Here is a 206865-nt window from a genome sequence, read left to right as displayed (position 1 = left end):
GTACGGCGCGTGCTCACCACGCGCCGTACCCCGCCCTCCGTCGTGTGCCGGGCCCTCAGAAGAGCTGTTCGATCAGGCCGCTGTCGACGTCGTAGAGAAACCCGCCGACCTTGATCGTGTCGGGGATGAGTGGGTGGCTGCGCACGGCGGCCACGTCGGCGGCGAGGGCGGTCCGCTGGTCGGTGACGACGTGGAAGCCCTGCCACGAGGCGTCCTGCCCGGCGGACGCCCCGACGCGCTCGCGCAGCTCCTGCTCGGAGCTGCTGGCCATGGCGCATCGGGTGTGGGGGACGATGAGCACGCGCTCGACGCCGAGCAGGTGCACGCCGAGGACCAGCGCCTCGAGGGCGTTGAGCGTCACGCGGCCACCGGGGTTGCGGAAGATCTTGGCGTCACCGGGCTTGAGGCCGACGAGTCGCAACGGGTCGATGCGCGAGTCCATGCAGGTGACGATGGCGACGCCCGCATGGGCGATGCCGTCGAACCCGCCGGTGGTGAACTCGGTCTCGGCGTACCGCTGGTTGGCGGCGATCAGGTCGTCGAAACCCGTTGCCTTGGTGGATGTCTCGTTCACAGCAGGCCCGCTCTCTTCGGGATGGACATGGCCATCGGCTTGGTGGTGGACGCGAAGAAGTCGTTCCCCTTGTCGTCGACGACGATGAAGGCGGGGAAGTCCTCGACCTCGATCTTCCAGACGGCTTCCATGCCGAGCTCGGGGTACTCGAGGACCTCGACGGAGCGGATGCAGTCCTGGGCGAGGCGCGCCGCAGGACCGCCGATCGACCCGAGGTAGAAGCCGCCGTGCCTGGCGCAGGCGTCGGTGACCTGCCTGGAGCGGTTTCCCTTGGCCAGCATGACCATCGAGCCGCCGGCAGCCTGGAACTGGTCGACGTAGGAGTCCATCCGGCCGGCCGTCGTCGGGCCGAACGAGCCGCTGGCGTAACCCTCGGGCGTCTTGGCCGGGCCGGCGTAGTAGACGGCGTGGTCCTTGAGGTACTGCGGCATCCCGTCGCCGGCGTCGAGGCGCTCCTTGATCTTGGCGTGCGCGATGTCGCGGGCGACGACGAGGGGTCCACTGAGCGAGAGCCGTGTCTTCACAGGGTATTTCGCGAGCTCGGCACGGATGTCGTCCATCGGCCGGTTGAGGTCGATCCGGACGACGTCGTCCTCGCCCTCGAGGTGCTCCTCGGTCGTCTCGGGCAGGAAGCGGGCCGGGTCCTTCTCGAGGACCTCGATGAAGACACCCTCCGGCGTGATCTTGCCGAGGGCCTGCCGGTCGGCGGAGCAGGAGACTGCGATGGCCACGGGGAGCGACGCGCCGTGGCGGGGGAGCCGGACCACGCGGACGTCGTGGCAGAAGTACTTGCCGCCGAACTGCGCGCCGATGCCGAAGTTGCGCGTCAGCTCGAGCACCTGCTCCTCGAGCTCGGTGTCCCGGAAGCCGTGGGCGCTCATCGAGCCCTCGCGAGGAAGCTCGTCGAGGTACTTCGCGCTCGCGTACTTGGCTGTCTTCAGGGCGAACTCGGCACTCGTGCCGCCGATGACGATGGCCAGGTGGTAGGGCGGGCACGCCGCCGTGCCGAGCGAGCGCAGCTTCTCGTCGAGGAACGCGAGCATGCGCTCGGGGTTCAGGATCGCCTTGGTCTCCTGGTAGAGGAAGGACTTGTTGGCGCTACCGCCGCCCTTGGCCATGAAGAGGAACTTGTAGGCGTTCTCGTGGCCCTCGGCGGTGTCGGCGTAGAGCTCGATCTGCGCGGGGAGGTTGGAGCCGGTGTTCTTCTCCTCCCACGTGGTGAGGGGCGCCATCTGGGAGTAGCGCAGGTTGAGGCGGGTGTAGGCGTCGCTGACGCCACGCGCGATGGCCCGCTCGTCGGTGCCGGCGGTGAGGACGTGCTGGCCGCGCTTGCCCATGACGATCGCGGTGCCGGTGTCCTGGCACATCGGCAGGACGCCACCGGCGGCGATGTTGGCGTTCTTGAGCAGGTCGAGCGCGACGAACTTGTCGTTGTTGCTCGCCTCCGGGTCGTCGATGATCCGGCGCAGCTGGGCGAGGTGCGCGGGTCGGAGGTAGTGCGCGATGTCGTGCATGGCCGTGTCGGTCAGCAGCCGCAGCGCCTCCGGCTCCACCTGCAGGAAGGTGCGGCCGCCCGGGCCCTCGACCGTGCTCACGCCCTCGGTCGTGAGCAGGCGGTACTCGGTCTGGTCGGGCCCGATGGGCAGCAGGTCCTCGTAGGGGACCTCGGGCTCCGGGTCGAACTCCGGCATGGTGCTCCTGTTCCTCGGGTCGCCGCGGCGGGCGACTACAGCTCGTCGAGGCTGGGGGCGTAGGCCCCGGCCCTGGCGACGGTGACTCCACTCGTGGCGAGGCCGCGCTCGATGGCGGGCCCCACGTCCTCCAGTGTCGCGTCGTGCAGCCGCTGCCGTGCACCCGGGTCGCCCAGGAGGCCTGCGGCCACGAGGCCGGACACCAGTCCGGCCATGAACGAGTCGCCGGCGCCGACGGTGTCGACGACGCCCTTCACCCGCGCGCGCTCTCGGCCGGTGCGCTCCTCGGAGGCGACGCGGAAGGCGACGCCGTCGGCACCCAGGGTGACGACCGCCAGGCCGGCTCCGAGCCCCACCCACCGGGCCATGACCTGCTCCGGCGACTCGGCGGGGTACAGCAGCGCGAGGTCGTCCTCGCTGGCCTTGACCACGTCCGAGAGGGCGACCAGCTCCTCCACGCGCAGCCGTACGGCGCCGAGGTCGCCCATGATGCTCGGGCGGATGTTGGGGTCGTAGGAGACGGTGCCCTGCTCACGGACCGCGCGCAACACTGACGTGACGCTGTCGGCGCCCGGCTGCAGCACCGTCGCGATCGATCCGGTGTGCACGTGCCCGGTGCCCTGCGGGAGCGCCACCTCGGGCAGCTCCCAGTGCAGGTCGAAGTCGTAGGTCGCCGCGCCGGACTGGTCGAGCCTGGCTGCCGCCACCGACGTGGGCGAGGAGCCGAAGCTGTCGGCCAGCACGGTGACGCCATGGCGGCGCAGGTGGGCGGCGATGCGCTCGCCGCGCTCGTCGTGGCCGAGCCAGGTGGCGAAGTCGACCGGGTGGTCGAGCCGGGCGAGGCCGACCGCGACGTTGGCAGGGCTGCCGCCGACGTGCTCGGCGGACTCGCCGCTGGCGTCGGTGACGATGTCGACCAGGGCCTCGCCGACCACCAGCAGCCGGGGGTGCATCAGGCGTCCTGGGCCGAGGGGATGGCGTGGTCGAAGTCGATCGAGCTGTAGGCCCGCAGCTTGGCCAGCTGGTGGTGGCTCTCGATGAGGCGGATGGTCCCCGACTTGGAGCGCATGACCAGCGAGTGGGTCGTCACCCCGCCGGCGCGGTAGCGGACGCCCCGCAGCAGCTCGCCGTCGGTGATGCCGGTGGCGACGAAGAAGCAGTTCTCGCCCCGGACGAGGTCGTCGGTGGACAGCACGCGGTCGAGGTCGTGCCCGGCGTCGACGGCCTTCTGGCGCTCCTCGTCGTCGCGCGGCGCGAGCCGGCCCTGGATGACGCCGCCGAGGCACTTGATCGCGCAGGCGGTGATGATGCCCTCCGGGGTGCCGCCGACCCCGAGGAGCAGGTCGATGCCGGTGTCGTCACGGGCCGCCATGATGGCGCCGGCCACGTCACCGTCGGAGATGAAACGCAGCCGGGCGCCCGCGCTGCGCACCTCGGCCGCCAGCTTCTCGTGGCGCGGACGGTCGAGCATGACCACCGTGACGTCCTCGACGGTCTGGCGCTTGGCCTTGGCGACGCGGCGGATGTTCTCGGCCACGGGGAGCCGGATGTCGACCGAGTCGGCGGCCTCGGGCCCGGTGACGAGCTTGTCCATGTAGAACACGGCGGACGGGTCGTACATGCTGCCGCGGTCGGCGACGGCGAGGACGGCGACCGCGTTGGACTGGCCCTTGGCCGTGAGGGTCGTCCCGTCGATCGGGTCGACCGCGACGTCGCACTCGGGGCCGTTGCCGTCGCCTACCTCCTCGCCGTTGTAGAGCATCGGGGCGTCGTCCTTCTCGCCCTCGCCGATGACGACGACGCCCTTCATGGAGACCGTGGAGATGAGGGTGCGCATCGCCTCGACGGCGGCGCCGTCGGCGCCGTTCTTGTCGCCCCGGCCCACCCAGCGGCCACCGGCCATGGCGGCGGCCTCGGTGACGCGGACGAGCTCGAGGGCGAGGTTGCGGTCAGGCGCCTCGACGCCGACCCGCAGGGCGGAGGGAAGGTGCTGCTCGGACACTGGTTCTGATCCTTCACGCGGCGGCGGGTGAGTGCCCGCAGACTACCGGGGGCGGGGGCAGTTGGCGCCGACCGGTCTGCGTCAGGGACGATGGGCACGTGAGCACCCCGGCCCCCCGCAGTTCGTACGCCAACGGCTCCGTGGCCAACATGGTCCGTTCGCTGCTGGTGATCGGTGCGCTGGTCGCCGTCCTCGTGGCGGTCGTGCCGCGCGTCAACAACGTCAGCCAGCCGCCGGTGGACGTGACCGGGGCGTCCGTGGAGGTCGCCCGCGACAGCGGCTGGGCCATCGAGCGCCCGGAGGGCCTGCCGGACGGGTGGAAGGCCACCAGCGTCCGCTACGTCCGCTCCACCGACGGCCTCATGACCTGGCACGCCGGCTACCAGTCACCGACCGGCAACTACGTCGCGATCGAGCAGACCAAGGACGCCACCTCCGGGTGGGTGGAGGCGCAGACCAACCGGGCGGCCAGGACGGGCACGACGCAGGCCGGTGGCCGGACGTGGGACACCTACGTGCGCAACGGCAAGGTGCAGAACAGCCTGGTCAACAAGGGCGCCACGGGGCAGCTCACCACGATCGTCACCGGCACGGGCACGTTCCCCGAGCTCACGGCCTTCGCCGACAGCCTTCGCCCCGTCCCCAAGAGCTGACCGACCGGTGCGGGCTGGTTCCGCGACCGTGGCGCGCCCCTACTTCGGGTCGTCCTCGGTGAGCGCGGCCTCGGCGCCGTCCAGCCAGGTGCTGCAGTGGGCGGCCAGGGCCTCGCCCCGCTTCCACAGCCGCATGCTCTCCTCGAGGCCGACCTGGCCGCCCTCGAGCTGGGCCACGATGTCGATGAGCTCGTCGCGGGCCTGCTCGTAGGACAGCCCGGCGACGTCCGCGAAGTCGTCGGCGCCCCCGGACGCGGCGGCGGACGGCTTCTGCTCTTCCTTGGCCATGGGGAAGGAGCCTAACCGGCGTCGGCGGCCAGCCCCACGACCCGGGTCGCGAAGTCGCCGCGGGCCACGCGGACGCGCAACAGCTCGTCGGGCACGACCTCGTCCTGGTCCATGACCACGCGGCCGTCGCGGTGCTGCACCACGGCATACCCACGCTCGAGGGTGGACAGCGGGGAGAGCGTGCGCACCTGCGCCCGGAGGTGGCCGACCTGGTCGGCCGCCCGGTGCACCGACCCGAGCACCCGGCGGGTGGCGCGGTCGGTCAGGGCGTCGAGCTCGGCCCGCCGGGCGTCGATCATGGCGGCGGGGTTGGCCACCACGGGGCGCGAGCGCAGCGCGACGAGGTGGCGGCGCTCGCTGGACACGTGGGCGGCGAGGGCTCGCCGGGCGCGGGCCCGGGCCTGGCGTATGCCGTCGCGCTCGGCCTGCGCGTCCGGCACCACGCGCTTGCCGGCGTCGGTCGGGGTGGAGGCGCGCCAGTCGGCGACGTGGTCGAGCAGCGGGGTGTCGACGTCGTGGCCGATGGCCGACACCACGGGGGTCCGCGCCGCCGAGACGGCCCGCAGGAGGGCCTCGTTGCTGAAGGGGAGCAGGTCCTCGACCGACCCGCCGCCGCGGGCGATCACGATGACGTCGACCCCGTCGAGGCCGTCGAGCTCCTTCAGGGCGCCCATGACCTCCTGCACCGCCGCGGGACCTTGCACAGCGACCTCGCGGATCTCGAAACGCACCGTCGGCCAGCGGCGACGGGCGTTCTCGACGACGTCCTTCTCCGCCGCACTGGCGCGGCCGCAGACGAGCCCGACGGTGCGCGGCAGGAACGGCAGGGGGCGCTTGCGCCGGGGGTCGAACAGCCCCTCGGAGGCCAGCGTGCGCTTGAGGTGCTCCACCCGGGCGAGCAGCTCGCCGACGCCGACGGGACGGATCTGGCGGGCGTCGAGCATGAGCGAGCCGCGCTGGGTCCAGAACACCGGCTTGGCCTGCAGGACGACGCGCGCGCCCTGCGCGACCGGCACGGGCATCGCGTCGAGGGCGTTGGTCGAGATCGCCACCGACAGCGACATGTCGACGTCGGGGTCGCGCAGCGTGAGGTAGGCGGTGCGCGAACCGGGGCGGCGGGTCAGCTGCACGACCTGGCCCTCGACCCACAGCACCGACATCTTCTCGACGTACTCGGCGATCTTCATGCTGAGCAGCCGGACCGGCCAGGGCGACTCGGCAGTGGTGTCGCCGGCTCGCTCCGGGAGGTCGGGGCGCTGGTCGGGGCCGGTCACGGGCCCACTCTAGGAGGTGGAGCGTGGCCCTCCGCCGCACGACGCGGATTGGGGTGGCAGAGAGGCGCCACCTACCATGGAGGCATGACTGAGACCACCGAACGACCCACCAAGCGCGTGCTGCTGGCCGCGCCCCGCGGGTACTGCGCGGGCGTCGACCGCGCCGTGGTCACGGTCGAGAAGGCCCTCGAGCTCTACGGTGCCCCGGTCTACGTCCGCAAGGAGATCGTGCACAACAAGCACGTCGTGACCACGCTGGAGAAGCGCGGCGCGATCTTCGTCGAGGAGACCGACGACGTGCCCGAGGGCGCCACCGTCATCTTCAGTGCCCACGGGGTCGCCCCGGTGGTGCACGAGGAGGCGAAGGCGCTGAGCCTGAAGACGATCGACGCCACCTGCCCACTGGTCACCAAGGTGCACCGCGAGGCCGTCCGCTTCGCCGGCGACGACTTCGACATCCTCCTCATCGGCCACGAGGGCCACGAGGAGGTCGTCGGCACCGCAGGTGAGGCACCCGACCACATCACGCTGGTCGACGGACCGGACGACGTCCCCAACATCACCGTCCGCGACCCCGAGAAGGTCGTCTGGCTCTCGCAGACCACGCTCTCGGTCGACGAGACCATGGAGACCGTGCGGCGCCTGCGCGAGCGGTTCCCCGCGCTGCAGGACCCGCCCAGCGACGACATCTGCTACGCCACCCAGAACCGCCAGCTCGCGGTCAAGCAGATGGCTCCCGAGTGCGACCTCATGGTCGTCGTCGGCTCGCGCAACTCCTCCAACTCCGTGCGCCTCGTCGAGGTCGCCCTCGAGCACGGCTCCCGGGCAGGGCACCTCGTGGACTACGCCGACGAGATCGACGACTCGTGGCTCGACGGCGTCACCACCGTCGGTGTCACCTCCGGCGCCTCCGTGCCCGAGGTGCTCGTGCGTGACGTGCTCACCTACCTGGCCGAGCGCGGGTACGGCGAGGTCAGCCCTGTGGTGGCGGCCGAGGAGAGCCTGCTGTTCTCCCTGCCCAACGAGATCCGCCGCGACCTCAAGGCGCGTGGGCTGGGCGACAAGATGCGCCACGACGCGAGCTTCGAGGAAGCCGGCTCCCTGCACTGACCCGCTCCGCCGGGTACGGCGTGCGGCCGGTACGGCGCGGGTCCTGTCGATCCGGGGGCACCGCCGGTAGCGTCGGGACCGTGATCGACCTGGCGACGACGCGGCGGCGCGTGCTGCAGCGCCTCGTGGCCCGCAGCCCCGGCGTGGTCGACCTGTCGACGCTCGACTCGGTGCCGCGCCGGCTGCTGCGCCCCCTGCGTCGCGACGGGCTCGACCCGGTGGCGCGGCTGGGGACGACCGTGCCCGATCCGGTGCACCGCCTCGCGCACATGTTCGGGATGAACATCTGGCTGGTCTCCGGTCAGGAGGAGGGACGAGCGGTCCTCGCCGAACAGTCCCGCTTCAGCAACGACCTGCGCCCGTACGTCGGCAGCAGCAGCTCCAACGTCGGCGGCCTGGGCTTCACCGACCCCCCGGAGCACACCCGGCTGCGCTCGCTGCTCACGCCGGAGTTCACCATGCGCCGGATCAACCGGTTGGCCCCCCGCATCGAGCAGATCGTGGACGCCCAGCTCGACGAGCTGGCGGCCGCCGGCCCCGAGGCGGACCTCGTCGGCGGATTCGCCTTCCCGATCCCGTTCCTCGTGATCTGCGAGCTGCTCGGCCTGCCTCCTGAGGACCGCGAGCGGTTCCGGGCGCTCAGCCACGCCCGTTTCGACGTCTCGGCGGGGGGCGCGGGCGCCTTCGGGGCGATCTCGTCCTCGCGGAGCTTCCTGCTCGAGGCAACCCGCCGCCAGCGCGAGAGCCCGGGCGACGGCCTGCTCGGCCGGATCATCGCGGCGGTGGGCGACGAGGTCGGCGACGAGGAGATCGCCGGCCTGGCCGATGGCGTCTTCACCGGTGGCTACGAGACGACCGCGAGCATGCTGGCGCTGGGGTCGCTCGTGCTCCTGCGCGACCGGCAGCACTTCGACCTCATCCGTGACGACGACGCCTCGGTGGACCCCGTGGTCGAGGAGATGCTGCGCTACCTGTCAGTGGTGCAGATCGCGTTCCCCCGGTTCGCGCTGGAGGACCTCGACCTGTTCGGCCGCCGCATCCGCAAGGGCGACGTGGTTGTGGTCGCCCTGAGCCGCGCGGACCGCGACGGGCGCATCGGCCCCGACCTCGACCGCTTCGACCCGACCCGTCCGCCGTCGCCGCACCTGGCCTTCGGGTACGGGTTCCACCGCTGTGTGGGCGCCGAGCTGGCGCGGCTCGAGCTGCGGACAGCGTTCCCGCGACTGGTCCGCCGCTTCCCCGAGATGCGCCTGACGGTCGACCCGTCGTCACTGCACTTCCGTGACCAGTCGATCGTCTACGCGGTGGACTCCCTGCCCGTCCACCTCGGCGCCGACTCCGCCTCCAGGTCGAGCTGAGGCCTGGCGTCCTGCGCGGTGGCCGCGTCGAGGAGCTCGACGGCGGTGAGCACCCGTGGGCCCGTCTCAACAGGTCGGGGTGTGGCCAGGGTGTCCTCGACGATGTCGAGCTCGTGCATCTTGCGGGCGGTGACCAGGACCCGTGACTCCAGCGCCCCGACCAGCTGGTTGTAGGTCTCGACCGAGCGCTGCAGGGCGGTCCCCATCCGCGCGGCGTGACCCCCCAGGGTGCCGAGGCGGTCGTAGAGCTCGCGGCCGACCGTCATGAGCTCGCGCGCCCCGGCGGTGAGCGCGTCCTGCTGCCAGGTGAAGGCCACCGTGCGCAGCAGGGCCATCAGCGCACCGGGGCCGACGAGCACCACCCGACGGGCCATGGCGTCCTCGTGCAGGCTCGGGTCGGCGGCCAGGGCGGCGGAGAGCATCGCCTCGCTGGGCACGAAGCACACCACCATCTCCGGGCTGCTCTCGAACGCCGACCAGTAGTCCTTGGCCGCCAGGGCCCGCGCGTGTCCCTGCAGGGTCGTGGCGTGCTCGCGCAGCAACCGGGTGCGGTCCTCCGCGGACAGGTCGTCGGCCTGGGCCCGCAGGAACGCGACCATGGGTGCCTTGGAGTCGACCACGAGGTACTTGTCGCCGGGCAGCCGGACGACGACGTCCGGGCGCACCTGGCGGTCGTGACGGCTGACCCGGTGCACCTGCTCGTCGAAGTCGCACCGGGCGAGCAGGCCCGCGTGCTCGAGGACGCGGCGCAGCTGGACCTCCCCCCAGGCGCCCCGCACGGTCGAGGCGTTGAGGGAGCCCGCCAGGCTCTGGGTCTGGCGCCCGAGCGCCGTGGTGGACGCGTGCACCTGGGCGATGGTCTGCTCCAGTGCCGCGAACTGGTGGGTGCGGTCGCGCTCCAACGTGCCCACCTGTTGCTCGACCCGACCGAGCGCGTCGCGCAGGGGCGCCAGGGCGGCGGCGGTCTGGGCGTCGTCGGACAGGGCAGCCTCGAGGTCGACGACCCGCTCGCGCAGCAGGTCCCGCTCTGCGGCCACGCCGGCGGCACGCGCCATACCGAGCTGGTGCACGACGAACGCTGCTGCGGCGGCGCCGAGGGCGAGTCCGGCGAGGAGGGCGAGGGCGAGTTCCATGGCGAGGACCATGCCACCCCCCACCGACAGGATGGCGCAGGCGCCGCGGAGGTAGCGTGCCGGACATGCCCGACCACCTCCCCGCGCCGGAGCCCCTGCTCGTCGACGACGACCTCGTCCTGCACGGGCTCGACGACGAGACCGTGGGTGACGGCGTCGTCGCCTTCGAGGCCATCTGGCAGCACGAGCGGGTCGGTCGCGTCGAGCTGCTGCACGGCGATGCCGGCGACGCCGAGCTGATCTGGCTGTTCGTACCCGAGTACCGCGCCGTCGGCGTCGTCGAGCGGGCCCTGCGGCTCGTGCTGCGCTGGGGGTTCGACGAGCTCGGCCTGCGCCGGGTCGAGACCCGCGTCGAGGACGAGGACCGCGACGCGGTGCGCTCCGCCATGCGCGCCGGGCTGCGCAAGGAGGGTGTCAGCCGGGCCGTCACCGTCCCCGGCGGTCGCGGCGACGTCATGGTGCTCAGCGCCCTGGACGACGACGCCCCGCCGCACACGCGCGAGGGCTTCATCGCCCAGCTCAACGCCGCGCTGCCCACCAAGCGGGCCATCGCCCAGGGCGTGGTGCGGGACGCCGCTGGACGGGTGCTCCTGTGCGAGCTGGTCTACAAGAACGAGTGGGACCTTCCCGGCGGGGTGGTCGACCCCTACGAGTCGCCGGCGCAGTGCGTGGTCCGCGAGGTCCGTGAGGAGCTCGGCGTCGAGGTCGAGGTGCGCTCGCTGCTCGCCGTCAACTGGCTGCCCCCGTGGCGCGGGTGGTCCGACGCCACGGCCTTCATCTTCGACCTGGGCGTCGCGGGCGAGGAGCTCGTCACGCGGGCCACGTTGCAGCCCAGGGAGATCCGCGCGCTGCACTGGGTCGGCGAGGAGGAGCTGGAGAGCCGTGTGGCGCCGTACAACCAGCGGCTGCTTGCCTTCCTGCTCGGGCACCGGGGCCCCACGGCCTACCTCGAGGACGGCTTGCCGGCCCTGTGAGGTGAGCCCGCGCCCGGCGGCCAACCGTGCGCCGCGTGGGAACGCCCGGTAACGCATTCCTGCAGGTCAGCCGCTCGTTCGACGTGCGCGGCTCGCCACACCCCGCTACTGTCGCGACGTCATCTTGCCGGGGGAATTCGTTCGAAACACGGAGTGCACCATGACTGACTCGACCATGCCGCCGCTGTCCGCGGAGGAGCTGGCTGCCGAAGGCACCACCGCCCTCCCTGACAAGGAGGTCATCAGCCTGCTCGACCTCAATGCCGACCTCGACATCGGTCTGGACGCGGCAGCGCCCATCGACCTCGCAGTCGCGGCCAACGCCAACGTCGCGGCGCCGATCGACGCCGCGGTCGGGGCCAACGTGCTCTCGGTGGGCTCCGAGGCCCAGGCGCTCTCAGACCAGGGCGTCCTCATCGACCAGGGCATCACGGGCGAGGCGGTCGCCGAGGGCGGCCAGGACTCCACCATCGACCAGGCAGACGCAGCCCCGGCTCCGGCCGACACGGCGGCCCAGGCGCCTGCCGCGGACTCGACGGTCCCGGTCGACGGCGCCTCGTCGACCGACGCGGTGGATGCGGGCGGTTCCCTCGACGGCCCCCTGCTCAACGTCGACGTCGACCTCGCCGCGGACCTCGACCTCGCGGCTCCGATCGCCGGCGCCGTCGCAGCGAACGCGAACGTCGCGGCGCCGATCGACGCATCGGTCGCTGGAAACGTCGGCTCGATCGACTCCGACGCCGTGGCCATCTCGCAGCAGGACGCCATCATCACGCAGGACATCGACGCCGACGCCAGTGCGTCGACGGACCAGACCTCGGACATCTCCCAGTAGTCGGCGCGAGGACGCACTGACGTGACTCCCTTCGAGGGGCCTGGGGCCCCAGCCGGGCGCGAGCCTGCCCCCGAGCCAGCCGGCTCCGGGGCGGGCCTCGCACCGGGGGCCGATGACCGGACCGACGACCGGACCGCCGACCGGACCGCCGAGCCGGTCCCCGTGCGGGCCGACGGTGTCCAGCTGCTCGGTGAGGTGCCGGGGTCCGGCTACCGCGTGGCGCCGGCCCTCGTGCGCCGCGGCGACGGGCAGACGATCCAGCTGACACCCCTCCTGTACGCCGTCCTGGAACAGGTGGACGGCCGGCGCACGACGGCCCAGATCGCCGAGGCGGTCGGGGCCGCGATCGGCCGCCAGGTGCGCGCCGAGGACGTCGAGTCGCTGTGTGACTCCAAGCTCCGCACCATCGGGGTGCTCAAGAGGGTCGACGGCTCGGACCCCGAGCTGAAGCGCTCAAACCCCTTGCTGGCACTGCGGTTCCGCTACGTGGTGACGGATCCGAAGCTCACGCGGAGCATCACGGCGCCATTCGCGCTGTTGTTCGCCCCCGTGGTCGTGGCCCTGCTGGTCGTCGCGTTCCTCGCGGTGTGCGGGTGGGTCATGATGCACAAGGGTCTGGGGTCGGCGACGCACCAGGCCTTCGACCAGCCTGCGCTGCTGCTCGCCGTCTTCGCGCTGACCGTGGTGTCTGCGGGGTTCCACGAGTTCGGCCACGCTGCCGCCGCGAGGTATGGCGGCGCCACCCCAGGGGCGATGGGTACCGGGTGGTACCTGGTGTGGCCGGCCTTCTACACCGACGTCACCGACAGCTACCGTCTCGGCCGCGCCGGCCGAGTACGCACCGACCTCGGCGGTCTCTACTTCAACGCCATCGTCGCCGTCCTGATGTTCGGCGTGTGGTGGGCGACCGGGTGGGACGCCATCCTGCTCATCATCGCCACCCAGGTGCTCCAGATGGTGCGCCAGCTCGCTCCTCTGGTCCGGTTCGACGGCTACCACGTGCTCGCGGACGTCACCGGCGTCCCCGACCTCTACCACCGGATCAAGCCGACGCTGGTCTCCCTGCTGCCGAGGCACTGGAACGATCCCGAGGCCAAGGTGCTCAAGCCGTGGGCCCGCGCAGTCGTCACCACCTGGGTCCTGGTCGTCGTGCCGGTGCTGGCCTTCTCGATGGTGATGATGGTGCTCAGCTTCCCACGGGTCGCCGGCACGGCCTGGGCCTCGGTGGCACGGCAGTGGGCCCGGCTGGAGACGCAGGCCGCCGACGGGGACGTGCTCGCCGTGGTCGTCCGCGTGCTCTCGATCGTGGCCATCGCGCTGCCGGTGTTCGGGGTGGCGTTCATCGTGTCGCGCCTGGTCCGCCAGGTGGTGCTCGGCACGTGGCGCAGGACGAGTGGACACCCCGTACGGCGCACTGCCGCGGGGATCGTGGCAGCCGCTGTCGTCGCGGGCCTGGCCTGGGCCTGGTGGCCGCAACCGGGCACCTACCGGCCCGTGCAGGCGTACGAGCGGGGGACGCTGGCCGACGCGGTCCACACGACCTTCACGCGCACCGGGCTCGTGTCACCGGCCCAGCAGCGGCTGCAGGAGGGTCGGCAGGCCACCGGTCGCACGATCTGGCGCAGGGGAGCGGCACTTCCCACCGCCGATGCGCCAGTGCTCGCGGTGGTCATGGCGCCGCGGCCCGGCCAGACCGCGCCGGACGGGTCGGCACTGCCCACCTGGGTGTTCCCGTTCGACCGCCCGCTCCCTCCCGGCGAGGGTGACAACCAGGCCTTGGCCGTCAACACGACCAACGGGTCCTCCGAGTACGACGTCGCCTTCGCGCTCGTGTGGGCTGACGGCAACAGCGTCGCGAACACCAACGAGGCCTACGCCCTGGCGTCCTGCACCGACTGCCAGACGGTGGCGGTCGCCTTCCAGGTCGTCGTCATCATCGGTGACGCACACGTCGTCGTCCCCGAGAACATCGCCGCTGCCGTCAACTACAACTGCGTGCAGTGCGTGACGCAGGCCCTGGCGACCCAGCTGGTCGTCACTCTCTCCGGCCCCTTGGACGCCCGCAGCACGGCGGAGCTCAACGCGCTGTGGGCCGAGATCTCTGCCTTCGGGAACCACGTCCAGGACGTCCCGCTGAGCGAGCTCCAGGGACGGCTGGCCGACTACGAGCGCCAGATCCTCGCCATCCTGCGCAAGGACCCGGCGTGGGTCGAGCCGCGCGGCGGCGACTCGTCCACTGCGACGTCGACCACCCCCACGACCAGCTCCACGACCAGCTCCACGACCAGCTCCACGACCAACCCCACGACAGGGCCCACCACGACCGGCCAGGCCCCCTCCGGCTCGACCAGCTCCGGGGCGCAGCCTTCGCCGACCTCGGGTGGTGCCGCGTCCACCGGGACGACCCCGTCGTCGGTCTCCGGCTCAGCGAGCTCGACCGCCCCGAGCGCGTCCAGCACCTCGGGAAGCCCCACGACCTCGACGGCCGGCGCGAGCTCCTCGTCGGCGCCGGTCCCTGGCGAGGAGGTGGCGTCGACCACCTCTGCGCCGTGACTCGCCCCGTCGCGGCATACGCTCTCGTCCCGAGAGTCGGTGCGGTGCAGTGAGGACGTGAGGACGAGCGATGGACGCGCAGCTCAGCGAGTTCGACGAGGGTTCGGCGGTTTCGGCGCGTGCTAGTGAGTCGGGGGTCTATGACGCCGCCCTCGGCGAGGGGTGGCGCATCGGGGGAGGCGTCAACGGGGGCCTGCTGCTCTCGGTCGTCGGCCGTGCCCTCTCGCAGGAGCTCGGCAAGGCGGAGGGCGACCGACCGGCGCACCCGCACCCGCTGGCCATCAGCGCCTACTACCTGACGCCCGGCGTGCCCGGCCCTGCGACGGTGCGGACGTCGGTCCTGCGCCGCGGCCGGGCGGTCTCCAACGGGCAGGCCTCGCTCGTGCAGCCCGACGAGGCGGGCGGCGAGGTCGAGCGCCTCCGGGTGCTCGCGACGTACGGCGACCTCGCCACGATGGACGCGGACGCGAGCACCACCGCGGTGCCACCGGAGCTGCCGCCCGTGGACCGCTGCGTCTCGGCCGCGCAGGCGCCGCCGCAGTTCCTCAAGCACGCCTCTCTCCTCGAGCGCCTGGACCTGCGCCTCGACCCGGCCACGACCGGCTGGGCCATGGGCAAGCCGTCGGGCAACGGCGTGATCCGCGGGTGGCTGCGCATGGCCGACGACCGCGAGCCGGACCCGCTGCTGCTCCTGCTCGCCGTCGACGCCCTGCCGCCGGTAGCCTTCGAGCTCGGGCTGCCCGGCTGGGCGCCAACGCTCGAGCTGACGGCCCACGTGCGGGCCCGTCCGGCGCCCGGCTGGCTGCGCGTCGTCCTCACCAGCCGCACCATGTCGGGCGGTTACCTCGAGGAGGACGCCGAGGTCTGGGACAGCGAGGGCAGGCTGGTCGCGCTCTCCCGTCAGCTGGCGAGGGCCGCGACACCGCGACGGTAGACTCTCGGCCTTGTGGCTCTCACTATCGGAATCGTCGGCCTGCCCAACGTGGGCAAGTCCACGATGTTCAACGCCCTGACCAAGAACAACGTGCTCGCGGCGAACTACCCGTTCGCCACCATCGAGCCCAACGTCGGGGTCGTCCCCCTGCCGGATGCCCGCCTCGGCAAGCTCGCGGAGATCTTCTCGTCGGAGAAGATCCTGCCCGCCACGGTGTCGTTCGTGGACATCGCGGGCATCGTCCGCGGCGCCTCCGAGGGGGAGGGGCTGGGCAACAAGTTCCTCGCCAACATCCGTGAGGCGGACGCGATCTGCCAGGTCGTCCGCGCCTTCGAGGACGGCGACGTCGTCCACGTCGACGGCAAGGTCTCACCCGCGTCCGACATCGAGACCATCCACACCGAGCTCATCCTCGCCGACCTGCAGACCCTCGAGAAGGCCGTGCCGCGCCTCGAGAAGGAGTCGCGGATCAAGAAGGAGAGCAAGCCGCTGCTCGACAACGCGGTCGCCGCCCAGAAGGTGCTCGAGGAGGGCAAGACCCTGTATGCCGCGGGCGCGGCCGCCGGTGTCGACCTCGCCGAGGCGAAGCAGCTGGGCCTGCTGACCACCAAGCCGTTCATCTACGTGTTCAACCTCGACGAGGACCAGCTCGGCGACGCCGAGCTCCACGCCTCGCTGCGCGCCCTGGTGGAGCCCGCCGACGCGGTGTTCCTCAACGCCAAGCTCGAGATGGACCTCATGGACATGGAGGCCGACGAGGCGATGGAGCTGCTCGAGTCGTTCGGGGCCACCGAGTCCGGTCTCGACCAGCTCGCCCGCACCGGGTTCCACACCCTCGGCCTGCAGACCTACCTCACCGCAGGTCCCAAGGAGTCCCGCGCGTGGACCATCGGCCGCGGCTGGACCGCGCCGCAGGCCGCCGGCGTCATCCACACCGACTTCCAGCGCGGGTTCATCAAGGCCGAGATCGTCTCCTTCGACGACCTCGTCGAGGCCGGCTCGATGGTTGCCGCGAAGGCCGCCGGCAAGGTCCGCATCGAGGGCAAGGACTACGTCATGGCCGACGGCGACGTGGTGGAGTTCCGCTTCAACGTGTAAACCCGCTGGTTACACGCTCAACCACCCCCTCTTGCCCGCAGGTTGCCCGCAGTGGAGCCGAGGACTTCCCCGGCGAGGGTTGCGGCTGCCGCCCGTGTCTTGTCCTCAGCGGAGGGCCACAGGTGCGAGTACGTGTTAAGGGTTGTCGTGGCCTTGGAGTGACCAAGTGCCCGCTGAACCGTGACAACGTCACACCCGGCCGCGATGAGCCCCGAAGCGTAGAAGTGCCGCAAGTCGTGCAGGCGAACCCCGAAGAGGCCGGCATCCGCGAGCGTCTTGCGCCACCAGTACCCCACCGTGTTCTGGTGTGGGGGAGTGTCGCCTGAGCCCTGGAACAACCATTCGCCGCGGTGCCCTAACTCGACGTGCGCGGCCAGCATGCTCACCAACACATCAGGGATCGGCACGGCACGCTCTGACCCGTACTTCGGTGGGCGAATGTCGACCTCGCCTCCGGCCTTGCGCTGGACCTGCCGAGACACCTTGATCTGACGCCGCAGGAAGTCGACGTCCCCGACCTGTAGCGCCGCAGCCTCCCCGAGTCGCAACCCTGCGAACGCGCACACTGCCACGAATGCCCGGAAACGCTCGTCTGCGGCCTCGAGGAGCGCGGACACGTCCACAGGTGTCGGGATGCTCATTGCGGCCTCTGCGCGCCGCTGGCGAGGCAGCCTGACGCCTTCGGTGGGATCGGAGGCAATGACCTTGTCGCGCATCGCTGCCCGGAACACTGACCGCGCGTTGACGAACCGCGTCTTGATGGTCCCGGCGGCGAGTTGCTTACCCGTCATCGTCTTGACCCAGGTCTCGACATGGGTGGGGCGAATCTTGCCAAGCTCCATGTCGGTGAAGGTGGCCGAACGGACAGCGAGGCTCATTGCCTTGTGGGTGCCATCGGTCCAGACCTGACGGGCCGCGTAGTCGGTGAAGTAGGCGGAGAACGTGATTCGGCCGGCGCGGGGGTCGACCCACCTACCGCCGTCAATCGCGCCGAGCTGGTCGCGGAGCCACCGCTGCGCCTCCGCCTGCCTCTTGAATGTCGACTGGACTTCCTTGCCAGTCTCGGGGTGCCGGTAGCGGGCGCGCCAAGACTCGCCGCGGCGCGTCACCCCGCTACCCACGCGACTGCCTTTCTCGTCGCTCGAGCAGGGCAGCCTTAGCCACCTCCGGGTCCTCAGCAATCAGAACCTCACGGAGTTCCTCCACCTCGGCCTCCGCCTCTCGATAGGCCAGCGCCATCAAATCCGCTCGCTGCTGCGCCTCCAACTGCTGTTGTTGGAAGCTGTCCTGGCGTGCCCGGAGCTCGCGTATGCGAGCCGGGATGTCATCCAGGTCATCGTTAGACAGCATGCGCACGAGGGGGACCTCCAGGGCCACCGCGATGAACAGCGCCTCGTTCAGGCGCAAGTTCCGTCTGTCATCTTCACGCTCGAGCTTCGTGAAGACAGTCGGATGCAGAACCAGCCTCCCTCCCGTGACCTCCTCCACGGCCGCAGAGAGCCTCTGTTGAGTCCACTGTCGGCGTTGGCGCTCGCGCTTCATACGCACGATGAATTGATCTTCTGGCCACGTCCACGGGTCGTCGTCCTTCACGATCCTCCTCCTGCGATTGTGGCAGCGACGGTACTGCTCATCCGGTTGCACAGTCAAGACTGAATGCGTATAGTTGACGATATCGCAGCGAAGAGACTGCGAGAAGCGCAGGTCAACCGGCGGAACCATGAGAGCCGGAAGGGGGAGAGGTGCGCCCAGAGTCGCTCGATCAGGCAATACGGGATGCAACGCAGATTCTCAGCCAGTGCGGGACCCAGCTCTCGCGATCAAAGGTGTCGAGAATCTCGAGGTCGTACATCGACGCTCAACCCCCATGTGATTTCGCCACCTACATCCTTCGAAATGCCGCCCCCGGAATCCGCTCTGCCCCCGCAGCCCGCGGGCGTCAAGCAACACAGTGGCTCGACCCCACTGCGGACGAAGCGATCAGCAACATCACATCCCACCCGAAGAAGAGATAGGAGGCCCGTAATGGACCTGTTGACCACCGAGGAAGCCGCTCTTTACCTGCACGTTCCTCTGGCCACGTTGCGCCACTGGATGCAGACCGGCCAGGCCCCGCACAGCGCGAAGCTTGGACGCCGCCGGATGTTCAGGCGAGGCGATCTAGAGAAGTTCGTCGATGAGAAGTTCGCAGCCGCTGCCTGACTGTGCAGGCTGGAAGCGACGTCCCCCTTCCCGATCAAGCAAGGGCCGGACCCCGTCAGGGGTCCGGCCCTTTTTCGTCCCTGGAGGAACGCATGCCTGACAACACCAATCCCACGAATCACCGGGGCGTGACCGCAGGTCACAAGCTGCGACGCCGTGCGCCACAGCGTCTGGACCGCGGAGGTTGGAAGGTGCCGTCCAATGGCGGTGAGGCGCCCCACCCCACCTACGTGGAGGCGGAGCGCCACCGGGTCATCTGCCGCGAGTGCCCATGGTTCGCAGTTCACCTCGGCGCCACGCCCCGCCAACTGCTCGCCTTGGGGCAATGGCATCGGCGAGCCATGAACGGAGACGCGGCATGACGTTCATAAGGCTCGACTCAAGCCACACCGGGGACGAGCGGTGGGTCGGCGCGGGTGGCGACGCTTTTGCCGTTCACGTCGCGGCCCTCGTCTATTCAGACCAGCAGCTCCAGGACGGGCGGATCTCAAGCGCCATGGCCAAGCGCGTGAGCCTCGCAGTGGAGCCTGCACGGGCGGCGAAGGCTATAGCGCGACTGGTCGAGTTGGGCTTCTGGTCGGTTCACCCAGAAGGGGGCTACCAGATTGAAGGCTACGACGAGCATGCCTTCCCGGCTGACCAGATCAAGCGCACGCGCGCCCGCTGGGCTGCGGACAAGAACCGTCGCCGACAGCATGACCATGGCGACCACTCCCTGTGCAAGGACGCCAAGTTCTGCCCAGCCATTCGCCAAGGTTCCACGGTGGAGTCCGCCGTGGACTCCGCTTCGGACGCTCACGCCTATACCAAACCGAACTCAACTGCTACTCAACCCAACTCGACCGTAGGGAGAGAGTTGGGGAATGGGGAGGGGCACGAGCGCCCCGCTGACGCGGCGCTCGACCCCGATGAGCGTCCGGTGCCAATGCCACCGGAGATCAAGGACTTCATCGCCACGAAGGCGGCAGAGCGTGAGGCGAAGCGCGCTCGCAGGCTCAGTCCGGTACGCGAGGTGTCGCAATGAGTCTCTGTATTTGTGGCGAGCACACCGAGGATCGACCCGCTCTCTGCCCCGCCTGCTCATTGGAGCGACGCCGCCACCTTGTCGATAAGGGGAAGCGCCGGCATGCGCAGAACCGCCGAAGGCTGGGGGATGTCGCATGAGCCACCGGTACAGCATCGATGGTGAGCGCATTGATGAGGAGCCAGCCGACACCTGGGACCCATTCAACGCAACACCTGGGGACGCGCTGCCCCATGCCTACAGGCACTTCCTCGAGCCGCGTACTGAGGAAGGCACGCGGGCTGGTATCGCCGAATGTCGGGCCGCCCTTGCTGCAGCGCGACGGTTGCGCCGCGTAGACCACGCGCCCAACGAAACCCAGTTGCAGGAGTTGCACGGGTTGCAGTTGTCAGAGGGAGCGGCGTGAATCCGCGAGGGGACCTTCAGGCTGCCCTTGACCGCCTTGACGCGGCAGGTACGCGAACACCGTGCCAGGACCGGCAGAACGCCGATCGGTGGACCAGCGACGACTACGCCGATCTCGACTGGGCCGCACTCCAGTGCGTCTCGGCCCGATGCCCCGTCCTTCAGGTGTGCACCGCAGCAGCCGACGCTCGCAAGGAAAAGCACTTCACCTGGGGCGGCACCGTCCGCTCCCCTAAGCCAAAGCGAAAGGTCGCATGACCCTCTCAACCTTTGACCCCAACCACTTCTTCAACCACAGGGCTAGCTGCAACAGCAGCGAACTCGGAACCGAATTGATCCTCAACCGCATGCGCGAACAGTGCATCAAGATCACCTGCCCCGAAGGTTGCGGCTACCGCATCGTCAACGTGGCGAGGCACGTACTCAACCGGCCCCACGCCGGCAGCCCATACAGGTGCCGCGCCCACCACGGAATCGCCGTCGACGCCAAGGGCCGCGGCTGTAGCGAATGCGCCCGCGAGCTCAGACAGGCCAAGCCGAAACCCACCGATGAACGGATCTTCGCATGACCGAATGCACCTGCCCCCGCGACGTCGCACTCGCCTTCAAGTCACACCTCGAAGGCCACGCGATCGAACCCTGCGAGCAGCACCGACCCGCCCACCTTCAACCCGGCGCACCCGACCTGATGCCCCCGCCGGCCCTCAACTCCGACGCCCTCACCACCTCACTCATGACCGCCCTCGGCGCCACCAACTCAGGAGCAGAACTGTGAACTACACCCGACTTATCACCGACCTCAAGCGCTTCGGCGTCAAGACCGACGAGACCGTCACCGAGGCGCTGGCCGTCATCCACGCCGCCCGGGACACCCGCAACGCCCAGCCGATCGAGGACCTGCGCGCCGCCTACTCCAACGGCGACATCACCAGCGCCAACGCCGCTGACCGCATTATCAGCGCCGCCACCCTCGCGGCAGGGTCGGAGCGCGTCCACCTCGCCGCCGCGGCCGTAGAGGATGGAGCCAACACCACCCTGCGTCGATGGCTCGGGGCACGCGAGGAGCAGATCGTCAAAGCCCTGCGCCCGGCCTTTGACGCCGCCGCCGCTGGCGTCCAGCTCGCCGGCCGTCACTTCGCACCGGACGTGACTGCCACCCAGCTCATCGCCGCAGGATCCGCCGCAGTCGCCGCCAACGAAGGACTCGAGGCGGCCCTGTCCACCCTCGCCCGCATCCGTTCCTGCCGCGTCCAGGTCGCCGACTGCGCGGGCCACCCCGAGCAGGACGTGACCTGGTACATCGAAGGCGCCCACGACCTCGAGCACCTCGACGTCGCACGCCGTGCCTACACCGGCGCAGGGGACGCGTTCCACGCCCTCGCGCACGCCGGCTTCACCCTGCGGCTCAACACCGTCCAGGAGGCCGTCAAGGTGTCCCACGGTGCACGCGGCGTCAGCGACGCCCGCGAGGCGCAGGAACGGCAGACCCGGATCGCCGAAGCCCGAGAGCGCAACGCCTTCTGGCTGAACCCGACCAGCGCCTGACAACACCCGCCAAGCCGGAGGCGGGCACGCAGCCCCGTGCCCGCCTCCCCCCAAACAGCAGAGGAACTCATGACGACCTACACCCTGAGCGCCGGCCAGACCGGCGTGCAGCAGAACGCCTTCGGTGCCGGAGACCGGCACCCTGACCGGCCCTTCGACACCACCGACACCATCACCTTCCCCACCGACGTGCACGCCATCCGGGTCCGCAACGACTCCGGCAAGGGCTACCTGTTCGTCACCGTCAACGGCAACACACCACAACCCGACGAAGCCGACCAGCCCGCCACCCTCGAGACCTACACCGTGGGCGCAGAGCAGTTCGCCGACCTCGTCCTCTACCCCAAGCCCACGGGCAACGGCACCACAGTGAAGGTGCGCCGCTGCCAACCCCGCTTCACCCGAGGCGACTCACCGCCCGTCACGGGAACCCAGTACGGCAACGTCCGACTCCCCGACGCCAACCTCCGATACGGGCTACCCACCAACTACAGCGTCGAAGCCGAGCTCAGCGAAGGCGACCAGTGGCCCGCGCCACCCGTGCCGCTCAGTGCCCGCTAAGCGGCACGACATCAGATACCACGCACCGCTGGGAGCCTCAATCGATACAACCGCGATGCGCCGCTATCGAAGCGAACACACCGTGGTGGTCTTCGGACTAACGATGTACGTGCCGATGCCATTGTCGAGGACGCTCACGTCGGTCAGCACCTTCACCGACTGGCCCAAACTGCTGCACGGAAAGTTCAGGTCGTACGCCGGTTGGGCGTCTCGACCGTCCTTGCCGTTCGTCCCGTCAACGCCTGCAGGCCCCCTGGCCCCCGCCGCTCCTGGCGGGCCTGCTGGTCCCCGTGCCCCCATTGGCCCAGTTGGGCCAGCGGGGCCTTGGACCGGCTGGTCATTCACCACAGACTTCGCCACGACGAAGCCGCCTGCCGCGCCCCCCACTAGCCCTGACACCGCGCAAGCGGCGGCTATCAGCAGGCCCGATCTAGTTAACCCCATACCGAAAATGATGACGCAAACCAAATGAGCCCCGATGCGTTTTGACGATTCCGAATTAGCGAGCGCCGGTCGGCTCGAGAGGACGGAACTCTCGTCGTTCATGTGTGGAGGAACGCGAAGGCGCACCCGGGGGGTGTCCCGCGGCCGACCTACCGCCCGAACCGCTGGAGAGAGCGCTCGCTGGTTTGCGTACCAATCAACCTCAACGCTGAGCACGAAAGGGTCTGACGATGGCAGCACCTAAGAACGCCTCTAAGCCACACTCCAGGGCGCACCGCCGCCCGGTGTCCTCCGGCCCACGGTCGGCGCTGATCGAGCTTCCAGCGGCAGGGTGCACCCTGCCCGTGCCCGACCCGCCCAAGGGGAGGAAGTGGACGGCAGCCGAGGTCGAGCGGTGGCGCGAGCTGTGGGAGTCACCCCAGGCGACACAGTGGGACGACACCGCCCGCGGGACCGTCGCAGTGTTGGTCACTTACGAGCAGGCCGTGTTCTCTGACCGGGCCTCGGCTTGGCAGGCGCAGGAGGCCAGATATGCCGCCGAGGCGCTGGGCCTCACTCCGCGAGCCCTTGCCGCGCTGGGCTGGAGGATCGTCGATGAGTGACCGACGCAAAGCCAGAGGTGCCACCCCTGTCCGCGCAGGTTCCGGCGTGCCGTCCGAGCTCATGGACGTCTCCCATCCCGTCTGGCACGACGAGGCCGCGCTGGCAGAGCGGTTCCCCGACCTCGTGGACGGCCAGATCATCAGCCGCCTGCGGATGGGCGGCCGCGTGTACCAACAGGTGGTGAGCAGGTGGTGCCTCGCCAACGGCTACGAGTCACAGACCTACGCAGGCAGACCGGACTGGCGAAGGTTCCGGGCCGCATGTGCCGGCCAGGACGCCCACACTTAGCGGGCTGGCGAAAAGGACTGGGCTCTTGCCATGAGGCGACCGCGGGTGGACCCTGAGGACGGGTGGGAGAGCGGTGCTCGCGTCGAGGGGGACGTGAGCATTTCTCTGTGCGCCGTCACGACAGGCGCCGGGCGGGCGGCCGGGCGAGGGGAACACGGCGGCTACACATCCACGACGCCTGTCGCAAGCTATCCCGAAGGACTCGCACGGCCGAGCCTAGGGGCATCCCGCGCGCCTAGCGCGGGACCATCGTCCCCACCATGGCACCCCGCCTAGCCTCCCCCGCTACCCGTGCCCCAGAGGTTCCCACCGACGTTGGGTGGCTTGCCGTCCCCATGTTTGTGGTCGTCGTACCAGGTGTCGCGGTCCTCGTCTCTGACTAGCACGCGCAGCCGCCGTAGCTTGAGTCGCGTCCACCGAAGGGCTTGCTTCACGTTCCGCACGAGCCTCATCTCCTAAGCAGAGTGTCCGGCCCCGGACTACCGACGCACAAGGACAAAGATCGCTATCCCCGGCGTGACTTGCGGGGGGCGTCCTGACGTCGAGAGCCTGCGGACGCGTGGTGCGTTCGATACGGTCGCCACCGTGTCAGACAGGCAGGTTGAACGCTGGGAGCAGCGCAGCAGCGGACCGCTCCTCCTGGCCGCTGTGCTCTTCCTGGCGGCCTATGCGTGGCCAATCCTCCAGCCCGACCTCTCACCTACAGCCGCGCGCACTTGCACCGCTGCCTCGTGGGTCGTGTGGGGCATCTTCGGCATTGACCTCCTGGCCCGGCTGAGCCTTGCCGAGCGACGCTGGCACTTCCTGCGCCGCAATTGGCTCGACGTGTTGACGCTCGCCGTGCCCATGCTCCGGCCCCTTCGCGCGCTGCGTGCCGTCGTGGCACTGAACATCCTTAGTCGTCGAGGGCAAGCCTTCGTGCGCGGAAAGGTGGTCGCATACGTGGCCGCAGCTGTGGCGGTGGTGGGCTTCGTGGCGGCGCTTGCTGTCCTCGATGCCGAGCGAGCCAACCCCGATCACAACATCGAGTCATTCGGCGACGCGTTGTGGTGGGCGGCCACCACCATCACCACCGTGGGCTATGGCGACCAGTTCCCCACCACTACGCAAGGCAGGTTGGTCGGCGTCGGTCTCATGCTCACCGGGATCGCCTTGCTCGGCGTCATCACCGCCGCGCTGGCGTCATGGTTCGTGGAGAAGGTCGCAGAGGTGCAAGCCGCTGAGGCACGTACCGAGGTCGAAGTGTTGGACCTGAGTGTGGAGGTGCGAGCCCTGCGGCAGGAAATTTCGGCTCTACGCGGTGACACGGAGAATCAACGGGGGTCGCTCGCTCCGGGTGCTGGGCTCGAGCGGGGCTCCGTGGATCGACTCGCGGAGGGTCAATCATCGGAGGACTAGGTGCGGCGTCCTGCCCAGCTGTACATAGTTCCGGAGTAGATCCGGCGGTTCGCCAGTGGACCCGACTTGGCGAAGCATGTGACGGCGGCCTCGAGACGTGCTGCAAGCGCCTAGGGACGAATGGGCGGTCTTGTCAGTCAGCCCTAGTACTCACTGCCGGCGACTGCTGCCAGGGGGTCAAGTCCGGCACCGATGTGCCTCACGAGTGCCATAGCCACCACCGACCCCATCAGCGCCTGCAAGGCCTCTGGCGGCCAGCGGCTGATGTCCTAGCAACTTTGGTGGACGTGGCGACGGGGGTTCGGTCGTAGCGTCAGCCTGGCGCCCTTGGCTCTAGTAACGGCTGCGAGCGCAGGGGCAGCAGACTGCCCCGCCGTTTGGGCGACGCCGACTTTGCACGTTGAGGTCAACGAGGTCGGCTTGAGATCTGGTGGCGTTGCTAACCCTCGTTTCACGTGCTTCACCTATCTTCAGGAGTTCAGTCATGGCCTACGACGTTCCTTCGGGTTACCACCAGCAGGCGGACGCAGACCGCATCAAGGAGGCACAGGAATTCCAGAAGCAGCAAACGGAAATGGCTAAGCAGGCCAAGGAGGCGGCTGAAATCGCCACGAGGCAGGAGAATGCTCGGCGCGACCAGGCAGCGGCCCAGGCGGCACGTGATGCGGGTACTAGCCAGCGCCGATAGCCCTCAAGCCACAGGAACAGCCTCGGTGTCAGCGCCGGGGCTGTTCTCGATCTGTCTTACTTGCGCCAATTGGACGTGGCAGCGGCACACGGGCCATGAGTTTCCTGGGCGAGCATCGACAGGATCTAGCCCAAGCCAACCACCTAAGTGGGGAGAACCAAGATGGCAGTTTGGAATGAAGTCCGCGGTGCGGTGGAACAGACGTGGGGTGGAGAGCGGCTCAATGACTCGATCACACGCTTCGAGGTCGGGCTAAGCAACGGCGAATCATGTTCCATGATCCTGAGAAAGGAAATCATTCCACCCGATCTAGAGTTTATTCTCATCGAGGCGCCGATCGGATACGTCGGTCGCGTCGACTTAGGGGAGGCATTGAGGGCTGCTGGCCAGCTGACGGTGGGGGGGCTCGGTTACATGCCTGCCTATGACGGGGAGCTCTTGACATTGGGTCTCCGGTCACCACTTCGGGTCATTGATATGGTGGAGGTAAAGACCCTTCTACTGCACGCAAACCTGCTCGGGATGGCCGCGGCAACCCTGCAACGACAGTTGGGGGGCGGTCATCCCGATTGATCCAGCAGGCACTCCAGCTGACGGCACTTAGTCCCTTACATCCAACCTGGCGGTTAAGTTCGGGTGCGGGTTGTCACTAGCCACGTCGGTTTGTCGGCCCTCGGCCATATTGTCAGTGGCATGTGGCAGTACCTCCTGCACGATTGGGACCCAGACAGCGGTGTCTCCATGCAGGCGTGGGCTCAAGACCTCGCGGACAAGGGCTGGGTCGCGTGGGCCGGTCCTGGGTGCTGGACCACCCATGAGGGCCGCAGCCTCTGGCGCGTGTCTCTGCGCCGGGAGCCGGAACTCCTCAGGGCCGAACTGCGCGCCAAGGGTATGGCCCGCGAAGGCTGGTAGCAGAGTGCGGCATTGTCCCGAGTTGCCATACCCCGGAGCAGTGTCGCGAGGCGATCTAGGGTTACTGAGCAGTCCTCAAGGTGTGGGCGTGCTCTGTTCTCTGCCCGCAGTTTGCCCGCAGTAGGGCAGACAGGGACCGTTAGCTACCGTCACCCCGAATAAGCATTTCCGCAGGTCAACGGGTTCTACCGTTACTGCTAGTCAATGTCCGGTCGTGCGTGACAGGTTCCGCTTCAACGTCTGACCGTGGTCACCGCTCGGGCGGGCACCCGGACAGCCGGGCCCGGTGCGCGAGTTCTCACCGCCGGGGCGCCCGCGGCAGGCCTGAGAGCACGATCGCCCGCGCCCGCTCGATACCCGCCGCACGCGCGTCCGTGGCGCGAGCAGCAGCTGAGCCGGCGTCCTCGAACGGCACGTCGTCGAACGAGCAGCGCGTCCCCTGGACCGGCAGCACCCGGCTCACGAGGTACCGACCGACCACTGTCGTGGCACACGTGCTGTAGCCGAGCGAGGTGTGGCCCCAGCCCGCGACCGTGAGCAGGCGCGAACCGGCAAGGAGCCTCGTCACCGTCTGGGCCCCGGCGTACGGGGTGGCAGGGTCGTAGGTGTTGCCGACCACGAGCACCGGAGCCGACGTCTTCGCCGTCCACGGGCCGGTGTAGCGGTCGTCGGCCCGGCCGGGCCAGGTGGCGCACCCTGCCGACGCCCAGGTCCAGGCCCTGCCGAAGTACGGGGCAAGCGCGTCGCGTGCGATGCCTGCGTCCCACCAGGCCTCGCGAGAGGTGGGGTTCACGGAGTCCGAACAGGCCACCCCCTCGAAACCCTCGAAGGTCTGCGGCATCGGCTCCCGCTTGGCGAACGCGGAGGCCGCCGCGGCAGCTGGCGACGACGGCGAGGTCGCGGCGACCGGCGCCACGCCGACGGCCGCGGCCACCAGGCTCACGCCCGAGGCGAGGTCGCCCCATCCGTACGGTGAGTAGAAGGTTCCGAGGCTGGCTCCCACCACGTCCTGGTAGGAGACCGGCTCCGGGCCGTCGCCGAAGTCGACCTCGACCGGGCCCTTCCGCCGCAGCGCTGCAAGCGTGGCGTCGTACACCGTGCGCGGGTCTCCCTGGGCGGCGAGGGCACAGACGTCGGGGCCGGCCCGTCCGCACAGGGAGAAGAACTGGCCCAGGGACGCGCTCGCACCGAGGTCGCTGCCGAGTCGCGACGAGAACGGGAGTCGACGGTCGGCTGCGCTGCGACCGGTCGTCCAGGCGACGGGGTCGAGCACGCCGTCGACGACCAGGGCCCGTACGTTGCCGGGGAACAGGTTCGCGTAGACGCTGCCCAGCTGTGTCCCGTAGGAGTAGCCGGCGTAGGTCAGGCCACGGTCGCCGACGGCACGGCGCAGGAGGTCGAGGTCACGGGCGACGTCGGCGGTCGACATGTGGTCCAGGACCGGGCCGCCGTTGCGCTCGCAGAGCGAGGTGTAGGTCGTGTAGGCGGCATCGACGGTGCGGTACTCGGACCGGGTGAGGGGGAAGGCCGGGACACCACCGAAGACGTTGTCGAGCTGTTGGAAGGAACGGAAGCAGACCAGCGGGTTGCTGCGGGCGACGCCACGGGGGTCGAAGCCCACGACGTCGAACCGGTCCAGCACGTCCTGGGGGAAGAGGGCCCACGCGAAGGAGGCGAAGTCCACGCCCGAGCCGCCCGGGCCGCCGGGGTTGATGAACAGGGTCCCGATCCGCCGCGTCGGCTGACTGGCCTCGAGCCTCTTGAGCGCGATCCGCAGCGTCTGGCCCTGCGTCCGGTCGTAGTCGAGCGGGACCGTGGCCCACGCACAGGAGAACGTCGCTCCGGGTGGCCCCTCCGAACCCCCGAAGTCGTCACCGCACGGGCCCCAGTCGAGCACCGGGACGGCGGCGTTGCCCGTACCCCCGCGGTCAGATGGGAAGGCGGCAGGGGCAGCAGAGCCGCTGGTGGCCGACATCCCGAGTGAGACGGCTCCGGCCAGGACGATGGCAACGATGCGTGAGCGTCTGGACATGACGTCCTCTTCCACCCCGGTGCCGCTCGCCCCCGACGACGGACGGCGTCTGTCCACGGTAGGGGCCCTGCGGCGCCTCGCACAAGGTCCCGATACACCGTTGGCGTCCCGGTGCCTGCCAACGGGCCGGCCCGTGGTCAGTGGGAGACGACCCACCTGCCCGACATTGGGTCCATACGGGCCAATCCGAGTTCCGCGAACCCGTCGAGCCATCCCTGCATGGGGAACCATCCCCAGATGTCGCGGAACACGTTGGCGTTGTTGATGATCGAGTGCAGGTGCTGCGTCGGCGGCGAGCTCGTGCGGTGGTGCTGGTGGTATGCCGCTGCGCCCCCTGTCCACACGAGGCTCCCGCCCGCGGCGGCGAGCCGCTGACCGAAGTCGGTGTCCTCGGCGCCATACCCCGTGTAGTCCTCGCTGAACCCGCCGAGACGCCGCCAGTGGTCCGCGGTCACGCCGAAGGAGAGCGACCAGAACAGCCGGACGTCGCCGTCCTCGGCCACCTCCCGGGGGGCCAGCCGGGGACGGGCCGGGTGGGGGTCGGCGAGGTCGCAGAGCCCCGGACGCCGGTAGTCGGCAGGATGGTCAGCCGGTGGCAGGTAGGCCACCTCGCCGCACACCACCACCGGGAACGGGCGTGCGGACACGCCCTGCAGGACCTCGTCGTAGCGGGCGACGGTCCCCTCGGCTGGGATGCAGTCGACGTCGAGGAAGACCAGGTGGTCGGCTCCCGCCTCGAGCGCGACGGCCGCCCCGACGTTGCGCGCGGAGGCGAGCGGCAGGTCGGCCCCCATGGCGTCCATGAAGGACGTGTGCACCCCGGGCAGGACCTCCCGGGCCACGGTGACCACCTCGGGGTCGCCCATCGACACGACGACGTGCAGGTCCGCGGGGCGGGACTGCCTGCGCAGGCCCCACGCCTGCCCGCGCAGGTGCTCGTGGCGACCCCGGGCGATGGTGACGACGGCTGTCCGGTGGGTGCTCACGACCCTGCGCCCGGGACGAGGTCGCCGGCCAGCCGGTCCAGGTGGGCCGCCGCCCGGGCGGCGCCGTCGCCCGTCGACCAGCGGGACCACCGCTGCCCGCCGCGTGCCAGGGCGCGGTCGAGCAGCTCGGGCCACTCGCGGGGAGACGGCCACGACGCGCACCCCACGGCGATGCGCCAGTCGTCCACCCTGCGTGCCGTCGCCACCTGCTCGTCGTGGGGCCGGGGCTGGGCGACGACGACCGCGGGCCGGCGGGCCGCGGCGACCTCGGCCACGGCGTTCTGGCCGCCGTGGGTGACGACGACGTCCGCGGCCTGCAGGTCGGCCCACAGGTCCCCGGACGCGCCCCGGCCGGGCGACCGCTCCACCCACGTCCAGTCCGGGGTGGCCGCTCGGGCCTGCTCCACCTGGGCGGCCGTCGTGGAGTGGCCACCGGCACCCCAGAGGACCAGGACCGTGCGACCCGGGCGGGCTGCGGGGACCGGGTCCGGGAGGCTTCGGTGGTCGAACCGCGAGATGGCGCCGACGAACCACGCCTTGGCGAACCAGCGGTCCGGCCAGTGCAGGTCGTGCGCACCCCGCGGCCACGGCGCCAGGAGGGCGTCGGCCGTGTCGTAGGCCAGGCGGTGGGGGTGGTCGTCGCGCCGACCGGGCATCGCCACGACGACGGTGGGCACCCCGCAGAGCCGGGCGAGGAGCGTCACCTCGACGGAGACGTCCACGACCAGGGCGCTGGGGCGCTCCTCGGCCGCCCACCGGGCGATCTGGGCCGACCGGCGGGCCAGCCCCTCGTGGTGCGTCGGGGCCCAGTGCAGCACCCCGTGGGCGGTCGGGTCGCGGTCCGCCAGGGCGCCGGGGTGCGGGTCGTCGTCGCGCGCCAGGGTCGTCCAGCCGCCCTCCCACCCAGGCGGTGGCGCGGCGGAGCTCAGGCCCCAGACAGGTTGATCGAGGGCGGCCGCGATGCTGCGCATCCGTGTGAGGTGACCCGCCCCCTGGTGGTGGGCGTAGTACCCGATCACGCGGCCACCTCGGGAGCCAGGAGCAGGTCGCCGTAGGCCGCGACGTAGGCGTCGACCATGGCGTCGAGCGAGCAGTGGGCCACCGCGTGGGCGCGGGCCCGCGCACGGTCCATGGCACAGACCTCGTCCACCGCCGCCGCGGCCGCCGCCACGTCGCCGGGCTCGACGAGCGTGCCGCAGTCGGCAGGGACGAACTCGGGGAGGCCCCCACGCCGGTACCCCACGACCGGTGTCCCGCAGGCCATCGACTCGGCGGCGACGAGGCCGTAGGGCTCGTCCCAGTCGGGGGTGACGACCAGGGCGGCGCTGCGCCCCACGAGGTCACGCAGAGCCGCGACCTCGAGGTGGCCGACGTACTGCGCGTGGTCGCCGAGGAGCGGCTCGAGCCGGTCGCGGAAGTAGGCGACGTCGCCGACCGGGCCGGCCAGGCGGATGCGCCGTCCGCTGGCGGCGGCGATGCGCACGGCCTCGTGAGGGGCCTTCTCGGGGACCACCCGCCCCATCCACACGAGCTCCTCGCCGCCGGGGCCCGGGGTCCACCTGGCGGTGTCGACCCCGTTGTGCACGACGGCGGCTCGGGTCACGTGGCCCCACTGGCGGGCGGTGTGCTCGCTCACGGCCACGAAGCGGCTGCGGCTCTGGTCCATGAGCGCGATCGCGGGCTCCAGCCACGGGGTCGGTGGCGTGTGCAGCGTCGTCAACATCGGGGCCGGGCAGGACTGGGCGAGGGCCACGGGCAGGTAGTGGAGGCTGTTGTTGTGGATCACGTCCACGTCGCCCCGTCGCTGCAGCTCGAGCATCACCTGCAGGTAGGCGTGGTGCTCAGCCAGCCACGTCTCCGGCGGCATGGTGACGTCACCGCGCGCGTCCTCGCTGAGCACCAGGGGGTCGACCGTGATCTCCCGGGCGTCGAGCGCCGGGTCGCTGCCGGCTCCGGCGAACAGGGTCACCTCGATGCCTCGAGCGCGCAGGCCGCGCACGAGGGCCCAGGTCAGGGACTCGAGTCCGCCGGCGAAGGGCTGGCGCAACGGGTGCTTGGCGGCCCCGAGGATCACGACGTGCACGCGAGCCTCCGCTCGAGCGCCGTGGCGTAGACGTGCTCGTGCGCCGCGGCCAGCTCGTGGCGCTCGGCGGCTCGCGCCGGCCAGGTGGCCCTGGGCGCCGTCAGGCCTGCCTGGTGGCGACGGTGCGCCACCCGGACGGCCGCGGTGAGGGTCGCCGCGCGCTCGGCACCGTCTGCCGAGTAGGACAGGACGGGTCGCTGCTCGGCGTAGAACCCGCAGTCGGGGGCGACCACCCACGTCCCGAGGTCGTGACAGGCCTCGAGCCAGCCGGAGTGGGTGCCGAAGCGGTAGGGGAGCACGGACACGTCGAGTCCCTGGAGGTAGGCCCAGAGCTCGTCGTCGGTGAAGTAGTCGTGGACGTGCAGGTCGACCTGCCCGCGGCGAGCCAGGTCGTGGACGTGCGCGGCGAAGCCGGGGTCGTGGTGGCGCATCCCGGGTGTCATGACGTCGGTGTGCACGTCGACGCGCAGGACGGCGTCCGGCACACCGGTCAGGGCAGTGACCACGGCGTCGAGGTCCGCGACGGGGTCCATGTTGGCGCGCAGGCTCTTGGCGTGCAGGCCCACCACGAACGCCGATCCCGTGGGTCGCGGGCGCTCGACCCAGGCCTGTGGCACCACGTGGGGGTGGGGCAGGACGGTGGCTGTGCGACCCCAGCGCGCGGCGATCGTGTCGGCCGCGCCTCGGGTGAGCGTGATGAGGTGGTCGGCTGCGTCGACGAGCACCGCGAGCTGGGCGTCGTGGGCGTCGGCCGTGGTGTGGTGCGGGTTGCGCAGGTCGTGGACAGTCAGCACCAGCGGCTTGTCGTGCTCGCGCAGGGCCGTGACGACGTCGCGCAGGTCCTGCGGGGAGAGCGCGTCGAAGCCGAAGTGCACATGCATGACGTCGAACTCGGCGGCGTGGGCACGAACCCACTCGGCGGTGAGCATGCGCGGGGGCCACCACGGAGAGTCGGGGGAGTCACCCGCCGGCGGGTCGGCGAGCCGGCTGACCGCAGCGGGGCCAGGGCCGGCCCCGGGGACGGGGGACAGGTGCCGGACGTAGACGTGACCGGACGGGATGGAAGCCACAACGATGCTCAAGACATCCTCCAGGGGAAGGCGTCGAGCGTGCGCCAGCACAGCCCGACAGGGCAGCTGGCGCATGTTTTGACCGGCTCGTGGTTACTGACCTCAACGTAACCCGGACCACCGAAGACGGCGACCCCCGCGACGGCGACCCTCGCGACGGCGACCCTCGCGACGGCGACCCTCGCGACGGGGCCCTGACGACGAGGTCGCGACGACAGGCCCCGGCGCCAGGTCCTCGCGGTGACCCGATTCCGGTGGTCGAGCCGCGGGGGCCGTGAGAGGGTCGCCGGATGCTCACCGACGTCTGGCCCCTCTTCGGACTCACGATCCGCACCCCTCGGCTCGAGCTGCGGCTCCCGCGCGAGGAGGAGCTCGTCGAGCTGGCGCAGCTCGCCGGGACGGGGGTGCACGAGCCCGGTGAGCGCCCGTTCCTCACCCCGTGGACCGAGGGCAGCGCCGAGGAACGATCGCGATCGGTGCTCCAAGGGCACTGGGACCGGCTCGGTGCGTGGGAGGTGGACGACTGGCGCCTGGGCCTGGGCGTCTTCGAGGGGGACCGACCCGTGGGCGTGGTCACGGTGCGCGCCACGGACTTCCCGGTCGTGCGAGAGGTGGCCACGACCTCGTGGCTGGGCCTGGCGCACCACCGACGAGGACTGGGTACGCAGGCCCGTGAGGCCGCGCTCAGCCTCGCCTTCGACCACCTCGGCGCCGAGGCCGCGCTCACCGAGGTCTTCCAGGACAACGCCGCGTCCCAGGGGGTGTCCCGCAAGCTGGGCTACGAGCACGACGGGATCTCGCGTGACGCCCGCGGAGACGAGGTCCTGGTGTCCGACCGGCTGCGGCTGACCCGCAGCGGGTGGCAGTCGCGGCCCCGGCCCGAGGTCACGGTCGACGGCCTCGCGCAGTGCCGGTCGTTCTTCGGCGGCTGACCCCATCCGGTGCCTTCACCGACGAATGGCCGGGCAGGGCCCTCAGGCGGTGAGGAGTGCGGACAGGGCGGCGAGCGCCTCGGGTCGGACCCAGTAGTAGACGAAGGTGCCGCGGCGCTCGCAGTCGACGAGACCGGCCTGGCGCAAGGTCTTGAGGTGGTGGGAGATCGTGCCCGAGGAGAGGTCGAAGGCGGGCGTGATCTCGCAGACGCACAGCTCCGGCTGCGCGGCGATCATCGAGGCCATCTGCAGCCGGACCGGGTCGCCCAGCGCCTTGAACATCGGCGCCAGCCGCTCCGCGTCCTCGGCGGTGACGGGTGAGGTCGCGAGGCCGCAGCAGCTGGCCTGGCGGACCTTCGGCTCTGACTCGAGGACGGGCATGCGGCTATCTTGACAGATGTCAAACCAGCGCACCATGCTGGACGTGCTGATTCGACAGTTCTCAAATCAAGGAGTGGCCATGGCCGGCGTGCAGATGAGTGACGAACAGGTCCGTGAGGCGGTGCGCGAGCGGTATGCCGCCGCGGCCACGAGCCTGCTGAACGAACCGACCGGCGACACGTCGGCCCCGGAGAGCTCGGCACAGGAGGCGCAGAACGGGTGCTGCGGCGGTGGCGGCTGCTGCGGAGGCACCAGCGCCCTGGCGGTCGACCCGATCAGCAGTGGCCTGTACGACGCGGACTCCGTGCCGTCGGGCACGGCCCTCGCTGCGTCCCTGGGCTGCGGCAACCCGACCGCGCTGGCAGAGCTCCGTCCCGGCCAGGACGTCCTCGACCTCGGGTCGGGTGGCGGCCTGGACGTGCTGCTCTCGGCGCGACGGGTCGCCCCGGGCGGCACCGCGTACGGCCTGGACATGACCGACGAGATGCTGGAGCTGGCCAGGCGCAACCAGGCCGAGGCGGGGATCGACAACGCCACGTTCCTGCAGGGGGCCATCGAGGACGTGCCGCTCCCGGACGCCTCCGTCGACGTGGTCATCTCCAACTGCGTCATCAACCTCTCCACCGACAAGGACGCCGTCCTGCGCGAGGCGTTCCGGGTGCTCCGGCCGGGTGGGCGCTTCGCCGTCTCCGACATCGTGCTGCTGCGCCCGATCGCGGCCGAGCTGCAGGGCGTCGTCCGGCTCTGGACGGGCTGCATCTCCGGGGCCCTGCGCAGCGAGGAGTTCGTCGACAAGCTCACGGCAGCCGGGTTCGAGGACGCCGAGGTCGAGGTGACGCGCGGCTACACGCGCGACGACCTGACAGGCATGGCGGAGGTCACCGACGCAATCGAGCTGCCCGAGGGCATGGGTCGTTCAGAGCTCGTCGACGCGCTGGACGGCGCCTTCGCGAGCGCGTTCGTCCGGGCGCGCAAGCCGTGACGTCGCCCACCACCGGGGTGCGGTCGCCCGCGGTAGCCGCCCGGCTCTCGACGCTAGACCGCTTCCTGCCGGTCTGGATCCTGGCGGCCATGGCGCTCGGGCTCCTCCTGGGGCGGCTCGTCCCCGGCCTGTCCGACGTGCTGTCCGCGGTGCAGGTCGACGGGGTCTCGCTGCCGATTGCCGTCGGCCTGCTCGTGATGATGTACCCCGTGCTGGCCAAGGTGCGCTACGACCGGCTCGACACGGTGACGGGGGACCACCGCCTGCTCGTCTCGAGCGTCGTGCTCAACTGGCTGGTCGGGCCGGCGCTGATGTTCGCCCTGGCGTGGCTGTTGCTCCCCGACCTCCCGGAGTACCGCACGGGGCTCATCATCGTCGGGCTGGCGCGGTGCATCGCCATGGTCGTCATCTGGAACGACCTGGCCTGCGGCGACCGCGAGGCGGCGGCCGTCCTCGTCGCGCTCAACTCCCTGTTCCAGGTCGTGGCGTTCGCGGTCCTCGGGTGGTTCTACCTGTCGGTGCTGCCCGGGTGGCTCGGCCTCGACCGGTCGAGCCTCGACGTCTCGGCGTGGAAGATCGCCGGCAGCGTCCTCGTCTTCCTCGGTCTCCCGCTGCTCGCCGGCTACCTCAGCCGGCGCCTCGGCGAGCGCAGCGTCGGCCGCGACCGCTACGAGCGTTCCTTCCTGCCCAGGATCGGTCCGTGGGCGTTGTACGGGCTGCTGTTCACGATCGTGGTCCTGTTCGCCCTCCAGGGCGAGCAGGTCACCAGCCACCCTCTGGACGTCGCGCGGATCGCGCTGCCCCTGCTGGCGTACTTCGCCCTGATGTGGGGCGGCGGCTACCTGCTGGGCCGGGCCCTGGGGCTGGGCTACGAGCGGACCACGACCCTGGCCTTCACCGCCGCCGGCAACAACTTCGAGCTGGCCATCGCCGTTGCCATCGCCACCTTCGGGGTCGCCTCCGGCCAGGCCCTGGCGGGCGTGGTCGGCCCCCTGATCGAGGTGCCCGTCCTCGTGGCCCTCGTCTACGTCAGCCTCGCCCTGAGGAACCGGTTCCCGCACCCCACGCCCGAGGAGGCCCCCCGTGCCTGACCCCCGCCCTTCCGTGCTCTACGTGTGCGTCCACAACGCCGGGCGCTCCCAGATGGCTGCGGCCTACACGACCCACCTCTCCGCAGGACGGGTGGAGGTGCGGTCCGCGGGCTCGGCGCCGGCGGACAGCGTCAACCCCGCGGTCCGGGACGCCATGCTCGAGGAGGGCATCGACCTCAGCGCGGAGACGCCCAAGCTGCTGACCCCCGAAGCGGTGCAGGCGTCCGACGTCGTCATCACCATGGGGTGCGGCGACGCGTGCCCGTTCTACCCGGGGAAGCGCTACCTCGACTGGCAGCTCGACGACCCGGCCGGGCAGGGCGTCGACGCGGTGCGCCCGATCCGCGACGAGATCAAGCGCCGGGTCAGCGCGCTGCTCGAGGATCTGGGCATCCCCGTCACCGGCGTGTGAGGTTCCGGGTGGAGGAACCCTGCTTGCCGACCGCTGACGCGCACGCCAAGGTGTGTGCGTGACCTCCGACGTCGAGACCAGCCCCCACAGCACGCCGGTCTTCTTCGTCGCGGGCGGCACCGGCATCTCGGCCGAGACGCTGGGCAACCTCATGCTCCAGCAGTTCCCCTCGGTGACGTTCCAGCGGCGCAAGTTCCCGTTCGTCACGACCATCGAGCGGGCCCGCGAGGTGCGGGGGATCTTCGACGAGGCCTGCACGGGCTCGGTGACACCTCTGGTCTTCTCGTCGGTCTCCGACGACGAGGTCCGCAAGGAGCTGCAGGAGACGCGGTGCGCGTTCATCGACCTCTTCGGCACCCACCTCGACACCATCGAGCGGGTGCTGCGCGTCAACGCCACCCACGGCGGCGCCCCGCTCCACGGCCTGGGGGACACCCGCCGCTACGACGCGCGGATGAAGGCGATCGAGTACGCGATGGAGCACGACGACGGCGCCAGCCTCCGGCACCTCGAGTCCGCCGACCTCATCCTCGTGGCGCCGTCGCGGTGCGGGAAGACCCCGACCTCCATGTACCTCGCGCTGCAGCACGGCCTCAAGGTCGCCAACTACCCGCTGGTCGAGGAGGACTTCGACGTCGGCGGCCTGCCCCGGCCGATCCGGGGCCTGGTCGACCGGTGCTTCGGCCTGCTGTCGACGCCTGCACGCCTCAGCCAGGTCCGCGGCGAGCGCCGCCCGGGCTCGGTGTACGCCAGCATGGGTCAGTGCAGCTACGAGCTGCGCCGGGCCGAGGCGCTCTACCGGGCACACCGCATACCCTCCATCAACTCGGCCTCCATGTCGGTGGAGGAGATGGCGGCCGTCATCATGCAGAGCACCAACCTCAACGGGCTCCTCTGACGGGGTCCCCGGGAACCTGCTCTAACCTCTGACGCACCGCGGCAACGGCGCCGCACGTCGAAAGGAACGCCCGTGACCGGCAGCACCCCCAACGTCGCCTGGTTCGCCGACCTCGGTCTCACCGACGTCGACGCGGTCGGAGGCAAGAACGCGTCGCTCGGCGAGATGGTCCAACACCTCTCGGCCGCCGGCGTCCGGGTGCCCGACGGGTTCGCGACCACGGCCGACGCCTACCGGCGCTTCCTCGAGCACGAGGGCCTGGCCGACCGCATCAACGGGATGCTGTCCTCCCTCGACGTCGAGGACACCCGCGCCCTCGCGGACGTCGGCGGGCAGCTGCGTGAGGCGGTGGAGCGCCAGCCCTTCCCCCCGGACCTCGAGGCGGACATCCGTACCGCGTACGAGCGGCTCGTGGGGGAGCACGGCGACGAGGTGAGCTTCGCGGTCCGCTCGAGCGCGACGGCGGAGGACCTGCCCGACGCCTCGTTCGCGGGACAGCAGGAGACCTTCCTCAACGTCCGCGGCATCGACAGCGTGCTGCTCGCGATCAAGCGGGTCTTCGCCTCGCTCTACAACGACCGCGCCATCGCCTACCGCGTGCACAGCGACTTCGACCACTCGGTGGTCGCGCTCTCGGCCGGCGTGCAGCGGATGGTGCGTTCGGACATCGGTGCCTCGGGCGTCATGTTCACCATCGACACCGAGTCCGGGTTCCCCGACGCGGTGTTCATCACCAGCAGCTACGGCCTGGGCGAGGCAGTGGTCCAGGGCGCGGTCAACCCGGACGAGTTCTACGTCTACAAGCCCGCCCTGCGCGCCGGCCGCCCGGCCGTCCTCAAGCGCGGCGTCGGCGACAAGGCCACCAAGATGGTCTACACCGACGACGCCGAGGTGGGACGCACCACCGAGTTCGTCGACGTCGACCCGGCCGAACGGGTGCGGCTCAGCCTCACCGACAACGAGGTCACCGAGCTGGCACGGCACGCGCTGGCCATCGAGGAGCACTACGGCCGCCCGATGGACATCGAGTGGGGACGCGACGGCCTCGACGGCGAGCTCTACATCCTCCAGGCGCGCCCCGAGACGGTGAAGTCCCGCCAGGGGAGCACCAGCCAGCAGCGCTTCACCCTCGACGAGCGCGGACCGGTGCTCGTCGAGGGCCGGGCGATCGGCCAGAAGATCGGCGCGGGTCCGGTGCGGATCCTCGCCTCCGCCGAGCAGATGCACGACTTCGAGCCCGGCAACGTGCTGGTCGCCGACATGACCGACCCCGACTGGGAGCCGATCATGAAGCGGGCCAGCGCGATCGTGACCAACCGTGGTGGCCGCACCTGCCACGCCGCGATCATCGCCCGCGAGCTCGGCATCCCCGCCGTGGTCGGCACCGGCTCGGCGACGACCGCGCTCGCCGACGGGCAGGAGGTCACCGTCTCGGCGGCCGAGGGCGACACCGGCCGGGTCTACGAGGGGCTGCGCAGGTTCACGGTCTCGGAGACCGCGCTGGGCGACATGCCAGAGCTGCCGGTCAAGATCATGATGAACGTCGGCACCCCGGACCAGGCGTTCGAGTTCTCCCGCCTGCCGCACCGCGGTGTCGGGCTCGCCCGCCTCGAGTTCATCATCAACCGCCAGATCGGCATCCACCCCCGCGCCCTGCTGGAGCTCGAGGACCAGGAGCCCGGGATCCGCGCGGAGGTCGAGGCCCTCATCGCCGCGTACGACAGCCCGCGCGACTTCTTCGTCAAGCGCGTCGCCGAGGGCGTGTCCATGCTCGCGGCCGCCTTCGCGCCCGAGCCGGTGATCGTGCGCATGTCCGACTTCAAGTCCAACGAGTACGCGGGGTTGCTGGGCGGGCAGCGCTACGAGCCCCACGAGGAGAACCCGATGATCGGGTACCGCGGCGCCGCGAGGTACCTGTCCGAGGACTTCGCCGAGTGCTTCGCGATGGAGGCGGAGGCGCTGCGCCACGTGCGCGACGAGATGGGGCTCACCAATGTCAAGGTGATGATCCCGTTCGTGCGGACCGTGACCGAGGCGAAGGGCGTCATCGACCTGCTCGCCGAGCACGGCCTGCGCCGCGGCGAGAACGACCTCCAGGTCGTGATGATGTGCGAGATCCCGTCCAACGCAGTGCTCGCCGACGCCTTCCTCGACCACTTCGACGGGTTCTCCATCGGGTCCAACGACCTGACCCAGCTGACCCTCGGCATCGACCGCGACTCGAGCCTGGTCGCCGAGGGCTTCGACGAGCGGGACCCGGCGGTCAAGCGGATGCTGTCGATGGCCATCGAGGCGTGCCGGGCCCGGGGCAAGTACGTCGGCATCTGCGGGCAGGGTCCCTCGGACCACCCCGACCTCGCCGAGTGGCTGCTCGACCAGGGCATCGAGTCGATGTCCCTCAACCCCGACACCGTCGTCGACACCTGGCTGCGCCTGGCGAAGCGGGGAAGCGGCAATGGCGAGTGACCTCGAGGCGCTGGTCGTCGCCGCGGCCGACCCGGCCGGGCTGGCGTCGTTCTGGTCCGGGGTCCTGCGACGCCCGCTCGGTGTCGGCACGGCGGTCCTGCCCGTCACCGAGACCGAGTTCCCGATCCGGTTCGTGCCGACGACGGCGCCGAAGGACGTCCCCAACCAGATGCACTTCGACCTGACCAGCTCCTCCCTCGAGGACCAGCAGGAGACGGTGGACCGAGCCCTCGAGCTGGGCGGCAGCCACCTCGACATCGGCCAGGGCCCGGACGCCGAGCACGTGGTGATGGCCGACCCGGAGGGCAACGAGCTCTGCGTGATCCCGCCGGGCAACAGCTTCCTCGCCGGTACGGGGACGATCGGCGCCCTGTCGAGCGACGGCTCGCAGGCGGTGGGCTACTTCTGGAGCCAGGCCCTGGGCTGGCCGCTGGTCTGGGACCAGGACGAGGAGACGGCCATCCAGTCGCCGCGTGGCGGGTCGAAGATCTCCTGGGGCGGTCCTCCGGTGCGGCAGAAGACGGCCCGCAACCGCCTCCACCTGCACCTGTCGCCGGTGGGGGACGACGGCGTGACGGCGGAGGTGCAGCGCCTCGTCGCGCTCGGCGCGAGCCGCGTCGACCCCGCCCTGGCTGACCCGGCGTGCCTGGCGGAGGAGTGGCTGCCGCTCCTGGACCCCGACGGCAACGAGCTCTGCGTGCGCGCCTGAACCCGGCGTCGGCCGTTCGGCCAGGGTTCGTGCGCCGTGCGTCTGAACGAGGGCTGATCGCACCCCGCCGGACCCACGGCGGCATACGGTGGGCGCACCCGACACCGAAAGCGCCTGTCCTGACTCATGATCCTCCGCCCTGACTTCTCCTGGCCGACTGTCCTCGGACCGCTCGTCATCACCCTGGCCGTCTCCGGATGTGTTCCGGCCAGCGCCGACCCGGGGTCCGACTCAGGGTCCGCGTCCGGGCGCTCGACGACCTCGAGCCCGGCGGCCACCCGGGCGTTGCCTGCCTCGGACCCGTCGACGACGGAGCCGGTGGCCGAGCCCGCGGCGTCGAGCGAACCGGCCGGGACCGCGACCTCCACCACCTCGACCACTGCCCCCTCGCCGAGCCCGACCTCGGTGCGGCCGGGCACCGCGGTGACCACCCTGGCCGCCATCCCGGTCAAGGGTCGCGCGCCCCGCACGGGGTACGACCGCGCCGAGTTCGGCCAGGCCTGGGCCGACGTCGACCGCAACGGCTGCGACACCCGCAACGACATCCTGCGCCGCGACCTGCGCCAGCTCGTCCTCAAGGCCGGGACGCGCGGCTGCCTCGTCCTGCGCGGCACCCTGCACGACCCGTACACCGGCACCACCATCCGCTTCGTCCGCGGGCAGAGCACCTCCACCGCCGTCCAGATCGACCACGTCGTGGCCCTGTCCGACGCGTGGCAGAAGGGCGCCCAGAAGTGGACGTCCCAGCAGCGCACCGCCTTCGCCAACGACCCCCTCAACCTCCTCGCCGTGGACGGTCCCAGCAACCAGCGCAAGAGCGACGGTGACGCCGCCACGTGGCTCCCGCCCCGCAAGGCCACCCGGTGCAGCTACGTGGCCCGACAGGTCGCGGTGAAGCGCCGCTACGGGCTGTGGGTCACCAGCGCCGAGCGCGCGGCGATCCTGCGCGTGCTGGACTCCTGCCCCACGCAGGGCCTCCCCAGCGGCGGCGTGGTCCGGCTCGGCGGGGGAACCGGGGAGGCGGTCGCGCCGGCTCCCACCCGGTCGACGGCGCCGAAGCCCAGCGTGGCGCCGCCCGCAGCCTCCGCCACCGACCCGCGGTTCGGCACCTGCAGGGAGGCCAACGCCGCGGGCTACGGCCCGTACCGGCGCGGCGTGGACCCCGAGTACGACTGGTACCAGGACCGCGACCACGACGGGCTCGTCTGCGAGCGCTGAGCCCGCCCCACCAGCCGTCTGATCGCCGTGGCCGGTCGGCGCGACACGGCCCTTCGTCCCTAGTGGGCGCGCCTCCTCTCTGGTGCAGTGGTCTGACCGCGAGGGATCGAGGAGACGCATGAGGCAGCGCAAGTGGTCCGAGCTGAGCACGACCCAGCGGGTCGCTGTCGTCGTCGGTGGCAGCCTGCAGCTCGCGCTGCAGGCGTATGTCGCGCGAGACCTGCGGCGCCGCAGTCGTGAGGAGGTGCGGGGACCCCGGTGGGCCTGGGCCCTGGCCGACCTCGTGAACCCCGTCGGGCCGCTGGCCTACCTGGCCGTCGGTCGCCGCAACGCCCCTCGTCCACCGTTGGAGTAGTGCCGTGTCGAGCGCACCCGTCGAGCGCGACGACGCCATCCTCGCCGAGGCGGTCATCGAGACCCATGGCCTGAGCAAGAGCTTCGGCCCCGCGGTCGCCCTGCGCGACCTCGACCTGACCCTGGCCCGGGGTGAGGTCTTCGGCTACCTCGGCCCCAACGGCGCCGGCAAGACGACGACGCTGCGCCTGCTCATGGGGCTGCTGCGCCCGACGCGCGGCAGCGCCCGGGTCTGCGGGTACGACGTGTGGCACGAGTCCACGTCGGTGCGCCGCCACGTGGGGTTCCTGCCGGGGGAGCCGGCGCTCTACCCGACCCTCACCGGCCTTCAGCACGTCGACTACCTCAGCCACCTGCGCGGCGCAGACCCGTACCCCCGGGCGCTGGTCCTCGCCGAGCGCCTCGACCTCGACCTCGACACCCCCTCGCGCGACCTCTCCAAGGGCAACCGGCAGAAGCTCGCCGTCGTCCTGGCCCTGATGCCCCAGACCCGCGTGCTGGTCCTCGACGAGCCGACCAGTGGCCTGGACCCCCTGGCGCAGCAGGAGCTGCACGCCCTGATGCGCGAGCACGTCGACGGCGGTGGCACGGTCCTGCTCAGCTCGCACGTCCTCGGGGAGGTGCAGCGAGTGGCCGACCGCGTCGGCCTGCTGCGCAAGGGTCGGCTCGTCGCGGTCGACCGGCTCGACGCCCTGCGCGCGCGCTCGCTGCACCACGTGCACGCCACGTTCGACGCCCCGGTGCCGGCCGCGGCCTTCGCCGGCATCGACGGGGTCCGCGAGCTGTCCGTGGTCGACCACACGCTGACCTGTGCCGCCCCGGAGGCATCCCTCGACCACATCGTCAAGGCGCTGGGGCAGTTCCCGCTGCGCGACCTCACGTGCACCGAGGCCGAGCTCGAGGAGACCTTCCTCGCCTACTACGGCCGGGGTGAGGACGATGCTGCATAGCGTCGCCCTCAAGACCCTCCACGACCAGCGCCGCAGCCTCGTCGGCTGGGTCGTCGGGGTCGTCCTGCTCGTGCTCATGTATGCCGCGATCTGGCCGAGCATCCGCGACCAGCCGTCGATGAGCGACTTCCTCGACCAGATGCCCGAGGCGTTCCGGTCCCTGTTCGCCACTGCAGGGGCCGACATGTCGACGCCCGTGGGCTACATCCAGATCGAGCTCATGAGCTTCATGGGCCCGACGCTGCTCATCCTGTACGCCGTGGGGCAGGGGAGCTCCGCAGTCGCCGGCGAGGAGGACCGCCACACCCTCGACCTGCTGCTGGGCTCGCCCGTCAGCCGCACCCGGGTCGTCCTGGAGAAGGCCGGGGCCATGGTGCTCGGGACGCTCGGGCTGGCTGTGGCCACCGGCGCCGCCCTGGTGCTCGTGGGCCGGCTGTTCGACCTGAGCCTGCCGGCCGGGCGCACCGCGGCGGCGATGCTGCACCTGGCCCTGCTGGGGCTGGTGTTCGGCGCCCTCGCCCTGGCGGTGGGGGCCGCCACCGGCAGCCCGGGCCGCAGCAGGGGAGTGGCAGCCGCGGTCGCGGTCCTGGCCTACCTCGTCAACGGCCTGGGCGGCCTCGTGGACTGGCTGCGCCCGTTCCAGCGGCTCTCGCCGTTCTACCAGTACGCCGCCCACGACCCGCTGCGGGCGGGGGTCTCCTGGCCCGCCGTGGTCGTGGCGGTCCTGACCGTCGCCGTCCTGGTCGCGGCCGCGGTGTGGGGCTTCGGCCGGCGGGATGTCCGCGGCTGAGCGACGGCCACCAGAGGACGAGGGGCTGGGGCGCGTGCAGGCGGCCGGCGCCGGGCACTCACCTGGCGACTAGAGCTGGGTGCCCACCAGGGCGCCGATGCCGTAGGTCACGGCCATCGCGAGCACGCCACCGGCGACGTTGCGCAGCACCGCCCGCTGCCTCGGGGCACCGCCGAGCTGGGCGCTGACCCAGCCGGTCGCAGCCAGCGCCACGACGACCGCCCCGGCGGTGATGGCGACCCGACCTCCGGGCGGGGGCAGCAGGATCGCGATGAGCGGCAGCAGCGCGCCGACCGTGAACGCCGACATCGACGCCCAGGCCGCGTGCCAGGGGTTCGTCAGGTCGTTGGGGTCGATCCCGAGCTCGGCCTCCGCGTGCGCGCCGAGGGCGTCGTGCTCGGTGAGCTGGACGGCCACCTCGCGGGCGAGCTCCGGGGTCAGGCCCTTGCCGGCGTAGATCTCGGTGAGCTCGTCGAGCTCCTGCTCGGGCATCTCCCGCAGCTCGCGCCGCTCCTTGGCCAGCAGGGCCTTCTCGGTGTCGCGCTGGGTGCTCACCGACACGTACTCGCCGGCCGCCATGCTCATGGCCCCCGCTGCGAGACCCGCGACCCCGGCGGTGACGATGGCGCTGCGCTCGCTGGTGGCGGCGGCGACGCCGATGACGATGCCGGCGGTGGAGACGATGCCGTCGTTGGCTCCGAGGACTGCCGCGCGCAGCCAGTTCAGGCGCGAGCCGATGGCGGCGTCGTGGGCCTCACCCTCGTGCGGGACGACCTCGGAGCTCTCGAGCTCAGCCACGGGCCCGCGCCCCGAACCGGCCTGCGGCCTGGGAGATGCGGTGGGCCAGCTCCACGTCGAGCTGGGTGAGGCCGCCCTTGTCGTGCGTCGAGAGCGCGAAGTGCACCGTGCGCCAGCGGATGTCGATGTCCGGGTGGTGGTTCATGTCCTCGGCCTCGGTGGCCACCTCGTCGACGAGGCGGATGGCGGTGGGGAAGTCGGGAGCCTCGAACCCGGCCAGGATCTGCGTGCCGTCGACCGCCCACCCGGGCAGGTCCTGCAGCTGGCGGTCGAGCTCCTCGTCGGTGAGCAGTCGGGACATGTGCACACTCTCGCAAGGAACCGGGTGCGCTGTCACCGAAGGCCAACCTCACCTCGCAGCCACCCGGCCCAGGACGTGGTGTGCCGCGTGCGCTGGGCGCGCACGCGGCATACCGGAGAGGGGGCCTGACGGGCCCGGGTCAGCTCGTCAGAGGGCTTCCTGGACCGAGGCGGGTCCGAGGAAGTCGTCGCCACCCTGGGCCGTGTCGGACTGGGAGGTGATCTGGGCGGTGACCGTGTGCATCTGCAGCTCGCCGGACTCGATCTGCTCGGCCCAGTGGCAGGCGACGCGGTGCGAGGACGGCACCCCGGCGATGTCGAGCGTGCGCAGCTGCGGGCGCTCGGTGTCGCACTTGGTCTCCTGCCGCCACGGGCACCGCGTGTGGAAGCGGCAGCCCTTCGGCGGGTTGGCAGGGGAGGGCAGGTCGCCCTGGAGCAGGATGCGCTCGCGACGGTCCTCGATCACCGGGTCCGGCACCGGCACCGCGGACATCAGCGCCCGCGTGTAGGGGTGCAGCGGCTTGGTGTAGAGGTCGTCGGCGGCAGCCTCCTCGACGAGCGCCCCGAGGTACATGACCCCGATGCGGTCGCTGATGTGGCGCACCACGGCCAGGTCGTGCGCGACCACCAGGTAGGTGAGGTCGAACTCGTCCTGCAGCTGCTCGAGGAGGTTGATGACCTGGGCCTGCACCGACACGTCGAGGGCGGAGACCGGCTCGTCGGCGACGATGAGCTTGGGGTCGACCGACAGCGCCCGGGCGATGCCGATGCGCTGGCGCTGGCCGCCGGAGAACTCGTGCGGGTACTTCTTCAGCGCGGCGGCGGGCAGGCCGACGGCCTTGAGCAGCTCGCGCAGCCGGGCGGACGCCTGCTTCTCGTCCTTGGCGAGCCCGTGGGCCTTCATGCCCTCCAGGAGGAGCGACTCGACCGACTGGCGCGGGTCGAGGCTGCCCATCGGGTCCTGGAAGACCATCTGGATGTCCTTGCGCTTGCGGCGCAGCTCCTCGCCCTTGAGCGAGGCGATGTCGACCCCGTCGAACTCGACGCTGCCCTCGGTGGGCGGCTCGAGGTTGAGGATCGCCCGGCCCAGGGTGGACTTGCCGCAGCCGGACTCGCCGACCAGGCCGTAGGTCTCGCCCTGGCGGATCTGCAGGTCGACCCCGTCCACGGCGTAGACGTGGCCGACCGTCCTGTCGAAGATGACGCCCTTCTTGATGGGGAAGTGCACCTTGACGCCCTTGACGTCAACGAGCACCGGGCGGTCGCCGGCGGTGGTGGCCGGCGTGGTCTCGGCAGTCGCCGTCATCGGGACACCTCCGGGGAGTGGGTGACGGGGTTGAAGCAGCGCAGGGCCCGCGGGCCCTCCTCCACCAGCTGGGGCATGTGCTGGACGCACTCGTCGACGGCGTTGGGGCACCGCGGGGCGAAGGCGCACGCGCTGGCCCACGGGAGGTTGTCAGCCACCGAGCCCGGGATGGGGTTGAGGCGCTCGCCGCGCGACCCGTCGAGGCGGGGGATGGAGCCCAGCAGCCCCACGGTGTACGGGTGCCTCGGCTCGGCGAACAGCGGGTGGCGGTCGCCGCGCTCGACGATCTTGCCGCCGTAGAGCACGTTGACCCGGTCCACCATGCCCGCCACCACACCGAGGTCGTGGGTGATCATGATGAGCGCCGTCCCGGTGTCCTCGACGAGGTCCTTGAGCAGCGCCAGGATCTGCGCCTGGATGGTGACGTCGAGCGCCGTGGTGGGCTCGTCGGCGATGAGCAGGCGGGGTTCGCACGCGAGGGCCATGGCGATGAGCGCGCGCTGGCGCATGCCGCCGGACAGCTGGTGCGGGTAGTCCTTGAGCCGCCGTTCCGGGTCGGGGATGCCGACCTTGTCGAGCATCTCGCGGGCGATGGGTGTGGCCGCCTTGCGGGACAGGCCGCGGTGCCGCTCGAGCACCTCGGTGACCTGCAGGCCGATCGGGACGACCGGGTTCAGCGACGACAGCGGGTCCTGGAAGATCATGCCCAGGTCGCGGCCGCGCCGGTCGCGCATCTGGTCGCGCGACTCCTTGAGCAGGTCGGCGCCGTTGAAGAGCACCTCACCCTCGACGCGCACGCCGCGGGTGGGCAGCAGGCCCATGATCGCCAGCGACGTCACGGACTTGCCGCAGCCGGACTCGCCGACGAGGCCGACGGTCTGGCCGGGGCGGACGTCGAAGCTGACCCCGTCGACGGCCACGAACGGCTCGTCGCCGGAGCGGTGGAAGGTGACGGTCAGGTCGCGGACCGACAGCAGCGGCTCGCTGCCGTCGCCGCGAGAGGTTCGGGTGTTCTCGATGAGCTCAGTCATGAGTCGGGTTACCTCCGGCTCTTGGGGTCGAGGGCCTCGCGCAGGGACTCACCCATGAGGGTGAAGCCCAGGGCCACGATGATGATGCACAGGGCGGGCCAGACGGCGAGGGCCGGGTGGTCGTAGATGTACTCCTGGGCGGCGCCGAGCATCTGGCCCCACTCCGGCTGGCGGTCGTCGGGGTTGCCGACGCCGAGGAAGGACAGCGCGGCGGCGTCGATGATGGCGCCGGCGAGCACGAGGGTCGCCTGCACGATGACCGGGCCGAGGGCGTTGGGGAGCATGTGCCGGAACACGATGGCCGACCGCTTGACACCCAGGGCCCGCGCTGCGAGCACGTGGTCGCTGGAGCGCTGGGCCAGCAGCGACCCGCGCAAAAGCCGGGCGAAGATCGGCACCTGGACGACCGCGATGGCGATGATGACCGTCCACTGGCTCGGCTTCGAGGCCAGCGCCGCGATGGACACCGCCAGCAGCAGCGACGGGATCGACAGCATCACGTCGACCAGGCGCATGACGAGCGAGTCCACCCAGCCGCCGAAAGCACCGGAGAGGGTGCCGAGCGTCAGTCCGCCCGCGAACCCGAACAGCGTCGCCAGCACGCCGACGATGAGGGTCTGCCGGCTGCCGACGATGAGCCGGGAGAGGATGTCGCGCCCCACCGAGTCGGCTCCCAGGGGGTATCCGGGCTGGGAGCCCGGGATGGGGTTGCTCTGCGGTCGCACCTGGTCGATGAGCAGGCGGGCTGTGGGGTCGTGCGGCGCCAGCAGCGGGGAGAAGATCGCGAGCAGGACGAACAGCGCGCTGATCGTGGCCCCGAGCAGGAAGACCGGGTTGCCACGCAGCCGGCGCCAGGCGCTGGCGATGAGCGAGACGCCGGCGGACTCCTCCACGTGCCCGGCGTCGGCGACCGAGCGCTCGGCCACGGCCACGCCGCCACCTGCCGGTCCCTTGCCGGCCGTGGAGGCGGCGAGGTCGTCGATCCGCTGCTTGCGGGTCTTGGGGTTGAGGGGGTTGGGCACCTCAGGTCACCTCGTCCGGATTCGGGGGTCGATCACGGCGTACGCGATGTCGACCAGCAGGTTGATGACGACGAAGGTGATGGCGAACATCAGCAGCAGCACCTGGAGCACGGCGTAGTCCCGCCGCTCGAACGACAGGGCCGTCGCCTCGCCGAGGCCGCCCCAGCTGAACACGCGCTCGGTGAGCACCGCGCCCACGAGCAGGCCGCCGGTCTGCAGGCCGATGGTCGTCACGACGGGCAGCAGCGCGTTGCGCAGGACGTGGCGACCGCGGATGACCCGCCGGGTCAGGCCCTTGGACTCCGCCGTGCGGACGTAGTCCTCGTCCATGACGTCGAGGACGGCGGCACGCGTGATGCGGAAGATCACCGCGAAGGGGATGGTGGCCAGCGCGAGCCCGGGGAGGATCAGGTGCTTGATGGCGTCCCACGCGGAGTCCCACTCGCGGGTGAGCACCCCGTCGAGCACGAAGAACCCGGTCACGCGGGTGGCGTCGATGCCTGAGTCCTGGCGCCCGGAGACGGGCAGCCAGTGCAGCTGGATGGCGAAGAAGTACTTGAGCAGGAAGGCCAGGAAGAACACCGGCACGGCCACGCCGATCAGCGACCCGACGACCGAGAGGTTGTCGAACCATGACGCACGGCGGCGGGCGGCCAGGTAGCCGAGGGGGATGCCGACGATGATCGCCAGCACGATCGAGAAGAGCGCGAGCTCGATCGTGGCGGGGAACCGCTGCATGAAGATGTCGAACGCGTCGGTGCCGGCCTGCACCCCCGTGCTGGCTCCGAACTTGCCCTGCAGGGCCCGCTTCACGAACTCCCAGTACTGCACGTAGATCGGCTGGTCGAGGCCCAGGGCCTTCTCCAGCGCGGCCCGCCGGGCGGGGGTGGCCCGCTCGCCGAGCATGGCGGACACGGTGCCGCCGGGAAGGGACCGCAGCCAGAGGAAGACGAGCATCGAGAGCACGATGACCACCCCCACCATCTGGAGCAGTCGTCTGAGGATGAATCTGAGCACGGGGGGTCGATCTCCTTCAGTCGCGACTGTGGCCGTCCCAGCGATTCTGCTGGGACGGCCACAGTCTTAGGAAGAGCTGTCCGAGGTCAGTCCTCGGCTCACTTGCTGACGGTCACCGTCGAGAAGGTCTCCGCGGTGAGCGGGCTCGGGACGAGACCCTTCACCTTGTCGCTCACGACGAGGGCCGGCGGGGAGTGGCTGATCGCCAGGCCCGGCAGGTAGTCCTCCTGGATCTGCTGGTTGATCTTCTCGTAGGCGGCGGACCGCTGCCCCTCGTCGACGATCGAGTCGGCGGCTTCGAGGTCCTTCGTCAGCTGTGCGCCGTAGGACGTCGCGCTGGTGTGGAAGTCGTTCGCCTTGAGGTTGGAGAAGAACGTGCCGATGAAGTTGTCGGCCGAGTTGTAGTCACCGGTCCAGCCGAGCAGCCACGCGTCGTAGCCGCCGTTGTCGACGGTGTCGAGGTAACCACCGTTCCACGGCTTGGTGCTGACGTTGACCTTGATGCCGACCTTCTCGAGGTCACCGCGCAGGGCCTCGTAGATCTTCTGCGGGTTCGGCATGTAGGGCCGCGACACGTCGGAGGGGTAGGCGAAGTTGAGGGTCATGCCCTCGGCGCCGGCCTCCTTGAGGAGGCTCTTGGCCTTCTCCGGGTCGTACGGGTAGGCCTGCAGGCTCTTGTTGTAGCCCGCGACGGTCTCCGGCATGAACTGCGTCGCGACCATGGCGCCCTCGGGCAGCTGGGTCTTGACGAGCTGGTCGCGGTTCATGGCGTAGTAGAGCGCCTGACGGACCTTGAGGTCCTTGAGCTTGGGGTTCTTCGCCGGGTTCAGGCCGACGTAGAGGATGTTGAACGCCGGGCGGATCAGCAGCTGGTTGCCCGAGTCCTTCAGGCCCTTCCAGTCGGCCGGGTTCGGCAGGTCGTAGCCGTCGATGCTGCCGGCCTCGAGCTCCTGGCGACGGGTCGACTCGTCGGGGATGATCTTGAAGACGATCTTCTTGGTCTTCGGCTTCTCGCCCCAGTAGGAGTCGTTGGCGACGAGCGTGACCGTCTTGTTGGCCTCGTCGAACTTCTCGAGCTTGTAGGGGCCGGTGCCGACCGGGTTCTTGGAGTACGCCGGGTAGCCGAAGCCCTCACCCTGCTTGGTGACGTTGTTGGCGTCGCCCGCCTTGAGCGCCTTGGGCGACTGCATGGAGAACGAGTCCAGCGACAGGGCGGTGGGGAACTTCGAGGTGGGGCGGCTGATCTTGATGACGGCCGTCATGTCGTCCTTGGCCGTGCAGCCCTGGTAGAGGGCGTTCTTGGCGTCGGACTTGAACGAGCCCATCACGTCGGCCCAGTAGCCGGCAGGGCCACCCGCGGCGACCTCGTTCTGGTCGAACATGCGCTCGAAGTTGTAGCAGACGGCCGCGGCGTTGAACGGCTCGCCGTCCCAGAACTTGACGCCCTCGCGCAGCGTGAACGTCCACTCCTTGCCGTCCGAGGAGGCCTCCCACTTGGTGGCCAGCTCCGGCTCGATGTCGGCGGTCCCGGGCTTGATGCCGACCAGGCCCTCCATCATCTGCCGGGTGACCCGGAAGGTCTCGCCGTCGGTGGCGTAGAAGGGGTCGAAGAGCTCCGGGGCTCCGGCCGCGCCGAAGGTGATGGTGTCCTTGTTGTTGCTGCCGCTGCCCGACGAGCCGCTGCCGCTGTCCCGGTTGGACTGCGCGCAAGCAGCAAGGGTGAGGGCCAGCGTCGTCGCCAAGACGACCGGGGTCGCCTTCCGCGTGAGCTTCATGAATACCTCGCTTGGTGTGCGAACGTTGGTCGACCCGGTCGGGCGCCAAAGGTGGTGCTGGTGAAGCCGCCCGCAGGGGCGCGCCGAGGCGCAAACCTTCTACGGTTGGTCGCAGACCCTAGCGAGAAGTGCGGTGGGTGAACCCCCACGCCGCGGAAATTAACAAAAGTGAGACCCATGTCCGGAAGAGCCCAGCTGCCCCCCGTACGGGCCGTCGTCGGTGCCGCCCTGGTCGACGACCTGGAGGCGCCCACGAGGCTTCTCGGTGCGCGCCGTACGGAGCCCTCGGCCCTGGCGGGCGGCTGGGAGTTCCCGGGCGGGAAGGTCGACCCGGGCGAGTCTCCGCAGGAGGCGCTGCACCGCGAGCTCGGCGAGGAGCTCGGCGTGTCGGTGGTGCTCGGGGAGCAGCTGCCGGGCCCGCTGGAGGACGGCCGCTGGCCGTTGGGGGACGCCTACGCCATGACGGTCTGGTGGGCCGTCGTGGTGGACGGCGAGCCGGCGCCGCTGGAGGAGCACGACGAGGTGCGGTGGCTGACCGCGCAGGACCTGTACGGCGTGCCCTGGCTGGCCGCGGACCTCCCCATCGTGGACGCGGTCGCCGCCCGCCTGCGCTGAGCCTCGAACGAGCCCCCACCCCGGGTGGTCGGGAGCACGGCCAATTCCTGAGACAATGGTGCTCATGCCCATGAAGACCCGCGGTGACATCCGCAATGTCGCCATCGTTGCCCACGTCGACCACGGAAAGACCACGCTGGTCGACAAGATGCTCTGGGAGGCCGGCGCCTTCGGCGAGCACCAGCACGTCGACGAGCGCGCGATGGACTCCGGTGACCTCGAGCGGGAGAAGGGCATCACCATCCTCGCGAAGAACACCGCGATCCACTACGCCGGCAAGGCGGCCGCCGACGCGGGCCTGTCCGACGGCGCCACCATCAACATCATCGACACCCCCGGCCACGCCGACTTCGGTGGCGAGGTCGAGCGCGGCCTGTCGATGGTCGACGGTGTCGTGCTCCTCGTCGACGCGTCCGAGGGCCCGCTGCCGCAGACCCGCTTCGTGCTGCGCAAGGCGCTCGCGGCCAAGATGCCCGTCGTCCTGTGCATCAACAAGGTCGACCGCCCCGACTCGCGCATCGCCGAGGTCGTCGACGAGGTCTACGAGCTGTTCATGGACCTCGACGCCGACGAGCACCAGATCGAGTTCCCCATCGTCTACGCCTCCGCCAAGAACGGTCGCGCCTCGATGACCCGCCCGGACAACGGTGGCCTCCCGGACGCCGACAACCTCGAGGCCCTGTTCGCGACGATCCTGTCGACGATCCCTGCCCCGACGTACGACGACGAGGCGCCGCTGCAGGCCCACGTCACCAACCTCGACGCCTCCAACTTCCTCGGCCGCCTCGCGCTGCTGCGCGTGCACAACGGCACGATCAAGAAGGGCCAGCACGTCGCGTGGTGCAAGGTCGACGGCACGGTCGAGCGCGTCAAGATCACCGAGCTGCTCATGACCGAGGCGCTCGAGCGCAAGCCCGCCGAGTCGGCCGGCCCCGGCGACATCATCGCCATCGCCGGCATCCCCGAGATCATGATCGGCGAGACCCTGGCCGACGCGGAGAACCCCATCCCGCTGCCCGTCATCACCGTCGACGAGCCCGCCATCTCCATGACCATCGGCACCAACACCAGCCCCATGGTGGGCCGTGTGCGTGGGTCGAAGGTCACCGCGCGCATGGTCAAGGACCGCCTCGACAAGGAGCTCATCGGCAACGTGTCGCTGCGCGTCCTCAACACCGAGCGCCCCGATGCCTGGGAGGTCCAGGGCCGTGGCGAGCTCGCGCTGGCCATCCTCGTCGAGCAGATGCGCCGCGAGGGCTACGAGCTGACGGTCGGCAAGCCGCAGGTGGTCACCCGCGAGGTCGACGGCAAGACGCACGAGCCGGTCGAGCGCCTCACGATCGACACCCCCGAGGAGTTCCTCGGGCCGATCACGCAGATCATGGCCGCCCGCAAGGGCCGCATGGAGCAGATGACCAACCACGGCACCGGCTGGATCCGCATGGAGTTCCTCGTGCCGTCGCGCGGGCTCATCGGCTTCCGCACCGAGTTCCTCACCGAGACCCGCGGCACCGGCATCGCCCACCACGTCTTCGAGGACTACGAACCGTGGTTCGGCCCGATCGTGACCCGCACCAGCGGCTCGCTCGTCTCGGACCGCACCGGCGTCGTCACGGCCTACGCCATGGTCAACCTGCAGGAGCGCGGGACGCTCTTCGTCGACCCGACCACCGAGGTCTACGAGGGCATGATCATCGGCGAGAACTCCCGCGCCGACGACATGGACGTCAACATCACCAAGGAGAAGAAGCTCACCAACGTGCGCGCCTCCTCCTCCGACAACTTCGAGAAGATCGTGCCCCCGCGCAAGCTCAGCCTCGAGCAGTCGCTGGAGTTCTGCCGCGAGGACGAGTGCGTCGAGGTGACCCCGGAGGCCGTCCGCATCCGCAAGGTCGAGCTCGACCAGACCCTGCGCGCCCGCGCCGCTGCCCGGGCGCGCAACGCCTGACCTCGGACGGGTGCCGGTGCAGACCGACCACCGTCACAGGCCACCAGCGCGGCTGACCGCCGCGCTGGTGGTCCTCGTCGTCGCGGTGCTGGCGGCCGCCGGCTGCAGCCGGGGCTCGAAGGAGAAGGACGCCGGCGGCGTACCCGGCCGGCTGTCCGTGCTCTCCCTGGGGCCGGTCGCCACGTGGGACCCCCAGCGGCTCGCCACACCCCAGGACATCGCGTTCGCGGGGCGCACGTTCATCCGCACCCTGACCGCCCACCCGGCCGGGCCCGACGCCGCAGCCCGGCGCGAGGTGGTCGGTGACCTCGCCACCGACGCCGGCACCCACGACAAGACCCTCAAGGTCTGGTCCTTCACCCTGCGCAACGGGGTGACCTGGCAGGACGGGACGCCGGTCACGTGTGCCGACGTCAGCTACGGCGTCTCACGGTCCTTCGGCAAGCCGTTCGCCACCGAGGGCCTCAACTACCCCCTGGCCTACCTCGACATCCCGCGCAAGGCCGACGGGACCTCGACCTACACCGGTCCGTGGCAGGGTGCCGGCCAGGCGTCGTACGACAAGGCCGTGAGCTGCAAGGGCTCGACGGTGACCTTCCGGCTCAGCACGCCGATGGTGGACTTCAACCAGGTGGTGGCGCTGCCGGTCTTCGCACCGGTCAAGAAGGCCAACGACCGCGGGTCCAAGGACCCGTACGCGGTGTTCTCCAGCGGGCCCTACCAGCTCAAGGGCGGCTGGGACCCGAGCGCCGGCGGCACCTTCGTGCGCAACCCCCACTGGCAGCGGGCCTCGGACCCCATCCGCAAGGCGGGCCCCGACTCGGTGGAGTACGTCGAGGGCACGGAGTCGCAGACGGCCGTGCAGCAGGTCATCAACGACGAGGGCGACCGCAAGCAGGCCGTCACCCTCGACTCGGCCCCGCCGGCGATGCAGCAGCACGTGCTGTCCGACGACGGCCTGCGCCGCCGGGCCATCAACCCCACCGCGCAGTTCCTCGACTACCTCGCGCCGTCGACCGGGTCCGGGGTCATGCGCAGCCCCGAGGTGCGCAAGGCGCTCGCCCTGGCCACCAACCGGGAGGGCTACATCACCGCCCTCGGTGGCCCGAGCGCGGCCGAGCCCGCCTACAGCCTCATCGGTCCCGCCCTGCCGGGCCACAGCGACGCCGACGTCATCGGCGGCGGCCCCACGGGCGACACTGCCAGGGCCCGCACCGAGCTGGCGGCCTCCGGGCTGACGCTGCCGGTGAGGATCCGGGTGGCCTACCGCTCGACCCCGACCGCCGACAAGGCGATGGCCGCCCTGAGCAACGGGTGGGAGGACGCCGGCTTCTCCGTGCAGCTGCAGCCGGTCGAGAAGGACTACTTCGAGACCATGTCCCGCCCGGGGCAGGCCAAGCGCACCGACGTGTTCTGGGCCAACTGGGCGCCGGCGTGGCCCTCGGCCTCCACGGTCATCCCGCCCCTGTTCGACAGCCGGCTCAACCTCACCCCCAGCGGCACCGGCCGCGACCTCGGGGGCTTCGCCGACGCGGCCGTCGACCGGGAGATCAGCCGGATCTCCACCGTGGCCGACCCGGCGGCACAGGCCGCGGCGTGGGCCGAGCTGGACGCGCGCCTGGCGTCGCAGGGGGCCTTCGTGGCCCTCGCGCAACGGCGCTCGATGTTCGTCGCGGGCACGTCCGTGACCGGGCTGTCCGCCAACGAGGCGCTGGGCGGCTTCGTCGACCTCGCGACCGTGGGTGTGGGATAGGCAGGTGACCACCCCCGCCACCGAGGCCCGGCCGGCCCTGCTGCTCGTCCACGCCCACCCCGACGACGAGACCCTGACGACGGGCATCACCATGGCCCGCCACGTCCGCGACGGGCACCGGGTCCACGTGCTGACCTGCACCCTCGGGGAGGAGGGGGAGGTCATCCCGGCCGAGCTGCACCACCTCGACGCCCAGCACTCCGACGCGCTGGGTGCGCACCGGCGTGAGGAGCTGCGGGCCGCCATGGCCGCGCTCGGCGTGACCCACGAGGTGCTGGGGGAGGACCCCGCTGCCGGCCGGCTCTCGGTCTTCCGCGACTCCGGCATGGCGGGGGTCGACCTACCGCCCCGGCCCGACACGTTCGTCGGCGCCGACCTCGGTGCCGCTGCCGCCATGGTCGCCGACGTCCTACGCCGCGTGCGCCCCGCCGCCGTCGTCACCTACGACGAGCACGGAGGCTACCTCCACCCCGACCACGTGCAGACCCACCGGGTCACCTGCGCGGCCGTCGCCTCGCTGCCTGCCGACGAGCGTCCCCTGCTCTACGCGGTCCTCACGCCGGCCTCGTGGGCGAGGGAGGACCGCGAGTGGCTGCGGGCGCACCCTCCGGCCGAGCCGTGGAGCCTGCCCGACCCCGATGGCGACTACCCGCCGTCGGTGGTCGACGACGCCGTGGTCACCCACGAGGTCGTGGAGCCCGGGCTCGTGGAGGCGCAGGCCGGGGCGCTGCGCCACCACGTCACCCAGGTGACCGTGGGCGCCGACGGACACACCTTCGCCCTGTCCAACGACATCGCGGCGCGGTTGTCCGGCCGCGAGGGCTTCGCCCTGCTCGACCCGGAGACGGGGCGCCCCGTTCCCGGAGTCGGCGGCGCTGGCGGCGACCCCGCCCCGGCCCGACGCACCCACCTGCTGGAGGAGTCCCTGTGAGCGACGCGGTCGACCGTGACCAGTTCCGCCTGGCCATGGGACGGTTCGCCACGGGCGTCACCGTCCTGACGACGCTGGCCGGCGGTCACGACCACGCCATGACCGCCAACGCCATCACCTCGGTGTCGATGGACCCGCTGCTCGTGCTCGTCTGCGTGGAGGTCGACGCCAGGTTCCACGACGCCGTGACGGAGGCAGGGGTCTGGGGCGTCAGCATCCTCGGCGCCGAGCAGCGCGCCGTCGCCCAGTGGCTCTCGACCCAGGGCCGGCCGCTTCACGGCCAGCTCGACCGGGTCGCGCACCACCGTGGAGGAGCGACGGGTGTCGCGCTCCTCGACGGTGCCCTCGCCACGATCGAGTGCCGGACGACGGACGTCCACCCCGCAGGTGACCACAGCATCGTGGTCGGCGAAGTAGTGTCCCTGACGAGCAACGAGCACCCGACGGCCGCGCTGGTCTACTACCGCAGCCGCTACGAGGTCCTGAGGTGATGGGAGTGGGCGTGAAGGAAGGCGGCTCCGCCGGGCTGAGGCTCGGTGTCGCGGTGGCGGTCCTGCTCGCGGGGTACCTCGGGCTGGCGTGGTTCCTCGGGCGGCACGTGCCTGCCAACACCTCCGTGGCGGGCGTGCCCATCGGCGGTATGGCGCCGGCCTCCGCCGAGAGGACGCTGCAGCGCGCGCTCGCGCCCAAGGAGAAGGCCAAGCTCACGCTGAGCGCCGGGGACAAGTCCGTGCAGCTCGACCCTGCCGCCGCCGGGCTCCGGTTCGACCTCGCCGGCACGGTCGACGGCCTGAGCGGGTTCAGCCTCAAGCCGGCCGACCTGTGGGACCGCCTCACCGGCGGCCAGGAGGAGCAGCTGAAGACCTCCGTCGACCGGCAGCAGCTCGAGAACGCCGTCAAGGGCGTCCAGCCCCGGCTCGAGACGCAGGCGGTGCAGGGCGGCATCACGTTCCCCTCGGGCAGGGTCTCGGTCGTGCGTCCCGTCGTGGGCCAGAAGCTCTCCGTGCCGGGCACCGCCGACGAGGTCGCCGCGCGCTGGCCCGCCAAGGGCGCCGTGGCCGCCAAGCTCGACACCCTGGCGCCGTCCGTGTCCGCCGACGAGGTCGTCCGGGCGGTGAAGGAGTTCGCGACGCCTGCAATGTCGGGACCGGTCACCATCGCCGTGGGGTCCAAGCGGTTCGCGCTCAAGCCCGCGCAGTACGCGCCGGCGATCGCCATGAAGCCGGGCGAGGACGGCCGCCTCGCGCCCGACGTCGACACCACCAAGCTGCTCGCCTCGGTCCACGCGGCGGCGGCCACCGCGGGCGTGGAGACCAGGGCACGGGACGCGAAGATCCTGTTCCGCGGCACGAAGCCCACCGTGGCGCCGGCCGTCACGGGGGTGGGCCTCGACGACAGGTCCGTCGTCGCCGCGTTCGTGCCCGCCCTGACCTCGGCCACGCGCACCGCCACGGTGAAGAGCACCGTGGTCCAGCCGAAGCTGACGACCGCGCAGGCGGTCAAGATCATGCCCAAGGAGGTCATCTCGACCTTCACGACCAACCTGCCGTACAACCCGCCGCGCACGGAGAACATCCAGATCGCCGCGCGGACGCTCAACGGCACCTACGTCGGCCCCGGCGAGCAGTTCAGCCTCAACAAGGTGCTGGGCCAGCGCACCGCCGCGAAGGGCTACAACGAGGCTCCGGTCATCGTCAACGGACGCCTGACGAAGGACTACGGCGGCGGCATCTCCCAGCTGTCCACCACGACCTTCAACGCCGCGTTCTTCTCCGGTGTGCGCATCGAACAGTACCTGCCGCACAGCTTCTACATCTCCCGCTACCCCGAGGGCCGCGAGGCGACCATCTCCTGGCCCGACGTCGACCAGAAGTGGACCAACGACACCGGCTACGGGATCCTCATCCAGGCCGTCGCCACGGACAAGACCGTCACGGTGACGTTCCACGGCACCAAGGTCTGGGACGTCGAGGCCGTGAAGGGCCCGCGCCGCAACGTGATCCAGCCCAAGCGCATCGTCGACGACAAGAAGGGCTGCGTCCCGCAGACGCCGACCCCCGGGTTCGACGTGACGGTCTCCAGGATCTTCAAGAAGGCGGGGAAGGTGGTCAAGACGTCGCAGTTCTCGACGCACTACATCCCCGAGGACGACGTCGTCTGCACCAACCCGTAAGGGTCAGCTGACGAGGTGGGCGTACGGGTCGGGGCGCTCGGACTCGCTGCGCAGCACGCAGAACTCGTTGCCCTCGGGGTCGAGCATGGTGACCCACCCGCCGCCGCCCTCGACCCGCAGGTCGGCGAACACCCGCGCGCCGAGGCCCAGCAGGCGCTCGACCTCCTCCTCCCGGGTCGCGTCGGTGGGGGAGAGGTCGAAGTGCAGCCGGTTCTTGACGACCTTGCCCTCGGGCACCTCGATGAACAGCACGCGCTGGCGCCCGTCACTCGAGAAGATCATGCACTCCTCGTGCCCCGGCAGGTTGGGGTCGCGCGGGTCCTCGCCGAACCCGAGCACCTGCCCCCACCAGACGGACTGGGCGTAGGCGTTGCTGGAGTCGACGGTGGTGTGGGAGATGCGTGACGTCATGGCTCCCACTGTCGTGGGCCGCCGCGGTCCGGCGCCAGCCCTTTACGACGATGCGTCCGGGGGGGTGGCGGGGCCCGGCTCCTGCGGCGAGGTCAGGTAGGCGTAGGAGGAGTGGTGGGCGAAGCCGAGCCGCTCGTAGAGGCGGATCGCCGTGGCGTTGTCGTGCTCCACCTGCAGGTGCAGGAGGCTGACCCCCTCGCGCAGGGCCGCGTCCGCCAGCCGCGCGGTCAGGTGCGCCGCGAGCCCGCGCCCGCGGTAGGCCGGGTCGGTCCAGACCGCGCCCAGCCCGGCCCAGCCGGCACCGAACCCCAGCCGCGCCAACGCGATCGGGGTCGTCCCCGCGGCGTCACGCGCCCGCAGCCCGAGCTGCTGCGACAGCCCGCCGCCGGGCAGCACCGAGCCGAACAGCTGTCGGGGGCTGCCGGTGAGGACGCCCCGGGCCGTCTCCGGGTCGCTCCTGCGGGTGCCCTGGTAGGCCCGCAGCCACGCGTCGCCGGGCGTCGGCTCGATGGAGACGGACGGGCCGCCGGGGTCGGCAGCGGCGACCGTCGCCGCCGAGGCGGTCAGCACGAGGGTGAGGCTGCCGACGGTGTAGCCCCGGGCGAGCAACAGCGCACCGAGGGGGTCGTCGCCCACGTCGAAGCCCTCGGGCCCGGCGAGGGCGAGCTTCGCCGGGAGCTGCCGCGCGGCGTACCACTGCTCCACCCGCGCGACCGCTGCCTCGAGGGGCATGCCGGGGCTGCCCACGGGCACGGTGGAGTTGCCGCGCTGGGTGAACCCGCGCGACGCCCGCAGCGCCCAGTCGCCGAGCTGTTCGCGCTCGAGGGCGCCCCACGAGGGCACCACGGCGCCGTGGAGGTCCTCGATCGACGTGGCCAGGTGGGCAGCGCCCCGGCGAGAGGGCTTCGGCGGCACCTCCTTGGCAGCCACGACGCGGGCCCGCTCGATGCGCACCGGGCCCCTCGCCGTGAGCACCTCGAGGTGGGTGGCGTCGGTGCCGGTCAGGGTGCCGACGCTGTCCGTCAGGGTCGCGCCCGAGGCCGGGTCCGGCTGTGCCAACCGCCACCTGACCACGACACGTGACCCCGGGGGGAGGTTGCTGACGTCGGCCGACATGAGCCGCATAGTATGTGCGCCATGACGTACGTGATCGCCCAGCCTTGCGTTGACCTCAAGGACAAGGCCTGCATCGAAGAGTGCCCGGTCGACTGCATCTACGAAGGTGAGCGGTCGCTCTACATCCACCCCGACGAGTGCGTCGACTGCGGTGCGTGCGAGCCGGTCTGCCCCGTCGAGGCGATCTACTACGAGGACGACGTCCCCGAGCAGTGGGCCGACTACTACAAGGCCAACGTCGAGTTCTTCGACGACCTCGGCAGCCCCGGCGGCGCCGCCAAGCTCGGCCTCATCCCCAAGGACCACCCGATCATCGCGGACCTCCCCCCGCAGGAGCACGACGAGTGACGGTCCGCTCGCTTCCTGACTTTCCCTGGGACTCGCTCGCTCCGTACAAGGAGCGGGCGACTTCTGTCTCCGGCGGGATCGTCGACCTGTCGGTCGGCACCCCGGTCGACCCGACCCCGGCGGTGGTGCAGGAGGCGCTGCGGTCGGCCGCGGACGCCCCCGGCTACCCGCTGACGTATGGCACCGCGCCGCTGCGGGAGGCCGTGGCGGCGTGGTTCGCCCGCCGGCGTGGGGTGCCGGACCTCGACCCGGACGGCGCCATGCCGACCATCGGGTCCAAGGAGCTCGTCGCCTGGCTGCCGACGCTGCTCGGCCTCGGGCAGGGGGACGTCGTCGGCTTCCCGGGCGTCGCCTACCCGACCTACGACGTCGGCGCCCGGCTCGCCGGCGCGACCCCGAAGGTCGTGGACGGCCTCGCCGCGCTGGGTCCGCTGACGCCCTCCACGACGCCAAAGCTGTTGTGGCTCAACAGTCCCAGCAACCCGACCGGTCGCGTTCTCGGCGTCGAGCACCTGGCGAAGGTCGTCGCCTGGGCGCGCCAGCACGGCGTCGTGGTCGCCTCCGACGAGTGCTACGCCGAGCTCGACTGGCGCGAGGACTCGACCGAGCCGACGACCCCCAGCATCCTCGACCCCCGCGTGACCGGTGGGTCGCACCAGGGGCTGCTCGCCGTCTACTCGCTGAGCAAGCAGTCCAACCTCGCCGGCTACCGGGCGGCCTTCGTGGCCGGTGACGTCGCCCTGGTCCGGCAGCTGCTCGAGGTCCGCAAGCACGCAGGGATGATCGTGCCCTGGCCGGTGCAGCAGGCCCTCACCGCGGCGCTCGGTGACGACGCCCACGTGGCGGAGCAGAAGGCGCGGTACGCGGCGCGCCGCACCCGGCTGCGTACGGCCGTCGAGTCTTTCGGCCTGCGCGTCGACCACTCCGACGCGGGCCTCTACCTCTGGGCGACCCGGGGCGAGGACGCCTGGGCGACCATCGACGCCCTGTCCCGGCGCGGGATCCTGGCCGCCCCCGGGACCTTCTACGGACAGGCCGGCCGGGAGCACGTGCGGATCGCCCTCACCGCCACCGACGAGCGCATCGCGACCGCGGTGGAGCGCCTCCGCTCCTGACCGGCCCGTTTTCAGGCCCTGCGGGGTTCTGGGGTAGCGTCGAGCGTGCGCGAGGCACGCCGTGTGAAGGTGCCCGCCCAGGACACTGGAGGATGGTTACACATGAGCAAAGACGGATCCACTGGCGCCACGCTGAAGGCGGGCGACAAGGAGATCGCCCTTCCACTGGTGAAGGCAGCAGAGGGCAACAACGGCTACGACATCAGCAAGCTGATGAAGGCGACCGGCAACACCACCCTCGACATCGGTTTCGTCAACACGGCCTCGTGCAACAGCGCCGTCACCTACATCGACGGTGACCAGGGCATCCTGCGCTACCGCGGCTACCCGATCGAGCAGCTGGCCGAGAAGTCGAGCTTCCTCGAGGTGTCCTACCTCCTCATCTACGGCGAGCTGCCGACGCAGGCCGAGCTCGACGACTTCGACCAGAAGATCCGTCGCCACACCCTGCTGCACGAGGACCTCAAGGCGTTCTTCAGCGGCTTCCCGCGCGACGCCCACCCGATGCCGGTGCTGTCGTCCGCGGTCTCCGCGCTCGGCACCTTCTACCAGGACAGCCTCGACCCGTTCGACAAGGAGCAGGTCGAGATCTCGACCGTGCGCCTGCTGGCCAAGCTGCCGACCATCGCGGCCTACGCCTACAAGAAGTCGGTCGGCCAGCCGTTCCTCTACCCCGACAACTCCCTGTCGGTCACCGAGAACTTCCTGCGCATGACGTTCGGCTTCCCGGCCGAGCCCTACGACCTCGACCCCGACATGGTCAAGGCGCTCGACCTCCTGCTGATCCTGCACGCCGACCACGAGCAGAACTGCTCCACCTCGACGGTGCGCCTCGTCGGCTCGGCCCAAGCCAACCTGTTCAACTCCGTCTCCGCCGGCATCCACGCGCTCTCGGGCCCGCTGCACGGCGGCGCCAACTCGGCGGTGCTGGAGATGCTCGACGGCATCGCCAAGAACGGCGGCGACGTCGACACCTTCGTCAAGAAGGTCAAGAACAAGGAGGACGGGGTCAAGCTGATGGGCTTCGGCCACCGGGTCTACAAGAACTACGACCCGCGCGCCGCGATCATCAAGAAGACCGCCGACACCATCATCAACAAGGACGGCGTCAAGGACCCGCTGCTCGACATCGCGCTCCAGCTCGAGCAGCGCGCGCTCGAGGACGACTACTTCGTGGAGCGCAAGCTCTACCCCAACGTCGACTTCTACACCGGCCTGATCTACAAGGCCATGGGCTTCCCGACGAAGATGTTCACCGTCCTGTTCGCCCTCGGCCGCCTCCCCGGCTGGATCGCCCAGTGGCGCGAGATGATCGAGGACCCGGAAACCAAGATCGGCCGCCCGCGCCAGATCTACACCGGCGCCACCGAGCGCGACTACGTGGACTTCAGCGCCCGCTGATCCCACGAGCACCCAGTACGCCGCGAGGCCCGGTTCCCCACGGAACCGGGCCTCGCGCCATACCCGCCCTGCCTCCGATAGTGGCAGGCCGGCTCGCGCTCCCCGCCGCCTTGCGCTCAGTGAGCGCAAGGTGTCGGAATCCGTGAAGGTCGGCGACACTTCGCGCTCACTGAGCGCACGTCAGGTGAGCAGGCCCCCCAGCACGGCCAGCAGCTCTCGACGCGAGCGGGGGTCGTGCAGATCCGCAGCGGTGATGCGGATGACCTTCCAGCCCAGCGCCTCGAGCAGCCGGGTGCGGGCGATGTCGTGCTGCCACTGGCGTCGGTCGGTGCGGTGGTGGTCGCCCTCGTACTCCACCACCACCTTTGCGCTGCGCCACACGAAGTCTCCACGCGCGACGAACTGGCCGCCTTCGTCGCTGATGACGCCGTTGAGCTCGGGCTCCGGCAGGGACGCATCGGCGAAGACCAGCCTGGCCCGGGACTCCATCGGCGAGCCAGAGCCGACGCGCAACAGCGCGGCTGCCTGGCGCAGCGCTCGCACCCCACGGCGGACCTCCGTGCCCGCGGCGAGTGCGCGCAGGTCCGGCAGCAACGCGGGAACCCGCGCGACGAATGCGTCACCGGCGATCACGAGGTCGGTGCGCGAGATGCCGGGGAGCGACGCAAGGTCCGCCCAGGTCCATGCCTCTGACGTGACCCGGTGCCCACGCAGCTCGACCAGCTCACGGTGCTCCAGGCCGCGGTGTCCCAACACGCCTGGCCGTCTCACCTGGGTCGCGGAGGTGGGTCGGCTCACGTGGAGCGGTTCGTCCAGGAACTCGCGCTTCGGCAGGGGCAGCCGGTAGAGCCGGGCAGCGGTCAGGTGGGACCAGGCCCACGGGTCTGGAAGGGTCAACGCCACCTGTCGGGCGCGCTGCTCGAGGTCGGTGGCAGCCACGAGGCTCCGCACGCCGCGGGTCGGGCGGTGGAGGTCTGTCCGCCGCAGCCTGCTGGCGGGCACGTCCAGGTCCCGCGCGTCCGCGACGCGGAAGGCTGCGTCGCGCAGGGAGGGCGGGAGCGGGGACAAGGCACGAGCCACACGGTCCAGCCTGACCGAGAGCCCAGCCCAAGGACCCGGGTTGTCCACACCCCCCGCTGAGTGAGCGCCAAGTGCCTGAATCGGGCCGTCGTGGAGACACTTCGCGCTCACTGAACGCAGCTGGGCGGGGGGAGCAGCACGGGTCAGCGTCGCGCGTCAGCGACGCGGGTCAGCGGGCGGCGGGGGTGGTGGCGAAGGTGACGGTCACGGTCGTGGCCGAGCCGCCCTTGGCCCTGGTCCAGGTCCAGCCCTCGGGGTCGCGCGTGCGGGTCCACTGCCTGGCCCCGACCCGCACCTTCGTGGCGCCGTACTGCGACGCCTTGGCGACGGCGAACGAGCCTGCGCTCCAGGCGCCGCGCTCGCTGCCGGCGCGCACGGTGAGCGTTCGCCCGCTGACGGTGGCCTTCGTGCCGAGCTCCTTGGAGAGGGCGTCGCGCAGGGCGCTCGGGGTGCCCTGGCCGGCCTGGTCGAGCCGGCACCCGAGGCCACCGGGGGAGTGGCCGCTGAGTGCCGAGGCCATGATGCGGCCCTCCTGCTCGTGGTCGGCGTAGGCCTCGGGGTAGGCCGAGCGCTGCACCTTCTGCGCGATCTCGGTGATGCGCATCTGCTCGTAGCCGTCGATCTTCACCAGCGCGTCGTAGAACTTGTTCGTGGCGTAGACCGGGTCGAGGATCTGCTTCTCGGTGCCCCAGCCCTGGCTCGGCCGCTGCTGGAACAGCCCGACGGAGTCGCGGTCGCCGTAGGTGAGGTTGCGGAGCTTGGACTCCTGGAGCGCCGTGGCGATCGCGATGGTGCCCGCCCGCGCGGGCAGGCCGCGTTTCTCCGCGATGGCCACCATCGTGGCCGCGTACGCGGTCTGGCTGGGGTCGAAGTCCACGCTCGTACCCAGCGCGGTGGCCTGGCAGCGGGGGCCGCCGAGGTTGTGCACCACGCCGCGTACGCCGACCCAGCCGGCGAACACGAGCCCTGCCGCGAAGAGCAGCAGGACGAGCCGGGTGACCAGGCGCCGGGTCCTCGACGGGGTCGACTGCTCGGCGAGGACCACCCCCCGCCTGGTGCGTGCCACGGCTAGTCGTTCGCGTGGAGTGCCGAGTTGAGGACGATGCCGTGCCCGTCGCGGGCCTTGGCCTCGACGGTGCCGCTCACCGAGTTGCGGATGAACAGCAGGTTGTCCTGGCCGGAGAGCTCGCGGGCCTTGACGACCCGGCCGTCGGCCAGGGTCACCTTGGTGCCGGCGGTGAGGTAGAGCCCGGCCTCGACGACGCAGTCGTCCCCGAGCGCGATGCCCAGGCCCGACTCCGCGCCGAGCAGGCAGCGCTCTCCGACGCGGACGCGCTCGGTGCCACCGCCGGAGAGGGTGCCCATGGTGGACGCGCCGCCACCGACGTCGGACCCGTCGCCGACGACGACGCCCTGGGAGATGCGGCCCTCGACCATGGAGCTGCCCAGGGTGCCGGCGTTGTAGTTGACGAAACCCTCGTGCATCACGGTGGTGCCGGGGGCGAGGTGGGCGCCGAGCCGCACGCGGTCGGCGTCGGCGATGCGGACTCCTGCGGGCACGACGTAGTCGACCATGCGCGGGAACTTGTCGATCCCGAGCACGTTGACCGGCCCGCGGGCACGCAGGCGGGCGCGGGTCAGCTCGAAGCCGTCGACCGCGCAGGGGCCCTGGGTGGTCCAGACGACGTTGGCGAGGGCGCCGAAGATGCCGTCGAGGTTGATGCTGTTGGGCTCGACGAGGCAGTGCGAGAGCAGGTGCAGGCGCAGGTAGGCGTCGCTGGCGCCGGCCGGTGCGGCATCGAGGTCGACCTCGACGTCGACGACCTCACGCCGGACGCGGCGCACCTCGTCCTCGCCCGCCAGGGCCTCGAGCTCGGCCGGGGCAGCCGCGCCATCCGGTCGCGCGCCCAGCGTCGGCTGCGGGAACCACGTGTCGAGGACGGTCCCGTCGTCGGTCGTCGTCGCCAGTCCGAAACCCCACGCGCTGCGCCCACTGCTCATGGCGACCAGCCTAGGGGAGCAGAGGAGCCGATCCTGACGCTGGATAGGCTCACGGCATGGCGAACGACCTGGACGACAACCGCACGCACGAGCCCGCTCCGGGCGACCCCGCCCCCCTCGACCTGACCGCCGACGTCGTCAGCCTCACCGCTGCCCTGTGCGACATCGAGTCGGTCAGCCGGGACGAGCAGCGGGTCTGCGACGCCATCGAGTCAGCGCTCGAGCCGCTCGAGCACCTCACCGTCACCCGCATCGGCAACACCCTCGTGGCGCGCACCGAGCTCGGCCGCGACGAGCGCGTCGTCCTCGCCGGCCACATCGACACGGTGCCGCTGACGGTCGACCCGCCCAACCTGCCGGCCCACCGCGAGGGCGACGACCTGTGGGGCCGCGGGACCGTCGACATGAAGGGCGGTGTCGCCGTGCAGCTCAAGGCCGCCCTGGTCGCAGAGCCCAGCCGCGACCTCACCTTCGTCTTCTACGAGGGCGAGGAGATCGACAGCGAGTACAACGGGCTTCTCCACATCCAGCAGCAGCGCCCCGACCTCATCGAGGACGCCGACTTCGCGGTGCTGCTCGAGCCGACGGGCTCCATCGTCGAGGGCGGCTGCAAGGGCACCCTGCGGGCCGAGGTCGTCACCAAGGGCATCGCCGCCCACAGCGCGCGACCCTGGAACGGGCACAACGCCATCCACGACGCCGCCGAGGTCCTGGCGCGGCTCGCGGAGTACCAGCCGGAGACGGTCGTGGTCGACGGCCTGGAGTACCGCGAGGCGATGAACGCCGTGGGCATCACCGGTGGCATCGCGGGGAACGTCATCCCCGACCGGTGCGTGGTGACGGTCAACTACCGCTACGCGCCCGACAAGTCCGAGGACGACGCGGCGGCCCTGGTCGACCAGCTGTTCAGCGGGTTCGTCGTCACCATCAAGGACAACGCAGGAGGTGCGCGCCCGGGACTCGACCTGCCGGCGGCACAGGGGTTCGTCGCGGCGCTGGGCGTCGACGTCGTCGCCAAGCAGGGCTGGACCGACGTGGCCCGCTTCGCCGCCATGGGCGTGCCGGCGGTGAACTTCGGCCCCGGTGACCCCAACCTCGCCCACCACGACGAGGAGCGCTGCCCGGTCCCGCAGCTGGAGTCGGCAGAGGCGGCCCTGCTGCGCTGGCTCGCGTAGGTTGGCGCGCGTGAGCGACAAGCCCGAGCAGACCCGTACGGCCGGCGCGACCGAGCAGCCGGTCGAGGCGGGGAGCCCCGTCCGACCGCACGACTTCGACTACCACACGGGCCCGGTGACCCTGCGCGGCTCGCGCGTCCCGGCGAGCACGACCGACCAGCGCCTTCTCGACAGCCGCGGGTCCACCGAATGGCTGCACACGGACCCGTGGCGGGTCATGCGCATCCAGAGCGAGTTCGTCGAGGGCTTCGGCGCGCTGGCCGAGCTCGGACCGGCGGTGAGCGTCTTCGGCTCGGCGCGCACGGAGCCCGGCACGGCCTACTACGAGCTCGGCACCGAACTGGGGCGTGCCCTGGTCGAGGCGGGGTATGCCGTCATCACCGGCGGTGGGCCCGGCGCGATGGAGGCGGCGAACCGGGGTGCCATCGAGGCCGGCGGCGCCTCGGTCGGGCTCGGGATCGAGCTCCCCTTCGAGCAGGGGCTCAACGAGCACGTCAACCTCGGCGTCAACTTCCGCTACTTCTTCGCCCGCAAGACGATGTTCGTCAAGTACGCGCGCGGGTTCATCGTGCTCCCAGGCGGCTTCGGGACCCTGGACGAGCTGTTCGAGGCGGTGACGCTCGTGCAGACACGCAAGGTCACTTCGTTCCCGATCGTCCTCATCGGCACCGAGTACTGGGGTGGGCTGTTCGACTGGCTGCGCGGCGCGGTCCTGGAGGCGGGCACCGTCAACGCCAAGGACATCGACCTGCTCCACCTCACCGACGACGTGGCTGAGGCCGTCCGCATCGTCACCCTCGCCGACGAGGAAGTCACCGCCAGACGACCCGAGTGAGCCATGGACTGCGGCCGTGGTCCTGGCGGATGATGGTCAGGTGACCATCTCGCCGCTGCCGAGGCACGGTGACGTCGTCGTCGGACGGGACGTCGCCGGTCGCACGCTGCGCGTCTCGGGGCACCCGGAGTCCGGGCGGGTGGTGCTGTCGATCTGGCAGGACGGCGTCTGCCGGGCCACGGTGCGCCTGCTGCCCGAGGACGTGCCCGCCGTGGTCGAGATGCTCGCGCGCAGCGCCGTCGCGCACGCCGACTCCGACGACGAACCGGCGCTCGGGCTCGACACCGCAGGCTGATCCCCGGCTGGCCTCGACCTCCCGCTCCCCGGCGCTGGTCTCCCGCTGCTCGTGTGGCCACGCACCGCGGGGTGGATAGGAAGTCCTGAGGAACTCGTGCGACTATCACCTGCGTGATCTGGGTCCTGTTCATCGCCGTCGCCGTCCTGCTGGTGGGGGGATTCGCCGCGCTCGTGACCGGCCGGCTGCACTACGACCCGCTCGCCGAGGCGACCACGACCCAGAGCGAGCCCCACCTGCCCGACGGCTTCGCGGCCGACGAGATCTCCGCGCTGCGCTTCGACACCGCGCTGCGCGGCTACCGCATGGACCAGGTCGACACGGTCCTCGACCGGCTGCAGGACCGCATCGCCGAGCTGGAGCAGCGCGTGGCCGAGCCGCAGGAGCGCGTCGAAGCGCCTCACGACGGCACCGACGCGCTGCGCTGACACCATGGCCGCCCTCCACCTGGTCCGCGAGACCTCCGCGACCCCCGCGCAGGTCTGGGACGTCGTCGCCGCCTTCGACGGGTACGGCGCGTGGATGCCCATGACGCGCATGGTCACCGACGAGGGGCAGCCCCGCGTGGGGTGGGGCTTCGCCGGCCTCACCGGTCTCGGCCGCCTGGCCTTCTCCGACTCGATGCTCGTGACCCGCTGGGACCCGCCGGCCGACGGCACCACAGGCGTCTTCCGCGTCGTCAAGACGGGACGGCTGCTCGGCGGCTGGGCGGAGGTCACGGTGTCGCCGAGGGACGACGGTGGCTCGCGGCTCGACTGGGTGGAGGACGTCGTCGTGCGGCCGCTGCCCTTCAAGCGCTTCTTCGACCCGCTGCTCGACCGCGCGAGCGCCTGGCTCTACGGCCGCGCCATCGACGCGATGCTGGTGCGGGCGGCGTCCCGCCGGATCCCGCGGTGACCGGCCTCTCCACCGGTGCGGACGGGCTCACCCGCTGCGCGTGGGCCGGTGCGACGCCGGACTACCTCGTCTACCACGACACCGAGTGGGGCGTACCCGTCCACGGTGAGCAGGCGCTGTACGAGCGCCTCACCCTCGAGGCGTTCCAGTCCGGCCTGTCGTGGCTGACGATCCTGCGCAAGCGCGAGGCCTTCCGTGCCGCGTTCGCCGGCTTCGACGCCGAGGTCGTCGCGCGCTTCGACGAGCGCGACCGCGAGCGGTTGATGGCCGACGCGGGCATCGTGCGCAACCGCCTCAAGGTCGACGCCGCCATCCGCAACGCCGCTGCCGTCCTGGCCCTGCGCGAGCAGGGCGGGCTCGACGCCTTCATCTGGTCGCACGCGCCCGCGGATCACCAGCCACCGCGCTCGGTGGCGGAGCTGCGCGCGACCTCCCCGGAGAGCATCGCGCTCGCCAAGGGCCTCAAGAAGGCCGGGTTCGTCTTCGTCGGCCCCACGACGATGTATGCCGCGATGCAGGCGTGTGGCCTCGTCGACGACCACCTGGCCGGGTGCCACCGCGCGGCAGCCCTGGGCAGCGGGACGGCCGGCGAGCGGTCATGATGCGCACCCTCACCGCGAGGGTGGCCCTGACCTACCTGGGACTGCGGGCGGTGTCGGCCCTGCTGCTGCTGCTCGCCAGCCGCGACCAGGTCGTCATGCCGGACTGGACCGGCCCGAGCGTCGAGTTCATCGACATGACGGTGCTGTGGGACGGCAGCTGGTACCGCCACGTCGCCGAGCACGGGTACCCCACCGTGCTACCGGTCGACCCGGCCAGCGGGCACGTGGCCCAGAACGCCTGGGCGTTCTACCCGCTGTTCCCGCTGCTGTCGCGGATGCTCATGGGCGTCACCGGGCTGGGGTTCCCGGCCGTGGCCTCGACACTGGCCCTGCTGTGCGGACTGGGGGCAGCCGTCCTCATGGCGCGTCTGCTCGCCGACCGGGTCGGGCCGGCGGTCGCGCTCGGGGCGGTGGCCGTGTGGGCGGCGTTCCCGGCGTCGGTCTCGCTCCAGCTGGCCTACACCGAGTCGATGGCGATGCTCGTGCTCTGCGGACTCCTGTGGGCGGTGATGCGCCGGAGCTGGGGTGTGGTGGCCGTGCTGGCGCTGGTCCTCGGGCTGACGCGCCCCATCGCCGTCCCCGTCGTGGCGGTCGTCGCCGTCGCGGCCTGGCTGCGCTGGCGGTCGCGGGAGCGGGACCCGCTGCGCCGGGGCGAGCTCCTCGCCATTGGCGCGGCCCTTGCCACCTCCTGCCTGGCGGCCGTGCTGTGGCCGCTGGTCGCCTGGTACGTCACAGGCTCCCGCACCGCGTACACCGACACCATGGCGTCCTGGCGGGTAGGCAACCACATCGAACCGCTCAAGCCGTGGCTGGGCATGTCGCAGTGGGCCTTCCGCGACTTCGAGGGGGCGGCGGTCTTCGGCCCCGTCGGCCTTGCCGCGCTCGTGACGACCATCGTGGTGCTCACCTGCGGTCCCTGGGCCACGCGGCTCGGGCCGGAGCTGCGCACCTGGTGCCTCGCCTACCCTGCCTACCTCGCCCTCGTGCTGGACCCCTTCACCAGCATCTTCCGCTACGCGCTGCCCCTGTTCCCCCTCGTCGCCGTCGTGCTGGGCGGGGGATGGGTCACCCGGACCGCGCGCTGGCTGTGGGTGCGCGTCGGGGTGCTGGTCGCGCTCGGCGTGGTGGGCCAGGCGGCGTGGATCTGGAAGCTGCTCGTCTACCACCCCCCAGCGGACTACCCGCCGTGACCGCCCCCACCGCTCCTGCCGGTCTCGGCGGTCGCCGTCTGCCCTCGCTGCTGACCTCCGACGGACGCAGCGCCGCCGCCGGGTGGGCTCTGCGCCGACCCGTCGTGTTCCTCGTGCTCTGGTACGCCGTGACCCGGGTCCTCGTGCTCCTCGCCATGTGGGTGGCCGCGACGTGGTTCCAGACGCCTGCCGGGGTGGGCCACCTGCACCCGTCGGTGGGCGACATCCTCGAGAGCTGGGACAGCGTCTGGTACCGGCGCATCGCGACCGGCGGCTACCCGGTGCCACTGCCGGCCGACCCCGAGACCGGGCTGCTCACCTACAGCGCCTGGGCCTTCTACCCGGCGTTCCCCATGCTCGTGCGGGTCCTCATGTGGACCGGCCTGCCGTTCGAGCTCGCCGCCGTCGCGCTCAACCTGGTGCTCGGCGCCGCCTGCACGGTGCTGGTCTGGAAGTGCTTCAACTTCGCCCTGCACGCAGCGCCCCAGCCGGCGCGTGAGCGCCTCGCGCTCGTGGCCGGCCTGCTGTGGTGCCTGTACCCCGCCACGGCCATCCTCGTCATGCCCTACACCGAGGCGCTCGCGGGCGCCCTCATCGCGCTCTCGCTGCTGCTGCTCATGCGGCGCAGCTACGCCCTGGTCGCGGTCGTGGCCATCGCCCTCGGCTTCACCCGGGCCGCGGCCCCGGCGATCGCCTGCGCGGCGATCGCCCACCTGGTGCTGCGCTGGCGCGAGGACCGCGCCGCGGGGACCCGGCCCCTCAGTGGGCAGCGCACCTCGGCCGTCGCCATGCTGGCGGCCACGGCCGCCTCCTCGCTCGCGTGGCCCGTGGTGGTCGGCCTCGCCAGCGGCCTGCCCATGGCCTTCTTCGACGTGCAGGCGGCCTGGGGGCAGAAACCGGAGTCGGGCCCCTTCGTGCTCTGGCTCGCCTGGGCCTGGGACGCGCACGGCGTCGTCGGCGTGGCCGTCCTCGTCGGACTCGTCGCGACCTACATCGCCCTCATCCTCGGGCGCCACGGCAGGTGGCTGGCCATCGAGCTGCGGGTGTGGGCGCTGGCCTACCCCCTCTACCTGCTCGCCGTGGTCCGGCCCATCACCAGCATGTGGCGGTTCCTGCTGCTCGACTTCCCGATCGCCGCGCTCGTCGCGTCGGTGGCGATGCGCACGTCCACGGGGGCCTCGGTGGTGCCGCACTGGCGCCGGCGGGTGGGGCTGGTGGCGCTGGCCCTGCTCGCGGGGCAGCTGTGGTTCACCTGCACCCTGCTCACCTACGTGCCGTGGGCCGCGACCCCGCCCTGACCTGGCCCGGCCCCGTCAGCTCCCGCTGAAGACCGGCTTCTCCTTGGCCAGGAACGCCGCGACCGCCGCCTTGTGGTCAGCGCTCGCGCCCGTGCGAGCCATGTACTCCGCCTCCTGCGCCAGCGACGCGGTCAGGTCGTGCCCCGCGCTGAACGCGACCGCGCGGCGGATCGAGCCGTAGGCCAGCGTGGGGCCCTGGGCGAGCGTGGTGGCGAGCTCGGTGACCGTCGCCTCGAGGTCCTCCGCCGGGACGACCCTGGTCACCATGCCGAGGGAGAGGCACTCGTCGGCGGGGACGGTGCGGGGGAGGAGCAGCAGCTCCTTCGCGCGGGCCGGCCCGACGAGCCGCTGCAGGGTCCAGGAGGAGCCGGAGTCGCACGACAGGGCGATGCCCGCGAAGGCGAGGTTGAACCCGGCTGTGTCGACCATGACCCGGAAGTCCGCCGCCATCGCGAACGCCGCCCCGGCGCCGGCGGCCACCCCGTTGACCGCGGCCACGACGGGCTTGTCCATCGTGGTGAGGAGCTCGACGATCGGGTTGTAGTGCTCGGGCACGGTGCGCCACAGCGACTCGTCGTCGGCCTGCTGTAGGCGGATGTGCTCGCGCAGGTCCTGCCCGACGCAGAACGCCCGACTGGTGCCGGTGAGCACGACGCAGCGCACCTGCGGGTCGTCCGCGACCTCGGTGAGGGCGGCCAGCAGGGCCTCCTTGGTGGGGGTGTCCAGGGAGTTCATCGCGTCGGGCCGGTTGAGGCGCACGGTGGCGACCGCCCCGGCCCGCTCGACGACCACGGGGTCCTGCGCGGTGGGCTGGTCGGCGGGTTGCGGCGATGCGGGGGTCTGCGTCATGGCGCCATCATGCCGTGCCGCAGGTCAGCGCCCCGGGACGGATTTCGCCTGCGGGCCCCTTCACGGGATAATGGAGCAAATCTGGCACGCACGGGGCGGAACTCAAGCACTGGCGTGGACCCGCGTGCCCAGCAGCAGACCACGCCATACGGAAGGGACAGACCCATGGCGGCAATGAAGCCGAGGACTGGCGACGGCCCGCTCGAGGTGACCAAGGAAGGTCGCGGCATCGTGCTGCGCATGCCCCTCGAGGGTGGCGGTCGTCTCGTGGTCGAGATGACGCCGGACGAGGTCCGCGCGCTGGGCGACGCCATCGACAACTGCGAGGGCCTCAAGTAGGGCTGCTTCCCCACCTGTTCGAGGACCCCCACCGGCCGACGCCGGTGGGGGTCCTCGCACCTCCGGGCACCTGTCGGGGCGACCCCGCTCCGTACACGGCCACGACCCCGGTGGGTAGGGTCGCCCTCGTGCCCACCCCGCAGCTGACCGACCCCGCCACCAGCCGGTGGTCCGTGCTCCCCGACGCCCTCGGCGACGTGCTCGCGGACCTCGACCCGACCGACCTGCTGCTCGCGGTCCCCGTCCCGGCCGACGGCCTCGGCCAGGACGAGCAGGCCGGTGCCGCGCTGGCGCTCATGGGCCTCGCCGCTGCCGATGTCGAGGCGGCCCACGAGCCCTCGTCCGAGGCCGGGGCGACGACACGCATCCCTCTCGTACCCGGTGAGCGCGCCGCGCGCGCGGTGCTCCTGGTCGGCGTTGGCAAGGGCACGGCCGCGGACCTGCGGACGGCCGGGGCAGCGCTGGGTCGCGCGGGCAGGGGACAGGCCGACCTGGTCGTGGCCGTCGGCGCGCTGGCCGAGGCGCCCGAGTCCGCTGGCGCGCTCGCCGAGGGGATCGCCCTGGGCGGCTACACCTCGCCGCGCTGGCTCTCCGAGGGCACGACGCCCTCCAAGCCCACGGTCTCGGCCGTGACCCTCGTGGGTGCGGTGGACGAGCGGGCCGTCCTGCGCGCGGTGGCGCGGGCCCGGGCCACGATGCTGGCCCGCAACCTCGCGGTCGTTCCCTCCAACACCAAGAACCCCGCCTGGATGGCCGCCCAGGCACGAGCCATCGGTCGCCGCACGGGGCTCGAGGTCAAGGTCTGGTCCGACCGCGACCTGCGCGCCGAGGGTTTCGGCGGCCTGCTCGCCGTGGGCGCCGGATCGGTGACCCCGCCGCGCCTCGTGCAGCTCTCGTACGCCCCGCAGGCGGCCACCGCTGCCACTCCGCACGTGGTGCTCGTGGGCAAGGGCATCACCTTCGACACCGGTGGCCTCGACATCAAGCCGGCCGAGGGCATGCTGGCGATGAAGACCGACATGTCCGGCTCCGCCGTCGTCCTCGCGGTCCTCGCGGCCTGCCGGGAGCTCGAGGTGCCGGTCCGCGTGACCGGGCTGCTCGCCCTCGCCGAGAACGCCGTGGGCGGCGCCGCCTACCGCCCCTCCGACGTGGTCACCATGTACGGCGGGCGCACGGTCGAGATCGGGAACACCGACGCCGAGGGCCGCATGGTCATGGCCGACGCGCTGGCCTACGCCGACGCGCACCTCGACCCCGACGTGCTGCTCGACATCGCGACCCTCACCGGGGCGGCCCGCGTCGCCCTGGGCCGCACGATGGCGCCGGTCTACGCGACCGACGACGGCCTCGGCGACGCCCTCGTCGCCGCCGGACGCGCGACCGGGGAGCTGCTGTGGCCGTTCCCCCTGGTCGAGGACTACCGCCCTTCGCTGGACAGCCCCGTCGCCGACGTCAACCACATCGCGGGCACTCCCGTCGGCGCCGGCTCGATCACGGCAGCATTGTTCCTGCGCGAGTTCGTGGGCGAGCGTCGCTGGGCGCACCTCGACATCGCCGGGGTGGGACGCTCCGACGTCGACCGCGGGCTCCTCACCAAGGGCGGGACGGGCTTCGGTGCCCGCCTGCTGCTCACCTGGCTGGAGGAGATGGCATGAACGCGGGATACGGGTTGTCGGTGCGCTGGTCGCTGGAGGACGCACCCTCCGACGTGGCGACCTCGCTGCGGGACTACGTCGTGGGCACGTCGATGGCGAACTTCATGTTCCTCGACGGCCTCGCTTTCAAGACGTGGCGCATGGTCGAGGGCGAATGGTTCGAGGGCACCTACGTGTTCGACCAGCAGGTCTACCGCGACGACTTCCTCGAGGAGTTCGCCCGGACGGCGGCGGACTCGGCGGGCAGCTCGATCATCGGGTCGGCCCCCATCCTGATGGAGCCGTTCGAGGTCGTCGCGATCGCCGAGGGGCCCGAGCGGTTCCGCCGCGGCCCCGGCCCCGGCACGGCCTGAGGCTGCGCCGCCCGAGGCTCAGGCCGGGTCTGGAACGGGTGCCTCAGCGCTTGACGGCGGCGAGCACGCCGTCGCCGACGGGCAGCAGCGCGGGCACGAGGCGCTCGTCGTCGCGCAGCTTCTTGCCCAGGTCGCGCAGCACCGTGGTCTGCGGGTCGCGGGAGGCCGGGTCGGCGACCTTGTCGTGCCAGAGCATGTTGTCCAGGACGAGGACACCGCCGGAGCGCAGCAGCCGGATGGCGTGCTCGACGTACTGGGGGTACTCGGCCTTGTCGCCGTCGACGACGACCATGTCGTAGGCGCCGTCGGTCATGCGGGGGAGGACGTCGAGCGCGCGGCCGGTGATGACGCGGGTCCGCTGGTGGGCGATGCCCGCCTCGGCGTACGCCTTCTTGGCGACGCCCTGGTGCTCGGCCTCGACGTCGATCGTGGTGAGGATCCCGTCCTCGGGCATGCCCTGCAGCATCCACAGGCCGGAGGTGCCGGCACCGGTGCCGATCTCGACGACCGACCGGGCCTTCGCTGCCGCCGCGAGCAGCCGCAGCAGCACCCCGGCGCCGTTGCCGACGGGGGTCGCCCCGAGCTCCTCGCCACGGCGGCGGGCGCCCTCGATGACCTCGTTCTCGGCGACGAACTCCTCGGCGTACGCCCAGCTGGCCGGCTTCTGTGCACTCATGCGGGAAACCCTACTGCCGCGGGCCCACCGCACCGTGCGCACGACGTACAGGAAACAATCAGGTTGGTGGGGAACCATTCACACCGTCCGGTCGTCTGGACCGGATGCATGTGGTGAGCGCCGTCAGGCGCCCGACGGAGGTGAGGGACGTGACCGCGACCGACACGATCGGCCCGGCCCGAGGGGATGTCCACGGTGATGTCCGGGGTGACGTCCAGGAGGCCCCCGCGTGGGTCCCCCCCACGTGGGAGGAGATCGTCGAGCAGCACTCCGCGCGCGTCTACCGCCTCGCCTACCGGCTGACCGGCAACCCGCACGACGCCGAGGACCTCACCCACGACGTGTTCATCCGCGTCTTCCGGTCGCTGCACAGCTACCAGCCGGGCACGTTCGAGGGCTGGCTGCACCGCATCACCACCAACGTCTTCCTCGACAAGATGCGCCGCAAGCAGCGGATCCGCTTCGACGCCCTGTCCGACGAGAGCGCCGCCCGCCTGCCCACCCGTGAGGCGGGCCCCGAGGCCGCGTACGACGCCACCCACTTCGACGACGACGTGCAGCGCGCGCTCGACGCCCTGTCACCCGACTTCCGCGCCGCCGTGGTGCTGTGCGACATCGAGGGCCTGTCCTACGAGGAGATCGCGGCCACCCTGGGCGTCAAGCTCGGTACGGTGCGCTCGCGCATCCACCGCGGCCGCGCCCAGCTGCGCGAGGCCCTGGCCCACCGCGACCCCTCGCTCGCCCGTCCGGCCCTCGACGTCGACCGCACCCCGGCCCCCCGGCGCCGGCTCCCGGTCATCGGCCGAGCGGTGCCGGGGTCGCGGTGAGCCGGCTCGGGCTGCCCGGAGCCGCCAGTCGCTGCCTCGGGGCCGACCTGACCGCCTACGCCGACCGCACGCTGGACGCCGCCACGCTGCTGCGGTGGGACCGGCACGTCGTGGCCTGCGCCTGCTGCCGCGCCGCCGTCGAGGACGAGCGGCGGGTGCTCGCCGCGCTGCGCTCACCCTCCGCCTCACGCGTCCCCGGTGACCTGCGGGGCATGCTGCTGGCGATGGGCGCCGAGCTGTCGGCGTCGTCCCCGGCGGACGACCGGCCTGACGCGGGCCCGGCGGTGCGCCGCCCGGCCGTGCCCCCGGTGCCCGTCGCGCCCGTACGGGTCGTGGACCGGGGTGCGCCGGCCCTTCACCGCTCCGCCCGCCGCGCGACCGTGTTCGCCGGACTCGCGGCGGGAGCCACCGCCGCCGCGGCCTGGAGCCTGGTCGTGACCGGTGGCGGGGTGGCGTCGCCCGCTCCCACCGTCACCCCCGGCACCGTGCAGCCCGTCAGGCCCGCCGGCCCGGTGTTCGCCACCGCCGTCTTCACCGTCCCCGGCCTCGGGGCGCGCTCAACCCCCGGCCGCAGCACCACGTCCGCCCCCGGCGTGGGCACTGCGCGGTTCGGTTCGGCACAATCGACGCCATGAGCGACGAGCGGGACCCGGCCACCGACACCCCCGGCCCCGACCAGCGGAGGGTCCCCGAGGGCGGGGAGTGGTCCGGCACGCAGGGGTCTGCGGCACAGGGGTCTGCGGCACGCGAGTCTGCGGCACACGAGTCTGCGGCACACGAGCCGGCCGCGCCACGCGAGGACGTGCAGTGGCACGAGGACCAGCACGCGTCGCAGCCGTGGGACCCGTGGGCCCCGCCGCCCGCCGAGGCCGCCCAGCCCGTCGACCAGACCCAGCCGGTCGCTGCCGACCACACGCAGCCCGTCGACCAGACCCAGCCGGTCGCTGCCGACCACACGCAGCCCGTCGACCTGTCGCACACCCAGGAGATCTCGGGTGCTCCCGGGGTCGGCGATCCCCAGCACGGCACGCCGCACCGCGAAGACGCCCCGCGCCACGACGCCCCGACCGCCTGGGCCCACGAGCCGACCGGCTGGCCGGGTGACCAGGCCGCGCACGGCGGTCAGGCCCCGCTCGGGAGCTCGCCGGTGCCCGGCGCCCAGGCCGACCCCGGAAGCCACAGCCACACGTCTGCAGCCGCGGCGGGGCAGGCGGCCGGCGTGCCGACCGCCGCAGCCCACGGCGGGTGGGACCCCATCACGGCCGACCACGCCGACGGCGGGTACGGCGGCCAGCGGGCCCGGTGGGCCGGCGACCACCCCGTACCGGCCACCGCCCCCCATCAGAAGGGACCGGGCTGGGGCGCGCTCGTGGCCGTCGCCGCTGTCGCGGCGCTCGTCGCGGCCACGCTCGGTGGCATGTTCGGCGGCTGGCTCGGCGCCACCGACCGGCTCGGCTTCGGCCGCCTGGACCGCACGCCGACCTCGATCCCGTCCGCGGGCGCGGGCGCCACGGCGCGGCCCGAGGGGTCCATCGCCAACATCGCGGCCAAGGCGCTGCCCAGCGTCGTGACCATCAAGGTCAAGGGCGCCGACGGCGCAGGCACGGGGTCGGGGTTCGTCCTCGACCGTGACGGCCACATCATCACCAACAACCACGTGGTCGCCAGCGCAGCCGACGGCGGCACGATCAAGGTCGAGCTCTCCAACGGCACCGAGATCAGCGCGACGATCGTGGGCCGGGACGGCTCCTACGACCTCGCCGTCCTCAAGACCTCCCGCACCGACCTGCAGCCCCTGGTCATGGGGTCGTCCAAGGACGTCGTCGTCGGCGACCAGGTCATCGCGGTCGGGGCGCCGCTCGGCCTGGAGTCCAGCGTCACGTCCGGCATCGTCAGCGCGCTCGACCGCCCGGTGAGCCCCGGCGGCGACGGCGACCAGCAGTCCTTCATCAACGCGATCCAGACCGACGCGGCCATCAACCCCGGCAACAGCGGCGGCCCGCTGCTGGACATGCAGGGCCACGTCATCGGCATCAACTCCGCGATCGCCCGCATCCCCGGCTCGAGCGACAGCCAGTCCGGCAACATCGGCGTCGGCTTCTCGATCCCCAGCGACCAGGTCGTCAAGACCGCCCAGCAGCTCATCAAGACCGGCAAGGCCGAGCACCCGGTCATCGGCGTCATCCTCGACCGCCAGTACACCGGCGAGGGCGTCAAGATCCTCGAGTCCGCGTCCGGCGGCAGTGGCAACCCGGTCACACCCAACGGCCCGGCCGGCAAGGCGGGGGTCAAGCCCGGTGACGTGATCGTCGAGTTCGACGGCAGGCCGGTCAACGACCCCGACGACCTCGTGGTCGCGATCCGCGCCAAGAGCGTCGGTGACAGGGTGTCGATCAAGGTGCGCCGCGGGAGTGAGACGATCAGTGTGACGGTCACCCTGACCGGCACCTCGGGCAGCTAGGACGGAGCACTGTGCTTGACGTCAACGGGTGGGAGTTCGTCGCCCTGATCGTGCTCGCCGTGGTCATCCTCGGCCCCGAGCGGCTGCCCGAGTACGCCGCGAAGCTGGGCCGCTTCGTCCGCCAGGCCCGCGCGATGGCCGAGGGCGCGAAGGGGCAGCTGCGCGAGCAGATGGGTCCCGAGTTCGACGACATCAACTGGAAGCAGTACGACCCGCGGCAGTACGACCCGCGCCGGATCGTCCGCGAGGCGCTGTTCGACCCGCCCCCGGACGCCGAGGAGGCCGGGGTGCCGACCCCGGCGGTGGTCGCCCACGACCCCGCGCTGGCGACGCCGTACGACGAGGACGCGACCTAGCCGGTCCTCAGCGGCCGACGGGGGAGAGGCCGAGCGAACGCCCGGCGAGCCCGCGCGAGCGGGAGGCGAGGCCGCGCGCGATGCCCCGCAGGGCCACGCCGGCGGCGGAGTCGGGGTTGCGCAGCACGACGGGCAGGCCCTCGTCGGCACCCTCGCGCAGGTTGGTGTCGAGCGGGATCTGGCCCAGCAGCGGCACGTCGGCGCCCACCGCGCGGGTGAGCGACTCGGACACACGCTGGCCGCCGCCCGAGCCGAAGATCTCCTGGCGCGAGCCGTCGGGCAGCTCGAGCCACGACATGTTCTCGATGACGCCGACGATCCGCTGGTGCGTCTGCAGGGCGATCGACCCGGCGCGCTCGGCGACCTCGGCGGCGGCCTGCTGCGGGGTGGTCACCACGAGGATCTCGGCGCCGGGGATGAGCTGGGCCACCGAGATCGCGATGTCACCGGTGCCGGGCGGCAGGTCGAGGAGCAGGACGTCGAGGTCGCCCCAGAACACGTCGCCGAGGAACTGCTGCAGCGCCCGGTGGAGCATGGGGCCGCGCCACACGACGGGCTGGTTGCCGGGGACGAACATGCCGATCGAGATGACCTTCACGTCGTGGCTCACCGGCGGCAGGATCATGTCGTCGACCTGCGTCGGGCGGTGCTCGACGCCGAGCATGCGCGGGACCGAGAACCCGTACACGTCGGCGTCCACGACGCCCACGCGCAGGCCGGAGGCGGCGAGCGAGGCCGCGAGGTTGACGGTGACCGAGGACTTGCCGACGCCACCCTTGCCGGACGCCACGGCGTACACGCGGGTGAGGCTGCCGGGCTTGGCGAAGGGGATCTCGCGCTCGGCGGTGCCGCCGCGCAGCTGGGTGCGCAGGGCGGTGCGCTGCTCGTCGCTCATGACGCCGAGGTCGACCTTCACGCCGGTGACGCCGGGCACGGCGGCCAGCGCGCGGGTGGTGTCCTTGGTGAGCGTGTCCTTCATCGGGCAGCCCGACACGGTGAGCAGGATCGTGACGGCGACGCGGCCGGCCTCGTCGACCGTGCAGCTCTCCACCATCCCGAGCTCGGTGACCGGCTTGCGGATCTCCGGGTCGATGACCGTGGCCAGGGCTTGGTGGAGGGCCTCGTCGGTCACTGGGGCTGCGGGGTGGGACATGCCCCCCATGCTAGGTCGCGGGCAGGTCGCGCGAAGAACCGGTGCCGCCGGCAGCGCTGTCGTCCTCGTCACTGCGCTGGCGCACCTCGAGCCCGCGGTCCTCCATCTCCTCGAGCAGGCTGCGCAGCTCGGAGCGGACGAAGTCGCGGGTCGCGGTGTCGCGCATGGCCAGCCGCAGCGCCGCGACCTCGCGGGTCAGGAACTCGGTGTCGGCGAGGTTGCGCTCGTCCCGCGCGCGGTCCTGCTCCAGGGCCACGCGGTCGCGGTCGGCCTGGCGGTTCTGCGCGAGCAGGATCAGGGGCGCGGCGTACGACGCCTGCAGGCTCAGCATGAGCGTGAGGAAGATGAACGCGTAGGGGTCCCAGCGCAGGTCGGCTGGACCGACGGCGTTCCAGCCGATCCACAGGACCACGAACGCGGTCATGTAGATGAGGAAGCGCGGTGTGCCCATGAAGCGGGCGAAGCGCTCGCTCCAGACGCCGAAGGTCTCCTGGTTGACGGATGGGCGGGGAAGCAGGGTACGGCGCGTCTCGCGCGGCTGGTCGAGCCGGGCGACGGCGCGGCCGGGGCGCTGGTCAGCCACGGGTCACCTCGTGCCGCTCCTCGCGCCAGTCGTCGGGGAGGATGTGGTCGAGCACGTCGTCGACGGTGACCGCGCCCACCAGCCGGCCGTCCGCGTCGACGACCGGGACGCCGACGAGGTTGTAGGTCGCGAGCATGCGCGTGACCTGGCCGAGCGGGGCGTCGGCCGTGAGCGGCTCGATCTCCTTGTCGAGGATGCCTCCGATGGAGCCGTGCGGGGGCTCGCGCAGCAGGCGCTGGATGTGCACCATGCCGAGGTACTTGCCCGTCGGCGTCTCGTGCGGTGCGCGGCAGACGTAGATGGTCGAGGCCAGGGAGGGGGAGAGCTCGACCCGACGGACGACGGCGAGGGCCTCGGCGATCGACGCCTCCGGCCCCAGGATCACCGGCTCGGTGGTCATCATGCCGCCGGCCGACTCCTCGTCGTAGGTCAGCAGGCGGCGCAGGTCGGCGGCCTCGTCGGGCTCCATGAGCTGGAGCAGCTCCTCCTGCTTCTCCGTCGTGAGGTTGTGCAGCAGGTCGGTGGCGTCGTCGGGCTCCATGGCCTCGAGCACGTCGGCGGCGCGCTCGACGGGCAGCGAGTCGAGGATCTCCACCTGGTCGTCCTCGGGCAGCTCCTCGAGGACGTCGGCCAGCTTGTCGTCGTCCATCGCCTCGGCCACCTCGGCCCGGCGCTTGGGGGACAGGTCGTGGATGACGTCGGCGAGGTCGGCGGACTTGAGGTCGTCGTAGGTCTCGAGCAGCAGCGCCGCCGACTGGCCGCTGGAGGACTGGTGGATGCCGCTGACGTCCTCGACGGGGACCAGCACCGTCGCTCCACGACGCCGGCGGAACGGCCCGAGGCTGCCACGGCCGGGACCGCCCTGGCGGACGAAGACCTTGGAGATGGACCAGTCGCGGCTGCGCTCCTGCTCGATGGCGACGTCCTCGACCGTCGCGGCGTACGGCCCCTCGGGGTCGGCCACGGTCACCGGGCGCTCGAGGATCTCGGCCATGACCAGGACCTCGTTGGTGCGCTGCTCGAAGCGGCGCATGTTGACCAGGCCGGTGGTGATGACCTGGCCGCCGTCGACGGAGGTCACCCTCGTCATGGGCACGAAGACGCGACGTCGGCCGGGCACCTCCACGACGAGGCCGATGACGCGGGGACGTCGCCGGGAGGCGCCGAACGTCACCACGACGTCGCGGACGCGACCCACCTGGTCGCCGAGCGGGTCGAACACGCTCAGGCTGGTCAGGCGGCCCACGAAGACACGCGACGGAGTGCTCACGCCGCAAGGCTATCCGGCTGGTCAGTCCCCGGCAGGGAGGTGGCTGCCGCGACGGCGGCGCGGGCGTCCACGCCAGTGCCACGGGCGCCAGTGGGAGGTCGTCGCGTCGGACGGCGGGACAGGCGCGGCCCCTGACCCCGCGCCGTACGAGCCAGGTGCCTCGAGCGGCGCCCCGAAGGGGGTGACGGCGCGGACGGTGCACTCGCGCGACCAGCGCTCGACCACGTCGTCGGTGGCGTTGAGGCGCCCGGCCTTGAGCGCCTCGGTGGCCGCGGCCCACTGCTCGTCCTGCGGGCCGACCTCGCGCACGCTGGCGTTGACGGTCAGGAGCCGGCCACCGTTGTCCTTGCTGCGCAGCACCAGCACGACCTCGGCAGGCAGCCACGGCAGCGTCTGCTCGCCCGGGCCCGAGACGACGTAGACGGTGTCGTCGGCCCACGCGTGCCAGAACGGCCAGGCGCGGTCGCCGGGCGGTTGCACCCACATCAGGCCGGACTTGGCGGCAGCCTCCGCGAAGAGCGCGGTGACGTTGAGCTGGGTGACCGCTGCCGGGCCCGCGCTCGCGTCAGCGGGGGTCGCGCCGGCCACGGCCGGGGCGGCGCCGGGCCCCTCGCTGGCGGTGTCGGTCACACGTGAACTGTGTCATAACCGCCCCGGCTGCGTCGCTGCTAGCGTCGCCGCGTGCGCAGCCCCAAGGACTTCTTCCGACCCCTGGCCGTGGGCGCTCCCGCCCCCCTCACGCAGGTGCCCGCGAGGCCCTCCCGGGTGATCCACTTCTTCGACCCGGGCAACGAGAAGATGGCGGCGAAGGTGCCTGCCATGGTGGGCACGGTCGACGTCCTGCTCGGCAACCTCGAGGACGCCGTCAAGGCCGACCGCAAGGTCGCGGCGCGCGAGGGGCTCGTGGCGATCGCCAAGGCCACCGACTTCGGCGACTCCACCCAGCTGTGGACCCGGGTCAACAGCCTCGACAGCCCCTGGGTGCTCGACGACCTCACCACCCTGGTCACCGAGATCGGCGACAAGCTCGACGTCATCATGGTGCCCAAGGTGCAGGGCCCGGAGGACATCCACTACGTCGACCGCCTGCTGGCCCAGCTCGAGGCCAAGGCGGGCCTGACCCGGCCGATCCTCGTGCACGCCATCCTCGAGACCGCCCGCGGCGTCGCCAACGTCGAGCAGATCGCCGGGGCGAGCCCGCGCATGCAGGGCATCTCCCTCGGACCCGCCGACCTCGCGGCCGACCGCCGGATGAAGACGACGCGCGTGGGCGGCGGCCACCCTGCCTACCTCGTGCGCCAGGACCCGCCCGCCGGCGTCGACGACGCGGTCCACGCGTCGCGGGCCACCTACCAGCAGGACCTGTGGCACTACACGATCGCCCGCATGGTCGACGCCTGCGCGATGCACGGGATCTTCCCCTACTACGGCCCGTTCGGGGACATCGCCGACGTCGTCGCCTGCGAGGACCAGTTCCGCAACGCCTTCCTGCTCGGCTGCGTCGGCACGTGGTCGCTGCACCCGGTGCAGGTCGAGATCGCCAAGCGGGTGTTCAGCCCCTCACCGGAGGACGTGGCGCACGCGCGTCGCGTGGTCGAGGCCATGGGTGACGGGACCGGCGCGGTGATGCTCGACGGCAAGATGGAGGACGACGCCTCCCTCAAGCAGTGCCTGGTCATGCTCGAGCTCGCGGAGCGGCTCGCCGCGCTCGACCCCGAGCTCGCGCAGGCGTACTCCGCGCAGTCGCCCCAGCCTGCGGGCGGGGGTGCGTGATGGGTGATCCCCACGGCTCGCAGGAGCAGGCGGCCTACCGTCCGCGGAGGTCCGTGCTCTACATGCCGGCGTCCAACGAGCGCGCGCTCGAGAAGGCCAAGTCACTGCCGGTCGACGCCCTGATCCTCGACCTCGAGGATGCCGTGGCCCCGGATGCAAAGGTGGAGGCGCGCGAGAACGCCTGTGCTGCAGCACGATCGGGTGACTACGGCCGGCGCGAGGTGACCATCAGGGTCAACGGCAGCGGCACCCAGTGGCACGAGGACGACCTGCGCGCGGTGTGCGCGGCCGGACCGGACGCCGTCGTGGTGCCCAAGGTCGAGTCCGCCGACGAGGTCCGTCGGCTCGTCGGGGCGATGGAGGCGGCGGGCGCGCCCGCGCACACCGAGCTCTGGGCCATGGTCGAGACCCCACGGGCGATGCTGCACTGCGAGGAGATCGCCGCCGCGTCCGACCGCCTGACCGTCCTGGTCATGGGCACCAACGACCTGGCCAAGGAGCTGCGGGCGGAGCACGTGCCCGGCCGGCAGCCGCTGCTCGCGGGCCTCGGCCTCTGCCTGCTGGCCGCCAGGGCCACCGGCAAGGCCATCCTCGACGGCGTCTACAACGACGTCCGCGACGCCGAGGGTTTCGCCGCCGAGTGCCGCCAGGGCCGGGAGCTCGGGTTCGACGGCAAGACGCTCGTCCACCCGGGTCAGGTCGAGGCCTGCAACGAGGTCTTCGCTCCCAGCCCCGAGGCCGTCGAGGAGGCCCGCGGCCTGCTCGCCGCCTGGGAGGCCGGCGCCGGGGCCGGGGTCGTGGTGCACCGGGGCCGGATGGTCGAGGCGCTGCACGTCGACACCGCCAGCCGGGTGCTGGCCGTCCACGAGGCCATCACCGGGGCCGCCTCGAACGGTTGAGGAATCAACCGGGAGATCGAGGCAACCTTTCTCGTCCCCACCGCGTCTGGGTGGTTGCGGTCGTCCTCGGGGGGAGGGCGGCCGCACCATGCTTTCCGGCCCGGACCGCGTCCCGCCGGGTCTTGCAGCGCCCCGCCAGGTCTCGGGTCGGCAACGAGGCGGGTTTCGCGGCAACCAGTTTGCGTGCTGGTGCGTCACCATGAGTGAGGTTCCGTACGGGCGGGGGCGTCCCCGCGTGCGCTGACGAGAGGGACACCATGCACCAGAAGCGGCTTCGCTCGACCACCGTCCTCGCGGCGGGGGTGCTCGCGGCGGTCACCGCGCTCTCCGGGTGCGGCGGCCTGTCCCTCGGGGGGAGCGCCTCCTCGAGCACCGGCGCCGCCCCGGCGTCGTCCACCTCGGCGCCGTCCCCCACGAGCGAGGCGCCGACGGTGACTGCACCCAGCACCTCCAGCAGCGGGACGAGCACGGCGCCCACCACCTCCGCACCCAGCCCCAGCACCTCCAGGCCGACGCCGAAGCCGAGCCCGTCCAAGCCCGCCCCCACACCGACCACCCCGAAGCCCAAGCCGACCCCGGTCGAGGGCGACACGCTCCACGTCGGCGACACCGGCCCCTACGTCCGGTCGGTGCAGCAGCGGCTCAGCGACCTCGGCTACTGGAACGGCACCCCCGACGGCCAGTACGGCGGGCTCACCGCCCAGGCCGTCATGGCGCTGCAGAAGGCGGCCGGCCTGGGACGCGACGGCGTCTACGGACCCTCCACCCGCCAGGCGCTGAAGGCCGGTGTGCGGCCCGTCTCCCGCATCGGCGGCACGGGCATCGAGATCGACAAGGCCCGGCAGCTGCTCCTGGTCGTCCGGGGTGGTGCGGTCACCATGGTCCTCAACACCAGCACCGGCAGCGGCCAGCCCTACACGAGCGGCGGCGTCGAGTACACGGCCACGACGCCGGTCGGTACCTACTCGGTCTTCCGCTCGGTCGACCACCTCGACAAGGGGCCCCTCGGCGACCTGTGGCGCCCGCGCTACTTCAACGGCGGCATCGCTGTCCACGGCGCCGGGTCGGTGCCCGGGTACCCGGCGTCCCACGGCTGCGCCCGCGTCACCAACGCGGCGATGGACATGATCTGGGCCACCAACACCATGCCGATCGGGAGTCGCGTCGTCGTCTACTGACGACCCTTCGCCGTTCTGGCATGGCTCGAGCTCCCTACTGGCGCAACGTCTTCGCGATCCACTCGAGCTGCGGCCCGGCGTGGTCGCGCCAGTAGGTCGCGGTGTGGCCGCCCTCGTCGAAGGTCGGTCTCGCCGACGGCAGGGCCCTGGCGAAGGCCCGGTTGCCGGGGACGAACGGGTCGGAGCGCCCGCAGTCCAAGCGCACCGGTATGCGGGAGAGCACGTCGGTGCGCCGGAACACGTCGTGGGCGATGAAGTCCTCGCGGTCGTCGAAGGCGCCGGGTGCGCTGAGCCCGGCGTCGGTCCACAGCGCCGCGCTCTCCGCGACGACGGCACCGACCTGGTCCGGGCCGAGCTGCGAGGCGAGCAGCAGCGACCCGTACCCGCCCATGGACCACCCGAGGAAGGCGACCTTGCCGGACCAACCGGTGAGCTTGCGCAGCATCGGCAGGAAGTCGTCGACGACCATGGCGCCGGTGTCGACGCCCGCCCGCCTGGCGTGCCAGTAGTAGTCGCCGCCGTCCACTGCGGCGACGGCGAGGCCGGTGTCCTGGACGTGCTCGTCGAGGCCCACGATGCGAAAGGCGTGGCTGGCGTCGCCACCCTTGCCGTGCAGGACGACGACGAGGGGGTGCTGGTCGTCGCGCCCCTCGGTGGGCGTGGCGAGCTGCCAGTGGACGTCCCGTCCCGGCCAGTGGCGGCTGCGCAGCGTGCCGGACCGTCGCCCGGGCTGGGGACCGGCGCACGCCGCCAGCGAGAGCGCGCTGCCGGCAGCGGCTGCCGCCGCCCCCAGCAGCACCCCCCGCCGGCTCACCGTCGCCATGCCGCGAGCCTAACCGGGGCTACCAGCGCGACGTGGCCTCCGCGACGAGGTCGCCGAGCAGCTCGCCCTCGTCGACCGGCAGCCCGCGCGTCACGAACCAGCGGCACATGTTGCCCACGTCGCGCTCGAGGAACTCGAACCCGCGAGGGTTGCCGATGATGTCGACGATCTGCGGCCAGTCGATGATGACCAGGCGCTCGCCGTCGAGCAGCACGTTGTAGGGCGACAGGTCGCCGTGGGTCCAGCCCTGCCGGGCGAGCAGCACCATGGCGCGGCGCAGCTGCTCGAAGAGCTCGGCCAGCAGGTCCGGCGCCGGCCGGGCCTGGGCCAGCCGTGGCGCGGCGACGCCGTCGGTGCCGACCAGCTCCATGAGCATCTCGCGGTCGCTCAGCTGCACCGGGTAGGGCACCGGGAGGCCGAGCTCCCACAGCGTGCCGAGGGCCGCGAACTCCGCTGCGGCCCACTGCCCGGACAGCAGCTCGCGACCGAACTCGGTACGTCGCGCCATGGCCCGCATCTCGCGGCTGCGGCGGACGCGTCGGCCCTCCTGGTAGCCGGCGTCCCGGTGGAACATGCGGTGCTCGCCGGTGCGGTAGCGCTTGGCGGCGAGGTGGCTGTCCAGGGCGGGCTCGCTCGTGCCGTCGGGCACCCAGCGGCGCACGACGTGGACGTCGGCCTCCTTGCCGGTCTTGAGCACGCCGAGGTCGGCCTCGACGGCACGGAGGGCAGTGATGACCCAGTCGGGCCGGGGTTTTGGACCGTGCGTGGCACCGTCCCAGCTCGACCAGCGCTCGCCCTCGGGCGGTGCGTCAGGAAGGCTGTCGAACGAGAACTCGGTGTTCTCCTGTGAAGCGTGCAACGGAAGACTCCATCGTGGAAGGGGTGTGGGCGCGAGGGCAGCCCGGGACCGTCATGGACATGTCGCCCCTCCTTCTGTTCGATGTGGTCCCCCCTTCAGGGGAGTCGTGCCGCGGCCTGTGGCGCGGCGTGCGCTGCCATGGTGGCAGCCGTGACGTGACGCTCGCTACCGAATAAACCCTGTGCAGCACGCACCACGTGGCGCCGGGTCCGCGGGTGGGCAGGCTCACACGCCTGGCCGGTACCCACCGCAGGGGGCACTCGGCATACTCGCCAGCATGTCCCGACTCCAGACGACCGACGGCCTCACCGACGAGCAGACCGAGCTGGTCAAGCTCGTGCGGGAGTTCGTCGACGAGCAGATCATCCCGGTGGCGCAGGAGCTCGAGCACGCCGACGAGTACCCCGAGAAGATCGTCGAGGGCATGAAGGAGATGGGGATCTTCGGGCTCATGATCCCCGAGGAGTACGGCGGCCTGGGGGAGTCACTGCTGACCTACGCGCTGGTGGTGGAGGAGATCGCGCGCGGCTGGATGTCTGTCAGCGGCATCATCAACACCCACTTCATCGTCGCCTACATGCTGCTGCAGCACGGCACCGAGGAGCAGAAGCAGCGCTACCTGCCGCGCATGGCCACCGGCGAGGTGCGTGGCGCGTTCTCGATGAGCGAGCCGGGCCTGGGGTCCGACGTCGCGGCCATCAAGACGAAGGCGGTCAAGGGCGCCGGCGAGGGCCCTGACACCGAGTGGACGCTGACCGGCCAGAAGATGTGGCTGACCAACGGCGGCAGCTCGAACCTCGTTGCGGTGCTGGTGAAGACGGACCTCGGCGCCGACTCGGTGTACAAGAACATGACGACCTTCCTGGTCGAGAAGGAGCCCGGGTTCGGCGAGACCGCGCAGGGCGTCACCGTCCCCGGGAAGATCGAGAAGATGGGCTACAAGGGCGTCGACACGACCGAGCTCGTCCTCGACGGCCACCGCACCACCTCGGCCCAGATCCTCGGCGGCGAGCCCGGCAAGGGCTTCTACCAGATGATGGACGGCGTCGAGGTGGGCCGCGTCAACGTCGCCGCCCGCGCCTGCGGTGTCTCGATGCGGGCGTTCGAGCTCGGCATCACCTACGCCCAGCAGCGCGAGACGTTCGGCAAGAAGATCGCGCAGCACCAGGGCATCCTGTTCCGCCTCGCCGACATGGCGACCAAGGTCGAGGCCAGCCACCAGATGATGGTCAAGGCAGCCCGGCTCAAGGACGCCGGGGAGCGCAACGACCTGGAGGCAGGCATGGCCAAGTACCTCGCGGCCGAGAACTGCGCCGACGTCGTCGAGCAGTCGTTCCGCATCCACGGCGGCTACGGCTACTCCAAGGAGTACGAGATCGAGCGCCTCTACCGCGAGGCCCCGATGCTGCTCATCGGTGAGGGCACCGCCGAGATCCAGAAGATGATCATCGGCCGACGGCTGCTCGAGGACTTCGCCCTCAAGGGGTGAGCAGTGCCCTCGAGGGGTGAGCAGCGCCCTCGAGGGGTGAGCAGCGCCGACAGGACGGGATCGTGCAGCGCGCTCCCAGCGGGTTTTGACACACTGGGGTCATGAGCACGCAGCCGAACGCCCTGAGCCGCTCCCGCGCCGTCCTCGCGCTGGAGTACCCGATGTCCCTGGGTCGCTACGACACCTACGACAAGGCGCAGTTCGCGGTCGACTACCTGTCCGACCACGAGTTCCCCGTGCAGAACGTCCTCATCGTCGGCACCGACCTCAAGCAGCTCGAGCGTGTCACCGGCCGGCTCACCCGGGGCCGTGCAGCCATCGGCGGCATCATCTCCGGCGCCTGGCTCGGCCTGTTCGTCGGCCTGATCTTCTCCCTGCTCGACACCTCGAGCTCGGCCGGCCTCTCCAGCATCCTCGCCACCGTCGCGTTCGGCGCCCTCTTCGGCCTCGTGTGGAGCCTGCTCGGCTACCAGCTCACCCGCGGCCCGCGTGACTTCACCTCCGTCACCCAGGTCGTGGCCACGCAGTACGAGGTGCTCGTCGAGCACAAGTTCGCCGCCCAGGCGCGTGAGCTGCTCACCCAGATGGACCCCATGGCGGCCGCGCAGGCGCAGGCCCAGGCGAACCTCGACGCCGCGCGTCGCGCCCAGGCCGAGCAGGAGCACCCGCCCACCCCCTGAACCCGGGGCAGCCCGGTCCTACGTCGACAGCCGTAGGCAAGCCGACGCCACCGGGAGCACACTGCTAGTTGGCATCCGCCAAGCTGTCCCGCAGTCCCGCTCTCAGGGGGCCCCATGGCCCGGCCCGCCGACGACCTCGTCGACCCCGTCCCGCAGGACGACGCGCCCGTGCCCCCCGAGACGCCTTCCCAGGCCCTGGGTGAGGCCCTGCGCGAGACCCAGGACCAGCTCGCGGCCACGAGCGAGATCCTGACGGTCCTCTCGACCTCCGCCACGTCGCCCGAGGAGGTGTTCGACGCGATCGTCGGCCGGGCGAGGCAGCTGTGCGACGCCGACGCCGCGCAGATCCAGGTCGTCGAGGGCGGCGAGTTCCTCCTGGTCCGCTCGGCCGGCACGACCCCCGAGTACGTCGAGGTGGTGACCAGGGTGCGCCCCAGCGTCCGGACGAGGGCCACACTCGTCGGCCGGGTCGCCCTGGACCGCGCCCCGCAGCAGATCACCGACGTGCTCGCCGACCCCGAGTACTCGGGCTCGGAGTACCAGCACGTGGGCGGCTTCCGCACGATCATGGGGGTGCCGATGCTCGTCGACGACGAGGTCGTCGGGGTGCTGTCGGTGTGGCGGCGCACGGTGGCCCCGTTCGACGAGCAGGACGAAGCGGTCCTCCTCACGTTCGCGGCCCAGGCTGCGCTGGCGCTGCGGACCGTGGAGCTCGTCCACGCGGTGCAGGAGAGCGGTGACCAGCTGGCGCGCAAGGTCGAGCAGCTCGAGGCGCTGGCGGAGGTCGGGCAGGCCATCAGCTCGACCCTGGACCCCGACGAGGTGCTCGGCACGATAGTGCTGCACGCCGTCGAGCTCTCCGGCGCCGACGGGGGCTCGCTGATGGAGTACGACGAGGAGTCCGGCCTGTTCCGCGTGCGCACCGCCTACGGCACCGACCCGGGCACCATCACCGCGCTCAAGGGCACGCGGATCCACCTCGACGAGACCGTCGTGGGCAGCGCCGCGCGGTCGGGGACCGCCATCCAGGTGCCGGACCTCGCCGACATCGAGCTCGACCCCCACCTGCGGGTGCTGCACGACGCCGGGTGGCGCTCGCTGGTCGCGATCCCCCTGACGCACTCCGGCCGGACGGTTGGGGTGCTCGTGGTGCGCCGCAAGTCGACAGGGGCGTTCAGCGACGAGACCTGCGACATGCTGTCCGCCTTCGCGAGCCAGTCGGCCGTGGCGCTCGTCAACGCCCGGCTCTACCGCGAGCTGGAGCAGCAGCGCACCGAGCTCGCCGTCACCAGCCAGCACAAGTCGGAGTTCCTCGCGAGCATGTCGCACGAGCTGCGCACCCCGCTCAACGCGGTCATCGGGTTCTCCGAGGTGCTGCTCGAGCGCATGTTCGGCGACCTCAACGAGCGGCAGGAGGACTACCTGCAGGACATCCTCAGCGCCGGGCGCCACCTGCTGGAGCTGCTCAACGACGTCCTTGACCTGTCGAAGGTCGAGGCAGGCCGGATGGAGCTCGAGCCGAGCTCCTTCCCGGTGGCCGAGGCCGTGCAGCCCGTCCTCGCGCTCCTGCGCGAGAGGGCGACCCAGCACGACATCAGCCTGCTCCTCGACGTGGCCCCGGGCCTGCCGCCCGTCACTGCCGACCACCTGCGGCTCAAGCAGGTCCTGCTCAACCTCGTGGGCAACGCGGTCAAGTTCACCCCCGACGGCGGGACCGTCACCGTGGCCGTCAGGCGCGACGGCGACGAGCTCACCGTGACCGTGGCCGACACCGGCGTGGGTATCGCGCACGAGGACCAGGAGCGGATCTTCGACTCCTTCCAGCAGGGCACGCGCTCCGCATCCGCTACCGAGGGGACCGGCCTCGGCCTGACGCTCACCCGGCGCATCGTCGAGCTCCACGGCGGACGCGTCTGGGTGACGAGCGAGCCGGGCGCCGGGAGCACCTTCGGCTTCAGCCTGCCCCAGCCGCAGCCCTACACGGCGGGTGACGAACCGGGCTGGAGCCGGCCGGCCCTCGACGACGCCCGACCGACCGTGGTCGTCATCGAGGACGACCCCAGCTCCTCCGAGCTCGTGGGTGTGCACCTCGCGGCAGCCGGGCTGCGAGCCGTGCCGGTGCGTACCGGTGAGGAGGGGCTGGCCGCGGTGCGGGACCTGCGCCCGAGCGCCGTGGTGCTCGACATCCGCCTGCCGGGCATGGACGGCTGGGACGTGCTGGGCGAGCTCAAGGCCGACCCGGAGCTGGCCAGCACGCCGGTCGTCGTCGTGTCGGTGCTCCCGGACCGAGGACGCGGCTTCGCCGTGGGCGCCTCGGACTACCTCGTGAAGCCGGTGGCCGGCGAGGTCCTGCTCGGCGCGGTGTGGAGGGCCGTCGCCGAGCACGACCTCGCCGACGGACACACGGACGGGCACGCGGACGGGGGGAGTCGACGCACCCTGGTGGCCATCGACGACGACCCCCTCGCCCTCGAGCTGGTCCGGGCGACCCTCGAGCCGCAGGGGTGGGCGGTGGCGACCCACACCCAGGGCAGCGACGCCCTGCGCTCGATCGCCCGGGACGTCCCGTCGGTCGTGCTGGTCGACCTGCGCATGCCGGACACCGACGGCTTCGAGGTCATCGACGCCCTGCGCGCCGACCCCAGGACCCGCTCGGTGCCGGTGGTGGTGCTGACCGCCAAGACCCTGACGGCCGAGGACCGGGCACGTCTCCAGGGCCGCATCGAGTTCGTCGCGTCCAAGAGCCAGCTCGACCTCGGGCTCCTGGCGCAGCGCCTGGCCCAGGTCGCGCGTCGGGGGACGACCGCGGAGGCCTCGTCGTGAGCGGGGCCACGGTGCTGCTCGTCGAGGACAACGAGCGCAACCTCAAGCTCGCCCGTGACGTCCTGGAGTTCGCGGGGTTCACCGTGACCGTGGCCACGGACGGGGAGCAGGCGGTGGCCGAGGCGACGCGCACGCTGCCGGACCTGGTCCTGATGGACCTGCAGCTGCCCGGGATCAGCGGCCACGCCGCGCTCGCCAGGCTGCGCGATGATCCCCGCACCGCGGGCATACCCGTCGTGGCCCTGACGGCGTTCGCGATGGCCGCCGACCGTGAGCAGGCCCTGTCGGCCGGCTTCGACGGCTACCTGGAGAAGCCGATCAGCGTGCGCGAGTTCCCCGAGCAGGTGCGCAGGCACCTGCGCCCGTCCGCGCCGAGGTCGCCGTGACCGCCGCCGGGGCGCCGGGGACCGACACCGGGGGGACGGTGCTCGTCGTGGACGACCTGCCGCAGAACGTGCGGCTCATGGACGCGGTGCTGTCGCCGCGCGGCTACACCGTGGTGGCGGCGAGCTCCGGCACCGAGGCGCTCGCGCTCCTCGCCCGGGAGCTGCCAGACGTCGTCCTGCTCGACGTCATGATGCCGGGTCTCGACGGCTACGAGACCTGTCGGCGGATCCGCTCCGACCCCGCCACCTCCTACCTGCCCGTGGTCATGGTGACCGCGAGCGGCGACGCGCAGCGGTTGCGCGCCCTCGAGGCGGGCGCCGACGACTTCGTGACCAAGCCGCTCGACCAGGCCGAGCTCCTCGCCCGGGTGCGGTCGCTGGTCCGGGTCAAGCGCTACCACGACACCGTGACCGCCCAGGCGGAGGCGCTGGCGGCCTGGAACCACGAGCTGGAGGAGCGCGTCAGGGCGCAGGTCGAGGAGCTCGAACGGTTCGGGCGCCTGCGTCGCTTCCTGTCGCCGCAGGTCGCCGAGCTCGTCGTCGACAGCGGCGACGAGTCGTTCCTGCAGAGCCACCGGCGCGAGATCACGGCGGTGTTCACCGACCTGCGGGGCTTCACGCCGTTCGCGGAGACGGCCGAACCGGAGGAGACCATGGCGGTGCTCGCGGAGTACCACCGCGCCCTGGGGGAGCTGGTGTTCCGGTACGAGGGCACCCTGGAGCACTTCGCCGGGGACGGCCTGCTCGTGTTCTTCAACGACCCCGTACCGTGCCCGGACGCCCCCGAGCGCGCGGTGCGGATGGCGGTGGAGATGCGCACCCGCGTGGAGGAGCTCTCGGCGTCGTGGCGGCGACTCGGGCACGACCTGGGGTTCGGGGTGGGGATCGCCCAGGGCTACGCCACGCTGGGGCGCGTCGGGTTCCCGGGGCGCTACGACTACGCGGCGATCGGCACGGTCACCAACCTCGCGGCCCGTCTCTGCGCGGAGGCTGCGGCCGGCCAGATCCTGGTCACCCCTCGGGTCCTCGCTGCTGCGGGCGCGGTGACCAGCAGGAGCGTCGGCCCCCTCGCCCTGCGCGGGTTCAGCCGACCGGTCGAGGCGCACGAGGTCATCGGCGCCCAGGACGTGGAGGTGGTCCGGTGACGACCGTGCAGCAGGACCCCGGCAACGCCCGCCCCTCCACCTCAGGCCCCACCCTGGCCGAGCTCGACGAGGAGGCCCGGAACGCCGCGTTCGACGACCTCCAGGCACGGATGCCGCAGGTCTGGCGCGACATGCGTCGCGACGAGCCCGACGAGTCGGTGGTCGTCGTGCCCTCGATGACGGTCGACCGGGTCGTGGCGAACGCCGGCGGCATGAACCAGGCCCTGGAGGAACGCTTCCTCTTCTTCCTGCTGCTGCTGCGCCAGCCCCGCCTGCGGATGGTCTACGTCACGTCCATGCCCATCAACCCGCTGGTGGTGGAGTACTACCTGTCCCTGCTCCCCGGCGTCATCCCCAGCCACGCCAGGGCCCGCCTGACCCTGGTCCCGGTCGGCGACCCGGGTCCCGAGCCGCTCACCGAGAAGCTGCTGGCACGACCGAGGCTGCTCGCCCAGGTCCGGTCGCTCATCCCCAACCGCGCGCGGTCCCACCTCATCCCGTACAACACCACCGAGCTCGAGCGCGACCTCGCCCTCGTCCTGGGGATCCCCATGTACGGCGCCGACCCGCGGCTGTTCCCCCTCGGCACCAAGACGGGGTGTCGCAGGCTCTTCGGCGAGGCGGGGGTGTCCCACCCCGCGGGGTACGAGGACCTGCACTCCCGCGCCGACCTCCAGGACGCCCTGCGCGACCTGCGCCGGGCGCGGCCCGGGGCCACCGGGGCGATGGTGAAGCTCAACGAGGGTGTCTCCGGCGCGGGCAACGCCCTGGTCCGGCTCGACGGGCTGCCACCGGTGGGCGACCCCGACGAGCCGGCGGCGCTGGCGGGTCGCGTCGACACCATGGAGCTCGAGGACACACGGGTGCCGGTCGCCGACTACCTCGCCAAGCTGGCCGAGCGTGGGGGCATCGTCGAGGAGCGCATCACCGGCGACGAGGTCCGCAGCCCCAGCGTGCAGCTGCGCGTGACGCCCCTCGGCGAGGTCGAGCTGCTCTCGACGCACGACCAGGTCCTCGGCGGCCCGAGCGGCCAGTCCTACCTCGGGTGCCGCTTCCCGGCCGATCCCGCGTACGCAGGGCTCATCACCCGCGACGCCCAGCGGGTGGGGGAGCTGCTGGCCGAGAAGGGGGTGCTGGGGCGTTTCGCGCTCGACTTCGTCACCGTGCGGGAGGGGGACACGTGGGCGGCGCACGCCATCGAGGTCAACCTGCGCAAGGGGGGCACCACCCACCCGTTCCTCACCCTGCAGTTCCTCACCGACGGCAGGTACGACGCGGACACGGGGAGGTTCCTCACCCCCGCCGGGGAGGAGCGGCACCTCGTGGCCACCGACCACCTCGAGCACCCCAGCCTGCGCGGCCTGCGGGTGGACGACCTGTTCGACCTCGTCGCCCTGGCGGGCCTGCACTTCGACCAGGCCCGCCAGACCGGGGTGGTCTTCCACATGATGAGCGCCCTGACGGCCTACGGCAGGGTCGGCATGACGGCGATCGCCGAGTCGCCCGAGGCTGCCGAGCGCCTGTACGCCGTGGCGGAGCGGCACCTCCTGGCGGAGGCGCAGGCCGCCCTGCGCCCCGAGGCCGTGCCGACCTGACTGCCGACCTGACTGTTCGACCTGACTGCCCGCCTGACCGCCCCGGCCCCTCCCCGGGACGGTCAGGGGACGTCGGTGGCTCACGGGGCGATGACCGTGGCGTGCAGCAAGGCCTCGACGAGCGCCTGCCGCCAGGTGACCCGCGCGGTACCGGTGCGGCACGAGGCGCCGCCGCAACGGCACTCCCACCCCCAGCGGCTGCCCACGCGGCGTACGGCGGGGTGGTGGTGCGCGCCGTCGGGACGGTGTCGGTGGGTGGTCGTCATGGCGTCCTCCTCGTGCCTGGCCGGCGGACCGGCCTCCTCGGGTGCTGCACCTCCACGGTGCTGCCGGGGGTCCGGCAGGTCTGTGCTCCCCGGCACCCCCGCTGTGTACCGCCCGTGACACAGACGGTCGGGCCGTGCTGGACTGGCCGCATGGAGTGGCGGCTGCTCGGCGGTCTGTCCGAGCAGGAGCGCCGGGCGGTCATCGCGGGCACCCAACGGCACCGCTACCGCGCGGCGGAGGTCGTGTTCCACGAGGGCGACCTCGCCGACACCCTGCACTTCGTGGCCGAGGGGCGGGTCGCTGCACGGCGGACGACGGTCACGGGGGAGAGCGCGACCTTCGCGGTCATGGGACCGGGCGAGGCCTTCGGGGAGATGGCGATGCTCACACCGGGCGGACGACGCACGTCGTCCGTGGTGGCCCTCGAGCCGGCCGTGACGCTCAGCCTGCGGTTCGTGGAGTTCGACCGGCTGCGCCACGCCCACCCCGGCGTCGAGCGGCTCCTCGTCGACGTCCTCGCCGAGCGCGTGGTGCGGTTGTCGGACCACCTGGTGGAGGCCCTCTACGTGCCCGCCGACCAGCGGGTGGTGCGCCGCCTCGCCGCACTGTGCGACCAGTACGGCGTGGGTGGTGGTAACGGGGTGCCGACGCGGATCCCGTTGACCCAGAACGAGATCGCGGACCTCGGTGGCACCTCACGTTCGACGGCCAACCGGGTGCTGCAGGCCCTCGCCGGCGATGGGGTGGTGGCCCTGCGCCGGGGGCACGTGGACGTCGTCGACCAGGACGCCCTGCGCAGGCGCGCCGACTCCGTCGGCTGACGGAGGCGGCGTGCACGGGTGCCGCCATACCCTCGACCGATGACGCAGGCACCCGGCGACCCGGCCGGCCCGCCGCCCGGTCACCTACTTCCTGCTGACCCGCGGGGAGGCCGGCATGGACACCATGCAGCCCGACGAGGCCGCGGCGGTGCGCGAGCAGGAGGAGCGTGACGGCGCGGCCCTGGTCGGCGTGACCGAGGTCGACTTCGGCGACCACCGCGACGGCGTGGTCGAGTACGGCGTCGGCCTGCGCCGCGACATCGCCCGCGAGATCCGGCGGCGCAAGCCCGACGTGGTCGTCACCGGCCACTACGGCGAGCGGTTCGCCCAGGGCATGCTCAACCAGGCCGACCACCGTGCGGTGGGACTCGCCTGCGTGGACGCGGCGGCTGACGCGGGCAACCGGTGGATCTTCCCCGAGCTGCTCGAGGAGGGACTCGAGCCGTGGACCGTGAAGCGGCTCTGCTTCGGTGGCTCGCCCACCCCCACCCACTACGTCGAGGTCGACGGGCTGCTCGAGGGGCCGCGGGGGTCGAGCACGCCGTGACGTTCGACGTGGTCGACCGCCGCTGACCCAGCGACCAGGAAGGCCCGGCCTCAGCGGGACTGGACCTCGCGGATCCACGCCTCCACGTCGGCGGACGTGCGGGGCATGCCGGCGGACAGGTTCTCGTGGCCGTCGGCCGTCACGAGGACGTCGTCCTCGATGCGCACGCCGATGCCGCGGAACCTCTCGGGCGCCTTGAGGTCGTCGGCCTTGAAGTACAGCCCCGGCTCGACGGTGAGCACCATGCCGGGCTGCAGCTCGGCGTCCATGTACTCCTCGCGGGTCGCGAGGGCGCAGTCGTGGACGTCGAGGCCGAGGTGGTGGCTCGTGCCGTGGACCATCCAGCGACGGTGGTACTGGCCGTGCTCCTTGTCGAGCGTCCCCTCCACGTCGACGCCATCGGGCAGCAGGCCCCAAGCGTGCAGGTGCTCGGCGATGACGCGGATGGCGGCGGCGTGCACGTCGGAGAACTTGTTGCCCGGCTTCACCGCGGCGAGGCCCGCCTCCTGCGCGGCGTACACGGCGTCGTAGACCTCGCGCTGCGCGTCGGTGAACGTGCCGCTCGCCGGGAGGGTGCGGGTGATGTCGGCGGTGAAGAGGGAGTCGACCTCGACGCCGGCGTCGAGCAGGACGAGGTCGCCCTCGCGGATCTCGCCGGTGTTCTTGATCCAGTGCAGCGTGGTGGCGTGGTCGCCGGCGGCGCAGATCGAGTCGTAGCCGACGCCGTTGCCCTCGTGGCGCGCGGTGAGGCCGAAGACGCCCTCGACCCAGCGCTCGCCGCGGCCCTTGGCGACGGCCTCGGGCAGGTCGGCGATGACGGCCTCGAACCCGTGGTGCGTCGCCTCGACGGCCTTGCGCATCTCCTCGACCTCCCACTCGTCCTTGGTCATCCGCAGGTGGGAGAGGAAGTGGGCGAGCTCGTCATCGGTCTCGGAGAGCGCGTCGTGGTCGGTGTTCTCGTGCGCGCGAGACTCGTCGAGCTGCCGGGTCAGGTCACGGTCGGCGTCGCGGACCAGGCGCACCGTCACCTCGCCCGAGTCCTTGGCGACGGCGTCGGCGAACTCGTCGATGTGGCGGGCGGTGACCCCGAGCTCGGTCTCGACGTCCTCGAGGGTGGGGCGTGCCCCGACCCAGAACTCGCCGTACCGGGCGTCGGCGAAGAACTCGTCGCTGTCGCGACCTGCGAGGGGGCGGAAGTACAGGACCGCCTCGTGGGTGCCGTCGTCACGGGGCTCCATCACCAGGACGGCGTCCGGCTCGCGGTCGCCACCCAGCCCGGTGAGGTGGACGAAGGCGGTGTGGGGACGGAAGACGTAGTCGGTGTCGTTGGTGCGCACCTTCAGGCCCCCGGCGGGGACGACGAGCCGGTCGCCCTCGAAGGCCTTGCTGACCGCGGCGCGACGCTCGGCGGCGTACCGGGCGGCCTCGCTCAGCCCGCTCGGCCCCGGTGGGCGCGGGGCCCAGTCCTCGGCCACGAACGCCCGGAACTCGTCGGTCGTGGGGCGGGCGCGGTTCTCCGGCTTGGTCTGCTCTTCGCTGCTCACCCCCGCATCGTGCCACGGTCGTCCGCCGTGCGGCAGGCGCCGGGGGAGAGCCGGGTTGGTCAGCCGGCCGGGCTGCTGATCGGTCGGCTGGTCATCGGCTGCTGGTCAGCTGGGGGACAGCAGGGCGAGCACGGCCTTCTCGATGGCCACCTGACGACGCTCCGGACTGCGGAAGCGGCTCGGGTCGACGTCGATGAGGGTGCCGGACTCGTAGCTGTCGAGCACCCGGGGGTCGATGTAGGAGCTCTTGGCGATGGTCGGGGTGTTGCCGAGGTAGCTGGCGACCTCCTCGACGGCGGCCTTGATGGCGCGCTTGCGCGAGGCCTTGGTGTCGCCGGGCTCGGTGCTGGAACGCAGGGCCACCGCGGCGAGCACCGTCGCGTGCCAGGTGCGGAAGTCCTTGGCGGTCATCTCGCCGCCGAGCAGCTCGCGCAGGTAGGCGTTGACGGTCGTCGCGTCCAGGTCGGCCCACCGGCTGCGGTCCTGGTAGGCCAGCAGCCGCTTGCTGGCCGAGCGACGGCGGCGCATCCGCTCCAGCGCCTCGATGGCAGCGGAGTCGTCGATCTCGATGCAGTGCTCGATGCCTGACTTCCCCATGAAGCAGAACACGATGACGTCGCCCTTGCGGCGCACGTGCTGGCGCTCCAGCGTCGTCAGCCCGAACGACCCGTTGTCCTCGGTGTAGGCGTCGTTGCCGATGCGGAAGTAGCCGAGGTCGAGCAGGCGCACGGCGGCGGCGGCCGCCCGGTGCATCGGCATCCCCTCGGCGGCGAGGTCCCTCAGCACGCGCTTGCGGGCGGCTGGGAGGCGGGTGGCGGCGCCGAGCACGCGGTCGAACTTCGCCGCGTCCCGCTTCACCCGCCAGTCGGGGTGGTAGAGGTACTGGCGCCGGCCCGCGACGTCGGTGCCGACGGCCTGGATGTGCCCGTTGGGGGCGGGGCAGATCCACACGTTGCTCCACGCCGGCGGGATCGCCAGGGACCGGATGCGCTCGACCTCCTCGGCGGGCAGGCGCACCCCGTCGGCGTCGAGGTAGACGAAGCCCTTGCCCGCCCGACGGCGGGTCCAGCCGCGGGAGGCGGGGGAGACGGTGCGCAAGCGAGCCATGACCGGACCCTAAGCGAGAACCGCAGGTCAGGCCCTGTCGGAGAGGTGCTGGAGGACTGCGGGTCAGATCCGGTCGTCGGGACCGCTGCGCCGTGCCTCGTCGGCGGAGGCGTCGTCGGGCATCGTCTGGCTGACCCGCTCCGCCTCGACCCGCCCGAGGTAGATGGCGATCTCCTCGGCGGTCCGCTGCTCGTTCCAGCCCAGCACCGGGGCCACCAGCGCGGCGGCGTGCGGCGCCGCCGACACCCCCCGGTCCCAGGCCTCGATGGAGATCCGGGTACGGCGCGTGAGCACGTCGGTGAGGTGCAGCGCACCCTCGTGCGACGCGGCGTACACGACCTCCGCGCGCAGGTGGTCCTCGGCGCCCTCGAGGGGCTCGCCGAGCTCGGGGCGCTCGGCGACGAGGTCGAGCACCTCCTGGGCCAGCACGCCGTACCGGCGCAGCAGGTGCTCCACGCGGGCGACGTGCAGGCCGGCGTCCTTGGCGAGGGTGTGCCGCTGGTTCCACACGGCGGGGAAGCCGACCGCGCCGACCAGGGGCACGGTGTCGGTGGTGGACTCGGGGACCCGGCGCGAGATGGCCTGCACCGCCTCGTCGACGGCGTCCTTGGCCATGACCCGGTACGTCGTGTACTTGCCACCTGCGACCACGACGAGACCGGGGGCGCTGTGGGCCACGACGTGCTCGCGCGAGAGCTTGCTCGTCGACTCGGACTCCCCCGCGAGCAGGGGGCGCAGGCCGGCGTAGACGCCCTCGACGTCCTCGTGGGTCAGCGGCGTCTGCAGGACCCGGTTGACGTGGTCGAGCACGTAGTCGATGTCGACGCGGGTGGCTGCGGGGTGGGCCTTGTCGAGCGCCCAGTCGGTGTCCGTGGTGCCGATGATCCAGTGGCGGCCCCACGGGATCACGAAGAGGACCGACTTCTCGGTGCGCAGGATCAAGCCCGTCGAGGAGTGGATGCGGTCGCGCGGGACGACCAGGTGGATGCCCTTGGACGCCCGGACGTGGAACTGTCCGCGCTCGCCGACCATCGCCTGGGTGTCGTCGGTCCAGACGCCGGTCGCGTTGACGATCTGCCGGGCGTTGATGACGAACTCCTCGTCGGTGAGCTTGTCGATCGCCCGGACCCCGGTGACGCGCTCGCCCTGGCGCAGGAAGCCGATGGCCGCGACGCGGTTGGCGACGTGGGCGCCGTAGTGGGCCGCGGTGCGCGCGAGCTCCATGGTGTGGCGGGCGTCGTCGACCTGGGCGTCGTAGTACTGGACCGCGCCGGTGAGGGCGTCGCTCCTCAGGCTGGGCATGAGCCGCAGCGCCTGGCGCCGCGTGAGGTGGCGGTGGTGGGGCAGGCCGGCGCCGCCGCTCGAGGCCATCGCCATGGCGTCGTAGAGGGCGATGCCCGAGCCCACGTAGGCGCGCTCCCACACGTGGTGGTTGAGCGGGTAGAGGAACGGGACAGGGCGCACGAGGTGGGGCGCCAGGCGGGTCAGCAGCAGCCCGCGCTCGTGCAGGGCCTCCTTGACCAGGGCGAAGTCGAGCATCTCGAGGTAGCGCAGGCCGCCGTGGATGAGCTTGCTGGAGCGCGAGGAGGTGCCGCTGGCGAAGTCGCGCTGCTCGATGAGCCCGGTGGACAGCCCGCGGGTAACGGCGTCGAGGGCCGTGCCGCTGCCGACGACACCGCCGCCGATGACCAGCAGCTCGAGCTCCTCGCCGGACCTGAGTGCCTCGATGGCCTGCTGCCTCGCCTGCGGCGACAGCCCTGCGGCGGATCCGGTGCTCATGCCTGCTCCTCGTCGACGTCGACCCAGTCAAGGGTGCGCTGCACGGCCCTGCGCCACCCGGCGTACCCGTCGGCGCGCTGCTTGTCGCTCCAGCTGGGCGACCACCGCTCGGACTCCTGCCAGTTGGCGCGCAGCTCCTGCGTGTCCTTCCAGAAGCCGGTGGCCAGACCAGCAGCGTAGGCCGCGCCGAGCGCGGTGGTCTCGGCGACCACCGGGCGTGAGACGGGGACGCCGAGGATGTCGGCCTGGAGCTGCATGCAGAGGCTGTTGGCCGTGACCCCGCCGTCGACCTTGAGCACCTCGAGCTCGACCCCGGAGTCGGCGGTCATGGCGTCGGCGACGTCGCGGCTCTGGTAACAGATCGCCTCGAGCGTGGCCCGCGCGAGGTGGGCGTTGGTGTTGAACCTGCTCATGCCGACGATGGCGCCGCGGGCGTCCGGTCTCCAGTAGGGGGCGAAGAGCCCGGAGAACGCCGGGACGAAGTACATCCCGCCGGCATCGTCGACCGAGCGGGCGAGGCGCTCGACGTCGCTGGCGCCGGAGATGATGCCGAGCTGGTCGCGCAGCCACTGCACCGCCGACCCGGTGACGGCGATCGAGCCCTCGAGCGCGTAGACCGGCTGGGCGTCGCCGAGCTGGTAGGCGACGGTGGTGAGGAGCCCCGACTTGCTGCGGACGATCTCCTCGCCGGTGTTGAGGAGCATGAAGTTGCCGGTGCCGTAGGTGTTCTTGGCCTCGCCGGGGCTGAAGCAGACCTGGCCCACGGTGGCTGCGTGCTGGTCGCCGAGGTCGCCGGACAGGGCCACCTCGCCGCCGAGGGGCCCGCCGGCCCGTGTCGTGCCGTACAGCCGGGGGTCCGAGCTCGGCCGGATCTCGGGAAGCATCGAGCGCGGGATGTCGAAGAAGGACAGCAGCTCGTCGTCCCAGTCGAGGGTGCGCAGGTCCATCAGCATCGTGCGGCTGGCGTTGGTGACGTCGGTGACGTGGACGCCGCCGTCGGTCCCGCCGGTGAGGTTCCACAGCAGCCAGGTGTCGATGGTGCCGAAGATCGCGTCGCCCTTCTCCGCGGCGGCCCGGGCACCGTCGACGTTCTCGAGGACCCACTGCACCTTGCCTGCGGCGAAGTAGGCAGCCGGGGGGATGCCGGCGCGCTCTCGGATGACGTCACCCCGGCCGGACTGGTCCAGGGCGCGAGCGATCCGGTCGGTGCGGGTGTCCTGCCAGACGATCGCGTTGTGCAGCGGGCGGCCGGTCCGGCGGTTCCAGACCACGGTGGTCTCGCGCTGGTTGGTGATGCCGAGGGCCGCCAGGTCGGAGGCCTGCAGGTCGAGCCGCGCCAGGGTCGAGGCGATGACGGTCTGGGTGCGCTCCCAGATCTCCAGCGGGCTGTGCTCGACCCATCCGGCGCGGGGGAGGATCTGCTCGTGCTCGAGCTGGCGCCTGCCGACCTCGGCTCCGTCGTGGTCGAACACCATGAACCGCGTGCTCGTCGTTCCCTGGTCAACCGCTCCGACGAAATCGGCCATGCCCCGACCCTAGTGGCGCCGACAAGCCCCCTCCCGGCGCGTCCCCACCCGACTCCCCTCGGCGGCCGTGGCCGCCCATCCGGGGAGCGCGGGACGTGCGGTGAGCACCGCGAACCTGGGGTGTGGATATCCGAAACCCAGGTTCGTGTTCCGGACACAGACTGGTGCGGGTCGGCGGGGTGATCGGGAGGAAGACGTGGGGGAGTACGACGACGGCTGGGTGGCTGCCGAGGACCGCGAGTGGCAGTGGCTGGCGCGGCAGGCGGACGAGCGACGCGAGGCGGCCGAGCTCGACGAGCGCATCGACCACCTGCCGTTCACCTTGCGAGAGGCATCGCGTGCCGTCGACGACGTGCTCGCGAAGCTCCTCGACCGTGCCAGCGTCACGAACTTGCCGCTGACCGCGCTGCACGTCCTGGTGCTTGCACGTCGCGGTGGGCCGATCGTGAGCGTGGCCCACCGCCTGCGCATCAGCCCGCAGGCGACCAGTCGGCTGGTGAAGGAGCTGGTCGGCCGGGGACTGGTCGACACGGCCCCCAGCCCCCTGGATGCGCGAGCACGCCTCGTCACCACCACGCCGGAGGGGGAGGAGCTGCTGGGCGAGCTGCGGCGCCAGCTGTTCGTGGCAGTGACCACGGTGGCCGAGTCCGTCGGCGAGGACCGGCTCGTGGCCATGGCGGACGAGCTCGCCGTCCTCGCCCTGGTCGAGGCCGACCGCCCCCTGGCGTGGTGACTGCCGCCGACTCGGCCCGCGGTGACCGCCGCGGACTCGTCCGGCCTAGCTCTCGGGGGCGGGCTCGACCAGCTCGGGGCGGCCGGGCTGCTCACCGCCGCGGGCGGCGAGGTAGCTCTCCTTGGGCACCATCACCTTGCGGCGGAAGATGCAGACGAGCGTCCCGTCCTGGTTGTAGCCCTTGGTCTCGACGTGGACGACGCCGCGGTCGTCCTTGGACGTCGACTCCCACTTGTCGAGGACCTCGGTCTGGCCGTAGATCGTGTCGCCGTGGAAGGTCGGCGCGACGTGGCGCAGCGACTCGACCTCGAGGTTGGCGATGGCCTTGCCCGAGACGTCGGGGACGGACATGCCCAGCAGCAACGAGTAGATGTAGTTGCCCACCACGACGTTCTTGCCGAACTGCGTGGTGTTCTCGGCGTAGTTGGCGTCGAGGTGCAGGGGGTGGTGGTTCATGGTCAGGAGGCAGAACAGGTGGTCGTCGTACTCGGTCACCGTCTTGCCGGGCCAGTGCTTGTAGACGGCACCGACCTCGAACTCCTCGTAGCTGCGTCCGAACTGCATGGGGGCCATCCTGCCGAGGACCAGCGCCGGGCGACACCGGGGCAGGCGTGCGTTGGCTCACAGAAGATCTTCGGTAGGGAAATGTCGAGGATGTCGCGTGTCGACCGTCAGGGTGGTGTCAGGGCCGCACCGGCCACCAGCACCCGAGACAGGGACACCGCCCATGAAGTACGTCATCCTCATGCACTCCAACCCCCGGCCGTGGGGTCACCCCACCAGCAACTTCCTGCCCGAGTACCAGTCGCTCCCGGCTGGCGAGCGCGAGCGGCTGGGCGCCGACTTCGACGCGCTCCTGCAGGACCTGTCCGAGCGGGGGGAGCTGGTCGGCAGCCAGGCGCTGGGCGACCCCCGCGACGCCCGTCTCTTCCGCTGGGAGGGCGGCCGGCGCAAGGTCACCGACGGGCCGTACGCCGAGACGGTCGAGCACTTCGCCGGGTTCTTCCTCATCGACGTCGCCGACCAGGCCCGGGCCGAGGAGGTGGCGGCGAGGTTCTCGGGCCCGGGGGAGACGGTCGAGCTGCGCCCCCTGGCCGGCTGAGGCGCGCCACCGGCTGGCCGGCTGAGGTGCGCCACCGGCTGGCCGGACCGGCCCGCCGGTGCCCCTACCCTTGGGTCGTGCAGATCGACCTCCATACCCACTCCTCGGCGAGCGACGGCACGCAGCTGCCGGCGGAGGTCGTCCGGTCGGCCGCGCAGGCCGGCCTCGACGTCGTGGCACTGACCGACCACGACACGTACTCCGGGTGGCCGGCCGCCGAGGCCGCCGCCCTCGAGCTCGGGGTCGACCTCGTGCGCGGCGTGGAGATCTCGTGCACCCACCGCGGCATCAGCGTGCACCTGCTGGCCTACCTCGTCGACCCCGAGCACCCGGGCCTGCACGCCGAGCTCGTCCGGGCCAAGGACTCCCGGGAGACGCGGGTGGCCCGCATGGTCGCCGCCATGGCGGCCGACGGCATACCGGTCTCGCTCGAGCAGGTCCACGCACTCGCGGGCGAGGGGGCCACGCTGGGGCGTCCCCACATCGCCGACGCCCTCGTCGAGAGCGGCTACGTCGGCACCCGCGACGAGGCGTTCGCCGAGGTGCTGCGCAACGGCAGCCCGTACTACGCGTCGCACTACGCTCCCGACGCAGTGCGGGCGGTAGAGCTCGTGCGGGCGGCCGGCGGCGTGCCGGTGATGGCGCACCCGTTCGCCAACGCGCGCGGCTGGACCGTCGCCGACGAGGTCGTCGCCGAGATGGCCGACGCCGGGCTGGCGGGCCTCGAGGCCGACCACCGCGACCACTCCACCCGCGAGCGCGCCCACGCGCACACGCTGGCCGCGCGGCTGGGGATGTTCACCACGGGCTCGAGCGACTACCACGGCACCGGCAAGCAGAACCGGCTCGGCGAGAACACCACCGACCCCGAGGTCCTGCAGCAGATCGAGGACGAGGCCACCAGCGGCGTGGGAGTGGTCCGGGCGTGAACAGCATCATCGACCTGCAGGTCTTCGGCTCGGTCTTCGTCACGCTGCTGGTGATCATGGACCCGCCCGGCGCCCTGCCGATCTTCCTGGCCCTCACCGGCACCCTGACCCAGAAGCAGAAGATCGCCGCGGCCCGGCGCGCCTCCCTGGTGGCGCTCGGCGTGATCGTGCTCTTCGCGGTGTTCGGCCAGCAGATCCTGACCTACCTGCACATCTCGCTGCCCGCCCTGCAGGGCGCCGGTGGACTGCTCCTGCTGCTCGTGGCGCTGCAGCTCCTCACCGGATCCGAGCAGGAGCAGCACGCCGACGCCGGCGTCAACGTCGCCCTCGTGCCGCTGGGCACCCCTCTGCTCGCCGGCCCCGGCGCCATCGTCGCCACCATGCTGCAGGTCCAACGCGCCAACCACCCCAGCCAGTACATCGCCGTCGCCCTCGGGCTGGTGGCCACCATGTTCGTCGTGTGGCTGTTCTTCCGGTTCGCCGGCCAGGTGCACCGGGTGCTCAAGGACAGCGGCACCGTCCTCATCACCCGCATCGCCGGCCTGCTCCTCTCCGCGATCGCGGTGCAGATGGTGGCCGACAGCGTCCACGCCTTTGTCCGTGCCAGCGCCTAGCGTGGCGGGCATGGAGCAGGGGAGCCCCGGCGGGACGGGGAGCGCACGACCGGGAGCGTTCGTGCAGGAGGCGTTCGGGGGTATGCCGCAGCGCCTGTTCCGGGCGAGCCCGAGCCGCCTGCTCGCCTGGGTGGACTGCCCGCGGCGCTACCGGATGCAGTACCTCGACCGGCCCTCGCCGCCCCCGCGTGCGCAGCGGGCCCACACCTCGGTCGGCACCGCCGTGCACAACGCCCTGCGCGACTGGTGGGACCTGCCCGTCACCCGGCGCACGCCCGACGCCGGCGCCGAGCTCGTGCGCACGTCGTGGATCGAGGCCGGGTTCCGTGACCACGACCAGTCGGCGCAGTGGCGGCAGCGCGCCCAGCGCCAGGTGACCGGCTACCTCGCCGACGTCGACCCGGGCGAGCAGCCGCTCGGCATCGAGCGCACCGTGTCGCTCAAGACCGAGGTGCTGGCCCTGCAGGGGCGCATCGACCGGCTCGACGACCGGGGCAGCGAGCTCGCGGTGGTGGACTACAAGACCAGCCGCTGGGAGCCCACCGACGACGACGCCCGCACCTCGCTGCCGCTCGCGCTCTACGCGGCGGCGGCCTGGAAGATGTTCCGACGGCGCTGCGTCCGGGTCGAGCTGCACCACCTGCCCAGCGGGACGGTGGCGGCCCACGAGCACACGGGCGAGTCCCTCAAGCGCAAGATCGCCGAGGCCGAGTCCATCGCCCGTGACGCACGGCGGGCGGAGGACGACTACGCCGAGCGCGGGGTCGAGTCCGCGCGCTTCCCTGCCGCGGTCGGCCCGCTGTGCCAGTGGTGCGACTTCCGGGCGCACTGCCCGGAAGGCCAGGCGTTCGGTCCGGAGAAGTCGAGCTGGGCCGCGCTGGAGGACGTGCCTGCGAGCGTGACCAGCAGCGCGCCGAGGGTCAGAAGCTCCACCTGATGCCGACCCGGCCGGGGCCGACGCGGTGCACGACGTGCTGGACGCTGGTCGAGCCGCCGAGGTCGACCAGCGAGGTCGTGGTCCGGCCGTCGACGACGGTGTAGGTCTCGACGACGGTCGGGAGCCGGCTCGGGTCGAACCGCACCCAGACCATGATCTCGGTGACGCGGTGCAGCAGGAAGTACTCCACCGCGTCGTCGGGGGCAGCGCCGCGAGGCGACACGACCCGGTGCTCGGCCGCCGCCGTCTCGTCGATCCGCAGCGGACGCTCGAGCAGGATCTCCGCGGCGAAGACGCCTTCGTGGGCGTGGGTGACCTGCCGGCCGATGCGGCACCCGCTCACCGCCTCGAACTCGGCCACCTCACCGGTGGGCTCCGAGACCGACAGCAGGGCGGGGATGCGGTGGGCGCCGTCACGGGTGGCCCGGACGACGTTGCGGATGGTGCGCACGCGCTGCACCCCTGCGGCGTCCACGTCGATGGTGTCGTGCACGGTGACGTCGACCAGCTCGTGGTGGACCCCGAACCCGAGCTCCTCGAGCGCCCGCTGGCCGAGCGGGATCTCCTCCGGGAGCGGCGCCGCCGTCGGCAGGCCCCGAGCCGGCCCGGGGCGGCGTGGGGGCCCCAGCCTGCTCACGAGGTGCCCGCGGGGCACGCCGAGGATCTCCTCCAGGTGGGCCACGGCCTGCAGGGAGGCTGACCGCTGGGGCTGGCTGCGGCCGGACTGCCAGTAGCTGAGCGTGGCGATGCTCACCGGGGAGCCGCGCTCCTCCAGCCGCCGGCGCAGCGACTCCAGGCTGCGCCCGCTACGCCTCACGGCAGTGCGCAGCGCATCGGGGAACGACACGTCCACGCGTGCGGCGCCCTCCAAGCCACCGTGTTGCGGCACTGCCACCAGCCAAGCCCCTGTCTTTCGGGCAGGTGTGCCGCCCGAGCTCTTGCCGTGCTCTGACCCCACACGATAAGGGGTCGACCGTCGACGTGCCGCGTCGATGGAGATTCCCACCCACCTGACAGACTGGCCCGGACAGCACGCCCTCCCGCACGAAAGGCCGTCGCGTTGGCCAGAGCCCGCACCAGACCAGCGGTCGTCGTGTCCGTCGCCAACCAGAAGGGCGGCGTGGCCAAGACCACCTCGGTCGCCTCTCTGGGGGCCGCGTTCGCCGAGCAGGGCAAGCGGGTGCTGCTCGTCGACCTCGACGCGCAGGCCTGCCTCACCTTCAGCCTCGGGGTCGACCCCGACGAGGTCGAGTCCTCGGTCAACGAGGTGCTGCTCGGCAAGGCCACCATCGCCGACGTGCGCGTCACCTGCGAGGACGGCGTCGACCTCGTGCCCAGCGTCATCGACCTCGCCGGGGCCGAGGCCCAGCTCCTGCCACGGCCCGGCCGCGAGTACGTGCTGCGCACCGCGCTGGAGGAGGTGCGCGCCGAGTACGACGTCATCCTGCTCGACTGCTCCCCGAGCCTCGGCGTGCTGACCCTCAACGCCCTCACCGCCAGCCAAGGGCTGGTCATCCCCATGCCGTGCGAGATGCTCAGCCACCGTGGCGTGGGCCAGCTCCTCGACACGGTCGCCGACGTGCAGCGCATCCTCAACAAGGACCTCGCCGTCCTCGGCATCCTGCCCACGCTGTTCGACGGGCGCAGCAACCACGCCCAGGAGGTGCTTGCCGACGTGGGTGAGCGCTACGGCCTGCCGGTGCTCGACCCGCCCATCCCGAAGACGGTCCGGTTCGCGGAGGCGCCCGCGGTCGGACGGTCGATCCTGGCCACGTCGCGCACCTCCAAGGGCGCCAAGGCGTACCGCGACGTGGCCGCCGGGCTGTCGAAGAAGCTCGCAAGACTCTGAGGGCGGGCGGAATACCTCCCGGGTTCGGGGACTTGTCACTGGACGGTGACTGACCCCCTACCCCCGAGGAGAACCATGTCCCGCACTGCAGCCCTGGCCATGCCGTCCGCTGACGGCCGCTTCCAGACCACGACCGTGGAGCGTCGCGACCTGCGCGCCGACGACGTGCGCATCGACATCAAGTTCGCCGGCATCTGCCACAGCGACATCCACACCGTGCGCGGCGAGTGGGGCCAGACGTCCTACCCGCTGACCCCCGGCCACGAGATCGCCGGCGTCGTCAGCGAGGTCGGCCCCGAGGTCACGAAGTTCAAGGTCGGCGACCGCGTCGGCGTCGGCTGCATGGTCGACTCCTGCGGCGAGTGCGCCCAGTGCCAGGCCGGTCACGAGAACTTCTGCGGGAAGAAGACCGTCTTCACCTACGGCGACACCGACGTCGACGGCACGACCACCCAGGGTGGCTACAGCCAGCAGGTCGTTGTGACCGACCGGTTCGTCGTCCGCATTCCCGACGGCCTGGACCTCGACAAGGCCGCGCCCCTGCTGTGCGCCGGCATCACGCTCTACACCCCGCTCAAGCGCTGGCTCGACCACGCCGGCCCTGACGCCAAGGTCGCCATCGTCGGCATGGGTGGCCTCGGCCACATGGGCGTGCAGATCGCGGCAGCCATGGGCGCCGACGTCACCGTGCTGAGCCAGGGCCTGTCCAAGGAGAAGGACGGCCGTCGCTTCGGCGCCAAGGACTACCGCGCGACCAGCGACGCCAAGACCTTCGAGGAGCTCGCCGGCTCGTTCGACGTGATCATCTCGACGATCAGCGCGGACCTCGACCTGGCGCAGTACCTGTCGCTGCTCAAGCCGTTCGGCACGTTCGTGACCGTCGGCCTGCCGCCGAACCCGCAGAAGCTGCCGTTCGGTGCGCTCATCAACGGCGACAAGACGGTGGCCGGGTCCAACATCGGTGGCATCGCCCTCACCCAGGAGATGCTCGACTTCTGCGCCGAGCACAACATCGCCGCCGAGATCGAGACGATCAGCGCCGACCAGGTCGACGAGGCCTACGACCGCGTCGTGAAGTCGGACGTGCGCTACCGCTTCGTCATCGACACGGCGACGATCGGCTCCTGACCGCCGGTCACCCGGTCGCCCAGTAGCGGACGAGCGGCGCGAGTGCCGCCTCGGCCTCCCGCTCCTGCTCCCGGGTGTCCGCCCCGAGGGTGCCGACGTACGGCGCGGCACCCTCGGGGACGTCAAGCACCGCGGTCCGCGCCGTGCCGGCCACCGGCAGCAGCAGGACCAGTGCCGGGTGCGCCGACTCGAGGTCGGCCCGTCGGGCCCGGACGACGTCCAGGACGGGCCGCCAGGCCGACGCCCTCAGGGGGACGCGCACCAGGACCGACTGGGTCGTGGGTCGCCGGTGCTCGGCGGGCTCGGCCCAGTGCACGCAGGTGGCGGCCGGTGCCGCGGCCAGGAGCAGCGCGAGGTAGCTCGCGGCCCGGGTGAGCTGCGCCGGTGACCCGCTGTAGGCGAGGTTGAGGCGGCCGTCCGCCGCGGCGGGGCAGTCGACCTCGGGGTCGGGCGCGAGGGCGTCGTCGCGGGCGTAGTCCGGCGCAGCCGCGGCGGTGTGGACCTCGACGCGCTCGACGGCCGGTGGCAGCGAACGCACGACGCTGCCGAGCGACACCTCCGGGACGACCCGGAGGTCGGCGGTGACGGGGAGGTCGTGCTCGCGGTCGCCGGGGTCGACGGTGGCCGCCACGACGCCGGGCACCCGGGAGAGCGCCTGCGCTGCAGCCGAGGCCCACGCCTGCTCGTCCATCGGGATGGGCCCACCCGGCCCCTCCACCAGCTGGCCCAGCCGGGTGAGGCCGAACCCGGCGTGGTGCAGCGCGGCGGCGGTCGCCTCCGTGCGAGGCGAGCCGGCCAGCCGGATCACGCTCGTCGCGCGCTGCTCCCCGGTGCGGGAGACCAGGACCACGGGGTGGGTCGGGTCCTGCTGCACGGCGAGTGCGAACGCGCGGCCGGCTGAGGGTGTGACGACGGCACCGGGACCCACCCGCACCTCGTGGCCGACGTCGTCGCGCACTGCGACCGCCGTGCCACCCGTGAGCCAGGACGTCCCCGGCTCGGGCAGTGCCCCGGCCAGGTCGTCGGCGGCAGCCACCAGGTCGGTGCCGGTGCGGACCGTCGCGGTGAAGGGAGCGGCGCCCGACTGCACCTGCAGGGCCACCGAGGTCACCGCCGGCAGCGCCTGCATCGCGCGGAGCACCCGCAGCGCGATGGCGTTGGGGCCGGCGCTCGTGGAGGCCAGCACCACGTCGCGGCCGTGGCGCAGCTCCACCGTGGTGCCGGTGACGGCAGGGTGCTCGGCGGCATACCCCTCGATGGCCCCGGTCAGCCGCTGCACGACGGCGACGTCGGGTGGGCCGGTGAGCTGCGCCCTCAACGTCGGCTCGAACGCCCTCGCCGCGCTCCCGGAGGCGAGCGCCTCGTCCACCAGCTGCACGGCCACGACGCCGGGCTGGGCCCGCAGCCATGCGCGGAACCGCTCCTGCTCACTCGGCCGCAGCACGGCGACGACCACCGCTGCGACCGCGACCGCGGCCACGAGCAGGAGCGCCACGGTGCGGCGGCCGACCCCCGCTGCGATGTCACCCACGCCGCGAGGATGGCACCTGCCCGGCCCCGTACGGAGCCGTCGTGACCGTTTCGCAACGGGACCGGCCACCGCGGACAGGAGTCCGCGGTGGCCGGTGAAGGGCGCTGGGCCGGGCAGGCGCGCCGGGGAAGGGTCAGCCCTCCTGGGCAGCCGGGCTGGAGTCGCCCGCGCCACCACGGGTGCGGCGACGGTTGCGGTTGCGTCGGGGCTTGCTCGCCGCGTCGCCGTCCTGGGGGGCGGAGTCGGCGCGGCGCTCGCCACGGCCGCCGTCGCGGCCACTGTCACGACCACCGTCACGACCACCACGGCCCCCGTCACGACCACCGTCACGGCCTGAGCGGCCGCCACCGGCGGGACGACGCCCGCTGGACTTGCCGGTCTCGCCGAGGTCCTCGAGCACCTCGGCGTCGAGCCCGGCCAGCTTCTGCTCCGACCTGGGCAGGCGCCCCTTGGCCGTGCGCGGGATGTCGAGCTGCTCGTAGAGGTGGTCGGAGGAGGAGTAGGTCTCCTCGGGCTCGGGGATGCCGAGGTCGAGGGTCTTGTTGATCAGGCCCCAACGCGGCATGTCGTCCCAGTCGACGAAGGTGACCGCGATGCCCGTGTTGCCGGCACGCGCGGTGCGGCCGATGCGGTGCAGGTAGGTCTTCTCGTCCTCGGGGCACTGGTAGTTGATGACGTGCGTGACGTTGTCGACGTCGATGCCGCGGGCCGCCACGTCGGTCGCGACGAGGATGTCGACCTTGCCGTTGCGGAACGCCCGGAGCGCCTGTTCGCGGGCCCCCTGGCCGAGGTCGCCGTGGATGGCCGCGGCGGCGAACCCACGGTCGACGAGCTCGTCGGCGACCTTCGCAGCCGTGCGCTTGGTGCGGCTGAAGATGATGGTCAGGCCACGCCCCTCCGCCTGGAGCATGCGGGCGAGCATCTCGACCTTGTCCATGGCGTGCGCGCGGTAGACGAACTGCTCGACCGCCTTGACGGTGTGGGCGTTCTCCTGGTCGTCGCCCATCGCCCGGATGTGCGTGGGCTGGCTCATGTAGCGGCGGGCGAGGGCCACGACCGCGCCCGGCATGGTGGCCGAGAACAGCATGGTCTGGCGCGAGCCGGGGGTCATCGCGAGGAGCTTCTCGACGTCGGGCAGGAAGCCGAGGTCCAGCATCTCGTCGGCCTCGTCGAGCACGACCGACTTCACGTGGGACAGGTCGAGGTGGCCCTGCTTCGCGAGGTCGATGAGGCGACCCGGCGTGCCGACGACGATCTCCACGCCGGCCTTGAGCGCGTCGATCTGCGGCTCGTAGGCCCGGCCGCCGTAGACGGTGAGGACGCGGATGCCACGGCGCTTGCCGGCTCGCTCGAGGTCGCCGGCCACCTGGACGGCGAGCTCACGCGTGGGGGCGACGGCCAGGGCCTGCGGCTTGCCGGCGTGGGGCATGCCCTCCCAGGCGGCGTCGCCGCGCGCGACGGTGCGGTTGAGCATGGGGACGCCGAAGCCCAGCGTCTTGCCCGTACCGGTCTTGGCCTGGCCGATGATGTCGTGGCCGGACAGCGCCACGGGCAGGGTCATCGCCTGGATGGGGAAGGGGGAGGTGATGCCGGCGTCGGTGAGCGACGCGACGATGTCGGGGTGGACGTCGAAGTCGGCGAAGCTGGGGGTTGCGGGCGCAGCAGCGTCCGTCGTGGTCTCGGTCATGGAGTTCTCTCGATCGGGGCGCTCCCTGCGTGGGAGGCCGACGCGCAGCGGGCCGATCGGAGGTCTTCGTCAATGCTCGTCGAGCGGGGCGCGGAGGGTCTCCGCGGCTGATTCGTGCCGACCGGGCACCTTTGACGAGGCCCAGACTACCGCCGTGGTCCGGTTTCGCCCGCATCGACCGCACCCAGCGCCGTTAGGGTGACGACCATGACGCAGGACGACTGGCTCGCCGACCCGCAGTACCGCGAGGCGGTGGCTGACCTGCTGGGCGCACTCGCGTACGGCGAGCTCACCGCCTTCACGCGCCTCGCCGGCGACTCCGAGCTCTCTCCCACCCAGCCGCTCAAGGCCGCCGTCGCGGGGCTCGCCGTGGCCGAGTTCCGCCACTACGAGATGCTCGTCGCCCGGCTGGAGGCCATGGGCGTGGCGCCGGAGACGGCCATGGCGCCGTTCATCCCCGCCGTCGACGCCTTCCACGAGCGCACCCGGCCCAGCACCTGGCTCGAGGGGCTCGTCAAGGCCTACGTGGGCGACGGCATCGCCACCGACTTCTACCGCGAGGTGGCCGCCTACGTGGACCCCTCCACCCGTGACCTCGTCAACTCGGCCATGCAGGACGTGGGGCAGGCGGACTTCGTGGTCAAGGTGGTGCGCGAGGCGATCCGCACCGACCCCCGCATCGCCGGGCGCCTCGCGCTGTGGGGTCGCCGCCTCGTGGGTGAGGCCCTGTCGCAGGCGCAGCAGGTGGCCGTCGAGCGCGACGCGCTCGCGTCCCTGCTCGTGGGTGGTGTGGGCGGCCAGCAGCGGCCGAGTGCCGACCTGGCCGAGCTGGGGCGCATGTTCGCCCGGCTCACCGACGAGCACACGCGTCGTATGGGGCGCCTCGGCCTCGCTGCCTGAGCCCGTCCCCGGACGCGCGAGAGGCCCGGTCCACCAGGACCGGGCCTCTCGGCTGTCAGGCTGAGGTCAGACGTGGGTCGCGCCCCGGCGACCGGTCATGCGCTCGTAGATCACGATGAAGACGGCTGCCAGCACGACGCCGGCCAGGAACGGGATGATCTTGAACCCGCCGTTCGAGTTGTTGTAGCCGAGCTGGTAGACGAGCCACGACCCCACGAGGGAACCGAGGATCCCGAGGATGATGGTGACCAGCACCGAGATGTTCTGCTTGCCGGGAAGCACCAGTCGCGCCAAGGCTCCAATGATGAGGCCAGCGATGATGGCCCCGATGATCGTTCCAATCATCGTTCACTCCTTCTGCACGTGATGAGCTGTGCTGTTGTCGAGGCCGCGGTGCGGCCCTCACCGGAGTACTCAACACGCTCAGGCCGGGTGACGCACGTTGGACGAGGGAGTGTCGAGGTCACGGCTCGGGAACGATTCTACTGCGTTTGCGCAGGTCAGCGGCCTGCGATAAAGGAGTTGCTCAGGTCGTCCGGTCGGTGGGGAGCCGGCCGGACGACCCTTGGCGCGTCAGACGCCGAAGCCGACGCCGCGCTTCTCGGACTCGCCGATCTGGACGTAGCCGACCGAGGCGGCGGGGACGAGGACCTGCCGGCCCTTGTCGTCGGTGAGGCGCAGGACGGCGCCCTCGCCGAGCGAGGCGCTCACCGCCGCCTCGACCTCGGCCGCGGTCTGGTTCGACTCGATGACGACCTCGCGGGAGACGTTCTGCACGCCGATCCTGACCTCCACGGTGGTGCCTTCCTGTTCTGGGGTGACCGGCCGCGGTGCGGCGCCCGGCGATGAGGTGCGCACGCGCCGTACCCGGCCGCGCGCTGCTGTCGACAAGGCTAACGAGCCGCCTCGGGGGAACCTTCCCCGCCCACCTTGGGGAACGAGCCGAGGCCGCGCCACGCGAGGGTGCCGACGAGGCGGGCGGCCTCGTCCTTCGGGATGTCGGAGCCCTGGGCGAGCCAGTGGCGGGCGCTGACCTGCGCGAGGCCGGTCAGCGCCATGCCCAGCAGGGAGGCGTCCTCCTCGGGGAGGTTGGTGTCCTCGGCGATGACCTCGGCCACCGCCTCGGCGCAGACCAGGCCGACGGCGTCGAGGCGGTTGCGGACGGCGGACTCGTTGGTGAGGTCGGACTCGAAGATGAGCCGGAACGCCGCGCCGTCTCGGGAGACGAAGTCGAAGTAGGCGCTGATGGTCGCGTAGACGCGGTCCTTGTTCTCGTGGGTCGAGGCCAGCGCCTCCCGCACGAGGAGCTCGAGTCCCTCGCTGTGCTTGTCGAGCAGGGCCAGGTAGAGCTCGAGCTTGCCCGGGAAGTGCTGGTAGAGCACGGGTTTGGACACACCCGCACGGTCGGCGATGTCGTCCATGGCGGCGGCGTGGTAGCCCGACTCCACGAACGCCGCCTGCGCGGCCTCGAGCAGCTGCGCCCGGCGGGCGGAGCGCGGCATCCGCTGGCCCCTGGCCGTGTCGGTGCCGGTCTCGGCGCGAAGCGACATGCGTCCCTCTCTCGTGGCTGGCCCACCGCAAGGCGGAGGTGTCGGTGACATCGTACGCACGGGTAACGTGAGTCACATGGGGATCCCACCGCTGGTCGCTCCCGGGCCCGAGCTCACGGTCGAGCAGAAGGCCCGCTACGCCCGGCACATCCTGCTGCCCGACATCGGGGTCGAGGGCCAGCGACGCCTTTCCAACGCGCGCGTCCTCGTCGTGGGCGCCGGCGGCCTGGGCTCGCCCGCGCTGCTCTACCTCGCCGCTGCCGGCGTCGGCACCATCGGCATCGTCGACGACGACGTCGTCGACGCCTCCAACCTCCAGCGGCAGGTCGTCCACGGCGTCGCCGACGTGGGGCGCCCCAAGACGGAGTCGGCCGCCGAGAGCGTCGCCGCGGTCAACCCGCTCGTGACCGTCGTGCGCCACGACCTGCGGCTCACCGCCGACAACGCCCTGGAGGTCCTGGCCGACTACGACGTGGTCCTCGACGGCGCCGACAACTTCGCGACCCGATACCTCGTCAACGACGCCTGTGTCCTGCTGGGCCTGCCGCACGTGTGGGGGTCCATCTACCGGTTCGACGGCCAGGTGTCGGTGTGGTTCGCCGGGCACGGGCCCTGCTACCGCTGCGTGTTCCCCGACCCGCCGCCGCCGGACGCCGTGCCGTCCTGCGCGACCGGCGGGGTGCTCGGCGTGCTGTGCGCGTCGATCGGGTCGGTGCAGGTGGCCGAGGCGGTCAAGCTCGTCGTCGGGCGGGGCGAGCCGCTCGTGGGGCGGCTGCTGGTGCACGACTCCCTGCGCCAGACCTGGGACACGCTCCGGGTGCGCGCCGACCCCGACTGCCCGGTGTGCGGCGAGTCGCCCACGGTCACCGGGCTGGTCGACTACGACGACTTCTGCGGGATCGGGGGAGCAGCGGCCGGGGTCGTGGAGACCCCGGGTTTCGCCGAGGTGTCGGCGACCGAGCTGGCGCAGCTGCTCGCCGAGCGGGAGCGGGGGGAGGCCGAGTTCGAGCTGGTCGACGTCCGCGAGCCGGGGGAGCGCGACATCGTGTCGGTGCCCGGGTCGCGAGCAGTCCACCTCGACGCCTTCCGGGCTGGCACCGCCGAGCAGGAGCTGCCGCGCGGCGTACCCGTCGTGGTGCTCTGCAAGTCCGGCGTGCGGTCCGCCGAGGCGGCCGGCCTGCTGGCGGCGCAGGGCCGCGACGACGTCCGCAACCTCACCGGCGGGGTGCTCGCGTGGGTGCGCGACGTCGACCCGAGCCTGCCCGTGTACTGAGCAGTGGTCACCGACGCCACGGGCTTCGGCCCGCCCAGCGAGTTCGCCGACGACGTCCTCGAGGTCGTCGACCAGATCCCGGAGGGCATGGTCATGACGTACGGCGACATCGCCGAGGTGCTCGGGCGCGGAGGCGCGCGCGGGGTCGGTTCGGTGATGGCGCGGTACGGGTCGGACGTGCCGTGGTGGCGCGTGCTGCGCTCCGGGGGGTACTTCCCGCAGGGGCTGGAGGACGAGGCGCTCGCGCACTACCGGTCCGAGGGGACCCCCCTGGTGGGTGGCGCCCTGGACGGCAGGCGGGTGGACCTGTCGGTGGCCCGCTGGAAGGACGCCCAGCGCCCCAGCGCGTGACGCGCCGGGACGTGTCGGCGCGGTGTCGGCGCGAGGTGATGGAATCAGGACCGTGCTGACCCTGCGCCGTGCCCCGAGCCTCGTCGTCGACGCGCCCGCGCTCGACGACGTGCAGCGGCAGGCCGTCGACCACCGGGGCGGCGTCCTGCGTGTGCTCGGGGGCCCCGGCACCGGCAAGACCACCACCGCCGTCGAGGCCGTCGTGGCCAGGGTCGCAGCCGGCGAGGCGACGCCCGACCAGTGCCTGGTCCTCACGTCGTCGCGCGTCGGGGCAGGGACCTTGCGCGAGCGCGTGACGGCCCGGCTCGGGCGGACCTCGACCGAGCCGCTGGCCCGCACCCACCAGGCCTTCGGGTTCGGCATCCTGCGGCAGGCCGCGGCGCTGCGTGGCGACCCCGCGCCACGACTGCTCAGCGGGCCCGAGCAGGACGTCATCCTTCGCGAGCTGCTCGCCGGGCACGCGGCCGGCGACACGAAGGCGCCGCTGTGGCCCGAGCGCGTCCACGCCGCCCTCGGCACCCGCGGGTTCCGGCACGAGCTGCGCGACCTGCTCATGCGCGCGGTGGAGCTCGACCTCGAGCCGCACGACCTCGCCCGCTGGGGACGCGAGCGCGACCGCCCGGAGTGGGTGGCCGCCGCGTCCGTCCTCGCCGAGTACGACGAGGTGACCGCCCTCTCGGCGCCCGGTGCCTACGACCCGGCGTGGATCCTGGGTGCCGCGGCCGACCTGCTGGTCGAGGACCCCGACGCCCTGGCCCGGCTGCGCGACGGGCTGCGGCTCGTCGTGGTCGACGACGCCCAGGAGCTCACGTCGGCGGCCGCGCGGCTCCTGCGGACCGTGCTGGCGCCGGGCATCGACCTCGTCCTCCTCGGCGACCCCGACAGCGCGGTCCAGACCTTCCGGGGCGCCGACCCTCGATACCTCGCCGACGGCTGGACCGAGCTGGGCAACGGGCCCACGCTGGTGCTGCCCACCGCCCACCGCCTGCCTGCGGCGGTCCACGAGGCAGCCGGTCGCGTGGCGCCCAAGATCGGGGCGCTCGGGGGCGGGGCGCAGCGCGCGGCAACCGCCGCCCGCCCCGGCGGCCAGGTGGAGGTGCGGCTGCTGCGGGCGGTGAGCCAGGAGGCCAGCTGCGTGGCCGCCGAGCTGCGCGAGGCCCACCTGCGACACGGCGTGCCGTGGTCGCAGATGGCCGTCGTCGTGCGCGGCCAGGGACGCACCTCGACGCTGCGCCGCGTGCTCATGGCGTCCGGTGTCCCCGTCGCCGGGTCGGCCACCGACCTGCCGGTGCGCGACGAGGTGGCGGTCCGGCCCCTGCTCGCCCTGCTGGGCGTGGTGCTCGACCTGGCGCGGGGCCTCGAGGACGCGCTCACCCCCGAGGTCGCCGTCGACGCGCTGCTCTCACCGGTGGGCGGCGCCGACGCAGTGGGCCTGCGCCGGCTGCGTCGGGCGCTGCGGCGCCGCGAGCTCGAGGGTGGCGGTGGGCGCACCAGCGACGAGCTCCTCGCCGAGGCCCTGTGCATCCCCGGTGCGCTGGTCGAGCTGGGGCCCGAGGCCAACCCGGCGCGCCGGGTCGCGCGCACCATCGCCGCAGGGGTCAGCGCCGCCAAGGGCGGTGTGGAGGGCGCCTCATGGCGGTGGGCCACGGGCGTCAGCGCCGAGTCGGTGCTGTGGGAGATGTGGTCGGCCACCGGGCTGGCGCGGGAGTGGCAGGCAGCCGCCCTCGCGGGCGGCCAGGCCTCGGCCCGCGCCGACCGCGACCTCGATGCCGTCGTCGGGCTCTTCGACGCCGCAGCGAAGTTCGTCGACCGGCTGCCCCAGGCCGGCCCCGAGGAGTTCCTCACCCACATCGGCAGCCAGGACATCCCGGGCGACACCCTCGTCGCCCGCTCGCCGGTCGGTGAGTCCGTCACCATCACCACCCCGCAGGCGGCGGCAGGTCGGGAGTGGCAGTTCGTCGTCGTCGCCGGTGTGCAGGAGGGGGTGTGGCCCGACCTGAGGCTGCGCGGCTCGCTGCTGGGCTCCGAGCACCTCGTCGACGTCGTGTCCGGGCGGTCGACCACCTTCCGGGCGGCGCAGGCAGCAGTGCGCTACGACGAGACCCGGCTCTTCCTCGTCGCGCTCACCCGCGCCAGCGAACGTGTCCTCGTCACCGCGGTCCGCAGCGACGACGAGCAGCCCTCGGTCTACCTCGACGTCGTCGACCCGGAAACCATTGCGGAGCAAGGCGATCGACCGTTCGCCGACGTGGCCCGCACCATGACCCTCCCCACCCTGGTAGGCCAGCTGCGGCGCCAGCTCCTCGACCCCGACCCCGCCGAGCGCGACACCGCCGTCGCCGCGCTGGCACGCCTCACCCACGAGCGCGTCCCCGGCGCCGACCCCCGTGAGTGGTGGGTCATGCGGTCGGTGTCCGACGACCGGCCACTGCGCACCGACGACCAGCAGGTGCGGGTCTCGCCGAGCAAGGTCGAGGCGTTCGGCAAGTGTGGGCTGCGCTGGCTCTTCAGCTCGGTCGGCGGCGACGGCCCCTCCGTCGGGGCCGCCGACATCGGCACGCTGGTGCACGCCATCGCCCACGACCTCGGCGACGCCGACGCCGAGCGGATGGTCGCGGAGGTGGACGCCCGCTGGGGTCGCCTCGGGCTCGCGTCGGGCTGGGTCTCGGACCGCAAGCGCCACGAGGCGCACGACATGGTGCGCCGGCTCGGCCGCTACTTCCGTGAGGCGGAGGCGGCCGGCTGGACCCGGCTTGGAGCGGAGCTGGACCTGCGTGTCGTCCTGGGGCGCGCGGTCCTCACGGGCCAGGTCGACCGCCTGGAGCGGACGCCCGACGGCCAGGGCCTGCGGGTCGTCGACTACAAGACCGGCAGCAGCAAGCCACGCACCGACGAGCTGGCCCGTCACCCCCAGCTCGGCGCCTACCAGCTCGGGGTGGAGCAGGGCGCGTTCCCCGAGCACGGGACGACCACCGCCGGGGCGGCCCTGCTGCAGGTGGGCAAGAGCGCCCTGGTGAAGACCACGCTGCAGACCCAGCCGCCGCTGGGGGAGGACGAGGACCCGCAGTGGGCCGCCGAGCTGGTGGGTGCGACGGCCGAGGGCATGGCCGGGTCGACGTTCCACGCGACGGTGGGTGAGTGGTGCACGCAGTGCCAGGTGCGCAGCTCCTGCCCCGTGCAGCCCGAGGGGAGGGTGCTGTGAGCACCGACGGACAGCCGCGCGCCAGGCTCTCGGCCCAGGAGGTCGCCGCGGCTCTGGGCCAGCCCGAGCCGACGCCCCAGCAGGTCGCCGTCATCGAGGCGCCGTTGTCGCCCCTGCTCGTGGTCGCCGGTGCCGGGTCCGGCAAGACCGAGACGATGACCGGTCGCGTCGTCTGGCTCGTGGCCAACGGCCTCGTCGAGCCCGACCAGGTCCTCGGCCTCACCTTCACCCGCAAGGCGGCCACCGAGCTGTCCGAGCGCATCGGTGCCCGCCTGCGCCTGCTGCAGTCGCGTGACGTGTGGCACCCCCGCACCGACGACGAGGAGACCGGCGCCGAGGTGCTCGGCGGCACCCCGACGGTGTCCACCTACCACTCGTACGCAGGTCGCCTGGTCCGCGAGCACGCCCTGCGGCTCGGCTACGAGTCGGAGTCGCGGCTGCTGTCCGAGGCCGCCGCCTGGCAGTACGCCTCGGAGGTGGTGTCCGCCTACGACGGGCCGATGGAGCACGTGCCCAACGCCGAGTCGACCGTCACCGCCGCCGTCGTCGACCTCGCCGGCGAGATGGCCGAGCACCTGGTCACCCCGGCCCAGGTCCGCGAGCACCTCGAGGAGGTCCTCGCCTCCCTGGCTGCGCTGCCGCCGGGGACCAGCCGCGCCAAGGACCTGCCTGGCGAGGCCAGGAAGATGCGCGACGCCCTGCGCGCCCGGGCGGGGGTGCTGCCCATGGTGGAGCGCTACCTCGACCTCAAGCGACAGCGCGACGCGATGGACTTCTCTGACCAGATGGCGCTCGCGGCCCGGCTGGCCATGACCTTCCCGGACATCGGCGCCATCGAGCGGCAGCGTTTCGGGGCTGTCCTGCTCGACGAGTTCCAGGACACCTCGGCGGCGCAGCTCGAGCTGCTGAGGTCGCTGTTCGTCGCTGAGGGAGAGCCGGTCCCCGTGACCGCGGTCGGCGACCCGCACCAGTCGATCTACGGGTGGCGTGGCGCCAGCGCCACCACGCTCAGCGCCTTCCGCGAGGTGTTCCGCGACGGTGGTGCGACCGGCGCGCCGGCGCCGGTCAAGCCGCTGTCGACGAGCTGGCGCAACGACGAAGCCGTGCTCGACGTCGCCAACGCCGTGGCCGGGTCGCTGCGCGCCGACTCCGCCGTCCCGGTGGAGGAGCTGTCGGCCCGCCCCGGGTCCGGTCCCGGCCGCGTCAGCGCCGCCCGGGTGCTCACCGCCGCCCAGGAGGCCTCCCTCGTCGCGACCTGGCTGCGGGACCGGCGCACCCAGGGCGCGAAGTCCGCCGCGGTGCTGTGCCGCAAGCGGTCGCAGTTCGCGCTCGTGATCGACGCCCTCGAGGCTGAGGGAGTTCCCTACGAGGTCGTGGGCCTCGGCGGCCTCCTGCTCACCCCCGAGGTGGAGGACATCACCTCACTGCTGCACGTCGTCCACGACCCGACGCGTGGTGACCAGCTCATGCGCCTGCTCACCGGTCCGCTGTGCCGCCTCGGCGCTGCCGACCTCGACGGGCTGATGGCCTGGGCCCGTCACCAGCAGGACCTGCGCATCAGCGCCGCCCGTCGTGCCGCAGGAGACGAATCCGCCAACGGGGCCGGCGACGCGACGAGGGCGACCGGCGGCACGACGGAGTCCGGCCCCGGTGGGGGCGGCGCCACGGTCGAGCCGGTCGACCAGGCGCCGGACAGCACCGACCGGGTCAGCATCGTCGAGGCCGTCGACGACCTGCCGCCCTCGGGGTGGCTCGGCCGCGACGGCCAGGCGGTCAGCGACGTCGCCCTCGGCCGGCTCGCGGGTCTGCAGCAGGCGATCCGCCGACTCAGGTCGCTGAGCAGCCTTCCCCTCGCCGACCTCGTCGGGGAGGCCGAGCGCGTGCTCGGCCTCGACATCGAGGTCCTCGCTCGGGAGGGCTACACCCCGACGGCCGCCCGCGCACACCTCGACGCCTTCGCCGACGTCGCCGCGAGCTTCACCGTCAGCGCCGACCGTCCCAACCTCGGGGGCTTCCTCGCCTGGCTCGGCGCTGCCCTCAAGGAGGAGCGCGGGCTCGACAAGGGCTACATCGAGGCCTCCACCGATGCCGTCCAGGTGCTCACCGTCCATGCGGCCAAGGGCCTGGAGTGGGACGCCGTGGCGGTTCCCGGCCTCGTGGAAGGGTCGTTCCCGGCCCTGTCGTCGGCGGTCAGCCGGGTCGTCGACGACGAGTGGGCCGTGCCCACGCCGAAGGCCCGCGGCTGGGTCGCGGGCCTGCAGGACGGCGGCATCCCCTACGCCTTGCGCGGCGACGCCCACGGCCTGCCCGTCCTGGACTGGCGTGCGGCCGAGGACTGGAAAGACATCGACGGCCGGGTCGAGAAGTTCCTGCACGCCGGGGGCGAGCACGCAGTCGCCGAGGAGCGGCGCCTCGCCTACGTCGCGTTCACCCGCGCGAAGACCGACATGCTGCTCATGGCCCCGGTCTGGACCGACGGGAAGACACCGAAGGTGACCTCGCGCTTCCTCCTCGAGGCCCTCGCGGGTGAGGACCTCTCCGTGCAGGTCCTGGAGTGGGCCGACATGCCCGACCCGCTCGAGCCCGAGCGCGCGGAGAACCCCGCCGCGGCGGAGGTCGTCTCGGTGCAGTGGCCGGCGGACCCGCTGGCCGAGCGCAGGACGGCCCTCGCCGACGGCGCCATGGCGGTGCAGCAGGCGATCGAGGACTACGACCAGCGCACGTCACGGGGCGACGGCCCCCTCGAGCAGGGGCTGCTGCCGCTGCCGGGGGAACGGCTCTCGGTCCTCGAGGAGCTCGACCTGCTGCTCGAGGAACGGCGCCGGCTCGCGACCCGTGGCGACGTCACCGTCCTGCTGCCGCGCCACCTGTCGGCGTCGGCGGTGGTGTCGCTGGCGCAGGACCCCGAGCGGTTCGCGTCGGCGCTCCGTCGACCGATGCCCGAGCCCCCCGCACTCGCGGCCCGGCGAGGCACCGCGTTCCACGCGTGGGTCGAGCAGCACTTCGCGAAGGCGGCCATGGTCGACATCCTCGACCTGCCCGGCAGCGCCGACGACGACCCGGCAGACGATGCCGAGCTGCCGGTGATGAAGGAGCACTTCCTCGCCAGCGAGTGGGCCTCCCGCACCCCGGCCGAGATCGAGATCGCGGTGGAGACCGTGATCGACGGCATCGCGGTGCGCGGACGCATCGATGCGGTGTTCCCGCGCCCCGGCGGTGGCTTCACGGTCGTGGACTGGAAGACCGGGGCCAAGCCGTCGGGGGAGGTGGCCCGGGCGCGCGCACTGCAGCTGGCTGCCTACCGCGTCGCCTTCGCCCGCCTGCGCGGCCTGGACCTCGAGGACGTCGATGCCGCGTTCTACTACGCGGGCTCGGGGGAGACCGTGTTCCCCGAGCTGCCTGACGACACGCACATCGCCCAGCTCCTCGCGGCGGTACCGGACTAGGGCGCGAGCAGGACAGCGCGACCGGGGACGCTACTGCGCCCAGGGCGGCGCGAGCTCCTCGCCGCCCGGCTGCATCGACGCCTTCATCCCCACCAGGGAGGTGACCCAGGCGCAGGCTGGTTCGTCCGCGCTGTTGCCGACGGTGAGCACCGCCCCGGCCGGCACGAGGACGGCGTCCCCGGTCTGGGCGGTGAAGTGCTCGCGGTCGACCTCGACGTCAAGCTCACCGGCGAGGACGTGCAGGACCTCCTCCTCCGTCATGCTGTGGGGCCGTCCGGGGGTGTGCGGCGCGAAGTCGGCTCGCCAGGCAGCGATGCTCCTGGCGCCGCTGGCGCTGGACACCAACGAGCTGAACCTGACGCCGTGCAGGTCGAAGACCCGGGCCTCGGAGCGGGGACGGTGTCGCCCTTCCCTCTCTTCCACTTCTTCCATGACTTCCTCCTCAGATGGACAACCTGGTTGACCATATACGGTCAACCAGGTTGTCGACAAGGCCTAGGGTGGGGGCATGGACCCAGTGGACGACCTGGCAATGCCGTTCCTGCTGATGTCGGCGTTCCGGAACCTCGTCGACGCCGTGCACGCGCAGCTGGCCGATGACGGGTTCCCCGGGGTCCGGGCCACGCACGGGTTCGCGATGCAGGCGATCGGGGCCGGCTGCACGAGCGTCGAGCTGGGTGAGCGGCTCGGGGTCTCGAAGCAGGCGGCCGCGAAGACCGCGTCGACGCTCGAGGAGATGGGCCTCCTGCGGCGCGAGCCCGTCGAGCGGGACGCTCGTCAGAAGCTGCTCGTGCCCACGCCTGCAGGTCGTCGCATGCTGAGGCTGTCAGCGTCGGCCTTCCGCGCGGAACTGGCCAGGTGGCGCGAGGACGTGGGGGACGCCGGCGTCGACGCCACCCTGGCCACCCTGTCGGTGGTCGCCGCCGGTGGTCGTGGCCCCACCGACTTGTCCGACTGGACCTGAGCTGCGCAGGCGGTCCGGGCCAGCCCCGAAGGAAGCACGGGGGAGGCACGGGGGAGGCGCCGGCGGCTAGGGGCGCGAGTAGCCCGGCTCGAACTCCGGGCCCGGGTCCTCGTCGTCGTCGTCGAACTGCACCGGGGCCGCGGAGGCGGGTGGCCGTGGGGCCGCCGGCGGTGACGCGACCGGGATCTCGGTGGTGGAGTCGTCATACGGCTCAGGCACGGGCTGCTCGTCGTGGTCGTCCTGCGCGGGATCGTGGAGGAGGTGCTCCTGGCCCTCAGGCTCTTCCTGCTCCCGTTCGTCCTCGTGGTCCTCGGGGTCAGCGGGGGACTCGTCGCCGTCGTCGCGACGCTCGTCCTCGTCCGCCGCCTGGTCGAGGTAGTCGGCAGCCTCGTCCTCGTTGACCGTGGGGGCGAACATCACCGCGACGTCCTCGTCCTCCTCGTCCTCGGTGTCCTCGACGACGTCCGGCGGGACCACGACAGGCCCGGGGCGGCGCGCAGGGGTGGTCCCGGCCCGCCGGTAGTCGTGGGCCGCCTCCTCCCGCTCGTGCACCTCGTCCTCGAGCCGGCGCAGCGCGGCCGCGTGGCGCTCGACGAGCAGGCGGTCGGCGCTGCCGACCGCTGCCAGCAGTGCCGACAGGACCCGCATCTCGGCGACGAGCCGGGCGCGGGTCAGCAGGTGGGGGTCGGGGCGTTCGGAGCGCGCGTGGGCGTAGGCCTCCATGAGCGTCTCGAGCGCGGGCTCGGACGCCTGGGTCGCCAGGGCGGAGAAGTCGTCTGCCGGGTCGGCGACCTTGGCGTCCTCCCACCCGGTGAAGGCCTTGACGCGGCCGGTGGAGGCGTCCTGGTCGTCCTCGAAGACCACGAGCACCTGGTCGCCGGTGAGGTCGCCGTGCGTCGGGGTGGGCGCGAACCGCCACAGGGCCACGTCCTCGAGCTGCTTCTCCCACCGGGCGAGCAGGCCCGTCGGCACGTGCCCCGTGGCGGCCGCCCGGTCGAGCTCGGTGAGCCGGCGCGTGCGGTAGGTGTCGGCGTCGTAGGCCGGAAGCCCTGCCTCCTCGAAGAGCCCGTGGTCGGCGTTGTGCAGCGCGGCGATGGCGCGTCCGAGCTCGGCGGCGAGTCCGGGGCCCGGGGGCAGGGCCGAGAAGTCGATGTTCTGGCCGGGCAGGAAGGGGTAGATCGCGGCCCGTCCGCCCTCCTTCAGCGGCGCGAAGCCCTTGGGCGTGGGGACGCTGAACGGCAGCCGGCGCGCGAGGAGGCCGAGCAGCCCGAAGGTGGACTCCATCTGCGCCGCGGCAGCCTGGCTGCGCGGCACCCGGATCACCCACCGGCGGTGCTGGGTGTCCTGGACGAACGCGACGTCGTACTGGTGGTCGGGGGTCCCCGGCAGTGCCTCGACGCTCGCGGGGTCCAGGCCCGGCACGGCGGCGCTGGCCAGTGCGGCGAGGAAGAGGGGGGTGCGTTCCACGCGCCCACCGTATGCCGAGAGGGCGCACCTAGGGTGGAGGCGTGGGCTCCTTCGCCAAAACTCTCCCGAATCTGCCGTTCGCCCAGCCCGGGCTCGACCGCTCGGCCGAGCTCCGCAGCGACCCCGGTCTGCTGGCGGACCTGCTCGCGACGCCGACGACCCGCGTCCTGGAGCTGCACGGCGACCGGGTCGAGGTCCGCGAGGAGGAAGGCCTCGCGCGGTTGTCGCTGCGGGCCCCGCAGGCCGGCGACATCGACCGGCTCGGACTCTTCCTCGGCGTCGACGACCACGACGCCTCCCACGTCGCCGTGGTGCTCGACCCACCCCCGGAGGATCACGGACGGCCGGACGGCTCCCACGGCGTGGAGGGGGGCGGGCTGCGTACCCTGCGGCAGGTCGGTGCCCACCTCGAGGCGCTCGACGCCACCCTCTTCACGACGTCCCTCGCGCTGGCCAACTGGCACCGCGCGCACCCGTTCTGCCCGCGCTGCGGCGCCCCCACCGAGCCGGCCCAGGGCGGCTGGCTACGCCGTTGCACCGCCGAGGGCAGCGAGCACTACCCGCGCACCGACGTGGCCGTGATCATGTCCGTCGTCGACCAGGACGACCGGCTGCTGCTGGCCCGTGGCGCGGGCTGGGGCGAGGGCAGGTTCTCCGTCCTCGCCGGGTTCCTCGAGCCGGGGGAGAGCCTGCCCGTCGCGGTCGCCCGGGAGGTCCGCGAGGAGGTGGGCCTGGAGGTCACCGACGTGGAGTACCTCGGCGACCAGCCGTGGCCGTTCCCCACCTCGCTGATGGTGGGCTTCACCGCGCGGGCCGTGGGGGGCGACCTCGTGCTCCAGGACTCCGAGATCGCCGAGGCGCGGTGGTTCAGCCGCGAGGAGCTGGTGGCGGCCGTCGAGGACGGCCGGCTCGCGATGTCGGGTCGGCTGTCGATCTCGCGGCGCCTGCTGGAGCACTGGCTGGGCCACGAGCTCGACCGCCCGTGACAGCGCTCAGCCGCCCGGACCCGGACGGGTGGGGCGGCTGAGGGCTGTCCAGCGGGTCAGGAGGCGAGGCGCTTCTTGACCTCGTTGATCGAGGGGTTCGTCGCGGCGGTGCCGTCGGGGAACAGCAGCGTGGGGACGGTCTGGTTGCCGCCGTTGACGTCCATCACGAACTTCACCGCGTCGGCCTCGTCCTCGATGTTCACCTCGGTGAACGCGATGCCCTCGCGGCCCATCTGCGCCTTGAGGCGGTTGCAGTACCCGCACCACGAGGTGGTGAACATGGTCACGGAACCGGGGGCCGGGGCCTTCAGGGTCGACATCGGGCAGCACTCGCTCTCTCGAGGGGTCGGGATCGTCGTACGGGCCCCGTCGTGGGGCCACGGTCGTCAACGTCGACGGGGGCCGCGGTCTTCCCCTGCGCCGGTGTGACGTCGGTGACCATGATGTCCCATGCCCGAAACCCGCCTCGACCCAGCGCTCCTGCGACTCGCCGCCTCCCGCAACCTCGCCGCCCTGGCTGCCCTCAAGCGCGACGGCCGGCCCCAGCTGTCCATGGTCAACTACGCGCTCGCGCTCGAGGGCGACACGGCGACGGCGAGGGTGTCGGTCGTCGACGGCCGGGCCAAGGTCGCGAACCTGCAGCGCGACCCGCGCGCGTCCCTGCTCGTCACCTCGCCCGACGGCTGGTCGTACACCGTGCTCGAGGGCGATGCCGAGCTGTCGCCCGTCGCGCGGGCGGAGGACGACCCCACGGTGGAGGAGCTCGTCGAGCTCTACCGGGCCATCCGCGGGGAGGACCACCCGGACTGGGGCGACTACCGCCGGGCGATGGTGGCCGACCACCGGCGCATCCTGCGGGTCCACGTGCACAAGGTCTACGGCCTGGTGCAGTGACCGGCGCGTGGGCCGGACCGGGCTGGGGACACGCGTACGCCGCCGTCAGCGGGGTCTGACAGGATCGCGGGCGATGTCCCCTGCACCTGCGACGCCCAGCGCCGACGAGATCCTCACCGCCCTCGACCCCGAGCAGCGTGAGGTGGCCGCCCACCCCCTGGGGCCGATGTGCGTGCTCGCCGGGGCGGGCACCGGCAAGACCCGGGCCATCACCCACCGGATCGCCTACGGGGTCCACTCCGGCGCCTACCAGCCCCAGCGCGTGCTGGCGGTCACCTTCACCGCCCGCGCTGCCGGCGAGATGCGCACCCGCCTGCGCGACCTCGGGGTGGGAGGGGTGCAGGCGCGCACCTTCCACGCGGCCGCGCTGCGCCAGCTCCACTACTTCTGGCCGCAGGCCATCGGGGGTGCCGCGCCCGAGGTCATGCCGCACAAGGCGGCGGCCGTCGCCCAGGCGGCTGCGTCGCTGCGCCTCGACCTGGCTCGCGACCGCACCGCCATCCGCGACCTCGCCGCCGAGGTCGAGTGGGCCAAGGTCTCGATGCTCACCCCGGAGACGTATGCCGCCGGCGCCCGTGCCGCCCGCCGTGAGCCGCCGGGCCTCGACGCCACGGCCATGGCCCGCGTGCTCGAGGCCTACGAGCAGGTCAAGACCCAGCGCGGGGTCATCGACTTCGAGGACGTGCTGCTCCTGACCGTCGGCATCCTCTCCGAGCGGGAGGACATCGCGCGGGCCGTGCGGGCGCAGTACCGGCACTTCGTCGTCGACGAGTACCAGGACGTCAACACGCTGCAGCAGCGGCTGCTCGAGCTGTGGGTGGGTGAGCGCCCCGACCTGTGCGTCGTCGGCGACCCCGCGCAGACCATCTACTCGTTCACCGGCGCGAGCCCGCGGCACCTGTTGGAGTTCCCGGCCACGCACCCCAAGGCGCAGGTCGTACGGCTGGTGCGCAACTACCGCTCGACACCGCAGATCGTCGGGCTCGCCAACCTCGTGGTCCGCGGGCCCTCCGGCGCGATGCGCAGCAACGCCGTCACCCTGCAGGCGCAGGCGGCCGACGGCCCGACCCCCTCGCTGACCGCCCACCCGGACGACCCGGCCGAGGCCGCCGCCGTGGCGGGCGAGATCGCCGACCGGGTGGCCAAGGGCGTCTCCCCGGGCGACATGGCGGTCCTGTTCCGCACCAACGGCCAGTCCGAGGCCTTCGAGGCGGCGCTGGCCGAGCGGGACATCCCCTACCTGGTGCGCGGTGGCGAGCGGTTCTTCGCCCGTCGGGAGGTCCGCGACGCGATCCTGCTGGTGCGCGGCGCGGCGCGGTCCGACGACGGGTCGATCCCGCTCCCGGACCTCGTCCGGGACGTCCTCCTCGGCGCCGGGTGGACCCGGGAGGCGCCCAACGCCGGTGGGGCGGCCCGCGAGCGCTGGGAGTCGCTCGCCGCGCTCGCCGCCCTGGCCGACGACCTCGTCGCCGCCTCACCGGAGGCTCGGCTGCCGGACTTCGTGCGAGAGCTCGACGAACGCGCCGCCGCCCAGCACGCGCCGGCGGTGCAGGGTGTCACCCTCGCCTCGCTGCACGCCGCCAAGGGCCTGGAGTGGGACGTGGTGTTCCTGGCCGGGGTGTCCGACGGCTACCTGCCGATCACCATGGCCGACACCCCCGAGGCGATCGAGGAGGAGCGCCGGCTCGCCTACGTCGGGGTGACCCGCGCCCGCCGCGAGCTGCGGCTGTCGTGGGCTGGTGCCCGCACGCCCGGCGCCCGGGCCAGCCGTCGCCCGTCGAGGTTCCTCGACGGCGCCTCGAGCATCCTCGGTGAGGGCGCGCGGTCCCAGCCCAAGAACAGCTCCGGCCGGCGCGGCGCCGCGGGCAAGCCCGGGAAGCCCGTGCTGCCTGCCCACTGCCGCTCGTGCGGCACCGAGCTGACGACGGCGGCCCAGCGCAAGACGGGTCGCTGCGACGACTGCCCCCCCACCTACTCCGAGGCCGTGTTCGACCGGCTCCGCGAGTGGCGCCTGGCCGTCGCCCGCGCGACGAGCGTGCCCGCCTACGTCGTGTTCACCGACGCCACGCTCACCGCCATCGCCGAGCGGGAGCCCTCCTCCGAGGGCCAGCTGGCGCAGATCTCCGGTGTCGGGGCCCGCAAGCTGGGTCTGTACGGCGCGCAGGTCCTCGCCCTGATCGGCGGTTCCTCCGTAGAAGAAGTTCTCGAAACTCGTTCGGCTGCAACAGATTCCGAAGACTGACCGCCGGCCGCAGAATTCTCTGCCGAATTTCTCGTTAAATGCGTTGCTGGCCCCTCGGACGCTGCTCTACCCTTGACGAGCACGCCCGGTGGGAACACCGACCGGGCCCGAACGACACCGCGAAGGAGGGTGACCCCATGGAGAACATCACGATGACGATCGACGCGACGCACATGTCCCGCGTCCGTTCCGTGTGCCCCGAGGTCGCCCGTGTCGTCCTCGCAGGCCGTGGGCCGGTCGCCCAGGGGACCGCTGTGTCCGCCTCCATCGCCGTCCGCGCCATCGCCGATGCCCAGCTCCCGACGTCCGACGTCGACGGCTTCGGCGCCGGCAACGGCACCACCGTCAAGGATCTCGCGTTCCGTCCCTTCGGAGAGCCACCTGTCTAGGCCACCAGCCAGCAGGACCTCTCCGAGGCCGCGGAACCCGACATCCGGGATCCGCGGCCTTTCTGTTTGTCCAGACAGATTTCTTCCGCACCAGACCTGCAGGGAGAAGCACCACCGATGAAGCACGACAGCACCGACGAGAACACGCCGGCCCCCGACCGGGGAACCACCGGCGAGAACGAGACGCACACCACTGCCACCACCGTGGCGGGACGACGAGAGGGAGGTGACACCCGATGCAGTTGAGCGCACTCCACGACCTGAACGAGCAGGCCGCGACGGCAGGCGACGGCATCCCGTGTCGAGAGAACGACGCCGAGATGTGGTTCGCCGAGAGCCCCGCCGACGTCGAGTTCGCGAAATCGCTGTGCCACACGTGCCCGGCCCGGATGGCCTGCCTCGCAGGAGCCACCGACCGTGCCGAGCCGTGGGGCGTCTGGGGAGGCGAGCTCTTCGTCCAGGGGGTCGTCGTCGCCCGCAAGCGGCCGCGCGGCCGCCCGCGGAAGAACCCGGTCGCCGCATGAGCGCCGCCGTCGTGACCGCCACCCCGATCGCGGGGGTGCCTGAGGGGGCTCCCGTGGACCCGGCCGTCGATGCCGGGTCCACGGGACGGCTCCTGCGCCGCCCGCACACCACCACCGTCCAGCACCGCACCACCAGGAGACCGATCATGTTCCAGGCCTTGTACGCCGACCTGGCGCGCGCCCATCGCCGGCGCCGTCAGCGGGAGTACCAGCGCCGGCTCGAGGCACAGTCGCAGCACGAGATGCTGCTGGCCATGCCTCGCATGCTGGCCCGGTGACCCGCCGCCCCGAACCCGCCGGGACCCCCGTATTGAGGTGGTCCCGGCGGGTTCATCCATGTCCGGGCACTCGCGGGCGGCACCACCTAGGCTCGCGGCATGTCGCGTGACGCCGTGGTGGCAGCCCTGACCGCGCCCGAGCTCGCCCCCGTCGTCGACCTGGTCGTGTGGGTGGAGGACGGCGCCGCGATGGCGGCCAACCACCTCGGCCGGGTGCGGCTGCACGCCGACGGCCGCCACGAGGTGGTGGCGGGTCAGGACCCGGTGCCCTCGACGGACCCGATGGCCTTCCTGCCGTATGCCGCCGAGCTCGCGTCCCCGGGTCCCCGCGTCTCCACCGACAACGCCTACCCGTACGCGGCGCGGCGGATCCTCTCGGCGTTCGGGGATGCCGACCGCAGCCCCGACGTCGCGGTGGTGCACACGCCCCGCCACTTCTTCCCCGACGAGGGCGGCCACCGCGGCGAGCACGGGTCGCTCGACGTGATCCAGTCCCGCGCGCCCCTGGTCATGGCCGGTCCCGGGGTGCAGCGGCTGGGCGCGGTCGACGACCACGCCCGTCTCGTCGACGTCGGCCCGACGCTCGCCGTGCTCTGCGGTGTCCCGGAGGCCGACCTCGCCGATGCGGGTGGTGAGCCGCTGGACGGCACCCCGCTCACGCAGTACCTCCGGCCGACCGCAGCGGAGGTGCAGCCGCGGACCGACGCAGAGGGTGTCCCGGCGAACCCACCTCGTCGCGTCGTCGGCATCCTCTGGGACGGCGCCCACTGCGGTGACCTGCTCGCCATGGCGGAGGCCGGCGAGCTGCCCGGCGTCGCCTGGCTCCTCGAGCGGGGGATGGCGCTGCGCGGGGGAGCGGTGGCGGAGTTCCCGAGCGTCACCCTGACCAACCACACCTCGATCCTCACCGGCGTCGGCCCGGGGCGGCACGGGGTGCTGGGCAATGTCTTCTTCGACCGGGCCACCGGTGAGCGCGTCGTGCCCAACGACGCCGCGACCTGGCACCGCAGTGCAGAGTGGCTGCGGCCGGGTGTGCGCACGGTCTTCGAGATGGTGAACGACCTTGTGCCGCAACGCAGCTCGCCGCGCACGGCCAGCGTCGACGAGGCGATCGACCGGGGCGCGGACTACGGCACCATGGCGCTGCTGCGCGAGGCCGGCGGGTTCCACGCGGCCGCCGACGGCATGGGCGACCTGATGCCCGACCCGGCGACGTCGGTGTTCCTGCAGCACCCCGAGCACCTCGACGACAGCTACTTCCACTGGGGCATGCAGGTCGACGACCTCGGCCTGCAGCAGGTGCTGCAGCTCTGGGAGGACGCCGACACCGCGCCGGCGCTGACCTGGTGGGCCAACGTCGTCACCGATGCCGGCTACCACGGTGGTGGCCCTCGCTCGCCGATGGCACGCGACGCCCTGCGGCAGAGCGACGCCCGGCTGGTGGCGTTCCTCGACCACCTCGAGTCGCTGGGGGTCCGCGACGAGGTCACCTTCCTGCTCACCGCCGACCACGGGTTCGAGGCGGCCGACCCCTCGGTCACCGGATCGTGGGCGCCCGCGCTGGAGGCGCTCGGCATCCCCTACCGCGACGAGGGGCCCGGCTTCGTCTACCTCCTCTGACCACCTCAGCGCTGCTGCGACCACCACCCCGCGTGGCTAGGCTGGCCGCCATGGCCACGCAGATCCGCATCGCCCAGGACGAGGCCGCCGACGCGGTCCTCAGCTCGGACCCGTTCGCGCTCCTGGTGGGCATGCTGCTGGACCAGCAGTACCCGATGGAGCACGCGTTCCGCGGCCCCTGGAAGATCCTCGAGCGGTTCGGGACGCTGGACCCCTCGGCCATCGCCGACGCCGAGCCCGACGCGTTCGCCGACCTGTGCTCGACCCCTCCTGCCATCCACCGCTACGGCCGGTCCATGGCAGGACGCGTCCAGCAGCTCGCCGTGGTGGTCCGCGACGAGTACGACGGCGACGCGGAGACCATCTGGACGGGGGCGTCGGACGCGGCCGACCTGCTCGCGCGCCTCCGGGCGCTGCCCGGGTTCGGCGACCAGAAGGCCCGCATCTTCGCGGCACTGGTGGGCAAGCAGCTCGACGTGCGGCCGGCCGGCTGGCAGGAGGCCGTCGGTCCCTACGCCGAGGACGGCTCGTACCGGTCGGTGGCCGACGTCGTCGACGCCGAGTCGCTGGCCAAGGTGCGCGAGTTCAAGCAGGCCGCCAAGGCCGAGGCGAAGGCGAAGGCCGCCTCGGTCAAGCCGGTCAAGCCGGTCAAGCCGGTCAAGTCGGCCAAGGCCTGACCGTGGCGCAGGACGCCCCGGTCTGCGCCACCTGCGGGCAGGTGGCGCCCGACCCGGCGCTGGCCGCCATCACCTGGACGCGCGGCACCGAGAACGGCCGCGACGTCTGGACGTGTGACCGTTGCAGCCGCGAGCACCTGCGCAGCATCGAGGGGAAGCTCGACAGCGCCTGGTGGTGAGCCTGCCCCCGGATGGGTCAGTCGAGGGGCGGCGGCAGGGTGTGCAGCTTCAGCCCGGGCATGTGCTCGACGACGATGGCGCGCGCGGGGATGGTGCCGTTCAGCTGGCACAGCACCCCGATCCCCCCGAGCCAGACGCGGTGGATGAGCAGGTACGACGGCGGCAGGTTGAGCTTCATGCCCACGAGGAACTCCGGCCGGCGCACGTCGTTGACGTGGGCGGCGACGCTGCGCAGCCAGGGCCGGCTGAAGGTGAACTCCTCGTGCATCAGCGGGTCGATGAACGGCTGGAGGTAGTCGAGCAGCGCGTGGGCGTCCAGCGACATGGTCGGCTTGATGAAGCCCTCGGACCGCAGGCCCGCCTCGAGGGCCGGGGCGTCACCGCACAGCGCGGCCGCCGCGAGCGTGCCCATCGCGGACGGCAGGCCGTGGGGGAGGCGGTTGACGGCGCCGTAGTCGATGACGCCGAGCCGGCCGTCCTCGAGCAGCCGGAAGTTGCCCGGGTGCGGGTCGGCGTGGAGCAGCCCCGCGCGGGCCGGGCCCACGAGCAGGAACTCCATGTAGCGCTGGGAGGCGGCGTTGCGCTGCTCGGGCGTGCCCTTGGCGACGATCGTCGACAGCGGGGTGCCGTCCATCCACTCGGAGACGATGACGTGCTCGCTGTGGACCAGGACCTCCGGCACCACGAAGTGCGGGTCGTCGCGGAACACCTTGGCGAACCTGCGCTGGTTGGAGGCCTCGAGGTTGTAGTCGAGCTCCTCGGACATGCGTGACTTCAGCTCGTCGGTGATCGGCTTGATGTCCATGCCGGGGATCCAGCCACCGGCCAGCCGGGCGACGCGGGCGAGCTGGTTGAGGTCGGACAGCAGCGCCTTGCCGGCTCCCGGGTACTGGATCTTCACGGCGACCTCGCGCCCGTCGCGCCACACCGCGCGGTGCACCTGGCCGATGGACGCGGCCGCTGCGGGGGTGTCGTCGAAGGACTGGAACTTCGCCGTGCGCCAGCGGGGGCCGAGCTCCTCGGCGAGGACGGTGTGGACCGTGGCCGCGGGCAGCGGGGGCGCGGCCTCCTGCAGCTTGGTGAGGGTGGCGCGGTAGGGCGCGGCCATCTCCTCGGGCAGGGCAGCCTCCATGACCGACATGGCCTGCCCGAACTTCATGGCGCCGCCCTTGAGCTCCCCGAGCACGGTGAAGAGCTGCTGGGCGGTGCGGGCCTGCAGCTCGGCGGCGACGAGCTCGGCCGGCTTGCCGCCGACGCGCTTGCCGAGGCCGACCGCGGTGCGCCCGGCGAACCCGAGGGGCAGGCTGGCCAGGCGGGCCGTGCGGCTGACGGCGCGACGCGGGAGCTCGTTCATCCAGCCATTCTCACCTGTCGCGGGGGAGTTGCGTCGGCGGGTGGGCCCGAGGTCACCCGTACGGCGCATGAACACCGGGGGTGCACCTCCCACTGGCGCTGCCTCACCCGCGGCCACGGCAGCCCGACCTCGAGCGACCTGCCGACCGGCAGCGGCTGTCCGTCCAGCACGCCGAGGACGACCATTGCCGCCATCGCAGAGGCCACGCCCACGAGCGACGCCTCGCCGCCGACGTCCTGTCCCGGCCCGACCGTGGGTCGGGTGAGCTGGCCGAGGAGGGCCGGCCAGGCGGGGTCGAGGTCGGCCCGGGCGAGGTCGAGGCACCGCAGGCACGGACCTCCGGTGACACCCAGCGGCCCGACGACGGCCTCCACCTCGTGCATCACGAGCGGCAGGACGGGTACGGCGTGCCGCAGCCAGGGCTGCGCCGACGCGGGGTCGACGGCGCCGGAGGCGACCAGCACGACGACGTCGGGCAGGCCGGCCGGCGCGTGCTCCCAGTCGTCCGCTGCCCTGGCTCCCTGCGACACGCGGGACACCCCGGCCCGGCGCAGGGCCACCGCCACGGCGCTCGGGACCTCGCCGCGCCCCGACACCAGCACGTGGGCGGCGTGGCGCCGCACGAGCGCGCCGTACCCGGCCTCGGGCGGCGAGGACGTGCGCAGCAGGGCGTCGGACTCGGGCGACAGCACGGCCCGCGTGGACGGCGGCAGGGCGGCCGGGCCGGTGGCGTCGACCACGAGGCCGCGGGCGAGGAGGTGGTCGAGCAGCACCCGGCCCGACGGCGTGGTGAGGGCCTCGGGCAGCTCGTGCGTGCCGTCGAGGGCCTCGACGGCCGCGACCTGCGCTGGCGTCAGGCCGACGACCACCGCCCCGCGCTCCACGTCGGTGCCGAACTGCACCTGGCCGGGCCCACGACGCAGCACGGGCCAGACGGTCTTGAGCAGGGGGCCTCGGGTCACCTGCGCCAACCTGCCACAGCCGGTGGGCGCCCTCGCCACTCATCCACAGGCGCCCCCAGGCGGGCCCGGACGGTCCAGGCCGCAGCGGGCGGGCCCGGGGGACGCAGCGAGGGGCGGACCCGACCGTGGTCGGATCCGCCCCTCGCAAAGGCGGCCTGCGTCAGGCCTTGCCGAGAATGCGGTTGAGGTTGGTCCCGCAGACGGGGCAGACGCCCTTGGCCATGCGGCGGCCGTTCGTCTCCACGACACGGCCCTCGGCCTCGCGCTTCTCCTTGCACTTCACGCAGTAGAACTCGCCCTTGTAGGTCTCTTCAGCCATCGCGATGTCTCCTTGTCGATCTCGGCGCACGCTGCGCCGTCGGACTTCGGCCACCGTAGACCATGCTGAGCACAAAATCGCGGAAGGGGGCGTGTCCTCCGTGCTCAGCGCCACCCCTAGGCTTCGTGCCGTGACGGGTCACGAGTGGTGGGACGGCGAGTACGAGGACCTGCAGGTCAGGGCCCACGAGGCGTCCGGTCGGCGGGTGGCGGTGGTGACCCTGGACCTGCCGGAGCGGCGCAACTCGATGAGCGGGCCGATGACGGCGTCGTGGGTCGAGGTGATGCGGCTGCTGCGCGCCGACGGCGACCTGGCGGCTGTGGTCGTCACCGGGGCGGCTCCCGCGTTCTGCGCCGGCGGCGACCTGACGTGGCTCGTGTCCGACCCGGACGCCTCGGTGCCTGACCTGCGCACGAGGATGCTCGCGTTCTACCGGTCGTGGCTGGCCGTCCGCGACCTCGAGGTGCCGACCATCGCCGCGGTCAACGGCGCGGCGATCGGGGCCGGGATGGCGCTCGCCCTCGCGTGCGACCTGCGCTACGTCGCCTCCGACGCCCGGCTGGGCGTGCCCTTCACCGCCCTCGGCCTGCACCCCGGTATGGCGACCACGTGGTCGCTGCCCGACGTGGCCGGGTCGGCCGTGGCCCGCGACCTGCTGCTCACGGGGCGCCTGGTCACCGGGTCCGAGGCCGTCCAGCTCGGGCTGGCCTCGCGCGCGCTGCCCGCGGACGCGGTGCTCGTCGAGTCGCTGGCCGCGGCGGAGCGCATCGCCGCAGCCGCGCCGGTCGCCACGCGTCTGACCCTGCAGGCGCTGCGCTCGGGGGGTCACGCCGACCACGAGACCGCCATGCAGTGGGAGGCGCTGGCGCAGGCCACGACCCTGGCCACCGAGGACGTGCAGGAGGGCATCGCCGCCGCCGCGGCGCGCCGTACGCCGCAGTTCCGCGGCCGGTAGCGCCCGGGCCCGTCGTGCCAGTCGCCGGCCGGCCCGGGCTGGGGCGCGGGTGTCGCGCCGCAGATCACCGGCGTTGTCAGCGTCCTCGCCTATCGTGAGGAGCATGGGGACCACTGACATCGAGGTCAGGCGCAGTCGGCGTCGGCGCCGCACCGTGAGCGCCTACCGCGAGAACGGGCGCACCATCGTGCTGATCCCCGCCCGGTTCACCCGAGCCGAGGAGCAGCAGTGGGTGGCCACCATGGTGGCCAAGCTCGAGAAGGGCGACCAGCGGCGCCGGCCCAGCGACAGCCAGCTGGCCAAGCGGGCCACGGAGCTGTCGCAGCGGCACCTCGGGGGTCTGGCCAAGCCGACGAGCATCCGCTGGGTCACCAACCAGAACTCGCGCTGGGGCTCGTGCACCCCCGCCGACGGCACCATCCGCATCTCGGCCCGGGTCAAGGGCATGCCGTCCTACGTCCTGGACTACGTCGTGCTGCACGAGCTCGCCCACCTGCTCGCGCCCGGGCACGGACCCGAGTTCTGGTCGCTGCTCGAGAGCTACCCGCGCACCGAACGCGCCCGCGGCTACCTCGAGGGCGTCGCCGCCACAGCCGGGCTCGACCTCGAGGACGACGTGAGCGACCGCAGCGACGAGCTCGGCGAAGCGGCCCTGGACATCAGCGCCACCGACTGAGCGTCAGGCGAGCAGCCACTGCGCCGCCCGCACGAGCGGGCCGAGCTCGGCCTCGGTCTCCGGCGGCATGCCGTCCGCCGGCCACCAGGCGACGTCCAGCGACTCGTCGCTGACCGCGAAGGCCGCGTCGTCCGGCGCCACCCCGGCGAACCGGATGTCGAGGTGTTCTGCGCAGCGGCCGAACGCCGTGGCCAGCAGCTCGTGCCGGTGCAGCTCCACGATCCGTGGGTCGAGCACGATGTCGGGCAGCCCGCTCTCCTCGCGGGTCTCGCGGGTCGCGGCGGCGAGGACGGTGGTGTCCTCGGGCTCGAAGTGCCCCCCGAACTGCAGCCACATCCCGGCCTTGGCGTGCAGCGTCAGCAGAACCCGGTCGAGGGAAGGGCTGAGCACGATGGCGCCGGTGGTGAGGTGCTGCGGTGGTCCCTGCTTCCACAGGGCGCCCGGGTGCTCGAGGCAGTGCTCGACCAGCTCGCGACGCCACTGTTCCTGCTGGGGGTCCGGCGCCTGCCAGGCCTCCAGCCGGGCGAGGGCGTCCTCACGCAGCGACAGGTAGGCAGCCGGGACCTCCGTGGGGGGAGCGCTGGTCACCGCCCGTCCCCGGCGTCCTCGCCACCGTCAGGGCGCGCGTCGCCGTCGCGCAGGAGGGCGTCGAGGGCTGCGTCCATGTCCGTGTCACCGGCCCCGCCGAGGCGCTCGACGTAGCCCAGCGGGTCGTCGAGGTCGGCGGCGGTGGGGGCGACGTCCGGGTGGCCCCAGGCGGCGTCCCGGCCGTCCTGGCCGTGGCGGTCCTCGAGGGCGGCCCACAGGTTCGCGGCGTCGCGCAGTCGGCGCGGCCGCAGCTCGAGGCCCACGAGGCCGGCGAAGACCTTCTCGGCGGGCCCGCCGGTGGCGCGGCGGCGGCGTACGGCCTCACCGAGGCTCGCGGCCTGGGGGAGGTGGGCCCTGGTCGCGCGCTCCGACACGACGTCGACCCAGCCCTCTACGAGGGCGAGGTAGGTCTCGAGCCGGGCGAGGGCGGCCCGCTGGCTGGGGCTGGGCTCGGGACGGAACAGCTGGTCCTGCAGCGCGGACTGGAGCGCCGTCGGGTCGCTGGCGTCGACCGAGGTCAGCGCCGACTCGATGCGGTCGGTGTCGATGCTGATGTCGCGGGCGTAGTCGCGGACCGCAGCGAGCAGCTGCGGCCCGATCCAGGGCACCTCGGAGAACAGCCGCACACGAGCCGCCTCGCGCACCGCGAGGTAGAGGCGCACCTGGTCGAGGTCGACGCCCAGGCCGTCGGCGAACGCCTCGACGTTGGCCGGCAGCAGCACGACGGAGCGGTCGGCGACGAGGGGCAGACCCACCTCCATACCGCTGACCGTCTCCGTGGCGAGCGCGCCGAGCGCCTGGCCGACCTGCAACCCGAACATCGAGCCGCTCATCTTGGCCATCATCGGCTCGACCTGGCCGAGCAGGGCGGAGGGGTCGGTGCCCGCGGGCAGCAGGCCCTCGGGGATGAGGCCCTCCGGCAGGCCACCCTCACCGAGCTGCTGGAGCTGGGTGCGCATGGCGTCACCGACGGCGCGCCCGACACCCTCGGCCACCGGCTCCACGAGCGTGGTCCACGTCGCCATGGTGCCCTCGACCCACTCGGCGCGGCTCCACGTGTGAGTCGTGATGCCGGGCGCGTCGAACGCCGTGACCTCGTCGAGCCACAGCTCGGCGACCTGGGCCGCCTGGGCGACCTGGCGGCCCGCGGCCTCGCCGACGGTGGTGTCGCCCGCGGCGGAGACGGTCTTGCGCGCGGTGTCGGTGGCCAGGGCGACGTTGAAGGGGTCGGTGTCGGGGCTGGCGAACATCGCCTGCATCTGGCCGACCATCATCTGCAGCATCGCGGGGTCGACGCGGTCGATGCCCATGTCCTTGAGGGCCTTGGCCATCTCGGGGTCGAGGTGCCCGCCGGTGAGGCCCTTCAGCACCTCCTCGAGCTCGGGTGGCAGGCCGGAGCCGGACTCGTCACCGGACCCGTCACGGGGTGCGTCGGGGGACTGCGGGTGGTCGGGCACGACTGCTCCTGGGCTGTCCTGAGAGGATGGGCTTCCACCCAAGACAACCACGCGGAGGCCTGTGTGAGTTCCCCTGCCCGCGCCGGGCGGGGCGGCGTTCGCTCGCGGCGTAGCGCGATCGACGTGGCCGTCGTCGGCACCGCCGACCCGGTCAGCCGCGCCGTGCTGCGCGCCCTCGTGGTCGCGGCGGCCCGCGGGCACGCCGTACCCGGTGCGCCCGGGGCGCAGTCGCGGGTCGGCACCGTGGTCGCGGTCGACACCGAGCGCCCGTCCGTGGGCGGCGTGGACTTCCGCTACGCGGACCCGGCCGACCCCGCGCTCGTGACCGCGCTCGCCGGCGTCCACGCGGCGGTGTACGTCGCGGCGAGCACGAACCTCGAGCAGGACCTCGCCCTCGGCGCGCGGGTGCGCCGTGAGCGCAGCCTGCGACGTGCCCAGACCGTCGTCACCGCCGCGGCGGCCGCAGGGGTGCGGCACCTCGTGGTCGTCACCGGCGCACAGGTGTACGGCGCCCTGCCGGACAACCCGGTGCCGCTCGAGGACGACGCGCCACTGCGGGCGCCCTCGGACGAGGGCCAGGTCGGTGACCTCATGGACGTCGAGCAGCTCGTGGCGGTGGCCCGCGAGGTGCACCCGGGGATGCGCACCACCGTCGTGCGGCCGGCCGCCCTCGTGGGTGACGGCGTCGACACGGTCACCACCCGCCACTTCGAGGCGCCGCGCCTGCTGTCGGTGCGCGGCGCGGACGCGGCGTGGCAGTTCTGCCACGTCGACGACCTGGGCTCGGCCGTCGCGGCCGTCGTCGCCTGCGCCATCGAGGGAGCCGTTGCCGTCGGTGCGCCCGGGCACCTCACCCAGGCCGACCTCGAGCGGCTGACGGGGATGCGCAGCGTGGAGCTGAGCATGGGCGCGGCCATGGGAACCGCCGACCGCCTCCACCGCGTTGGGGTCTTGCCGGCACCCGCCAGTGACCTGGCGTTCGTCGCGTTCCCGTGGGCGGTGTCCTCCCACACGCTGCTGGGACACGGGTGGGTGCCGGTCCATGACAATGAGACGTGCCTCGGTGTCCTCCTGGACGCCATCCGGGGCTCACACGCGGTCGCGGCGCGACGCCTCGACCGCAAGGACGCCGCCCTCGGGGCGGCCAGTGCCGCGGTGGCCCTGGTGGGCACCGCGGCGATCATGCGGCGCCGCCGCAGGAAGGGTGCCAGCGCATGAGCGAACCGGTCACCACACCCACGGACCTGGACACCGATGTGCCCGAGGTCGTCCTCTGCGATGTCCGTGACGAGGCGCTGAGCGTCGACGAGGTCATGGGGCTGGTCCGCCACCCCCGCTGCGGGGGGATCGTGGTGTTCGTGGGCGTCGTCCGCGACCACGACCACGGCGAGGCGGTGGCGGCGCTGGACTACTCCGCGCACCCGTCCGTCGTGGCCGAGCTTCGCGCGGTCTGCGAGCAGGTCGCCTCCCGCCACCCCGTCGCCCGCCTCGGCGCGGTCCACCGGGTGGGCCACCTCGAGATCGGCGACACGGCCGTGGTGGCGGCGGTGTCGGCCCCGCACCGCGGCCAGGCGTTCGAGGCGTGCCGCGACCTCGTCGACACGCTGAAGTCGACCGTCCCGATCTGGAAGCACCAGCAGTTCTCCGACGGCTCCGACGAGTGGGTGGGGCTGCCGTGACGACCCCGTCCACCGGCCAGTCCGGTTCCTTCGGCACGCCCGGCCCGGGTTCGTACGGCGCACCCGGTGCACCTGGTGCGCCCGGCGCCCCGGGGAGTCCCGTGACCCAGGACCCGTACCGGCTCGGGCGCCGGTCGGCGACCGGTCTCGTGGTGATGTTCCTGCTCATCGCCCTCGCCGCGCTGTCGACCATCGTGGGCCTGCCCTACGTGATCATGAAGCCCGGCCCCATCACCAACACCCTCGGCAAGCTCTCCGGCAAGGACCTCATCACCGTCTCGGGGGCCCCGACCTACCCCACCCAGGGTGCCCTTGACTTCACGACGGTGCGGGTCGCCGGCGGCCCCGGCTTCCGCGTCACCGTGTGGGACGTCCTCAAGGCGGCGGTCGACCCGAACGAGGCGGTCGTCAAGGAGGAGCTCTACTTCCCCAAGGGCGTGACCGACAAGCAGGTCGAGGAGGAGAGCACGGCCGAGATGATCGACTCCCAGCAGGAGGCGATCGCGGTGGCGCTCAAGGCCACCGGGCAGAAGGTGCCGACCCAGGTCGTCATCGGCCAGGTCGCCCAGGACGCGCCGTCGGCCGCGCTGCTCAAGGCCGGTGACCGGGTGCTTGCCGTCGACGGCAAGAAGGTCGACGGGCCCGACGCCATCCGCAGCGCCATCAGCACGCACAAGCCGGGCGACACCGTCGCCCTGAGCCTGCTGCGCAACGGCAAGGACGTGCAGGTCGAGGCGAAGACCCGTGAGTCCGACGGCCGCACCACGGTGGGTGTGTTCCTCGGGACGAGGTTCGACTTCCCGTTCGACGTCAAGATCGACGCGGGCAACGTGGGCGGGCCCTCGGCGGGGACGATGTTCGCCCTCGGTGTCTACGACCGCATCACGCCCGGGGCGCTGACCGGCGGGCAGAAGATCGCCGGCACGGGCACCATCGACGCGACCGGCACGGTGGGCGCGATCGGGGGCATCCGCCAGAAGCTCGTCGGCGCCCGCGACGGCGGGGCCAAGTGGTTCCTGGCCCCGGCGTCCAACTGCGACGAGGTCGTCGGCCACGTGCCCGACGGGCTGCGGGTCGTGCGGATCGCGTCCTTCGACGAAGCGAGGAAGTCCGTCGAGGCCATCGCGGCAGGCAGGGCCACGGACCTGCCCACCTGCACGAACTAGCTCACCGGGCGCCAGGTCACCGGCCGCGTGCCCGCAACGGGCGCCGGCCGGTGACGGCGTCAGTCCTGCAGGGTCGCGCGCAGGGCGTGCACGAGGCCCGGCGCGATGTCCTCGCCGAGGGCGACCTGGTCGTCGCGGTCGTGGGCGCGCTGGCGCAGCAGGCAGCGGCTCTGGCCGTCGCGGGTGACGGCGACGAGCAGGCGCACGTCCTGGCGCAGCGGGTGCGCGGCCAGGGCGTCGACGGCCGACTCGGCGTGGACCGGCAGGTCGCGCTCGGCCTCCGGCGGGACGACGATGCGCTCGATCGCCAGGGCGGCCCCCACGACGGTGTCGGGCCAGGCGATCCCCCCGAGCAGCGACTCGAGGTTGGAGGTGCGGGGGAGGTCCTCCTGCTCGATGGCGCTCAGTGCACCCTCGGCGAGGTCGGCCCCCTTCAGCTGCGCCTTGAGGTGCGGCTCGCGGGCGACGAGGTCGGAGGTGGGCACGAGCGCGAACAGGCGCGGGTTCTGGTCCCACCCGGAGGAGGCGACGTGCCGCTCGGTGTCGAGGGCTGCGATGGACAGCGGGTCGGCGACGGGCTGGGAGGTCTGGCTCACGCGCCCATCGTGCCGTACCCCGCCGTGCGGGGGCCACGCGGCGGTACCCGGACGGCGAGCGGCATGTCCGGGTACGCAGCGGGAACCCCAGCGGTGGTCGGTAAGTTGGTCCCACTACCAGCAGGCCGCCACCGTGGGCGGTGGCGCGGCAGATCGGGCGTGCAGTGAGTTCTTCAGAGTGGTTCGGCCAGGGCGAACCGGGCGAGGGCGGTCGGCCTGCGGGTCCACCCCGTGGGGGAGCGGGCGGACGACGTCCCCCGACCCTGAGCTTCCGGCGGCGCCGCGGCCCGCTGCTGCCGACGATCCTCATCCTCGTCGTCCTCGGGTTCATCGTGTCCATCGCGTCGTCGCTGTGGACCGAGGTGCTGTGGTTCGACTCCGTCGGCTACGAGAGCGTGTTCACCACCCAGCTGACCACCAAGATCCTGCTGTTCGTCATCGGGTTCGTCATCACCGCGGCGCTGGTCGCCTCGAGCCTGCTCATCGCGTACCGGACGCGCCCGATCTACGCGCCCGTCACGACCCAGCAGCAGAACCTCGACCAGTACCGCGAGGCGATCGAGCCGCTGCGCAAGGTGGCGATGGTCGGCGTCCCCGCCGTCCTGGGGCTGCTCGCCGGCACGGGGGCTGCGGGCCAGTGGCAGACGTTCCTGCTGTGGCGCAACGGCGGTGAGTTCGGCACCACGGACCCGCAGTTCCACAGGGACCTCTCGTTCTTCGTCTTCGAGCTGCCGTGGATCCGCTTCATCCTCGGGTTCTTCACCATGGCGCTGGTGATGGCGCTGCTGGCGGCGGCCTTCACCCACTACGTCTACGGCGGTCTCCAGATCCAGGCCCGGGCCGAGCGAACCACGCGTGCTGCCCGCACCCACCTCGCCGTCCTCGTCGCCGTCCTGGTGCTGGTCCGCGGGGCGACGTACTGGTTCGACCGCTACTCGCTGGCGGTCAAGGACTCCTCGCTGCTGACCGGCATCCGCTACACCGACGCGCACGCCGTGCTGCCGGCCAAGGCGATCCTCGCCGTGTCGGCCGTCATGGTGGCCGGCATCTTCGTCGCCTCGATCTGGACCCGCTCGTGGCGCCTGCCCGTCGTCGGGGTCGCCCTCCTGGTGATCACCTCAGTGGTCGTCGGCAGCATCTACCCCGCCCTGGTGCAGCGCTTCGAGGTGAAGCCGTCGGAGAAGTCCAAGGAGCAGCCCTACATCGAGCGCAGCATCAAGGCGACCCGCGCCGCCTACGGCATCGAGTCGGTCAAGACCACGCCGTACGCCGCCACCACCGAGGCGAGCCAGGGCCAGCTGCGCGACGACGCCGAGACCATCCCCGGCATCCGCCTCGTCGACCCGATCGTGGTGTCGCCGACGTTCAAGCAGCTGCAGTCGGTGAAGTCCTACTACGCCTTCCCGGACGCGCTCGACGTCGACCGCTACACCGTCGACGGCAAGACCCGTGACACCGTCGTGGCCGTCCGCGAGCTCGACCTGCAGGGTGTCCCCACCAACCAGCGCAACTGGCTCAACGACCACACCGTCTACACCCACGGCTTCGGCGTCGTCGCCGCGTACGGCAACCAGCGCACCCCCGACGGTGAGCCGGTCTTCTACGAGCGCAACATCCCCCAGACCGGGCCGCTCGGCACCTTCGAGCCCCGCGTCTACTTCGGGGAGAAGTCGCCCCAGTACTCCGTGGTCGGGGCCTCCTCGTCGGCGTCGCCGCGCGAGTTCGACTACCCCGACAACAGCGCAGCCGGTCAGAAGAACACGACCTACACCGGCAAGGGCGGCGTCTCCATCGGCTCGTTCGCCCGCAAGGCGGCCTACGCCCTGAAGTACCGCGAGCTCAACTTCCTGCTCTCCGACGCGGTCAACAAGGACAGCAGGATCCTCGACCACCGCACGCCGCTCGAGCGCGTCAAGCGCGTCGCGCCGTGGCTGACCGCAGACGGCAACCCCTACCCTGCGGTCGTCGACGGCCGGGTGCAGTGGATCATCGACGGCTACACGACCTCGGCCGACTACCCCTACTCGCGGCTCACCGAGATCGACAACGCCACCTCCGACTCGACTACCGCGCGCTCGAGCGCGGTGACGACGATCGGCGCCGGCCAGGTCAACTACATCCGCAACTCGGTGAAGGCGACGGTCGACGCCTACGACGGCTCGATCAAGCTGTACGCGTGGGACAACCAGGACCCGCTGCTCAAGGCCTGGAGCAAGGCGTTCGGCAACACCGTGCGCCCGCTGTCGGAGATCAGCAGCGACCTGATGTCGCACCTGCGCTACCCCGAGGACCTGTTCAAGGTGCAGCGCCAGATGCTCACGCGCTACCACGTCACCGACGCAGCCTCCTTCTACGGCGGCCAGGACTTCTGGGAGGTACCAGAGGACCCGGCCCAGGAGGAGCGCAACGTCGACCAGCCGCCCTACTACCTGACGCTGAAGATGCCCGACCAGGCCAGCGCCAAGTTCTCGCTGACGACGACGTTCAAGCCGGTCGGTGACCGTCAGGTGCTCTCGGGCTTCCTGTCCGTCGACGCCGACGCCGGCTCGCAGGCGGGCAGGCCGAGTGCCGACTACGGCAACCTGCGGCTGCTCGAGCTGCCCAAGGACAGCCAGGTCAAGGGTCCGGGCCAGGTCCAGAACGACATCGGCTCGTCCAACCAGACGTCGCCGGCGTTCAGCCTGACGCTGTCGCAGTTCCTCAACAACGCGCGGCAGCAGGGGTCGCGGGTGACGCTGGGCAACCTGCTCACGCTGCCCGTCGGTGGGGGACTGCTCTACGTGCAGCCCATCTACGTCAGCGCCAACACGACGACCGCCTTCCCGCTGTCCCGCGCGACCGTGGTCGCGTTCGGCAACAAGCTGGCGTGGTCGGACACCCTCGACGGTGCGCTCGACGGCCTGTTCGGCGGCAACTCCGGCGCCACCGCCGGAGACTCCGGGACCGGCGGCACGGGCACGGGTGGCACCGGTACGGGTGGCGGCACGCCGACCGCCCCCTCGGCCGGGGACCCCAAGGCCCTCGCCAAGGCGCTCGCCGACCTGCAGGCGGCGTACGCGGACGGCCAGGCCGCGCTGAAGAAGGGTGACTTCACCGCGTACGGCGAGGCGCAGAAGCGGCTCGACGACGCGATCCAGCGGGCGGTCGCCGCCTCGCCGAAGGGCGGCACGGCCACCGTCACGCCGACGCCGACCACCACCGGCACGGCGACCCCGTCGCCGTCGCCGTCGACCTCCCCGTCACCGTCGGCGACGTCGACCCCCTGAGCGTGGTCAGGTGGAGCCCTGCGCCCGATTTGGTTCGGGCGCAGGGCTTCACGTACAGTGGTGACTACCGACGCGGGGTGGAGCAGCTCGGTAGCTCGCCGGGCTCATAACCCGGAGGTCGCAGGTTCAAATCCTGCCCCCGCTACCAACGCGTCAGCGACAGAAGGCCCGGACCAGTGGTCCGGGCCTTCTGCTGTGCCGGTGGTCGACCCCGGACCGGCTAGCGGTCTTCGTGCAGCTGGCGCAGGACGGCCGCCAGGTCCGGGGTGTTGCGACGGTTGTAGGGCAGCTTCGACAGCAGCATGCCCATGGCGCAGCTGTTCGTCAGCGCAGCCCCGGCCAGGCCTGCCCCGATGCCGGCGGAGAGCCACTTGGCCCACGGCGCGACGGTGCTGGCCAGCACTCCGGCCAGGACGATGCTGCCGGCGACCAGGCGAACCTGTCGTTCGAGCTCCCACGTCTGCGCCCCACGCCTCAGGGGTCCTCCGGCGGCCTCCCAGGCGGTGATGCCGCCGGACAGGACGTGCAGGTTCCCCGGACCTGTTGCGGCCAGGACGGTCTCGGCCTGGGCGGCGCGGGCACCGGAGCGGCAGACGAGGACGACGTCGTCACCCAGGTGGGTGCGCAGCTCGTCCCTGTGCTCACGCAGCAGGTCCAGCGGGACGTTGTAGGACCCGGGGATGTGCGCGGTGGTGAACTCGGCGGGGCTGCGCACGTCGAGGAGGCGTGGCCCGTCCGCGGCGGTGAGCCAGTCCTGCACGGCGTGAGCGTCCAGCGCAGCGGGGCGACGCAGCCCGGTGCCGGCCTGAGCCGTGGTGGGGGTGTTCGTGGGGTGGGTCATCGTTTCCTTTCGAGGGCGCGCCGGGTCGGTCCCGGCGCAGGTCAGCAGGGCGCGTGCGCTGCGGGGTGGGAGCCTGCGAGCCGCGGACGATGGCGGGTCAGAACAGGGCGGGGATGCTGCGAACGGCCGTGTACAGCGCGACGGCAACGAGCAGGACGGCGAACGCCCGGGTCAGGTGCGTGGGCTTGACGCGGGCGGTGATGCGGCCGCCGAACAGGCTGCCGATGACGGCCGCAGCGGTGAAGCCCGCGATGAGGGGCCAGTCCAGGTGGATGGCCCCGGTGGTGATGCGGGCGGTCAGTGCGGTGGCGCTGTTGACGGCGATGACCAGCAGCGAGGTGCCGACGGCGACCGGCATCGGGAATGAGAGTGCCAGCACCAGAGCCGGCACCAGGACGAAGCCGCCACCGACACCGAAGAACCCGGTGAGCAGGCCCACCGCGGTGGCGGTGACGACGACCTTGGCCAGCCGTGGGCAGGCGCAGGTGATGGGGCGGAAGGTGAGGATGGGCTCGACCGTGGGGTCGTCGACGGCGCCGCTCGCGCCGGTGCTGCGTAGGGAGCGGCGGATCATCAGGGTCGCGACGACGAGCATCAACCCCGCGAACGCGGTCAGCAGGACCTCGGGGTCGACACGGCTGGCCAGCGCGGACCCGGCGAAGGACCCGGCGGTGCCGAGGGCGCCGAACATCAGGCCCTGCCCGAACCGGACGCGGCCTGCACGGGCGGGCGGCACCAGGGCGATGAGGGACGTGGCGCCGACGATGAGCAGCGAGCTGGTCGTGGCCGAGCGCGGGTCCTGGTCGAGCAGGTACACCAGGGCGGGGACGGTGAGGATGGACCCGCCTCCGCCGAGCGCGCCGAGCGCGAGGCCGATGAGCAGTCCGAGGGGCAGGACCAGAGGCGACACGGTGGGGTTCTCTCCTGGGTTTAGTGGGCCCGTCGGGGGGCCGGGCAGTGGGGCACCGGCCCCCCGACGGGGTTGACCAGGACGCGGAAGGGGGGCGTGCGTCCTGGTCGCTCGGGCGCCGCCTGACAGGGGGATGGCGGCGACGCCCGGTCCTGGGGGGAGGGAGCGGGTCAGCTCCTGCCGAAGAGCCGGCCGAGGAACGACCCGCCGGTCGTGGCCGCAGCCTCGTCGGCGCTGTGACCGGGACAGCGGTCAGCGCGGGGCACTCCGGCCATGACCTGGTCGACGTGTTGGCCGCAACCGGCCCAGGTGGTCTTGCCGCAGACCTTGCAGCTCACGGGACGGCACATGGTGGTTCTCCTTGCGGGTGAGGGGATGGGGCGTAGGAACTGGTGGGGGGGTCAGGCTGCCGCGGTGACGGGCAGGCCGGAGCCGGCGGCATTCTCGCCGTAGCTGTCGTCGACGGCGACCACGGGGACACCGCGGGCGGCGAGGACGGAGGCGGCGATGGAGGCGCGGTACCCGCCGGCACAGTGCACCCAGACCTCTCCGGCGGGGACCTCGCCGACGCGGCCGAGGAGCTCGTGCAGGGGGATGTTCACGGCGCCGTCGATGTGGCCCTCGTCGAACTCGGAGGTGCGACGAACGTCCAGGACGGTGACCTGCCGGTGGTGGCGGACCTGCGCGAGGTCGGCGAAGACGGCCCGCTCGAAGCTGCCCAAGGGGTTGTCGGTCCACTGGTCCGGGGTGCCGGTCGCGGCGCCGGCGAGGTGGTCGATGCCGATGCGGACGAGCTCGCGCTGGGCTTCGGCCACCTGCTCGGGTGACTCTCCGAGCAGGGTGAGCGGTGTGCCCCACGGGATCAGCCAGCCGAGGTAGGTGGCGAACTGCCCGTCGACGCCGAAGTTGAGGGTGCCGGTGACGTGCCCGGCGGCGAACGCGGTACGGGTGCGCAGGTCGACCACCCACTCCCCGGCCGCGATCCGGGTGGCGAGGGTGTCCTTGTCGGCAGCCTCGGGTGCGGTCAGGTCCGGCGCGCTGGGGCCCGAGCTGTTGGCCGGCCCCATGTGGGCGTAGTAGGCGGGGTAGGCGTCCAGCCCGGCAAGGGTGTCGGCCACCCACCGCTCCTGCTCCTGGGTCAGGGCCGGGTTCTGGCGCTTCTCGTCCCCGATGGTGGAGGCGGTGGCCTCGCCCGTGGACCCGGCCGAGCAGAAGGACCCGAACCCGTGGGTGGGCAGGACGTGCGTGTGCTCTGGCAGCTGGCCGGCGAGGCGGTGCGCGGAGGCGAACTGGTGGTGGACCAGGTCATGGGTGTGGTCGTGGCCGAGCAGGTCCGGCCGGCCGGTGGCGCCGAACAGCAGTGACCCGCCGGTGAACACGCCGACCGGCTCGAAACCCTCACGGTCCGTGGAGGAGGCCTCGAGGGCGTAGGACAGGTGGGTGAAGGTGTGGCCGGGGGTCGCGATGGCGCGGACCCGCATCGTGTCGGACACCTCGATGACGTCGTCGTCGCTGATGGGCGACCGCTCGTAGGACACCTCGTCCGCCGCGTTGACGTGGTACCGCGCGCCGGTGGCCTGCGCCAGGGCGAGGCCACCGGTCACGTAGTCGTTGTGGATGTGGGTCTCGAAGACGTCCGTGATGCGCACGCCGGCCTCGACGGCGAGGGACAGGACGCGGTCGATGTCGCGTTGGGGGTCGATGACGACGGCGACCTGCCCGTCGTGGGCGAGGTAGGAGCGGTCGCCGAGGGTGGGGGTGTCGATGGGGATGATGACCGGGGCACTCACGGTCGAGGCGCTGGTGTTCATGGATGGTCCTTTCCGGGACAGGGTGCGGGGGAGGTCGGGAGGTCAGGCGTGCGGGCGCTGCCCGGTGACCACCGGGCGGCCCGCGCTGACCCAGGCGGAGGTGCCGCCGGCGACCGAGAGGGCGTCGAAGCCCGAGTGGGCCAGGTAGTCGGTCATGGCGCCGGAGCGGTTGCCGCTGGCGCAGATGACGTACACGGTCCGGGTCCGGTCGAGCTCGCTGGTGCGCGAGGGCAGCTGTCCCATGGGCATCAGCACCGCGCCGGGCACGTGGCCGCCGACGTACTCGCCGGGCTCGCGGACGTCGATGACGGTGGCTCCGTCGGCGTGGGCGGCGGCGAACGCTTCGAGGCTGACCTCGGACATCTGACTGCTCTCCTTCACGTGGTCATTGATACCCAGCGGGGTATGCGATGGAGCCAACGGTAGTACCCCCGGGGGCATGGCCGTCAAATCGAGATGGCTGTTGTGACGTACCCCACGGGGTATCAGTCGACGCGGCGGGAATGGACGAGACTGGTGGGACGCTGCATACCCCAGCAGGTATATCCTCAGCTCAGCAGACCAAGGAGAACCCATGAGCGCCACCACCCTGACCGGTCAGAACTTCGAGTCCACCATCACCGCCGGCGGCATCGTCCTCGTCGACTTCTGGGCCTCGTGGTGCGGCCCGTGCCGCCAGTTCGCGCCCGTCTTCGAGGCCGCCTCGAACCGGCACGAGGACATCGTCTTCGGCAAGGTCGACACCGAGGCCGAGCAGGCCCTCGCGGCAGCCGCACAGATCACGTCCATCCCCACCCTGATGGCGTTCCGCGACGGCATCCTCGTCTTCTCCCAGCCGGGCGCCCTGCCGGCAGCCGGCCTCGAGCAGGTCATCGCCGGCGTCCGCGCCCTCGACATGGACGCCATCCGGGCCGAGCTCGCCCAGCAGAACCAGCCCGCCTGAACCAAGCACCCCGCACCCTCGACCCGCCCGAACGCCAGCGCCGACCAAGGAGACCCGCCATGGGCTACGCCCTGAGCACCACCGTGAACCAGCCGTTCGAGCCCGTCCTCTACGCCGCGCGGTCGGCGTTGGTCGAGGAGGGCTTCGGCGTCCTGACCGAGATCGACCTCGCGGCCACCCTCAAGGCCAAGCTCGACGTCGACATTCCTGCCCAGGTCATCCTCGGCGCCTGCCGACCCCCGCTGGCGTACGCAGCCGTGCAGGCCGAGCCGTCCATCGGGCTGCTCCTGCCGTGCAACGTCGTCGTCCGAGCCATCGACGACACCACCACCATGGTCGAGGCGATGGACCCCGAGGTCATGGTCACCATGACCGGCAACGAGAACCTCGCCCCCGTCGCTGCCGACGCCCGCGAACGACTCACTGCCGCCCTGGCCGCCCTCACCACCTGACCCCGTCCCACCCGCCCTTCCACACCCCGCTCAGGAGCGTCACGATGGTCACCCTCAACACCGACGACATGACCCCCGTCATCAACCGCCTGCGCCGCGCCCAGGGCCAGCTCGGCGGCGTCATCCGCCTCATCGAGGAGGGGCGGGACTGCCGCGACGTCGTCACCCAGCTCGCCGCCGTCAACCGCGCCCTGGACCGGGCCGGGTTCGCCATCGTGTCCTCCGGCATGCGCGAGTGCATGACCTCACCCGACGGCATCAGCTCCGAGGACCAGGCCACCATGGAGAAGCTCTTCCTCACCCTTGCCTGATCTGTCCGCACGCGCCGCCCGCAGCGGCGGCGGCACGAGTGCGCCCGCCCTCGGCCTTCGAGCGAACCTGCCGCAGTTCGTCCTCCTGGTGGCCGTCAACGCCCTCGTCGGCGGCATGCTCGGCCAGGAACGCACCGTCCTGCCGCTGCTCGCCGCGGGGGAGTTCGGACTCACCGCCCACACGGCAGCGTTGACGTTCATCGCCGCCTTCGGGCTGTCCAAGGCGGTCGCGAACTACGCGGCTGGGACCTGGTCCGACCGGTACGGACGCAAACCGGTCCTCGTCGCAGGGTGGCTGGTGGCCCTCCCGGTGCCCCTCCTGCTCATCTGGGCACCCTCCTGGACGTGGGTCATCGTCGCGAACGTCCTGTTGGGTGTGAGCCAAGGGCTGAGCTGGTCGACCACCGTCGTCATGAAGATCGACCTCGCGGGCCCAGCCCGGCGCGGCCTCGCCATGGGACTGAACGAGGCAGCCGGGTACGGAGCTGTCGCCGCCACGGCGCTGGCGACCGGCTACATGGCGGCGCACGCCGGCCTGCGACCCGAGCCGTTCTACCTCGGCATCGCCTTCGCTGCCCTCGGTCTGGGGGCCTCGGCCCTGTTCGTCCGTGAGACCCACGACCACGCCCACCACGAGGCCAGCACGGCGGCGTCCGGACACCTGCAACGGGCCTCCCTGTCCGACCGGGACATCTTCGCCCGGACCAGCTGGCGCGACCGCACGCTGTCCTCCGTCAGCCAGGCAGGTCTCGTGAACAACCTCAACGACGGCCTTGCCTGGGGGCTGTTCCCCGTCCTCTTCACCAGCGCCGGCCTGTCCGTGAGTCGCATCGGATGGCTCGCAGCCACCTACCCAGCCGTCTGGGGAATCGGGCAGGTCGCCACCGGTGCACTGTCCGACCGGTGGGGCCGCAAACCGTTCATCGTCACCGGCATGCTCACCCAGGCCGTCGCCCTCGCCCTCGTCGCCCTCAGCGGCACCTTCTGGACCTGGCTGGCAGCAGCCGTCCTCCTCGGCGCCGGCACCGCGATGGTGTACCCGACCTTGCTCGCCGCCATCGGCGACGTTGCCCACCCATCGTGGCGCGCCCGGTCCGTCGGCATCTACCGCCTGTGGCGCGACGGCGGCTTCGCAGCCGGCGCCCTTCTCGCCGGAGCCATCGCCGACCTGTGGGGTGTTCGGCCGGCCATCTGGGTCGTCGCCGCCCTCACGGCAGCGTCCGGTGTCGTCGTGCGCCTGCGGATGAGCTCCGGTGCCGCGTCGAACCCCACGCGTGCCGCATCGAGCCTCACGCGCTGAACCAGGCCCACGCCGTCGGCGAAGACCCAGAGGTCACCTCCGCGGAGGGTCCTCAGCGCGGTTGCGCGTAGGCAGCGATGCCGGTGTCGAGGAGGACGCAGGCCTCGTCACCCACGGTCCACGCGTCGTGCCCGGGCTCGATGTCCACGACGTCGCCGGGGCCGACCTCGAGCTCGGTGCCGTCGTCGGCCTGCACGGTCATGCGTCCGGAGAGGCAGATGCCGGTGTGGTGCGTCTGGCACGAGGTGGTGCCGGCGATGGGCTTCACGTCCTCGGACCAGCGCCAGCCCGGTTCGAAGACGCCACGGCCGAGGGTGAAGCCACCCAGCGTGACCACGTCCATGTGGCCGTGGTCCCGGTAGGGGCGCTGCTCGTGGGGTGTGTCGATGTTCTGTTTGCTGCTCATGGGCCTCCCTTCGCCACGCACTCCAGCCTCCGGCGCGCCCGCCGGGGCGACAACCCGCAAAAGTGTGAGCCGCTGGTCGTGGGGCGGGGGTGGGGACCTTCGCCTCTGCGTGGTGCCGGCGCCCTCGACCCATGCTGGAGCGCGGGGTGGACGGCGTCCGTGCCGCACGCGGTGGGGCACGGACGCCGGCGACAGGGATGTGCGTGCAGCGTGGGAGGTGCGTGGTGGGAGCACGTGGCAGCACACGGGTCCGCGTCGCCGCGCTCTGCCTCGCAGTGCTCGCCCTGGCCGTCGCCTGTACGACGTCGCCGGGCACCCCCTCCAGCGGCCCGCGGACGCCGCCCACGGCGAGGGTGGTGGAGGGAAGGACGCTGGCGGGGACACCGATGGCGGCCTGCACCATCAGCGGTGAGCAGCCGGTCAAGGCGCAGGCGGCTGCCCTGTGCGGAGTCCTGTCCGTGCCGGAGGACCGGTCCACGAGTGGCGGCCGGCAGGTCGGCCTGAGGGTGGCGGTGGTGCCAGCCGTTGCGCCGCACCATGATCCGGACCCCGTGTTCGTGCTGGCCGGTGGTCCGGGGGACGTGGCGACCCAGTTCTTCGCGTGGCTGCCGACGGTGTTCAAGGACCTCCACGCGACGCGCGACATCGTGCTCGTCGACCAGCGTGGCACCGGTGGGTCCCACCCCCTGACCCTGCCGCAGCCGCCGGACACCACGGGACTGTCACCTTCTCGCGCCGACCAGCGCCTGACGGCCTGGTCCCGCGCAGGCCTCGCGTCGCTGGACGCCGACCCACGGCTCTACACGACCTCGGTCGCGGCGGACGACCTCGACGCGGTCAGGGCGGCCCTGGGCTACGCCAAGGTCGACCTGTACGGCACGTCCTACGGCGGCACCGTCGCCCAGTACTACCTGCGCCAGCACGGCGACCGGGTACGAGTGGCGGTCCTCGACGGGTCGACGCCGGTCGACGTGCCGGTGCTCGAACGGATCGGGCGCAACAGCCAGGCCGCCCTCGACCTGCTTTTCCGCCGATGCGCAGCCGACCCGGCGTGCCACCACGCATTCCCGCGCCTGGGCGCCGAGTGGAACGGGCTGGTGAAGCGGTTCGGCCACCCGGTCACCGTCGTCGACCCCGCCTCCGGCGCGACGCAGACGGTGGACAAGGTCATGCTCGCCACCGCGGTCCACGCTGCGCTGCTGACCGAGTCCGGTGCGGCGCAGCTCCCGCTGGCACTCCACCTCGCCTACCGGGGCCGGCTGGTCGAGGCCGCCCGGCTCATCGGCACCTCGGATGGCGGCGGTCCGCGCCTGCTCATGGCCGACGTCATCACCTGCTCCGAGAGCTGGGCGCGGTACGACCCGGTGGAGGTGGCGCGGCAGGGCGCCCGGTCCTTCGCCCTCGCCCGGGAGCTGGCGCTGGCACGGCAGCGCGCCGCCCTCTGCGCCCACCTGCCGAAGGGCGTGGTCCCGGCCGACGACGCCGCCGCGGTCCGCACCGACACCCCGGTGCTGTGGGTGACCGGCGACGGCGACCCGCAGGACCCACCGGCCAACCTCTCCGCGGTCACCGCGCAGGAGACCCACAGCCGCGTCGTCGTGGTGCCGGCGCAGCAGCACGTGGTCGGCCACCTCGGGTGCCTGCCGTCGGTGGTCGCCGTGTTCGTCGACGCCGGGAGCGCCGACGGGCTGGACGTCTCGTGCGTGGCGCGCGCGACCCCGGCCCCTGCGTTCAGGCTGAGGTGACGGCGCCGTGCCGGGACGTCGAGCACTGGTGCCGCGCGGTCGCGGGGCAGACGGTCGAGGCGTGGGCTCCAGGATCGTCGTCACCGCAGTGACCCTCGTGTGGGGGCTCGCCCTGACCGCGTGTGCGGGCCCCTCGCGTCCGACGCCCTCGACGCTGCGCCCCGCCACCGCCGCCACGGCCACCACCACGACCTCGGGCTCCCGGAGCACGACGACGCACGACGCCACTGCCGGGCCGTCGACGTCGTCGCCCCGGTCGAGTGCGGCCCACACGTCGACCTCTCCCCGGACGCACACCACGACGGCTTCCGCCCCCTCCCGGACGAGCAGCCAGGTGACACCGCGGGCCGGGCACTCCGCGTGGGTCGCCGTGTCCGTCGCGACCCTCTGGCGCTCGTGGTCCTCGCCGCGGGCCGTGGACCAGCCCGCGCTGCGCGCCCCGGCCGACATCCGCGGGTGGCTCGCGGCGATGACCCTGTCCGACCGTCGTGGCCTCCAGGGCCGGGCCGACACCCAGGCGCTCCTGGGCGACCGCGTGCTGGTGGTCGCCATCTCCGGCACGTGGGCGAAGGTCGTCGTGCCCGACCAGCCCACCCCGCTCGACGCCCGCGGCTACCCGGGGTGGCTGCCGCTGCGCCAGCTCAGCGCCGCACCCGCCGCACCGGCGACCGAGTACGCCACGGTCGTGTCACGGACCGCGTGGCTGCGCACCGACTCCGCCGCTGCCACCCCGGTCGTGGAGATCAGCTACGGCACGCGCCTGCCGGTGCTGGCCGGTGTCGGGAGCCGGCTGCGCGTGGGGCTGCCCGGCGGCATGGTCCGCCGGGTCGACGCGGGGCTCGTCGCCCGCCGGAGCGGTACGGCCGCGGCGCAGCCGACCACCGGCGCCTCGCTCGTGCAGTCGGCCCAGGCCTTCACCGGGCTGCCGTACCTCTGGGCGGGACGCTCGGGGTTCGGCTTCGACTGCTCGGGCCTGACGTCGCTGGTCCACCGCGTGCACGGCGTGGTCGTCCCCCGGGACGCCGACGCGCAGGCCACGAGGGGCACGAGCGTGTCGTCCAACGCGCTGCGGGCCGGCGACCTGCTCTTCTACGCGACGGCGTCCGGCTACGTCCACCACGTGTCGATGTATGCCGGGGGAGGGCTCATGGTCCAGTCACCGGCCACCGGGCAGGCCGTGCAGACCATCCCGGTGGCCACGCCGTCGTACGCCGCGCAGTTCGCGGGCGCGCGGCGCTATCTCCCCTGACCCGCCAGCGCCCGCGGGTCCGCCAGGGGGTTCGTCAGGGAGCGAGGTGCCGCCCTCAGTCCGGGTGGGCGGGGGGTGACGTCAGTCAGCGGGGGCGCAGGGTGACGTCGTGCTCGCCGGTGCGGTCCTCGATGTCGCCCTCGGCCGTCTCGAGCAGCTGGTCGGCGAGCCGGCGCAGGGCCCGGGCGACCGCCACCTCCTCACCGATCTCGGGGGTCACCAGGTCGTGGGGGCTCCGCTCGCTGTGGCCGCTGGCGCTCAGCCTGTTCGGTGAGTCGGCCACGAGCAGGACGTGGGCGTCGGTCTCGTCGTCGGAGCCGAAGATGCTGATCCGCACCTGCCAGTCGCGGACGTGGTGCGGGCTGTCACCACCGGCCGCCCTCGGTGCCGCGGAGGTCCCGTGGCCGGCCTCCTCGTGCCGACCGTTCCCGTCGTGGCCCTCGTGGTGCCCGTCCTCGTGGTGCGGCGGTGCGCCGATGCGCAGGACCGCCCCGGGACCCGGGTAGATCAGGCCCTCGTGGCCGTCACTCCACTTGACGAGGAACGGCGGTGTGCCGCCCGGCCCCCGGGCCTCGAGCACCTCCCCGTCCCTGACCGGGCCCTCCACGACGACGGGCGCGAGGACGATGCGGTCTCCAGGCTGTGCCTTCATGGCAGCCTCCATTCTGGTGTCCGGGAGGCCAGTCTGTGCGTCCGGTGGGGCGGCTCCACAGGGCCCTAGGTCCCGTGCCGACGTTGGTCGAGAGCTCGGCGCCGAGATGAATTGTCAACGAGGAGTAAGGGACGGGGCTTTCGACCCTGGAGGCAGTCGCAGGCATGCGGTGTGCTGTGGGGGAGGGAGAAGAGGGAGAAGACGTCATGAGGAGTCGACGAGCACAGGTGGTGGCGGGGGCTGTCGCGCTGCTCGCCACGGTCACGGCGTGTGCCGGAGCGGGCAACGACGCCACGTCCAGCTCGTCCTCGTCGACGGCAACGACCTCGTCCACCCAGCCGAGCGCGTCGTCGAGCAGCAGCTCTTCGAGCGCAGGCCCGTCCAGCTCCACCACACCGGGTGGCGCCACGTCGACCACCCCCCACGGCTCGTCCACCCTGCCCGCCCGCACCCTCCCGAGCATCCCCGTCTACTACATCGCCGAGTCCCAGCGCTCGTTCCGGCTGTACCGCGAGTTCCGCACCGTCCCCGACGCGGGCGGGGCGGTCGCGTCGGCCGTGCGCGCGATGACCCGGCTGGCCCCACTCGACCCGGACTACATGACGCCGTGGCGACCCGCCAGCCGGATGACGGTGTCGCAGCGGGGCACCACGATCACCGTGGACCTCTCCGCCGACGCGTTCTCCAACCACGACGTCGGCAGTGAGGTCGCGGCGACGGCCATCCAGCAGCTCGTCTACACGGCGACCGCGGCGGCGTACCAGAACGGCACCCCCGCCACGACGGTCACCATCACCAAGGACGGCGGCCCCGCCGACGTCTGGGGCGTCCTGCGCATCGGCACCCCCACCCGCCGTGCCCCGCTGCAGGACGTCCAGGCGCAGGCGTGGGTGACCTCACCCCAGTACGGCGAGGTCCGCAAGGCGGGCTCGGTCAGGTTCACCGGGTACGGCACGTCGTTCGAGGCCACGTTCGGCTGGGTCGTGCGGACCAGGGCCGGAGCGGTCGTGGCCCGCGGGACCGCCATGGGCGGGACCGGCACCGGCGGATTTGGGCAGCTGTCCTTCACGACGCGGCTGCGGCCCGGGACCTACACCGTCACCCTCTCGACCGACGACCCGTCGGGTGGCGAGGGCGCCGGACCGGCCACCGACGACAAGACGTTCACCGTCCGCTGACGCACCGTAGGCCGGTCCGAGCGACCAGCCGGGCCGGGCGACCAGCCGGGCCGGGCGTCCCTCAGTCGTCCTCGAGGGGCTTGAGGCCCAGGTAGGTGCAGGCACGCCGCGCCGGGCTGAGGTCGTCGTCGTCCTCGACCGCGACGAACTCGGTGACCAGGCCCTGCGCGATGACCTCGACGGGCTCGCCGGTCTCCTCCGACCGCCACCGCAGGAGCTCGAGGGCCGCGCCGGCCGTGAGCCGGAAGGCGCCGATGAGGATGCCCTTGGCCTGCTCGAGGGCGATGAGGTGCTCGAGCGACGGGGTGCGCTGCCTACGGGCGTCGTCGGCGTGCCCGGAGAAGGCGTGCGTGAGGTCGACGAAGTAGCCCTGCACGGCGATGACGTTCCCGTCGTCGTCGCAGAAGCCCTCACCCACCGAGAGCACCTCACGGACCCGGCCGCGGGCGTCGACGACGCGGTGGCGGCAGCAGAAGGGCTCGCCCGTCGTGAGGACGCCTCGCAGCGTGTCCTCGGTCGCGAGGAGGTCCTCGGGGTGCTTGTGCGCCATCAGGAGGTCGGTGCTCGGGTCGACCTCACCGGTCTCGAACCCGTGGAGCGCGAACATGCCCGGCGACCACCACCACGAGCCGGTGGGCACGTCGTAGCGGAACCTCGCGGCCGGCTCTGAGGTGCCGGCAGCGACGGCCACGAGCGGGTTCAACGGGGCGTCCCAAGGGTCGTTGACGTCGACGGCGTCCTTGTCGGGGGTCGCGTCCGTCGTCGTGCCGACCGGGTCGTGCGCCGGCTCCATCGCCTCGGTCGCCGGCCTCGCGTAGTCAGGGCTGGGCTCCGTCGGCGCCGTCCCAGAAGTCTCTGGCGGGGTGGCAATGCTCATGTCGACTCTTCCGCGTAGGCCCCTCGAACAGTGCCCCGACCCTACCCACAACCAGGGGAGATATGTCCCTTGCGGTCTTCCGACCTTGCCCTTCCCGACCCGGACCGGCCCTGCCGTCCTTCACCGGCGCCGCTGGGCGGTACGATCGGAGCAGTACCGGCTCCCGGCCGGACCGCCCCATCTCGCCCCGGCTCGGCCCGGTGCTCGGCGGCTGTCGTCCAGGAGTTCGTCGGTGCCACTCGGGGGTGAGCCGCCTGGCCGCCCCGACCTCCAGCGGGTGGGTGGTGCCGAGTCGCGTCGTGGGGGTCCTCGGACCGACCCGACGTCCGATCGTCCGGCCGTGACGTGCGCGCCGGTTGTCAGTCCGCACACCAGCTCGTCGCGGTCTACGCGGAGGAGGAGTCAGTTGGCTCGAGGCCAGCGCCAGAACGGCGCCGCCCGCAGCGGCGGTTCAGCCGGCGGTCCCGGCCGGGGCGGTGCGTCCCGGCGCGCCGGCGACGGGGGTTCCCGACCCGGTCGGCGGCTCCGCGAGCTCGACAACGAGGGCATCATCCCGGTGCTCGCCAAGGCGGTCCGGGAGGTGGAGACCGCCGCCCAGCGCGGTCGTGTCCGCCCCTCTGGCCGCACCACCTTCCAGGTCGTGGCCCTGCTCGTGCGCGAGGAGCGTGCGCGGCTCAAGGCCGACACCAGCCTGACCGAGGGCCAGCGCGCCGAGCAGCTCAAGCGGCTCGACGGCATCGCGACCATCCTCGCCAAGACGGCTGCCCGCGACACCTCGCTGCTGGTCCTCCTGGCCGAGGACGCCACCGTCTCCGACGACGCGAAGGTCCTGCGCCGCGAGATGCAGGTGGCGGCGGGGCTCGCGCTCCCAGAGGAGGAGGAGCCCGAACCCGAGCCCGAGACCGTGACGGCCACCGTGGACCGCCGGGTCGTGCCCAGGTCGGTCGTCGCGCGCCAGCTCTCCAACCCGTTCCTGGCCCCCGACTTCTCCGCCGTCGAGCACCACCGCCCCGTGACCGGCCGCCTCGGCAGCTGGGAGCTGCTCGGCCCGCTGTTCCGCTCCTTCGAGTACGGCGGCGCCTCCTCCTGCATGGACCTGCCCGAGCCCGGACCGCTGGCCACCCCGCCCGGTATGGAGCTGATGCACCACCAGGCGCAGCTCGTCGAGTCGGCGGCCCAGGGGCACCGCACCTTCCTGCTGGCCGACGAGCCGGGCCTCGGGAAGACCGCCCAGGCGCTGCTCGCCGCGCGGGCAGCCGACGCATACCCGCTGCTCGTCGTGGTGCCGAACGTCGTCAAGACCAACTGGGCCCGCGAGGCACAGCTGTGGACCCCGGAGCACCCCGTGACCGTGGTGCACGGCAACGGCGAGGACATCGACGGGTTCGCTGACATCGTCGTGGTCAACTACGAGGTGCTCGACCGCCACGTCGGGTGGCTGGGCGACCTCGGGTTCCGGGGCATGGTCGTCGACGAGGCCCACTTCATCAAGAACAAGACCTCGCAGCGCTCGCAGCACGTGCTGCAGCTCTCGGAGCGCATCCGCACCCGCACCGTGCGCCCGCTCCTCATGGCCCTCACCGGCACCCCGCTCATCAACGACATCGAGGACTTCCGGGCCATCTGGCAGTTCCTCGGCTGGATCGACGACAAGAAGCCGCTCGGGCCGCTCATGCACGCGCTCGAGCAGACCGGGCTGACCCCGGCGGATCCCGGCTTCTACACCGCGGCCCGCGCCAGCGTCATCGACCAGGGCATCGTGCGCCGGCGCAAGGTCGACGTCGCCTCCGACATCCCGGCGCGTCGCATCGCCGACCTCCCGGTGGAGCTCGACGACGAGGCCGGGCGCTCGATCCGGGCCGCGGAGCGCGAGCTGGCCAGGCGCCTGGTGGCGCGCTACGACAGCGCCATGGAGACCCGCAGGTCCAGCGTCCTCGTCGAGGGGATCGACCACGAGCTCGTACGGCGCGTGGCGCGGTGGGAGCGGGAGGACACCAGCCCCTCGGCGACCGAGGAGAACGTCTTCGGCGTCATGCGGCGCATCGGCCAGGCGAAGGCCGGCCTCGCCGCCGACTACGCCGCGCAGCTGGCCCGCAGCGTCGGCAAGGTCGTGTTCTTCGCCAAGCACATCGACGTCATGGACGTCGCGGAGGAGACCTTCGCCAAGCGGGGGCTGCGCTACTCGTCGATCCGCGGTGACCAGACGCCCAGGCAGCGCGAGGCGGCGATCGCGGCCTTCGTGCAGGACCCCGACGTGGCGGTGGTCGTCTGCTCGCTCACGGCGGCGGGGGTCGGCCTCAACCTGCAGGTCGCGTCCAACGTCGTGCTCGCAGAGCTGTCGTGGACCGACGCGGAGCAGACGCAGGCCATCGACCGGGTGCACCGCATCGGCCAGGGTGAGCCGGTCACCGCGTGGCGGATCATCGCCGCGCAGACCATCGACCCCAAGGTCGCCCAGCTCATCGACGGCAAGGCGGGACTCGCGGCGCGCGCGCTCGACGGCTCCGACGAGGACGTCAGCTCCTCCGAGGACATCCAGCTCGAGGCCCTGGTGGCCCTGCTGACGGAGGCGCTCGAGAAGCGGTAGGCCGGCCACGTGGCAGAGAGGCGGCCTACGCCGCCTCTGTGCCCTGGGCCCACTCGGCGTACCCCGCGTGGGGTGCCTCAGTGCCGCGGAGCCTCGTCGAGGGCCGCGGCCAGCGCCTGCGAGGCCGCCTGGATCGTGTGGCCGAGCGGGCGGGTCCCGTGCCCGACGTCGTCCTGCGCCGAGCCCCCGACGCACAGCGGCAGTTCAGGGTGCGCGGCCCGCAGGGCCTCGACCGTCTCGCGCACGGCGACCACGTCCATCCCCATCGGGGCGCCGATGACCACCGCGGCCGGGGACCGCGCGCCGACGAGGCCGACCCAGCTGGGTACGGGGAGGTCGGCGCCGAGGTAGACCACGTCGACCCCGAGGCGTCGCAGCGCGACCGCGAACGCGAGGACCCCGAGCTCGTGCAGGGCCCCACGCGCCAGCCCCACGGCGACCCGCGGGCGGTGCACGGGGACGATGACGGCGTCCAGGGCCGCGCCGAGGCGTCGCTGGACCGCTGCGCTCACGAGGTGCTCGCCCGCGACGTCGACCACGCCGTCACGCCACCACGTCCCGACGGTCTCGAGCGACGGCATCAGCCACTCGTCGACGACCTGCTCGAACCCGGCGCCGGCGAAGGCGGTGTCGAGGGCGGCGGCGACGGCCTCCCGGTCGAGATCAGCGGCTGCCTGGGCCAGTGCGGTGGTGTCCCACGTCCTGCCGCTGGGACCGGCCGGGGGAGGGGCAGCTGCCAGGCGCCGGTGCCCGTCCACGGGCAAGGCCTGGGCCTCGCCCAGCAGGTGGGCGGCCGCCGTCTGCGGTGACCACCCCGCAGCCACCAGCGACGACATCGCGCGGACCACCTGCAACGCGTGGTCGTCGTACAGGCGGTAGCCGCCCTCGGTGCGCTGCGGGTGGACCAGGCCGTAGCGCCGCTCCCACACGCGCAGGGTGGCTGCGGGTACGCCGGTCAGCTGCGCCGCGTGCCCGATCGTGTACACCCCGGAAAGGCTAGTCCGCATCCTTGGGCAAAGGCTGGACAACGGCGTGGACGAGGGGCACCATCGTTCTTGAGAGACCTTGAACAGAGATTGGACACGGTGACCTGGCCCGACTCCTGTGTCCATCCCCGTGGCTCGGGCTGTCCCTCTGGCAGCCCCTGCGCGGGCGGACCGTGGATGGCCCCTCCCGGTCTGCCCGGCACGGCCCCGACGCGCTGTGACGCGCTCCAGCGCGTCGGGGTCCGGCCGAGACCCCTCGCGCTGCCGTTGCCCCGTGCCGGGAGACGCGCGGCGGAGCACCGCTGCTGTCAGGATGGGCTCATGAGCGAGCCGGTGCTGCCCGACGTGGCGGCGGGCCGGATCGTCGGGGTCGACGTCGCGCGGGCGCTGGCGCTGGTCGGCATGATGGCCACCCACGTCCTGCCCGGCCGGGTCGGCGACGAGGTGCCGTGGGTCCAACAGCTCGCGGGCGGTCGCGCGTCGGCCCTGTTCGCCGTGCTGGCCGGGGTCAGCATCGCGCTGGTCAGCGGGCGCACCACCCCGCTGCACGGCACCGCGCGCCGGGATGTGTCGGTGCGCCTGGTCGTGCGGGCGCTGCTCATCGGCGCCCTCGGGCTCGCCCTCGGCACGGTGCCCACGGTGATCGCGGTCATCCTGGCCTACTACGGCCTGCTGTTCGTCCTCGGTCTTCCCTTCCTGGGCCTTCGGGCCCGGGCGCTGGCGGGCTGGGCGGTCGGCTGGGCGCTGGTTGCCCCGGTGGCCGCCCACCTGCTGCGTCCCCACCTGCCGCCGCACGAGGTCGGCAGCCCCACGCCGGGCGACCTCCTGCGACCGGGGCACCTGCTCTCCGAGCTGCTCCTGACCGGCTACTACCCGGCCGCGGTCTGGCTCGCCTACCTCCTCGCGGGTATGGCGCTGGGTCGCCTCGACCTGCGCCGCACCGCGACCGCGGCGCGCGTCGCCGTCGTCGGGGTGGTCACGGCCGTCGCCGCGACGCTGGTCTCCGCGGCGCTGCTGGGCCGCCCGGGTGCGCGAGCGGCCCTGGCCTCGACCTACCCCGACCTCGCGCACGCCGACCCCGAGCTGCGGACCGACCCCGGCGCCCTCGACGCCCTGCTGACCCACGGCCTGTCCGGGACCACGCCCACCGGTTCCTGGTGGTGGCTGGCCACGGTGGCACCCCACTCGGGGACCGCCCTCGACCTGGCACAGACGACCGGCTCGGCGATGGCCGTGGTCGGCGGTTGCGTCCTGCTGGTGCGCCGCCGGCCGGACGTGTGGGCTGCGGTGTTCGGGGCCGGCGCGATGACCCTGTCCCTCTACACGCTGCACGTGCTGCTGATGGCGCAGGGCTGGTGGCCCGACTGGGAGGCTCCCGAGCACTTCGACGACCAGGTGCTCGTGGTGGCCGTGGTGGGGGCGTTCTTCGCCCTCGTGCCACTGCGCGGTCCGCTCGAGACGGTCGTCGCCGTGTTCTCCCAACAGGCCGGCCGGTGGGCGCGGCGGCTGCCAAGGCTCGAGCCCGCTGTCCACCGGGGGCACCCCGGCTGAGGCAATCCGACCAGGCGCACACGACGAACGACCAGCAGTTGACCACGATCGGATGGACACCAATGCCAGCACCACGCCGCGCCGTCATCGGCAGCGGGATCGCAGGACTCGCGGCCGCGCACGTGCTCAGCACGCGCGGCCCCGTCACCCTGTACGAAGCCGACAGCCGCCTCGGCGGCCACGCCGACACCCACGAGGTGCAGGTGGGAGGTCGCACCGTCGGCATCGACACCGGCTTCATCGTGCACAACGACCGCACCTACCCGACCCTGCTGCGCCTGTTCGCCGAGCTGGGTGTGGCGACGCAGGAGTCGGACATGAGCATGTCCGTCCGGGACGACGAGTCGGGCCTGGAGTACGCCGGCGCCAAGAAGGCCAAGGGCCTGTTCCCCCGCAGGCGCAACCTCACCGACGCCGCGTACCTGCGGATGCTGACCGAGGTGCGCACGTTCCACCGCGAGGCGCGTGCGGTCCTGGCCCGGACGCTCGGCGACGACGGCGTCGACGAGACCCTGGGTGGCTTCGCCGAGCGCGTCGGCTTCACCACCTACTTCACGCGGCACTTCCTCGAGCCGGTCGTGGCCGCCGTCTGGTCCTGCGACCCGTCCCTGTCCCTGGACTACCCGGCCCGCTACCTGTTCGAGTTCCTCGACCACCACGGCATGCTCACCGTCTTCGGGTCGCCGACGTGGCGCACCGTCACCGGTGGCTCCAAGCGCTACGTCGACGCGCTCGCAGCCGGTCTCGACGAGATCCGCCTCTCCAGCCCGGTGCGCTCCGTCGTGGAGACCTCGCTCGGCGTCGTCGTCGAGGACGCCCGGGGTGGATCGGAGACGTACGACTCGGTCGTGGTCGCCGCCCACCCGCACCAGGCGCTCGCCATGCTCGGCGAGGCGACCCCTACCCAGCGTGAGGTGCTCTCCTCGATCCACTATTCCAGCAACGTCGCCCAGCTGCACACCGACGAGGCGGTCCTGCCTCGCAGCGAGGGTGCGCGGGCCTCGTGGAACTACTGGCGGCGGCCCTCGGCTGCCGCCGGCACCGGGGTCCTGGTGACCTACGACCTCACGCGGCTGCAGCGGCTGGACGTGCGGGGACCGCGGTTCCTGGTCACCCTCAACGGCATGGACTGCGTCGACCAGGCGAAGGTGCTCGACACCATGTACTACGAGCACCCCCTCTACACGCCGGAATCCGTTGCGGCGCAACGTCGCCTGCCGGTGATCAACACTGCGCGCATCGCGTTCGCCGGCGCCTACCACGGCTGGGGGTTCCACGAGGACGGCGCCCTCGCGGGCGTCCGCGCCGCAGCGGCCCTGGGCGTCGACTGGGACGAGCCGGCAGGGCGGCCGGTGCCGACGGAAGCGGCGGTGCGGTGAAGGCCCCGGCCTCGACGCGCATCTACGCGACCTCGGTCCACCATGCGCGCAAGGAGCCGGTGGCACACCGGTTCCGGACCCGCAGCCAGCAGTGGCTCGTCGACGTCGACGACCTGCCGCAGCTGGGACGCCTCGCGCCCCTGGCACGGTTCGAGTCGCGTGACCACCTCGGCGACCCGGGACGCACCCTGCGGCAGAACATCGACACCTTCCTCGCGTCCCGGGGCGTCGACCTCGGGGGCGGACGGGTGATGATGCTCGCCGTGCCCCGGGTGCTCGGGACCGTCTTCAACCCGATCAGTCTCTTCTGGTGCCACGGCCGCGACGGACGCCTGGTGTGCACCGTGGTCGAGGTGCACAACACCTACGGCGACCGCCACGCCTACCTCGTGCACGCCGACGACCGCGGCCGTGCGGAGGTCGACAAGGCGCTCTACGTCAGCCCCTTCAACGACGTCTCCGGCTCCTACAGCCTCGTGGTGCCCGAGCCCGACGACCAGCTCCGCGTCCAGGTCGTCCTGCGCCGTCCGGGCCACGCCCCGTTCGTCGCCGGCATGACCGGCCGGGCGCTGCCGGTGCGGACCAGCACCGTCCTGCGCTTGGCGCTCACCCAACCCCTCGAACCCCTGGCCGTCTCGGCGCGCATCCGCATCCACGGCATCTGGCTGTGGCTGCGGCGCCTGCCGGTCCAGCCCCGACCTTCCCACCACCAGGAGGCAGTCCAGTGACCACCGCCACCGCCGGCCTCTCCACGAGCCCGGTCATCGACCCCACCCGCTGGCCCGACCTGACGGCCCGTCGGGCCAGGGTCCGTCGCGCCGTCGAGGGCGCTGTCGCGCGCCGCATCTTCCTGTCCGTCGTCCGCCGCCTGCCCGTGCGCGTGCAGATCGGCCGCGAGGCGATCGTCGGCGGGGGCATCGGCGACCTTGCCGCGCCCCTCATGGTGATCGAGCGGCCCGACGCGTTCTTCGCGGCCGTCGGAGCCGGGGGGCTCATCGGCTTCGGCGAGTCCTACATGGTCGGTGACTGGAACGCCGAGGACCTCGGCGGGCTGCTCGAGATCTTCGCCGCCCAGATGGGCACCCTGATCCCCGAGCCGCTGCAGCGGCTGCGCGCGTTCTACGTCGCCCGGGCCCCGCACACCGAGAAGAACACGACGACCAACACCCGCAACAACATCGCGCGCCACTACGACCTGTCCAACGACATGTTCGCGACGTTCCTCGACAGCACGCTGAGCTACTCCTCGGCCCTGTTCGAGGCGGACGACGTGGCCGGCACCCCGCTGGCGGGGGAGCGCGTGACGCTCAGCACCCCGCACCTCGTGCCCACGTGGGAGGCGCTGGCCGAGGCCCAGGGCCGCAAGGTGGAGCGCATGCTCGACTCGGCCGGGGTGGGCGACGGGACGCGGGTGCTGGAGATCGGCACCGGGTGGGGTGAGCTGGCGATCCGCGCCGCCCGGCGGGGGGCCAGCGTCGTCTCGGTGACGCTGTCGTCGGAGCAGCAGGCTCTCGCCCGCGAGCGTATCGCCGCAGCCGGGTTCGCCGACAGGGTCGACGTCGAGCTGCTCGACTACCGGCTCGTCGAGGGCGAGTTCGACGCGGTCGTCTCCGTGGAGATGATCGAGGCCGTGGGCCACGACTACTGGGGTGAGTACTTCCGCACCATCGACCGGGTGCTCGCGCCGGGCGGCAAGGTGGCGGTCCAGGCGATCACCATGCCGCACGACCGCATGCTGGCCACGCGCTACACCTACACGTGGATCCACAAGTACATCTTCCCCGGGGGCTTCCTGCCCTCGACCCAGGCGATCATCGACGTCAACCGCGTAGAGACCTCGCTCCGCGTGACCGAGCGGCTCTCCTTCGGCCAGCACTACGGTGAGACGTTGCGGCTGTGGGACGAGCGCTTCCTGGCCTCGCTCGACCGCATCCACCAGCTCGGCTTCGACGAGGTCTTCGACCGCATGTGGCACTTCTACCTCGAGTACTCGCGGGCGGGCTTCCGCTCCGGCTACCTCGACGTCCAACAGCTCGTCCTCGAGAGGGAGGGGGGCCGATGACCGCGACGCAGACCACCACCACCCGCACCACGACGACGTCCGTGCCGGGGGTGGCGACCGAGGTCGCCGAGGCCCTGGCGCCGTTCGTGGGCGGTGAGCTGCCCGTGCGCCTGACCGCCTGGGACGGCAGCAGCGCCGGACCGGCCGATGCGCCCCATGTCGTGCTCCGCTCGCCGCGGGCGCTGCGACGCCTGCTGCGCCACCCCGGCGAGCTCGGCGCGGCGCAGGCCTACGTCACCGGCGAGCTCGACGTGGAGGGCGACCTCGGCACGGCACTGACCCACGTGTGGGACGTCGCGCACGAGCGCGGGCTGGGCGGCATACGCCCGACGCCGGCGACGCTCGCCGCAGTCGTCAAGGTGGCGAAGAGCGTTGGGGCACTGGGCATCCCGCTGCCCCCTCCGGCGAGCCAGGCCGTCCTCAAGGGGCGCCTGCACAGCCTCGGCCGCGACAGGCAGGCCATCCACCACCACTACGACCTGTCCAACGAGTTCTACGAGCTCATCCTCGACCCGCACATGGCCTACTCGTGCGGCTACTGGACCTCCGACGATCCCGACTACACGGTCGAGGACGCCCAGCGGGACAAGCTCGACCTCGTCTGCCGCAAGCTCGGCCTCGAGCCCGGGATGCGGCTGCTCGACATCGGCTGTGGCTGGGGCTCGATGAGCCTGTACGCCGCCGAGCACTTCGGCGCCCAGGTCACCGGGGTGACGATCGCCGCCGAGCAGAAGAAGCTCATCGACGCCCGCATCGCCGAGCGCGGCCTGCAGGACAGGGTCGAGATCCGGCTGCAGGACTACCGCGACGTGCCGGACAGCGGCTTCGACGCGGTCGTCTCGTTGGAGATGGGGGAGCACGTCGGGCAGCGCAACTACCGCACCTACACCCACGTGCTGCACAACCGCGTCCGCCCCGGTGGGCGGGTCCTCATCCAGCAGATGTCGCGCCGGGGCCGTCACCCGGGCGGTGGGCCGTTCATCGAGTCCTTCATCGCCCCCGACATGACGATGCGCCCGGTCGGGCAGACCGTCGACCTGATCGAGGAGTCGGGGCTGGAGGTGCGCGACGTGCACGCCCTGCGTGAGCACTACGTGCGCACCGTCGACGCCTGGCACGACACGTTCGAGGCCAACTGGGACCGCGCCGTCGCCCTCGTGGGCGAGGAGGTGGCGCGGGTCTGGCGCCTCTACCTCGTGGGTGGGTCGATGGCCTTCCGCGACGGTCGCATGGGGGTCGACCAGATCCTCTCCGTCCGCCCGGACCGCGGCACCTCGGGTCTTCCCCCGCAGCGACCGACGACGTGGTCGTGATGTTCGACGGCTCGAACTTCGTTGCGGTCAGCGGACTCTCGCTGCTGGCAGTCCTCGTGCTCATGGCCGTGACCGCCGTGGTGGGCGCGCGCCAGGGGCGGGTCAGCGTGGTCGACACCACGTGGGGGCTCGGGTTCGTCGTCGTGGCGCTCGTGGCTGCCCTCGTCGGCGACGGCACCGGCTGGCGGCGACTCGCCCTCGTGCTGGTCGTCGCCGTGTGGGGCCTGCGCCTCGCCTGGCACGTCACGCGGCGCAACGCCGGTAAGGGCGAGGACCCGCGCTACGAGGAGATGCTGGCCAAGGAGGAGGGCAACCCCACCTGGGTCGCGATCCGCAAGGTCTACCTCGTGCAGGGGGCGGCCGTGTGGTTCGTCTCCCTGCCCATCCAGGTCAGTGCCGCGGCCGGCCCCGGGATCACCGCGGTGGCCGTCGTCGGGCTGCTGCTCTGGGCGGTCGGGCTCGGCTTCGAGGCGGTCGGCGACGCCCAGCTCAGGGCGTTCAAGGCCGACTCCTCCAACAAGGGCAAGGTCATGGACCGTGGCCTGTGGTCCTGGACGCGCCACCCCAACTACTTCGGCGACTCCTGCGTGTGGTGGGGCATCTACCTGGTGTCGGCGAGCGCCTGGCCCGGGGCCCTCACGGTCCTGTCGCCGGTCGTCATGACCTACTTCCTCGTCTTCGCCACCGGCGCCCGGCTGCTCGAGAAGCACATGGGCGAGCGACCCGGCTACGCCGATTACCGCCAGCGCACGAGCTACTTCCTTCCCCGTCCGCCCAGGAAGGCCTGAGGCGCGCCCGCACTGTCCGACCCGGCGGCTAGGGTCCATCGGGTGGACTGCCTCTTCTGCCGGATCGTCGACGGCTCCGTGCCGGCCACCGTCGTCGTCGACGAGCCGTTCGTCCTCGGGTTCCTCGACACCCGTCCGCTGTTCAAGGGGCACGTCCTGCTGGTGCCGCGCATCCACGTAGACACCTTCGCCGACCTGCCCGCCGAGCTGCTGCCGGTGCTCATGGGGGCAGCCCAGCGCACGGCCGGGGCCGTCGTCGCGGGGCTCGGCGCGCAGGGCTCGTTCGTCGCGATGAACAACGTCGTGTCGCAGTCGGTCCCGCACCTGCACGTGCACGTCGTGCCGCGCACCAAGGGCGACGGCCTGCGCGGGTTCTTCTGGCCGCGCACCAAGTACGCCTCGGACGACGAGGCACGGGAGTACGCCGCCCGCGTCGCCGCCGCCCTCGAGCCTCCCCGCGCATGAGCGGCGCGGCACCGGGTGGCCCGAGGACCCACTCGGTCCTCGCGTCCCCGATCGGTGAGCTCACCGTCGTGGCGCAGGACGGCGCGCTGGTGGCGGTCCACATGGACGCGGCGAAGCACCGTCCCGACGACTCGTGGTTCGGTGAGCGCGACGACGACGCGTTCGAGGCTGCGGCGACCCAGCTCGAGGAGTACTTCGACCGCAGGCGCACGTCCTTCGACCTGCCCCTCGCACCGGTGGGCAACGCCTGCGAGCAGCGGGTCTGGGCCCTGCTGCGCGAGATCCCGTACGGCGAGACCCGCAGCTACGGCGACCTCGCGCGGGCCCTGGGCGATGTCGGGTTCAGCCAGGCGGTGGGTGCTGCGAACGGACGCAACCCGCTGGCCGTCGTGGTCCCGTGCCACCGGGTGGTCGGTGCCGACGGCAGCCTGGTGGGGTACGCCGGGGGCCTGGACCGCAAGCGGTTCCTGCTCGCGCTGGAGGAGTCCGAGGACACGCGGTCACAGCGGCTCTTCTGACGCCCTGCGACCACGCGTCCGCCGGCGCGGGTGGGCGTGGGTCGGTGGCCGCCGGCGGTGCCGGTGTGGCTGGTGGTGCCAGTGACCGTTCTGGCCTCGTCCGTTCGTGCCGAACACGTGCCGTCCACGGGCCCTTGCAGGCGTCGCAGGGCAGGCTGCTGGGGTCGAGAGAGGGGCAGGGGACGGCGTGAAGGTGTTCAAGCTGGCCGTGCTCGGCGGCCTGGTCGCGGCCTTCGGCCTGCAGGCGGCCGTGGTGCAGCGGTCCGTCACCGCGCAGCCCGCGGGCAGTCACGCTGCCGTGGCGGCTCCCGCCGTCCTGTCCACCGCCGACGTCCCCGACACGTGGTCCTTCGACGACCGTGACCGTGCCCGGCCCGTGGTGGTGCAGGCTGTCGCTGTCGCCCGGGTGACCCGGGCTGCCGCCGTCCGCCGGCCGCCGCGACCTCCCCGCACCGCCGCCACCGGCGCGATGCCCGCACCCGGCACCCCGCAGGCAGTCCTGGCCAAGGCCTATGTGTCCGCCGTGGCCAAGGCGCCGGACGGCTGCCACCTCAGCGCCGCCCACCTCGCAGCCATCGGCCAGGTCGAGTCCGGGTCGGTCGGCGGACGGTCGGTCGACGGCGACCACCGGGTGACGCCCCAGATCTACGGTCCGCTGCTGGACGGCGGTCCGTTCGCGGTCGTGCACGACAGCGACGGTGGCGCGTACGACGGTGACAGCAGCTACGACCGCGCGATGGGCCCGCTGCAGTTCCTCCCCGGCACCTGGCGCTGGGCGGGTCGCGACGGTGACGGCGACGGTCGCCGCGACCCCCAGAACGTCTTCGACGCAGCCCTGGCCACGGCCGGGTACCTGTGTGCGGACGGACGCGACCTGCGAGCCGACGGGGAGCTGCGCTCGGCGATCCTGTCCTACAACTTCTCGGGTGACTACGTCGCGGCCGTCACCGACTGGGTCGCGTTCTTCAGCCGGCACGGGCTGGCCGCGATGGACGACGTGGCGTTCAGGGTCGGGTCCGGTGGCCGGGCGAGCGACCTGCCGGTCCCCGAGACCTCGACGACCTCGAGCACCTCGTCCACCACCAGCTCGTCCACCACGAGCACGGCGAGCACCACCACGCGACCCGCCACCACCCGGTCGACGGCCCCGAGCGCCCCGTCGACGACGAGGACGGCGCCACCGACCCGCGCACCCGTGCCGCCCCCGACCTCGTCCTCGACCACCACGCCACCTCCGCCGACCACAACGACGCCGCCCTCGGACCCGGTCGTGCCGGCGCCCTCCGACACGACCCCGGGGGCCACGGGCTGAGACGCCCGACGTGACGCCGGTCGCACCGCGAGCACGGACCGCAGCCGCGGCATACCCCTGCCACTAGGGTTGTTGACCACAACGCACGAGCGTCATCGAGGACGGCACCCCCCATCGGTGGGGTGGCCGTCCTTCGTCTTTCACAGGAGAGTTGTCGGTATGTCGCACGAGGCCCAGACCCGCCCCCGCCACCGCGTCGTCGTCATCGGCTCGGGATTCGGGGGGTTGTTCGGCACCCAGGCGCTCAAGCGCGCCGACGTCGACATCACGCTCATCGCCAAGACCACGCACCACCTGTTCCAGCCGCTGCTCTACCAGGTGGCCACGGGCATCCTCTCCGAGGGCGAGATCGCCCCGGCGACGCGCGAGGTGCTCGCCCGGCAGGACAACGCGCGGGTCCTGCTCGGCAACGTCACGCACATCGACCTCGCCGCCCGCACGGTCACCTCGCGGGTGCTCGACCGCGAGACGGTCACGGCCTACGACTCGATCATCGTGGCCGCCGGGGCCGGCCAGTCCTACTTCGGCAACGACCAGTTCGCCCGCTACGCCCCCGGCATGAAGTCGATCGACGACGCCCTCGAGCTGCGCGGTCGCATCTTCGGTGCGTTCGAGTGGGCCGAGCTGGCCAGCACCCCCAAGGAGATCCAGCGCCTCATGACGTTCGTCGTCGTGGGCGCCGGCCCCACCGGGGTCGAGATGGCCGGCCAGATCGCGGAGCTGTCGCGGCGCACCCTCCGGCGTGACTTCCGGGCCATCGACACCAGCCGCGCCCGCATCGTCCTGCTCGACGCGGCTCCGACCGTGCTCGGCGCGTTCGGTGACCACCTCGGCGCGAAGGCGGCCGAGAAGCTGCGCAGCCTCGGGGTCGAGGTGCAGCTCGGCGCCATGGTCACGGGCGTCGACGCCACGGGCATCGACGTCAAGGACTCCGACGGCAGCACCCGACGCATCGAGGCCGTGACCAAGGTCTGGGCCGCCGGGGTCCAGGCCTCGGAGCTCGGCGCCCAGCTCGCCGAGCAGTCCGGTGCCCAGGTCGACCGCGCCGGCCGCGTGCAGGTCAACGACGACCTGACCCTCCCGGGCCACCCGGAGGTCTTCGTCGTCGGCGACATGGCGGCCCTCAAGGGCTACCCCGGTGTGGCCCAGGTGGCCATCCAGGGCTCCCGCTACGCCGCGGACCAGATCAAGCGCCGCCTCGCCGGGAAGGAGCCGGCCGGCCCGTTCGCCTACAAGGACAAGGGCTCGATGGCGACGATCTCGCGGTTCAGCGCGGTCGCCTCGATCGGCAAGCTGCACTTCAGCGGCTTCGCCGCCTGGGTGCTGTGGCTCGCGGTGCACCTCGTCTACATCATCGGGTTCAAGCACCGCCTGACCACGCTGCTGCACTGGGCCGTCAGCTTCGTCGGCCGCGGCCGGTCGGAGCGCACGGTGACCGAGCAGCAGGTGTTCGCGCGCACCGCGATCGAGCAGCTGGGGGAGGGGTACGCGCCCTCCCTGCCGCGGGTGCCCGCCGACAAGCGACCGCCGGCCCAGTCCGTCGCCCAGGCCCGCGAGCAGGGCAGCAGCACCCTCTGACCCCGACGCGGTGCCGGCCCAGGTCGGGCGCGCGAGCCGGGGGCTTCGCCTAGGGTTTGGCCATGCCCCTGGACTACCCGATCCACCAGCGGACCCTGGCGAACGGCCTGCGCGTCGTCGTCTCGCCCGACCCGAGCGTCCCGACCGTCACGGTCAACCTGTGGGTCAACGTGGGTTCGCGGCACGAGACGCCGGGCCGCACCGGGTTCGCGCACCTCTTCGAGCACCTGATGTTCCAGGGGTCGCGCAACATCGCCAGCGGTGAGCACTTCACGCGGCTGATGGCCGAGGGCGGCCGACTCAACGCGACGACCTGGTTCGACCGCACCAACTACTTCGAGACGGTGCCCAAGGGTGCCTACGAGCTGGCGCTGTGGATGGAGGCCGACCGCCACGGCCACCTCCTGGACGCCGTGACGCAGGAGAACCTCGACAACCAGCGGGACGTCGTCAAGGAGGAGAAGCGCCAGCGCTACGACAACGTCCCCTACGGCAAGGCCCTGATCGAGGTGTATGCCGCGGTCTTCCCGCCCGAGCACCCCTACCACCACCCGACGATCGGCTCGATGGAGGACCTCGACGCCGCGAGCCTCGAGGACGTGCACGCGTTCTTCCGGCGCTACTACGGGCCCAACAACACGGTGCTGACCCTGGTCGGCGACCTCACCGCGGAGGAGGGGTTCGCCGCGGCCGAGCGCTACTTCGGGCACCTGCCGGCGACGGCCGAGACGCCGCGCGACACCCTGCCGCAGCTGGCGCCCCTCACCGCACCGGTCACGGTCGACCGTCCCGGCGCCGTGCCCAACGATCGCGTCCACATCGCCTTCCGGCTGCCGGTCGACAACACCGACGAGTTCTTCGCCTCTGCGCTGGCCATCGACGCCCTCGGGGGGCTGTCGACCTCGCGCCTGGTGCAACGGCTCGTTCGTCGCGAGCAGGTCGCCAACGCCGTGCAGGCCCACGCCATGGGCTTCGTGGACGGGGTGTCGCTCGGGTTCTTCGTCCTCGACGTCGCCGACGGCCAGGACCCCGCGACCTTGGAGGCGGCCGTCGTCGAGGAGCTCGAGCGGTTCGCCGTCGAGGGGCCGACCGCCGTGGAGATGGAGTCGGCGCTGGCCCAGTCCGAGCGCAGCTGGCTCTCTGCCCTGGCCGGGCACGAGGAGCGGGCCGACCTCATCAGCCAGCACGTCCTCCTCCATGACGACGAGCAGTTCGTCAACACGTTCCTCGACCGCATCGGCCAGGTCACGCCCGACCAGGTGCGGGAGGCCGCCGCCGCCTGGCTGCGCCCTGAGAGCCGGGCCGTCGTGCGGCACCTCGTGGCCGCCGAGGAGGACGCCGCATGAGCACCGTGACCGAGGCCCAGGGCGACGCGGCGCGCCCCGAGGTCGCCCCACCGGGCCCGTGGAGCTTCCCGGTCCCCGCCCGGCACACCTTGTCCAACGGCATCGAGCTGCTCGCCTACGACATCCCGGGCCAGTACGTCGTCTCCGTACGCACCGTGCTGCCGCTGCCGCTGTCGGCCGAGCCGCGCCACATCGAGGGCGTGGCCACGGCGATGGCCCGGCTGCTCGACGAGGGCACTGCCGAGCACTCGCCCGAGGAGTTCGCAGAGCTGTTGGAACGCAAGGGCATCGCGCTCGGCGCGTCGGTCAACGAGGCCGGCCTCGGCGTCGACCTCGACGTGCCCAAGCGCCACCTCCCGGAGGCGCTGGGGCTGCTCAGGCTGGCCCTCGCCGAGCCGGTCTTCCCGCAGGCGGAGGTCGAGCGCATCCGCCGGACGCGCCTGGCCGAGATCGAGCAGGAGCGTGCACTCGCGCCGCAACGGGCCGCCCGTGAGTTCGTCGCCACCTTCTACGACGCCGACGACCGGGCCTCGCGCCCGAGCGCCGGGACGGCCGAGACCGTCGGTGCGCTCACCCGGCAGGACGTCGTGGCCTTCCACGCCCGTCACGTCGGCCCGCAGGGCATGACCGTGGTCGTCGCCGGAGACCTCTCCGGCCTGGACGTGGTCGACGACTTCGAGCAGACGCTCGGCTCGTGGGAGGCGACGAGGCAGACCACGCCCGGCGCGGCCGCGGTGCGCTCACCCGATGCCGCGCGCATCGTCCTGGTCGACCGCCCCGGCTCGGTGCAGAGCGAGCTCTTCGTGGGTTGCGCCGGACCCGACCGGCGCGCCGAGGGCGGCTGGGCGCCGTACCCGGTGTTGGGCTTCGTCATCGGAGGCTCGCCGAACGCGCGGGTCGACGCGGTGCTGCGCGAGGAGAAGGGCTACACCTACGGCATCCGCTCGGTGTTCCGGCCCCGCAGCTCCGGCGGTCTCTTCCTCACCTCGGGCTCGGTGCGCGCCAACTCCACGGTGGAGTCGGTGGGCCTGCTGCTCGACATCCTCGACGGTGTGCGTGAGGGGCTCACCGACGACGAGGTCCGGGCGGGGGTCGACTTCGTGAGCAAGACCGCCCCCGGGCGCTTCGCCACCGCCGACGCCGTCGCCGACGAGGCCGCGACGCTGGCGCTGGAGGGCCTGACGACCGAGTTCACGACCAGCAACCTCGAGCGCATCCGCGCGCTGACGGCCGACGACCTCGTCACGGCCTACCGGCGCTGGGTGCAGGGGGAGTGGACGGTGGTCGTGGTCGGTGACGCGTCGGCACACGCCGAGGGGATCCGGAGCCTGGGCCGCGGAGAGGTCGCGGTAGTCCCCAACTGAGGGGTCAGGCCCGGGCGTCGGTCCCGAGCCGCTCGAGCACCTCGTCGTGCAGGATCCCGTTGGTGGCCAACGCGTTCCCGCCCCACGGCCCGTCCTGTCCGGCGAGGGAGGTGAAGCGGCCGCCGGCCTCGGTGACGATGGGCACCAGGGCGGCCATGTCGTGCACGGCCAGCTCCGGCTCCGCGGCGATGTCGACCGCACCCTCGGCCACGAGCATGTAGGACCAGAAGTCGCCGAAGGCGCGGGTGCGCCAGCAGTCGTCGGTCAGCTCGAGGAACTGCGCGTGGCGGTCGACCCGGCGCCAGCCGGCGAGGCTCGAGTAGGACAGGGACGCGTCCTCGACGCGCGACACCTTCGAGACGTGGATGCGCTTGGCGGCAGCCAGCGAGCGACCCGACCAGGCGCCCGAGCCGTTCGCCGCCCACCACCGCCGCCCGAGTGCCGGTGCGGCGACGAGGCCGAGCACCGGCATGCCGTCGTCGACGAGCGAGATCAGGGTGGCCCAGGCCGGCACACCCCGCACGAAGTTGTGGGTGCCGTCGATCGGGTCGATGACCCAGCGCCGGGGTCCGTGCCCGGTGGTCTCGAACTCCTCGCCCTCGACGGCGTCACGAGGTCGGGTCCGCTTGAGCTGGCTGCGGACGAGCTCCTCGGCCGCCTTGTCCGCGTCGCTCACGAGGGTGAGGTCGGGCTTGGACTCGACGACGAGGTCCTCCGCCCTGAACCGGGCCATCGTGATCCGCTCGACGGCGTCCGCCAGGACGTGGGCAAGGCGCAGGTCGTCGTCGTAGGGCACCTGCCCACGCTAGCCCGTCGGCGTCGCCGGGCGGGGGACCGCCACGGTGGCCGCCCGCTGACCGGCACGGCGAACGGCTTCCGGACGAAGGCCCCGAACCGGCCAAACGCCGCGCCCGCCGAAGATCTGCTCTCGGCAAGGGCTCGGGACGATCACGTTTTTGTCTCGGGTTGGCTGAGAACGTCGCCTTTACTCCTTGCTTGCTCTTTCATGGGTGCCACAACACGAACGCCCTGTGCGTTACAGGGCTGCGCTCCACCCGGTGAGCAGCCCGGACCGACCCGTCCGATTCCGGACGGCTGACCCTTAAGTAGGAGGACATCAATGCGAGGAACTACTCGCACGGTGACCCTGTTTGCCGGTGTTGCCTCTGTCGCGCTGCTTGCTGCAGCGTGCGGTGGCGGTAGCGACAAGACGGGCGCCAGCTCCAGTGCCAGCGGCGGCAAGACCGGCGGCACTGTCACGGTCCGTGGGTGCAACCCCCAGAACCCGCTCATCCCCAGCAACACCACGGAGACCTGTGGTGGAAACGTGCTCGACGCCATCACGGCCAAGCTCGTCCACTACAACCCGGAGACGGCTGCTCCCGAGAACGACATCGCGGACAAGATCGAGTCCACGGACAACCAGAACTTCACCGTCACCCTGAAGAAGGGTTACAAGTTCCACGACGGCACCGAGGTCAAGTCCAAGAACTTCGTCGACGCCTGGAACTACGCGGCCTACGGCCCGAACGCCCAGTCCTCCGGCTACTTCATGGAGCCCATCGAGGGCTTCGGCGACCTGCAGTGCGCGGGCAAGGACTCCGAGGACCCCTGCAAGGGTTACACCCCGAAGGCCAAGACCATGACCGGTCTCGTGGTGAAGGACGACTACACCTTCACCATCAAGACGACCGAGAAGGTCTCCAACATGCCGGTCCGTCTCGGCTACTCGGCCTTCTCCCCGCTGCCCGACTCGTTCTTCAACGACCCGAAGGCCTTCGGCGAGAAGCCGATCGGCGCCGGCCCGTTCAAGTTCGACTCCTGGACCAAGAACACCGAGATCAAGCTCAGCAAGTTCGCTGACTACTCGGGCAAGTTCGGTGGCAAGCTCGACAACATCACGTTCAAGATTTACCAGGACGCTGACGCTGCCTACACCGACGTCCAGGCCAACAACCTCGACGTGACCGACGAGGTTCCCTCCTCGGCGATGATCGACGACAAGTACAAGCAGGACCTTCCGGACCGCAACGCCCAGAAGGCCGTCGGCGTCATCCAGACGATCACGTTCGCGCCGTCCAAGGTCGACCCGAACTACGCCGACCCGAAGGTCCGCCAGGCGATCTCGATGGCGATCGACCGCCCGACGATCATCAAGCAGATCTTCAACAACACCCGTCAGCCCGCCACCGGCTGGGTCTCCCCGGTCGTGGACGGCTACAAGGCCAACCAGTGTGGCGAGTGGTGCACGTTCGACGCTGCCAAGGCGAAGGCCAAGCTCGACGAGGCCGGTGGCTTCAAGGGCGGCAAGATGACCATCTCCTACAACGCCGACGCCTCTCACAAGGCGTGGGTCGAGGCGACCTGCAACTCCATCAAGGGTGCCCTCGGTGTCGACTGTGTCGCCACCCCGGTCGTGGACTTCTCCACCTTCCGCGCCAACATCGCGGCCCGCAAGATGAAGGGCATGTTCCGCACCGGCTGGCAGATGGACTACCCGTCGATCGAGAACTTCCTCGCCCCGATCTTCAAGACCGGCGCGTCCTCCAACGACGGTGACTACAGCAACCCCGAGTTCGACAAGCTCCTCAACGAGGCTGCTGCCCAGACGGACGCCGCCCAGGCGAACGCCAAGTACCAGCAGGCCGAGGCGCTCCTCGCGAACGACATGCCGGCCATCCCGATGTGGTACTCCACCGCCACCTTCGGCTGGTCCGACAAGGTCACCGGTGTCAAGATCACCGCGTTCGGCACGATCGACTTCTCCAGCCTCGCGCTGAAGTAAGCCGTCCCGGGAATCCCTGCAACCGCAGGGTGACCCACCCACAGCGTCGTCGGCCTGCCGGCCCAGTGTCGGCAGGCCGATGGCCTGTCCGGGGGCAGTCGAGGGGAGACCCCGCCTCCTGCCCCCAGCACCCCCCATACGACTATGTTGTGATGAGCAGCGGCGCCCGCGTGATGTAACGTCCCGGCTCGTCCCAGCCACGCCACCGGGAACACCCCCACCCGGTGGCGTCAAACCAGAGGAGGTGACGTGTACAAGTACATCTTGCGGCGATTGATCCAGATGATCCCGGTTCTGCTTGGCGCCACGTTCATCATTTTTGCCATGGTCTACGCGCTCCCCGGCGATCCCACGATCGGCCTCTGCGGTGAGCGCCCCTGCCCGGCGGCCTTCGTCGCCGAGTTCCGCGACAAGCACGGGCTCAACGACCCGCTGCACGTCCGCTACCTCACCTACATGGGCAACCTCCTCCAGGGCGACCTGGGCACGAACTTCCGTGACATCAAGGTCGTCGACGAGCTCGCCCAGCGCTACCCGGTCACGACGAAGCTGGCCGCCATGGCCATCCTCTTCGAGACGGTCATCGGCATCATCGCCGGTGTCCTCGCGGGCATTCGCAAGGGCAAGTTCATCGACAACCTGGTCCTGGTGAGCACGCTCTTCGTCATCTCCGTGCCGGTCTTCGTCATCGGTGTCTCGCTCCAGTACTCCTTCGGCCTGAAGTGGCCCATCTTCCCGGCCACCGTCGGCTCGGACGCCACGGTCTACCGCCTGGTCCTGCCTGCGTTCGTGCTCGGCAGCGCGTCCATCGCGTACGCCGCACGACTCACGCGCACCAACCTCGTCGAGAACCTGCGCGCCGACTACCTGCGCACGGCCATCGCCAAGGGGATGTCGCGTCCACGCATGCTCGGCGTGCACGCCCTGCGCAACTCGCTCATCCCGGTCGTCACCTTCATCGGCGCCGACTTCGGCGGCCTGCTCGGTGGCGCCATCGTCACCGAGCGCATCTTCAACATCCAGGGCGTCGGTGGCTTCCTGTTCACCGGCATCCGCAACCGCGACCCGGTGAGTGTCGTGGGCACCGTGACCATCCTGGTGCTCGTCTTCCTTGTCGTGAACCTGCTCGTCGACCTCCTGTACGGCGTGCTCGACCCGAGGATCAGCCATGACTGAGGCATCGACCATTGCCGTAGGCGCCGAGGCCGGCGCCCCCACCGGTGGCCAGGCGGACGAGGGGCGTTCACTCGCCTCCGACGCGTGGCGGCAGCTCAAGCGCAACCCCATCTTCTGGGTGTCGGTCACGCTCATCGTGCTGTTCATCGTCATGGCTGCGGTGCCGCAGCTGTTCACCAACGTCGACCCCAACGCCGCGGTGCTGAAGCAGGCGCGCGAGCGTCCCAACGCCAACGCGTGGTTCGGCCGCGACATCCAGGGCTACGACATCTACGCCCGCACGATCTACGGTGCCCGCGCCTCCATCCTCGTGGGCGTGCTCACCACGCTGGTCACGGTCGTCATCGGCGTGACCATGGGCGTGCTCGCCGGCTACTACGGCGGCTGGCTGGACTCGCTGGTCTCGCGCATCACCGACATGTTCTTCGCGATCCCGCTGCTGCTCGGCGGCATCCTGTTCATGTCCACGTTCCCCAACGACGAGAACTCGCGCTACCTGGTCGTCGTCGGCAAGGTCGTGCTCGTGATGGCCGTGTTCGGCTGGCCGAGCATCGCCCGCCTCATGCGGTCCAGCGTGCTGCAGGTCAAGCCCAACGACTACGTGCAGGCGGCTCGTGCCCTCGGGGCGAGCCCGTGGCGGATCATCCGGTCCCACGTCATGCCCAACGCCCTGGCGCCGGTCATCGTCGTGTCCACGATCAACCTCGGTGTCTTCATCACCGTCGAGGCGACCCTGAGCTTCCTCGGCATCGGGCTCACGCCGCCGGCCGTGTCCTGGGGCGTGGCGATCTCGGACGCCCTCGTGGCACTCCGGACGACGCCGCACATCCTGCTGTTCCCCAGCCTGTTCCTGTCCCTGGCGGTGCTGGCCTTCATCATGCTCGGTGACGCCGTGCGCGACGCCTTCGACCCGAAGTCACGCTGAGCAGGAGAGACTCACAGATGACGACTACTGAGACCACGAGCCGGCGTCGCGCCAAAACCGCGACCGGCTCCGAGTACCACCCGCAGGACGGGCTGCTCCTCGAGGTGGAGGACCTCCACGTCGAGTTCCACACCGCGGACGGGATCGCCAAGGCCATCAACGGCGTGGACTTCTCCCTCAACCAGGGGGAGACGCTCGCCATCCTCGGCGAGTCCGGCTCGGGCAAGTCCGTGACCGCGCAGGCGATCATGGGCATCCTGGACATGCCGCCGGCGGTGATCCCCAAGGGGCAGATCCGCTACTGCGGCCAGGACCTGCTGACGATGCCGGCCGAGCAGCGCCGCAAGACCCGCGGCCCGGAGATCTCCATGGTCTTCCAGGACGCGCTGTCCTCGCTCAACCCGGTGTTCCCGGTGGGCTGGCAGATCGCCGAGATGTTCCGGATCCACCGGGGCATGAACCGCTCCGACTCCCTCGAGCGCGCGGTCAAGCTCATGCAGCGGGTGCAGATCCCCGCCGCCAAGGAGCGGGTGAAGGCCTACCCGCACCAGTTCTCCGGCGGTATGCGCCAGCGCATCATGATCGCCATGGCGATCGCGCTCGACCCGGCGGTGCTCATCGCCGACGAGCCGACCACGGCCCTGGACGTCACCGTCCAGGCGCAGATCATGGCCCTGCTGCAGGAGCTGCAGGAGGAGCGCCAGATGGGGCTCATCCTCATCACCCACGACCTCGGTGTCGTGGCTGACGTGGCCGACAAGATCGCCGTGATGTACGCCGGTCGGATCGTGGAGCGGGCAGACGTCTACGACCTCTACCGCCAGCCCGCGCACCCCTACACCAAGGGCCTGCTCGAGTCGATCCCGCGACTGGACCAGAAGGGCCAGCAGCTCGCAGCCATCGGTGGCCTGCCGCCGAACCTCATGCACATCCCGCAGGGCTGTGCGTTCAACCCGCGCTGCAAGTTCGCCCAGGACGTGTGCCGGGAGGACCGGCCCACCCTGCAGCTCGTCGCCCCCGGCCGTGAGTCCGCCTGCCACTTTGCCGAGGAGGTCCTCAATGGCTGAGGCCATTCTGACCGCGACCGACCTGGTCAAGCACTACCCGATCAAGGGCGGCGTCCTGCGCCGCACCGTTGGACACGTCAAGGCCGTCGACGGCGTGAGCTTCGAGCTCCTCAAGGGCGAGACGCTCGGCATCGTCGGCGAGTCCGGGTGCGGCAAGTCCACCCTCGGCCGCCTCCTGATGCGCCTGGAGGAGCCCACCTCGGGCTCGGTCGTCTTCGATGGCGTCGACATGTACGCCCAGCGGGGGCGTGCGATGCGCAAGCTGCGTCGCGACATCCAGATCGTGTTCCAGGACCCCTACACCTCGCTCAACCCTCGCAAGACGGTCGGCGACATCGTGGGGGAGCCCTTCGACATCCACCCCGACGTGGTGCCGAAGAAGGGCCGCCGCAAGGCCGTGCAGGACCTGCTCGACCTCGTGGGCCTCAACCCGGAGCACATCAACCGCTACCCGCACCAGTTCTCAGGTGGCCAGCGCCAGCGCATCGGCATCGCCCGCGGCATCGCGCTCAACCCGAAGGTGCTGATCTGCGACGAGCCGGTCTCCGCGCTCGACGTGTCGGTGCAGGCGCAGGTCGTCAACCTGATGGAGAAGCTGCAGGACGAGCTCGGCCTGTCCTACATCTTCATCGCCCACGACCTGTCCGTGGTCCGCCACATCTCCGACCGCGTCGGCGTGATGTACCTCGGCAAGATGGCGGAGCTGGGGGAGGAGGACGACATCTACGGTCGTCCGACCCACCCCTACACCCAGGCCCTGCTGTCGGCGGTGCCCGTGCCGGACCCGACGCTGCGTGACAAGAAGGAGCAGATCGTCCTCAAGGGCGATGTCCCCTCGCCGGCCAACCCACCGTCGGGCTGCCGGTTCCACACCCGGTGCTGGAAGGCGCAGGACAAGTGCAAGACCGACATCCCGCTGCTGGAGATGCGTCCTGACGGCGTCGGGACCCACCTGTCGGCCTGCCACTTCGCGCAGCCGCGGGAGATCATCGAGACGGTCGACGTCTCCGACCAGCAGGACGAGGTCGGCAACACCGTCTGAGCGACACCGTCTGACGACACCGTCCGACGCTCGCGCAAACCGTGACCGCGCCGCTTCCCCCACCGGAGGAGCGGCGCGGCCGCGTTCCCCCTCAGGCCCCGGGGAGCCGGCGGTTGAGCGAGAACAGCCGCCCCAGCACCGGCATCAGGACGATGTTGAGGCCGTGCAGGATCCCGATGACGAGCAGGATCCCCCCGACCCGTCCCACCTCGAAGGTCAGCTGCTCGGCCGTCACGTGCTCCGAGATCTCGTTGCCCCACTCCTGCTGCGGCGCGAAGTGCACCGAGAAGAGGATGTAGGCGGCGAAGATCAGGTAGTAGACGATGTCGGTCAGCACGATGTAGCTCTTGCCGGTGAGCGGGTTGTCGTGGAAGACGTCGGCTGCGTAGGCGCGCCCGAACCGCTTGATGAAGGGGCCCAGCCACAGCGCGACCGCCAGCAGCACGGCGTTCGTGGCGACCTCCAGGATCCACCAGGGCATGTGCAGTCCGTCCTCTCCTCGGGGCGTGAGCGTGACCACCGCGGCGACCGACAGCACGGCGCCCGTGGCCCAGAGCGCGATGGCCGTACGGCGCCGCCGTCGGCGCCGTGCGTCGCCGTGGATGCTGTCGACCACCCGCGTGAAGAGGTCGGCCGACGGCGCGCGGCTCGCGCCCTCGGCACCCAGGGCCTCGTGCAGCCGGTCCTCGAGTGCGCTCATCGTCTCTCCTCGAGCCGGGCGGCCAGCGAGCGCAGGCCGCGGGTCAGGTGCGTCTTCACGGAGTTGGGGGAGACCCCCAGGGTGGTCGCGATGTCCTCGATGCCGAGGTCGAGGTAGTAGCGCAGGACCACGCAGTCCCGCTGCCGCCGGGGCAGCTCCCTCAGGGCCTCCACCACCTCGCGCCGTGACTCCTGCGCCGAGGCGGTCTCCTCCGCCGAGGGCTCGTCGAGGACCGCCGGTGGTCGGTGGCGCAGCGAGACCAGCCCGCGGCGGTTGTGGTCCCGAGCCAGGTTGATGACGATCGAGCGCAGGTAGGCCGCGGCCCGGCCCTCGTCGCGGATGCGGTGGCTCGCGCGGGCCAGGCGGATGAAGGCCTCCTGCACCAGGTCCTCGGCTGCCGTGCGGTCGTCGACGAAGAACCGTGCCAAGGACACCAGACGCGCGGACTCGGCGACGAACAGCGCTCTGACCAGGTCGTCGGTGGCCGGCGTCGCCCCCGTCCGGACCCGGTCCGTCGTCACCACATCCATGGATCCCATCACCTCGACAGACGACCCTGCGGCGCTGCCGGGTGACATCGCGAGGAGTCGAACCTGCGTCGGCTCGCGGTGTCACCCGCCGGGCCGGCACGCGCGTCTGTCTGGTGTCAGCACCGTTGCACCACAGCCAAGGAGACCTCATGGACCGCACCAGCACCTCAGCCCTATGGCGGAGCCCCCCGTCCGGCCTCGCGCGGTCGGCGGTGGTCGGCGCCGCGCTCGGAGGGCTGTGGGGTGCCGCGGCACGGGTCTGGATGAGGCTCGTGTCGACGACGCCCGAGTTCAGCTGGGTGGGGTCGCTGGCGATCGTCGCGCTGGCCGCCGTCCTCGGCGCGGGTGTCGGGGCCTCCGCGGCGGCCAGGTCACGTACGGGCTGGCGTCGGGCGGCCCGGCTGGCGGTGGTGCCCGGCATGGTGATCTTCGCGGGCCAGGGGATCCCGTTCCTGGCGGCCTTCGTCGTGGGCGGCCTGCTCCTGCGCCGCCGGCACCTCGTCGCCCGCTTGGCGACGGTCGGTGTCGTCGCCGGGCCCGCGGTCCTGCTGTGGTGGTCCGAGCGGCTCGACGAGTACACGATGCTCTCGGCGCCGCTGCGGGTGCAGGTGGCGATGCTTGTCGGGTTCCCGCTGCTGGCAACGGTTCTCGCGATCGCGGGTGACCTCGTCTGGGGTCGTCGTGCGGCGGTCGTGCCTCAGTCGGTCTCGCCGGACCGGGCCCGGAGCAGCCTCCTCAGCGACTCGAGCCTCGATGCCCCAGCAGGTCCGGCCTGACCGGAGGCCACCCATGCGTCGAGGGCGCACTCCTCCTCGTCGTGGCTGCATCCCCGGGGGCACTGGCTGGTGCCGGCCTCGAGGTCGGGGAAGAGCTGGATGATCCGGCCGAGGTCGACGTGGGCCAGGCCGAACGAGCGCACGCCGGGGGTGTCGATGACCCATCCCTCGTCGCCGGGTAGGCGCAGGGCCACGGCGGACGACGACGTGTGGCGGCCGCGGCCGGTGACGACGTTGACGATGCCGGTGGCGCGGTGGGCGTCCGGCACCAGGCCGTTGACCAGGGTCGACTTGCCCACGCCCGAGTGCCCGACGAGGACGCTGACCCTTCCGATGAGGCGCTCGGTGAGGGCCTCGAGGCCGTCGAACCCCGACTCTCCGGTGGAGGTCACGACGGCGGGGACGTCGAGCGGGGCGTAGCTCCCGAGGAACTCTGCGGGGTCCTTGAGGTCGGCCTTGGTGAGCACGAGCAGCGGGTCGAGCCCCGCGTCGTACGCCGCGACGAGGCAGCGGTCGATCAGCCGGGGGCGAGGCTCGGGATTGGCCAGCGCGGAGACGATCACCAGCTGGTCGGCGTTGGCCACGATGACGCGCTCGACGGGGTCCGTGTCGTCGGCACTGCGCCGCAGGACCGAGCGCCGCGGCGTCAGGCGCACGATCCGGGCGAGGCCGTCGGGGTTGCCGCTCGTGTCCCCGACGAGCTCGACGTCGTCACCGACGACGATCCCCTTGCGACCGAGCTCTCGCGCCTTCATGGCGGTCACGAGCCGCTCGGGGGCCGCCTTGCGTCCCGGACCCCGGGGGACCAGAACGTGGTAACGACCCCGGTCGACGGCGATCACGAAGCCCGACACGGCGTCCTCGTGGGCCGGGCGGTCCTTGGACCGTGGGCGGGAGCCGCGACGGCTGGGTCGGACGCGGACGTCGCTCTCGTCGTAGTCGGAGGCCTTGCGGCTCATGCGGTCGCTGCGCTCGTCCCGGGCACGACGAGCCCGTGCCACAGGTCGACGAACTCGGGCAGCGTCTTGGCGACGGTTGCGGCGTCCTCCACGCGGAGGCCGGGGACGCCGAGGCCGAGGACCGCGCCCGCCATCACCATCCGGTGGTCGGCGTAGGTGTGGAAGAGCCCTGCTCGCAACGGTTTCGGCTCGATGCGCAGTCCGTCCTCGGTCTCGGTGACGGAGGTGCCGAGGGCGCCCAGCTCGCGCGCCAGCGCCGCCAGCCGGTCGGTCTCGTGGCCCCGGATGTGGGCCACGCCGCGGATGACGGTGGGGGAGTCCGCGAGCGCCGCGACGGCGGCGACGACCGGGGCCAGCTCGGAGGCGTCGTGCAGGTCGGCGTCGATGCCGGAGACCTGGCCCGTGCCCCTGACGGTGAGCCCCTCGCGGGTGAGCGAGACGTCGGCACCCATGGCGTCGAGGATGTCGCGGATCGCGTCGCCGGCCTGGGTGGTGTGGTGCGGCCAGCCGGGCACGGTGACCCGACCGGCGGTCACGAGTCCTGCTGCGAGGAAGGGTGCGGCGTTGGACAGGTCGGGCTCGACCTGGACGTCGAGCGCGTTGACCTCGGAGGGCTCGACCCGCCAGGTGTCCGGTTCGCTGTCGTCGACCATGACGCCGGAGTCGCGCAGCGTCTCGACGGTCATCTCGATGTGCGGCTCGCTGGGGACCGGCTTGCCGCGGTGGTGGACGGTCACACCCTCGTCGTAGCGGGCACCCGCGAGCAGGAGCGCGGAGATGAACTGCGATGAGGCCGAGGCGTCGAGGGTGACGGCGCCCCCGCGGACGTGACCCTGCCCCCTCACGGTGAAGGGCAGCGTGCCCCGGCCGCCGTCGTCGAGGTCGACCCCGAGGGCGCGCAGTGCGTCGAGCACCGGGCCCATGGGCCGCACCCTGGCCTGCGCGTCGCCGTCGAAGTCGACGGTGCCCGAGGCGAGCGCCGCGACGGGCGGGAGGAAGCGCATCACCGTGCCGGCGAGGCCGCAGTCGACGGCGCCGCCGCCGCGCAGCGACGCTGGGGTGACGAGCCAGTCGGGGCGCAGGCCCGGGTGGGTGGTGGTGTCCTCGACGCCGGCCCCGAGCTGACGCAGGGCCTGGGCCATGAGGAGGGTGTCGCGCGAGCGCAGCGGGCGGCGCAGGAGCGACGGGCCGTTGGCCAGGGCGGCGAGGACCAGGAAGCGGTTGGTCAGCGACTTGCTGCCGGGGAGGTGGACCTCGTCGTCGACGGGACGGTCGGCGGACGGGGCGTGCCAGTCACCCTCGACGACCTGCGGGGGACGAGCGGGATGCGCGGGATCAGGTGAGGGCATCGTGGGCCTGGGTCGCGACGAGCCTGGCCTCGCGCCGAGCTGCCTTCGTCGCCATCTTCGCCTCGCGCCGAGCCGCGGCCGTCGCGTGCTTCGCCTCGCGCTTGGTGCGCTTCGCGGCCCGCCGTGCGGAGTCGGTCGCGAGCCCGGCTCGGTAGGCCAGCCCGGGCTTGCCCTCGGTGTCGACGCTGGCGAGCAGCAGGCCGCCGAGGAGGCCGACGTTCTTGAGGAACCCGATGCGCTGGACGTTGCGCGTCGTGGGGTCGCTCTCCTCCCAGAACCGGTGTCCCACATACGTCGTCGGCACCAGCGAGCCGACCAGCGCGAGCGCCGCCAGGCGCGGCACGCGACCGGTGGCGAGCAGCGCCCCACCGCCGACCATGGTGGCGCCGTTGGCGCGCACCAGGAGCTCGGGGTCGTTGGGCAGCCCGAGGGGGGCGACCTGCTCGGCGAAGGGCGCGACCTTCGCCTTGAGCGCTGCGGGGTGCCGGAGCTGCTCGAGGCCCTGGACGACGAAGATCGCGGCCAGCATCGGTCGGGCCACGCGGCGGACGAGGGTCATGGTCACTCCTGCTGGTCGCTGCTGGGACGGGCGGTGCGCGAGGCGCGGGGCCTGCGCGTCCCTTCCTACCGTATGGCCGGGTCCGCGTCGCTGCGTACCCTGTCCACCATGTGCGGACGGTATGCGGCGACTGCCAACCCTGACGAGCTCGTCGAGGAGTTCGAGGTCGAGCAGGACCGCACCGCCGACCCGGTCCGCACCGTCCTGAAGAACCCGCAGAGCCCTCCCGCCGGCACCCCTGACTGGAACCTCGCGCCCAGCAAGCTGGCCCCGGTCGTGCTTTCCCGGGTCCCCCGTGGGGAGGCGAGCGCCGAGCAGGCTGCCGGCCGCGCCGGGGGTGCTTCGGAGGGTGCTGCGGAGGGCGCCCCCACCGAGGGTGTGCGCCAGCTGCGGCTCCTCACCTGGGGCCTGGTGCCGAGCTGGGCCAAGGACGTCAAGGTCGGGATGCGCATGATCAACGCCCGCGCCGAGTCGGTGCTGGAGAAGGGCAGCTTCGCGAAGGCGGCGAAGTCCCGTCGGTGCCTGGTGCCGGCGCAGGGCTGGTACGAGTGGCAGAAGTCGCCGGTCGCGGTCGATGCCAAGGGCAACCCGCGCAAGCAGCCGTTCTTCATCCACCGGGCCGACAGCGACGTCGTCGCCTTCGCCGGTCTCTACGAGTTCTGGCGTGACCGCGCGATCCCCGACGCCGACGACCCGCAGGCCTGGCTGACGTCGTTCACCATCGTGACCACCGACGCCGAGCCCGGGCTGGACCGCATCCACGACCGCCAGCCGCTCGTCCTGGAGCGGGAGGACTGGGCCACGTGGCTCGACCCGACCATGACCGACCTCGACGAGGTCGGGCGGATGCTGGCGTTCCACCAGCCTGGCCGGTTCGACGCGCACCCGGTCGGCACGGCCGTCTCCTCCAACCGCAGCAACGGTCCCCAGCTCGTGGAGCCTGCCGGGCTCGACGAGCTGGAGGGTGTGGTCGACCCGATGACCGGGGAGATCGTCGGCGACTCGTCGTGACCGCGGACCTGCCCCGGCCGACGCGGGTCCTCGACGTGGAGACGCCCCACGGCACCGCCCGCGCCACGGTCCACCGCCCCCGCAGGGCGCACGCCACGCTGGTCCTCGGGCATGGCGCCGGTGGCCACGCGTGGACCGGCGACGTGGTCGCCGTGACCCGGGAGATGACGGGGCTCGGCTGGGCCGTGGTCCTCGTCGACCAGCCCTGGCGGCTCAAGGGACTGAAGGTGGCAAGCCGGCCACCGACGCTCGACGAGGCGTGGCTGCCGGTGGTCGGGGCGCTCATGGGCGGCCGGGCTGCCCTGCCGCGTCCCCTCGTCGTCGGCGGACGCAGCGCCGGCGCCCGCGTCGCCTGCCGCACCGCCCAGGCCGTCGGCGCCGACGCCGTGCTGTGCCTCAGCTTCCCCCTGCACCCGCCCGGGGCGCCGGGGCGGTCCCGCGCCGACGAGCTGCGGCTGCCCGTGGCCGCGGGCCTGCCCCTGCACGTCGTCCAGGGCGTGCGTGACCCGTTCGGGACCCCGGAGGAGGTGCGCGCGGAGCTGCCCACGCCTGACCTGGTCTCGGCGGCCAAGGGCACCCACAGCTTCGGTCGTGAGCCGGCCGACGTCGTGGCGGCGACGCGCCGCTTCCTGGAGCGGATCGCGGGTGACCACCGGGAATGACCCCGTCGCGGCCTCGGTTGAACCGAGGGAACCCCGTACCCCAGCACAGGAGCCCCGCACGTGCCACTGCTGACCGCCTTGCCGTCCGAGGGCAGCACCTCCGTGGCTCCGGGCTCGCGCCCGCCGGCCGGTGGTCGGGTCGTGCTCGGCCTGTCCGCCACGACCGACGAGCCTGACCGCGCCGAGCGCGGGCTAGGCTGGAGGGTGATGACTGAGACCCCTGCCCCCGACGCGAGCGTCGACGTGGCCACCGAGTCGAGGGACGACCGGCAGGCCCGCTTCGAGCGCGAGGCGATGCCCCTGCTCGACCAGCTGTACTCGGCGGCGCTGCGCACCACGCGCAACCCCGCCGACGCCGAGGACCTGGTGCAGGAGACCTACACCAAGGCCTTCGCCGCGTTCCACCAGTACCGGCCGGGCACGAACTTCAAGGCGTGGATGTACCGCATCCTCACCAACACCTACATCAACAGCTACCGCAAGAAGCAGCGCGAGCCCCTGCAGTCCGACGCTGCGGAGATCGAGGACTACCAGCTGGCCCGGGCTGAGTCCCACTCCTCTGCGGGCCTGCGCTCAGCCGAGACCGAGGCGCTGGACCACCTCCCCGACACCGAGGTGAAGCGGGCGCTGCAGGCGCTGCCGGAGGACTTCCGCATGGCGGTCTACCTCGCCGACGTCGAGGGCTTCGCCTACAAGGAGATCGCCGAGATCATGGAGACGCCGATCGGCACCGTGATGTCCCGGCTGCACCGAGGCAGGCGTCAGCTGCGTGAGCTGCTGACCGAGTATGCCGCCGAGCGCGGCTTCGCGACCCAGGGAGCGGACTCATGAAGTGTGGACCTGACTCCGGACAGGGCGACGCCGCCGGGACGGACTGCTCGGAGGTGCTGCACCGCGTCTATGAGTACCTCGACGGCGAGATGACCCGTGACGACACGGCCAAGATCGCCCACCACCTCGAGGCCTGCTCACCCTGCCTCAAGCAGTACGACCTCGACCAGGCGCTCAAGGCGCTGGTGAAGAGGTCGTGCGCCTGCGAGGAGGCCCCCGTCGAGCTGCGGACGCAGATCATGGCCCGGATCACCACGATCCGCTACGAGATCTCCGAGTAGGGAGCGCTCGCAGCCCCGCTGCAGGCGTCACCCCCAGCACGCAGAGAGCGGCGGCCGGATCCACAAGGGATCTGGCCGCCGCTCTCGTGCGTCGTGCGCTGGCTCAGGCGTTGGGCTTGCGACCGTGGTTGGCCGCGTTGCCCTTGCGCGAGCGGCGCTTGCGGGCGCGCTTGCTCATGGGAGTCACTCCGTCGGTGGTGGTGTGGCGCGAAAAAGCGCCCTGCCGGTGGCCATTGTCTCACAGCCGGCGGGTGCTCCGGTCCGCCACGGGGCTTACGACCTGCTCAGCCGACAAAAGGGCAGCCATAGGTCGGAGAGGACCTTCAAGATTTGGCAAAGAACACCTTGGTCCGCAAGCGGGCGGTCCGGTGGGGGGCCATCATAGTCCTGCAACCACGTAGCACCCCTGGCTACCCGGTGCATTGACCGCTCGATTGGTCCGAACGGATGAGTAGGACCTCATACGAGCAGAAGGAGTTTCCCGCCATGAAGGCTATCACCACCATCTTCGAGTCCATCCTCGGCAACGACGACTCCCTCGTGTGGACCCCCAACGACGGCCCGAGCGACTTCTCCGCGCAGCGCGCCTGGGGCTGGACCAGCTGAACCCGCGCCTCACCGGCAATCCCGGGGCCTAGATTGGTGTCGTGAGCACCGACCACCCCGGGCACCCCACCCGTGCACGCCGCAGTGACGGCGGGACCGTGCTCTACGTGGCCTTCGCGGTCACGGTCGCGGTCGCCCTGGTCGTCGCCGGCATGTTCACCTCGGGCCAGCCGCGCAGCTGGCTTGCGGTAGCGGTCCTGTCGGGTCTCGGCATCGCGAGCTGGATGCTCCGCGGCGCCAACGTGGGCGAGCGGGTCACCCTCTCGTTCCTCAGCATCATCCTCCTCGCGGCCGCCGTCATCGGTGGCCCCGTCGGGGCAGCAGTGGTCGGGGGACTGGCCACCATCGTGCAGGTCGATCCAGAGAAGCTGATCGTCCGCATCTTCAACGTCGCCCTCTTCAGCAGCATGGGTTCGCTCGGAGGGCTCGTCTACCTCGGGGTCGGTGGCCTCGACGAGGCGTCGACCATGACCTCCGCGGCGCGGATCCTGCTCGGCGTCGGGCTCCCGCTCATCGTCACCGACATCGCACAGTGCCTGCTCAACGCCCTGCTCCTCGCGGGGGTGCTCCGGGTCGCCACGGGCAGCCCGATCCGCACGCAGGTCTACAAGCTGCTCAGCACCACCGGCCTGGCCTACATCGGCTACGGCGTGATCGGTTTCCTCTTCGTCGTGCTGTGGATCCCCGCACGCGTGGGGTGGTTCAGTGCCGTCCTCGTGCTCGCGCCGCTGTTCGTGGCCCGCTGGGCGTTCGTCCAGTACGGCGACGAGTTCCGCGCCCACGAGAGCACCCTGCGTGCCCTGGTCACCGCCGTGGAGACCAAGGAGCCGCACAACGCCGGCCACAGCGAGCGCGTGGCCCAGCTGAGCGCGTGGCTCGTGGAGAGCCTGGGGTTGGGGCACAAGGAGATCCAGGACGTCCGCACCGCCGGCATGCTCCACGACGTGGGCAAGCTCGGGGTGCCGACCCGCCTCCTGCGTGCCCGGCGCGAGCTGACCGACGACGACCTCGTCACCATCGCCGACCACGCCCTGGCGGGCGTCCGGATGGTGCAGGACATCGACTTCCTCTCGGGGTCCGTGGACGGCATCGCCCACCACCACGAGCGGTTCGACGGCCTCGGCTACCCCGCCGGGCTGGCCGGCGAGCAGATCCCGTTCTCTGCGCGGGTCGTGGCGGTCGCCGACGTGTTCGACGGGTTGACCACCTCCCGCGCCTACCGTCCCGCGCTGTCGGTCACCGAGGCGCTGGACGTCATGAACCAGCGGGCCGGCACGCAGTTCGACCCCGTGGTCGTCGAGGCGCTCGGCCGTGCGCTGGGCCGCCACGAGTGGAGGCCCACCGTGCGCACCGACGAGGAGCTCATGGCTGCCGGGGTGGCGATCGACCACGACGAGCCCGAGACCTCGGACCTGCTGGCCGCCCGGCCGGACCTGCGCCGCCGGATCGAGGGTGCACCACAGCGCGGCCTCGAGTCGGTGACGGCTGCGCAGGGCCGTCAGGCCGCGGTGGACGTCGACGCAGTGGAGGGGCTCAGGTGAGCCGGGTGCACATCCGCCGTGTCGACCTCACGGTGCCCGTCGTCGTCGCCGGGATCGTCACCACGCTGGCCAGCTTCTGGACCGCCATCGACGACGTGCCGCACCTCGGCAGGGGTGACCTCGTCTACCTCTTGGTCTTCCTCGTGGCGATCGCGCTGGGGGAGACCGCGCGGCTGACGATCCTCACCGGTCGCGAGACGGCCCCGATGTCGACCGCGGCGGCCTTGGGCCTGTCGCTGTCGGCGGTGCGCGGTCCCGGCGAGGATCCGATGGGCGCTGCGGTCATCGTGTCCACGATCTGCCTCGGCATGGTCGCCGGCACCGTGTTCCTGCGCGTGGTCAACGGCAGCGTGCGGTGGGCCGACACTGCCGCCCGCATCGTGGGTGCCGCGGTGGCGCCGTTGATCTACCGTCACGCGACGTTCGACGGCCGGACCCTGCTGTCCTGGCAGGAGACGTGGGACGACCTGCGGTGGTTCGTCGGGGTGGTGATGCTGCTCGTGGGCATCGTCGCGATGCTGGTCGACCTCACCCTCGAGGCGGCGGTCCGCGCCGGCCGCGACCACGCGCCCCTCGTGCCCGCCGTCCTCGACGAGATCCGTTCTGCTGCAGGGCTGGCCACCGCCCTGGTCGCGTCGGGTGCGCTCATCGCCCTGGCGGAGTTCGCGATCGGCGTCACCGCCCTGCCGCTGTTCCTCTTCCCCCTCGTCCTCACCTACTTCGCCGTCCAGCGCTACGCCACCATCCGCATGACCTACCGCCAGACCATCGGTGCCCTCTCGAGCCTCACCGAGCTGGCCGGGTACACCGGCACCCACCACGCGCAGCGCGTCACCGACACCTCCGTGGCGGTCGGCCGCGACCTCGGCATGGGCCAGCGCGAGCTGACCGACCTCGAGTACGCAGCGTTGCTGCACGACCTGGGCCAGATCGCCCTGCGTGAGCCCATCCCTGCCGGGGCGACGGTGATGGCGGCGCCGGCCGACCAGCAGCGCATCGCCCACGACGGCGCCGAGATCGTCCGCAGCACCGGGGTGCTCGACAACGTCGCCACGATCCTCGAGGCGCAGACGACGCCCTACCGGCAGGTGCGCGAGTTCGGCCAGGACCTGCCGATGGCGAGCAGGATCATCAAGGTGGCCAACGCCTACGACGACCTCGTCGGGGCCGGCGGCGCCCACGACGAGCGGGCGATGGAGCGCATCCACCTCGGCCTGGGCTACGAGTACGACCCCCGGGTGGTGGACTCGTTGACCCGGGTCCTCGAGCGGCGCCGGCGCGCCGGCGCCTCGGGCCCCGGCTGACCGGCCGACGCGCGCGGGTACGACGAAGGGGCGGTGCCGGGACCAGGTCCCTGCACCGCCCCTCCACGTGGGCGTCGTAGTCGGCGCCGCTACGGCGTACCGGTGGTGAGGTGGGCGTCCATGCCGAGGTTCTTCTCGACACGGGGGTCGCCCGCGTCGGCGAAGTAGTCGCCCTTGATGGTCTCGTCGTGACCCGCGTCGACCTTCATCGCGTTGAACACGAACGACAGGACGGCGGCGATGACCAGGTTGATGACGAAGGCGGTCATGCCGATGTAGCCCATCTTGCCGATCGTCGGGATCATGTCGAGCGAGCCGCCGAAGTGGCCCTTGGTGGCGGGGTTGATGACGTTGTAGGCGGTGACAGTGCCGTAGACCATGCCGATGGCCCAGCCGACGAGCAGGGCCCAGCGGTGGAACCAGCGGGTGTAGAGGCCGAACACGATCGCCGGGAACGTCTGCAGGATCCAGATGCCACCGAGCAGCTGGAAGTTGATGGCGTTCTGCTTGTCGAGCGTGAGGACGAAGACCAGCGCGAACGCCTTGACCAGCAGGGAGACGAGCTTGCCGATCTTCGCCTCCTGCGCGTGCGTCGCGTCGGGCTTGATGAAGTCGCGGTAGATGTTGCGGGTGAAGGTGTTCGCCGCCGCGATGGACATGATGGCGGCGGGGACGAGCGCCCCGATCGCCACGGCGGCGAAGGCCACCCCGGCGAACCAGCTCGGGAACATGTCCTCGAACAGCTGGGGGATGACCAGCTGGGCGTTCGGCTTGCCGTCGAGGCCGATCGGCTTGGTGCCGGCGGCGATGGCCACCCAGCCGAGCAGGGCCAGCAGGCCGAGCACGAACGAGTAGGCGGGCAGGATCGAGGCGTTGCGCCGGATCGTGTTGCGGCTCGAGCTCGACAGGGTCGCCGTGATCGAGTGCGGGTACATGAACAGCGCGAGCGCCGAGCCGAACGCCAGGGTCGCGTAGGCCCAGTACTGCTGGGCGTTCGGGATGAACGCACCGGTGGGCTTGGACGTCACCGGGTTGGGCTTGGCCATCTTCCCCTCGGCCGCGCTGAAGACGTGGTCCCAGCCGCCGACCTTGGACGGCAGGTAGATGACCGCGACGATGATCACGAGGTAGATCAGCGCGTCCTTGACGAAGGCGATGACCGCCGGGGCGCGCAGGCCGCTGGAGTAGGTGTAGGCGGCCAGCAGGGCGAAGGCGATGAACAGCGGCAGGTCCTTGGCGAGGGCGTTGCTGCCGCCGACGCCGGCCACCTCGAGCACCGCCTGGATGCCGACGAGCTGCAGCGCGATGTAGGGCATCGTCGCGAGGATGCCGGTGATCGACACCGCGAGCGACAGCCCGCGAGAGCCGTAGCGGCCCTTGACGAAGTCGGCCGGGGTCACGTAGCCGTGCCGGTGGCTGACCGACCACAGCCGCGCCATGAAGATGAAGATGATCGGGTAGAGCACGATCGTGTACGGCACCGCGAAGAAGCCGCTGACGGCGCCGAGGGCGAACATCGCCGCCGGGACCGCGACGAACGTGTATGCCGTGTAGAGGTCGCCACCGAGCAGGAACCAGGTGACCCAGGTGCCGAAGCGGCGGCCGCCGAGGCCCCACTCGTCGAGCGACTCCATCGAGTCGGCGCGGCGCCACCGGGTGGCCCAGAAGCCCATGCCGGTCACGAGGGCGAACAGCAGGATGAGGACGGTGAGGGCGACGCCGTTGACGCCGCCGGTGCCCGTCGCGGCGGGGACCATGGTGTTCATCGGGTGTGCCCCTCACGCTGGGTGCCGGTGCGGCCGTCGGTCATCGGGCGGTGCGGGCGGGCGCGCAGGACGAGCCGGTAGGCGGTGTAGGTCAACGCCGAGCACAGGAAGACCCAGAGGAACTGGTACCAGATGAAGAACGGGAATCCCCACAGGACGGGGTCCTTGCGGGAGTAGCTGCTCACCCACAGCAGGGCGATCATCGGCAGTGCCAGCAGGACGCCGGCGACGGCCAACAGGCCCTTGTTGGCGGGTGGGACGGTGTCGTGGTCGACGTCGCTGTCGATGCTCACCTTGGCCTCCAGATGATGAGTTGGTGACTGCGTGGTGGCAGTCCGAGGTGCACGGTACGCCCGACTCGCGGGTAACCGTGGGAGGTCACAGGCGTCACATTGGTAACAGGTTGACGGTGACCGCGGGCGCGTGGAGCACCCGCGGCCACCGTCACTCAGCGCCGGGTCACTGGGCCCGGCAGGGGTTGGCGAGGTCGCCGCTGTTGAAGTTGTTGAAGCGCGTGGAGGTGGTGAAGCCGGGCATGGGGTAGACCGTCTTGAGCAGGGGCCCGTACTCGCTCGTCGAGGTGCCCCCGAACGTCCTGGTGGTGCCGGGGATGAAGCGCCCGCCCTCCTGCCAGGTGCACGTGCCGTGGTCCTGCGTCGTGGTGAAGATCGGGTAGAACTGTGCGCCCCGTGGCGGGTTCACGCAGTTCGCTCCGGTGTTGCGGTCGCAGAAGGGGGCGGTGTCCTGGGAGTCCGCGGCCTCGATGCGGGGCAGGTCGGTCTCGAAGGCGACCTTGGAGTAGTTCGTCGAGCCGGCGGTCACCGGGCTCGTGAACATGAGGGGTGAGGGGTGCAGCGCCTGGTCGCGGGCGACGTCACGCAGCGTGCCCGGCCAGTCGCTGCGGTAGGACTGGCTGTCGAAGTCCTCGTCCGAGCTCAGGCACCCGTTGATCTTGACCAGCGTGGAGTCCTCGGCAGGGACGCAGAAGCTGTTGTCGTCGTCCTCGTCCAGCCCGGAGGCGTCCTGGCTGCCCGGCTTGGTGCAGTTGAAGTTCGTGTCGATCGCCAGGCAGTTCTCGAAGTGGCCGATCTCGTCGGACATGGCCACGTTGTAGGTGTGCGCCGACCAGGTGTTGCCGCGCGGGTTGCCCGTGGAGTACTCGGGGTGGAACGCGTAGGGCGCCATCTGGCACGTCGTCGAGGTGGGCGTGTAGAGGATGTGGCCGAACCCGTTTGCCTTCGAGGCGGTCATCGACCCGTGCTGCCCGGTGGTCAGGTCGCCCAGATCGATCCGCAGGCCGGCAGTCGTGTCGTGCATGTGGATCCGGACCCGGTCGCCGGGGTTCATGAAGAGGTCCTTGGCCGCGTTCGGGGTCACCGCGCTCAGGTCCGGGTTGTCGAAGGTGCCGGTGAACAGCGGGTTGGCCGGCGCCTGCGAGCGACCGCTCCTGGTGATGTAGGCCCAGTTGATCGGCTCGATGCCACCGAGGATGTAGTTGTCGCAGGCAGCCGTGTTGGCGACACCGGTGTTCTGGTTGCTGACGAAGCTGTCGATCGTCATGGCTGCGCAGTACTGGTGGGCGGTGCACCCGAAGCCCTCGAACTGCGGCACGTAGCCGGGGCCGTAGAACTGCAGCTCCATGTAGGCGTTGCCGGGGTGCTTGCCGATGTAGTCGGCCGCCGTCGGGTTGGTGCCGACCAGGTCGTTGGTGTCGGAGTCCGGGGCACACGTCTTGGTGTACTCCGGCGCGGACTCGGTGTCGCAGAGCGTCAGGCCGAACCAGAAGGTGGGTCGCAGCTGGAAGTTCCAGGTGGGCCCCGAGGCCCCGGAGGCGGTGGGCTGCTTCTTCGGGTCGCGGGGGAGGGTGACGGTGTAGGTGATGTCGTTGCCGGAGCCCCGGACCCCGGACTTGAACAGCACCGACGGCTCGTCGTGGCCGACGTACTCGTCGGAGGGGTTGTCGAAGGTGTCGGCGCACAGGGACGAGCGGGCCTGGCAGATCGGCTCGTGGTACGTCGAGGAGGTGCTGGCAGAGGTGCCGGAGGTGGAGCCGGCAGCGATCGTCCGGGTGGAGGCGCTGGTGTGCGCCGTGACGCCGGCGGCTGCCACGACGGGCAGCATCGGTGCCGAGAGGCCCAGCAGGGTGGCTGCGCCGAGGGCGAGGAGAGTTGGTCGTGTCACGAGCGTGCCCCTTGTGCGAGCTGGCAGCCTGGGCCCAGCCGTGCCGGGGCGCTGCTGTGCGCCCCCGTCCGCCCCCTTCGCGGACCCAGGGTGTGCCGTGGATCCCGAAACTTCGTGCAGACGCCGGGAGGTGCGGACGACCGGCGTCGTGTCGCCTGCAACCGACGACTCTACGCGCGTGCCACCGCGCCGTACAGGAAACAAGCAAGCGCCCGCCCCGGTGACCCGGGACGGGCGCCTTTCGAGGGAGCCGAGAGCCTAGGCGGCCTTGGTCTCCTTGAAGATCGCGTCGATCTCGTCGATCTTGGCGAGCAGCTCGTCGGCCTTGCCGGCGTCGAGCTCGCCCTTGGTGCCCGTGGCGCCGGCCAGCTTCGTGGCCTCGTTGAAGAGGGTGTGCAGCTGGGGGTACTTCTCGAAGTGCGGGGCCTTGAAGTAGTCGGTCCACAGCACCCACAGGTGGTGCTTGACCAGCTCGGAGCGCTGCTCCTTGATGAGGATCGCCCGGGTGCGGAAGTCGGGGTCGTCGTTGTCGGCCACCTTGGCGATGATCGCCTTGATGGACTGCGCCTCGATGCGGGCCTGTGCGGGGTCGTACACACCGCAGGGCAGGTCGCAGTGGGCGCTGACCTCGGTGGTGCGGAAGATGCGGGAGAGCATGCGTATCCCTTCTGCGAGATGGATGATCACGTGCTCGCTCAACCTACCCCGCGTCCGCCCCGGGTGCACCACGCCCCCTGCGTGACCCCGGCAGGCGCAGGCGCTGCGGTATGCGGAACAGCACCAGGGCGCGGATCTGATCACGGGCGAGCGAGCCGATGCCGTGCGTCCAGGAGTCGGCGACACCGAGCAGGCCCTGGTTGTCGCTCTCGACCCAGTAGCGGGTGCGGTCCGCGGGGTCGCGCATGGTCACGCGCTTGATGGCGAGCGGGCGGGGTATGCCGTCGTCGTCAGGGGGGAGGCGCACGATGGCGAGCCGGCCCAAGCGAGGTGGAGCCCCGCGCAGCACGACCATCCGGTCGCCGGTGTGCAGGGTGGGCTCCATCGAGCGTCCGGTTACCCTCGCCAATCCAAGACTGATCACTCGTGTGATCCTCCTCGCGACCTCTGCAGCTTGAAAGGCCATCTTGCCTTCCATCGGTGGCGGGCGCTGCCTCGTCTCGCTTTTCGCTGACATCGAGGGCGCGAGCCTTGGACCGACCGCCAAGCCCTGTCCAGCGTCGCCACGTGTTCACGGCTGGAGCATTCGGGTCAAACGGTACGCTGTGCCCTCCGCTTCGGAGGTCGGAGCGACTGCCGTTGCACGTTGTGGCGGCAATTACCCAAGGGGGAATCTTGCAGGCCACGGGCAACGCACTGGACGCTGTTTTCGTCAGCCACCGACCGTGGGGTCACTTCCGACAGTTCGTTCAAAACGAGCGCGTGACCGTGAAGGTCATCGCGGTCGAGCCCGGACAGCGGCTCTCACGCCAGCGCCACTCCCATCGAAGCGAGATGTGGCACATCTTGGACACTGCGATCGACGTCGAGGTCGAGGGACGAGCCTGGGTGGCGCAACCGGGGGAGCAGATCTGGGTGGCTCAGGGCTCGATTCACCGCATGGGCAACTCGGGCACGAAGGCTGGGCGAGTCCTGGAGATCGCATTCGGCGAGTTTGATGAGGCTGACATCGAGCGACTCGAGGACGACTACGCACGGCAAGAAGAGCCGACCCGCTAGGCCATAGCGTCACCGACCGCCGTCAGTGCTGCTCCTCCTGGCGCATCCGGCTGAGGAAGGTCTTGGTGCGCTGGTTCTGGGGGTTGGAGATGACCTCGGACGGGGGGCCCTGCTCGACGACGACGCCACCGTCCATGAAGACGACGCGGTCGGCGACCTCGCGGGCGAAGCCCATCTCGTGGGTCACGACGATCATGGTCATGCCGCCGCGCGCGAGGTCACGCATGACCCGCAGCACCTCGCCGACGAGCTCGGGGTCGAGCGCCGAGGTGGGCTCGTCGAAGAGCATCAGCTTGGGCTCCATCGCCAGCGCACGGGCGATCGCGACTCGTTGCTGCTGGCCGCCGGAGAGCTGGGCGGGGTAGGCGTTGCACTTGTCGGCGAGGCCGACGCTGCCCAGCAGCTCGAGCGCTCGCTCCTTGACCTGTGACTTCCGCTGGCCCTTGACCTGGACCGGGGCCTCCATGACGTTCTCGACGGCGGTCATGTGGGGGAACAGGTTGAACCGCTGGAAGACCATGCCGATGTCGCGCCGCTGGGTCGCCACCTGCTTGTCGGTGAGGTGGTGCAGGGTGCCGCCACGGTCTTCGTAGCCCATGAGGTCGCCGTCGACCCAGATGCGGCCGCCGTCGATGGTCTCGAGCTGGTTGATGCAGCGCAGGAACGTCGTCTTGCCCGAGCCCGAGGGGCCGAGCAGGCAGACGACCTCGCCCTTGCGGACGTCCATGTCGATGCCCTTGAGGACCTCGTTGCCGTGGAAGGCCTTGGTGACGTTGACCGCGTGCACCAGGGGCTGGGTCGTCTGGGTGGTCTCGGTCGTCATCACATGCCACCTCCGCCGCCGCGCAGCGCGAGCAGCCGGGCGCGAAGGCCCTGCTGGTCGCCGCTGCTGACCCCGAAGCCACGGCCGAAGTGCCGCTCGAGGAAGGACTGCCCGACCATGAGGACGCTGCACACGATGAGGTACCACGCGGTGGCCGCGACGTAGGTCGGCATGATCTTCAGCGTCCGCGAGCCGATGACCGACACCTGGTAGAAGAGCTCGGTGTTGACCGGGAGCGCGATCAGCAGCGAGGTGTCCTTGACCATCGCGATGGTCTCGTTGCCGGTCGGCGGGATGATCACGCGCATCGCCTGGGGGAGCACCACCCGGCGCATGGTCTTGCCGGACGACATGCCGAGGGCCTGGGCCGCCTCCTGCTGGCCGACGTCGACCGACTGGATGCCGGCGCGGGCGATCTCGGCCATGTAGGCGGCCTCGGACAGCCCCAGCCCGATGACGCCCATGGCCAGGGTGCTGCTGAACTGGTTGACGTCGAGGCTGAGGAACGTCAGGTCGCTCGACAGGCCCAGCGCCTTGGCGATCTGCTGCCCGAACGGCGCCCCGATGTCGAAGGTGCTGTAGAGGTAGCCCAGCCCGGTGCCGAGGATCGTCAGGAGCACGTAGCGGGGGATGGCCCGGAAGAACCACGTGTAGACGAAGGAGACGCCTCGGAGCACCGGGTTGGTCGACAGCCGCATGATGCCGACGATGACCCCGACCACCACACCGATGACCATCGAGCCGATGGTGCCGACGATGGTGCCGATCATGAGGCCACGCAGGACCGGGTTGAAGTTCATCACCTGGAGCGCGAACGGGAAGTCCCACTTCGGGTTGGTGACGAACGAGCTGACCATCATGGCCAAAAGGACGGCGATGACCGCGATCGCCACCCACCGCCCCGGGTGGGGGACCGGCCGGGCGCTGATGCGTCCCGGCCGGTCCTGGGTGCCTTCAGACATGGAGTCCTCGGATCAGGGGGTGATCAGCGCCGGTCAGGGGTTGACGGCGAAGTCGGTGATGGCGCCGGTGTCGTTGCCCCACTTGGTGAGGATCGCCTTGTAGCTGCCGTCGGTGCCCATGGCCTTGAGCGCGTCGGCGATCGCCTGGGCGAAGTCCGCCTGGTCCTTGGGGACGACGAAGCCGTAGGGGGCGGCGTCGTAGATGTCGCCCAGCGCCTCGAGCTGGCCGCCCGTCTGCTTCACGGCATACAGGCCGACGGGGGAGTCGGCAAGCATCGCGTCCGACTTGCCGGAGATGACGCTGGCCGTGACCTTGCTCTGGTCGGCGTCGATGATCTGCCGGATGGCCGGCTTGCCCGCGGCGGTGCACTTCTTGGAGCGGGCCGTGAGGTCGTCGATCTGCACGGTGCCCTTCTGCACGCCGATGTTGAGGCCGCAGGCGTTGTCGGGGTCGACCTTCTTGGGGTTGCCCTTCTTGACCGCCCACTGGGTGCCGGCGTTGAAGTAGCTCACCATGTTGACGCTCTTCTTGCGCTCGTCGTTGATGGTGAAGGAGGAGACGCCGACGTCGAACTTTCCGGACGTCACGCCGAGGATGATCGTGTCGAAGCCGGCGTTCTTGAACTCCGCCTTGAGGCCGAGCTTGGCGGCGACGGCGTTGAAGAGGTCGACGTCCATGCCGACCACGGTCTTGCCGTCGGTGTCGATGAACTCGTTGGGCGCGTATGAGGCGTCGGACCCCACGACGATCGTCCCGGCGTCCTTGATCTTCTGCGGCACCTTCGCGGCAAGGGCCGGGTCGACCGACTGGCTGCTGGAGGAGGAGGAGCTCGAGGTCGAGGAGCTCGAGGAGGACGTGCCGTCGAGGGAGTTCGAGCCGCACGCCGAGAGCGCCAGGCCCGCGGTGGCGAGGCCTGCGACGACGATGGCAGTGGGACGGAGACGCTGGGTCATTACGGGGTGGTTCCTTCCTCAGGTGGTGCAGTTTTCGCGGCGACGGATCCGCCGTGGGGGCTTGCTCGGCATCCTGCCACCTGCCGACGCGATCCGTGTCACAGTCGCGTCACGAGGGTGTCGGTAGCCGGACTGCTGTGCCACGATGAAACCCGCGGGTAACCCCCGCGACTGTGCGTTTGATTGGCCACACCCCGGCCCGACTGACCGTCCGGCTGCGTCGGCTGTGCCCCACGCATCTCCTCCCTCTCTCCTCTGAGGTGACTTCTCCCATGTCTGCGAATGCAGCGACCCCCGCCTACCCGACCCACGACCCGTCCGACCCGGTCTTCCGGGCCCACGAGGGAGGCAAGCTCGGGGTGCACGCCACGTCGCCGCTGCGCGACCGCGCGGACCTCGCCCTCCTCTACACGCCCGGGGTGGCCGACGTGTGCCGCGCCATCGCCCTCGAGCCGGCGCTCGCGGCCCGCTACACCTCGCGACGCAACACCGTGGCGGTGGTGAGCGACGGCACCGCGGTGCTCGGCCTCGGCGACATCGGACCGCTGGCCGCCATGCCCGTGATGGAAGGCAAGGCGGTGCTGTTCAAGCACTTCGGTGGGGTGGACGCCGTGCCGGTGTGCATGGAGACCGGCACGGTCGAGGAGCTCGTCGACGCGATCGCCCGCATCGCCCCGACGTACGGCGGCATCAACCTCGAGGACATCTCCGCGCCGCGGTGCTTCGAGATCGAGCGCCGCCTCCAGGAGCGGCTCGACATCCCTGTCTTCCACGACGACCAGCACGGCACCGCAATCGTGGTGCTCGCCGGTCTCATCAACGCAGCCAAGGTCGTGGACCGGTCGCTGGAGTCCCTGCGGGTCGTCGTCGCTGGGGCAGGGGCGGCCGGGGTGGCCGTCACCAAGCTCCTCGCGCGGGCCGGTGTCGCCGACCTCGTGGTGTGCGACTCCCGAGGGATCATCGCCCCCTCGCGGGCGGACCTCGCCGACCACAAGCGGCGCCTCGCGGCGACGACCAACCCGCGGGGTCTTACCGGTGGGCTCGGGGACGCCCTCGTCGATGCCGACGTCTACATCGGGCTGTCAGGGGGGACCGTGCCCGAGGCGGAGATCGCCCGTATGGCGCCGGACTGCATCATCTTCGCGCTGGCCAACCCTGACCCGGAGGTCCACCCGGAGCTCGCGGCGCGGTATGCGGCCGTCGTCGCCACCGGGCGCTCGGACTTCCCCAACCAGATCAACAACGTGCTGGCCTTCCCGGGGATCTTCCGAGGCGTCCTCGACTCGGGGGCACCCCAGGTCACCGAACAGATGAAGCTCGCTGCCGCCCGGGCGATAGCGTCACTGGTCCCCGAGCCGACGGCGGGGGAGATCGTGCCCAGCGTGTTCGACGACCGGGTCTGCGACACCGTGGCGGCAGCGGTGTCTCCGCTCGCCTGACTGCAGGGTGCACGAATTGACCAGCAGAGGTCGGCCGAACGGCCGACCTCTGCTGAGCAAGAGCGAGCCGCCGCGCAGGTAGGATCGACCCGTTTGTATGACTCTGGGGCGAACCTGTGGTCGTGCTGGCCGACTGCGCCAATGGGTGAGAAGGGCCGGGGCGGCCTTCCGGGCAAGTAGGTATCAGCGAAGCGGCTGGCGCCTGACGGTCGGGAGGAGTCTGACCGGGTCAGCCTTCTTCGTAATCGACGAGCGGGGCTGGACATCCCGCGTCCACACGCACGACAACACCCTGACGGAGGCCGTCGCACCATGACCGAGTTCATTCCCCCTGCCAAGCCGCTGGTCGGCGACGAGGAGCGTGAGGCGGTCGACCGCGTCCTGCGCAGCGGCATGCTTGCCCAGGGCCCGGAGGTCAAGGCCTTCGA

General features: G+C 71.8%; 206 protein-coding genes, 1 tRNA gene and 2 pseudogenes. 129 read left to right on the top strand and 80 right to left on the bottom strand.

Annotated features, from left to right (window positions below):
• Nucleotides 1-55: 55 nt before the first annotated feature.
• Genes AB4Z02_RS03370 through glpX form a run of 4 tightly spaced genes read right to left on the bottom strand, consistent with a single transcriptional unit; the run spans nucleotide 56 to nucleotide 4267 of the window.
• A complete protein-coding gene (locus AB4Z02_RS03370; protein WP_441969293.1) occupies nucleotides 56-574 on the bottom strand; it encodes a carbonic anhydrase in 519 nt (172 codons plus the stop codon).
• Nucleotides 571-2265: a fumarate hydratase gene (locus AB4Z02_RS03365; RefSeq protein ID WP_441969291.1), complete on the bottom strand. Its 1695-nt coding sequence runs from the start codon at nucleotides 2263-2265 to the stop codon at nucleotides 571-573. Before AB4Z02_RS03365 ends, AB4Z02_RS03370 begins: the two co-directional genes overlap by 4 nt.
• Nucleotides 2266-2300: 35 nt before the next feature.
• The gene (locus tag AB4Z02_RS03360; RefSeq protein ID WP_441969289.1) at nucleotides 2301-3218 is read right to left on the bottom strand and encodes a PfkB family carbohydrate kinase; all 918 of its coding nucleotides are present in this window, start codon (nucleotides 3216-3218) and stop codon (nucleotides 2301-2303) included.
• Complete coding sequence (gene glpX / locus AB4Z02_RS03355) at nucleotides 3218-4267, bottom strand: class II fructose-bisphosphatase (protein WP_056883333.1); 1050 nt, start codon at nucleotides 4265-4267, stop codon at nucleotides 3218-3220. The genes AB4Z02_RS03360 and glpX overlap by 1 nt, the downstream gene beginning before the upstream one ends.
• Nucleotides 4268-4365: 98 nt before the next feature.
• Between glpX and AB4Z02_RS03350 the strand changes: the two genes are divergently transcribed.
• Nucleotides 4366-4920, top strand: coding sequence for a DUF4245 domain-containing protein (locus AB4Z02_RS03350; RefSeq protein ID WP_056883334.1), 555 nt, complete (start codon nucleotides 4366-4368; stop codon nucleotides 4918-4920).
• A gap of 39 nt (nucleotides 4921-4959) precedes the next feature.
• Here the strand turns inward: AB4Z02_RS03350 and AB4Z02_RS03345 are convergent, their stop codons facing one another.
• Together AB4Z02_RS03345 and xseA are read right to left on the bottom strand one after the other, a co-directional pair.
• Entirely contained in the window at nucleotides 4960-5208 is a 249-nt protein-coding gene (locus tag AB4Z02_RS03345; protein ID WP_441969286.1) for an exodeoxyribonuclease VII small subunit, read from the bottom strand.
• Between the two features lie 11 nt (nucleotides 5209-5219).
• On the bottom strand, nucleotides 5220-6482 hold the full coding sequence (xseA, locus tag AB4Z02_RS03340; protein ID WP_056883336.1) for an exodeoxyribonuclease VII large subunit: 1263 nt from the start codon (nucleotides 6480-6482) through the stop codon (nucleotides 5220-5222).
• Between the two features lie 84 nt (nucleotides 6483-6566).
• Here xseA and AB4Z02_RS03335 point away from each other — a divergent pair, with 84 nt between their 5' ends.
• Nucleotides 6567-7592, top strand: a complete 1026-nt coding sequence (locus AB4Z02_RS03335) for a 4-hydroxy-3-methylbut-2-enyl diphosphate reductase (protein WP_441969284.1) — start codon at nucleotides 6567-6569, stop codon at nucleotides 7590-7592.
• Nucleotides 7593-7672: 80 nt separating this feature from the next.
• Nucleotides 7673-8950 (top strand): cytochrome P450, encoded by a 1278-nt coding sequence (locus tag AB4Z02_RS03330; protein WP_441969282.1) that lies wholly within the window; start codon nucleotides 7673-7675, stop codon nucleotides 8948-8950.
• On the opposite strand, the gene AB4Z02_RS03325 is transcribed toward AB4Z02_RS03330, so the two are convergent.
• Nucleotides 8890-10083 carry a DNA recombination protein RmuC gene (locus AB4Z02_RS03325; RefSeq protein ID WP_056884070.1) on the bottom strand — a complete coding sequence of 398 codons (1194 nt, stop codon included), beginning with the start codon at nucleotides 10081-10083 and terminating at the stop codon, nucleotides 8890-8892. The two genes, AB4Z02_RS03330 and AB4Z02_RS03325, sit on opposite strands and share 61 nt — an antisense overlap.
• A gap of 65 nt (nucleotides 10084-10148) precedes the next feature.
• Between AB4Z02_RS03325 and AB4Z02_RS03320 the strand changes: the two genes are divergently transcribed.
• The 5 genes from AB4Z02_RS03320 to ychF all read left to right on the top strand — a co-directional run bounded on the left by AB4Z02_RS03320 (nucleotide 10149) and on the right by ychF (nucleotide 16477).
• Nucleotides 10149-11057 carry an NUDIX hydrolase gene (locus tag AB4Z02_RS03320; RefSeq protein WP_441969279.1) on the top strand — a complete coding sequence of 303 codons (909 nt, stop codon included), beginning with the start codon at nucleotides 10149-10151 and terminating at the stop codon, nucleotides 11055-11057.
• Between the two features lie 160 nt (nucleotides 11058-11217).
• Nucleotides 11218-11892: a hypothetical protein gene (locus AB4Z02_RS03315; RefSeq protein ID WP_056883338.1), complete on the top strand. Its 675-nt coding sequence runs from the start codon at nucleotides 11218-11220 to the stop codon at nucleotides 11890-11892.
• A gap of 21 nt (nucleotides 11893-11913) precedes the next feature.
• Entirely contained in the window at nucleotides 11914-14445 is a 2532-nt protein-coding gene (locus AB4Z02_RS03310; RefSeq protein WP_441969276.1) for a hypothetical protein, read from the top strand.
• 70 nt (nucleotides 14446-14515) lie between these two features.
• Complete coding sequence (locus AB4Z02_RS03305) at nucleotides 14516-15379, top strand: thioesterase family protein (RefSeq protein WP_056883339.1); 864 nt, start codon at nucleotides 14516-14518, stop codon at nucleotides 15377-15379.
• A gap of 12 nt (nucleotides 15380-15391) precedes the next feature.
• A complete protein-coding gene (gene ychF / locus AB4Z02_RS03300) occupies nucleotides 15392-16477 on the top strand; it encodes a redox-regulated ATPase YchF (RefSeq protein ID WP_441969274.1) in 1086 nt (361 codons plus the stop codon).
• A 17-nt stretch (nucleotides 16478-16494) separates the two neighbouring features.
• Here the strand turns inward: ychF and AB4Z02_RS03295 are convergent, their stop codons facing one another.
• Nucleotides 16495-17586: a tyrosine-type recombinase/integrase gene (locus AB4Z02_RS03295; RefSeq protein ID WP_441969272.1), complete on the bottom strand. Its 1092-nt coding sequence runs from the start codon at nucleotides 17584-17586 to the stop codon at nucleotides 16495-16497.
• 4 nt (nucleotides 17587-17590) lie between these two features.
• A complete protein-coding gene (locus tag AB4Z02_RS03290; RefSeq protein ID WP_441969270.1) occupies nucleotides 17591-18070 on the bottom strand; it encodes a hypothetical protein in 480 nt (159 codons plus the stop codon).
• Nucleotides 18071-18502: 432 nt separating this feature from the next.
• Between AB4Z02_RS03290 and AB4Z02_RS03285 the strand changes: the two genes are divergently transcribed.
• The 11 genes from AB4Z02_RS03285 to AB4Z02_RS03235 all read left to right on the top strand — a co-directional run bounded on the left by AB4Z02_RS03285 (nucleotide 18503) and on the right by AB4Z02_RS03235 (nucleotide 26208).
• The gene (locus AB4Z02_RS03285; protein WP_441969268.1) at nucleotides 18503-18679 is read left to right on the top strand and encodes a helix-turn-helix domain-containing protein; all 177 of its coding nucleotides are present in this window, start codon (nucleotides 18503-18505) and stop codon (nucleotides 18677-18679) included.
• Between the two features lie 358 nt (nucleotides 18680-19037).
• On the top strand, nucleotides 19038-19703 hold the full coding sequence (locus tag AB4Z02_RS03280; protein WP_441969266.1) for a hypothetical protein: 666 nt from the start codon (nucleotides 19038-19040) through the stop codon (nucleotides 19701-19703).
• A gap of 659 nt (nucleotides 19704-20362) precedes the next feature.
• The gene (locus tag AB4Z02_RS03275; RefSeq protein WP_441969265.1) at nucleotides 20363-20677 is read left to right on the top strand and encodes a hypothetical protein; all 315 of its coding nucleotides are present in this window, start codon (nucleotides 20363-20365) and stop codon (nucleotides 20675-20677) included.
• Nucleotides 20674-20883 carry a hypothetical protein gene (locus tag AB4Z02_RS03270; RefSeq protein WP_441969263.1) on the top strand — a complete coding sequence of 70 codons (210 nt, stop codon included), beginning with the start codon at nucleotides 20674-20676 and terminating at the stop codon, nucleotides 20881-20883. Before AB4Z02_RS03275 ends, AB4Z02_RS03270 begins: the two co-directional genes overlap by 4 nt.
• Nucleotides 20880-21653 carry a hypothetical protein gene (locus AB4Z02_RS03265; protein ID WP_441969261.1) on the top strand — a complete coding sequence of 258 codons (774 nt, stop codon included), beginning with the start codon at nucleotides 20880-20882 and terminating at the stop codon, nucleotides 21651-21653. Before AB4Z02_RS03270 ends, AB4Z02_RS03265 begins: the two co-directional genes overlap by 4 nt.
• 69 nt (nucleotides 21654-21722) lie before the next feature.
• On the top strand, nucleotides 21723-22214 hold the full coding sequence (locus AB4Z02_RS03260) for a hypothetical protein (protein ID WP_441969259.1): 492 nt from the start codon (nucleotides 21723-21725) through the stop codon (nucleotides 22212-22214).
• 674 nt (nucleotides 22215-22888) lie between these two features.
• The gene (locus AB4Z02_RS03255) at nucleotides 22889-23260 is read left to right on the top strand and encodes a phage terminase small subunit (protein ID WP_441969257.1); all 372 of its coding nucleotides are present in this window, start codon (nucleotides 22889-22891) and stop codon (nucleotides 23258-23260) included.
• Entirely contained in the window at nucleotides 23253-23549 is a 297-nt protein-coding gene (locus AB4Z02_RS03250) for a hypothetical protein (protein WP_441969297.1), read from the top strand. Before AB4Z02_RS03255 ends, AB4Z02_RS03250 begins: the two co-directional genes overlap by 8 nt.
• Nucleotides 23550-24134: 585 nt before the next feature.
• Nucleotides 24135-24947, top strand: a complete 813-nt coding sequence (locus tag AB4Z02_RS03245; protein WP_441969255.1) for a potassium channel family protein — start codon at nucleotides 24135-24137, stop codon at nucleotides 24945-24947.
• A gap of 484 nt (nucleotides 24948-25431) precedes the next feature.
• Nucleotides 25432-25635, top strand: coding sequence for a hypothetical protein (locus AB4Z02_RS03240; RefSeq protein ID WP_441969253.1), 204 nt, complete (start codon nucleotides 25432-25434; stop codon nucleotides 25633-25635).
• Nucleotides 25636-25797: 162 nt separating this feature from the next.
• The gene (locus tag AB4Z02_RS03235; RefSeq protein WP_441969251.1) at nucleotides 25798-26208 is read left to right on the top strand and encodes a hypothetical protein; all 411 of its coding nucleotides are present in this window, start codon (nucleotides 25798-25800) and stop codon (nucleotides 26206-26208) included.
• A 637-nt stretch (nucleotides 26209-26845) separates the two neighbouring features.
• On the opposite strand, the gene AB4Z02_RS03230 is transcribed toward AB4Z02_RS03235, so the two are convergent.
• The 5 genes from AB4Z02_RS03230 to AB4Z02_RS03210 all read right to left on the bottom strand — a co-directional run bounded on the left by AB4Z02_RS03230 (nucleotide 26846) and on the right by AB4Z02_RS03210 (nucleotide 32730).
• Nucleotides 26846-28579 (bottom strand): alpha/beta hydrolase, encoded by a 1734-nt coding sequence (locus tag AB4Z02_RS03230; protein ID WP_441969249.1) that lies wholly within the window; start codon nucleotides 28577-28579, stop codon nucleotides 26846-26848.
• A gap of 137 nt (nucleotides 28580-28716) precedes the next feature.
• Nucleotides 28717-29565: a glycosyltransferase family 2 protein gene (locus tag AB4Z02_RS03225; RefSeq protein WP_441969247.1), complete on the bottom strand. Its 849-nt coding sequence runs from the start codon at nucleotides 29563-29565 to the stop codon at nucleotides 28717-28719.
• Entirely contained in the window at nucleotides 29562-30584 is a 1023-nt protein-coding gene (locus AB4Z02_RS03220) for a glycosyltransferase (protein WP_441969245.1), read from the bottom strand. Before AB4Z02_RS03220 ends, AB4Z02_RS03225 begins: the two co-directional genes overlap by 4 nt.
• Nucleotides 30581-31648, bottom strand: a complete 1068-nt coding sequence (locus tag AB4Z02_RS03215; RefSeq protein WP_441969243.1) for a glycosyltransferase — start codon at nucleotides 31646-31648, stop codon at nucleotides 30581-30583. Before AB4Z02_RS03215 ends, AB4Z02_RS03220 begins: the two co-directional genes overlap by 4 nt.
• The gene (locus tag AB4Z02_RS03210; protein WP_156399894.1) at nucleotides 31636-32730 is read right to left on the bottom strand and encodes a glycosyltransferase family 1 protein; all 1095 of its coding nucleotides are present in this window, start codon (nucleotides 32728-32730) and stop codon (nucleotides 31636-31638) included. Before AB4Z02_RS03210 ends, AB4Z02_RS03215 begins: the two co-directional genes overlap by 13 nt.
• Before the next feature lie 278 nt (nucleotides 32731-33008).
• Between AB4Z02_RS03210 and AB4Z02_RS03205 the strand changes: the two genes are divergently transcribed.
• Nucleotides 33009-33650: a GNAT family N-acetyltransferase gene (locus AB4Z02_RS03205; RefSeq protein ID WP_441969241.1), complete on the top strand. Its 642-nt coding sequence runs from the start codon at nucleotides 33009-33011 to the stop codon at nucleotides 33648-33650.
• Between the two features lie 42 nt (nucleotides 33651-33692).
• Here the strand turns inward: AB4Z02_RS03205 and AB4Z02_RS03200 are convergent, their stop codons facing one another.
• Nucleotides 33693-34031 carry an ArsR/SmtB family transcription factor gene (locus tag AB4Z02_RS03200; protein WP_056883346.1) on the bottom strand — a complete coding sequence of 113 codons (339 nt, stop codon included), beginning with the start codon at nucleotides 34029-34031 and terminating at the stop codon, nucleotides 33693-33695.
• Nucleotides 34032-34074: 43 nt separating this feature from the next.
• Between AB4Z02_RS03200 and arsM the strand changes: the two genes are divergently transcribed.
• The 10 genes from arsM (at nucleotide 34075) to AB4Z02_RS03150 (ending at nucleotide 43901) form a co-directional block, all read left to right on the top strand.
• Nucleotides 34075-35013: an arsenite methyltransferase gene (gene arsM / locus AB4Z02_RS03195; RefSeq protein ID WP_441969239.1), complete on the top strand. Its 939-nt coding sequence runs from the start codon at nucleotides 34075-34077 to the stop codon at nucleotides 35011-35013.
• Nucleotides 35010-36104 (top strand): ACR3 family arsenite efflux transporter, encoded by a 1095-nt coding sequence (gene arsB, locus AB4Z02_RS03190; protein ID WP_441969237.1) that lies wholly within the window; start codon nucleotides 35010-35012, stop codon nucleotides 36102-36104. The genes arsM and arsB overlap by 4 nt, the downstream gene beginning before the upstream one ends.
• On the top strand, nucleotides 36097-36516 hold the full coding sequence (locus tag AB4Z02_RS03185) for an arsenate reductase ArsC (RefSeq protein WP_441969235.1): 420 nt from the start codon (nucleotides 36097-36099) through the stop codon (nucleotides 36514-36516). Before arsB ends, AB4Z02_RS03185 begins: the two co-directional genes overlap by 8 nt.
• A gap of 58 nt (nucleotides 36517-36574) precedes the next feature.
• A complete protein-coding gene (locus AB4Z02_RS03180; RefSeq protein ID WP_056883349.1) occupies nucleotides 36575-37414 on the top strand; it encodes a pyruvate, water dikinase regulatory protein in 840 nt (279 codons plus the stop codon).
• A gap of 72 nt (nucleotides 37415-37486) precedes the next feature.
• On the top strand, nucleotides 37487-39880 hold the full coding sequence (gene ppsA / locus AB4Z02_RS03175; RefSeq protein WP_441969232.1) for a phosphoenolpyruvate synthase: 2394 nt from the start codon (nucleotides 37487-37489) through the stop codon (nucleotides 39878-39880).
• Nucleotides 39870-40589: a VOC family protein gene (locus AB4Z02_RS03170; RefSeq protein ID WP_441969230.1), complete on the top strand. Its 720-nt coding sequence runs from the start codon at nucleotides 39870-39872 to the stop codon at nucleotides 40587-40589. Before ppsA ends, AB4Z02_RS03170 begins: the two co-directional genes overlap by 11 nt.
• A 126-nt stretch (nucleotides 40590-40715) precedes the next feature.
• A complete protein-coding gene (locus tag AB4Z02_RS03165; protein ID WP_441969228.1) occupies nucleotides 40716-41807 on the top strand; it encodes a GmrSD restriction endonuclease domain-containing protein in 1092 nt (363 codons plus the stop codon).
• Nucleotides 41808-41925: 118 nt separating this feature from the next.
• Complete coding sequence (locus AB4Z02_RS03160) at nucleotides 41926-42162, top strand: PLD nuclease N-terminal domain-containing protein (RefSeq protein ID WP_056883352.1); 237 nt, start codon at nucleotides 41926-41928, stop codon at nucleotides 42160-42162.
• Between the two features lie 4 nt (nucleotides 42163-42166).
• Nucleotides 42167-43111 (top strand): ABC transporter ATP-binding protein, encoded by a 945-nt coding sequence (locus AB4Z02_RS03155; RefSeq protein WP_441969226.1) that lies wholly within the window; start codon nucleotides 42167-42169, stop codon nucleotides 43109-43111.
• Nucleotides 43101-43901: an ABC transporter permease gene (locus AB4Z02_RS03150; protein ID WP_441969225.1), complete on the top strand. Its 801-nt coding sequence runs from the start codon at nucleotides 43101-43103 to the stop codon at nucleotides 43899-43901. Before AB4Z02_RS03155 ends, AB4Z02_RS03150 begins: the two co-directional genes overlap by 11 nt.
• A 69-nt stretch (nucleotides 43902-43970) precedes the next feature.
• Here the strand turns inward: AB4Z02_RS03150 and AB4Z02_RS03145 are convergent, their stop codons facing one another.
• From AB4Z02_RS03145 to AB4Z02_RS03115, 7 genes are all read right to left on the bottom strand, one after another.
• On the bottom strand, nucleotides 43971-44699 hold the full coding sequence (locus AB4Z02_RS03145; protein WP_441969223.1) for a VIT1/CCC1 transporter family protein: 729 nt from the start codon (nucleotides 44697-44699) through the stop codon (nucleotides 43971-43973).
• Nucleotides 44692-45000: a 4a-hydroxytetrahydrobiopterin dehydratase gene (locus AB4Z02_RS03140; RefSeq protein ID WP_441969221.1), complete on the bottom strand. Its 309-nt coding sequence runs from the start codon at nucleotides 44998-45000 to the stop codon at nucleotides 44692-44694. The genes AB4Z02_RS03145 and AB4Z02_RS03140 overlap by 8 nt, the downstream gene beginning before the upstream one ends.
• Before the next feature lie 147 nt (nucleotides 45001-45147).
• Nucleotides 45148-46305, bottom strand: coding sequence for an ABC transporter ATP-binding protein (locus AB4Z02_RS03135; RefSeq protein WP_056883356.1), 1158 nt, complete (start codon nucleotides 46303-46305; stop codon nucleotides 45148-45150).
• Nucleotides 46302-47336 (bottom strand): ABC transporter ATP-binding protein, encoded by a 1035-nt coding sequence (locus AB4Z02_RS03130; protein WP_056883357.1) that lies wholly within the window; start codon nucleotides 47334-47336, stop codon nucleotides 46302-46304. Before AB4Z02_RS03130 ends, AB4Z02_RS03135 begins: the two co-directional genes overlap by 4 nt.
• Before the next feature lie 8 nt (nucleotides 47337-47344).
• Nucleotides 47345-48358, bottom strand: a complete 1014-nt coding sequence (locus AB4Z02_RS03125; RefSeq protein WP_056883358.1) for an ABC transporter permease — start codon at nucleotides 48356-48358, stop codon at nucleotides 47345-47347.
• Between the two features lie 6 nt (nucleotides 48359-48364).
• Entirely contained in the window at nucleotides 48365-49375 is a 1011-nt protein-coding gene (locus AB4Z02_RS03120; RefSeq protein ID WP_056883359.1) for an ABC transporter permease, read from the bottom strand.
• Between the two features lie 98 nt (nucleotides 49376-49473).
• On the bottom strand, nucleotides 49474-51150 hold the full coding sequence (locus tag AB4Z02_RS03115; RefSeq protein WP_056883360.1) for an ABC transporter substrate-binding protein: 1677 nt from the start codon (nucleotides 51148-51150) through the stop codon (nucleotides 49474-49476).
• 177 nt (nucleotides 51151-51327) lie between these two features.
• Between AB4Z02_RS03115 and AB4Z02_RS03110 the strand changes: the two genes are divergently transcribed.
• From AB4Z02_RS03110 to AB4Z02_RS03085, 6 genes are all read left to right on the top strand, one after another.
• The gene (locus tag AB4Z02_RS03110) at nucleotides 51328-51765 is read left to right on the top strand and encodes a (deoxy)nucleoside triphosphate pyrophosphohydrolase (protein ID WP_056883361.1); all 438 of its coding nucleotides are present in this window, start codon (nucleotides 51328-51330) and stop codon (nucleotides 51763-51765) included.
• A gap of 64 nt (nucleotides 51766-51829) precedes the next feature.
• The gene (gene typA, locus AB4Z02_RS03105) at nucleotides 51830-53713 is read left to right on the top strand and encodes a translational GTPase TypA (protein ID WP_441969217.1); all 1884 of its coding nucleotides are present in this window, start codon (nucleotides 51830-51832) and stop codon (nucleotides 53711-53713) included.
• 16 nt (nucleotides 53714-53729) lie between these two features.
• On the top strand, nucleotides 53730-55466 hold the full coding sequence (locus AB4Z02_RS03100; RefSeq protein WP_441969215.1) for an ABC transporter substrate-binding protein: 1737 nt from the start codon (nucleotides 53730-53732) through the stop codon (nucleotides 55464-55466).
• Nucleotides 55467-55470: 4 nt separating this feature from the next.
• On the top strand, nucleotides 55471-56397 hold the full coding sequence (gene mshB / locus AB4Z02_RS03095; RefSeq protein ID WP_056883363.1) for an N-acetyl-1-D-myo-inositol-2-amino-2-deoxy-alpha-D-glucopyranoside deacetylase: 927 nt from the start codon (nucleotides 55471-55473) through the stop codon (nucleotides 56395-56397).
• The gene (locus tag AB4Z02_RS03090) at nucleotides 56394-56888 is read left to right on the top strand and encodes a flavin reductase family protein (RefSeq protein ID WP_369818889.1); all 495 of its coding nucleotides are present in this window, start codon (nucleotides 56394-56396) and stop codon (nucleotides 56886-56888) included. The genes mshB and AB4Z02_RS03090 overlap by 4 nt, the downstream gene beginning before the upstream one ends.
• A 5-nt stretch (nucleotides 56889-56893) precedes the next feature.
• Nucleotides 56894-58570 (top strand): VanW family protein, encoded by a 1677-nt coding sequence (locus AB4Z02_RS03085; RefSeq protein ID WP_056883364.1) that lies wholly within the window; start codon nucleotides 56894-56896, stop codon nucleotides 58568-58570.
• A 3-nt stretch (nucleotides 58571-58573) separates the two neighbouring features.
• Here AB4Z02_RS03085 and AB4Z02_RS03080 read toward each other — a convergent pair whose 3' ends face one another.
• Together AB4Z02_RS03080 and AB4Z02_RS03075 are read right to left on the bottom strand one after the other, a co-directional pair.
• Entirely contained in the window at nucleotides 58574-58981 is a 408-nt protein-coding gene (locus AB4Z02_RS03080; RefSeq protein WP_056883365.1) for a VOC family protein, read from the bottom strand.
• A 42-nt stretch (nucleotides 58982-59023) separates the two neighbouring features.
• The gene (locus AB4Z02_RS03075; protein ID WP_441969211.1) at nucleotides 59024-60097 is read right to left on the bottom strand and encodes a GNAT family N-acetyltransferase; all 1074 of its coding nucleotides are present in this window, start codon (nucleotides 60095-60097) and stop codon (nucleotides 59024-59026) included.
• A gap of 21 nt (nucleotides 60098-60118) precedes the next feature.
• Between AB4Z02_RS03075 and fdxA the strand changes: the two genes are divergently transcribed.
• The 3 genes from fdxA to AB4Z02_RS03060 all read left to right on the top strand — a co-directional run bounded on the left by fdxA (nucleotide 60119) and on the right by AB4Z02_RS03060 (nucleotide 62961).
• The gene (fdxA, locus tag AB4Z02_RS03070; protein ID WP_056883366.1) at nucleotides 60119-60445 is read left to right on the top strand and encodes a ferredoxin; all 327 of its coding nucleotides are present in this window, start codon (nucleotides 60119-60121) and stop codon (nucleotides 60443-60445) included.
• On the top strand, nucleotides 60442-61560 hold the full coding sequence (gene dapC, locus AB4Z02_RS03065) for a succinyldiaminopimelate transaminase (protein WP_441969209.1): 1119 nt from the start codon (nucleotides 60442-60444) through the stop codon (nucleotides 61558-61560). The genes fdxA and dapC overlap by 4 nt, the downstream gene beginning before the upstream one ends.
• Before the next feature lie 102 nt (nucleotides 61561-61662).
• Complete coding sequence (locus tag AB4Z02_RS03060; RefSeq protein WP_441969207.1) at nucleotides 61663-62961, top strand: citrate synthase; 1299 nt, start codon at nucleotides 61663-61665, stop codon at nucleotides 62959-62961.
• A gap of 180 nt (nucleotides 62962-63141) precedes the next feature.
• Here the strand turns inward: AB4Z02_RS03060 and AB4Z02_RS03055 are convergent, their stop codons facing one another.
• From AB4Z02_RS03055 to dapD, 3 genes are all read right to left on the bottom strand, one after another.
• Entirely contained in the window at nucleotides 63142-64041 is a 900-nt protein-coding gene (locus AB4Z02_RS03055; protein WP_441969205.1) for an endonuclease domain-containing protein, read from the bottom strand.
• 169 nt (nucleotides 64042-64210) lie between these two features.
• Entirely contained in the window at nucleotides 64211-65107 is an 897-nt protein-coding gene (locus AB4Z02_RS03050; protein WP_441969203.1) for a hypothetical protein, read from the bottom strand.
• A gap of 2 nt (nucleotides 65108-65109) precedes the next feature.
• Nucleotides 65110-66042 (bottom strand): 2,3,4,5-tetrahydropyridine-2,6-dicarboxylate N-succinyltransferase, encoded by a 933-nt coding sequence (dapD, locus tag AB4Z02_RS03045; protein ID WP_441969201.1) that lies wholly within the window; start codon nucleotides 66040-66042, stop codon nucleotides 65110-65112.
• 56 nt (nucleotides 66043-66098) lie between these two features.
• Between dapD and dapE the strand changes: the two genes are divergently transcribed.
• From dapE to AB4Z02_RS03005, 8 genes are all read left to right on the top strand, one after another.
• Nucleotides 66099-67217, top strand: coding sequence for a succinyl-diaminopimelate desuccinylase (gene dapE, locus AB4Z02_RS03040; RefSeq protein WP_441969199.1), 1119 nt, complete (start codon nucleotides 66099-66101; stop codon nucleotides 67215-67217).
• A 115-nt stretch (nucleotides 67218-67332) separates the two neighbouring features.
• Entirely contained in the window at nucleotides 67333-68052 is a 720-nt protein-coding gene (locus AB4Z02_RS03035) for a TIGR00730 family Rossman fold protein (protein WP_056884079.1), read from the top strand.
• A 40-nt stretch (nucleotides 68053-68092) separates the two neighbouring features.
• Entirely contained in the window at nucleotides 68093-68347 is a 255-nt protein-coding gene (locus AB4Z02_RS03030) for a hypothetical protein (RefSeq protein WP_156399897.1), read from the top strand.
• 113 nt (nucleotides 68348-68460) lie between these two features.
• The gene (locus AB4Z02_RS03025) at nucleotides 68461-68775 is read left to right on the top strand and encodes a DivIVA domain-containing protein (RefSeq protein WP_441969197.1); all 315 of its coding nucleotides are present in this window, start codon (nucleotides 68461-68463) and stop codon (nucleotides 68773-68775) included.
• A gap of 4 nt (nucleotides 68776-68779) precedes the next feature.
• Nucleotides 68780-69244 (top strand): SRPBCC family protein, encoded by a 465-nt coding sequence (locus AB4Z02_RS03020; protein WP_441969195.1) that lies wholly within the window; start codon nucleotides 68780-68782, stop codon nucleotides 69242-69244.
• A complete protein-coding gene (locus AB4Z02_RS03015) occupies nucleotides 69241-69846 on the top strand; it encodes a DNA-3-methyladenine glycosylase I (protein WP_441969193.1) in 606 nt (201 codons plus the stop codon). The genes AB4Z02_RS03020 and AB4Z02_RS03015 overlap by 4 nt, the downstream gene beginning before the upstream one ends.
• Nucleotides 69846-71036, top strand: coding sequence for a hypothetical protein (locus AB4Z02_RS03010; protein ID WP_441969191.1), 1191 nt, complete (start codon nucleotides 69846-69848; stop codon nucleotides 71034-71036). Before AB4Z02_RS03015 ends, AB4Z02_RS03010 begins: the two co-directional genes overlap by 1 nt.
• On the top strand, nucleotides 71033-72334 hold the full coding sequence (locus AB4Z02_RS03005; protein WP_441969189.1) for a hypothetical protein: 1302 nt from the start codon (nucleotides 71033-71035) through the stop codon (nucleotides 72332-72334). The genes AB4Z02_RS03010 and AB4Z02_RS03005 overlap by 4 nt, the downstream gene beginning before the upstream one ends.
• A gap of 15 nt (nucleotides 72335-72349) precedes the next feature.
• On the opposite strand, the gene AB4Z02_RS03000 is transcribed toward AB4Z02_RS03005, so the two are convergent.
• Nucleotides 72350-73183 (bottom strand): enoyl-CoA hydratase/isomerase family protein, encoded by an 834-nt coding sequence (locus tag AB4Z02_RS03000; RefSeq protein WP_441969187.1) that lies wholly within the window; start codon nucleotides 73181-73183, stop codon nucleotides 72350-72352.
• A gap of 165 nt (nucleotides 73184-73348) precedes the next feature.
• Here AB4Z02_RS03000 and AB4Z02_RS02995 point away from each other — a divergent pair, with 165 nt between their 5' ends.
• The 3 genes from AB4Z02_RS02995 to AB4Z02_RS02985 all read left to right on the top strand — a co-directional run bounded on the left by AB4Z02_RS02995 (nucleotide 73349) and on the right by AB4Z02_RS02985 (nucleotide 75530).
• The gene (locus AB4Z02_RS02995) at nucleotides 73349-73522 is read left to right on the top strand and encodes a DUF3117 domain-containing protein (protein WP_082590346.1); all 174 of its coding nucleotides are present in this window, start codon (nucleotides 73349-73351) and stop codon (nucleotides 73520-73522) included.
• A 128-nt stretch (nucleotides 73523-73650) separates the two neighbouring features.
• Nucleotides 73651-75177: a leucyl aminopeptidase family protein gene (locus tag AB4Z02_RS02990; RefSeq protein ID WP_441969184.1), complete on the top strand. Its 1527-nt coding sequence runs from the start codon at nucleotides 73651-73653 to the stop codon at nucleotides 75175-75177.
• Nucleotides 75174-75530, top strand: coding sequence for a hypothetical protein (locus AB4Z02_RS02985; RefSeq protein ID WP_056883379.1), 357 nt, complete (start codon nucleotides 75174-75176; stop codon nucleotides 75528-75530). Before AB4Z02_RS02990 ends, AB4Z02_RS02985 begins: the two co-directional genes overlap by 4 nt.
• Nucleotides 75531-75573: 43 nt before the next feature.
• Here the strand turns inward: AB4Z02_RS02985 and AB4Z02_RS02980 are convergent, their stop codons facing one another.
• Nucleotides 75574-76206 (bottom strand): O-methyltransferase, encoded by a 633-nt coding sequence (locus AB4Z02_RS02980; protein WP_056883380.1) that lies wholly within the window; start codon nucleotides 76204-76206, stop codon nucleotides 75574-75576.
• Between the two features lie 149 nt (nucleotides 76207-76355).
• On the opposite strand from AB4Z02_RS02980, the gene sigE reads away from it, so the two are divergent.
• The 4 genes from sigE to AB4Z02_RS02960 are packed head-to-tail and all read left to right on the top strand — an operon-like array spanning nucleotide 76356 to nucleotide 79850.
• A complete protein-coding gene (sigE, locus tag AB4Z02_RS02975; RefSeq protein ID WP_056883381.1) occupies nucleotides 76356-77033 on the top strand; it encodes an RNA polymerase sigma factor SigE in 678 nt (225 codons plus the stop codon).
• Nucleotides 77030-77668, top strand: a complete 639-nt coding sequence (locus AB4Z02_RS02970) for a hypothetical protein (protein ID WP_056883382.1) — start codon at nucleotides 77030-77032, stop codon at nucleotides 77666-77668. The genes sigE and AB4Z02_RS02970 overlap by 4 nt, the downstream gene beginning before the upstream one ends.
• Complete coding sequence (locus AB4Z02_RS02965; RefSeq protein WP_441969181.1) at nucleotides 77665-79494, top strand: trypsin-like peptidase domain-containing protein; 1830 nt, start codon at nucleotides 77665-77667, stop codon at nucleotides 79492-79494. The genes AB4Z02_RS02970 and AB4Z02_RS02965 overlap by 4 nt, the downstream gene beginning before the upstream one ends.
• A gap of 11 nt (nucleotides 79495-79505) precedes the next feature.
• A complete protein-coding gene (locus tag AB4Z02_RS02960) occupies nucleotides 79506-79850 on the top strand; it encodes a twin-arginine translocase TatA/TatE family subunit (RefSeq protein WP_056883384.1) in 345 nt (114 codons plus the stop codon).
• Nucleotides 79851-79857: 7 nt separating this feature from the next.
• On the opposite strand, the gene AB4Z02_RS02955 is transcribed toward AB4Z02_RS02960, so the two are convergent.
• The 4 genes from AB4Z02_RS02955 to AB4Z02_RS02940 are packed head-to-tail and all read right to left on the bottom strand — an operon-like array spanning nucleotide 79858 to nucleotide 83486.
• Nucleotides 79858-81003, bottom strand: coding sequence for an Mrp/NBP35 family ATP-binding protein (locus AB4Z02_RS02955; protein ID WP_441969179.1), 1146 nt, complete (start codon nucleotides 81001-81003; stop codon nucleotides 79858-79860).
• Nucleotides 81004-81013: 10 nt separating this feature from the next.
• A complete protein-coding gene (locus AB4Z02_RS02950; RefSeq protein ID WP_056883386.1) occupies nucleotides 81014-81586 on the bottom strand; it encodes a DUF1003 domain-containing protein in 573 nt (190 codons plus the stop codon).
• Complete coding sequence (locus AB4Z02_RS02945; RefSeq protein ID WP_056883387.1) at nucleotides 81579-82856, bottom strand: magnesium transporter MgtE N-terminal domain-containing protein; 1278 nt, start codon at nucleotides 82854-82856, stop codon at nucleotides 81579-81581. Before AB4Z02_RS02945 ends, AB4Z02_RS02950 begins: the two co-directional genes overlap by 8 nt.
• 21 nt (nucleotides 82857-82877) lie before the next feature.
• Nucleotides 82878-83486 carry a hypothetical protein gene (locus AB4Z02_RS02940; RefSeq protein ID WP_441969176.1) on the bottom strand — a complete coding sequence of 203 codons (609 nt, stop codon included), beginning with the start codon at nucleotides 83484-83486 and terminating at the stop codon, nucleotides 82878-82880.
• Between the two features lie 51 nt (nucleotides 83487-83537).
• Between AB4Z02_RS02940 and AB4Z02_RS02935 the strand changes: the two genes are divergently transcribed.
• From AB4Z02_RS02935 to AB4Z02_RS02925, 3 genes are all read left to right on the top strand, one after another.
• Nucleotides 83538-84629 carry an HpcH/HpaI aldolase/citrate lyase family protein gene (locus tag AB4Z02_RS02935; protein WP_056883389.1) on the top strand — a complete coding sequence of 364 codons (1092 nt, stop codon included), beginning with the start codon at nucleotides 83538-83540 and terminating at the stop codon, nucleotides 84627-84629.
• A complete protein-coding gene (locus AB4Z02_RS02930) occupies nucleotides 84629-85528 on the top strand; it encodes an HpcH/HpaI aldolase/citrate lyase family protein (protein WP_441969174.1) in 900 nt (299 codons plus the stop codon). The genes AB4Z02_RS02935 and AB4Z02_RS02930 overlap by 1 nt, the downstream gene beginning before the upstream one ends.
• A 257-nt stretch (nucleotides 85529-85785) precedes the next feature.
• Nucleotides 85786-86706, top strand: coding sequence for a L,D-transpeptidase family protein (locus AB4Z02_RS02925; protein WP_082590352.1), 921 nt, complete (start codon nucleotides 85786-85788; stop codon nucleotides 86704-86706).
• A gap of 34 nt (nucleotides 86707-86740) precedes the next feature.
• Here AB4Z02_RS02925 and AB4Z02_RS02920 read toward each other — a convergent pair whose 3' ends face one another.
• Together AB4Z02_RS02920 and AB4Z02_RS02915 are read right to left on the bottom strand one after the other, a co-directional pair.
• Nucleotides 86741-87529: an alpha/beta hydrolase gene (locus tag AB4Z02_RS02920; protein WP_441969171.1), complete on the bottom strand. Its 789-nt coding sequence runs from the start codon at nucleotides 87527-87529 to the stop codon at nucleotides 86741-86743.
• 19 nt (nucleotides 87530-87548) lie between these two features.
• Entirely contained in the window at nucleotides 87549-88388 is an 840-nt protein-coding gene (locus AB4Z02_RS02915) for a serine protein kinase RIO (protein ID WP_441969169.1), read from the bottom strand.
• A gap of 277 nt (nucleotides 88389-88665) precedes the next feature.
• Here AB4Z02_RS02915 and AB4Z02_RS02910 point away from each other — a divergent pair, with 277 nt between their 5' ends.
• The 6 genes from AB4Z02_RS02910 to AB4Z02_RS02885 all read left to right on the top strand — a co-directional run bounded on the left by AB4Z02_RS02910 (nucleotide 88666) and on the right by AB4Z02_RS02885 (nucleotide 96506).
• A complete protein-coding gene (locus tag AB4Z02_RS02910) occupies nucleotides 88666-89877 on the top strand; it encodes an acyl-CoA dehydrogenase family protein (RefSeq protein WP_441969167.1) in 1212 nt (403 codons plus the stop codon).
• A gap of 101 nt (nucleotides 89878-89978) precedes the next feature.
• Nucleotides 89979-90557 carry a general stress protein gene (locus AB4Z02_RS02905; RefSeq protein ID WP_056883394.1) on the top strand — a complete coding sequence of 193 codons (579 nt, stop codon included), beginning with the start codon at nucleotides 89979-89981 and terminating at the stop codon, nucleotides 90555-90557.
• A gap of 114 nt (nucleotides 90558-90671) precedes the next feature.
• Nucleotides 90672-93380, top strand: a complete 2709-nt coding sequence (locus tag AB4Z02_RS02900) for a GAF domain-containing protein (RefSeq protein ID WP_056883395.1) — start codon at nucleotides 90672-90674, stop codon at nucleotides 93378-93380.
• Nucleotides 93377-93766: a response regulator gene (locus tag AB4Z02_RS02895; protein ID WP_056883396.1), complete on the top strand. Its 390-nt coding sequence runs from the start codon at nucleotides 93377-93379 to the stop codon at nucleotides 93764-93766. The genes AB4Z02_RS02900 and AB4Z02_RS02895 overlap by 4 nt, the downstream gene beginning before the upstream one ends.
• Entirely contained in the window at nucleotides 93763-94911 is a 1149-nt protein-coding gene (locus tag AB4Z02_RS02890) for an adenylate/guanylate cyclase domain-containing response regulator (protein WP_235531406.1), read from the top strand. The genes AB4Z02_RS02895 and AB4Z02_RS02890 overlap by 4 nt, the downstream gene beginning before the upstream one ends.
• On the top strand, nucleotides 94908-96506 hold the full coding sequence (locus AB4Z02_RS02885; RefSeq protein ID WP_235531407.1) for a peptide ligase PGM1-related protein: 1599 nt from the start codon (nucleotides 94908-94910) through the stop codon (nucleotides 96504-96506). Before AB4Z02_RS02890 ends, AB4Z02_RS02885 begins: the two co-directional genes overlap by 4 nt.
• A gap of 80 nt (nucleotides 96507-96586) precedes the next feature.
• On the opposite strand, the gene AB4Z02_RS02880 is transcribed toward AB4Z02_RS02885, so the two are convergent.
• Nucleotides 96587-96772: a hypothetical protein gene (locus tag AB4Z02_RS02880; protein ID WP_056883397.1), complete on the bottom strand. Its 186-nt coding sequence runs from the start codon at nucleotides 96770-96772 to the stop codon at nucleotides 96587-96589.
• A 150-nt stretch (nucleotides 96773-96922) separates the two neighbouring features.
• On the opposite strand from AB4Z02_RS02880, the gene AB4Z02_RS02875 reads away from it, so the two are divergent.
• The gene (locus tag AB4Z02_RS02875; protein ID WP_056883398.1) at nucleotides 96923-97594 is read left to right on the top strand and encodes a Crp/Fnr family transcriptional regulator; all 672 of its coding nucleotides are present in this window, start codon (nucleotides 96923-96925) and stop codon (nucleotides 97592-97594) included.
• Nucleotides 97595-97679: 85 nt separating this feature from the next.
• Nucleotides 97680-98141, top strand: a pseudogene (locus AB4Z02_RS02870) (PIG-L deacetylase family protein); the annotation flags it as partial.
• Between the two features lie 50 nt (nucleotides 98142-98191).
• On the opposite strand, the gene AB4Z02_RS02865 reads toward AB4Z02_RS02870, so the two are convergent.
• The 4 genes from AB4Z02_RS02865 to glpK all read right to left on the bottom strand — a co-directional run bounded on the left by AB4Z02_RS02865 (nucleotide 98192) and on the right by glpK (nucleotide 104097).
• Nucleotides 98192-99685: an aminopeptidase P family protein gene (locus AB4Z02_RS02865; protein ID WP_441969162.1), complete on the bottom strand. Its 1494-nt coding sequence runs from the start codon at nucleotides 99683-99685 to the stop codon at nucleotides 98192-98194.
• 105 nt (nucleotides 99686-99790) lie between these two features.
• The gene (locus AB4Z02_RS02860; protein ID WP_441969160.1) at nucleotides 99791-100792 is read right to left on the bottom strand and encodes a DNA topoisomerase IB; all 1002 of its coding nucleotides are present in this window, start codon (nucleotides 100790-100792) and stop codon (nucleotides 99791-99793) included.
• 63 nt (nucleotides 100793-100855) lie between these two features.
• Nucleotides 100856-102571, bottom strand: a complete 1716-nt coding sequence (locus AB4Z02_RS02855) for a glycerol-3-phosphate dehydrogenase/oxidase (protein WP_441969158.1) — start codon at nucleotides 102569-102571, stop codon at nucleotides 100856-100858.
• Nucleotides 102568-104097: a glycerol kinase GlpK gene (glpK, locus tag AB4Z02_RS02850; protein WP_441969156.1), complete on the bottom strand. Its 1530-nt coding sequence runs from the start codon at nucleotides 104095-104097 to the stop codon at nucleotides 102568-102570. Before glpK ends, AB4Z02_RS02855 begins: the two co-directional genes overlap by 4 nt.
• A 196-nt stretch (nucleotides 104098-104293) precedes the next feature.
• Between glpK and AB4Z02_RS02845 the strand changes: the two genes are divergently transcribed.
• Entirely contained in the window at nucleotides 104294-104830 is a 537-nt protein-coding gene (locus AB4Z02_RS02845) for a MarR family winged helix-turn-helix transcriptional regulator (RefSeq protein WP_056883404.1), read from the top strand.
• 45 nt (nucleotides 104831-104875) lie between these two features.
• On the opposite strand, the gene AB4Z02_RS02840 is transcribed toward AB4Z02_RS02845, so the two are convergent.
• The gene (locus AB4Z02_RS02840; protein ID WP_441969154.1) at nucleotides 104876-105403 is read right to left on the bottom strand and encodes a MaoC family dehydratase; all 528 of its coding nucleotides are present in this window, start codon (nucleotides 105401-105403) and stop codon (nucleotides 104876-104878) included.
• 154 nt (nucleotides 105404-105557) lie between these two features.
• Between AB4Z02_RS02840 and AB4Z02_RS02835 the strand changes: the two genes are divergently transcribed.
• From AB4Z02_RS02835 to AB4Z02_RS02820, 4 genes are all read left to right on the top strand, one after another.
• Nucleotides 105558-105932: a YciI family protein gene (locus AB4Z02_RS02835; protein WP_441969152.1), complete on the top strand. Its 375-nt coding sequence runs from the start codon at nucleotides 105558-105560 to the stop codon at nucleotides 105930-105932.
• 77 nt (nucleotides 105933-106009) lie between these two features.
• Nucleotides 106010-106861, top strand: a complete 852-nt coding sequence (locus AB4Z02_RS02830; RefSeq protein ID WP_441969147.1) for a PHP domain-containing protein — start codon at nucleotides 106010-106012, stop codon at nucleotides 106859-106861.
• Complete coding sequence (locus tag AB4Z02_RS02825; protein WP_056883408.1) at nucleotides 106858-107475, top strand: MarC family protein; 618 nt, start codon at nucleotides 106858-106860, stop codon at nucleotides 107473-107475. Before AB4Z02_RS02830 ends, AB4Z02_RS02825 begins: the two co-directional genes overlap by 4 nt.
• A 10-nt stretch (nucleotides 107476-107485) precedes the next feature.
• Nucleotides 107486-108412 carry a RecB family exonuclease gene (locus AB4Z02_RS02820; RefSeq protein WP_441969145.1) on the top strand — a complete coding sequence of 309 codons (927 nt, stop codon included), beginning with the start codon at nucleotides 107486-107488 and terminating at the stop codon, nucleotides 108410-108412.
• Here AB4Z02_RS02820 and AB4Z02_RS02815 read toward each other — a convergent pair.
• Entirely contained in the window at nucleotides 108396-109307 is a 912-nt protein-coding gene (locus AB4Z02_RS02815) for a hypothetical protein (protein ID WP_441969143.1), read from the bottom strand. The two genes, AB4Z02_RS02820 and AB4Z02_RS02815, sit on opposite strands and share 17 nt — an antisense overlap.
• A gap of 198 nt (nucleotides 109308-109505) precedes the next feature.
• Here AB4Z02_RS02815 and AB4Z02_RS02810 point away from each other — a divergent pair, with 198 nt between their 5' ends.
• Together AB4Z02_RS02810 and AB4Z02_RS02805 are read left to right on the top strand one after the other, a co-directional pair.
• The gene (locus AB4Z02_RS02810; RefSeq protein WP_235531409.1) at nucleotides 109506-110261 is read left to right on the top strand and encodes a ParA family protein; all 756 of its coding nucleotides are present in this window, start codon (nucleotides 109506-109508) and stop codon (nucleotides 110259-110261) included.
• A gap of 75 nt (nucleotides 110262-110336) precedes the next feature.
• On the top strand, nucleotides 110337-111389 hold the full coding sequence (locus AB4Z02_RS02805) for an NAD(P)-dependent alcohol dehydrogenase (RefSeq protein ID WP_056883412.1): 1053 nt from the start codon (nucleotides 110337-110339) through the stop codon (nucleotides 111387-111389).
• 7 nt (nucleotides 111390-111396) lie between these two features.
• On the opposite strand, the gene AB4Z02_RS02800 is transcribed toward AB4Z02_RS02805, so the two are convergent.
• Together AB4Z02_RS02800 and AB4Z02_RS02795 are read right to left on the bottom strand one after the other, a co-directional pair.
• Nucleotides 111397-112920 carry a hypothetical protein gene (locus tag AB4Z02_RS02800; protein ID WP_441969140.1) on the bottom strand — a complete coding sequence of 508 codons (1524 nt, stop codon included), beginning with the start codon at nucleotides 112918-112920 and terminating at the stop codon, nucleotides 111397-111399.
• A 133-nt stretch (nucleotides 112921-113053) separates the two neighbouring features.
• Nucleotides 113054-114607 (bottom strand): DEAD/DEAH box helicase, encoded by a 1554-nt coding sequence (locus tag AB4Z02_RS02795; RefSeq protein ID WP_441969138.1) that lies wholly within the window; start codon nucleotides 114605-114607, stop codon nucleotides 113054-113056.
• Between the two features lie 207 nt (nucleotides 114608-114814).
• Here AB4Z02_RS02795 and AB4Z02_RS02790 point away from each other — a divergent pair, with 207 nt between their 5' ends.
• On the top strand, nucleotides 114815-115507 hold the full coding sequence (locus tag AB4Z02_RS02790; protein WP_441969136.1) for a ferritin-like fold-containing protein: 693 nt from the start codon (nucleotides 114815-114817) through the stop codon (nucleotides 115505-115507).
• 66 nt (nucleotides 115508-115573) lie between these two features.
• Here AB4Z02_RS02790 and AB4Z02_RS02785 read toward each other — a convergent pair whose 3' ends face one another.
• The 3 genes from AB4Z02_RS02785 to AB4Z02_RS02775 all read right to left on the bottom strand — a co-directional run bounded on the left by AB4Z02_RS02785 (nucleotide 115574) and on the right by AB4Z02_RS02775 (nucleotide 117057).
• The gene (locus AB4Z02_RS02785) at nucleotides 115574-115852 is read right to left on the bottom strand and encodes a GlsB/YeaQ/YmgE family stress response membrane protein (RefSeq protein ID WP_056883416.1); all 279 of its coding nucleotides are present in this window, start codon (nucleotides 115850-115852) and stop codon (nucleotides 115574-115576) included.
• A gap of 228 nt (nucleotides 115853-116080) precedes the next feature.
• Nucleotides 116081-116302: a DUF3107 domain-containing protein gene (locus AB4Z02_RS02780; RefSeq protein WP_056883417.1), complete on the bottom strand. Its 222-nt coding sequence runs from the start codon at nucleotides 116300-116302 to the stop codon at nucleotides 116081-116083.
• 98 nt (nucleotides 116303-116400) lie between these two features.
• Nucleotides 116401-117057, bottom strand: a complete 657-nt coding sequence (locus tag AB4Z02_RS02775; protein WP_441969133.1) for a TetR/AcrR family transcriptional regulator — start codon at nucleotides 117055-117057, stop codon at nucleotides 116401-116403.
• 76 nt (nucleotides 117058-117133) lie between these two features.
• Between AB4Z02_RS02775 and moeB the strand changes: the two genes are divergently transcribed.
• From moeB to AB4Z02_RS02755, 4 genes are read left to right on the top strand one after another with little or no spacing between them, the layout of a single operon-like run.
• Nucleotides 117134-118330, top strand: a complete 1197-nt coding sequence (gene moeB, locus AB4Z02_RS02770) for a molybdopterin-synthase adenylyltransferase MoeB (protein ID WP_441969131.1) — start codon at nucleotides 117134-117136, stop codon at nucleotides 118328-118330.
• A 3-nt stretch (nucleotides 118331-118333) separates the two neighbouring features.
• Nucleotides 118334-118681, top strand: a complete 348-nt coding sequence (locus AB4Z02_RS02765; RefSeq protein WP_056883420.1) for an MGMT family protein — start codon at nucleotides 118334-118336, stop codon at nucleotides 118679-118681.
• Between the two features lie 52 nt (nucleotides 118682-118733).
• Nucleotides 118734-121883 carry an ATP-dependent helicase gene (locus tag AB4Z02_RS02760; protein ID WP_441969128.1) on the top strand — a complete coding sequence of 1050 codons (3150 nt, stop codon included), beginning with the start codon at nucleotides 118734-118736 and terminating at the stop codon, nucleotides 121881-121883.
• Complete coding sequence (locus tag AB4Z02_RS02755) at nucleotides 121880-125329, top strand: UvrD-helicase domain-containing protein (RefSeq protein WP_441969126.1); 3450 nt, start codon at nucleotides 121880-121882, stop codon at nucleotides 125327-125329. The genes AB4Z02_RS02760 and AB4Z02_RS02755 overlap by 4 nt, the downstream gene beginning before the upstream one ends.
• 30 nt (nucleotides 125330-125359) lie before the next feature.
• Here AB4Z02_RS02755 and AB4Z02_RS02750 read toward each other — a convergent pair whose 3' ends face one another.
• Entirely contained in the window at nucleotides 125360-125761 is a 402-nt protein-coding gene (locus AB4Z02_RS02750; protein ID WP_441969124.1) for a cupin domain-containing protein, read from the bottom strand.
• Nucleotides 125762-125837: 76 nt separating this feature from the next.
• Here AB4Z02_RS02750 and AB4Z02_RS02745 point away from each other — a divergent pair, with 76 nt between their 5' ends.
• Nucleotides 125838-126293, top strand: a complete 456-nt coding sequence (locus AB4Z02_RS02745) for a MarR family winged helix-turn-helix transcriptional regulator (RefSeq protein WP_082590356.1) — start codon at nucleotides 125838-125840, stop codon at nucleotides 126291-126293.
• 66 nt (nucleotides 126294-126359) lie between these two features.
• Here the strand turns inward: AB4Z02_RS02745 and AB4Z02_RS02740 are convergent, their stop codons facing one another.
• On the bottom strand, nucleotides 126360-127760 hold the full coding sequence (locus tag AB4Z02_RS02740) for a phosphotransferase (RefSeq protein ID WP_441969122.1): 1401 nt from the start codon (nucleotides 127758-127760) through the stop codon (nucleotides 126360-126362).
• 41 nt (nucleotides 127761-127801) lie between these two features.
• Here AB4Z02_RS02740 and nudC point away from each other — a divergent pair, with 41 nt between their 5' ends.
• Complete coding sequence (gene nudC / locus AB4Z02_RS02735) at nucleotides 127802-128746, top strand: NAD(+) diphosphatase (protein ID WP_441969120.1); 945 nt, start codon at nucleotides 127802-127804, stop codon at nucleotides 128744-128746.
• A gap of 56 nt (nucleotides 128747-128802) precedes the next feature.
• Here the strand turns inward: nudC and AB4Z02_RS02730 are convergent, their stop codons facing one another.
• The gene (locus AB4Z02_RS02730; protein WP_056883426.1) at nucleotides 128803-129066 is read right to left on the bottom strand and encodes a glutaredoxin domain-containing protein; all 264 of its coding nucleotides are present in this window, start codon (nucleotides 129064-129066) and stop codon (nucleotides 128803-128805) included.
• A gap of 130 nt (nucleotides 129067-129196) precedes the next feature.
• On the opposite strand from AB4Z02_RS02730, the gene AB4Z02_RS02725 reads away from it, so the two are divergent.
• The 8 genes from AB4Z02_RS02725 (at nucleotide 129197) to AB4Z02_RS02690 (ending at nucleotide 135549) form a co-directional block, all read left to right on the top strand.
• A complete protein-coding gene (locus AB4Z02_RS02725; RefSeq protein ID WP_441969117.1) occupies nucleotides 129197-129640 on the top strand; it encodes a PPOX class F420-dependent oxidoreductase in 444 nt (147 codons plus the stop codon).
• Nucleotides 129641-129713: 73 nt separating this feature from the next.
• A complete protein-coding gene (locus tag AB4Z02_RS02720) occupies nucleotides 129714-131882 on the top strand; it encodes an ATP-dependent DNA helicase UvrD2 (RefSeq protein ID WP_441969115.1) in 2169 nt (722 codons plus the stop codon).
• 137 nt (nucleotides 131883-132019) lie between these two features.
• Nucleotides 132020-132271, top strand: a complete 252-nt coding sequence (locus AB4Z02_RS02715) for a hypothetical protein (protein ID WP_056883429.1) — start codon at nucleotides 132020-132022, stop codon at nucleotides 132269-132271.
• A 236-nt stretch (nucleotides 132272-132507) separates the two neighbouring features.
• Nucleotides 132508-132795 (top strand): WhiB family transcriptional regulator, encoded by a 288-nt coding sequence (locus AB4Z02_RS02710; protein WP_441969113.1) that lies wholly within the window; start codon nucleotides 132508-132510, stop codon nucleotides 132793-132795.
• Nucleotides 132792-133073, top strand: coding sequence for a hypothetical protein (locus AB4Z02_RS02705; RefSeq protein WP_056883431.1), 282 nt, complete (start codon nucleotides 132792-132794; stop codon nucleotides 133071-133073). Before AB4Z02_RS02710 ends, AB4Z02_RS02705 begins: the two co-directional genes overlap by 4 nt.
• A 99-nt stretch (nucleotides 133074-133172) precedes the next feature.
• Nucleotides 133173-134693: an alkaline phosphatase family protein gene (locus tag AB4Z02_RS02700; RefSeq protein WP_441969111.1), complete on the top strand. Its 1521-nt coding sequence runs from the start codon at nucleotides 133173-133175 to the stop codon at nucleotides 134691-134693.
• Nucleotides 134694-134743: 50 nt separating this feature from the next.
• The gene (locus AB4Z02_RS02695) at nucleotides 134744-135370 is read left to right on the top strand and encodes an HhH-GPD-type base excision DNA repair protein (protein WP_441969109.1); all 627 of its coding nucleotides are present in this window, start codon (nucleotides 134744-134746) and stop codon (nucleotides 135368-135370) included.
• A gap of 2 nt (nucleotides 135371-135372) precedes the next feature.
• A complete protein-coding gene (locus AB4Z02_RS02690) occupies nucleotides 135373-135549 on the top strand; it encodes a hypothetical protein (RefSeq protein ID WP_441969107.1) in 177 nt (58 codons plus the stop codon).
• A gap of 17 nt (nucleotides 135550-135566) precedes the next feature.
• On the opposite strand, the gene AB4Z02_RS02685 is transcribed toward AB4Z02_RS02690, so the two are convergent.
• The 3 genes from AB4Z02_RS02685 to AB4Z02_RS02675 form a co-directional block, all read right to left on the bottom strand.
• Nucleotides 135567-136904 carry an ABC1 kinase family protein gene (locus AB4Z02_RS02685; protein WP_056883434.1) on the bottom strand — a complete coding sequence of 446 codons (1338 nt, stop codon included), beginning with the start codon at nucleotides 136902-136904 and terminating at the stop codon, nucleotides 135567-135569.
• Nucleotides 136901-137866, bottom strand: a complete 966-nt coding sequence (locus AB4Z02_RS02680) for a hypothetical protein (RefSeq protein WP_441969105.1) — start codon at nucleotides 137864-137866, stop codon at nucleotides 136901-136903. The genes AB4Z02_RS02685 and AB4Z02_RS02680 overlap by 4 nt, the downstream gene beginning before the upstream one ends.
• A gap of 160 nt (nucleotides 137867-138026) precedes the next feature.
• The gene (locus AB4Z02_RS02675) at nucleotides 138027-138185 is read right to left on the bottom strand and encodes a DUF5679 domain-containing protein (RefSeq protein WP_091788997.1); all 159 of its coding nucleotides are present in this window, start codon (nucleotides 138183-138185) and stop codon (nucleotides 138027-138029) included.
• 130 nt (nucleotides 138186-138315) lie between these two features.
• On the opposite strand from AB4Z02_RS02675, the gene AB4Z02_RS02670 reads away from it, so the two are divergent.
• The gene (locus AB4Z02_RS02670; RefSeq protein ID WP_441969102.1) at nucleotides 138316-139140 is read left to right on the top strand and encodes an enoyl-CoA hydratase/isomerase family protein; all 825 of its coding nucleotides are present in this window, start codon (nucleotides 138316-138318) and stop codon (nucleotides 139138-139140) included.
• Between the two features lie 103 nt (nucleotides 139141-139243).
• Entirely contained in the window at nucleotides 139244-139816 is a 573-nt protein-coding gene (locus tag AB4Z02_RS02665; protein WP_056883436.1) for a M48 metallopeptidase family protein, read from the top strand.
• 3 nt (nucleotides 139817-139819) lie between these two features.
• On the opposite strand, the gene AB4Z02_RS02660 is transcribed toward AB4Z02_RS02665, so the two are convergent.
• Together AB4Z02_RS02660 and AB4Z02_RS02655 are read right to left on the bottom strand one after the other, a co-directional pair.
• On the bottom strand, nucleotides 139820-140404 hold the full coding sequence (locus AB4Z02_RS02660; protein ID WP_441969100.1) for an NUDIX hydrolase: 585 nt from the start codon (nucleotides 140402-140404) through the stop codon (nucleotides 139820-139822).
• Entirely contained in the window at nucleotides 140401-141861 is a 1461-nt protein-coding gene (locus AB4Z02_RS02655) for a zinc-dependent metalloprotease (protein WP_441969098.1), read from the bottom strand. The genes AB4Z02_RS02660 and AB4Z02_RS02655 overlap by 4 nt, the downstream gene beginning before the upstream one ends.
• A gap of 63 nt (nucleotides 141862-141924) precedes the next feature.
• Between AB4Z02_RS02655 and AB4Z02_RS02650 the strand changes: the two genes are divergently transcribed.
• The 3 genes from AB4Z02_RS02650 (at nucleotide 141925) to AB4Z02_RS02640 (ending at nucleotide 144706) form a co-directional block, all read left to right on the top strand.
• Nucleotides 141925-143079, top strand: a complete 1155-nt coding sequence (locus AB4Z02_RS02650) for an NAD-dependent epimerase/dehydratase family protein (RefSeq protein WP_441969096.1) — start codon at nucleotides 141925-141927, stop codon at nucleotides 143077-143079.
• On the top strand, nucleotides 143076-143540 hold the full coding sequence (locus tag AB4Z02_RS02645; protein WP_200949231.1) for a molybdenum cofactor biosynthesis protein MoaE: 465 nt from the start codon (nucleotides 143076-143078) through the stop codon (nucleotides 143538-143540). The genes AB4Z02_RS02650 and AB4Z02_RS02645 overlap by 4 nt, the downstream gene beginning before the upstream one ends.
• A 101-nt stretch (nucleotides 143541-143641) precedes the next feature.
• The gene (locus AB4Z02_RS02640; RefSeq protein WP_441969094.1) at nucleotides 143642-144706 is read left to right on the top strand and encodes a YlbL family protein; all 1065 of its coding nucleotides are present in this window, start codon (nucleotides 143642-143644) and stop codon (nucleotides 144704-144706) included.
• A 59-nt stretch (nucleotides 144707-144765) separates the two neighbouring features.
• Here the strand turns inward: AB4Z02_RS02640 and AB4Z02_RS02635 are convergent, their stop codons facing one another.
• Entirely contained in the window at nucleotides 144766-145302 is a 537-nt protein-coding gene (locus tag AB4Z02_RS02635; RefSeq protein ID WP_441969092.1) for a PPA1309 family protein, read from the bottom strand.
• A 164-nt stretch (nucleotides 145303-145466) separates the two neighbouring features.
• Between AB4Z02_RS02635 and AB4Z02_RS02630 the strand changes: the two genes are divergently transcribed.
• Both AB4Z02_RS02630 and AB4Z02_RS02625 read left to right on the top strand, forming a co-directional pair.
• A complete protein-coding gene (locus AB4Z02_RS02630; RefSeq protein WP_441969090.1) occupies nucleotides 145467-148568 on the top strand; it encodes a UPF0182 family membrane protein in 3102 nt (1033 codons plus the stop codon).
• A gap of 71 nt (nucleotides 148569-148639) precedes the next feature.
• Nucleotides 148640-148716, top strand: a tRNA-Met gene (locus AB4Z02_RS02625).
• 72 nt (nucleotides 148717-148788) lie between these two features.
• On the opposite strand, the gene AB4Z02_RS02620 is transcribed toward AB4Z02_RS02625, so the two are convergent.
• The 5 genes from AB4Z02_RS02620 to AB4Z02_RS02600 all read right to left on the bottom strand — a co-directional run bounded on the left by AB4Z02_RS02620 (nucleotide 148789) and on the right by AB4Z02_RS02600 (nucleotide 152511).
• Nucleotides 148789-149409 (bottom strand): rhodanese-like domain-containing protein, encoded by a 621-nt coding sequence (locus AB4Z02_RS02620; RefSeq protein ID WP_082590363.1) that lies wholly within the window; start codon nucleotides 149407-149409, stop codon nucleotides 148789-148791.
• Nucleotides 149410-149506: 97 nt separating this feature from the next.
• On the bottom strand, nucleotides 149507-150319 hold the full coding sequence (locus tag AB4Z02_RS02615) for a sulfite exporter TauE/SafE family protein (RefSeq protein ID WP_441969087.1): 813 nt from the start codon (nucleotides 150317-150319) through the stop codon (nucleotides 149507-149509).
• A gap of 170 nt (nucleotides 150320-150489) precedes the next feature.
• Nucleotides 150490-150669: a hypothetical protein gene (locus AB4Z02_RS02610; protein ID WP_056883442.1), complete on the bottom strand. Its 180-nt coding sequence runs from the start codon at nucleotides 150667-150669 to the stop codon at nucleotides 150490-150492.
• A 51-nt stretch (nucleotides 150670-150720) separates the two neighbouring features.
• The gene (locus AB4Z02_RS02605; protein WP_441969085.1) at nucleotides 150721-152130 is read right to left on the bottom strand and encodes a rhodanese-like domain-containing protein; all 1410 of its coding nucleotides are present in this window, start codon (nucleotides 152128-152130) and stop codon (nucleotides 150721-150723) included.
• Nucleotides 152131-152172: 42 nt separating this feature from the next.
• Nucleotides 152173-152511, bottom strand: a complete 339-nt coding sequence (locus AB4Z02_RS02600; RefSeq protein WP_369818891.1) for a rhodanese-like domain-containing protein — start codon at nucleotides 152509-152511, stop codon at nucleotides 152173-152175.
• Nucleotides 152512-152704: 193 nt separating this feature from the next.
• On the opposite strand from AB4Z02_RS02600, the gene trxA reads away from it, so the two are divergent.
• From trxA to AB4Z02_RS02580, 4 genes are read left to right on the top strand one after another with little or no spacing between them, the layout of a single operon-like run.
• The gene (gene trxA, locus AB4Z02_RS02595; protein ID WP_441969083.1) at nucleotides 152705-153073 is read left to right on the top strand and encodes a thioredoxin; all 369 of its coding nucleotides are present in this window, start codon (nucleotides 152705-152707) and stop codon (nucleotides 153071-153073) included.
• A 59-nt stretch (nucleotides 153074-153132) separates the two neighbouring features.
• Nucleotides 153133-153525 carry a DUF302 domain-containing protein gene (locus AB4Z02_RS02590; RefSeq protein WP_441969081.1) on the top strand — a complete coding sequence of 131 codons (393 nt, stop codon included), beginning with the start codon at nucleotides 153133-153135 and terminating at the stop codon, nucleotides 153523-153525.
• Nucleotides 153526-153569: 44 nt separating this feature from the next.
• A complete protein-coding gene (locus tag AB4Z02_RS02585; RefSeq protein ID WP_056883446.1) occupies nucleotides 153570-153836 on the top strand; it encodes a metal-sensitive transcriptional regulator in 267 nt (88 codons plus the stop codon).
• Between the two features lies 1 nt (nucleotide 153837).
• Nucleotides 153838-155136: an MFS transporter gene (locus AB4Z02_RS02580; RefSeq protein ID WP_441969295.1), complete on the top strand. Its 1299-nt coding sequence runs from the start codon at nucleotides 153838-153840 to the stop codon at nucleotides 155134-155136.
• Nucleotides 155137-155188: 52 nt separating this feature from the next.
• Here AB4Z02_RS02580 and AB4Z02_RS02575 read toward each other — a convergent pair whose 3' ends face one another.
• Nucleotides 155189-155542 carry a cupin domain-containing protein gene (locus AB4Z02_RS02575; protein WP_056883447.1) on the bottom strand — a complete coding sequence of 118 codons (354 nt, stop codon included), beginning with the start codon at nucleotides 155540-155542 and terminating at the stop codon, nucleotides 155189-155191.
• Nucleotides 155543-155928: 386 nt separating this feature from the next.
• Here AB4Z02_RS02575 and AB4Z02_RS02570 point away from each other — a divergent pair, with 386 nt between their 5' ends.
• Nucleotides 155929-157287: an alpha/beta hydrolase gene (locus AB4Z02_RS02570; protein WP_441969078.1), complete on the top strand. Its 1359-nt coding sequence runs from the start codon at nucleotides 155929-155931 to the stop codon at nucleotides 157285-157287.
• A 61-nt stretch (nucleotides 157288-157348) separates the two neighbouring features.
• Nucleotides 157349-158536: a C40 family peptidase gene (locus AB4Z02_RS02565; protein WP_441969076.1), complete on the top strand. Its 1188-nt coding sequence runs from the start codon at nucleotides 157349-157351 to the stop codon at nucleotides 158534-158536.
• Between the two features lie 85 nt (nucleotides 158537-158621).
• Here the strand turns inward: AB4Z02_RS02565 and AB4Z02_RS02560 are convergent, their stop codons facing one another.
• Complete coding sequence (locus AB4Z02_RS02560; protein WP_056883451.1) at nucleotides 158622-159188, bottom strand: dsRBD fold-containing protein; 567 nt, start codon at nucleotides 159186-159188, stop codon at nucleotides 158622-158624.
• A 206-nt stretch (nucleotides 159189-159394) separates the two neighbouring features.
• On the opposite strand from AB4Z02_RS02560, the gene AB4Z02_RS02555 reads away from it, so the two are divergent.
• Nucleotides 159395-160366, top strand: a complete 972-nt coding sequence (locus AB4Z02_RS02555) for a Gmad2 immunoglobulin-like domain-containing protein (protein WP_441969074.1) — start codon at nucleotides 159395-159397, stop codon at nucleotides 160364-160366.
• Nucleotides 160367-160427: 61 nt separating this feature from the next.
• On the opposite strand, the gene AB4Z02_RS02550 is transcribed toward AB4Z02_RS02555, so the two are convergent.
• The gene (locus AB4Z02_RS02550) at nucleotides 160428-161243 is read right to left on the bottom strand and encodes a PAS and ANTAR domain-containing protein (RefSeq protein ID WP_441969072.1); all 816 of its coding nucleotides are present in this window, start codon (nucleotides 161241-161243) and stop codon (nucleotides 160428-160430) included.
• A gap of 406 nt (nucleotides 161244-161649) precedes the next feature.
• On the opposite strand from AB4Z02_RS02550, the gene AB4Z02_RS02545 reads away from it, so the two are divergent.
• Nucleotides 161650-163830 (top strand): DEAD/DEAH box helicase, encoded by a 2181-nt coding sequence (locus tag AB4Z02_RS02545; RefSeq protein ID WP_441969070.1) that lies wholly within the window; start codon nucleotides 161650-161652, stop codon nucleotides 163828-163830.
• A gap of 77 nt (nucleotides 163831-163907) precedes the next feature.
• On the opposite strand, the gene AB4Z02_RS02540 is transcribed toward AB4Z02_RS02545, so the two are convergent.
• Entirely contained in the window at nucleotides 163908-164816 is a 909-nt protein-coding gene (locus AB4Z02_RS02540) for a MerR family transcriptional regulator (protein ID WP_056883455.1), read from the bottom strand.
• A gap of 321 nt (nucleotides 164817-165137) precedes the next feature.
• Between AB4Z02_RS02540 and AB4Z02_RS02535 the strand changes: the two genes are divergently transcribed.
• The 12 genes from AB4Z02_RS02535 to AB4Z02_RS02480 all read left to right on the top strand — a co-directional run bounded on the left by AB4Z02_RS02535 (nucleotide 165138) and on the right by AB4Z02_RS02480 (nucleotide 178492).
• Nucleotides 165138-166367, top strand: a complete 1230-nt coding sequence (locus AB4Z02_RS02535) for a heparan-alpha-glucosaminide N-acetyltransferase domain-containing protein (protein WP_056883456.1) — start codon at nucleotides 165138-165140, stop codon at nucleotides 166365-166367.
• 62 nt (nucleotides 166368-166429) lie between these two features.
• Nucleotides 166430-167746 carry an NAD(P)/FAD-dependent oxidoreductase gene (locus AB4Z02_RS02530; RefSeq protein WP_056883457.1) on the top strand — a complete coding sequence of 439 codons (1317 nt, stop codon included), beginning with the start codon at nucleotides 166430-166432 and terminating at the stop codon, nucleotides 167744-167746.
• Nucleotides 167743-168474: a DUF1365 domain-containing protein gene (locus AB4Z02_RS02525; protein WP_056883458.1), complete on the top strand. Its 732-nt coding sequence runs from the start codon at nucleotides 167743-167745 to the stop codon at nucleotides 168472-168474. Before AB4Z02_RS02530 ends, AB4Z02_RS02525 begins: the two co-directional genes overlap by 4 nt.
• Complete coding sequence (locus AB4Z02_RS02520) at nucleotides 168471-169808, top strand: class I SAM-dependent methyltransferase (protein WP_056883459.1); 1338 nt, start codon at nucleotides 168471-168473, stop codon at nucleotides 169806-169808. The genes AB4Z02_RS02525 and AB4Z02_RS02520 overlap by 4 nt, the downstream gene beginning before the upstream one ends.
• Complete coding sequence (locus AB4Z02_RS02515; protein WP_441969066.1) at nucleotides 169805-171121, top strand: class I SAM-dependent methyltransferase; 1317 nt, start codon at nucleotides 169805-169807, stop codon at nucleotides 171119-171121. The genes AB4Z02_RS02520 and AB4Z02_RS02515 overlap by 4 nt, the downstream gene beginning before the upstream one ends.
• A complete protein-coding gene (locus AB4Z02_RS02510; protein WP_441969064.1) occupies nucleotides 171121-171909 on the top strand; it encodes a DUF1295 domain-containing protein in 789 nt (262 codons plus the stop codon). Before AB4Z02_RS02515 ends, AB4Z02_RS02510 begins: the two co-directional genes overlap by 1 nt.
• A 42-nt stretch (nucleotides 171910-171951) precedes the next feature.
• Complete coding sequence (locus AB4Z02_RS02505; RefSeq protein ID WP_056883461.1) at nucleotides 171952-172374, top strand: HIT family protein; 423 nt, start codon at nucleotides 171952-171954, stop codon at nucleotides 172372-172374.
• Nucleotides 172371-172892 carry a methylated-DNA--[protein]-cysteine S-methyltransferase gene (locus AB4Z02_RS02500; protein ID WP_441969061.1) on the top strand — a complete coding sequence of 174 codons (522 nt, stop codon included), beginning with the start codon at nucleotides 172371-172373 and terminating at the stop codon, nucleotides 172890-172892. Before AB4Z02_RS02505 ends, AB4Z02_RS02500 begins: the two co-directional genes overlap by 4 nt.
• 187 nt (nucleotides 172893-173079) lie before the next feature.
• A complete protein-coding gene (locus AB4Z02_RS02495; protein ID WP_441969059.1) occupies nucleotides 173080-174204 on the top strand; it encodes a lytic murein transglycosylase in 1125 nt (374 codons plus the stop codon).
• Between the two features lie 159 nt (nucleotides 174205-174363).
• Nucleotides 174364-175782 (top strand): NAD(P)/FAD-dependent oxidoreductase, encoded by a 1419-nt coding sequence (locus tag AB4Z02_RS02490; protein WP_056883464.1) that lies wholly within the window; start codon nucleotides 174364-174366, stop codon nucleotides 175780-175782.
• Between the two features lie 62 nt (nucleotides 175783-175844).
• A complete protein-coding gene (locus tag AB4Z02_RS02485; protein WP_056883465.1) occupies nucleotides 175845-177128 on the top strand; it encodes a M16 family metallopeptidase in 1284 nt (427 codons plus the stop codon).
• On the top strand, nucleotides 177125-178492 hold the full coding sequence (locus AB4Z02_RS02480) for a M16 family metallopeptidase (RefSeq protein WP_056883466.1): 1368 nt from the start codon (nucleotides 177125-177127) through the stop codon (nucleotides 178490-178492). Before AB4Z02_RS02485 ends, AB4Z02_RS02480 begins: the two co-directional genes overlap by 4 nt.
• Before the next feature lie 4 nt (nucleotides 178493-178496).
• Here the strand turns inward: AB4Z02_RS02480 and hisN are convergent, their stop codons facing one another.
• Nucleotides 178497-179288 carry a histidinol-phosphatase gene (gene hisN / locus AB4Z02_RS02475; RefSeq protein WP_056883467.1) on the bottom strand — a complete coding sequence of 264 codons (792 nt, stop codon included), beginning with the start codon at nucleotides 179286-179288 and terminating at the stop codon, nucleotides 178497-178499.
• A gap of 324 nt (nucleotides 179289-179612) precedes the next feature.
• Between hisN and AB4Z02_RS02470 the strand changes: the two genes are divergently transcribed.
• From AB4Z02_RS02470 to AB4Z02_RS02450, 5 genes are all read left to right on the top strand, one after another.
• Nucleotides 179613-181277 (top strand): peptide ABC transporter substrate-binding protein, encoded by a 1665-nt coding sequence (locus AB4Z02_RS02470; RefSeq protein ID WP_056883468.1) that lies wholly within the window; start codon nucleotides 179613-179615, stop codon nucleotides 181275-181277.
• Between the two features lie 249 nt (nucleotides 181278-181526).
• Complete coding sequence (locus AB4Z02_RS02465) at nucleotides 181527-182453, top strand: ABC transporter permease (RefSeq protein WP_056883469.1); 927 nt, start codon at nucleotides 181527-181529, stop codon at nucleotides 182451-182453.
• Nucleotides 182446-183378 carry an ABC transporter permease gene (locus AB4Z02_RS02460; protein WP_056883470.1) on the top strand — a complete coding sequence of 311 codons (933 nt, stop codon included), beginning with the start codon at nucleotides 182446-182448 and terminating at the stop codon, nucleotides 183376-183378. Before AB4Z02_RS02465 ends, AB4Z02_RS02460 begins: the two co-directional genes overlap by 8 nt.
• Before the next feature lie 17 nt (nucleotides 183379-183395).
• Nucleotides 183396-184445, top strand: coding sequence for an ABC transporter ATP-binding protein (locus AB4Z02_RS02455; RefSeq protein WP_056883471.1), 1050 nt, complete (start codon nucleotides 183396-183398; stop codon nucleotides 184443-184445).
• Nucleotides 184438-185487: an ABC transporter ATP-binding protein gene (locus AB4Z02_RS02450; protein WP_441969054.1), complete on the top strand. Its 1050-nt coding sequence runs from the start codon at nucleotides 184438-184440 to the stop codon at nucleotides 185485-185487. Before AB4Z02_RS02455 ends, AB4Z02_RS02450 begins: the two co-directional genes overlap by 8 nt.
• Before the next feature lie 91 nt (nucleotides 185488-185578).
• Here AB4Z02_RS02450 and AB4Z02_RS02445 read toward each other — a convergent pair whose 3' ends face one another.
• Both AB4Z02_RS02445 and AB4Z02_RS02440 read right to left on the bottom strand, forming a co-directional pair.
• Nucleotides 185579-186187, bottom strand: coding sequence for a hypothetical protein (locus AB4Z02_RS02445; protein WP_441969052.1), 609 nt, complete (start codon nucleotides 186185-186187; stop codon nucleotides 185579-185581).
• Nucleotides 186184-186765 (bottom strand): SigE family RNA polymerase sigma factor, encoded by a 582-nt coding sequence (locus tag AB4Z02_RS02440; protein ID WP_441969050.1) that lies wholly within the window; start codon nucleotides 186763-186765, stop codon nucleotides 186184-186186. The genes AB4Z02_RS02445 and AB4Z02_RS02440 overlap by 4 nt, the downstream gene beginning before the upstream one ends.
• Nucleotides 186766-186866: 101 nt before the next feature.
• Between AB4Z02_RS02440 and AB4Z02_RS02435 the strand changes: the two genes are divergently transcribed.
• Nucleotides 186867-187493 (top strand): hypothetical protein, encoded by a 627-nt coding sequence (locus AB4Z02_RS02435; protein ID WP_441969048.1) that lies wholly within the window; start codon nucleotides 186867-186869, stop codon nucleotides 187491-187493.
• Here the strand turns inward: AB4Z02_RS02435 and rsgA are convergent.
• From rsgA to AB4Z02_RS02420, 3 genes are read right to left on the bottom strand one after another with little or no spacing between them, the layout of a single operon-like run.
• Nucleotides 187415-188452 (bottom strand): ribosome small subunit-dependent GTPase A, encoded by a 1038-nt coding sequence (rsgA, locus tag AB4Z02_RS02430; protein WP_441969046.1) that lies wholly within the window; start codon nucleotides 188450-188452, stop codon nucleotides 187415-187417. The two genes, AB4Z02_RS02435 and rsgA, sit on opposite strands and share 79 nt — an antisense overlap.
• Nucleotides 188449-189801: a 3-phosphoshikimate 1-carboxyvinyltransferase gene (aroA, locus tag AB4Z02_RS02425; protein ID WP_441969044.1), complete on the bottom strand. Its 1353-nt coding sequence runs from the start codon at nucleotides 189799-189801 to the stop codon at nucleotides 188449-188451. The genes rsgA and aroA overlap by 4 nt, the downstream gene beginning before the upstream one ends.
• Nucleotides 189788-190360: a DoxX family protein gene (locus AB4Z02_RS02420; RefSeq protein WP_056883476.1), complete on the bottom strand. Its 573-nt coding sequence runs from the start codon at nucleotides 190358-190360 to the stop codon at nucleotides 189788-189790. Before AB4Z02_RS02420 ends, aroA begins: the two co-directional genes overlap by 14 nt.
• Nucleotides 190361-190468: 108 nt before the next feature.
• Here AB4Z02_RS02420 and AB4Z02_RS02415 point away from each other — a divergent pair, with 108 nt between their 5' ends.
• From AB4Z02_RS02415 to rsrA, 4 genes are all read left to right on the top strand, one after another.
• Nucleotides 190469-191371 carry an SOS response-associated peptidase gene (locus AB4Z02_RS02415; protein WP_441969042.1) on the top strand — a complete coding sequence of 301 codons (903 nt, stop codon included), beginning with the start codon at nucleotides 190469-190471 and terminating at the stop codon, nucleotides 191369-191371.
• On the top strand, nucleotides 191368-192033 hold the full coding sequence (locus AB4Z02_RS02410; protein ID WP_441969040.1) for an alpha/beta hydrolase family protein: 666 nt from the start codon (nucleotides 191368-191370) through the stop codon (nucleotides 192031-192033). Before AB4Z02_RS02415 ends, AB4Z02_RS02410 begins: the two co-directional genes overlap by 4 nt.
• Before the next feature lie 207 nt (nucleotides 192034-192240).
• Nucleotides 192241-192864: a sigma-70 family RNA polymerase sigma factor gene (locus AB4Z02_RS02405; RefSeq protein WP_056884096.1), complete on the top strand. Its 624-nt coding sequence runs from the start codon at nucleotides 192241-192243 to the stop codon at nucleotides 192862-192864.
• Nucleotides 192861-193145, top strand: a complete 285-nt coding sequence (gene rsrA / locus AB4Z02_RS02400; RefSeq protein WP_056883477.1) for a mycothiol system anti-sigma-R factor — start codon at nucleotides 192861-192863, stop codon at nucleotides 193143-193145. Before AB4Z02_RS02405 ends, rsrA begins: the two co-directional genes overlap by 4 nt.
• 103 nt (nucleotides 193146-193248) lie before the next feature.
• Here rsrA and AB4Z02_RS02395 read toward each other — a convergent pair whose 3' ends face one another.
• A complete protein-coding gene (locus AB4Z02_RS02395; protein ID WP_369791897.1) occupies nucleotides 193249-193323 on the bottom strand; it encodes a 50S ribosomal protein bL37 in 75 nt (24 codons plus the stop codon).
• 469 nt (nucleotides 193324-193792) lie between these two features.
• On the opposite strand from AB4Z02_RS02395, the gene AB4Z02_RS02390 reads away from it, so the two are divergent.
• Together AB4Z02_RS02390 and AB4Z02_RS02385 are read left to right on the top strand one after the other, a co-directional pair.
• Complete coding sequence (locus tag AB4Z02_RS02390) at nucleotides 193793-195292, top strand: HD-GYP domain-containing protein (RefSeq protein WP_441969037.1); 1500 nt, start codon at nucleotides 193793-193795, stop codon at nucleotides 195290-195292.
• On the top strand, nucleotides 195289-196596 hold the full coding sequence (locus AB4Z02_RS02385) for an HD-GYP domain-containing protein (RefSeq protein WP_156399903.1): 1308 nt from the start codon (nucleotides 195289-195291) through the stop codon (nucleotides 196594-196596). Before AB4Z02_RS02390 ends, AB4Z02_RS02385 begins: the two co-directional genes overlap by 4 nt.
• Nucleotides 196597-196685: 89 nt before the next feature.
• On the opposite strand, the gene mctP is transcribed toward AB4Z02_RS02385, so the two are convergent.
• The 5 genes from mctP to AB4Z02_RS02360 form a co-directional block, all read right to left on the bottom strand.
• The gene (mctP, locus tag AB4Z02_RS02380) at nucleotides 196686-198362 is read right to left on the bottom strand and encodes a monocarboxylate uptake permease MctP (protein ID WP_441969034.1); all 1677 of its coding nucleotides are present in this window, start codon (nucleotides 198360-198362) and stop codon (nucleotides 196686-196688) included.
• On the bottom strand, nucleotides 198359-198655 hold the full coding sequence (locus tag AB4Z02_RS02375) for a DUF3311 domain-containing protein (RefSeq protein WP_235531418.1): 297 nt from the start codon (nucleotides 198653-198655) through the stop codon (nucleotides 198359-198361). The genes mctP and AB4Z02_RS02375 overlap by 4 nt, the downstream gene beginning before the upstream one ends.
• Nucleotides 198656-198821: 166 nt before the next feature.
• Nucleotides 198822-200543 (bottom strand): hypothetical protein, encoded by a 1722-nt coding sequence (locus AB4Z02_RS02370; RefSeq protein ID WP_441969032.1) that lies wholly within the window; start codon nucleotides 200541-200543, stop codon nucleotides 198822-198824.
• 258 nt (nucleotides 200544-200801) lie between these two features.
• A complete protein-coding gene (gene sodN / locus AB4Z02_RS02365; RefSeq protein ID WP_056883482.1) occupies nucleotides 200802-201200 on the bottom strand; it encodes a superoxide dismutase, Ni in 399 nt (132 codons plus the stop codon).
• A 43-nt stretch (nucleotides 201201-201243) separates the two neighbouring features.
• Nucleotides 201244-201585 (bottom strand): S24/S26 family peptidase, encoded by a 342-nt coding sequence (locus AB4Z02_RS02360; RefSeq protein WP_441969030.1) that lies wholly within the window; start codon nucleotides 201583-201585, stop codon nucleotides 201244-201246.
• Between the two features lie 290 nt (nucleotides 201586-201875).
• Between AB4Z02_RS02360 and AB4Z02_RS02355 the strand changes: the two genes are divergently transcribed.
• Nucleotides 201876-202259 (top strand): phosphomannose isomerase type II C-terminal cupin domain, encoded by a 384-nt coding sequence (locus tag AB4Z02_RS02355; protein ID WP_441969028.1) that lies wholly within the window; start codon nucleotides 201876-201878, stop codon nucleotides 202257-202259.
• A 22-nt stretch (nucleotides 202260-202281) separates the two neighbouring features.
• On the opposite strand, the gene AB4Z02_RS02350 is transcribed toward AB4Z02_RS02355, so the two are convergent.
• Genes AB4Z02_RS02350 through AB4Z02_RS02340 form a run of 3 tightly spaced genes read right to left on the bottom strand, consistent with a single transcriptional unit; the run spans nucleotide 202282 to nucleotide 204998 of the window.
• Nucleotides 202282-203082, bottom strand: coding sequence for an amino acid ABC transporter ATP-binding protein (locus tag AB4Z02_RS02350; RefSeq protein ID WP_441969026.1), 801 nt, complete (start codon nucleotides 203080-203082; stop codon nucleotides 202282-202284).
• Nucleotides 203082-204044, bottom strand: coding sequence for an amino acid ABC transporter permease (locus AB4Z02_RS02345; protein WP_441969024.1), 963 nt, complete (start codon nucleotides 204042-204044; stop codon nucleotides 203082-203084). The genes AB4Z02_RS02350 and AB4Z02_RS02345 overlap by 1 nt, the downstream gene beginning before the upstream one ends.
• Nucleotides 204045-204077: 33 nt before the next feature.
• Entirely contained in the window at nucleotides 204078-204998 is a 921-nt protein-coding gene (locus tag AB4Z02_RS02340; protein WP_441969022.1) for an ABC transporter substrate-binding protein, read from the bottom strand.
• A gap of 272 nt (nucleotides 204999-205270) precedes the next feature.
• On the opposite strand from AB4Z02_RS02340, the gene AB4Z02_RS02335 reads away from it, so the two are divergent.
• Both AB4Z02_RS02335 and AB4Z02_RS02330 read left to right on the top strand, forming a co-directional pair.
• Nucleotides 205271-206437, top strand: a complete 1167-nt coding sequence (locus AB4Z02_RS02335) for an NAD(P)-dependent malic enzyme (protein ID WP_441969020.1) — start codon at nucleotides 205271-205273, stop codon at nucleotides 206435-206437.
• Between the two features lie 312 nt (nucleotides 206438-206749).
• Nucleotides 206750-206865 (top strand): annotated as a pseudogene (locus AB4Z02_RS02330) (aminotransferase DegT); the annotation flags it as partial.

This window comes from Pedococcus sp. 2YAF34 (genome assembly GCF_052114585.1).
Taxonomy (GTDB): Bacteria; Actinomycetota; Actinomycetes; order Actinomycetales; family Dermatophilaceae; genus Pedococcus.
This window is presented reverse-complemented; position numbering and strand designations above follow the sequence as displayed.

Coding starts and splice junctions, on each gene's coding strand:
- AB4Z02_RS03365 (WP_441969291.1), bottom strand. CDS start 2,265: ATGCCGGAGTTCGACCCGGAGCCCGAGGTCCCCTACGAGGACCTGCTG.
- AB4Z02_RS03360 (WP_441969289.1), bottom strand. CDS start 3,218: ATGCACCCCCGGCTGCTGGTGGTCGGCGAGGCCCTGGTCGACATCGTC.
- AB4Z02_RS03345 (WP_441969286.1), bottom strand. CDS start 5,208: ATGGCCAAGGAAGAGCAGAAGCCGTCCGCCGCCGCGTCCGGGGGCGCC.
- AB4Z02_RS03335 (WP_441969284.1), top strand. CDS start 6,567: ATGACTGAGACCACCGAACGACCCACCAAGCGCGTGCTGCTGGCCGCG.
- AB4Z02_RS03325 (WP_056884070.1), bottom strand. CDS start 10,083: ATGGAACTCGCCCTCGCCCTCCTCGCCGGACTCGCCCTCGGCGCCGCC.
- AB4Z02_RS03320 (WP_441969279.1), top strand. CDS start 10,149: ATGCCCGACCACCTCCCCGCGCCGGAGCCCCTGCTCGTCGACGACGAC.
- AB4Z02_RS03315 (WP_056883338.1), top strand. CDS start 11,218: ATGACTGACTCGACCATGCCGCCGCTGTCCGCGGAGGAGCTGGCTGCC.
- AB4Z02_RS03305 (WP_056883339.1), top strand. CDS start 14,516: ATGGACGCGCAGCTCAGCGAGTTCGACGAGGGTTCGGCGGTTTCGGCG.
- AB4Z02_RS03285 (WP_441969268.1), top strand. CDS start 18,503: ATGGACCTGTTGACCACCGAGGAAGCCGCTCTTTACCTGCACGTTCCT.
- AB4Z02_RS03280 (WP_441969266.1), top strand. CDS start 19,038: ATGACGTTCATAAGGCTCGACTCAAGCCACACCGGGGACGAGCGGTGG.
- AB4Z02_RS03275 (WP_441969265.1), top strand. CDS start 20,363: ATGACCCTCTCAACCTTTGACCCCAACCACTTCTTCAACCACAGGGCT.
- AB4Z02_RS03270 (WP_441969263.1), top strand. CDS start 20,674: ATGACCGAATGCACCTGCCCCCGCGACGTCGCACTCGCCTTCAAGTCA.
- AB4Z02_RS03260 (WP_441969259.1), top strand. CDS start 21,723: ATGACGACCTACACCCTGAGCGCCGGCCAGACCGGCGTGCAGCAGAAC.
- AB4Z02_RS03255 (WP_441969257.1), top strand. CDS start 22,889: ATGGCAGCACCTAAGAACGCCTCTAAGCCACACTCCAGGGCGCACCGC.
- AB4Z02_RS03250 (WP_441969297.1), top strand. CDS start 23,253: ATGAGTGACCGACGCAAAGCCAGAGGTGCCACCCCTGTCCGCGCAGGT.
- AB4Z02_RS03240 (WP_441969253.1), top strand. CDS start 25,432: ATGGCCTACGACGTTCCTTCGGGTTACCACCAGCAGGCGGACGCAGAC.
- AB4Z02_RS03235 (WP_441969251.1), top strand. CDS start 25,798: ATGGCAGTTTGGAATGAAGTCCGCGGTGCGGTGGAACAGACGTGGGGT.
- AB4Z02_RS03230 (WP_441969249.1), bottom strand. CDS start 28,579: ATGTCCAGACGCTCACGCATCGTTGCCATCGTCCTGGCCGGAGCCGTC.
- AB4Z02_RS03205 (WP_441969241.1), top strand. CDS start 33,009: ATGCTCACCGACGTCTGGCCCCTCTTCGGACTCACGATCCGCACCCCT.
- AB4Z02_RS03200 (WP_056883346.1), bottom strand. CDS start 34,031: ATGCCCGTCCTCGAGTCAGAGCCGAAGGTCCGCCAGGCCAGCTGCTGC.
- AB4Z02_RS03170 (WP_441969230.1), top strand. CDS start 39,870: ATGGCGAGTGACCTCGAGGCGCTGGTCGTCGCCGCGGCCGACCCGGCC.
- AB4Z02_RS03165 (WP_441969228.1), top strand. CDS start 40,716: ATGATCCTCCGCCCTGACTTCTCCTGGCCGACTGTCCTCGGACCGCTC.
- AB4Z02_RS03160 (WP_056883352.1), top strand. CDS start 41,926: ATGAGGCAGCGCAAGTGGTCCGAGCTGAGCACGACCCAGCGGGTCGCT.
- AB4Z02_RS03150 (WP_441969225.1), top strand. CDS start 43,101: ATGCTGCATAGCGTCGCCCTCAAGACCCTCCACGACCAGCGCCGCAGC.
- AB4Z02_RS03140 (WP_441969221.1), bottom strand. CDS start 45,000: ATGTCCCGACTGCTCACCGACGAGGAGCTCGACCGCCAGCTGCAGGAC.
- AB4Z02_RS03135 (WP_056883356.1), bottom strand. CDS start 46,305: ATGACGGCGACTGCCGAGACCACGCCGGCCACCACCGCCGGCGACCGC.
- AB4Z02_RS03130 (WP_056883357.1), bottom strand. CDS start 47,336: ATGACTGAGCTCATCGAGAACACCCGAACCTCTCGCGGCGACGGCAGC.
- AB4Z02_RS03115 (WP_056883360.1), bottom strand. CDS start 51,150: ATGAAGCTCACGCGGAAGGCGACCCCGGTCGTCTTGGCGACGACGCTG.
- AB4Z02_RS03110 (WP_056883361.1), top strand. CDS start 51,328: ATGTCCGGAAGAGCCCAGCTGCCCCCCGTACGGGCCGTCGTCGGTGCC.
- typA (WP_441969217.1), top strand. CDS start 51,830: ATGCCCATGAAGACCCGCGGTGACATCCGCAATGTCGCCATCGTTGCC.
- AB4Z02_RS03080 (WP_056883365.1), bottom strand. CDS start 58,981: ATGACGTCACGCATCTCCCACACCACCGTCGACTCCAGCAACGCCTAC.
- AB4Z02_RS03075 (WP_441969211.1), bottom strand. CDS start 60,097: ATGTCGGCCGACGTCAGCAACCTCCCCCCGGGGTCACGTGTCGTGGTC.
- fdxA (WP_056883366.1), top strand. CDS start 60,119: ATGACGTACGTGATCGCCCAGCCTTGCGTTGACCTCAAGGACAAGGCC.
- AB4Z02_RS03060 (WP_441969207.1), top strand. CDS start 61,663: ATGAGCAAAGACGGATCCACTGGCGCCACGCTGAAGGCGGGCGACAAG.
- dapD (WP_441969201.1), bottom strand. CDS start 66,042: ATGAGCAGTGGGCGCAGCGCGTGGGGTTTCGGACTGGCGACGACGACC.
- dapE (WP_441969199.1), top strand. CDS start 66,099: ATGGCGAACGACCTGGACGACAACCGCACGCACGAGCCCGCTCCGGGC.
- AB4Z02_RS03020 (WP_441969195.1), top strand. CDS start 68,780: ATGGCCGCCCTCCACCTGGTCCGCGAGACCTCCGCGACCCCCGCGCAG.
- AB4Z02_RS03010 (WP_441969191.1), top strand. CDS start 69,846: ATGCGCACCCTCACCGCGAGGGTGGCCCTGACCTACCTGGGACTGCGG.
- AB4Z02_RS03000 (WP_441969187.1), bottom strand. CDS start 73,183: ATGACGCAGACCCCCGCATCGCCGCAACCCGCCGACCAGCCCACCGCG.
- AB4Z02_RS02995 (WP_082590346.1), top strand. CDS start 73,349: ATGGCGGCAATGAAGCCGAGGACTGGCGACGGCCCGCTCGAGGTGACC.
- AB4Z02_RS02985 (WP_056883379.1), top strand. CDS start 75,174: ATGAACGCGGGATACGGGTTGTCGGTGCGCTGGTCGCTGGAGGACGCA.
- AB4Z02_RS02980 (WP_056883380.1), bottom strand. CDS start 76,206: ATGAGTGCACAGAAGCCGGCCAGCTGGGCGTACGCCGAGGAGTTCGTC.
- AB4Z02_RS02965 (WP_441969181.1), top strand. CDS start 77,665: ATGAGCGACGAGCGGGACCCGGCCACCGACACCCCCGGCCCCGACCAG.
- AB4Z02_RS02955 (WP_441969179.1), bottom strand. CDS start 81,003: ATGTCCCACCCCGCAGCCCCAGTGACCGACGAGGCCCTCCACCAAGCC.
- AB4Z02_RS02930 (WP_441969174.1), top strand. CDS start 84,629: ATGGGTGATCCCCACGGCTCGCAGGAGCAGGCGGCCTACCGTCCGCGG.
- AB4Z02_RS02925 (WP_082590352.1), top strand. CDS start 85,786: ATGCACCAGAAGCGGCTTCGCTCGACCACCGTCCTCGCGGCGGGGGTG.
- AB4Z02_RS02920 (WP_441969171.1), bottom strand. CDS start 87,529: ATGGCGACGGTGAGCCGGCGGGGGGTGCTGCTGGGGGCGGCGGCAGCC.
- AB4Z02_RS02910 (WP_441969167.1), top strand. CDS start 88,666: ATGTCCCGACTCCAGACGACCGACGGCCTCACCGACGAGCAGACCGAG.
- AB4Z02_RS02905 (WP_056883394.1), top strand. CDS start 89,979: ATGAGCACGCAGCCGAACGCCCTGAGCCGCTCCCGCGCCGTCCTCGCG.
- AB4Z02_RS02900 (WP_056883395.1), top strand. CDS start 90,672: ATGGCCCGGCCCGCCGACGACCTCGTCGACCCCGTCCCGCAGGACGAC.
- AB4Z02_RS02880 (WP_056883397.1), bottom strand. CDS start 96,772: ATGACGACCACCCACCGACACCGTCCCGACGGCGCGCACCACCACCCC.
- AB4Z02_RS02875 (WP_056883398.1), top strand. CDS start 96,923: ATGGAGTGGCGGCTGCTCGGCGGTCTGTCCGAGCAGGAGCGCCGGGCG.
- AB4Z02_RS02860 (WP_441969160.1), bottom strand. CDS start 100,792: ATGGCTCGCTTGCGCACCGTCTCCCCCGCCTCCCGCGGCTGGACCCGC.
- AB4Z02_RS02855 (WP_441969158.1), bottom strand. CDS start 102,571: ATGAGCACCGGATCCGCCGCAGGGCTGTCGCCGCAGGCGAGGCAGCAG.
- glpK (WP_441969156.1), bottom strand. CDS start 104,097: ATGGCCGATTTCGTCGGAGCGGTTGACCAGGGAACGACGAGCACGCGG.
- AB4Z02_RS02840 (WP_441969154.1), bottom strand. CDS start 105,403: ATGGCCCCCATGCAGTTCGGACGCAGCTACGAGGAGTTCGAGGTCGGT.
- AB4Z02_RS02835 (WP_441969152.1), top strand. CDS start 105,558: ATGAAGTACGTCATCCTCATGCACTCCAACCCCCGGCCGTGGGGTCAC.
- AB4Z02_RS02820 (WP_441969145.1), top strand. CDS start 107,486: ATGGAGCAGGGGAGCCCCGGCGGGACGGGGAGCGCACGACCGGGAGCG.
- AB4Z02_RS02805 (WP_056883412.1), top strand. CDS start 110,337: ATGTCCCGCACTGCAGCCCTGGCCATGCCGTCCGCTGACGGCCGCTTC.
- AB4Z02_RS02795 (WP_441969138.1), bottom strand. CDS start 114,607: ATGACCGAGACCACGACGGACGCTGCTGCGCCCGCAACCCCCAGCTTC.
- AB4Z02_RS02790 (WP_441969136.1), top strand. CDS start 114,815: ATGACGCAGGACGACTGGCTCGCCGACCCGCAGTACCGCGAGGCGGTG.
- AB4Z02_RS02785 (WP_056883416.1), bottom strand. CDS start 115,852: ATGATTGGAACGATCATCGGGGCCATCATCGCTGGCCTCATCATTGGA.
- AB4Z02_RS02775 (WP_441969133.1), bottom strand. CDS start 117,057: ATGTCGCTTCGCGCCGAGACCGGCACCGACACGGCCAGGGGCCAGCGG.
- moeB (WP_441969131.1), top strand. CDS start 117,134: ATGGGGATCCCACCGCTGGTCGCTCCCGGGCCCGAGCTCACGGTCGAG.
- AB4Z02_RS02750 (WP_441969124.1), bottom strand. CDS start 125,761: ATGGAAGAAGTGGAAGAGAGGGAAGGGCGACACCGTCCCCGCTCCGAG.
- AB4Z02_RS02745 (WP_082590356.1), top strand. CDS start 125,838: ATGGACCCAGTGGACGACCTGGCAATGCCGTTCCTGCTGATGTCGGCG.
- AB4Z02_RS02730 (WP_056883426.1), bottom strand. CDS start 129,066: ATGTCGACCCTGAAGGCCCCGGCCCCCGGTTCCGTGACCATGTTCACC.
- AB4Z02_RS02725 (WP_441969117.1), top strand. CDS start 129,197: ATGCCCGAAACCCGCCTCGACCCAGCGCTCCTGCGACTCGCCGCCTCC.
- AB4Z02_RS02720 (WP_441969115.1), top strand. CDS start 129,714: ATGTCCCCTGCACCTGCGACGCCCAGCGCCGACGAGATCCTCACCGCC.
- AB4Z02_RS02715 (WP_056883429.1), top strand. CDS start 132,020: ATGGAGAACATCACGATGACGATCGACGCGACGCACATGTCCCGCGTC.
- AB4Z02_RS02710 (WP_441969113.1), top strand. CDS start 132,508: ATGCAGTTGAGCGCACTCCACGACCTGAACGAGCAGGCCGCGACGGCA.
- AB4Z02_RS02705 (WP_056883431.1), top strand. CDS start 132,792: ATGAGCGCCGCCGTCGTGACCGCCACCCCGATCGCGGGGGTGCCTGAG.
- AB4Z02_RS02700 (WP_441969111.1), top strand. CDS start 133,173: ATGTCGCGTGACGCCGTGGTGGCAGCCCTGACCGCGCCCGAGCTCGCC.
- AB4Z02_RS02695 (WP_441969109.1), top strand. CDS start 134,744: ATGGCCACGCAGATCCGCATCGCCCAGGACGAGGCCGCCGACGCGGTC.
- AB4Z02_RS02685 (WP_056883434.1), bottom strand. CDS start 136,904: ATGAACGAGCTCCCGCGTCGCGCCGTCAGCCGCACGGCCCGCCTGGCC.
- AB4Z02_RS02675 (WP_091788997.1), bottom strand. CDS start 138,185: ATGGCTGAAGAGACCTACAAGGGCGAGTTCTACTGCGTGAAGTGCAAG.
- AB4Z02_RS02665 (WP_056883436.1), top strand. CDS start 139,244: ATGGGGACCACTGACATCGAGGTCAGGCGCAGTCGGCGTCGGCGCCGC.
- AB4Z02_RS02645 (WP_200949231.1), top strand. CDS start 143,076: ATGAGCGAACCGGTCACCACACCCACGGACCTGGACACCGATGTGCCC.
- AB4Z02_RS02620 (WP_082590363.1), bottom strand. CDS start 149,409: ATGACCCACCCCACGAACACCCCCACCACGGCTCAGGCCGGCACCGGG.
- AB4Z02_RS02610 (WP_056883442.1), bottom strand. CDS start 150,669: ATGTGCCGTCCCGTGAGCTGCAAGGTCTGCGGCAAGACCACCTGGGCC.
- AB4Z02_RS02605 (WP_441969085.1), bottom strand. CDS start 152,130: ATGAACACCAGCGCCTCGACCGTGAGTGCCCCGGTCATCATCCCCATC.
- trxA (WP_441969083.1), top strand. CDS start 152,705: ATGAGCGCCACCACCCTGACCGGTCAGAACTTCGAGTCCACCATCACC.
- AB4Z02_RS02590 (WP_441969081.1), top strand. CDS start 153,133: ATGGGCTACGCCCTGAGCACCACCGTGAACCAGCCGTTCGAGCCCGTC.
- AB4Z02_RS02585 (WP_056883446.1), top strand. CDS start 153,570: ATGGTCACCCTCAACACCGACGACATGACCCCCGTCATCAACCGCCTG.
- AB4Z02_RS02575 (WP_056883447.1), bottom strand. CDS start 155,542: ATGAGCAGCAAACAGAACATCGACACACCCCACGAGCAGCGCCCCTAC.
- AB4Z02_RS02570 (WP_441969078.1), top strand. CDS start 155,929: ATGGCGGCCTGCACCATCAGCGGTGAGCAGCCGGTCAAGGCGCAGGCG.
- AB4Z02_RS02560 (WP_056883451.1), bottom strand. CDS start 159,188: ATGAAGGCACAGCCTGGAGACCGCATCGTCCTCGCGCCCGTCGTCGTG.
- AB4Z02_RS02555 (WP_441969074.1), top strand. CDS start 159,395: ATGAGGAGTCGACGAGCACAGGTGGTGGCGGGGGCTGTCGCGCTGCTC.
- AB4Z02_RS02550 (WP_441969072.1), bottom strand. CDS start 161,243: ATGAGCATTGCCACCCCGCCAGAGACTTCTGGGACGGCGCCGACGGAG.
- AB4Z02_RS02535 (WP_056883456.1), top strand. CDS start 165,138: ATGAGCGAGCCGGTGCTGCCCGACGTGGCGGCGGGCCGGATCGTCGGG.
- AB4Z02_RS02530 (WP_056883457.1), top strand. CDS start 166,430: ATGCCAGCACCACGCCGCGCCGTCATCGGCAGCGGGATCGCAGGACTC.
- AB4Z02_RS02515 (WP_441969066.1), top strand. CDS start 169,805: ATGACCGCGACGCAGACCACCACCACCCGCACCACGACGACGTCCGTG.
- AB4Z02_RS02510 (WP_441969064.1), top strand. CDS start 171,121: ATGTTCGACGGCTCGAACTTCGTTGCGGTCAGCGGACTCTCGCTGCTG.
- AB4Z02_RS02500 (WP_441969061.1), top strand. CDS start 172,371: ATGAGCGGCGCGGCACCGGGTGGCCCGAGGACCCACTCGGTCCTCGCG.
- AB4Z02_RS02490 (WP_056883464.1), top strand. CDS start 174,364: ATGTCGCACGAGGCCCAGACCCGCCCCCGCCACCGCGTCGTCGTCATC.
- AB4Z02_RS02485 (WP_056883465.1), top strand. CDS start 175,845: ATGCCCCTGGACTACCCGATCCACCAGCGGACCCTGGCGAACGGCCTG.
- AB4Z02_RS02480 (WP_056883466.1), top strand. CDS start 177,125: ATGAGCACCGTGACCGAGGCCCAGGGCGACGCGGCGCGCCCCGAGGTC.
- AB4Z02_RS02470 (WP_056883468.1), top strand. CDS start 179,613: ATGCGAGGAACTACTCGCACGGTGACCCTGTTTGCCGGTGTTGCCTCT.
- AB4Z02_RS02460 (WP_056883470.1), top strand. CDS start 182,446: ATGACTGAGGCATCGACCATTGCCGTAGGCGCCGAGGCCGGCGCCCCC.
- AB4Z02_RS02455 (WP_056883471.1), top strand. CDS start 183,396: ATGACGACTACTGAGACCACGAGCCGGCGTCGCGCCAAAACCGCGACC.
- AB4Z02_RS02450 (WP_441969054.1), top strand. CDS start 184,438: ATGGCTGAGGCCATTCTGACCGCGACCGACCTGGTCAAGCACTACCCG.
- AB4Z02_RS02445 (WP_441969052.1), bottom strand. CDS start 186,187: ATGAGCGCACTCGAGGACCGGCTGCACGAGGCCCTGGGTGCCGAGGGC.
- AB4Z02_RS02440 (WP_441969050.1), bottom strand. CDS start 186,765: ATGTCACCCGGCAGCGCCGCAGGGTCGTCTGTCGAGGTGATGGGATCC.
- AB4Z02_RS02435 (WP_441969048.1), top strand. CDS start 186,867: ATGGACCGCACCAGCACCTCAGCCCTATGGCGGAGCCCCCCGTCCGGC.
- rsgA (WP_441969046.1), bottom strand. CDS start 188,452: ATGAGCCGCAAGGCCTCCGACTACGACGAGAGCGACGTCCGCGTCCGA.
- aroA (WP_441969044.1), bottom strand. CDS start 189,801: ATGCCCTCACCTGATCCCGCGCATCCCGCTCGTCCCCCGCAGGTCGTC.
- AB4Z02_RS02420 (WP_056883476.1), bottom strand. CDS start 190,360: ATGACCCTCGTCCGCCGCGTGGCCCGACCGATGCTGGCCGCGATCTTC.
- AB4Z02_RS02415 (WP_441969042.1), top strand. CDS start 190,469: ATGTGCGGACGGTATGCGGCGACTGCCAACCCTGACGAGCTCGTCGAG.
- AB4Z02_RS02405 (WP_056884096.1), top strand. CDS start 192,241: ATGACTGAGACCCCTGCCCCCGACGCGAGCGTCGACGTGGCCACCGAG.
- rsrA (WP_056883477.1), top strand. CDS start 192,861: ATGAAGTGTGGACCTGACTCCGGACAGGGCGACGCCGCCGGGACGGAC.
- mctP (WP_441969034.1), bottom strand. CDS start 198,362: ATGAACACCATGGTCCCCGCCGCGACGGGCACCGGCGGCGTCAACGGC.
- sodN (WP_056883482.1), bottom strand. CDS start 201,200: ATGCTCTCCCGCATCTTCCGCACCACCGAGGTCAGCGCCCACTGCGAC.
- AB4Z02_RS02360 (WP_441969030.1), bottom strand. CDS start 201,585: ATGGAGCCCACCCTGCACACCGGCGACCGGATGGTCGTGCTGCGCGGG.
- AB4Z02_RS02350 (WP_441969026.1), bottom strand. CDS start 203,082: ATGACGACCGAGACCACCCAGACGACCCAGCCCCTGGTGCACGCGGTC.
- AB4Z02_RS02345 (WP_441969024.1), bottom strand. CDS start 204,044: ATGTCTGAAGGCACCCAGGACCGGCCGGGACGCATCAGCGCCCGGCCG.
- AB4Z02_RS02340 (WP_441969022.1), bottom strand. CDS start 204,998: ATGACCCAGCGTCTCCGTCCCACTGCCATCGTCGTCGCAGGCCTCGCC.
- AB4Z02_RS02335 (WP_441969020.1), top strand. CDS start 205,271: ATGTCTGCGAATGCAGCGACCCCCGCCTACCCGACCCACGACCCGTCC.